The organism is Pontibacter brevis (assembly GCF_054779655.1).
The window spans coordinates 1-187302 of the sequence record NZ_BAAGXV010000021.1; the positions used below are offsets into that span (position 1 = coordinate 1).

The window sequence follows — 187302 nt, forward strand, 5'->3', positions numbered from 1 at the left end:
GCCTTGATAATCTGTGTCTCGGTAAACTTTGTCTTTTTCATTCCATTTAAAGTTAGTAGTTTTTACAACTTTTAAATGGCCGAACTTCAGGTAAGCCTACAATATGAGTCATTTGTATAGAGGTGAAAACAACTTGTAAGTACTTTGCTGAACTGGTTAAGTACCAGCCTAAACAAAGTCTGTTGGACGAACAAATATATGGGATAGAATGTATGGTCTCTTACTTTATGGCTAAGAGCTACAGATAGAGTGTGAAAGAGCCACAAGCTTAGTTTAATAACTTAACCTGTGTTACTACACTTTCTAATTGCTAAGTTATTGAAGGCTTTTCAGCGGTGGTGGTAGGGGTTGCAAAAGAGCTTAACTTATATCTTATCTTCTGCCTCCTTACGAGCTTCCTCTTTTTGCTCACTATTTCTTTCAGTATTGTCTTCATCGTCATCAACATCTTCATCATTAGTATCATTGAGAATATTGTTGACTTCATTAAGATTTTCACGTATCATTGTTAACAGTACTGTAAATTTACAGTACCGAAGTGTTCTAAAACTCTCGATTAAGATAAAGCAAAAAAAAAGGTGCAAACCCTTGGGGTCTACACCTGATTTTGTGGTTATAGTTCGATATCGGAATCGAACAGTATGTATTTGAAGGCTGCTCTCGCAGTAACTTCAAAGAGAGTCCAGAAAAGCGAGTTAGTTTTGGCGAACGCACGCTTTATGGACTTAGCTATCACCCTCTTAGGGTGATGTTGAGGTAACTCAGGCTCAAGGTCAGATGGCTTGGAACGGCTGTTCCTATTGCCGTCTGGCCTTTTGCTTTTGTTACCCCTCTTTTTCCTCTTGCACATAGGCATCAGAATTGAGAGTAAAACAACAATAAATCAAAGAACTTGGATTAGCTCTGTTACTCAAATATATAAAATTGAACTTGAAAGTCGGGGCGAAAGTTGTTCAATTTATGCACACCCTCCCAAATAGCAGGCAGGGCCGTTTTTGTGGTGTAGTCCACATAGTTATCCACACCGTGGATAACATACATAGGTTACCTATAATATTAAAGTTAATGGATATGATGCTTAAAAAGCCTCTTTTGATGCCTTGGTAGTCTCTCTGTGTTGATAAGTTGATATGTGAAAAGCTTCTTGTGTTGAAAACTACTTTTCATCTTTTTAGCATAAATAGACCAGTTCCAGTAAAAGAATTTAAGAATAGGGAGGAAGTCAAAGCTTGCGACCTTTTTCCTAAATTTGCGAGTAAAATGCGACCTATTTAGCAGAGGTAACTCCGAAAACTGGCTTCACTAAGTTTTGTAGTGTTAAATCTTAGTTGTTGTGTACAAAAGGTATATTTGCAGTTGCTTGTAAGAGCGTGAAAGGGAATTTAAAGAGGGTGCCCTCTGTTTGATGACAATGCTGAAGGAGCAAGAAAAGATAGAAAAACCGAAGAGGTCAATATTTAAAGGCGTGATCGGGTTTGCCTGGAAAGTTTTCTTTCTGGGCTTCGCCTTTGTGTTAGGCTACCTGTTGAGCGTGGACAATAACCTGCTTTACCTGTTTGGTTCCTCACCAAGCCTTGACAAGCTGGAAAACCCCCGGTCTGATCAGGCCTCTGAGCTTTATACGTCAGATGGGAAGCTGATTGGAAAGTACTTTAAGGAAAACCGCAGCCCGGTAGGCTACGACAGCCTTTCCCCGATGCTAATCAAGGCGCTGGTTGCCACAGAAGATATTCGCTTTTACGAACACACCGGTATTGACCCTGCCGCCATCATGTCGGCTGTATACGGTAGCTTGCAGGGCGATGCCCGCGGCGCCAGTACCATTACGCAGCAGCTAGCCAAAAACCTTTATAAAACCCGTACAGACACCTCCAAAGGTGTGCTGGGGCATGTTCCGGGCATCAGCCTGGTTATTGCCAAAACCAAAGAGTGGCTGACAGCCATTAAGCTGGAGCAGCGGTACACCAAGGAGGAAATCCTGGCAATGTACCTGAATACCGTAGATTTCGGTTCAAACTCGTTTGGTATCAAGGTTGCCTCCAAAACTTTTTTCAACACTTCACCTGATAGCCTAAAAACAGAGCAGGCTGCTGTGCTGGTAGGCCTGCTGAAAGCACCCACTTATTACAGCCCCAAATTTAATCCTGAGAATGCCACCCGACGCCGTAATACCGTGCTGGGGCAGTTGGCAAAGTATAACTACGTTACTCCTGCACAGGCTGACTCGCTTAGCCAGTTGCCTTTGGTGCTGGAGTATAAAGTGGAGAACCACTATGATGGCCCTGCCACTTATTTCAGAGGTGCCGTGGCCGACTACCTGAAGGAGTGGACGAAGGAGAATGGCTATGACCTTTACCGTGACGGCCTTAAAATATACACCACCATCGACTCCAGGATGCAGGCACATGCCGAGGCAGCCATGGAGGAGCACATGCGTACGCTGCAGCGCCGCTTTGATAACCATTGGGAGGGCAAAAATCCTTGGGTGGATGAGAAAGACCGTGAGATACCCGGTTTCATTGAAGAAACCATCAAACGTACAGCCTATTACCAGCGCCTGAAGAAAAAGCACGGGGATGACCTGAAGGCCATTAATAAGGAGCTGAATACTCCGCGTGAGATGATGGTGTTTACCTGGGACAACGATTCGCTGGAAAAGAAAGTGACAATGAGCCCACTGGACTCGCTGGCCTATTACAAGCATTTTCTGCACGGTGGCATGATGACGATGGACCCATACTCCGGGCATATTAAAGCCTGGGTAGGGGGTATCAATTTCAAGTACTTCAAATACGACCATGTGAAGCAGGCGCGCCGGCAGCCGGGTTCTACCTTCAAGCCCTTTGTGTATGTGGCTGCCATCGACAATGGCTATTCTCCTTGCGATAAGATTGTAGATAAGCGCATCACCATCAACTATGTGGAGAATGGCAAGAAAATGAACTGGTCGCCTACCAATGCTGACTGGGAGTATACCGGTGCCCCTATGACCTTGCGTCGCGCCATGGGTAAGTCAGTGAATTCCGTAACGGCACAGCTCACAGAGAAAGTAGGCTGGGAGACAGTAGTGAAGTACGCGCACCGCCTGGGCATCACGAGCCCGCTGCAGGAGGTGCCTTCTATTGGCCTTGGCCCCAGTGATGTTTCTATCTTTGATATGGTAGGCGCTTACAGTACGTTCCCGAACCAGGGATTCCATACGGAGCCGATGTTCATCACCCGCATCGAAGACCGCAATGGTAACCTGATTCACCAGTTTGTGCCGAAGCAGAAGAAAGTACTGAGCGAAGAAACTGCTTTCCTGATGGTGCACATGCTGAAAGGTGGTATGGAGGAGCCGGGTGGCACTTCGCAGGCCCTTTGGGAATATGACCTTTGGAAGAACGGCAATGAAATAGGCGGTAAAACAGGTACTACCTCCAACCACTCTGACGGCTGGTTTATGGGAGTTACAAAAGACCTGGTGACGGGTGTTTGGGTGGGTGGCGAAGACCGCAGTATACACTTCCGTACATCGCAGCTGGGCGAGGGCTCCAAAACGGCACTGCCGATGTTTGGCCTTTACATGGAGCGAATTTATAAAGACAAAGATTTGGGCTATACCCTGGGCCGCTTCCCGGGGCCGACCGTCGAAATCAGCAAAAAGTATAACTGTACTACTGTGCTGCCAAGGCGGGCTGAGCCGGATTCCACTGCACTGGATGAAATGCTGGAGCTCCTGAATGTGGGAGGAAACATTTTGTAATACCAGCTTGAAGATAGGCATAAAAAGAGAGGGCCAGCTACACGTAGCTGGCCCTCTCTTTTTATGCTTTTAATAAACCCAGGTCTCTTTGCTTAGTAGATTTTTATCAATTTTTCTCCTCCTCATAAAAAGACTCCAGCGCCTCTTCTAAATAGTTATACTCAAAGGTAAAGCCTGTTTGTAGTACCTTGTTAGCGCTTACACGCAGGCTGGCCAGTACCACCTCACTCATTTCGCCCATAACCAGGTTAATAGCAAAGGCAGGCACTTTGGGAAGTACCATCGGCTTCTTCATGGCCTCGGCCAGTTCTTTCATGAACTCTTTGTTTGTGACAGGGTGTGGCGCCACAGCATTGTATAAACCAGAAAACTGGGGGTCTTCTATGGCCCTGATAAAGAGGCGGCAGGCATCGTCTATGTGTATCCAGGACATATACTGCTTGCCGGAGCCCAGTGTAGCGCCTGCCATCAGTTTAACAGGTCTGGCCATCTGGGGCAGGGCTCCTCCCTTCACGCTCAGCACAATGCCTAACCTGAAAATAACAGTTCGCAGGTTCAGTTCATGCATCTGCCAGGCCGATGCCTCCCACACTTTGCACACCTCCGCCAGAAAATCGTCGCCGGTGGTGCTCTCTTCCGACACCAGCTGATCGCCGGAGTCGCCATAAGCGTTTATGCCTGAAGCTGAAATAAAACCTTTTACGTGGTGGTTTACCTCGTTCAGGCACCTGTAAAGCAGGTTTGTGCTTTGCACGCGGCTGTTGATGATTTCTTTTTTCCGGTCTTCCGTCCACTTCTCGGCTGCCACGCTGGCGCCTGTCAGGTGCACGATATAGTCGGCATACGTAATAGCATTCTCATCGATGGCCCCTTCCTTTACATCCCACTTAAAGGTTTTATAGTTGGAGACCTTGTCAGGGTTCCGGCTCAGGTGGGCTACTTCGTAGCCCTGGTCGATGAGCATCTCTGACAGACGCATCCCGACTAATCCCGAACCACCTGTTATTAATATTTTACCAGACATAATAATTCTTGAGCATGTTTAGGCATTGTTTCCCCTATACGCAATACAGGTATATTTAAGTTCTCTAATATTGAGCAGGAGTTAAATAAGCAGCTTAATTGGTGAAGCCGAGGGTGCAAGGGGAGGATTAGCTCTTACTGCGAATGTGTGACAGGAACTCTGTACGGTATTCCTGTTCATCAAAAAGGCCGGAGTACTCGGCAGTTATCGTGCTGCTGCTTACATCGCCTACGCCACGGCTCATCACACACAAATGGTCAGCCTCTATCATCACAGCCACATTTTCTGTCTGCAGGGCCTGCTTCAGTTCATTTGCTATCTGCATCGTCATGCGCTCCTGCACCTGCGGGCGGCGGGCATAGTAATGTACTATGCGGTTAAGTTTGGAGAGGCCAATTACGTGTTCATTCGGAATGTAGGCAACGTGCGCTTTCCCGATAATCGGTACAAAATGATGTTCGCAGGAAGAGTAAACTGTTATGTCACGTTCCACCAGCATCTTATTGTATTTGTACTTGTTCTCAAAACGGCGTGCAACCGGTTTATTGTCTGGGTGCAACCCGCTGAAAATTTCGTTCACGTACATTTTGGCCACGCGAAGCGGCGTTCCTTTCAGGCTGTCGTCTGTCAGGTCGAGGCCCAGGGTGTGCATAATCTCATGAAAGTGTCCTTTGATGATCTCTACTTTCTCCTCGTTAGAGAGGTCAAATGCATCTTCCCGCAGGGGAGTATCCAGTGAACTCATCACATGGTCGTCCATTGCCTCCTCATCTCTGTCAATATCTTTGTTGTGGTTATCCATTGTATTCCACAAAGTTTCGTTCTGTTTCATAAAGTGTTACGGCTAATTCATACTCGGTGCTGATTTTAGCGCGAAGCTTTTCCCATATCACCACGGCAATGTTTTCTGCGGTAGGGTTCAGGTTCCGGAATTCGGCTGTGTCGAGGTTCAGGTTCTTATGGTCGAAAGTATCCACCACTTCCTGTTTTACGAGATCGCTCAGCTTTTTAAGGTCGTACACATAGCCTGTTTCAGGATTTACGGCACCAGTCAGCTTTACAAAAAGCTCATAATTGTGGCCGTGATAGTTGGGGTTGTTGCACAGGCCGAATACTTTTTGGTTTTTTTCGTCGGACCAGGCGGGGTTGTGGAGCCTGTGGGCAGCGTTAAAATGTTCTTTTCGGCAAATGGTTACTTTCATATTGTTTGCAACAACAACAGCTGTATGTTTGTTCGGTGCCAAGGCAAAACCATTTAGGACTGCAAAAGCTATAAGTTTACAAAGTTAATGTAGCTACCTCGAAACCCAAACCAATTACAGGTGAAAATAATTTCGCCTGCACCCATTCATTCTCCGCCTGATTCCCTATTTTAGTGTGTGGTAACAATAATAAATAGTGCAATTAAACTTTAGCTGATGAGAGGAATTATACTTGCAGTGCTTTTACTCATTACAGGGGTCAGCCAGGCACAAATGGTGCAGGTTATAGAGAAAGAACAGGAGGTAAATGGCGTAATCAGGCGCGGACAACAGCTTTCTATAGAAATTGACCCAAAGACAACCGAGAAATCCTGGAAAGACTACCTGAACAAAAAAGCTGGGAAGGTAAAAAGCAGCAAGGGACTGTTAACCGTGGAAGGTGCTGTAATAGATACAATTTCAAGCACTCCGTTGCGGGTTACTTCCCTTGTTGGCAGCAACGCACAAGGCAGTACTATCTGGTGGAGCCTGGATATGGGCGTAGCCTATGTGGATAAAGATGCGACACCAAAAGAATATGCCGCAGCCGAAAGTTTTATGCGCGGCTTTGCCCGCAAACTGTACCGTGATGATGTACTGCGACAGATAAACGAGGCAGAGGAAGTGCTCCGCGCTACCAAATCGGAGCAGGACCGGGTGGTGAAGGAGGCTAACAGCATCCAAAACCAGATTGATAAGAACCGACAGAAAAGGCTGGATCTGGAAGCTGAGCTGGCGCGTAATGCCGAAGAGCTAAAGCAGTTGGAGCTGAATGTGGAGCATAACGTGAAGCAGCAGGAAATCAGCCGCCAACAGGTGCAGGATATGGAAAAATCTGTAGAACTGGTAAGAGAGAAACTGAAGGCAATCAAATAACGATACTAGGAACTCTGGCCCAAAAGCAACGCGCCCGCTTACATGCATGTATAGCGGGCGCGTTGCTTTTGTTTTTCTCCAGTAATTGACAAAGAAATCTACAGCTTCATCCAGCGCTGTATTTCCTTGTCCGCGAATTTTTCATCGCGCCAGCCTACAACGTTTGTCCGGGCGGCGGGATTGTAGTTTGCGAACCAGCTTTGCAGAATCGTTTTAACGGCCGGGTATTCTTTGCTCAGGGCAGTGTAGTTAGTTACATCTATCTGGCGCTCACTGGGCCTTGCAGGCACTGCCACTATTATATGCTGCAGATCTCCGGCTGTTTCCAGCTGTAGGAGTCCCACTGGTATTACTTCGGTCACAGTACCTGTTTCCAGCCTTTCTGAAAGAACGAGGATCTCCAGTCCTTTGCCATTGGGATCTATCTCTGTGGAGGGTATAAAACCCAAATTGCCGGGGTAGGGCAGAAAATTGACCACACGGTCCATGTCGGCGTCCTTGTCATTTACAAACTCCTTTTTCTCGCGGTCATATACCAGTTTGTGGTTGCTGCCGGCAGGTGTCTCTATTACGGCCTGCAGTTGTTTGTTACCGGTGTAGGCGGGAAGTTCGGTATAGTCTGTCTTGCAGGAGAAAAGCAGCAGCGCCAGCAGGCACAGGCACAGGTAAGGATACAGTTTCATCTTCAGCTTTTTTAATCAGGGTATCACAAAGATAGAAAGCCTCTGCCGGAGAGGAAAGAGAACAGGCTAAGAGTAGTGGGGCAATATATACAGAAATAAAAAGAGGAGCCGATATGCATCGGCTCCTCTCTCACTAAAACTATTGTAATTATGAAAACAGGTATCTTTATCTTCTTTCTTTGATACGAGCAGCTTTACCCTGAAGACCTCTCAGGTAGTACAGTCTTGCTCTTCTTACCTTACCTTTTCTCACTAAGTCGATTTGCTCGATAGATGGAGAAAGCAAAGGGAAAATACGCTCTAATCCGATTTGGTTAGATACTTTTCTTACAGTGAACGTTTCGCCGTTCGTGTTCACGTTCTTACGCTGTATTACTACACCCTGGAACTGCTGGATACGCTCTTTGTTACCCTCACGGATTCTTACGTGTACGTTTATAGTGTCGCCCGCCTGGAAAGATGGGAAAGAGGCACGCTTGTCTGTAGATTCCTGCTCTACGAATTTAATTAGTTCGCTCATGATGGCTATTACTTAAAAGTATCTTCTTCAAATTTCGGACTGCAAAGATATGTAATTATTTCTTACATAAGAATATCTGCAGAAAAAAAATATAATATTTAGCTGCCTTTTCGCTATGAGGGTGAGGCCGGTAGCTATAAAAGCCTCATCTGCATAATAGGTTCCGGATGATTATTCACCCAGCAAATCAGGCCGGCGCTGGCGGGTACGGGCTACTGCCTGCTCGAAGCGCCACTCCTCAATCTTCGGGTTGTTTCCGGATAGCAGTATCTCGGGCACCTGCATGCCTTTGTACTCCGCTGGCCGGGTATAGACAGGCGGAGCCAACAGCCCATCCTGAAAAGAATCCGTCAGTGCCGAAGACTCATCATTCAGCACGCCTGGTATGATTCGGATAATGGCATCAGCCAGCACAGCTGCTCCCAGTTCACCACCAGATAATACATAGTCGCCGATGCTGATTTCGTGCGTTACAAAATGTTGCCGCACGCGCTCATCCACACCTTTATAGTGGCCACAAAGAATGACTACATTCTGCAGCAGCGAGAACTGGTTCACAACCTGCTGGTTCAGCGTCTGTCCGTCCGGCGTCATGTAAATAATGGCATCGTACGTTCGTTCGGCCTTTAGTTCAGACAAGAGTTTGTCTATGGGTTCTATCATCATCACCATACCGGCACCACCGCCAAAGGCATAGTCATCTATCTGCCCGTGTTTGTTTACGGCATACTTGCGCAGGTCGTGGATGTGGATTTCCACAAGTCCTTTTTGCTGCGCGCGCTTTAAGATAGAATGGCTGAAGGGGCTGTCCAGCAGGTCAGGCTGGCAGCTGATGATGTCAAAACGCATTATTGTTGGTCTTCCGAATCGTCTTCGTCGGCTTCGTCAGGGCCACCCGGCTGGGTGTATACTTCAAGCAGGCCTTCCGGCATGTTTACATGCAGTTGCTTTGTCTCATGGTCTGCACGCAGAAACACCTCGTCAATCACCGGCACCAGCATCTCCTGGTTCAGGTACTCCATGGCCATCAGTTGCTGCTGCGGCATGTCGTAGAACTCTTTCACAATACCCAGCGGGCCATAGTTCTGGTCTACTACCTGGTAACCAATCACATCATGGAAGTAGAATTGGTCGTCTTCGAGCTCCGGCAACTCATCAAGCGGCAGGTAAAGGGGCGTGTTGCGCAGTGCTTCGGCCTGTTCGATGGTTTTAACGTCTTCGAACCGGATGATGAAGCGCCCTTTCTGCACTGGCTCCATGGTGTCTATAAAAAAAGGAACCAGTCTTCCTTTTTGCTCAAGGAAAACTGATTCCAAATCTTCATAATCTTCGGGATAGTCTACGTCAAAAAACGCGACCACTTGCCCCTTGGTGCCATGGGTTTTGACGATATAGCCTAACTGAAAGCAGTCATCAATATTCATGGCAATGAAATTTATGCTTGCTCTTCTGTGTTCGCTTCGCCTTCAGCCGGAGCCTCAGTAGCTTCTTCAGCAGCAGGAGCGTTAGCGGCAGCTTTCTCAGCCTCACGCTGACGGATAGCCTCGGCACGCGCCTCTTTTACTTTAGTCTCAGCATCGAAAGCAGCTTTTCTGGCAGCCTCTTTAGCAGAACCAAGGTTCTGACGCTTCTCCTCAATTTTAGACTGCTTCGCTTCTTTCCACTCTGCCAGACGAGAGTCGGCAGTTTCCTGAGAAATAGCACCTTTGATAACACCAATCTGCAGGTGTCTTCTGTAAAGTACGCCAGTGTAAGAAAGCATTGCTTTTACAGTGTCAGTAGGCTGTGCACCGTTCATTAACCACTGAAACGCCTTGTCTTCGCTGAAGTCAATAGACGCAGGGTTAGTGTTAGGGTTGTAAGTACCCAGTTTCTCAATGAACTTACCATCACGTGGTGATCTTGCATCTGCTACTACGATATCATAGATAGCTGCTTTTTTGCGGCCTCTGCGGGCCAGTCTGATTTTTACTGCCATTTTGTATATAAAATTTATGTCGGCGGATCCCGTCCGCCAGTTTTTAGAACCGCAAAGGTAAGAATTTATAGCGGAACAATTGCAAGGTTATGTTAATTTAAGTTGAGGCTATGCGCCAGAATTTCAGTTCTGTAGCCCAGGCTCACGGGGGAAGTAGTTCTGAGAAACAAAAAAGCCCTCCATTGCGGGAGGGCTTCTGTATTTACTGATTAAGCTGCGGCCTGAGATTTAGGCCTTACTGCTTTTACTTTCACTTTGGCTGGCTTCAACTTGATGATGTGGAGCTTGTTCAGCGACCAGATAACCGGCCAGGTTGGATCTACTTCCCACCACTTCACACCGAAGTTCACACGGTTAGGCAGCTTGTGGTGGTTGTTCTGGAACAGTTCACCACCTGTCAGGAAGTCGAAGAAAAGAGAGTTTCTGGATTTGTCGTTGTTGTCGAAGTTCTGGTAGCCGTACTTGTGGCCGCTCCAGTTCACAATAGCGCCATGTACCGGCCCCATCAGGAAGTGGATTGGAAGCAGCAGGAACATCCACCACTGTGTGGCGAAGGCAATGTAGAACAGCACGTAGAATACGCCCCATCCGATTCTTGAATAGTAAGAGTCTCCTATTTTCTCCAGCGCATCCCATACCGGGTAATCGCCCTCAAAGCGGCGCTCCGGTTCCACACGGTTGTTAAGTACGTTGTTGTAAATATTTTTTGTTTTCCACATCATCGTGAACGCATTGTTAGAGAAATGCGGCGAGTGCGGGTCTTTCTCTGTGTCAGAGAAAGCGTGGTGCATGCGGTGCAGGATAGCATAGGCACGCGGCGAAAGGAAAGAGGAGCCTTGTGCCATGTAGGTTAAAAGGTAAAATGCCTTCTCCCAGAAAGGGTTCATGGTGAACATTTTGTGAGCGGCATAACGGTGCAGGTAAAAGGTCTGTACGAAAAGTGACAGGTACCAGTGCACCACGAAGAAGATGAGTATAGCCATTAGCTTATAAGATGATAATGATGTAATTCTGCTGTATGCCTGGCTACGGTAAGCGGGCCATGCATTTTACAAATTTACAATACGAATTGAATGTAAAATAGAGAAGAGGTGGTAAAAGTTCAGAAAATGATGAAAATCATTTTCTGAACAATCTTTCTTATAGCTGCCGGAAAGGTGCCCAGGTGGCATTATGGGGCGGCAGGGCGCTTACTGTTACAGGTGTTTTAAGCGTTGGGTGCTCAAACTGCAACTGGCGGGCATGCAGGGCAATGCTTTTATCGGGCAGTGGCTGTGCTGCCCCGTACTTCAGATCGCCCAGTATAGGGCAGCGCATGGAGGCTAGCTGCACCCGTATCTGGTGCGACCTGCCCGTAATGGGGCTTACCTCTAGCAGGTGCCTGCTTTGCTGCGTGCTCAGGAGTTTGTAATGCAGTTCAGAGCGCTGGCCACTCTTGTTTTCTTTGGCGTAGGCTTTGGTTATGTTTTTAATGCCGTCTTTTACAAGCCAGTGCACCAGTTTTCCCTCTTCCTGCGCCGGCCTGTTCTGCACCACAGCCCAATAGGTCTTTTGGGTTTTCTTGCTCCTGAACAGCTCGTTCAGGCGTGCCAGGGCTTTGGACGTTTTAGCCAGAAGAATAACTCCGCTTACGGGCCGGTCGAGGCGGTGCACCACCCCGATAAACACATTGCCAGGTTTGTTATACTTCTCCCTGATGTAATCCTTCGCCAAATCAGCCAGCGTGGTGTCTCCTGTCTCATCGCCATGCACCAGCAGCCCGGCAGGTTTGTTTACCGCCAGCACATGGTTATCCTCATATAAAACTTCCAGCATCATGATGGGCTAAGGAGCTGAGCAATGCCAAGGCTGTTTTAAGCTATGGTATTGCTCAGCCCTGTAACTTTGCTCTCTAATTGTCTAACTTTAGTAGGCTTCTTTTTCGTTGGGGAAGTCCAGGCTCTTTACATCTTTGATGTAGTTGGTCACAGCATCCGTCATGATGGTGTGCAGGTCGGCATAGCGGCGCAGGAAGCGGGGCTTAAATTCTTTATTAATGCCCAGCATGTCGTGCACCACCAGTACCTGCCCGTCCACATGCGGACCGGCACCAATGCCAATTATTGGGATCGTCAGCGTTTCTGCCACCCGCTTTGCCAGTTCTGAAGGTATCTTCTCCAGCACAATAGCAAAGCAGCCCAGTTCCTGCAGCAGTTGGGCATCGTCTATCAGCTTCTGTGCCTCTGCCTCTTCCTTGGCGCGTACAGAGTATGTGCCGAATTTATAGATGGACTGGGGCGTAAGGCCCAAGTGGCCCATAACCGGCACACCTGCACACAGAATGCGGGTAACAGATTCCTTTATCTCTGCTCCGCCTTCCAGTTTAATGCCATGTGCCCCGGACTCTTTCATGATGCGAATGGCTGAACGCAGTGCCTCAGAAGAGTTACCCTGGTAAGAGCCAAACGGCAGATCCACTACCACAAAGGCTCTGCTGACGCCCCGAACCACAGAGGAGGCGTGGTATATCATCTGGTCCAGTGTAATAGGCAGCGTGGTTTCGTGGCCTGCCATTACGTTAGAGGCAGAGTCACCAACCAGCAGCACATCGGTTCCTGCAGCATCCAGAATCGTCGCCATCGAGAAATCATACGCGGTCAGCATGGATATTTTCTCGCCGCGTTCCTTCATATTCTGCAGCTGGTGCGTGGTTATTTTCTTTACGTCGCTTTTATGTACAGACATAGTTGATACAGGTTTAGGCTGTAAAGCTATAAAATCTAGAAACAAAAACAGCCACATAGAGCGTGGCTGTTTTTGTTTCTTATCTGTATAGGCCGGTGTTTCGGCTTCTTTTCGTAAGCTTCAGGTCGCGCAGCAGCGCAGATCTGGCGTTGATGGTAATGTTGTACCCCCGCATAATTCCGAAAGGAACCCAGCCAATGCTCATGTCCCAGCAGTGCAGGTCGCGGTGAATGTTTACGTTGGCGTGTGCAATGTTATGGTTCACGAAATCGTAGGTGGCGTTATAGGACACCTGCCATTTCTCTGTAATACCCAGGGTGCCATTCATGCCTGCTGTTTGATTGATGGTGACAACATTTGTCAGACTGCGGTTATAAGACAGGGTGTAGTCCAACGAAAGTGTCCACGGAATTTTAAAGTCAACGTACTCTGGCAGCAAAGGGTCCATGTCCTGCTGCAGGGCAGGCAGGTTCGTCGGGGAGGTGGTTTCCGTTTGTCTTGCCTTCGGGTTCAGGTTGGTGCGCAGGTTCAGGTTGGCATTGGTTACCCTTGCCAGCCTGAGCTTTGTGATGTCAAAGTAATACTCATCTACTCTTCTGGCAACACCTGCATCGTTCGTGCTGATTCTGTAGGGGTCGAAACTGGATGCCAGGGTAACATCCACCATCTTGAACAGGCGGGTGTTCATGGTAAGCCGGATAGGAGCAAGCCTGAAAGAGTCGGCCGCAAAGTCATAGCCGGAGCTTAGCCTCAGGTTGTTGATAAGCGTCACCTTCTCAAACTTCGTTTCTGCTGTGGCCGTGTCAGATTTAGCGCGCACCTTCATCTCAATGTTATTGTCTATCGAAAATCCCATCGCGCTGCTGAGAGAAGAACCTGGTACTCCGCTTCTGAAACGCGGCAGCGTCTGTACCCGCGCCAGGCTGGTGCCGGGGTCTACCCCGGTCACAAGTGTCTGATAGAAGCCAAAGCGGGCATCGCCAAAATCAGGACGGTAGTTGTAGCTTATGCTTGGCCTGACAAGGTGACGGATGGCCTCCACGCGCTTGCCTTTGACGTAGGCGGTACCGTAAATAGTTGTGCTGAGGGAGGCTCCCGCAGCATACTGGTACACCCGGCCAAAGTTTGTGGTGTCTATATCTACTTTTTGAGAATCAGGGTCGAAGCGGAACGAATATTTCTCATCCAGCCAGGACTCGCTGTAACTAACGCTCGGTGAAAAGTTGAAAAACCTGAATACTTTGTAATTACCAAGGCCGATGCTCAGGCTGTGGTCAGCCTGTTTTCTACCATTGTCCCAAATCTCTTGCAGGGTGTTGAAGCTGATAGGAAGTGTTGTGTCGGCCTGGGTTTCGCCAATCACGTTCGTTAACCCCGGAAAAGTCCGTGCAGGTACATAATTCGATACCTCATTACGGGCTCTCACGTTGTAGCCAATCGTGAAGTTTTCGTACCAGGCGCCGGTAGAGGGTGCATCCGTGAAAAGTTCATAAAGGCTTACCGTTGTCATGCTCAAGCTCAGGTCAGGAAGCACAAAGTTCATCCTGCCGGTAGTGGTGTTCTGGTCCTGGCGCGCGTTGATGGTATAGCTGAACGGTGAGTTCGGTATCGTTTTCTGATAGGATATAGAAGAGTTAAAGGACGGCGACAGGTAATTGGCCGTGTTGGTATAGTTTATACGCTGGTGCAAGGTGCTACCTGCCCGCACATTGGCCGAGAAGCGGCCACGGCCCGGCTTCTGCACCGGTGTGTGCGACCAGTTGATCCAGAAGGTCCGCTGTGTTGGCGGCAGCACGTTTTCGTTTGTAGACCTGGCGCTGTAGGCTATGTCTGCCTCATCGTTCTTTAAAAAGTTGTAATCAAAGCTGAAGGAGCCCCTGTAGCCGTAGCGCTTCACATAGTCGGTTTTAGCATCTATGTTATAGCCTCCCAGCGAGTAAATGTCTGCCTGCACCAGCGTGCCAATGTAGTCGTTCCAGGCAAAGTAGTAGCCAATGTCCTGCAGGTAAAAGCCACGGGTGTTTTCTCCAAAGCTCGGCACCTGTATACCAGACGATCTTTTCTGCGCCTTAGGGGTAGGGAAGAGGCCGAAAAGAAAGCCCAGTGGTGTTGGAATATCTCCGATTACGAGGTTGAACGGTCCGGACATCACCTTATCGTTCGGTATCACTTTAAATTTCTGGGAGCCAATGTAAAAGTGCGGGTGCTCCAGGTTACAGGTGGTGTAGCGAGAGTGCAAGCCAAAGAACTCGTTGTTTTCGTTTCTTTTTACCACCTCCGCATGTATGTAACCCTCGCCCTGTTGCGTTACTACCTCAGAAATGCGCCCCCTCCTGGTTTTATAGTTGTAGGCGATTCTTTTGGCTGCGTACGTCTCGCCTCCATCTGTAAACAAAGGCACCCCCAGTTCTTTGCCGGTCGAGTCGGTGAGCGTGGTGGCGGTGAGCATGTTGGTCTCGTAATCTATCTCGATGTAGGCGGCATTCAAAGACATGGTGCCATAGTTGATTTTGGCATCACCATAAAGGTGCACCACCTTGCTGTCTACCTCAAAGCGTATAGAATCTCTGGCAGCGTATTTGATGGTCGTCTGGATATCACCTCTCGGGGCGGAAAGGGTTACAGAGTCCTGCGCAGTAAGCGTTGTATCCTGCCCTGCGACAGGCAGTTGCTGCAGTTCCTGACCCTGCACTCTAAAAGGTGCAAGAGTGGTAAAAGGCAGCAGTAGTAAAAAAATTAAAAAGTGGCGCAAATCTTCAGAGTTCCCTAAAAGTTTACTTATTTTGTACAAAGTTATTGTTTAACTTTTAACTAACGAAAGTTGTGAAAAATATTGTTGCTGTTTCGTTTCTGGCTATCGTTTTAATGCTGTTTTCTTCTCATAAACTGGAATATAAGAGAAGCTATAAACTGCGTACGGTTGTGATAGATGCTGGACATGGGGGGAAAGATGTGGGGTGTAACGGGAAGTTTTCACATGAGGCTGATGTTGCCCTGAAGCTCGCCCTGCAGGTAGGAACGCTCATAGAGCAGAACCTGCCCGATGTAAAAGTGGTGTATACCCGCAAAGATGACAATTTTGTGGAGTTGATTGACCGGGCGGGCATCGCCAATAAAAACAATGCTGACCTTTTTATCTCCATTCACCTCAACTCAGGGCCAGCTACTGCGTTCGGAACAGAAACCTACACCATGGGTATCCAGAAGTCTGAAGGCAACCTTTTAGTAGCCAAGCGTGAGAATGCCGTGGTTTTACAGGAGGACAACTACAAGGAGAACTACAACGGCTTCGACCCGAACTCACCGCAGAGCCATATCCTGTTTACGTTGCACCAGAGTGCTTATATAGACAACAGTCTGCGCTTTGCCGACAAGGTAGAGAGCGAGTTCCGCGACAAGGTGGGGCGCAAGAGCCGGGGCGTGAAGCAGGCGCCCTTTCTGGTGCTCTGGAAGTCCTATATGCCAAGTGTGCTGATTGAGTGCGGTTTCCTGACTAACCCGACAGAAGAGAAATTTCTTAACGATAAAACGGGGCAAACGTATATGGCATCAGGTATATACCGGGCCTTCAAAGCATATAAGAAAGAGCTGGAGGTCATGAATTAATACAAAACACTCTTGCGTGAAAATATCTAAAGAAGTAAAAGTAGCCTTGTTGGCCATAGCAGCCATTGTCATCCTGTACTTTGGCTTTATGTTCCTCAAAGGTTCTGACTTGTTTTCCGACACCAGCTCTTACTATGTGGTGTATGACGATGTGGACGGACTGACTGCATCTAACCCTGTCATGCTGAACGGTATCAAAGTAGGTACGGTGCAAGGCATGGAACTGCTGGTAGACCAGGGGAACCAGATACGGGTACAAATAGATGTAATGAAAGAGCTACAGGTAGGAGACTCTACCATCGCTGCTCTCGCTAACTCAGACTTTTTGGGGGGGAAGGCCATCACGCTGTATCTCGGTAATAGTACCACCTACTATGACGGCGGCGAACAACTTATTTCTTATAAGCAAAGCAGCATCGCTGACATCATCTCGACTAAAACAGTACCGGTAATAGATAAAGTGGACACCACCCTTGCCCGTGTAAACAGAATGCTGGAAAGCGAGGCAAAGGGCAATGTGCAGGACATACTGGCTAACACAAGAGCTACCACTGCGGCCATAAACGAGATTCTTCGGTCTAACCAGGAAAACATCAACCAGATCACTTCTAATATTAACGCCCTTACGGCTTCCCTGCGCCAGACAGAGCGCAACATTAACCGGTTGGCCCTGAACATGGCCGAAATCACGGACACGCTTAAACAGGTCGAAATAACCCAGTTGGTGCGGAATGCCAACGATGCTGTGGCAGAGCTGGAGGCGGCCGTTACCAAGCTTAACACCAACCAGGGCTCTATGGGAAGACTGATGAACGACGAGGCGCTGTATGAAAACCTGAACAACTCTACAGCATCACTCAATGCGCTGCTTCGGGATATTCAGGCATATCCGAAGCGTTACGTCAACTTCTCTGTGTTTGGCCGCAAAGACAGGTACAAGGTTGATGAAACAGGCCGTGTGGTGTCGTTGGAAGAAGTAAAAGAAATGCAGGACCGAAACCCGGAAGAGTTCCGCACAGTGCCCGATACAGTTTATGTGCCTGTGCCGGTACAGCAAACAGGAACCGGGGCCTCCGCAGTGCCTGCTAAAGCCGACTCGGTTAAATCAAACTAAACCCTTAAGGCGTAAAAATTGTATATTTGTGAAATCCGCTTCCAAAGGCGGATTTTTCTTTTTGTTCTGTCAAACCTACACCTCAAAACAGTCTGCATGGATATTGAATTCAACAAAAATGAAGATGCCTTAAAGCAGCTGACGTACCAGCTGAAAACAAAGCTAAACAAAGTATACCAGGGGGGAGGAGAGAAGCGCATCCGCAAGGAGCATGAGAAAGGCAAGATGACGGCACGTGAGCGTATCAGCTACCTGCTTGATGATGACACGGAATTTTTAGAAATTGGTGCCTTTGCCGGTGAAGGCATGTATGATGAAGTGGGCGGATGCCCCAGCGGTGGTGTGGTAACAGGTATCGGTTACATCAAAGGCCGGCAATGTGTGGTAGTGGCCAATGACGCCACAGTAAAAGCAGGGGCATGGTTCCCGATCACAGCCAAAAAGAACCTGCGGGCACAGGAAATCTCTATTGAGAACAAACTGCCGATTGTGTACCTGGTGGACAGTGCCGGCGTTTTCCTGCCCATGCAGAACGAGATTTTCCCGGATAAAGAACACTTTGGGCGCATGTTCCGCAACAATGCCGTAATGAGTTCAATGGGTATCGTGCAGATAGCCGCTATTATGGGCAGTTGCGTGGCAGGTGGCGCTTACCTGCCCATTATGAGCGATGAGGCGCTGATAGTAGAGGGAACGGGCTCTGTATTTCTGGCAGGCTCTTACCTGGTGAAATCCGCCATTGGCGAGACCATTGATAATGAGACGCTGGGTGGTGCGACAACGCACTCAGAGATATCCGGTGTTACGGATTACAAATGCAAAGACGACCAGGAGGCCCTGGACCATATCCGCAACATCTTCGACAAGATGGGCGACAACCCGAAAGCAGGCTTCAACCGGATGGCGCCTGCCGATCCAAAGCTGGACGAGCAGGAGATTTACGGTCTGCTGCCAGCCGACCGTGCGAAGCCTTACGATATGATGGACATTGTGCTGCGCCTGGTGGATAACTCTGAATTTGAGCCTTACAAAGACCTTTACGGACAAACCCTAATCTGTGGCCTGGCCCGTATCGACGGCTGGTCAGTGGGCATTGTGGCGAACCAACGCAAGATCGTGAAGAGCAAGAAAGGCGAAATGCAGATGGGGGGCGTTATTTATTCTGACTCAGCCGACAAAGCTGCCCGCTTTATCATGAACTGCAACCAGAAAAAGATTCCGCTGGTGTTCCTGCAGGACGTCTCCGGGTTTATGGTGGGTAGCAAGTCAGAGCATGGCGGCATCATAAAGGACGGCGCCAAAATGGTGAGTGCCATGTCTAACTCTGTGGTGCCGAAGTTTACCATACTGATTGGCAACAGCTACGGGGCCGGCAACTACGCCATGTGCGGCAAAGCCTACGACCCGCGCCTGATCTACTCCTGGCCAACAGCCCAGCTGGCCGTGATGAGTGGGGCAGCGGCTGCTAAAACACTGCTGCAGATCCAGGTGTCCTCGCTGAAAGCAAAAGGGAAGGAAATTACGCCGGAGGCAGAGGCAGAACTACTGGAGCGTATCACAAACAAGTACAACGAAGAGCTGTCACCTTACTATGCGGCTGCGCGTCTGTGGGTGGATGGTATTATAGATCCGTTGGAAACACGGAAAGTTATCTCTATGGGAATTGAGGCTGCCAACCACGCGCCTATCGAGAAGAAGTACAATGTAGGGGTGATACAGACTTGATTAATTGGTGAAGAATCCAAAATCCCGGATAAAAAATAGGAAGTAGCGCCCTGCCTGCCGTACACTTAGATAGAAAATATGAGGTGCAAGGGCAAGAATGCCAGTGGTTTCTGATTTGGAAAGATAATCCATCAGAAATAGTACGTTTTTTGTCTGCAACTTTAAAGGGCCTCGGTTCTGTTTTGAGTATTGAATTTTTATATAGGAGAGTATAGTGACGAAGAAAGAAATTAAGGCGCTGATCTCGCTGTTAGAGGATCATGACCACGAGGTGGCGCAGCATGTTGAACAGCGGATAGTGTCGTTGGGAGAAGGAATAATACCGTTTCTGGAGGAAGAGTGGGAAGAGACGCTTGACTCAGACCTCCAGAAGAAAATAGAGGACCTGATTCATAACCTGCAGTTTGAAGGGCTGCATGTCCGGTTGAGAGCCTGGAAAGAAAATGGCGCTGAGAACCTGCTGGAGGGAATGTGGCTCGTGAATTCTTACATGTATCCTGATGTGGAGTTCGGCGATATCACGAAAACAGTAGACCAGCTTTACTTTGATGCCTGGAGGCACATGAAGGATGAGATGCATCCGTATGACCAGGTGAAGTCGCTGAACAATGTGCTGTTCCGGGAAAAGCGCTTTTCTGCAAATACCAAAAACTTTCACTCGCCGGCCAACTCAATGCTGCACCTGGTGCTGGAAACAAAGCGGGGAAACCCGCTGACGCTCTGTGTTATTTACATGACGCTGGCGCAGCGCCTCGGAATGCCGGTGTATGGTGTAAACCTGCCCAACCTGTTTATCCTGACATATAAGATGGATGGCTTGCAGTTTTACATCAACGTGTACAACAAAGGGCTCATCCTTTCGAAGGCAGACATAGACAATTATATCCTGCAGCTTAACCTGAACCCAGTCGATATATTCTATGAGCCATGCTCTAACTTAGATGTGGTGAAGCGGGCACTGCGTAACCTGTCTTTCTCATTCGAGAAGATGGATGACCTGGAAAAGGCAACAGAAGTAACCAAACTGCTTACTGCCATCACTGATGAAGAAACCGGGATTTAAGCAGGGCAAGGGTACATAAAAAAGGAGCAGGCAACTTAACTAAGTTGCCTGCTCCTTTTTTATGTGTTATAGTCTAATACTTCTTAATCAAACAGCCGGTGGCACGTTTATCAAGTGTGGCAACGGTTTTGTTCGCGAGTACCGAGTCAATAACGCTCCTGAGGTAATAGTTCTTCACCCCACTCTCCACCTGCGGGTTGTCGTCTATCGCTCCTTTGTACTTCAGCACAAACTCGTTTCCTGTGTTGTGCAGCACAAAAACTTCCGGTGTTTTGGTAGCGCCAAACTGCCTGCTGATCTTCTGGCCCTCATCGGCCAGATATGGAAAGCTGTAGTTTTTTGCGGCCATTGTCTCCAGTGTCTCACCACCGTCTCCTAAGCCAGGATTTACAAAAACAAACTGCACTCCTTTGTTGGCATAGGTGCTGGCCAAAGTAACCAGGCGGTTTTCGTACAATTTAGCGTAGGGGCACTGGCTGTTGGTAAACACCAGTACCACCGTTTTGGCATTGGTGAAATCAGCCAGGGAAACAGTCTGGTTGTTACTACCCTTCAATGAAAAGTCCGATACTTTGTCGCCCAGCTGATAGCCACCAGACTGAGCAAAAGCACCAACTGAAAGAAAAAAGGCTGTAGCAAGAGAGGCTAAGTAGTTCATAAGGGTTATCGTTTGTTGTCTTATTTAATCACTGTCAATGCAGTAAGTAAGTACGTGTTCCTGAAGCGTGGCGTGGTGAATCTGATACAATTTAGAAAAATTTTCGATTTGTACACGGCCCTGCAGCACATTTGGCTCTTTTCCCGGCCTTACCAGCAAGTTTTCCTTTAACACCAGCTTTTTACGGCTGTACAGTTTATACAATGTTTCTTTGGCGCTCCAGTAAAGACAGGTAGCCGTTTCGTCGGAAGCCGTGTATTGCTTCTCCGCTTCTGTAAGAAACTTATCTGCAACACGCAGCGCCTTTGGGGTTATCAATTCAATATCTATGCCAACCTGATGCTGCCCTGAAACTATAACAGCAGCCAGGTGGGGTGAGTGCGTTAAGGACAGGTGCAGGGGCTGGTCCGGGAAGTACGGCTTGCCGTTTTCATCCCGTGCCAGCACCAGTGGCTCAGGTGTGATGTGCCGTAGCAACTCGTAAACCAGTACCCGGCTTGCCAGCCACTCCTGTTGCCGCATGGGGTGTGTCTTGCCAGCCAGGGCGCTAACATCAGCATAAGATGGCAGCATGGCACGTAGAACCGCTGCAGGCTCCTGCAGTTGCCAGATGCCGAGCCAGGTGTGTGTGTCTACTTGTCGGGTGAGGAGAAGGGGCATAGCTAAATTGGCATGGTGGAGGAGGTTTTATTCACGCACGCACCGAAGGTTCGGCGTATTTATTGTAAATTTAGCTAAAATTAGACATTTAATAGCGTTACGGCATTATGGCCAGTAAAGTACAAGTACAAAAAATAAGCACCCTTACCGGGCACCGCGATTGTGTTTATAGCCTGGAGCGGTCGGGGGAGGAGCACATTGTTTTCTCAGCCGCCGGCGATGGAATGGTGGTGGCCTGGAACCTGGACGATCCCGAAAACGGAGAGCTGATTGCACGGGTAAATACGTCGGTATACGCCCTGCGCTACATGCCGGAGCGGAACCTGCTGCTTATTGGGCAAAACCAGGAAGGCTTACAGGTTATCGACCTGAAAGATAAAAAGATACTCAAGTCGGTACCGCTGCCTAAAGTGGCGATCTTTGATATTGCCTATATTCCTGAACTCCAGAAAATTATGGTAGCCATGGGCAACGGCGCCCTGTGTGTGTTGAACAGCGACACATTTGACTTGCAGACCATCGTGCGCAAAACAGACCAAAGCGCGCGCAGCCTTGCTTATAACCCGCAGACCCAGGAATTGGCTGTGGGCTACAGCGACAATAAGATACGCATATTTGATGCCGGAACCATGGAGCTGAAGCATGAGCTGGCTTCCCATACCAATTCTGTTTTTACGGTGGCTTATTCGCCGGATGCGAAGTTGTTGCTGTCGGGCAGCCGTGATGCGCACCTGCGGGTGTGGGAGGTAACGGAGAACTACAAGGAGCGCGGTTATACCATTGCGCACATGTACACCATCAACCATATTGCTTACAGCCCCGACGGTCAACACTTTGCCACCTGCAGCATGGACAAGTCTATCAAGGTTTGGGATGCCAGGACCTTTAAATTGCTGAAGGTGATAGACAAAGTGCGGAATGCCAGCCACGGCACATCCGTGAATAAATTATTTTGGTCGGCTCATCAGAATCAGTTAGTTTCGTGTAGTGACGATCGCACCATTTCGGTCTGGGATATTAAAGAGCTTGAGTTATGAAGATTACACCATTAGAGATCAGACAAAAAACGTTTGAGAAGGCTTTCAGAGGGTTAGATAAGGACGAGGTAAATGCCTTTTTGATGACGCTCTCGCAACAGTGGGAAAAATTGCTGGACGAGAACAAGGACTTGCGCATGAAGCTGGACGCTTCGCACCGTGAAACCCAGAAATTACGTGAGGTAGAATCTTCACTCTACAAGACACTGAAAACAGCGGAAGACACCGGTACCAGTATAGTAGAGCAGGCAACAAAATCTGCAGAGCTGAAAGCCCGCGAAGCCGAACTAAAGGCAAACGAACTGCTGAACCAGGCCCGCAACCAGGCCCGCCAGGTGCTGGAGGAAGCTACCAGGCAGTCAGAAAAACTGATTGCCGAGATGAAGCAGGAAGTAAAAGTGCTGGAGCAGGACTACCAGCGTATGGAAGGCCACCTGGACACGATGGTGCGTGAACTGAAGAACCTGGCCAACGAAGCCCTGGAGAGAGCTGAAAAGACAAAGGCAAAACCTAAAACCAGTACACAGAGTATTCTTTCAAGAGCCGCCGACGTGAAAGTAGAGAGCGCCGAGCTACTGAAAACCTTGAAAGAAATGAAAACTACTACCGAGCCTACGCCATACCAATTGGCAGAATCTACAGCAGCCAATGCACCTGTAGCCATCCATAACAGCAACGGGTACCACCCACTGGGTGATCCTGCGCCGGACGTAACACAGCCGCAACCAGAGGTGCCAAGCCCTATTGAACCAATGGTGCCCAATGTGCCGTCTCCTGAAATCGAGCCAGTGCAGCCGGATTACCCAGGACGTGTGCCAGCCCCGGATATTGAGCAGCCTGTACCAGACATAGAGCCCGTACAGCCGGATAAGCCGGAAATACAGCCTCCCCTGACGGAGCCATCGCGTAACACCTATGCTACCAGCGGTGCCGGCGCAGTAAAGCAAACTGCAACTGCCGGGTCTTTTTTTGATGAAATAGGCTAACACGGCGATGGGACAGATTGCGCTGGAAGGCATGGAGTTTTTTGCCTTCCACGGCTTTTATGATGAGGAACAGAAAATCGGCAACAAGTACGGCATTGATCTAATTATAGATGCAGATCTGCGCCGTGCCGCCGAAAGCGATGACCTGCACGAGACGGTTAATTACGAGGTGCTGTACAAACTGGTGCTGACAGAGATGAAGACACCGGCCCGTTTGCTCGAACACCTCGGGCACCGCATTATAGATAAGGTGTACGAGAAGTTCCCTTTTGTGCAGTCGGTAAAAGTAAACGTATATAAATTTAACCCACCTCTCGGAGGTATCTGCCAGTGGGCAAAGGTGAGCTTGGAGGAAGTAAGGTAGATTAAAAAACATACAAATACAGGATACAGAAATTTTGTCCTGACAACACAAAAGCGGCTGGCTCATGAAAGGGCCAGCCGCTTTTCTATTTCTGCAGGTTCAAGTACTCTTTCTCCCTTTGCTGTTCTATTACTTCCAATATGACAAGAACGGGAAACTGTTACTTTATTCACTGGTCCCGCTGGAATCAAAAGCTTAACAAAGACCTCATAAACTAAAAAAGCCTGCAGAAGCTGCAGGCACTTTAGGTATATGATTAGGTAGTATTAGTTTCGTTAAGAATTAGCTCAGGAAGGCGTTCAGCATCCAGAGCGTTTTCTCATTCTCATTAATATCTTCGCTGATGAGGCCAACTGTACCCTCATCGCCTGATTCAGCGGCTAATTTAAGAATCTCGCGCTCCAGGTCCAGCAAGGTGCTCAGGTTCTGGTGTGTCACCGACACAGTTTCTTTGTCGCCGCTCAGGTTGCCTGCTTCCTGTATGCTGGATACCCGCACATAGTCTGAGAAGGTATGTAGTGGCTGCTGCCCGATTGTAAGAATACGCTCTGCAATGGCGTCAATTTTGGTGAGTGCCACCGTATATAGTTCCTCAAACTTTGCGTGCAACTGGAAGAAGTGAATACCCTTGATGTTCCAGTGGAAGCCGCGCAGGTTCTGATAGTATAGATGATAATTGGCCAGCAACTCGTTTAGTCTTTCAGCAATCTGCTGGCTTGTTTCTTTCTGTAGTCCAATATTAGTTAGTTTTTCCATAGTCAATTTTCTTTGTTTGTGTGTAAGAATATGTACAAAGATTATGCTAGTATGTTTATCAATCAAATTGATAATAGTTATATATGTATAAGTTTTATCTATTTATTAACTTTGTCTGTGCCTGTAAATGACTAAATCAGGTATACTTATATAAAACTAATATACCCGGCTGATGACACTTGTGCAGTTAGAATATTTGGTGGCGGTGGACACTTACCGTCATTTTGCCACCGCAGCAGAACATTGTTTTGTAACGCAGCCTACGCTCAGCATGCAGTTACAGAAGTTGGAGGAGGAGTTAGGTGTGCAGCTTTTTGACAGAAGCCGGGTACCAGTGCGTCCGACGGAAGTAGGCAAAGATATTATTGCACAGGCCCGGATAGTGCTGGCAGAGGCCAAGAAGGTGCAGGAGATTGTACTAAACCAAAAGCAGGAATTAAGCGGCGAACTGCGGGTCGGGGTTATCCCCACACTGGCACCTTACCTGATTCCCCTGTTTATTACCAACTTTTTGGAGAAGTACCCGAACGTGCGGGTAGTAGTGCAGGAACTGCTCACCGAGCAGATTGTAGAGAAGCTGAACCATGAGCTGCTGGATGTAGGATTGCTGGTAACGCCGCTGGAGAACAAATCCATCAGGGAGCTACCTCTTTTTTATGAAGCCTTTGTGGCATATGTAAATCCGGACCATGGGCTGGCAAAGTCCAAAGCAATTGATCCGAGCCAGCTGGACCTGGAAGAACTGTGGGTGCTGAACGAGGGCCACTGTTTCAGAAGCCAGGTGCTGAATATCTGTAACAGGGGCGTGCATGTGGGCACCGAAGGTAAGGGACACCTTGATTACAGGAGCGGCTCACTGGAAACACTCAAACGTATAGTAGAGACACAACACGGGCTTACACTTCTACCAGAACTGTCGGTGCTGGAGATGCCGGAGGAGAAGCTGCAGTTAGTGCGCCCTTTCCAGGAGCCACAGCCGCTGCGCGAGGTAAGCCTGGTCGTACACCGCAGCTTCCTGAAGAAAAAGCTGGTAGAGGCTTTGCAAAAAGAAATTATCGCTGCTGTGCCCGAGAGCATCCGAGAAAGAAAGAAGCAGCAGGTAGTGGCGGTAAAATAGTTTCTTTCAGGCGGAAAAGTGCCAGCTCCGCACTTTTACTGTTGATAAACCGCCACACATCCTCTTGCCTGGTGCTGCCGCTCACCACCCGAAGAAATAACTTATGAGCCTGAAACAAGGTACATGGCATAGAGAGAACAAATACACAGGATATGCTTGCCGGACCTGGTAACAGGTGACGGTGACACGTACCAAATCAAACCATGCGGTTCTTTACCTCATTACTTTTCTTTCTTTTCTTAGCGGTTACAGGACTTGTGCATGCACAGGCGAACGATTCACTGGTTGCGAAGCCTTTTCAGCTAAGTGGGGCTGTGGATGTATATTATGGGTACGACTTTACAGAACCTGCCGGCAAAAACCGCCTTTATACTACGCAGGCCTACCGGAATAACGAATTTAACCTGAACTGGGGCTTTCTACAGGCTGATTATAATACAAACCGTGTGCGGGCTACCCTGGCGCTGCATACAGGCTCCTATGTGCAGGCAAACTATGCAGATGAGCCAAATGAGCTGACCCGGCTGATAGCACAGGCAAACGCAGGTGTGAAACTGGCAGAGGGCCTTTGGCTGGATGCAGGTATCCTGCCGTCGCATATCGGGTATGAGTCCACCTTCTCCGGCGATAACGAGATATATACCCGGGCACTGATGGCAGAAAACTCCCCCTACTTCGAGACAGGGGCGCAGCTAACGGCAGAGGTGTCCTCAAAAGTAAGCCTGACGTTCCTGGTGCTGAATGGCTGGCAGAACATCCAGGAAACAAATGATGCGAAATCTCTGGGCTTTGGCATCAGCTACACTCCGACAGAACAGCTGGAGTTGAGCTATAACAACTACTATGGCAATGAGGCACCTGAGGGAGTAGAAGCAAAGCGAAGGCTCTTTCATAACTTCAACGCCCGCTGTATCTTTTCCGATAGGTTCACGGTTGGGGCCAGTGCAGATTATGGTCGCCAGGAATTGTTTGACAGCAACGAGAAGGGTACTTGGAATGCAGGGTTGCTTGTTGCCCGCTACAGGTTGAGCGACCGCTTTGCTCTGGCCGGCAGAGTAGACCACTACAACGATGCAGACCAGATTATTGTTAAAACCGGAACCGCTGCTGGCTTCCAGACGTCAAGTGCCTCCCTGAATTTTGACTACATACCTGCCCCGGACTTTCTGTGGCGGTTTGAAGCACGCGGATATGGCTCCAAAGACAACATCTTTCATGGCGAAGATGGAAGCAGTAGAAATAATTTACTGCTGGTAACTTCTTTTTCGGTGAAACTGTAAAAGGGCTGAACCCTGAACAGGTTATACAGCTTTGCTTGCAAAGCAGCGAAGTCCGTGCCTTTTAGTAAAAAAGGAAAGGCTGCCTTTGCGGGGCAGCCTTTCCTTTTTTACTGTATGTAAGCGCGTGTGCTGGTATCGCTCATTAAGCGTTGATGCCAGCTTCTTTCAATGCCTTTACCATAGCATCTCCAATTTCAGCCGGAGATTCCACTACGTTTACGCCATTCTCACGCATGATTTTCATTTTAGCGGCAGCTGTATCTTCAGCACCACCCACAATGGCACCAGCATGGCCCATGCGGCGACCTGCAGGAGCGGTCTGGCCAGCGATGAAACCAACAACTGGTTTCTTATTGCCAGTCTCGCTGATGTACTTGGAAGCCATGGCCTCATAGTTACCACCAATCTCACCGATCATCACGATGGCATCTGTCTCAGGGTCTTCCATCAGCAACTGAACAGCATCTTTGGTAGGTGTACCGATGATAGGGTCACCACCGATACCGATGGCTGTGGAAATACCCAAACCAGCTTTCACAATCTGGTCAGCAGCCTCGTAAGTCAATGTACCAGACTTAGAAACGATACCAATGCGGCCTGGCTTAAACACGAAGCCTGGCATGATACCTACTTTCGCTTCGCCTGGCGTAATCACACCCGGGCAGTTAGGACCGATCAATGTAACATCCTTATTCTTCAGGTAGTTTTTAGCCTGCACCATGTCTTTTACAGGAATACCCTCCGTGATAGCCACAATAACTTTGATGCCCGCATCAGCAGCTTCCATGATGGCGTCGGCGGCAAAAGCTGGTGGTACGAAAATGATAGATACATTGGCGCCAGCCTTTTCAACAGCCTCTTGAACTGTGTTGAAAACAGGTCGGTCGAGGTGCGTAGAACCACCTTTTCCTGGGGTCACACCACCAACTACGTTAGTGCCGTACTCGATCATTTGCTGTGCATGGAACGATCCTTCCGAGCCTGTGAAGCCCTGCACGATCACTTTCGAATCTTTATTTACTAAAACACTCATGTGTATCTTGTTTAGTTTGTGTATTGACGGTCGAACTATAAGCTTGTGCAAAAATAGGCTTTTTTGTGGCCCCTGCAAAAAATAGTTGTCCCTAATATAGTGTCTGGCAATGTAGTGCGACGGAACAACTTCGTCCTGTTACGCTGTTGGTTAAGTGTCCGGAACGACTGCCACCGTAAACACGTAAACGCATTTTTTGCTTTATCCGTTGGCAACAAGCGTGTCCTGCTTCTGCGTGGTCTATAGCCGGCCACAGAGGCAGCAGAAAGGTGCACCTGCAACGTGTTGTGGTGCTGCCTGTTCAAAACTTAAAACGATTTAAATTCTTACATTGCAATAAAAACAAAACAGATGAAGTATCTGAACCATATTACCGAGGCAATCGGTAACACCCCGCTGGTTAAGCTGAACAATGTAACCAAAGGCATCAGGCCTACAGTGCTTGCCAAAGTAGAGTACCTGAATCCGGGCAACTCTATCAAAGACCGCATGGCCATCAAAATGATAGAGGACGCGGAGGAAGCAGGTATCATAAAACCAGGCGGAACCATCATTGAGGGAACTTCCGGCAACACGGGTATGGGCTTGGCGCTGGCCGCCATTGCAAAAGGGTACAAGTGTATTTTCACACTCTCTGATAAACAAAGCAAGGAGAAGATTGATGTGCTGAAGGCAGTAGGCGCCGAGGTAATTGTGTGCCCTACCAATGTGGCGCCAGACCATCCGGATTCCTACTATTCAGTTGCAAGGCGCCTGAACCAGGAAATTCCGAACTCGTTTTACCCAAACCAGTACGACAACATGTCGAACACGGCAGCGCATTACGAGTCCACAGGTCCGGAGATTTGGGATCAGACAAATGGTGATATCACCCATTTTGTAACAGGTGTGGGCACGGGCGGTACTGTTTCCGGTATATCCCAGTACCTGAAAGAGAAGAAGCCGGAGCTTATTACGGTGGGTATTGATACCTACGGCTCAGTGTTCAAGAAGTACAAGGAGACTGGTATTTTTGATGAGAAGGAAATTTACCCTTATGCTACAGAAGGTATCGGGGAAGACATTCTGCCCAAGAACGTGAACTTTGACCTTATCGATACCTTCCTGAAAGTATCGGACAAGGACGGTGCCGTGATGACCAGAAGGCTTGCCAAAGAAGAAGGATTGTTTGTAGGCTGGTCTGGTGGAACGGCTGTATATGGTGCCCTGGAGTATGCCAGAGAAAATGACCTGACAGAGGATGACATGATGGTAGTAATATTGCCCGACCACGGATCCCGCTACCTGGCCAAACTCTACAATGATGACTGGATGCGTGCTCAGGGCTATATTGACTAAGTATTCAGTATATTAGCTAAAAAGGGAAGCCCGGGTTTGATGAGCCCCGGGCTTCCCTTTTTAGCAGGAGGGAGAACATTGCCATTACAGCATGGTTTTATTTTTTTTAGTAGGAGAAGATTGTATACTTTTACAGACACAGCCATAGAGCTTTATTACGGATTCTGAAGGAGCGAAATGTTAGTTTGCAGCTTCTAACCAACAGGCACAAACAAGTAAAGAGCTGAAGTGTCAGGTAGCCTGTTGTAGAGGCAGTTACAGGCGAAACAAGGAGAGGGAGTTGCTGTTTGTGGAGTTTCTATAAACTTCTTCATCTGATTGCTCCGTATACAGAGATGCACAGGGTTTAATTATACAAATGAAAAAGAAATTATCAGGCGTCTTACTTATTGACGACGACGATACAACGAATTTCCTGAACCAGCGCCTGATCGACAGGATGAAGATAACAGATAATGTCCGTACGTTCGTGAATGGTAAGCAGGCCTTCGACTACCTGTACAATGTTAGCAATAACAATTACGAGGAAAAGAACAAAGATTACTTTAAGCCTGAGCTGATATTCCTTGATATCAATATGCCGGTGATGGATGGGTTCGAGATGCTGTCACTGTACGAGCGCCTTGATGCCAGTTTCCGGAACAACATTATTATGGCCGTGCTCACCACCTCCACACATCCACAGGATACTGCCAATTTTAAGCGATACAATGCCGAGTACCTGACAAAGCCCCTGACAGCCGAAAAAGTAAATGCGCTGCTTCAGAAACTTTATGCTCAGAAAGAAGCATAGCCAGTACAGCATTAAAACAGAAGCGGGCCCTGCATGATTTGCAGGGCCCGCTTCTGTTTTAATGTAACATCAGAAAGAGAAACCGCCGTTAGACTTCATCAACAGGTTAAGGAGCACACCAATGCCTGCCAGCAGTAGCCCTAGCGCAATAAGCCGTTCCAGTTTTTTACCCCGTGGCGTTTTTTTCTTAAACAGGTTGCCTACCACCGAGCCTACGGCAAAAGCAAGCATCAGGGGCAGGCTGCGGCTCCAGAGCACATTGCCCAGCAGAAAATGGCTGATGAAGCCAGTAAAACTGGTGACCACCAGTATGAAAAGGGAGGTGGAGGTGGCAATCTGGGCCGGCATCCGGAAAAGCTTTATCATCATGGGCGTCTGCAGAAAGCCTCCCCCGATACCGAATAATCCTGCCACCGTACCAGATGCAAAGCCAAAGATAGACACCACGCCGCCGTTAAGCCGGTAGGCAAGTTTTTTCGCCCTGTTTTTCCGGATAAAAGAAGTAGGCGCACGCCGGATGCGGTACATCATGCCGGTATGCCGCGGTGCTTCTTTCTTTTTAGGAGGCAACAACATCAGCACGCCAATGCCTAACACAAACACCGCAAAAACCATCTGTAGCTCCTGCACAGGCAGAAAAGCTACCAGGAAAGCCCCCAGCACTGTTCCTGCCATGGCCGGCAGCTGAATCAGGATGCCAACCAGATAATCTATGCTTCGGTCGCGCAGGTTAAAAAGGGAAGCAATAATGGCTCCCGGCATCATGGCCGACATGGTGGAGCCGATGGCAATCTCAATGTTATAGCCAAAAAAGATAATCAGGATAGGAACGAGAAACACACCTCCGCCAAAGCCTACGGTTGTTCCAAACGCACTTACAATGACACCCACTATAAAAAGTACGAGCTCCTGCATCTGCTTTGGCTCCCTTTTACGGGGCCTGTGATATGTTCTTAATCTTTTTCTGCCACAGATACGAATCTGAATTCATCTCCGTTGAAAAGGCCTTTGTCGCTCAGTTTCAGGGAAGGTATAACCAGCAGTGCCATAAAAGAAAGCGTCATAAACGGCGACTCCAGTTTGCTGCCCATCTCTTTGCTCATACGGTCCAGATCGGAGTAGTGCGCTGCCACCTGGTAACCATCCTCCGCCGACATGATGCCCGCTACAGACAGCGGCAGCAATTGCTGCACACCGGCACGTACGGCAGCCACACCACCTTTGGATTGTATGATAAGGTTCACAGCCCTGGCAATGCTTTCATCATCCACACCCACGGCAACAATGTTGTGCGAGTCGTGGCCTACAGAGGAGGCAATGGCTCCTTCCTTTAAGCCTATATTTTTGATGAAGGCTACGGCCGGTGGCGCATTTTCATAACGGTTCACTACGGTTAGCTTCAATATGTCCTGCGCCAGGTCAGGCACTATAAAGCCGTCCTCAACCTTTGGTGCTGCCCAGGTTTCTTTTGTGATGAGCTGCCCGTCAAACGCCTCCATCACCCGGATTTTTGTGGCGTCCCCGGACAGTACCGCAAACTCTTCCGGCGATTTGAGGTCTGTGTTAAAGTTGTTGATTTCTTCGCTTTCCGAGAAAGCAATCTTAGACTTGCCGTGCGCTGCCACCAGTTGCCCGTCCAGGTAAGTGGCCTGCACGTTAAAGTTGTCCAGGTTATCCACCGTAATAAAGTCGGCGGGATCTCCTTCCCGTAGCAGGCCTACCTCCAGCTTATAATGCTCTACCGGGTTCACGCAGGCGGCCTGCAGCACGTGAAACAGGTTGTTGCCGGCTGCCAGCGCCCGTTTTACCAGCAGGTTAATGTGTCCTTCCACCAGGTTGTCCGGGTGTTTGTCATCGGAGCAGAACATGATGTTTCGGTAATGCTCCGGCAGCAGCGGAATCAGGGCTTCAAAGTTCTTTGCCGCGCTGCCCTCCCTTATCAGGATCTTCATGCCCGCTGCCAGCTTGTCTAAGGCTTCCTCTGCGGTAAAGCATTCATGGTCGGTGCTGATGCCGGCGGAGGCATACTGCCGGGCATCTTCGCCCCGCAGGCCGGGGGCGTGGCCGTCCACTACCTTGCCATACTTCTGCGCCAGTGCTATTTTCTTCATCACGTCCGGGGCGCGCTGCAGGGTACCGGGCCAGTTCATCATCTCGGCAAGGTACTTTATCTCGTCACGCTGAAACAGCTTCTCAATGTCTGCAGCCGTAATCTCAGCGCCTGCTGTCTCAAAGGGGGTAGCCGGAACACAGGACGGAGCGCCAAAATAGAACTTAAAGGGCACCTTGTTTCCGTTCTCAATCATGTACTCCACACCCTTCAGGCCAAGCACATTCCCAATCTCATGGGGGTCTGATACGGTGGCCACGGTGCCATGCGGTACGGCCAGCCTGGCAAACTCGCTGGGCACCAGCATGGAGCTTTCGATGTGCACATGAGCATCCACAAATCCGGGTAATATATAATTAGTAGCCGCTGTGGCCTCACGAACTATTTTAGAAATGCGGCCGTTTGAAACATGAACAGTGCCTTCGTATATCTCCTGGCGCTGTATGTTAACGATGCGTCCGCTGATGGAAAAATCGGTATGCATGGTAGCAGGTGTTTGTTGAAAATTGCCCTGTTAATGGGCTGAAAACGGTAAATTACTTTATATTTGCATTAAATTCAGTTGATTTGAGAAAGATAATTTCATACCTGATTCTAGCGAGTTTTCTGGCTACGGGCCCTTTGGCCGGCTGCACAGCCAAAACACCTCAGCAAAAAAAGACGGCATCTCTCAAAAGAAAAAGCAAGCGCGGCAACTTACCCTGCCCTTGCGACTCTAATTAAATTCTCTTTTAGTTTCTTTTCTATATGAAGAAAATCGTAATCGCACTCGACGGCTATTCCTCATGCGGCAAAAGCACCACGGCAAAATTAGTAGCAGCAGAACTTGGGTACGCTTACATAGATACCGGAGCCATGTACCGGGCGGTTACATTATATTTTCTGCAGCACCACGTGTCGCTAACCAACCCAAAAGAAATTAAAGATGCGCTGGACAAGATAGAGGTAGACTTCCATTACAACCCCAAGAAAGGACGAAACGAAGTCTATCTGAATGGCCTGAATGTGGAGGATGAGATACGCAAGATGTATATATCGAACCAGGTAAGTGAAGTTAGCGTAGTTCCGGAGGTGCGCCGGGCTATGGTGGCACAGCAGCAGAAAATGGGTAAAAAGCGCGGCGTGGTGATGGATGGCCGTGACATAGGAACAGCTGTTTTCCCGGATGCGGAGGTAAAGATTTTTATGACCGCAGACGTAGACACACGCGCTAAGCGGCGCCAGGAGGAACTGCTGGAGAAAAAGCAGCTAGTGAACCTCGACGAGATAAAGGAAAACCTGCAAAAGCGCGACCACATAGACTCTACCAGAAAAGAGAGCCCCCTGCGCCGGGCTGAGGATGCACACCTGCTGGACACCTCGCACATGACGATTGACGAGCAGGTGGAGTTTGTGATGAATAAGGTAACCTCAAAAATATTAAGAAACGAAATTTCTTTGCAGCAGAACTGAAGCAGAAAAAATGAACGTAACCATAGATAAAAACTCCGGCTATTGTTTCGGGGTAGAGTTTGCGATACAAATGGCTGAGGATGAGATGGAGCATTGCGAAGAACTCTACTGCCTCGGAGATATAGTGCACAACGGAATGGAAGTGAAAAGGCTGTACGAAAAAGGCCTCCGCATCATAGACCGTGAGCAACTGCAGGAGTTACGTGATTGTAAAGTACTTATCAGGGCACACGGCGAGCCGCCGGAAACCTATAAGCTGGCACTGGAAAATAACATAGAATTGATTGATGCCTCCTGTCCGGTGGTGCTGAAACTGCAGAACCGTGTGAAACATGCCTATGACAGTGGTAAAGCCACAAATGGGCAGATTGTCATCTACGGCCAGGTTGGTCACGCAGAGGTAATTGGCCTGGCAGGCCAGACAGGCGATGAAGCCATTATCGTAACAACAGAGGACGACCTGCATAAAATCGACTTCACCCGCCCGGTTACCCTTTTCAGCCAGACAACCAAAAGCACCAAGGGCTTCTACCACATCAAAGCCCTGATAGAGGAACGCATGAAGCAGGCAAACCAGGATAGCACCCAACCCGTGTTCGATGCGAACGACAGCATCTGCCGACAGGTGTCTAACCGTGAACCGCAGCTGTCCAGGTTCTCCACAGAGCACGATGTGATTGTGTTTGTGAGTGGTAAGAAAAGCTCGAACGGAAAAGCCCTTTACAGCGTATGTAAGCAGCACAACCCGAACAGCTATTTTGTAGAAAACGAGGAGGAGTTAGAGGAAGCATGGTTTGCAAATGCTGCCAGCGTGGGAGTTTGTGGTGCAACGTCTACCCCTATGTGGTTGATGGAGCAGGTGGCAAACAGCATTGCTGCCATTGAGGCCGAGCCGGTGTAAATATTCCCGATATACTATATTGGCATTTTTGCTACATTTAGGCTTTGCTTCGGCAAAGCCTTTTTTGTTAATAACAGCACATGAACCGATTCTTCCGCTTTCTGAACGTAATTTTTATGCGAAATATCTTCCGTTACTTTCTTAACGGACTCCTGATCATAGCACCTCTTGCGCTTACTGTTTTTATTGTGGTGGGAATAATCGACTGGCTGGACAGTATATTCGATTTGGGCGTTCCCGGGCTGGGTATTCTGCTGATGGTCATGCTGCTGACGTTGGTCGGGTTTATTGGCTCTTCTTTCTTTGTGAAGCCCTTTTTTGTGGTAACCGAGCGCTTTATGCACAAAGTGCCGCTGGTGAGCATTATCTACTCCAGCATCAAAGACCTTTTCGATGCTTTTGTGGGCGATAACCAGAAGTTTAATCAGCCGGTAATGGTGAAGATGACAGAAGACTCTGAAAACTACAAGCTGGGTTTTTTAACGCAGGATACGCTGGTTTCTATTAATATCGAGGACAAAGTAGCCGTATACTTTCCGCACTCCTACAACTTTTCCGGAGAACTTTTCCTTGTGCCGAGGCGCAACGTAACATTCCTGGATGTGCCCAGCAGCGAGGTTATGAAATTTATCGTATCAGGCGGGGTATCCAAGCTTTAAATTTTAATAGTTGAAAATTGATTGTTGGGGGTAGAAGAACAGGTGTGTCAGAATTTACTACAAGTATTTTATCAGTAGGGAGCGTTTTGCGTAATTTCTATTTAGCTACTTTGCTTATTCAGTACATCATGATTCAATAGGCTAACCATCCAAACATAGCACAACCAACAAAAATAACCAGCAACCCCATACTGACTTTGCCTTACGTCATTCAAAATAGTTCTAAACTGCACTACCGGGTCATTGGGCACGGTAGCCGCACGATGCTGGCTTTTCATGGCTACGGGCAGAACAGCTCCTATTATTATCCAATGGAGCAGGCCCTCGGTAACGACTATACCATTTATGCCTTCGATCTTTTCTTTCACGGGCGCAGCTATCTTCATAAGCGGAGCATGCCCCTCTCCAAAGACTTCCTGCAGGAGCTCATCGAGCACTTCCTGGAGAAAGAGCAGATAAGCCGTTTCTCTTTAATGGGCTTCAGCATGGGCGGCAAATTTGCCCTGACGCTGGTGGAGTGCATGCCGGAAAAAATCGAAGAACTGTTTCTGATTGCACCAGACGGTATCAGAACAAGCTTCTGGTACAATATTGCCACTTACCCCGGTTGGTTGCAGCAGTTGTTTAAGCGCACCGTGGTGAAGCCGGACATTTTCTTCGGGTTGCTGCGCATGCTGGACAAGTATAACATCGTGCACAAAAGCATGCTTCGGTTTGCCCATTATCAGATGGACAGTACCGCCAAGCGCCTGCGCGTTTACCGCAGCTGGATTGGTTTTAGAGAGCTTAACTTCGATATCCGGAAGATTGTGCGCCTGCTGAACAGGCACCAGGTAGCTGTAACGATGTTTCTGGGGGAGTATGACCAGATTATTGCCCCTAAGCGGGTAGGGGTGTTCATTGATGCACTGGATAAAGGTGAATTGGTTATCCTTAAAACAGGGCATTCCTACCTTCTGCAGGATGTGGCATCGCTGCTGCACCGGAAACGAATGAAAGGCGGGCGTTAATATAACCGGCGCCAACAAACATAGCCCCGCCTTTTGTGGTTATTCCTGTACAGGCAATAAACATTGTACCCCTGTAGGAGTATACTTAGCTTGAATTAAAAAGCAATACGGACACCACTGTTGCTACTTACAGGGAGTATGCGCAATTTTGAACCTTCACACCATAAGAATCTATACATGATGAAAAAACCACTAAGCTTTGTTCTTTCTGTTTTTGCCGTTGTTGCCTTAAGTACCGGCTGTTCTAATAATGAGAACGGGGAAAACAATGAGATAACCAAAACAGGACCAACTGAAACACAGCAGGCTCTTGGTGAAACAGGGATTGGCATACCAACAGGCCCAATCGATAAAGACTTAGAAAGAATTACGCTGCCGGAAGGCTTCCGGATAGACTATTATGCCAAGGATGTGGATAATGCCCGCTCCATGGCTTTAAGTCCTTCAGGGATACTTTTTGTGGGTACCCGTGAAGAGGACAAGGTATATGCCATCGTAGATGAGAACCGCGACGGCAAGGCTGACGAGGTAGTGGTGGTTGCCTCAGGTTTAACTATGCCGAATGGTGTAGCCATCCGTAACGGGGCCCTGTATGTGGCAGAGGTCAACCGCGTTATCCGGTTTGATAACATTGAGCAGACATTCCGCAACCAGCCACAGTACCAGGTGGTAAATGACCAGTTTCCGAGCGACGCCCACCATGGCTGGAAATACATTGCTTTTGGCCCGGACGACAAACTGTATGTGCCGGTGGGGGCACCTTGTAACATCTGTAAATCTGAAAAGCCTATCTACGCTACTATCAGCCGCATGAACCCGGATGGCTCTAACCTGGAGATATATGCCGAGGGAGTGCGCAATACAGTAGGGTTCGACTGGCACCCTGAAACAAAGGACCTGTATTTTACAGACAATGGCCGCGACATGATGGACGATAACACACCAGCGGATGAACTGAACCGTGCTACGGAGAACGGGCAGCACTTCGGCTACCCGTTTTGCCACGCAGGTGATGTGCCGGACCCGGAGTTTGGCTCGCAGCGCAACTGCAGTGAGTTTGTGGCACCTGTGCAGAAGCTGCACCCGCACGGTGGCTCGCTGGGGATGAAGTTTTATACTGGTAACATGTTTCCGGAGGAGTATCGGAACCAGATATTTATAGCACAGCATGGCTCCTGGAACCGCTCTGAGAAAATAGGCTACAGCGTAGCAACCGTTACGACAGATGCCAACGGGCAGACCACGCACAAGCCATTTGCTGAAGGCTGGCTGCAAGGGCAGGAAGATTGGGGCCGCCCGGTAGATGTGCTGTTGATGCCGGATGGTTCAATGTTGGTATCGGATGATAAAAACGATGCCATTTACCGCATTACATACCGTAAGTAAAAATACATGCAGGGTTAGAGGGTAGGAGTAGTTGTGGAGCAGCCAACATGCCAGTAGCTGCAAGAGCGGGAGGCGGAAACAGGAAGCTTAACTGCTCCACTCATAACCCAGTATGCACAGTTCATTGTTAATGTTGCCTTGCTGCCTATGAAAGAGGGAAAACAAACACATCCAAAGCCTGAGAAAAAAGTAATCGGAAGGCGTGAGCTGGTCTCGTTTCCGGAGCTGGACATAGATGAGATAGAAGCCAAAGTAGATACGGGAGCTTATACGTCCGCTATTCATTGCTCTGACATACATGAAGAGACGAAGCCAGACGGAACAAAGGTCATTGCCCTGGACCTGCTGGACCCCTCACACCCACAGTACAATCACAAAAAGCTCAAGTTTTCGGAGTATGATCTGCGTGAGATAAAGAGTTCTATTGGTGAGGCACAGGAACGCTACGTTATCCGTACAAAAATAAAGCTCTTTGATGAGACAATAGAAGCTGAGTTTTCGTTGTCGGACCGTAGCGATATGAAGTACCCCGTGCTGATAGGCAGAAAGCTGCTCAAGGGAAGGTTTATAGTGGATGTGTCCCGAAAGAACCTCGCACACAAATTGAAGATCAAAAAAATCAAGAAATAAAGCATTTATGAAAATTGCCATTCTCTCCCGTAATCAGAAGCTGTATTCTACCCGCCGCTTAGTAGAGGCAGCCGAGCAGCGGGGGCACCAGGCTGTTGTATTAGACCACCTGCGTTGTGACCTTGTAATTGAGCAGGGCGACCCTCATATTCTTTACAAGGGCGAGCGTTTAACTGATATAGATGCCGTTATTCCGCGCATAGGGGCTTCCGTAACATTTTATGGTACCGCCGTGGTGCGGCAGTTTGAGATGATGAAGGTAAAGAGCGCGGTTGACTCCCAGGCCATCGTGCGCTCCAGGGACAAATTGCGCAGCCTTCAAATCCTGTCTCGTGCTGGTTTGGGTATGCCCAAAACAGCTTTCACCAATTATTCAAAGCAGACATCCGAGTTGGTGAAAGAAGTGGGAGGTGCCCCGCTCGTAATCAAGTTGCTGGAAGGCACACAGGGGCTGGGCGTGGTGCTGGCAGAGACAAGAAAAGCCGCTGAGTCGGTAATAGAGGCTTTTCATAACCTCAAAGCCCGTATCATTGTGCAGGAGTTTATTTCAGAGGCTGGTGGCGCCGATATCCGGGCGTTTGTAGTGAACGGCGAGGTAGTAGGTGCCATGAAGCGGCAGGGCAAGGAAGGGGAGTTTCGCTCTAACCTGCACCGAGGTGGCAAAGCCATGCTGATTAAGCTGACCCGCCAGGAGAAAGCAGCGGCTCTGTTGGCTGCGAAGTCGCTTGGCCTGGGCATTGCCGGGGTAGACATGCTGCAGTCCAAGCGCGGGCCGTTGATCCTGGAGGTTAACTCATCGCCAGGCCTGGAAGGAATTGAGCGCGCCACGCAAAAAGACATTGCAGGAAAGATAATCGAATACATGGAAGGGCTTACAGAGAAGAAGCTGAAGAAACAAGTAAAAGAATAGCATGCCTGAAACCATTGTGATCAACGGTAAAAGCATAGACCGTGGAGAAAAAGTGCTGACGAAATTAGCCATCAGCAAACTGCCCAGCGGTACCGTTATTGAAATACCCATCTATGTGTTCCGCTCTGTGCATGATGGCCCGGTGGTGTTGCTGATGGCCGGTATGCACGGAGATGAAGTAAATGGTACAGAGATTGTGCGGCGCATGCTCAGCAAGAAGATGCTGTACCCCCTGAAAGGCACCATCATTGCCGTGCCGGTGCTGAACATCTACGGTTTCCTGAACTTCTCGAGGGAGGTGCCTGATGGCAAAGATGTGAACCGCAGTTTCCCGGGTAACCGCGACGGCTCACTGGCCAGCCGCGTGGCCTACCGCTTCATGAAAGAAATCATTCCTTACGTTGACTATGGCCTGGACTTCCATACAGGTGGTTCCAGCCGCGCCAACTATCCCCAGATACGCTGCGTGCTGTCCGATTACCGGAACGAGGAACTGGCGCGGGCTTTCGGTGCTCCCTTTATACTGAACTCCCCTTACCGGCAGGGCTCGTTGCGCAAAGAAGCCGCCAAACTTGGCAAGTCGATCATGGTATATGAAACCGGCGAGTCGCTGCGGTTTGATGAGAAGGGTATTAGCGTGGGCATAGAAGGCACCTGCCGCGTGCTGCACCACCTGGGCATGATGGCAAACTTTACGCCGCCACATGAAGAGAGTGTGGTATGTATGAAAGACATCTGGCTCAGGGCAAAAAATGCCGGGTTGTGGCGCAGCTATGTCAGGTTAGGCGAGTATATCAAAAAGAACCAGAACATCGGTAGCATTACAGACCCCTATGGGGAAATGGAAGTGCGGCTGAATGCTCCTGCCTCAGGTTATATTGTCGGCCTCAACAACATGCCCGTCGTAAACCAGGGCGATGCGCTGATGCATATTTCTTTTTGAGAAGTGTGAGGTGCAGGCTGCCAGGTGAAGAACATTGGAAGGAGGGGAGCCGCTGTGAAAATTTGCAGCGGCTCCCTCAACTATATAGGAGTATAAGAGTATAGAAGTGAAATACACGGAAGCCATCCAGGGTGTAACCAGAAGCGTATGAAGAAAAAGAAGCCTTTTGCAAGCAAGTTCAGGTACCTGGTTCTGGCTGTTTTCTCTTTTTTAACGATGGGCTTTTCATGTGAAGAATATGTTGAACCTGAATACACCCACATCATCCAGGAGACGCTAACCTTAACTCCCTACAAAAAGACCTACAAGGTAGGCGACACTATCTGGATTGAGACCAATATTCCAACAGGTAAATACCTGTACGACACAAAGGTTTTCCAGAGAGTGCTTATCGACTCAGTGTCCCTGCCCCTGAACCTGAATTACTACAAGCTTTATAAGAACCCTTCGAGGACAATAGGCGATTTCATTAAGCCGGTACATGCTGACCTGGTAGAGAGAAAAAGTCCGTACCTGTCTTTTAGATACGCCTGCAACCAGCCTGATTATAACTTTAAAGTTGGGCTAGTACTGCTATCATCCGGTATATACTCCCTGCGTATACATGACCAGAACTACTTCTCTAATTGTATCACCGGCTCCCAGGCCTCTCGTTCAAGAATATACTATAAGTTTGATGTAGCCGATAGCAATAAAGATATTTTCCTGGCGATTCCTCCTATCTCAAGGGGCGGGTGGGGCACAGACAAAATGGATGCAAAAGAGGAATTTGTGCTGCAGGTGGAATGGTAAAAGCATTCATTAAATTGAAGGCTTCAAATAAGAAGAGCCCTCGCTAGAACTAAAGCGAGGGCTCTTCTTATTTGAGAAGGGTGTAGGTGCGGCGTTTTACTAATCAGTCATTTACTCCCTTAAAACACATATCGCACATGCAGTGCCGTGTCCCAGAAGCCGCCACCAACTGGTATGTTGAGGTAGGGCTTTACATCGGCACCAATGGTGAAGGGAATGTCGCGGATGTAGTACTCCAGGCCAAGCACACCGTCTATACCTACACCAAGAACATTGTCGTGATAGCGCCTGTGGCCACGGTCATAGTAGTCGTGCCCGTCGTAGAAGCCAATGTGGCCCCCCAGGCCATAGTACCACTGCAGGCCATTGGCATTAAATGCCGGCGCATGCTTCTCGTACAACACCGTTATAACCGTGCCTTTGTATTTAAAACTGGTGCTCACGATACCCTCCAGTGCAGCATCGCTCTTGATAAAGTGTTTCACCGTAAGGCCGGATGCGGCACCTCCACGGAAGCCGATGCCTGTTGTATACTGCTGCGCCTGCGCGCCAACTGCTATGCATAAAACGATAGCAAGTGCTAAAGAAATGCGGTAAATTATTGTCTTCATGAGAACGAAAAGGTTAATATATAAGCAATAGGTGTAGCTGTGCAGGGGGCACAGCGGCTGCAAATATAGAAATTCTAACGAAGCAGGAAGTGACTATTGTGTAAGGGGAGCTACTTTTTACTTTCTTTCTTGTAGTTCTGCAGGTAAGCAGTTTTCTGAGTACGGCGGCCAATCAGCTTAAAGAAGGATATAAACTGTTGCGCATCAAGCTGTAGAGCCTTGGCAAAAGGATCCGGTTTTCCCTTTTTCTCGAAGTCTTTGACGTAGTGTTCGCGCACGTGCTGTGCCTCATCCAGTTCCTGCGCGGCCTCTATGTGCACCAGTCCTGTCTTTTCCCACAGCTTGCGCCACCAGTCTATGGTGTGGATAAAGTACCAGTACTTCTGGTAGTCCTCGCGCAGGAAATCGGGCACCTGTTCCAGGGTTTCTATTTCCTTCGTAAAGCAGACGTCCACAATAGCAAGGTGCCCCTCCGGCTTCAGGAAGCGGGCAATATAAGGCAGGTATTTCTCATCGGTGCCGAAATAGGTGTAGGAGTCTACCACAATCACCACGTCGAAGTATTCTTCAGCAAAGGGGAGGGAGCGGGCATCGGCCTCCAGTGGTGTTACTTTGTTTTCGCAGCCGGCATCAAGTATGCGCTGGTAGTTATCGCTGGCAGAGATGGCATTATCCACCGCCCACACGTCTACACCAAATTCTTTTGCCAGAAAAATGGAGCTGATGGCTTTGCCACAGCCTAAATCCAGCACCCGCATGCCCGGCTTCAGTTCCAGGGACTTGGTGAGGCTTTCGAGGTTGAACAATACGTTTTCGCCCATAGAATGCTTGCGCACCCATTCCGGGTCATAGTGCGATACTTTCGGGAAGACGTGCTGTATAGGCTGAGAAGGCATAAGAAAGAGGCTGTATATGCCTGCAACTTACGCTGTGGCAGGCGCTAAAGTTTAGCGCCCAGTTCGGCAATGTCGTCTGAGGGGTGGATGTGTACCCCGGGCTTGTCCTGGGAAGCGGCGTAGAGCATCCCCTTGGCCACTGTTTCGCCCTCTATAGGTTTGTACTTCTCCAGTGGCCCAATCATCAGACTACTCAGGGGCTTCATGATTTTGGACGCCAGTTCTTCGCCTGTCCGGTGCTCTTCCCGCTCGCCCAGCAGCAGCGATGGCCGGAAGATGTGCACACTTGTAAAGGGCTGCTGCTGTACATGCTGCTCCATCTCGCCCTTTACCTTGTTATAAAAAACCATGGAACCGGCATCGGCACCCATGGCTGAGACCACCAGAAACTGAGAAGCTCCTTTATTAGCCGTAACCTGTGCCAAATCCACCACATAGGTATGGTCTACTTTATAGAATGCCTCTTTGGAGCCAGCCTTTTTAATGGTAGTGCCGAGGCAACAGAAAACATCGTCTGCCACCAGCTCGGAGCCATGCAGTTTCAGGTTGTTGAAGTCAACTACCCGCTGTTCCAGGTTGGGGTATATCAGGGGCAACTCGCGGCGGCCAATTGATACCACCTCACTGTAGCGTTTGCTCCTCAGGAGCAGGTTCAGAAGGTGTCCGCCAACCAACCCGCTGGCTCCTGCAATAAGGGCAGTTCTTACTTTTTGCATAAGTCATTCTCTTACGCAGACAGTACGTTCTTTATGGCTATATAGTCTAAAAAGTATAATAGTTTAACTGAAAAATTGTTGTTCTGGGGCACCTGGAGCGTTTTATACATATTGTCGATGTACCGTTCCATGATTTCGCTGGAGCTGTCCTGTATCGCGTTTTTCCATACCAGGCGCAGTTCGCTACCCGGTGCAAAACGCCAGCTGTATACCAGGTCCAGGGTAAAGGTATTGTAGTTGATGTCGTTGAATTTGGACAGGTCGCCGTTGCGTGCTAAACTGGTGGCCTGCAGCAAGCCTTCCGGGCTTAGTGCATAGAAATTCCTGTACTCCGCCCTGGACCAGTAGTGGCGCATGTTCAGCGTCAGGCCTGCCCGCTCGTTAAAGATATAGGCACTGGAAAGGGTGGTGCTCAAGGTGGTAACGGTGCGGTCGCCGAAGACAACGTGGTTGTAAGCATCCTTACCCGCATAGCCAATGTTGCGCTGCTCCAGCCTGTAGCTGTTGCCGTTCACAAACGAGAACTTGTCGTTTACACGGAAGCGCGGACTGAAGTTTGCCCACCAGCTGGTCTGGTCGTAGCGGTCGGAGCGCCAGAGGCCTGTGGAGGCATCGAGGGCCATGCGTTTGCGGTAATCGGTGCTGATGCCCAGGTTCGTGTCAAAGCCGCCTGGCCGGACAAACACCTGCGGAAAGCTCCGGGCCTCAAAGTAATCGTATCTGTCGCCGGGCCGGTAATTGAAGCTCCAGTAGGCGCTCATGAAGTTGCGGAAACGGACGTTGCTGCTGCCGTTCACGCTCAGGCTGATGAACTCGCGCGGCGCATACAGCATGCTGTGGTGGACGCTCAGGCTGTTGCCCCATGAGAGGAACTTCCAGACAGGCTGGTAAAAGCGGTAGCTGACGCCGGCGCTGGTGCTCATCTCGTTGTTGTTGCTGATGTAGCCCAGGTCGTTGATGTCGTAGGTGTCGGACTCCACGTTGTGGTTCAGGTAATACTGCAGGTTGCCGCTCACCTTCGCTAGGTTGATGTTGTACTGGTGCCCCAGCGTTATGTCCTGCAGCTGACCTTCCGCATTGGTGTACTTGCCATACAGCTGGCTCAGGTTACTGCCCGCCCTTAGTGCAAAGGTGTTGCTCTTGTCGGCAAGGCGCAGCTGCAGGCCCGACACATTGGCATCGTAAAGGCCTTTGCTGCGGGTTACGTTGGTGTTGGTGAAGGTGATAAAGGAGTTGCGCGGCAGCGTCTGGTCCAGCACAAATACATTGTAGTTGGTGAGCGGGTCTGTAAGTACTTCCCGCTTTTCGCCTGTAAGGGAGTCTTCCACCACGGCATACATGTTTTTGGTGAAGGCGTTGAAAACTCCGACACCCAGTCCTTTGCGGGTTCTGCCGGATACCTTGGCAGCATTCAGCAACTGTGTGACACCCGGGTTTTCGATGATGGCTTCGCCTGCCCGCAGGGAATCCTTTGCCGCGCGGTGCAGCAAAGGTGCTTGGCCAATGCGGCGGGAGTAAAAGAGACCTGCTTTGTTGAACAGTTCGGTTCCCTCAGTAAAGAAAGAACGGTTCTCGTTAAATTTTACTTCAAAAGGACTCAGGTTCAGTACCTGGTTATCGGACTGTGTCTGGCCAAAGTCCGGAATGAGCGTTACATCCAGGGTAAAGGCGTCGTTGATGCCGTACTTCACATCCATGCCGCCATTGATGGATTGCGTAACAGCCTTTCGATTTTCTTCTGCTTTACCCGGGTAGTGGTTTACGTAGCCTGAAATGTAAGGCATAAACTGCAACCGCACCGGCGACTGAATGCCGTCGATGCCAATGGCGCGGCCTTCCTGGTTCACCAGTCCCTCCACTGAATTGTCTACATAGCTCCAGAACGATTTCTCGCGGGTGCGCCGAATTACGCGCATGTAGTTCACACCCCAGGTCTGCACTTCTGCCTTCGGAAAGCGGATGGCAGCGTAGGGAATACGCATTTCCACGGTCCAGCCTTTGTCGTGCGTTTTCACGCTGCTGGCCCACACAGCATCCCAGTTCCAGTCTTCGCGGCCCTGTGAGTGCTTAATGTCCGTCTGCACCCCGGCAGCCGACACCAGGAAGGCAAAGGCATTTTGTTTGTCGTTGTAGGTGTCGAGGTACACCCCGAACATGTCAGCGTTGTTCTCGCCGGAGTCGCGCTGGCCAAGTTGGGTTAAAACGGAGTCGGGGGCGGTGTCGTGGAGCAGGGCGCCTATGTAGATGGCGTCGTTGTCGTAGAGCATGTATACCTCCGTCTGCTGCGACGAGGGCATGCCGTTCAAAGGATCGTAGCGTATAAAGTTTCGGGCAGGATATGCCTGCTGCCACACGTCAGGCTCCAGGTAACCGTCCAGTACAGGAGCCTGGGTTGTGCGGAGGGCTTTCGTGCTTTTGTTTTTCCTGGTGGATTCTTCTGGTTCGTTGCCGTTATCTGTTGCTGCAGCACTGCCCGCACTTAAAAGGAGTGCGAGCGCAAAGGGTATAAATTTGTTAAGCATAATCAATCGCTGGGCCTGGTGAAAGCACAGCCGGTAAAGGTGATCGAATAGGTTAGGTGCAGGCAATAAGTAGTGGTAGTAGGTGCGGCTGTTATTTCAGGCGGATGCTGTCTTCCTCCAGCTGTATCTTGCCTGCTTTGTACAGGCCTCCGATAGCGCGTTTAAAGGTTTTCTTGCTCATGCCTAAGGTCTTGTAGATGTCTTCAGGCGTGCTGTTGTCGGAAAGCGGGAGCCAGCCACTGCCCTGCAGCAGCAGGCGCATAATTTTATCGGCGGCATCCTCCGATTCACTCTTGACAGTAGCATCCGGCTTACGGAGCGTCACGTCAATCTTATTGTCCGGACGGATGGTTTTAACATAGCCGGTGACTTTATCGCCCATCTTTAGGTCCTGGAACACCTCGTTCTGGTAGAGCATGCCCATGTAGGCGTTGTTAATGATCACCTTAATGCCGATGTCGGTAAAGTTTGCTATCAACAGTTGTACCTCTTCGCCTTCGGTGAGTTGTATATTCTCGTTCTGCAGGTATTTGCCCAGCTTGGAGGTGCCCACCACACGGTCTGAGGTCTCATCCAGATACAGGTACACACAGTACTTGCGGCCTTCCTGCATCTTGTCTTTCTGGTTGTTAAGTGGTACCAGCAGGTCTTTCTCCAGTCCCCAGTCCAGGAAGGCGCCAAAAGGGGCGGTATCGGTGCAGGTGAGGCAGGCAAACTCACCTACGGTGGCATAAGGCTCCAGGTCAGTGGCAATTAAACGGTCTTCGGAGTCGCGGTACACGAACACGCGAATCGTGTCGCCCACCTGTGCTCCTTTGGGAATGTATTTAGCAGGAAGCAGGATGTCGCCGTCATCAGAGGAGAGGTACACTCCGAAATCCACTTCGCGTGCTATCTCCAGTTCGTTATAATTGCCAAGATCTACCATAATTTTATTTTCTGTGTGCTGTGTTGTCTATGTGTTTGTTCTTATACGGGATACCTTACAAATCTAACAAAATCCTGCCGCCGTTGAAAGCGGTAACAGTGGATCTATGGGAGTTGGCTATATATTTCGAGAAGAATATAGAAGAACGTGCCTGATTAGAAGAAAAGCGGGTGTGTGTCTGTTCTTGTGTGCTGTTCCAGCAACAAAAAAGGCAGCCTGTTCTCAGGCTGCCTTTCAGTTATATGTGTCGTCTAGCTTAAGCTTTTGCTTTGGAAGCAGGCTTTTTCGTTGTCGTTCTCAGTCCTCTTGAACCTGCTGAGGCTTTGTCCTCTTGTTCCAGAATATCCTCCGGTTTGTGCAGCAAACCAATAGAGAGTCCATCTTCACCTAAGAAGTGCTCAATGTGGTGGCAACGGTCTTCTGTTTTGAACAGGATGCCTTCCAGCAGGGTCTTGGTACCGAAGTCACTGTGTTCCATGGCAAGTTTGATAGACTTGCGCAACTCCACGGCTATCGTCTTCTCATCTTCCATGTCCTTCTGCAGCATCTGCCGGATGCGGAACTCGCCTTCTTCCTCATGCTCGATATAAGAAAGCTCAATCTGCTTTGCCGGGTGGCAGGTAGGCACAACGCCCATTACGGTCAGGCGCTCGGCAATGGCATCGTACTGCTCATGTATTTCATTGTAGTGCTCTTCGAAGAACAGGTGCAGGTCGCGGAACTGCGGGCCTTCTACAAGCCAATGGTGCTTGTGGTACTGGTTATATAAGATAATGAAGGAGGAAAGGTGGCGGTCCAGTTCTTTTGCCATTGTGGTGGCAGTGTCTTTTGTTAAGCCTACCGGGTTTCCTTCATATTCTGATTTCTCTCTAACTTTTTCCATAGTAATTGTATTCTTTTATTCTACACCTCTTTAACAGGTGCAGGCCTCAAAAGGATACGGGATTACCTAATAAAAGTCAGCTACGCCAGGGCGTGTAAACTGGAAATCGTGGAAATCATAATAGGGCCGCGAAGTATTAAAAATGCGGAAAGCCCTGACTTCCTCGTTAACCGGAAGCTTTGGGTAATAACTCAGGGAGAGCTGTATGGTGCTGAAGGACAGGTATTCATTCCGGAAGCGGAGCCCGATGCCATAGCCCCGGTAAGGCACATCTTTAAACGGCGAGCTTTTGTTTCCGGCAGAAAGCCAGGCTAGATCGGCAAAAACTACGGTGGCCAGTTTAAATCCGAAAAGAGAAAAGGGGGTATAGAGGTTTGCCTCATAATTGAGGGAGACACGGCGGGAGCCCCGCAAAAGAGTGGAGCGGAATCCGCGCAGCCCGTTTTCGTCATCAATGGAAAGCAGTTCTTCCGGGTTACGGTTAACGCCCCAGGTGCTGCGGCCCCAGACATAATGGCGTAGTTTCCAGTTCCCCCATTCCGATAGCTTTGTAAAGTATAAGGTTTCCAGTTGCAGTACCCCCTGTTCCCACTCGCCTTCCCGCACAAAAGAGCCATAGGAGGCTTTGCCATACAGGTAGCCGAAGTCGGTCTGGTATTTAGCCAGTGAGATGGAACCACTTAAGTACATTCGGTTTCTGAGGTCTCCATTCTCGTAGCCGGTCGTCAGGGAGAGGAGCGTACCGGCCGGAACATCCTCTGTTCTGCCAAAGCCAAACAGGTATCGGTCTTTGTAGTACTTCCGGATGCTGTAGCCCAGGCTCCCCATTACCAATATGTTGTCCTGAAAGCTGTCAGAAGGTTTAACAGAATAATCTGTTCGGGTAAAGCGCAGCCCCAGGATGAGGCGGCTGCGGGGCTCGTACCCCAGGTTATACGATTTAAAGCGGAAAGATCGGCCCAGCCAGGCATCCTGCTGGTTATAGCCCAGGGTGGCAAAGGTGGCAACGGTGTCGTCGGAGGTGGGGGGAAGCATGATACGTTGCTCTATCCAGTTCACGCCAACCGCACCGGCATACTTGGTGTTGGTAGAGAAGAAATCGCGGCGCAGGTGCACGCTTTTCTCTTTGTAAAAGTTCTTGTCAACGTAAGCCACATCAGCAGAAATGTACGTGCGGCCAATGTTCTCAATAGAATAATAGCCGGCGGCCTCCCAGGGGCGCGGCCTGTTGTTCAGGCCAAAGCGGTAGGAGGCCTCTGCCTGATGGCCCTGGCCCAGAAAGTTCAGCTCCCGCAGCGTTATGCGCCCCCGGCCGGAGGAGGGAGTGTAAGAGCCGGAGCCTCCCAAACTGAAGATGTCCTTTGTCACCACAAACACATCCACACTGTCTTCGGTGGTTGTTTCCTCATTCACAATGATGCGTGCATCCAGGATATAAGATGTCTGGCGCAACAAACGCTCCGACTCTATCAGTGCCAGTGGCTCGAGCGGTTCTTTTTTCTCAAAGAGCAGTTTATTGCGGATTTGGCCGCGGCCTGTTCTTACGTGCAGGGAGTTGCCCAGCTTTTCATAGAAGTTTCTCGGAACCCTGGAGGTATCGTGGACGGAGTAGCCAAAAGGTTTTAATGCCATGATATCGATGCGGCGCACAATTTTGTAAGTGTGCTTCTCATACTCTTTCTCAATCAGTTCGGCATCCAGCCCATACACTGCTTCATCCACCCTGTCGAATACCAGTATTGCTTTTAACAGCTTGCCCATAATTGTTTTCCGCTCTGACATCTGCCGCAGGTTCTCTATCACGCGGTCATCGAATTTCTGCCTAGTGGTATCGGTAAGGGTGGAGTCCTGCCTGAGCGGGGGAGTAGTTTGCTGTGCCTGGCACACTTCTACCAGCAGCAACAGCAAGCCTGCAAGGCATGCTATTGGTAAACGGCGGAAGTTTGGGTGCGAACTAAACATGAACAGGAGTTAACGGCGCTTTGGGTTACATTTTGCGCCTACTAATATAACGCTTTATTAAGCCAATAGTGTTTCCTGCAGATCATAAAATAGCATTTGCTACACAGTAGGTTGTTGTGGAAAGGAGGTGATTTGGTTGTGTGCTAACTTTTTTAGTTTATCAACAGGTGTTGATAACATTGTGTATAAAAAAATGCTAATAATATTGGTTTGATAAGCTGTTTGGCTGTACCTTTAAATTGTTAAAAGTACAGAACATCAGGAGTATGGACAGTAGGACGAGTGATAAGCTAAAGATATTAGCAGATGCTGCAAAATACGATGTATCCTGCTCTTCCAGCGGTGGGAAGCGCAAAAATGAGAACAAAGGATTAGGCAATGCTGAGGGCATGAGTATCTGCCACAGCTATACAGAGGATGGCCGTTGTGTCTCGTTGCTCAAAATCCTGCTCACAAATTACTGTATTTACGACTGTGCCTACTGTGTTACCCGCAAAAGCAACGACGTGGAGCGCGCCGCCTTCACGGTGCAGGAGGTAGTAGACCTGACGATAAACTTCTACCGCCGGAATTATATAGAGGGCCTGTTCCTGAGCTCAGGCATTTTCAAAAATGCGGATTACACGATGGAGCGCCTGGTGCGGGTGGCTAAAAAGCTGCGGCAGGATCATAAGTTCAATGGCTACATCCACCTGAAAACAATACCGGGTGCCAGTGAGGAACTGATAAAAGAGGCAGGGCTGTATGCCGACAGGCTGAGTGTGAACATTGAGCTGCCGTCGGAAGCAAGTCTGCAGCAACTGGCACCGGAGAAAAACTATACGGAGATTCTGCTGCCGATGGGGGCCATCAGCCAGCAGTTGGTGCAGGCAAAGGAAGAGAAGAAGCTGTTTAAGTCGGCACCTGTCTTTGCGCCTGCCGGCCAGAGCACGCAGTTGATTGTAGGAGCCTCTGCCGAGAACGACCACCAGATTCTGCAGCTCTCGGACCAGTTGTATAAGTCTTTTAGCCTAAAGCGCGTGTTTTATTCCGGTTATGTACCAGTGAGCAGCGACAACCGTTTGCCCATCATCACAGAGCCTCCCATTATCCGCGAAAACCGCATTTACCAGGCCGACTGGCTGATGCGCTTCTATGGCTTTGATGCAAAGGAGATAGTAGACGAGCAGCACCCGAACCTGGAACTGGATATTGACCCGAAGCTGGCGTGGGCGCTGCGCAACCGCTATGCTTTTCCGGTGGAGATAAACACAGCCGATTACGAGCTGATTCTGCGGGTGCCGGGCATTGGGGTGAAATCGGCTAAAAAGATTGTATCGGCGAGGAGGTTTACGCTGCTGGGCTTTGACCACCTGCGCCAGATGGGAGTGGTGCTGAAAAGGGCAAAATACTTTATCACCTGCGGTACAAAAAGCCTGCAGAAACAGGAGCTGGACTCACAGCAGATTCGCAACCGGATTCTGTTTGGCGATGGCTCTGTTCGAAGCGCGCTGCTAACGCAGCAGCTGGATTTGTTCCGTCAGGTTGGCTAAAAGAGGGGGCATGTATGGAGAAAGGAAAGAGAAAGGGGAAGCTGTATGTGCAGCGTCGTTTGTCTTTAAAAACAATGGCCGCAGCAAAAAAGAAATTAGTTAAATCAAATCATACATCTAATTCTGTTCAAACAAAAGAAATTACTGTCATGAGAAAAAACCAGAAGGTTGCCCGTGTGTCTCTTTGCTGCAAGCTGAATATGCTGGTTCCGCAAATACAGAGCCTGACGGCCAGGATGCAATCAGAGCCCGGAGACAAAAGCCGCAGCAATTATACCGGAAGCAAATAACACAGCCTGTATAGCCATGCACCTTTACACCTATGATGGTACTTTTGAAGGGCTGCTGACAGTGGTGTTCGAGGCCTACGAGCGGAAAGCGTGGCCTACGGGCATTGAGCAGGAGCAGGTGGCGCAGCCCAGTATGTTTGGGGAAACCATTGCGGTGGTGGCAGACGAGCAGAAGGCGCAGCGGGTATGGCAGGGCTTGCAGAAAAAGCTGTCGGTTGGGGCTCTGAAGGAGCTTTATTATACCTATCTGTGGGAGCAGCCAGGCTTTGAGCAAATCATTTTTGACTACGCTCGTCTGGCTTTTGGAACGGATGAAAATATAGAAGGTAATTTTGCCGCGCCCTGTGTGCTGCAGGTACAGCAGGCAGCTAAGCAGGTGCACCGTGAGAAGCACAGGATGGAAGCCTTTGTGCGTTTCCAGAAAACAGCTGATGAGTTATTTTACGCCACTATTTCCCCCGACTTTAACGTGCTGCCGCTAATTGTAAGTCACTTTAGCAAAAGGTACGCCGACCAGCGCTGGGCAATTTATGATACCCGCCGCCGCTATGGCGCCTATTATGACCTGCATACTACTGCTTTCATGAACTTAGAACTACCACCCCTGCAGCGCACAAAGGTGCCTCATGCTGCGCTGGATGTGGAAGAAGACAAATACAGGCAGCTGTGGCAGGTATATTTTGAACACGTCAACATTCCGGAGCGCAGGAACCCCAAACTACACCTGCGCCACATCCCCAGGCGCTATTGGAAATACCTGTCGGAGAAACAGCCTCAAGCGCTTCGTTAGCAGCTTCTGGTGCATCTACCCAATGTTTTGTATTAAAAAAAGAAAATTATTGCACTGAAGTTGCAACCATTTCCGCTTAAAATACGTTTAATATTATATATATTACTTTTAAGTTGTAACTGCAGGAACAAATCCGGGGCAAGCTTTGCCTCGATTTTTATGCTGCGCAAAACATATCATGCACTATGAATTCAAGGGTACGAAAGAAACTAATTCAAGTAGCCCGAGGTCGGGCGCACCTGATGTCCTTCCAAAATCTTATCTACGAGGCTGAACTAGGCCTGAACTTAGAAAACAGTTATGAGAAGTCGATGCTGACGGAAGTAATCGACGAGATTTCAGAGAAAGAACATGCGGCTGGCAGGCCCCTGCTAAGCGCATTGGTTCGCGTAAAAGGACAGAAAAACCAGGGTGACAACTTCTTCAGGCTCTGCGAGCGGCTTGGCTATGGTAGTTGGAAAGATTTGAAACGAAACCACAAATTTATTGAGGAACAGCGGGAAGCATGCCGCGAGTTTTGGCAGGACGGAAAAAACTTTAAATCTTACTTGTAATAAACAGGAGGTAAACCCTCTAAAATAATAAAAGGTAGAGCGACAGCACTAATTCACTTAGGCTGTCGCTCTACCTTTTTTGCGTATTTAGCAGCCTTGCAAAGTACCGCTGTTTCTCCTCGGAGCAGCACCGACCTACTTCTGCCGAACCTGAAAGGAATTTAGGTTTCGCTATAGTACAATTCTATTTTACAGTTATAACTCCCGAACCAAATATTGATTGCTGCATCACCCTGATAGAGTTGAATCCAGACGAAGCAGCTACTGATTACTAAAAAGGAAGGCCTTGAGTTGGTTCAGATTTTAGAACCCGTTCCTATGGCGGAGTGGCGCCTTTAGGCTATTTTTTATATTGAATTTATCCGAGCCTGGTCTGCTCTCCTTTCCAGGAGTGGGAATAAATTAAGTAACAGTATAGCGCTTAAAAGCCAGATTTACAGATGCTGAGGCATATAATTAAAATATTATATATTTATATTGGATATATAAAGTAATATTATTTTATTTAGATAAACCTTAGAAGCTTGCTGCTGGCGCTGAAGGAAGCATCAAAAGCCTGAATTCTAAGTTACAGAAGCGCTTTTCAAACATATACCTAATTCTATTCACTGTACAAAAGCTTGTCTATGAAAGCAAAACCTTCCACTAAACTCTTCCTGTTGTTTTTCCTGTTCTGCGGCTCATGGTCGGAGGGATGGGCGCAAGCTGCTAAGTTCGGCAAAATTGATGAGGCAGAACTAGCCATGCGCACCTATGATAAAGACACCAGTGCAGCCGCCGTTATCTTGTCTGACTATGGTTATACTTCCTTTAACCTCACAGGTGAGTTACAGGTGGTTACTCAGCGCCACATGCGTATCAAGATCCTGAAAAAATCCGGCTATGACTGGGCAAATATTTCGGTGCCATACTACATGAATGGCTCTACCAAAGATAGGGTAGGCAGCATCAAAGGATTTACATACAACCTCGAAAACGGCAAAATCCAGAAGGAAAAGCTGGATTCCAAAACTGTTTTTGATGAGCAGCGCAATGAGTACTGGCACCTCAAGAAGTTTACAATGCCCAATGTAAAGGAAGGTTCTGTGATCGATGTCAGCTATGTGATCATGTCTGACAGGGTGTACAACATGCGGGAGTGGGAGTTTCAGACAACCATACCTACTGTCTGGAGCGAGTACCGGGCTAGTATACCCCAGTACTTCGATTACAAGTTTCAGATGCAGGGCTATCACCCCTTGCACAAAAACGACAAGCAGAATCAGGGAGGGAACCAGATTGTTAACAATGCCTATGTGTGGGTGATGAAAGATGTACCTGCCCTGAAGGAGGAAAAGTACATCACCACCCTCGGTGACTATCAGTCTAAAATAGAGTTTGAGCTGCAGCAGGTGAATATACCCGGTAGGGGCGCCGAGGTCATGACAGGAAACTGGAGCAAGGTAACAGATGACCTGCTCTCCTCAAGCTCCTTCGGCACACAACTAAACCGCAGCGGTTTCTATAAAGATGACCTGGCTGCCATTAGCGCAAAGCATAAGGAGCCGGAAGAGCAAATGAGAGCCATCTATGAACTGGTGCAGTCGCGGATGAAATGGAACCAGCACTATGGCGTTTATACCAGCAACCCTATCCGGAAGGCATATGACCTGCGGCAGGGAAGTGCGGCAGAAATCAACCTGCTGTTGACCTCCATGCTGCTGGAGGCTGGTCTGGATGCGGGTCCGGTGCTGGTAAGTACCCGGGAGCATGGCCGTGTAGTTACATCCTACTCCCCAATGATAAACAAGTTTAATTATGTAATAGCGCATGTGAATGTGGGTGGCAAGGAGTATTTGCTGGATGCCACGGACCCGCTGCTGCCTGTGGGCATGCTGCCGTTCCGCTGCCTGAACGGCAGCGGCCGCCTCATCAAGAAAAATGATCAGCGCTGGGTAGAGCTGAGTGCCAACACTACCTACACCAGGTTATTCGATGCAACTATCACCATCAGTCCGCAGGGAGAGATAACAGGTACTGGTCACGAATCTGCCGGCGGTTATAAGGCGCTTTACATGCGTAAGGAGATTTTAGATGAAGGGGAGAGTAAGTTTGCAGAGAGCCTGGCCAAAGAAGTGGGTGATTTTAAAATCAGTAAGCCCCAAATCAAAAATCTGCGGGATGTAAACAAAGCGCTGGATATTACCTATAACATCAGCGCCGGTGGCAGTGGCCAGGCAAATCACATCATCTACCTAAACCCTATGCTGGGGCAGGCCGAGGAGGAAAATCCTTTTAAGCTGGAAAAGCGCCTTTACCCTGTTGATTTCGGTACACCGATAGATGAGACATACATCTGCCGCATCACTATACCAGAAGGCTATGAGTTGGATGAGATTCCGAAGGGTCTGATTGTAAACCTGCCTGAGAAAAGCGGCCGCTTTATGTATGTGGTGCAGCAGGAGGGTAATACGTTGCAGGTGCTGAGCAAGGTCAGCATCAGTAAACCAATGTTCTCAGCTCCTGAGTACGCCGGACTGAAAGAGTTTTATAACCAGATCATAGCCAAGCAAGCGGAGCAGGTCGTGCTAAAGCGAATTGCAGCGAACTAGCCTGAGGCTTAAGCAGCCGATTCAAACTTAAAAAAGATTTCTATGTGCAAGATTTATACTTTTCTCTGGCTACTAGCAGGCCTATTGCTCTTACAGCCACAGGCTAGTGCAGATGGCCTGCGCAGCCTTCGTGAGCCTTCAGAGGATACCAACATTATTATTCGCTCAGAGGAGACCATGTTTACGGTCACATCCATCAGCAGCGGCACAACTAAATATAAAGTGTCCATCACTATTTTGAACATTAAAGGAAACCATCGGGCTAAGCTGCGTGTAGGTTACGATAAGCTGCAAAAGGTAAGCTACATTAAAGGCACTTCCTACGACCGCTCAGGCAACAAGATCAAGAACCTGAAGAACAAAGACATCACAGATGTGAGCGCCATAAGTGATTTCTCCTTGTTTGAAGACAACCGGGTGAAGATTGCGGATCTAACCCATACTGTATACCCCTACACGGTAGAATTTGAATATGAACTGACTTCCAGCAACCTGCTGTTCTACCCCGGTTTCTATCCGCAGGACGAAGAGGGCCTGGCGGTGGAGAAGGCAAATTATGTAGTGCAGATGCCAATAGGAATGAAACTGCGCTACCTGGAGAGCAACATGCCACAGCCGGTAAAGAAATCAACTACTGCCACACACGAGGTATATAGCTGGCAGGTGCAGGACCTGAAGCCGGTAGAAACCGAGCCCTACGGTCCCGGGCTGGAGGAGCTGGTGCCGATAGTACGCACCGCGCCGACTGACTTTGAGGTAGAAGGCTACAAGGGCAATATGGAGACCTGGAAAAGCTACGGGCTGTGGGTAGAGCAACTCAACAAGGGGCGCGATGTGCTGTCGGAGGCTACAAAGCAAAAGCTGACGCAACTGACATCTAAAGCGAAGACACAGGAGGAAAAGGTGCGGATAGTATACGACTATCTGCAGGGTAAAACCCGCTATGTATCTATTCAGTTAGGTATTGGCGGCTGGCAACCCTTTGAGGCCAGCTTTGTAGATAGCAAAGGCTACGGCGACTGCAAAGCGCTTACTAACTATACACAAGCCATGCTCAAAACCGTTGGCGTACCGTCTTACCAAGCCCTGATACGTGCCGGAAACGGCGCGCCGGCTATCAGGACCGACTTCCCCAGCAGCCAGTTTAACCATGTGGTGCTGTGCGTGCCCATGGCCACTGACACGCTGTGGCTGGAATGCACCAGCCAGACAGAGGCCGTAGGCTACTCCGGCAGCTTCACCGGTGGCCGCCATGCGCTGCTGATAACCCCTGAAGGTGGCAAGCTGGTAAAAACACCCGATTACCTGGCCTCCGACAATGCTCAACTGCGCAACATTAAAGTAACGCTGGATGAGAAAGGCAGCGGTAGCGCCAGCGTAGTCAGCCGCTACACAGGCTTGCAGCAGGAGTCGCGCGACAATGCCATACAGCACCTGCAACCGGAAGAGCAGCGAAAGTGGTTGTACCAGCAGGTAAAAATACCCGCTTTTGAGATAAACAAACATGCTTTTGTGCAGCAAAAGGACAAATTGCCCGCAGTAACAGAGCAACTGGAGCTAAGCCTGCGCCAATGTGCGACCATCAGCGGCAAGCGCATGTTTGTGACACCTAATTTGATGAGCAAGTGGACGTATGTGCCGAACCAGAAGGAAAAGCGGCTGACGGAGGTGGTGCGGGGCATGGCTTTCCTGGATGTGGACACGGTGGAGTTTGAGCTGCCAATCGGCTACACAGTAGAGTTTGTACCGCAGGATGTTGTGTATCAATCTGTTTTCGGGGAGTACAAAGCCACTGTGAAAGTGGAGGGGCAGCGGGTTATCTACATGCGCCGCATGCAAATGGGAAAGGGCCGCTTCAGCCCGGACTCATACACGCAGTTAGTTACTTTCCTGAACAACATCATCAAGGCAGACAGCCAGCAGATAGTTTTTGTGAAGAACATCCCGTAAAGGGCTTCCTGTAAAAAGCCAGAGCATTTGAAACAGTATTTTAGTCTCAGGCTGCTTTAAAGCAGGCGGCATAGCAGGCCCCGGAAAAATTGAAAAATTTTTTTCCGGGGCCTGCGTCTTTTCAGGAGCGGCCTCGTCATCAGGGTGTAAAAAGAAAAACACCTAAAAGAGAGATAGCCATGAAAAGATTCCATGTAAACGTGCGCGTAAAGAACCTACAAGAGTCAACAGCATTTTACACCGCCTTATTTGCCTCGGCGCCCACTGTGCTGAAAGAAGATTATGCCAAATGGATGCTGGAGGACCCGCGCATTAATTTTGCTATCTCGCTGCACCCTGAGAATACGGGAATTGAGCACCTGGGAATACAGGTGGAAAGTGAAGAGGAACTGGCGGAAGTATACGGCAACCTGAAAAATGCAAAAGGCGCCATTCGCGAAGAAGGCAAATGCACCTGCTGCTATGCCAAATCTGAGAAGTCGTGGATAACCGACCCGCAGGGCGTGGACTGGGAAGCGTTCTATACGTTTGGAGAGGCAACTGTATACGGAGAAGGTACCAACGCCAGAATTGCAGCAGAAACAGTAAGCGCTTAGTTATAGGAACAAATAATATATCGTAAAACAGCAAGTGAGCAGCAGGTATTGTATATTTATACCTGTTGCTCATTTATTCTTTCCGGATATTTTTATGCAAACGATGTGTCTGAGTGCAGTGCTGTTAACGGAGATGCAGCCTGAACACTATCCACAGGTAAAAGAAATATATGAAAGAGGCATCGCTACCCGCCACGCTACTTTTGAGACAAAGGCGCCGGAGTGGGAGGAGTGGGATGCCAGGCACCTGCCAGGGTGCCGCCTGGTGGCTCTGGCTGACGGTGGAGTGGCGGGTTGGGCTGCGCTTACGCCTGTATCAGGCAGGTGCGTGTACAGCGGCGTGGCCGAAGACAGTGTCTACATACACCCGGGCTTCAGGGGAAGAGGCATTGGCAAACTGCTGTTGAGTAAGCTTGTAGAGCTGTCGGAGCAGCAGGGCATCTGGACGCTGCAAGCGGGCATCTTCAAAGAAAACGAAGCGAGTATAAAGCTGCACGAGCAGTGCGGTTTCAGAAAAGTGGGCTACCGCGAAAAGCTGGGCCAGATGTACGGTGAGTGGCGGGATGTTTACCTGCTGGAAAGAAGAAGCACAACAGTCGGAGTATAAATATTAGTTATGAAAAACTGCTGCATCAATCCTGAGCAAATTAAAGCGGCTGCCACAGACGCCTGTGCAGCTGTGGCTCCTGTATTTCTGGCTTACGAAGCACAGCTGAAAGGCTTTGTACAAAAGCGGGTAATGGATAAAGAGGTGGCGGATGATATTCTGCAGCAGCTCTACCTGAAGCTGTACAAAAACTGTGAGCAGCTGCAGGAAGTGCAGAACCTGAAAGCCTGGCTTTACCAGATTACCCGCAACACGGTGTATGATTTCTTCCGGGAAAACAGCCGTCGACAGCCTTTGGACGCGGAAACAGAGCTACTGGCAGAGGAGTTGCCCGGGCAGGAGCGCCACGAGGTAGAGGCCCTGGTGGAGCCGCTCATCAGCCTGCTGCCCCCGGAGTACGCCGAGCCGCTCCGCCTGAGCGAACTGGAAGGCATCAGCCAGAAGGAAATCGCGGAACGGCTGGGCATTTCCTATTCAGGTGCCAAGTCCCGTATCCAGCGCGGCCGCGAAAAGCTGAAGCAGCTGTTCCTGGAGTGCTGCCACATAGAGGTGGATAGGAGTGGTAACTTAATTAGTGCAGAAGTCCGAAAAGATTGTGCTTCTTTACAGGAAATGAAGAGCAGGTAAAGCCTCCTTACTTGCTCTTCATCAGCAAGAAGTCTATCAAAGTATTATTTTTCTTATTTTGTAGTTTCCCGTTTCTGAAACGTACAAAATACTATCTGAGACTAGAGCTAAAGCCGAGGGCCAACTAAACTTTGCCTGCACACCTGGCCCATCAAGATAACCTCTTTCGCTACCGGCCAAGGTAGTGACTTTACCCTCTGGCGATATCATCCGAATCCGGTGGTTGTTGGTGTCAGCAACATATATAGTGCCATCCGGTGCTATAGCTATTGATAAAGGGTCATTAAACTGTGCAGTTGTCACATCGGCATCAGTATACCCGATACCACCCCCGGTCATAGCACTAACAACGCCTTCAGGGGTGATCTTACGGATTTTGGAATGAAAATCTACTACATATAAATTATTGTCTTTTCCCACAACAATTCCTCTTGGCTGAAGGAACCTTGCCTGAGACCCGGCTCCATCTGCATATCCTGCTTCACTTCCTGCTAAAGTAGATACAGTTCCATTAGGCGTAATCTTACGGATTTTGTGATTATTCGCATCAGTAACAAACAAATCCCCATTAGGAGATCTGGCAATATTGAATGGGGCAGAAAATTGAGCTTCTGCTCCTGTTCCATCAGCGTAGCCACTTACACCACCTGCAAGCGTTCTGACAGTGCCATCTGCAGTAATGGTGCGAATTGTATGAAAATCCGTAACATAAAAGATTCCGTTGGAGCCCAAAACGATTCCGCTTGGAATAGTAAGTTGCGCGCTGGCACCCACTCCATCAGTGTGACCACGGGTACTACCAACGAAAGTACTGACTTCCCCACTCGGGGAAACCTTCCTTATTTTATCATTGCTCTGATCGGTAATATAAAGATAACCATCGGGAGACACGGCTATTTGGGGAATTTCTGAAAATTGCGCCTCTGCTCCTGTTCCGTCTGCAAAGCCGCGTGTACTCCCGGCGAGAGTAGAAACTGCTGCGGTAGCAATAAAGCCGAACTGTTGGCTTTCTATACTCCTTCCATTCGCTTTCACTTTGAAATTGCCATTACCCGCCCTTACCGGAACAGTGACCGTTAACCTGGTTGAGGAAGCAGTAATAACTTTGGCAGGCTTATCATTTATAGTAACCTCGTTCTCACTTAAAGTACTGCTAAAACCTGTTCCTGTAATTGTTACTATGCTTCCTGTCGGTCCTGTCTCCGGGGATATAGATGAAACAGTTAAGGAAGAAGAGGGGGCATCAGCCTTGTCACAGGACATGAATGCCACAGTAGAGAAAAGAAGCAGGTATAACTTGTTCATGTAGGTGTTCTTATGTAACAATTATATACATATATTTTTAGATATAGAGCGTTCTGTGAAACTATATTTTTACTGCCCTTTTCAAGCTTTATTGTTGATAAATCATGTAGGAAAAGCATCGGTATAAGTTTTAAGCGCAAACAGAATTACTTCTATAGCTGATTCTGTTCGCGCTTAAAATTTGTACCGCAACTGCGCCTTTACATCCGACCTTCGGGGGCCTTCAATGGTTTCAAGGAAAGAGCCGATGGTGTCCTGGTTGCGGTAGTACGTTATTCCATACTTTACCCAGATATCGAGCTCGCGCAGGAGCCGGAACTGCAGCAGTGCATAGAGGCGGGTGCCCCTGCCGCTGAATGCCGGAATAGAGAAAGCGCCTAGCACGTCGCGCTCATAGGCATACTGGCGGGTGTTGTAACTGTCGGTGTCGAAGAGGGCGTAGCGGGTACTGAGGCGAACTTTGTTAAAAGTAAAGTTCACATCCTGCGCAATCAGGTATCCCGTAGTTCGCGGCGACTCCTGGCTGTAGGTGCTGAACTGCACCCGCGATTTCAGGTTCAGCGTGCGGGTAGGGGTGGTTTCGTAGTAGACCAGGTAATTACGCCGCTCCGCCTGTGCCACATAGTCTATGTTGGTGGCGTTACCTGGTACATTGCGTCCCTTGCTCTCATAGCGCATCTGCGCATAAAGGCCGCTCTGCCGGTTAGGCCTGAAGTACAGCCGCACTAAATATTCATGACCATAAGAGGGGGCGTCCACCAGGTAGCGCAGCCACGGAAACCGGAAGCGGTCATAGTAAGCTGTGATTTCCCACTTGGGGAGAGGTCTTATTTTGATGCCCGTGTAAAAGCCTTGTTCATTGATGTTGCGGGTGCCCTCACCAAAAGCGTTGCCATAGAATGTATGGAAATTACGGGCATAATAGCGGTACAGCATCGAAAGCTCTACGTTATTGGCCAGGCTGGCGATAAGGCCGTTGATGCTGCCTACGCCACCACCCTTGCTCATAGCCGTTTCCCCGAACAGGTACACGTTCTGCCAGGTGTAGCTGTAGTTTACGCCGATGTTGTAGTTGCTGGTACCGTTAAACTCAAAACGCTGGTAAGGTGCTCCGGCCTTCTGAATAGGAGAACTGTAGTGGGTGCCCAGTGCGGTAATGCCCGCTGAAAAAGCTTTATCACGGGACTGGTAAGAGGCGTTGGCCCCATACACCTGTTCCCGTACCTGGTGTTTGTTGGCCAGTTCAGTAGGTGTCCGGTGGAAGCCGGTGGTTTGGATACCGGTGAAGTAGTTGTTGAAGGTGCTCAGCGTGTTTTGTTGTTCTTGCAGGTTGGCATCCACCCTTTTGTCGGAGTAAAAGCCGGTGATGTCTGTTTTGCCTGCTGTATAGGTAACTGCTGCTCCCCGCAGAAATGCATACTCCAGCACCGAACTGTAAGGCCGGATACCCAGGTTGGGCCTGCTCACGGTGGTAATGGTTTCGCTGCCTTTGCCCACACTATAGCCTGATGAGAGCAGCAGGCCCTGCCCGAACTGCAATTGGTAATCGCCGAGGGCTATTGTTTTGAACCTGCCCCTGTTGTATAGCTGCAGGTGCGCCGTGTAGTAATCGAATCCGTAGCGGCGGGTGCCGGGCGACCAGGTAAACTCCTCTCCGGCGTCTTTCTCTGCCGTAATGCCAAAGCTGTAGTCGCGGGCGTGGCTTACGCGGTAGCGCAGGAACAGTTTGTTCGGGGAACCCAGGTACCGGGTAGTAGAGCGGCTGGTCGTATCTACTGGTGCATAACCCCGGCGTTGCTGCAGCGTGCGCTCATACCGCAGCACCAGTGCGTTGTTGTCTTCGCCGATTACACGTTGCCACAGCGGCCGTTGGTCTGCCTGGAGGCCTGCATCCTGCACCCGTACAAAAGGGAGCAACTGGTAAATGGTGAGCAGGTCAAAGTCAGGGATGGCCTGTAGCTCATAAATGCTCAGGAGTTTCCCGTTTTGTTCTATGTACTGGAAGAAGGAAGCAATCTGCGGGCGCGAAAGCAGGTAAAGGGAGGCCAGTTCCTCGGGCGTGGTATGGTTGAGGTCGATGGGGCGCTGGTAATACTGGAAAAGCGTTTCGTAGAAGTCTTCGTAGTTCACTGTTTCATCATCCTGCTCTGCAAAGAGCTCCTGCACCAGCAGGTCAAGGTCGATGTTCTGGCGTGCGTAATCCTGCGCCTGCAGCGGCAACACAAGACAAAACGTAATCCAGCTTAGCAGTAATTTTTGAACCATAGGCTATCGGAAAATCTAATGCTTACTTATACCATAGTGCTTCTTTTTTGAGAAGCGCCTGTCTTATAGGCTACTAAACATTTACCCGCTGTCATTTCACTCGTTTCTTATTGCTGCAATTTGATAGGTGATGGAAAGATATTGGCTGAGGCCAAGCAGGGTAGTGGAGCCAAGGGCATAATCTACCTGCAGTTGCCGGGCTTTGAAGCCAGCGCCGAAGGTGGCTTTGCGGGTAAGCGTACTAAAGCCGGATCGAAGTACGAACTTCTCCTGTAGCAGCGCATACTCGGCACCTGCTTTAAAGTCGGCGTTGTGGTCAATGTTCTTCTCTGTTTCTGCGGCCAGGAGCAGCCGGGACGTTGGGCGGTACGAAAAACCGGCTTTCATGATGGTTGGCAAACGCTCATCTTCAAATGAGGCCAGCCTGGCCTGGTTCAGGTTGTAGGCGTATGCACCAAAGTACAGCCCGGGAATCACCTCGCCCTGCACACCTGCTGAAAAGGCAACGGCTTTCTGGCTGCCATTTTCTTTCACAGCCACCTGCCATACATCTGCTTTCGCTCCGAGGCTGAACTGCCCCAGTTTATGACCTATTCCCAGCCCCACATGCTGCTGGCTGAACAATGCATCGCCGAACCTGCTTATACTCAGGCCATAGGTTCCATACTCTGTAGTGGGGTAAATGGCATGCAGGGCAACAGTGGTAAAGGCGAGTTCGCTGAAACGGTTCTCTGCATGAACACCTGCCTGGGGCTTATCTATGCCGGCAATGCCTGCCACATTCTGATGCAATGCCCACACATCTGTCAGGGTAACGGAAGCGTTGCCCAAAGCGGCTGCCCGTGCGCCCAAGGGCCCGTCTGCCTGCGCATTTGCCCTGCTATAGAACAGCAGGAATCCGAATATAAGAAGCGTTCCTGATAAAGATTTCTTTATCACTTTTTCATATGATTTATATTTTGGGAGTACGGGTGTCGTTTTGTAATATTTGCATTTTAAAAACAAAATTTTTTAAAATGCCTTTATATGGCTTCTGGAGCTAATATTTATAGATGTATAAATTGGATTTAGGTACGTAAGCCGCTTGAAAGAACAGCTTATTGCTGTTCCTGTTTTTGTATTAACCTTAAGCTGAGGAAGTGTGTGCTTGAGTGGGTGAACACAACGTAGAACTAAGGCTCAAAATTCCCAAAAGAGTATTTTGAACATCATCCAACGTGTATGAAATAAGACAAAAAGAAAGGCGCTGGGGAACCCCAGCGCCTTTCTTTTTAGATAAGCCACAATGCTTAAGTTGCTTTAGTCTTTCACCTGCAGTTTTACCTTGGCTTTGCCATTCTTCTTCTCAATCTTGAAGTCTGTATTGCCGTTGCGGAGCTTCTGGTTTGCTTCTTCTATGGTTGCCTGCAGCAGCTCGCCTTGCGGAGTCTTCGCTTCAGCCGTGGCCGCGTCGCCGGCACCCGGGTTCTCATTGTCCACAATCGTCATTTCATTGATCAGGTTGGTGGCACCTGCAAACTTGTCAATCAGGAACAACAGGTAACGGGAGTCCATGTTGATGCAGCGCTTGTAGTCCGGGTCATATACCAGGTCGCCGGTCATGGCTTCCCAGTTGCCGTCGAAGGCAAGACCAATCAGTTCGCCGCGTCCGTTGATAACTGGAGAACCGGAATTACCGCCCGTAATGTCATTGTCGGTGATGAAGTCGGTTACCAGTTCACCTTTAGAGTTGGCATAGCGACCGTAGTCTTTTGCCTGGTACAACTGCTTCAGCTTAGCCGGCACCACGAACTCTTCGTTGTTCGGGTCTTCTTTGGCCATCACGCCATCCAGGGTAGTATAGTAGTTGTACAGCACACCATCCTGCGGGCTATAGTCTTTTACAGTACCGTAGCTCAGGCGGATAGTAGAGTTCGCATCCGGGTAAAACACTTTGTCCGGGTGCATCTGGCGCAGACCAGCTACATATAAACGGTTTGCTCTGTCCAGCTTCGCATTGCTTTCTGCCAGGGCAGGGGCAATGTTGTTTCTGTAGTTGTTGATGATGCTGTTTACAATCTGGAAGGCCGGATCATTCTCCAGTTTCTTCTGCGTCGGGTTGTTCTTCAGGAACTCGCGTGTTTTCTGCTCCGACACCACCATAGAGTTGTTGTACACATAGTCCGCCAGTTTCTGGAAATCGCCTTTGTGCTTCTGCACAAGCTTCTTGAACTCTTCCGGCTGCTGCTCCTTCGGGATGTCCTCGTAGTAGTTCTTCATTAAAGCCGCGAATACTTTTTTGTCAGAAGGAGCATGGTAATCTTTAAAGTGAGACTCCACGCGTGGCATGATATCTTCCACTGCTTTCTGTACAGCAGCAGGGTTGTTGGAATTCAGCGTGTTGTAGAGTGGCGTCAGGCGGTAAGCCATCAGCAGCGACTCCACACCCAGCACTGCCTCGTTCAGGTACACCGTTCCCAGGTTATACTTTTCGATGTTGGCATACGCATCGTTAATCTCGTTCAGCACATTGCCGTAAGTAGATTTGCGCGTTGCATCGCCACTGTTGGCCCAGTTCTGGAACTTGTCCTCGTCCACTATTTTTCCTTCGATGGTGCGCATGCGCTTGATGCCTTCGTTCTGGCCAATAGAGTACTTATAGTAATTGGCCGTAGAAGCGTACTTAGATGCATACTTAATGCGGGTAGCCGGATCTTTGTCCATGTCTTCTTTCCACAGCGCAAGCTTCTGCTCACGCAGCTTAATGCGCGACTTGTTCAGTTGGTTTACTTCCAGTTTCAGGCCGTGCGAGGTCATGAAGCGCTTGGTGCGGCCAGGGAAACCGAATACCATCGAGAAATCTCCCGGCTCTTTGTCTGCAATGTTAATCGGCAGGTGGTGCTTTGGCTTGTAAGGCACGTTCTTATCTGAGTAAGCAGCAGGCTTCCCGTCCGGGCTCATGTACACACGGAACATCGAGAAGTCGCCGGTGTGGCGTGGCCACATCCAGTTGTCGGTGTCGCCACCAAACTTACCGATAGAAGAGGGCGGTGCACCTACCAGGCGCACATCAGAGTAGCGGTTGTACACAAACAGGTAAAACTCATTGCCGTTAAAGAAGTCGCGCACGTAGGTTACGTACTCCCCGTTGTTGCTGGCCTCTTTTGCCAGGGCCTGCACACGCTGTGCTACCAGCTGGCTGCGCTGATCTTCCGGTGTGTTGTTGTCGATACCTTCCAGCACTTTGCCGGTTACGTCATCCATACGCACCAGAATGTCCACGAACAGGCCTTCGTTCGGTAGTTCCTGGTCTTTGGATGTGGCCCAGAAGCCGTCGGTTAGGTAATCGTGCTCCGGAGCAGAATGTGACTGGATAGCGCCGTAGCCACAGTGGTGGTTAGTTAAAAGCAAGCCTTCCGGCGAGATGAACTCCCCGGTACAGAAACCGCCAAACTGCACAATGGCGTCTTTCAGGCTGGAGTTATTAACAGAGTAGATTTCTTCGGCAGTCAGCTGCAGGCCCTGCTTCTGCATGTCTGTATGGTTCAGACGCTTGATAAGCATGGGCAGCCACATACCTTCGTCTGCTTTTGCGGCAAAAGGCGCGCTCAGCGAAACTAAAAGTAAGAGTGAGAGGATTCTTTTTAACATCGAAATTTGTTTAGATGAATTAAACTATTGCAAATTTAATAAATTATTACGGCTCCTAACAATTGTTAGGCTTGTAGGCCGCTGCAAAAACCAAACCATGTCCTGGATACTGAAGAAAATGATGCTGGCGCTTATCTGGGTATACCAGCACATGATATCGCCGCTGACGCCTTCCGCCTGCCGCTATACCCCCACCTGCTCGCAATACGCCGTGGAGGCTATAGGCAAGTATGGCCCCTTTACAGGTGGCTGGATGGCGCTGAAGCGCATTGGCCGTTGCCACCCCTGGGGAGGGAGCGGGCATGACCCGGTGAAATAGCCACCGAAGTAGGCCGGCCTGTTTATGTGCTGTTTGCGAAGCATGTAAAACACACATCACTTTAAGAAATTTATAAAGCTTTTATTAGGACTTATGCCTGTAAGTGTATTTTTTCCTTTGATTCGTCTAAAGACTGGCGTATAGCTTGGGTTTTCTGGTATTTCTGGGCATATTTAGAAATCAATAAAATTCCCGCCAAATCTATATGCTCCTAACCTTACTGTCGCACCAGTGGAAAGCAAACAGCCGCTCACCTGTCTTTCAAAAGAGCATCGTGCTCAACATTATCCTGGCACTGCTGGTTCTTTATTTCGGTGCGATTTTTCTGTTTCTTGGATATAACCTGCACACCATTCTGGCCAAGGCATACCCGGAGCAGCCACCTGTAGCCATCTTTAATGGGGCTTTGCTGTTTTACTTCCTCATTGACCTATTCTTCCGGTTTATGATGCAGGAGCTGCCGGTGTTGGCTGTGCAGCCTTACCTGCACCTGCCCATCCCGAAGCAGAAGCTCATCCACTTTGTGCTGCTGAAGTCGGTGCCGAGCATTTTCAACCTGCTCTTCCTGCTGATATTTGTGCCCTTTATGCTGTCGGCGGTGATCCCGGCATATGGAGCCGGTGCTGCGCTTGCCTGGCTCCTTGCCGCCACGGCCCTCACTTTTGTGAATAATTTCCTGCTGGTTTATTTCAAACGGCAGCTCAGCAGCAAACCCATGCTAACCTTGCTGTTTGGGATTGGGGTAGCCGGGCTCATGCTACTGGACTATGCCGGCGTCTTTTCACTTTATGCTGCTTCAAGAGTCGTTTTCGGTGCGCTGCTGCTAGAGCCCTGGCCGGTAGCGGTGCCAGTGCTTTTGCTGGCGGGTGTATACGTACTCAATTACAATTTCCTGAAGGCTCACACGTATCCCGAGGAGCTAAGGGTGCGCGAAAACAAGCGGGTAGAGGGGAAAGGTATTGCCTTCCTGAATCGATTCGGCGAACTAGGGAAACTGATAGAGTTAGAGCTAAAGCTTATCTGGCGGCACAAGCGTTCTAAGTCAGCGGTAATGATGTCAGTTATCTTCTTGTTCTATGGCTTTATTTTCTATGGTAAAGATAATTACCAGAACGACTTTGCCATGTATATTTTTGTGGGAATAGCCATGACAGGCATGCCGGTATTCAATTTTGGGCAGTTTGTGCCGGGCTGGCAGAGCGCGCATTTCGATGCCCTGCTGACGAGGCGCATTTCCCCCTACCAGTTCTACGCTGCCAAGTTCTGGATTTTTGTGCCTACTGTCGCCCTTGTTTACATCCTGACGCTGCCTTACGGGGCTATCTTTGGCTATCAAATTTTTCTTGTCAACACAGCGGCCATGCTTTTTAATATTGGCGTGAACGTATTCGTCATATTTTACTTCTCTGTCTACAACAGAAGCCGGCTGGACCTGAGCAAAAGTTCTGCTTTTAACTGGCAGGGCGTGGGTGCCTCTAAGTTCCTGATGACCCTGCCTCTGCTGGTATTGCCTTCGCTTCTTTATGCTCCTTTTGGCTTGATGGGAGTGCCTTATGTAGGCGTAGTTGCCATTGGGTTGACAGGCCTGGTAGGGATTATCTTTCATAAGCCCTTGCTGCACTGGACAGCCGGGCGGTTTGTACAGCATAAATATAAGCTGGCAGCCGGTTTCCGGCAGGCTTAAAGCTTTCTGCACAAGCAAAAACATTCATCTTAGAGTCATCACTTAAACAAATCACCCCAGTCCATGATAGAGGTAAGGAACATCGAGAAAAGCTACAACGGCACCGTTGTCGTGCATATACCAGCGTTAACCATTGCCACCGGTGAGGCAGTAGGTGTGGTGGGTAACAACGGGGCGGGTAAAACCACGCTTTTCCGGATGGTGCTGGACCTTATCCGCCCCAGCAAAGGCGAGATGTACAGCAAAGGCACCAACGTGTCGAAGTCTGAAGACTGGAAGGAGTACACCGGTTCGCACCTGGACGAAGGTTTCCTGATAGATTACCTGACCGCCGAAGAGTACTTCAAGTTTATCGGCGACCTGCACGGTTTGTCAGACGGAGACGTTACAGAGCGTTTGCTGCCCTTCATGGATTTCTTTAACGGTGAAGTCCTGAACCAGCGAAAATACATCCGCGACTTCTCAAAGGGCAACCAGAAGAAGATAGGCGTAGCCGCTGCCGCCCTCTCTGATCCGGAGCTGCTGATACTGGATGAGCCCTTTGCCAACCTGGATCCCAGTTCCCAGATACGCCTGAAGAACCTGCTCAAAAGCCTGCGCGAGCAGAAACGTATCACCCTGCTTATCTCCAGCCACGACCTGAGCCACGTCATTGAAGTATGCGGGCGCATTGTAGTGATGGAAAAAGGGCAGCTGGTGCAGGACATGCAAACGACTGAAAATACACTTACCGAGCTGGAAACTTATTTTACGGTATAGGTGGCTTGCCACCTTCAGGTAAGTCAGAAGTCCCTTCCATATTTAGGAACGAAGCAACTCTCTCCGATTTGCTATCTTGCTATTCTCTTCATCCAGTCTCCGATTACTTCCAGTGCTGCTGGAGCAAACGTCTCCTCCAGTTGCCCATACTCTGCAGGTCCGCCGGTTTTGGCTGTCTGGAAGAGGTGGTTGAGGTTTGGTAGCTCCATAATGGTATATTCCCTGTTGCCGCCGCCTCTCAGCGCCCTTTTGGCTGCTGCCATGTTCTCCTGATAGGGCACCTGCAGGTCTTTGGTACTGTAGAGCATCAGCACGGGCATCTTCAGCCTCCTTAGGGTGGGGGCTGGGTCGTAGGCGAGATAATAGCGCATCCAGGGCGAACTGAGCTGGTCCACCACTGCCTGTTCACTTTGCGTCGTCAGTCCGAGTTGCTGTTGCTCCTGCGTCGTCAGCGTCGTCTTTGCCTCCTGCTCCAGTTTCCTTATCAGCTCGGCGGCTCTTACTATATCTCTTTCTGTGGCAGCGATGTTAAACTGTGCCTCCCGAAGGCTCAGGTACTGCCGAAGTTGCCTTTCCGACACACCTGCGTTTTGCAACAAGGCTTTGTTTTGTGCCAGTAGTAACTCAGTACCTGGCACGGCACTGCCTGCCAGCAATACGACAAAAGCCGCCAGCGGATTGTCTGCAGCTACCTGTGCTGCTACCAGGGCACCCTCACTGTGCCCTAGCAAGCCTACTTTCCGGTGGTTGATACCCTTAAAGTTTTTTAAAAAGGCATAAGCAGCCGCTGCGTCAGAAGCAAAGTCCTCTGTGGTAGATGTGGCAAAGTTACCGGATGATTTACCGACGCCACGATCATCAATGCGCAGCACTGCAAAGCCCTGGCGGGTAAGGTAATCGGCGAGAACCAGGAAAGGCTTATGTCCCATCAAGGTTGCATCGCGGTCTTGTGGGCCGGAGCCGTTGAGGAGCAGCACGGCCGGGTGCGGACCACTGCCTTGTGGTATGGTAAGTGTGCCAGCCAACGAAATACCAGCGGCTTTGTTCTGCACAGTTACTTCCTTGTTCTGGTAGGGATACGGCGGGGTTGGCTCCTGCGGGCGTGTTGCGGTCTGTGTGACGGTACCTTTTTGCAGTGGCAGCGCAAAGGCCTGCCCGGACTGCTTCCATTGCCCGTCTATCGTCTCAGGGCTTGTTAGCTTCCCTGCATAGGCTCCGCCAATAGCTTTTATGTCGATGTACAAGCTGTCCTGCACCAGCCGCACCGACTGTACCGGAATACCGTTAGCGCCTTGCTTGGGGCTGTCCATGGTGGCGGAGAGGGTGCCATCCGGGGCGGCACTGATGTGGAAGATGATGGGCAGCTCTGTTCCCATAACGCTGAGAGAGCCACTCCAGTCGCCAGTAACAGGCCCGTGCTGCTGTGCCTGCCTGGCCAGTGCGGTGCCGGTAGAAAGTATAAGAAGGAATAAAGAGAGGAGGTGTCGGTTTAACATAGTTTATTTGGATGCATTTAAATTTTTACCGGTACCGCTGAAAGATGTAAAGCTTTAACTGCGATGCCTCTGCCACCAACTGCACTGTTGTTCCTTCCATATCATCAAACTCCAGCTGAAAACCATCTTCGTAGCCGCGCTGGTTGGTCATACGCCACATCCAGTTGATTTTCTTGCGTTGGTTGGAGATTTGGGTTCTGCTGAACTGCTGTTCCAGCTCCTCGAAATCAAGCTCCGGCTGCATACAAATTGTTACTTCATCAGTATCCTCATCCACCGCAACAATCAGGTAAGCGTCCTCCAACCGAAAAACCACCTGCTGCAACCAACCCAATTGCAGGTCATTTAAAGCAAAGGCATTGAGCACTTCTTTTCCTATCAGGGCATCTAAATCTACAGTACTTTCCATTTAATCCGAAGGTATGGCATTATACTTTACTCAACTATAGCAGCATCTGTTTTGGCAATCTTTTTTTACATCATCATACGGCTCATACTATGACTCAGGAAACTCTTCCCTCAGCGCCCCGTCGGTTGGATTACTGCTGCAGCACCTGCTCCAGGCTGGCGCGTATGGCTCCCTTTTTAGTAGTGGGTTGAGGAGGCGTAGCCTCGGTGATAGTGGCAATCAATCCAGAATCATATATGCTTTCCGGGAAAAAAATGGTATATTTGTTTATGGCCGCGGCCTCAATCATGTTTTGCGTTACACGCTCCATGTTGTTTTGCCACTTCCCGTAAGGGTAGTTTATCCCGTGGAAGATGTGCGTTGCTTCTGCTCCCAGTGCTTTTAGCAGTTCACCGTCCTGTGCATCTCCTTCTATCAGCTGTAACGTAGGCCAGTGGCCAAATAGCTTTGCCGCCTTCTGCCTGTTTCGTACCAGCAGGGTTACCTGCTCCTGGTGCTGCAAAAGCTCTTGTGTAAGGGCATATCCGATACTGCCTGTTCCGCCGAGCACTAAAAATCTGAAGGTATTGGTAGCCATGTTCCTGTGGTTATAAGGTAATGGTACAAAGGTATGTGTACCGATAGGTTTAGAAGTTGACAGATGCCGCAAACCACTTGACCAATCGCGCAAACAATAATAAAAACGTGGCCCTGGCTGCAAAGGCTTTGCTGCAGGAGCTAAGGCTGCAGGAACTATTCTATGCTGTTGGCTGTAATATATAGTTAGTAGAATATAATCAAAACAAGAGAAACCAATCTATTCATAATATGACTGATACACTTTTAGCGAAAACACCTATCACACACGAGCATCTTGCAAAAGCCATCTCTTACATGCAGTACCTTGAGATGATTGACCGTTTGCTTGCGGAAGGCAAAACCACCGGCGACAATCATTCAGAGGAAATGGTAGAATACACCCGTATGAACATGCACCGTATGTACCGCATGGAAAAGACGGCTGTGCTGGATGATGAGATAGTGCAGCTGCTTTTGAGTGTGGAAAATAAGATGACCTGGGTCGTGCTCACAGAAGCATGGTGCGGGGATGCAGCGCAAAACATTCCGGCGATTGCCAAGATTGCGGATGCTTCTCCACTTATAGAAGTAAAACTGCTGCTGCGCGATGAGCACCCTGCCATAATGGATGCTTACCTGACAAACGGCACCCGTTCTATTCCAAAGCTGATTGCGCTGGATACGGAGACACTGGAGGTATTAGGAACATGGGGACCACGCCCTGAACCGGCCCAGCAGTTGGTAGAGGACGCAAAGGCGAACAGCCTCCCTTTCAAAGAAATGGCAGAGAAGCTGCACGGCTGGTACGCCAAAGACCGTAGCCGTACGCTGCAGCAGGAGTTTAAGTGCCTGCTCCGCAACTGGGCGCAGCTCACTTCTCCGGAAGACCGGCTGGTAGAGCGCTGCTCGTAAGCACGTACCTACTGAAACAGGAAGGGCGATACCATGGTATCGCCCTTCCTGTTTCAGTAGGAATTGTCATCTCTCTTTGTGTCGGGACAATAGTATGGTCTTGTTCAAAGTATCCTTCGTTGTTTAGTGCTGTAGCTTCTGCAGGTTGGTCGTTGGTGAAAACACTAACAACGGCTAAAACACCAACAACGGAGAAGAATATGTTTCTTAAAATGCTTCGTAACGTAACTCTTTGCACCAGCGAATCTGGAGACTCGTAGATTCCCGCGCCAGGGCTGATGGTTATGTGTGGGCAATTTGTTATTTACGTCTTTTCTGTGCCAATACCCGCCGTAGGCATGAGTACCAGCCGCCAGCCATCGGGGTCTTCTACGGTTATGGCGCCTTTGTGCTTCCAGTAGGGATTCTCCGGCGCTACCTCCGGGTGTCCCATTTCTTCCAACCGCTGCACAATCAGCCTGATACGTGCTTCATCTGGTAGGTAGAGTACCAGCAGGTTATCGCGGGAGGGGGCAGGGCAGGGGCTGCCGGCTGCATGCTGCGTAAATTCAAGGTGGTATGATAAGCCGGGCAGGCCTATCATGATACCATTATACCCTTGGTGGTTCTCGAAAGAACCAAGTTTTCTCAGGCCAATGCCCTCGCAGTAAAACCGTTCCACTTCCTGCAGCTTGTCGGTTGGGCGTGCCACGCGTACCTGTGCCACCGGCAGGCTTTCCGGCCAATCCTCTATCATTTTTTGCTTACCTGGTTTAGTACCGGTTTCTTCAGGGCAATATCCGTAATCCTGTCACCTACTTCCAGCTGGTGCACGACCGGCATTCCGTCTACTACTTTCGCAAAAATGGTATAGCGGCCGTCGAGGTGTGGTGTAGGGGAGTGGGTGATAAACCACTGGTTACTTTCTGTGTCTTTACCTGCTGAGGCCATGCCTACGTAGCCCTCGCCGTAGCGCAGTGGTGCAAATTCGGAACGGATAGAATAGTCAGAGCTGCCCCAGCCGTCGCCGCGCTTGTCGCCGCCCTGCGCCACAAAATTAGGCACCACCCGGTGGAAGTAGAGCCCGTCGAAGAAGTCTTGATTAACTAAGTCTACAAAGTTCGCAACAGAACCAGGGGCATCCTCTACAAACAACTGCAGGGTGATGGCCCCTTTTTCTGTATGTATCACCACCTGCTGGTCTGCCGGAATGCTTTTTACCAGCGCCCAGTCAATAAGGTGGGTGAATGGGTTCTGCGGTGCAATGCTTTCTTCTCTGTTGTTCAGGAAGTCAAGGGTTTTCTGCAGCTCTATGTTTGTTTCCATGTCGCGGGGCAGCTGCAGTTTTTGCTGTGCCTGCACCAGAAAGTCGAAGCTACGGTAGTGGTTACGCAGGTTCAGTTTAGGGTCGCGGATAGCGGCGGCGGCCATTCCCACCAAGGCCACATCCCCTGTTCCGACAGCTTTTCTGAATATCTGTGCAAACTCACTTTCCAGGCTTCTGGGGAAATCAGGCTGCTGGCGCATCAGGATGAGGGCATCCATGGCCGTGGTGGCGATGACAGGTTCCTGTGCTGCAAACATTTCCTCCGCAATAAAGCTGTAGTTGTCGTAGTAGCCGGAGAGCGCCTTTAGCAGGTGCGCTTTGTCGTAGGCGCTGCGGGCATGCTGGTACTGTTGCTTATAGCGGCTGTTCAAAAGGGCTTTGCTCTGCGGCTGGCTGTTGTGCAGAATCACCCAAATAACGTTTCCGCGCACACGGGCATCCTGCAGCTGCGTAAGTATCTGCAGCAGGGACGCTACTTCTACACCGGCAGCATTTGCCACCAGAAACTCAGAGGTAGCCACCGCGGTGTTTATGTTCTCATCCTGCAGAGCAGCGAGCACGGCAGGTTCTATTTTTTTAAACTCCAGGCCACTCATGGCTCTTATTGCACTCAGGCGCACGCGATAGTCCGGATCGCTCTGTGCGATGGTGGACAGGAACTGCGCCTTGTCGGTTGCTCTCACCTTCGCCAGCGAATGGGCAACAGCCATGCGTACTTCAGGTGCTTCGTCGGAAGTGGCTGCCGTAAGCAGTTGGCGGCGGTAAGGCGTCAGGTCTATTTTGGGGGTGCGGGCCAGGTAGTGTGCTGCTGCCAGACGGGCATCATAGGGGTTGTCGGCCGCCACCAGGTGTACTGCTTCTGCTGTACCCTGCTGTGTTACCTGCTGGCGTTGCCCTGCACGGTACAGGCCCCAGGCCTGACCGGCTTTTGTAGCTGGGCTGGCAGGTGTATAACGGTTCAGAAACACGGCACCGGCAGGGGTGGCTACTTTGCCCAAAGCTTCCAGCAACTCGGCCTGCACAGCAGGATTGTGCTCTTGCTGCAGGTACTGTATAAGGTCGTTTTCAGCCTTGGCGTGGCCAATCTGACCCAGAGCATAAGCGGCTGCTTTTCGTGCGGCTACGGCTGTGTCTGCCAATAGCTGCAGGAGGGAAGGTACAGCCAGCGTATCCTGTACAGAGGCAAAAGCCAGGGCTGCTTCGGTGCGGTACTTTGGTGAATTATGGTGCAGGTATGGCAGCAGTTCGGCGGTGTTGCGCTCGTCCTGCAAGGTATAAATTTGCTGCAGCGTAGTATCTCCAAACTTATTGAAGGCCACCGGGGCTTCTGAACGTTTTAAGGGCAGGTACTGGCAAGCCGAAAGTGCACCAAGGGCAAACACCCAGGTATAGCGGTATTTCATTTTTCTGTTCATATGGAGCCCTGAAGATAAAGAAAATCCGGAAGAGGGCCTGTACAAGGAGGGGGGCTGCAGCAGGTATAATTTTGATATACGATTGAAATTATTTATTTTTAATCTAAACAACCCGCTGTTGCTCATGCAGGAAATAAGTGTCAGGCTTTTTAAAGGAGCTTACAAGCCAAAGTCTAAAGCAGAACAACGCCTGATGTTGCTGGCTCTTGCTGCCGTAGCCGTGCAACTGGGCTTTTTGGTGCACCTTGCTGTTTCCCAGATGTATACCGTCGAACTGGTGCTCGTTTTCCTGGTTAACCTGCTCATTCCTGCTTACTATTTCTTTACCATCTGGCTCGACCGCAAACCGAAATACCGCCGGCACCTCACCCTGACAGAGGAGGGAGTGTGCTACCGTGCCAAGTTTCGGCAAAAGGAGCATGAGTTTGACTGGGCAGAGGTAGATGTAGTGCACATCGAACCCTACAGGGTGAAATTCATTCTTAAGAATGAGGAAGAGCACGATATAAACCTGGCGCGAATACAAAACGAGGAAGTGCTGCAGCAGGTAAAAGCGCAAATCCGGGAGATGGTGCAGCGAAAAGAGATTATGCTGCAGTAAAATCCTATCGCATATTCTCCTGCCAGGCAGTGTGTTTTTTCTTTTGTTGGCAGCCAGCAATAATAACGTAGCTTTTTTGGCTTTATCTGTCGCCGTTTCTTTCCCTGCCCGTTCTTAAGCGCTACTTCATTATGCCGTACCTGGTAGTTCTTTGTCAGCCGCAACAGGCATTTCTTTAAATGTTTTTGCGGTATGGGTGGTGTGGCAGCAGAAGGTTTGCCACCTTTGCAGCCTGAAACAAAGAGTATGGCAGAACAGCTTTCGCGGGTGTATGGAGTGCAGTTTGGGCTACTTTGCCTGAGTTCTTTTCTGTTCTTCGCGAGTTTTAATATGATCATCCCGGAGCTGCCGGACTACCTGAGTAGTCTGGGCGGTGCAGAGTATAAAGGCCTGATCATTTCTCTCTTCACGCTTACAGCAGGCCTGTCGAGGCCATTTAGCGGTACGCTGGCAGATAAGATCGGGCGCATACCTGTGATGATTGTGGGTGGGGCAGTTTGCGTGGTGGCCGGTTTCCTGTACCCGCTTACAGGCACAGTCGCGGCCTTTCTGCTCCTGCGCTTTATGCATGGCTTTTCTACAGGTTTTACACCAACGGGCACGGCAGCCTATGTGGCCGATGTGGTGCCGGTAGGGCGGCGTGGGGAGGCGATGGGGCTTATAGGTCTCTCCGGCAGTTTGGGAATGGCCGCCGGACCGGCAGCAGGCGGCGCTATCGCAAACCAGTTTTCCGTGGATACAATGTTCTATGCTTCCTCGCTGGCTGCTTTTTTGTCGGTAGGGGTGCTGGTGCGGATGCATGAAACACTGGACAACCCGCATCGCTTCCGGATGGGGTTGCTCAGAATATCAAGAAGCGAGATCTTTGAGCCACGCGTACTGGCCCCTTCCATCGTGATGCTGTTTTCTACCTTTGCCTACGGTACTATTCTCACTATTATCCCGGACTTTAGTGAGCACCTGGGCATCCGGAACAAAGGTCTCTTTTTCACTAGCTTCACACTGGCTTCCCTGGCCATCCGGTTTCTGGCCGGCCGCGCCTCCGACAAATATGGGCGCGTAACGGTGCTGCGTGCCAGCACCAGTCTGCTTACATTGGCTATGGTCTTTATTGGTTTGGTGTCGTCGCCTACAGAATTGCTGTTAGCAGGTATTGTGTTTGGGGTGGCGCAGGGTATGAATTCTCCAACTATCTATGCCTGGACCATTGACCTGGCGCATGAGGCACACCGGGGGCGTGCTATGGCGACCATGTATATTGCCCTGGAGGCAGGCATTGGCGTCGGTGCGCTATGCTCGGGGTGGCTGTACAATAATGAGGCGAGTAACTTTACACTCGTTTTCTGGCTCTCAGCTGCTTTCTCGCTTGTGTCCTTTTTATACCTCATGCTGTTTGTAAGGAAGCAATAAGTAAGGAGACGTAGAAAGCCAGAAAGGGAAAGCAATACCATGTGTCACTAAATACATCTGCGGTATGTATTGAAAGGCCCGCCGGGACTAAAAGCCAGGGAAGCATGATATTGCACAACATAAGCTATTGCCGTTTGACTGTAATAATACTCTGCTCTCCTAAATGCTTTCTACTGCTAAACAGTTAATTATGCAGCCTTATACAGCTGCAACGCAGCGCAGGAAATTATCTCAGAGTAGGCAGAGTGGGCACAGCTTAAAAGAAGCATCCAAACAAGTACCCTCTTTTTTTGTTAATTGCAACACAATAACCTTCGGGATACGTTGATAAAATCATAATGAACAATCAATTTATACATACGCTTTTCAAGCATCACCAACAGGCGAGGCATCATGTGCCTTCTTCGGCGATCTGCCACCTGGTAGAGGGGGTGCTTCATTTGCTCTTCCCGGCCCTGGCCGATGAACGCTTTGAAACAGTACAGGAACTGGAGGAGTATGCCAGTAGCCTGCAGCAGAACCTGATGCGTGTGCTCTCCAACATGGAGCAGCAGTTGCCGATGCCGGCTGAGGAGGTGGCGCGGCAGATGATGCAGCACCTGCCCCAGATTCACCAGTTGCTACTGCTCGATGCAGAGGCCATTGCTGCCGGTGACCCTGCCGCACAAAGTGTGCAGGAGGTAATCAGAACATATCCGGGATTTAAGGCAGTGGCCATTCACCGGCTGGCCCACGAGCTGTACCGCTTGCAGGTGCCGCTGTTACCAAGGGTGCTGTCGGAATACGCGCACGCCCAGACGGGTATCGATATTCATCCCGGTGCGCGTATTGGCACCCATTTCTGCATCGACCATGGTACGGGCATCGTAGTTGGGGAAACCTGCATCATTGGCGACCATGTTAAACTGTACCAGGGCGTAACGCTGGGCGCACTGAGCGTAGACAAAGCCATGGCCAATATAAAGCGCCACCCTACCATAGAGCACCATGTGGTGATATATGCCGGGGCCACCATACTGGGCGGCAACACCGTTGTAGGGGCATATAGCACTATTGGAGGCAACGTGTGGCTGACGGAGAGCGTACCTGCCTACTCAAGGGTATACCACAGGCCGCAGATAAATGTGCGCCGCTCCGCCGACCCGGCTGACGTTGTGAATTTTTCAATCTAAACCATAACACTAATCTATATAAAACATGAAAGCTAAATCAATACTAGAAGTAATTGGTAATACGCCACACGTGCGCATCAACAAGCTCTACAACAAAAATGTAGAGGTGTGGATGAAGCAGGAGCGGAGCAACCCCGGTGGCAGCATCAAAGACCGCATTGCACTTGCCATGATTGAAGATGCCGAACGCAAAGGCTTGTTGAAAGAAGATAGTGTTATTGTGGAGCCTACCTCTGGAAACACAGGTGTAGGTTTGGCGATGGTGGCTGCCGTGAAGGGCTACCAGATTATTCTTGTTATGCCGGAGTCAATGTCTATTGAGCGCCGCCGCCTGATGGCCGCCTATGGCGCCAAACTGGAACTGACCCCGCGCGAGAAGGGCATGAAAGGAGCCATTGAGCGCGCCCGCGAGATGGTAGAGGAAAATAACAATGCCTGGATGCCGATGCAGTTCGACAACGAAGCCAATACTCAAATTCACATTGATACTACCGCCCAGGAGATACTGGAAGATTTCCCGGATGGGCTGGATTATATCATCACCGGAGTTGGTACCGGCGGACATATCACTGCCGTGGCCAAAGTGCTGAAGGGCCGCTTCCCTAACCTGAAGGTGTATGCCGTAGAGCCTTCTGCCTCTCCTGTGTTAAGCGGTGGCCAGCCCGGTCCGCACCCGATACAGGGAGTAGGTGCTGGTTTTATTCCTAGCATTATGGACACTTCGCTGCTGGATGGCGTGGTGCAGGTTGATGCTGACGAAGCATTTGATTACGCCCGTCGTGCTGCCCGCGAAGAAGGTTTGTTTATCGGCATATCCTCGGGAGCATCTCTGGCTGCCGTTGGTAAAAAAATAGAAGAAGAAATTCCGGAAGGCTCCAAAGTACTCACCTTCTGCTACGACACAGGTGAACGTTACCTGTCTGTAGAAGGTCTGTTTGTGTAGCAGCTTTAAGTTTAATCTTATTTGTGAGCGTCTCCTGTTGTATAGCGGGGGACGCTTTTTATTTGTGCTTTTTAGCGAAAGCAACCGTTTGTGCTGTCAGCTAAAAACTGGAGGTAATGAGGGGGTGAGGAATGATAAACTATTATTTAGTTCTAAGCCTGGCCAGGCACTGAATGTTCCTCTGAAGGGTCATAAAATATGAGTTACAACCAAGGGTTAGCTTGGCAATTGGACTTTATCCTGATATAAAAGCAATAGGGATTAATACTTGATGCAAGGCATATCAGCATCGGTATGGCAGCTGTCAGCAAAACCAACAAAGTAATCTCCAATAAAAATGCCGGCGCCGTTGTTGATGGCATTTGTTCCAGCGTTGAAAGTAACCATGCTACCATCTATAGTAGAGAAGCCATACTGGTCCTCGTTAGGCAAGGCTCCTGCCTTAGATGGGAGTGAAAACACAGAAACGTTGCTTCCTAAGCTTTCTGAAGAGTAAGCGTGTGTAGAATTGGCTAAAGTTTTCATAAGTCCTCGTTTTAGGTTCTAATACATTACAACAATACGAACATCATTAGTCTGCAAACAGGAATTTTAAGGCGGTAAAGTAACATCTTTTATGCGGGAGTAACAGGTGTGGGTTTTTAATCAGGTCGGTTTGAAACCGGCAATATAATAAGGGATTAAGTCTACTGTTGAGGTGTTAATTAACTATACAATATATATAGTTATATATATTTAAGGATGTAAATGCTTAAAAGTAACATCTGAGGTGCAATTCTTTTCCTGTTCTGTGATGAATATTTAGCCTGTATTTCCTCGTTTTGCTGTTTTACCACCTCGGCTAGCTGCTGTTTTCTCTCTTTTTCTGCACAATTATGCTTCCGTATCAGCTTTTTTGATTTGTCTCTGTTTGCTTCTGAAAGGGGGGCAAACATTTATAAGGAAACACATGTACTTACATCATGCCTACTCAATTTACCATATATAGGATAAACCCCGTTTTATGCCTGTTCCTGCTGCTGCTCTCTTCCGCATGTGCCAGGAAAAACTTTTATGCCCCTACTCCCATTGCGGACCCCGCCGTGCACCAACTGCTGCTGCAGTCACCTGGCGCTGTTGATAGTGTAACCGTTCAGGCTGGCAGCCACTACAAGCGTGGCTTTCTGCACAATGTCATCTGGGGCAAGCGCCATCGGCAAGCCTGGTCAACGGCGGTGACGGTACCTGTGCTGCAGGTAGACACCGTGAAAGGAGGGCTTCAGGTTGAGAAGGTAGGCGGCGGAATGCAAACGATAAATGCTACAATGGTGGCTGGGGATGGAATGACCTACTCCTTGCGCACCGTTGACAAGAGGCCTGAAATTAAGCTGCCTTTTCCCCTGTCCAGAACATTTGTTTCAAACCTTGTGCTTGACCAGACCTCGGCGCTCCACCCTTACGCTGACCTGATGGTTGCACCATTGGCCAAGGCAGCCGGAGTTCCACACGCAACACCTATGTTGGTGTATGTTCAACCGAACGAGGAGAGGCTGGGGGAGCACAAGGAGCTTTTGAGTGACAGGCTCTATATGCTGGAGGAGAAGTACAATGACAAACGCGCATTGGTCGGGGACCTGAAAGAGGCGCAGGACATTGTGGGAACAGGAAAGATGCTTAAGCACCACTATCGTAATAGTAACCATGTCATCGATCAACCCGCGTTTGCCAGAGCCAGGCTCCTGGACCTGTTGATTGGCGATCGGGACAGGCACGAGGGGCAGTGGGAGTGGGCTGTGTACCAGCAGGAGGGGGTGTACATTTACCGCCCGATCCCGAAGGACAGGGACAATGCTTTTTACCGCTTCGACGACGGCCTTTTGTCCTGGCTCCTGAGCCGCAAGTGGAGCTTCCGCAAATATGTTTCTTTCAGCAAAGACTACAGGGATGTAAAGGCACTAATGGTTAAATCGAAGAAGCTCGACAGGCAGGCCATGCCGGAACTGACGGCACAGCAGTTTGATTCCCTGGCGCACGAGCTGCAGCGTGCTGTTACAGATGAGGTAATTGAGCAGGCTGTACGGAAGCTTCCAAAGCCTGTTTATGAACTGCAGGGTGAAATCCTGGTGCGCGACCTCAAAAGCAGGAGAGACCAACTTGACAAGGCAGCCAGGAAGTTCTACAAAACACTTGCGAAGAAGGTGCAGGTAACTGGCTCAGACGACGCGGAGCAGTTTGAAGTGATACGGCTAAATGACAATGAGACAGAGGTAACAGTACGCAGGAAGTCGGATGGCAAAATCACTTATCGTAGGACTTTTCATCGAGCTGATACAAAAAAGATCGTACTGCAAGGTTTGGCCGGAATCGATGAGTTAGAAATGAGAGGCCAGAACAGGAATAGAATAAAAGTAACTGTTGTAGATGAGCAGAACAAAGAGAACGTCGGGCACAGTTCTCATGTGGGGACAACAGAAGATTTAGCTGGTGGTATATAATAGAGAACTATACCCGGAGCGAAGGAGCAATCTTTTAGGTCAAACTGCCCACGCTGTAATCTAAAACCAGCGGAGTTGTGTGCACTTGGTATGCCGAAACAAAAAAGCACTTACCAGTTTTACCTAGTAAGTGCTTGATTATCAGTGTGGAGAATATCGGAGTCGAACCGATGACCTCTTGCATGCCATGCAAGCGCTCTAGCCAGCTGAGCTAATCCCCCTTGTGTGGCACAAAAATAGGGGAAAATTTTTAGAAGCAAAACATCCCGTGAAAAAATGTGCAAAAGAAAAAGGGGCAGCTTTCGCTGCCCCTTTTAATATGAAGAAAGAAGCTTTTAGTTGAAGATGTAACGGAGGCCAATCTGTGCTCTCCATACATCATCAATACCAGCTGAAGTATTGAACGTGTTAGTAAGCAGCTGATTTCCGATTGTCTGCATTCTGTACTGAGGAACGTTGTCCGCATTTACACCAGCAGCTACCAGCGGTGAGCTCTGCAGCACTCTGTTGTTCACACCCCAGTCGCTGTTAATCAGGTTACCAACGTTGAAGATGTCACCTCTTAGTTGCAACGTATTACGCTTGCCACCTACGTTCACAAAGAACTCCTGTACAATGCTCAGGTCAGTCTGGTACACCCAAGGCATGATAGCGCCGTTACGCTCTGCGTACTGTCCGCGGCGGGAATTCAGGTACTCGTCCTGTGCAATGTAAGCTTCGAAAGCGGCAGCCTGCTGCTCTGGTGTAAATACTGTGATGGTGTTACCAGCAGCATCTTTACCTGTAATTGGTAAGAAAATCAACTCGCTGCCAGTGTTTGGTACATAAAGCAGGTCGTTTCCGAAAGTTCCGTCACCGTTCATGTCGCCGTTGTACGTGTAGCTGAAGCGGCTCTGGTTACGTGCTTCGCTGAACAGGGAGATTTGAGTGGCACCGAAACCTGCATACTCTTTACGGTAAGAGATGGAACCGATTACACGGTGGCGCTGATCGTTGTCAGAGAAAGCAAGCTCTGGATAGTTGTTGCCGTTTACGCTACGGATACCGCTGTAAGTACCACCAGCTGTGCTACCGGCAGATAAAAGGTCTTTCGCCTCACCGAAGTTATAAGCCAAACGGGCAAACAGACCGTTGTTGAACGGTTTTTCTAACTGAGCAGTGAAAGAGTAAGAGTATCCTTTATTTGTATTAGTCAGGTAAGGAGCTGAAGTAATAGTTGGGTTAATGCGGCTTGCATTGTTGAAAGCATCATTGCGCAGACCATAGCCAGGGTACATCAAACGGTTGTCCGGGCCATTGAAGGTAGCAGTGGCTGGAGCAAGGTTAATGTTGATGTAGTTGGCGCTGTTAAGGTTTTTGCTGTAGATGAATTCTACTGTACCTACTATACCAGCGAAAAGTGATTTGTCAACAGCAAGGTTGCTTCTCCAAACCTGCGGGAAAGTAAAGTCTCTGTCAGAAACGTTGATTTCGTAAGAGCTTGGCAGGGTAGGGTTAGCAGGGATATGCGCTGTTGGATCCGGGTTGAATGGATACTGTGTTGTTCTGTCGTTAGAGATAAAACCTGTCAGTACACCATTGTTACCAATCTGGTTAGAGATCCACACGAATGCAGGACGACCAGAGAAGATGCCTGAACCACCGCGGATTTGCAGTGTCTTATCATCCAGCACATCCCAGTTAAAGCCTACACGTGGTGACCACAGCACTTTAGTGTCAGGAAGTTTAGCTGTGTTTACCTGCAAAGGATTGCCATCAGCATCTCTGAAAGTCATTTCAGATACGGCAGGGTTCTCAAATCCTGTTTCGTCAAATGCAGACACATCAGCACGTAGACCAAATGTTACGGTCATGTTACGCATAGCAGCCCATGAATCCTGCAGGTACAAGCCGCTGTAGGTTACTCTTGTAGGCTGTACAGGCTCAGCGCCTCCTGGCAGTGCAGAGTAGCGTAACTGGAATCTTCTTAGCTCAACAGGTGATGTTGCAAGGTTTGGATCTGCAAGGTATCCGTCAGCGGCAGTATAGAAATCATCCAGTGAGTTGAATACATACACGCTCTGAGAGCCTGGGAAGAAAACGTTCTCGAATGAAAGACGCTCTACGTTAACACCAGCAGTTAAAGTGTGGGCTCCAGCATAATATGTGAAGTTGTTCTGGAACTGGAGTGTTGTATAGCTCAGTCTGTTGTTTGGCGTAAATGGCTCAAAACCGGCAGTGATGTAGTTTGCGCCAGCATTCTGGATCTCGATAAGCGGGAAGAAATCACCACGCGAACCTCTGTCTTCGTTCTGAGACGTATAGCCAACAATCATGTTATTGGAGAACTTGGTACCAAAGGTTGAGTTTAATTCACCGATAACGGAATGGATTTTCTCAAACTGGATGTAGTTCGAATTCTGGTAGTTCAGCGCGTTCAGGTTTGTTCTGCGGCTACCGAAACCAAGAGAAGAGCTGTTACTAGTTAAGGCATCTCTTTCAGAATCCAGCATGTTGTAACGGATGCTGGCTCTGTGGTTGTTGTTGATGTTGTAATCCAGCTTTGCAAGGAACTTGTTGCTTCTGGTCTCGTTGTCATAACCCTGGTAAGGGCCTGTTTCATAACCGAATCTGTCTCTCAGGTAGCTGCTTAACTGATTCAGGTCAGACTCCAGTACCCGTGTTACGTTACCTTCTACTGCCTCACCACCTTTGTTGGCTCTGAAAGTAGTAGCTGGCTCAGTGCGGCGCTCAATCTCACCGTTCACGAAGAAGAACAGCTTGTTTTTAATGATTGGACCACCTAAACGGAAACCTGCCTGTGTGTTGTTGAAGTTATCAGATACTACTTCTCTTCCTCTTGCTTCAGTACCAAGGAACTTCTCATTCTGGATGTTGTAGAATACAGAACCAGAGAATTCATTTGTACCTGAGCGGGTTACAGCATTGATACCGGCACCAGTAAAACCACCTTGTCTTACATCGTAAGGGGCTAAGTTTACCTGTACCTGCTCAATAGCGTCCAAGCTGATAGGGGCAGTACCTGTACGGCCACCTGGCTGTCCGCTCAAACCAAAGCTGCTGTTCAGGATAGAACCGTCCACCGTGATGTTGTTCAGACGGTTATCCTGGCCACCGAAAGAGGTGCCGCTTGCCTGAGGCGTTAAACGCGTAAAGTCGTTGATAGAACGGCTGATAGTAGGAAGAGCGGTGATGGCCTCACGGGAAATGTTGGTGGCAGCACCTGTACGCTCAGAGCTAATCACAGCGTTGCGATCAGAAATAACCTGTACTTCACTCAGGGCATTTGACTGCTCCGCTAGTTTAACGTTCAGGTTCTGGGCAACACCCAGGTTTAAGTTAATGTTGTTGTAAACTTTATCCTGGAAACCTACATAGCGAACCGTTACAGTGTAAGGACCGCCCACACGCATGTTTGGGATTGTGAATCTTCCGTCTACTTGCGTAGCGGTACCATAGTTAGTTCCGGATGGTGTGTGCACAGCGACTACAGTTGCTCCTGGAAGGCCTTCGCCGTTGCCATCCGTTACAACACCTGTCAGCGAAGAGGTGGTTACACCTTGTGCCCAGCTGTAATGGGCCGTCAGGACCATCACCAGGATGAGACAAATTGTACTATAAAAATTTTTCATAAAAGGTTGGTTGATTTTGGGTGCAAAAGTAGGTGACATAATCTTCATTTTCAACCATGTGTCAGATTATTTAATTGTTAACTAGCTGTTTATATTCGAGGAAACGAATACGCAGTTTTATGAATATGTAAAAATGGAGGCAGAGAGGCGTATAAAATGAAAAAGGCGGAGCATTTGCCCCGCCTTTTTATGTGCTGACGAAATTCCTGTTAGTTAAAAATATACCTCAGGCCAAGCTGGCCTCTCCATCTGGACTGGAAGTCATTCACAAAATAAGGGTTGCCGTTCGTTAAGCCCCTGCCGGTGTAGTTAAACATGGGGGTTGTCGTGCCGGACTCATATCCCACAAAATCTATGGCTTGGAAAGCATTGAAGTTCGCCTGGTACTGCCTTCCCCAGTCTCTGTTTAGCAGGTTTGTGAAATTAAAGACGTCGAATGTAATCTGCAGTCTGTGGGAATTGTCGGCCTGCGCCAGCTTGAACTCCTGTATCAGGCGAAGGTCTAGCTGGTTAGTCCAGGGCAGGCGGTCTGCGTTACGTTCTACATACTGGCCTCTTCTTTCGCTCAGGTAGTCGTTGCCGGATATAAAGGCATCCAATGCCTCCCACTGCTCATCCGGGGTCATGGAACCGGGTATCACCTGGCCTGAGCGGTCTGTGATAGGCACCAGGTTTATCTCCGACCTGTCTGCAGGTACATAAATCAAGTCATTGGTTCTGCCGGCATCGTTGTTTACATCACCATTATAGATATAGGATAGGGGCTGACCAGACTGTCCGTTATAAAAAAGGGAGATGGCAGTGGAGGCAAAGTTAAGGTAGTTTAACTCATACGTCAGGGCTGCCACAACCCTTGACCGGATATCGTTATCTGCAAAGGCTGCCTCCACATTATTAAGCCCGCGCACCTGGTTTACGTTTATCCAGTTGGAGCGCGCCTGGCTTGAGTTGCCGGGGTTTACATCCTTGGCACGTGAGTAAGTGTAGGCCACGGAGCCGGAGAGCCCTCTTGTGTAGCTTTTCTGCAGCTGACCTGTTATGCTGTATCCATAACCCTGGCTCGTATTGGTCAGGTAAATGATGTCCTGGAAGTTGTTGCCCTGTATTCTGCCAAACACCGGGCGGTTGTCTGCTCCGTTAAGGGTACCAGTTTCCTGCAGGTTCAGGTTCTGATAATAGATGTTGTTCAGATTCCTGGAATATATACCTTCCAGCGTACCAACAAAACCGCCTGGCAGCCTCTGATCAACAGCTGCGTTTACCCTGAACAGTTGCGGGAACTTGAAATCAGGATCTGTGATGTTTATCTCGGATGTTCTGTCGGACAAGCCTACGGAAGTGGCATTTGGTTGTGAAGCCGGGTCAGGGTTGAAACGTATTCCTTCAAGCGTAGGGTTAGGCCTGCTGCCAGTTGTTAAGGAAAGGCTACCCAGCATGAGGCCTGTGTTCGTGTACTGGTTTGCAATCCATACAAAAGGTGCCCTGCCCGTGAAAACCCCGGCGCCACCACGTACCTGCGTGTTACCGTTGTCAAACACATCCCAGTTCACACCGAACCTGGGAGACAGCATAAACTGTGCGCCTGGTGTTCTGTTGGTGGCAAGGCCCCGGTTCGCAAATGCAGTATTGAATTCTTCATTAGGAGCGGGCTCATCGTTGAAGGTAGGAATGTCCAGGCGCAGGCCCAGTGTCAGTTTCAGGTTTTTAAGAGCAGTGTATTCGTCCTGTGCATAAAACCCTAGCTGAAAAGCGGAAAACTCCGCTCCCTGCTGGCGGTTATCGGTGCGGGAGTAATTCCTGAAAAAAGCGGACGGCGCCTGCTCATCAGGGGTACCTATTGCCTCAAAAGCTTCTATGGAATTATATTCATAAGCTCCGAACTCCTGCCTGATGAACAGGTTGTATGTTTTGTAAAACTCGTTGTGGGTACCGAGGGTAATGGTGTGCTTGCCCAAAAACATGTTGAAGTTATCTGTAATCGTCAGCACATCCTGGTCCAGCTGGTTTTGCACAGAAAATGGCTCGCTTCCTATTGACATGGTTCTACCGCCTGAAAGCCTGAGTGTTACGTTGGGGAATGGTTCGCCTATAATGTCTCTGTCGTCGCGCACCCTGGTATAACCAATAATGGCCTCATTTGCGAAGCTGCCCCCAAACTGGCTTCGGAGCTGAAGCACACTGGAGTTGGTTGTGCTCGGAAAGAACTCTGCATTATTAGAAAACCGAAGCGCATTCGGGTTCCTGCTGTTGTCTATGTTTTCGCCATACACATAGCTATGGCGGAGCGTGAGCTGGTGGTTATTGGTGATGTTCCAGTCCAGGCGGGCAAATATTTTATCGCTTGATGTCTGGTCCTCAATGCCCCTGAAGCTTCCTGGGTCATAGCCAAGGCGGTTGGCGGCTGCCAGCACACGGTTTGCCTCGTCTACTGTGATGTTAGATGTAGGCGAGCCGGGTTCAAACAGGAGCGGGGCCGTTCTGTTGGTCTTCTCGCCGTTCACGAAGAAAAACAGTTTATCCTTTATGATAGGGCCTCCTATTCTGAGTCCGGTCTGGTAGTCGGTATACTCTGGCAGCCTTGTCCGGTCCTCATCCGGGCTTCTGCCAACCAGTCGCTCGTTATTGCCAAAATAATAGGCAGAACCGGTGAACCTGTTAGAGCCGCTACGGGTAATGGCGTTGATGCCTCCTCCTGTAAAGCCGCTTTGCCGCACATCAAATGGAGCAATAACCACCTGTATCGCCTCAATGGCATCCAGCGAAATAGGCTGAACACCCGTCTGACCTCCGTTGGTACCTGATGCTGAAAGGCCAAACACGTCGTTGTTTACTGTACCGTCTATCGAGAAGTTGTTGAAACGGTTGTTTTGTCCTGCAAAGGAAATACCTGCACCCGAAGTAGAGGCCTGCGGGGTAATCCTGGTAAAGTCATTCAGGCTCCTGCTGATAGTAGGGAGCGCCTGAATCTGCTCTGTTGATATGTTTGTAGCAGCACCCGTTCTGTCGGAGTTGATGATTTTGTCCTGGTTGGCAGTTACCTCCACTTCACCCAGCGCCGTGGTACTTTCGTTAACAGTAAGGTCCAGCCGGTAGTTCTGACCCAGAGCAAGGTTAATATTCTGAACAACCTGCTCCTGATAGCCGATATAAGATGTCCTGACGGTGTAGGGGCCACCCACCCGCATGTTCTGAAAATTATAGCGGCCTTCGGTGTTTGTGTTGGCTACATACTGTGTATTGGTTGGGTTATGAACAGCAATAACTGTAGCTCCTGGCAGTGCTACTCCATTCTGGTCCTGGACTACCCCGTTCATGGCAGCAGTGGTGGTACCCTGGGCCCACGCCGTTTGCAGTAGTAGCAGAAATGAGAAGCAAAGAAGTAATCGTTTGTAAATAAATTTCATAGCTCTTAGTAACTATTTGAACAACAATATTTTCGCTTAGTTACTAAGTACGTGAGTTAGGCCCTTTTTATATTAGCATAATGTAAATTTTATTTATAAGTACAATTTTTCGTGTTCTGTGTCAGAACACCGGCGGCCTGACGGCTTTGATGAAGATTTTCTGGAAGTGGTCTGCGTAAAGGTTGGTTTCTATAACGCCAAGGGAGCTGGAGGCATGTATAAATCGAACCTCATCTTTGCTCACAACTTCCGTTACCATGCCCACATGGGTCACATCCCGGCTAAATTTATTTGCTCCGAAAAATACCAAATCGCCTTCTTTTATATCTTTTGGTTTTACCTTTTTACCAAAGCGGCTCTGCTCATCCGAAGTGCGAGGAAGAATCACATCAATTGTCTGGAAAGAGGTGCAGAGCAAACCGGAGCAATCCATGCCTACCCGGGTAGTGCCACCCCACTTATAAGGAGTGCCGGTGTAGGAGCGTGCGGCCTGTATAACCGTGGCCACATCTTCATCTAAGTTACGGGCATGGGTTCGGGTTCGGCTGGTGCGGTCCTTAGAGGCGATGGTGCCCCGCGATCTGCCGCCTTTACGGGCTTGCCGCTTTTCTGCCGCTATTTCGCGGGCAGATTTGTACGTTTCACCGCGTTTGCTGAAAGTAGGCCGCGTGGATTGGCAGGAAGCCACCAGCAGCAGAAAAATGATGAACAGGGCAGAGGTAGTGTAATGTGTTTTCAAAGCTGATTTAAGCGATCTAAGTGAAACAAGGTCGTTTTATCTATGGCTAAAGTACTTATTAACCATGCTTTTTAAAAGAGAAATCTAACACTGTTACTCCGGAATTTATCTAGGTATTTTATGATATAACTAGTAATGAGTGTGTTATATTGCCTGCTGCTGATGCCTGGGGCAATAAGCTTCCGGGATGTCAAATGAAGTGCTAATGCCGTGCAGCCCTGGGGGAGGCTAAACGAAGGGGCGAGGCATTAAACTGGTGCCGGTTATGGGCAAAACAAGATGCAACTGCGGCTGAGGTGGGATGTGAGAAAGTGCCTGCTTTAAATGACCCTGAAGTGCTTTGGTAGAATGGTTAAAACAAAACAGGCGCAGTACGTAAGTTCTGCGCCTGTTTTGTTTTAAGGTCAGCTGTTATGGCAATGTTATGCCACTGACGGTGAAGGTTCCTCAGTTTTTTCATGACTCCTCTTTTTCATTTAAGTCACTGTACCTGGTTTCAGCCAGTTGGTTGTCCATGCCGCGCAGGTTCATCCAGGAGTGCATCAGGTTAATATGGGACTCATTAAGCGGGGCCTGGTGCGCGTTGTTCATATAAGACGACTGGTCCGTGTTTTCCATAGAAAACAGCCTGGCTTGTGGCTGGCTTATTTTTCCTGTTGCTTGTTGTGCTCTTAATATAGCTTCACTCCTTTGTTTTTTCGTTTCCATAAACTTGATTCGTTTGATTGGTTATTGATGTATTAACTCTCGCTTCTTATTCTCTTCTTTTACAAAGTTGCTTACATAACGGGCAATCTCCTCAGCGTTCTCTTCCTGCAGAAAATGGCCACTGTCTTCAAAAGGAATGACATAACTCTCGTGGAAGAACCTCTTCCAGCACTGCAGCGCCTCAATTTTGATGAGCTTGTCCCGCTCTCCCCACAGTATAAGTGTCGGGATGTTCTGTATTCTGGCCCGCTTTTGCCAAAGTTCATCGTACCACCGGGTAATGCCTATCAGCTCCCGTGCACAGGCAAGTTTGCCAACACTATCGTCGGGGTTGCCAAGTGCTTTTACATAATGTTGCCGGATGGGCTCCGGCATCTTCTCCTCGCCTTCAAACAACTCATTTATGAGTGTATGAGCCGATACATTGAGCTTTGAATGCAGGAACTTGCCCAAGGGCCCCACCAGGTATTTGCTGGTGTTTGTAAAGGACTGGTGCTTGGACAGAGACCAGGTCCAGGAGTTAAGCATCACGATGTTCTTTACTTTCTCCGGGTGGTTTATGGCATAAGCAAAACCAATGGGCGCCCCAAAATCATGTACCAGTAATGTTATGTCCTTTAACTGAAGATGGTCCATCAGTTGCTCAAAGTTGGAGGCATGGGCTCTTGGCTTGTAGCTCCAGTTCTGCGGCTTATCTGACAGGCCAAAGCCAATCATGTCCATGGCGATGCACCGGTACTTCTTGCGCAGTATCTTTATCAGGTTGCGGTACAGAAAAGACCAGACAGGAGTGCCATGGATCATTACAATCGGCGGCCCTTCTCCCTCGTCTACATAATGCATCTTACCCGCCTCTAATTGTAGGTATTTGGATTCGAAAGGATATTCCTTCTTGTCCAGCCAGTCTGGTGTCATAAACTTCAGGGTGCTCTGTCTTTTTAGTATACTTTCAAAGCGGAAGCAAGTTGCTCTATCTACTAAAAAAGCTTTCCCTTCGGGACAAAATATCAGTAAGCCCTGGAGCAGGCAGGCAGGGGTAAAATATTAAGCTTACCTTTACAGCCAGGTATGTGTGGTATAACAGGAGTATTTGCATTTACAGAAACAGGCCGAAAGGCCCTGGAGCAGCTGCCAGGCGCTGTGGCAGCGCTGCAGCACCGAGGCCCTGATGCCGATGGGCTGTACTTCAATAACCGCGTAGGGCTCGGCCACCGCAGGCTTGCTCTGATTGCCCCCACTGCTGTGGCCAATCAGCCTTTCAGAAGTGAAGACGGCCGTTACGCTCTTGTCTTTAACGGTGAAATATTTAATTATAAAAAACTAAGGAAGGAGCTGGAGGCAGAAGGGATCATCTTTCGCAGCGATTCCGACACAGAGGTACTGCTGCACCTGTATGTGCGCGAGCGGCAGGAGTGTCTAAAAAAGCTTACAGGTTTTTTCTCCCTGGCTGTTTACGATGCCAGAGAAGACAGCCTTTTCCTGGCCCGGGACCGTTTTGGGGAAAAACCGTTGCTTTACTATAAAGATGCAGACAAGTTCCTGTTTGGGTCGGAGTTGGCTGCCTTGTTAGCCTTAGGTGTTCCACGTGAATTAGACTACACCTCGCTTTACCAGTACCTGCAGCTGACTTATGTGCCTGCGCCGGCCACTATGCTGAAAGAAACGAAAAAGCTTTTGCCGGGGCAGTCGTTGTATGTGCGCGGCAACAGAGTGGAGGAGCGCATGTGGTACAGGCTGCCATTTGACAGTGACAAGGTGCTGCACAGCCCGTTGCCCTACGTGCAGCAGCAGGCCAAGCTAAAAATGCTCCTGCAGCAAGCTGTTAAAGACAGGTTGGTGGCGGATGTACCCGTGGGCGCCTTCCTGAGTGGTGGCATCGATTCCTCTGTGGTGGTGGCGCTGGCTGCCCAACAGGTTGATAAGCTTAAAACATATGCTGTCGGTTTTCCTGACCAGCCCTTCTTTGACGAAACCCGTTATGCCCGCCTGGTGGCAGACAAGTGCGGCACAGAGCATATGGAACTTCGCCTCTCGAATCACGACCTGTACAAGAATCTTTTAGGAGCACTCGACAGCCTGAGCGAGCCTTTTGCCGATTCCTCAGCACTGGCAGTATTCACCTTAAGCAAGCATGTAGGGCAGGAGATGAAGGCAGTGCTGAGTGGCGACGGTGCAGATGAACTTTTCGGAGGCTACAACAAACACTTGGCAGAGTATAGGGTCCTGTCTGGCGGAACCAAAGCGGAGGCAGTAAAAAAACTGAAGTTTCTGTGGGATATGCTGCCTAAGTCCAGAAACTCTTTTGCCGGAAACAAAGTAAGGCAACTGCAACGTTTTGCAACAGGGGCCCGGCTGCTTCCTCAGGACCGCTACTGGCTTTGGGCAACGTGGCAGCAGGAAGAGGAGGCGCTGGCGTTATTGACACCGGAAACTAAGGCGGCGGTGCAGCAGAATTTGTACCGCGCACGCAAAGGCAGGGTATTGGAGTGCGTCAGCAGAAAACATTATGATCTTAACCACGTACTGTGTGCCGATTGGCGTTTGGTGCTGCCAAACGATATGCTGACGAAGATTGATTTGATGGGAATGGCTAACGGCCTTGAAATTCGCAGTCCCTTTCTGGATCACAGGCTGGTTAAGTTTGCTTTTTCATTGCCAGCTTCTGCTAAGGTAGATAAAAATCTGCAGAAAAAGATTCTGAAAGACACTTTCAGGGAGTTGTTGCCCGCCGAACTTTATAAGCGGCCGAAGCAAGGGTTTGAAGTACCGCTAAAAGCATTTCTGCAGTCTGAGGGGACGGAGCTGGTAAACGAATACCTTTCTGATGCTTTTGTGGCAGCTCAGGGTGTTTTCGATGTACAGCAGGTACAGCGCATCCGGCAGCTTCTGAACACTGAAAAAGCAGGCCTCGTGCAAACAAGAGCCTGGATGCTACTGGTATTTCAGTATTGGTGGATGAAATATATATTGTGAGAAAAGTATAATTATTTGTTTTTAAAGTTAAATATTTTACCTTAATTTAACTTTCTTTGAAATTGGACAATAAAAGAATATATCTATATTTGTGATATCGTTAAATATGATTAATCTATGAGAATAGCTGTTGTTGGTACTGGATACGTTGGCCTGGTTACGGGGACATGTTTCGCAGAAGTTGGTATTGATGTAACCTGCATTGATATTGACCAAAAGAAAATAGACAACCTTAAAAAGAACATCCTGCCAATCTATGAGCCGGGACTTGAGGAGATGGTGGCACGTAATGCGCAGAAAGAGCGTCTTTCCTTCTCTACAGACCTTGCATCGAGCATCCAGGGTTGTGATGTAGCTTTTATTGCTGTGGGAACACCTCCGGGCGAGGATGGCAGTGCTGACCTGAAATATGTGCTGGCGGTTGCCCGCAGCATTGGCCAGAACATGAACTCCTACATCGTAGTGGTTACCAAGAGCACTGTGCCGGTAGGTACTGCAAATAAAGTTCGGCAGGTTATAGAAGAGGAGCTGGCCGCACGCGGCGTGGACATACCGTTCGACGTGGCTTCTAACCCGGAGTTCCTCAAAGAAGGAGCTGCCATCGAAGACTTCCTGAAGCCGGACCGCATTGTGGTGGGCGTATGCTCTGAAAGAGCACAGGAGGTGATGAAGAAACTCTACAAGCCGTTCCTGATGAACGGACACCCGCTTATTTTCATGGATGTACCGTCTGCCGAAATGACCAAGTATGCCGCCAACGCCATGCTGGCCACAAAAATCAGCTTCATGAATGACATCGCTAACCTTTGCGAAATCATGGGTGCCGACGTGAACATGGTGCGTAAAGGTATTGGCTCTGATGTGCGCATCGGCAATAAGTTCATCTATCCTGGTATCGGCTACGGTGGTTCCTGTTTCCCGAAAGACGTGAAGGCGCTTATTCGTACCGCTGCAGAGAACGGTTATGAGATGCGGGTGCTCAAGAGCGTAGAGGAAGTGAACGAGAACCAGAAGTCCGTACTTTACAACAAGATACACAATCACTTTAGCGGTGACCTGGCAGGCAAAACGTTTGCTATCTGGGGCTTGTCTTTCAAGCCGAAGACAGATGATATGCGGGAAGCTCCTTCTCTGGTTATCATTCAGAAATTACTGGAGCAAGGTGCCAAAGTGCGTGCCTACGACCCGGTGGCCATGAAAGAGGCACAGCATTCACTGGGAGACACGATAGAGTACGGCAAGGATGAGTATGAAACACTAATTGATGCAGACGCGCTGCTGCTGGTGACAGAGTGGCCTGAGTTCCGCTCCCCGAACTTTAACGTAGTAAGCAAGCTAATGAAGGACAAGGTGGTGTTTGACGGAAGAAACATCTATGATGCCGCTGAGATGAATGAGAAAGGCTTTACTTATTATGGAATAGGGGTTAAGCAGCAAGTGCCACAGCAGTTAGATGCTTCTATATAATAGTAAGAGTTATGGCAGGTAAAAGAGTACTTATAACAGGTGCGGCCGGCTTTCTGGGCTCACATCTTTGCGATAGGTTTATCAATGAGGGTTATCGTGTGGTAGCCATGGATAACCTGATTACAGGTAACATGGACAACATAGAGCACCTGTTTAAGCTGCCGAACTTTGAATTCTATCATCATGATGTATCAAAGTTTGTGCATGTGTCAGGTGAGTTGGACTATATCCTGCACTTTGCATCGCCAGCCAGCCCGATTGATTACCTGAAAATTCCAATCCAGACGCTGAAGGTAGGCTCATTGGGTACACACAACCTGCTTGGCCTGGCCAAGGCAAAAGGTGCCCGTATGCTCATTGCCTCTACCTCGGAAGTATACGGAGACCCACTGGTGCATCCACAGCAGGAAGATTATTGGGGTAATGTGAATCCTGTTGGTCCACGGGGTTGCTACGATGAGGCAAAACGTTTTCAGGAGGCCATGACAATGGCCTACCACATGCACCATGGATTAGAAACACGTATTGTGCGCATCTTCAACACCTATGGTCCGCGCATGCGTTTGGATGACGGACGTGTATTGCCTGCTTTCCTGAGCCAGGCGCTAAGAGGGGAGCCATTGAGCATTTTTGGAGACGGCAGCCAGACACGCTCATTCTGCTATGTAGATGACCTGGTAGAAGGAATTTACCGTTTGTTGTTAAGCGACTACCACTTACCGGTAAACATTGGCAATCCGTCTGAGATCACTATCAAGGAGTTTGCAGAGGAAATCTGCAAGCTGACGGGTGTAGAGCTGAAAGTTGACTACCAGCCCCTGCCAAAAGATGATCCGCAGAAGCGCCAGCCGGATATCACCAAGGCCAAAGAGATTTTAGGCTGGGAACCACAGGTAGATCGTGCTGAAGGCTTAAAAAGAACATTGGAATACTTTAAAGAAAAAATACAGTTTCCTGTTGAGCAGGAGGCTTAGCTAGTACAAAGCAGAAGGGGTTGTCTGGTCAGGCAGCCCCTTCTGCTTTTACAGCTTGTCACTCAGAAGTATGTTCCGAAGGCGTTCGCCGGCCCTGCCGTCAAACTTGTACATCCACTCCTCCGTGAACTTCGCCTTGTTGGGGAGTTGTTTCTGGTGAAGCGCTCCTATATTCGGTAAAATACTGTGCAGTTCCTCCAGGTCATAAACAGGGTGTGCCACACCGGCATCTACAAAGGATTTGGATACATCAATTCTGCCCATTGGATGGTTCTCCAGGGTTACAACAGTTGTAAACGGTAAAACCATTAACGGCAGCAAATAAGTAGAGTAGAAGCCCATTATAAGACGCGAGTGGGGAAGCTGCAACAATAGCTCATTGTTGTCTATCAGCTTTACGTTAGTGAAAGAGGCCCAAAATTTTGCATCTGCTTCGGGTTGTGCAGGATGAAGCTTTGTCAGAAGTTGATACCCGTGCGTAGCGCAAATACCTGCGAATGCCGTAACAAACTGTCTGTAATTTGTCGCATTCCAGTTAAAGAAGCGCCAGTTGCCCAGTCCCTGATCGATGAAAATGATTTGTGATTTTATTGTATTAGCAGGCTCTAAGCCAGCTAAATGATCATAATTAGGCAAGCCTATAAAATGAACAGGCTTGTCTTTTGGCAGGTGGTCGAAGTGTTGATGTGCCTCGAAGGTTTTGGGGCCAAAAGAAATATAGGCATCTGCCACCCTGAGGGGAGAACTAATCTTGTTGAAGGTAGTCATGAAGCTGCTGCTCCTTCTGGTATTATAAAAGTCCCTGAAAAACGCTGCATGAGTTGGTGAAAGCTCCTTAACAGAGTTGCGCAGAAAAAGTCTTGCCTTGAGGCGTGCCTTAAACTGGGTTATTTTTTTAAAGTGGTGGAGAGGAGAAACGTTGTAAGTTTGCTTTATGAGGTGTTGCTCAAACCTAAGGTGGATATAAAGGTCTCTGATGCCATGATCCATCAGGTAAGTAAAGATGCCCCGTTCTTTGCAGGCTAAGTTCAGAATAACATGGAAATATGATTCTATAAAGAAAAAAACTACTTTTTGAGGTTGAATATGTAAGAGCAATTCATTCACATTTTTGAAGTCTCCCCAAAAGATAGCTTTTCCGTAAACCTTGTATGCTTCATCAGCAACCTCTTTTTTAGAGGCATACTCGAGAAAGTAGAAATTAAAATCCTGCCGGCAAGACCGGAACAATTCAAGGAAGTCTTTCCTGTTATAATCTCCAACTACCAGTAAATTTGCTTTATCAGACATTTTTCTGAAAATTAGTACAATATATCTCTACCTCCTTAAATTGAAGAAGCGAATCCTACATTTAACTGAATCTCTTAACAGAGGAGGGGCAGAAGTATTGTTAGTTGGTTATATCAATGCTCTGCCTGAAGAGTTTGATAACGTTGTTGTCTATTTAGGAGAACCTTCTACGTTAAAGCCGGAGCTTAAAAATGTATCTGCTATTTACTGTCTGGATTACAAGGGGAAGAAAGACCTACTCTCTGCTTCCATGCGCTTGTCGAAGATCATCCAAAAACATAATATAGAACTAGTACATTCTCACTTGTACTGGCCCACCATTATTGCCAGACTAGCGGTTAAACAAAACGTGCCTTTGATTTTCAGTGTGCACAGTACGATGTCTGACGATGCCTTCGGTCCGAACATTCTGAGTAAATATCTGGAAAAATTGACATACTCAAAGAAGCAGACAGCTGTTTTTGTTTCAAAGACTGCTTTGGACGACTATAAGCAGCATATAAATGTTAATGGCCAAGCTGTAGTGCTTTATAATCTTGTCAAAGATGAATTTTATGATAGAGCTGCCGAAAAGGAACATACAAATCATTCACGTCAGCTAAAATTAGTAACAGTTGGTAATCTAAAGCCTCAAAAGAATCATCTTTTTCTAATTGAATGTGTACACAAGCTAGCGAAGTATGGGGTAAGCCTTGATATTTATGGAGTGGGTTATTTTAAAGGCATATTAGAAGATTATTTATTTGATAATAATATAACCAATGTGCGCCTCAAAGGAAGTCATCCTCATCTTGAGCAAGTACTAAAGAATTATGATGTTTTTGTCTATGCGTCGCGTTATGAGGGTTTTTGCATAGCAATGGCTGAGGCAATGGCGGTCGGATTACCCTGTATTGTGCCAGCCTTGAAAGCTTTGAAAGAGGTTTCGGGCGAAAAACAACTATATTATACACCGGAAGATAAGACCGCCTTTTCAGATAAAGTACTTAACTTGATTTCTAATCCGGATAGTTTAAAAGCTTATTCTATTGCAGCAAAAGAAAAGGCACTTGCATATACAACTGTGGCACACGTGCAGGAACTCGTGGCTCTTTATCATTACAAATTGAGGCAGTAAAAATGCCCGGGAAAACTATCTTGTTCTTGAGTTATTGGGGGATAGATGATGTTTTAACCGCATCAACTGCCGTACCGCATGCAGGCATTGTTTCCAGGCTTAATGGGATTAGCAGGGTTATACTCGTTACAGTTGAACGTAACAACCCTGATAGGCTTGCATTAAGTGACTATTTTAAAAACCTGCATTTGTTACACAGGCCCCTTTACAGTAAAGGTTATTCCTTGAACCTGCTAAATAAGATCAGCGACTTTACAGCTTTCCCTAAGCAGATTGAGAAAATTGTTATAGAGGAAAAAGCTGATGCTATAGTTGCTGCTGGTACTATGGCGGGTGCTTTGGCTTTGCTGGTTCACAAAAAGTTAAACATCCTTTACTACGTTAGTTTCTATGAGCCTCATGCCTTATACATGCTGGACACCGGGGTGTGGAGGTGGTATGATCCGCGCTTTATCCTTCAGCTTAAGTGGGAAAAGGAACAGGCCAGAAAAGCACAGGGGCTGATTACTGTTTCAGAAAAGTTTAGGCAGAATGTTATCGACAAAAACTTAGCTTCTGAAGCAAATGTGCTAACTGCTCGTAATGCACCTGATATGGCAAGCTTCTATTTCTTAAAGCAAAACAGAGCACAACTGCGTAAACAGCTAAGCATAAAGCCTGACACTGTAGTGGGGGTTTATGTTGGCAAATATGGCGACCTCTACTATAAAGAAGAGGCTTTTGCCATTTACAAACAATGCTTTGCAATTATCCCCCATTTCAGGCTTATTATCCTTTCACCTCAGCCGCAGGAAGAGATACGGGGCTACCTCGGGCAATTCCAGATAGATGCATCCAAAGTACATGTTGCATCGGTGCCCCATTCAGAAGTACCCCAGTACCTTTCCGCAGCAGACTTTGCTTTTGCTACTATCAAATCATATCCTTCCGCCAGGTACTGCTCTCCTGTTAAAATCGGGGAGTATTGGGCAAACGGCCTGCCGGTGCTCCTGACAGAAGGGGTAGGCGACGACAGTGATATTATCAGAAACGAAGGCGGTGGTGCTACTTACAACCTAAAGGAAGAAGGCAGTGTGGAGAGGGCTTTGCAGAAGATACTGCAGATGCTGAAAGACCCAAACCATCGGCAGGAAATACCGAAACTGGCCCAAAAGTATAGGTCGCCGGATCGGTTGCGGGAAGCCTATGAGTACTTCTTTAGTCAAAAACAGGAGGAACAGCCGTGAGGGTGCTTTTTGTAGTCCCTTACCCAGTCGGTCAGGCTGCCTCGCAACGTTACCGGGTAGAGCAATGGCTGCCGGTCCTGCAGAAGCAGGGTATACAGTATAAGCTGGCGCCGTTCTGGAGCCAAAGCACCTGGAAAATACTTTATAAACCAAATCATGCCTGGCGAAAAGTAGTAGGGTTGCTATCGGGCTTTATGAACAGGGTCTTGTTACTGTTGCAGCTATCCCAACACGATTTCGTCTTCATTCATAGAGAAGCCACTCCAATCGGGCCGCCCTGGTTTGAATGGATGGCTGCAAAAGTGTTCCGTAAGAAGCTTGTCTATGATTTTGACGATGCCATCTGGCTGCCAAACACTACTGCAGAGAATAATTGGGCTGCCAAACTTAAATGGCACCACAAGACGGCTCAAATCTGCCGGTGGAGCTACAGGATAAGTGCCGGAAATGATTACCTGCAAAACTATGCCCTACATTATAACCCAGCGGCTGTGCTGCTACCTAGTGTACTTGATACAGAGCGGCATTATGACAAACAAAAGGAGCAGCACACACAGGAGGTGGTCATGGGCTGGATTGGCTCTCACTCCACATTGCCTTACCTGCAACTGATTGAACCGGTACTGCAGCGGCTGGAGCAGAAGTATACCTTCCGGTTGCTTGTCATAGCCGATAAGGCACCTCAACTGCAGCTACAGTCACTGGAATTTAAAATATGGCGAAAGGAGACGGAGGTAGAGGACCTGCTACAGATGAATATAGGTTTAATGCCCTTGCCTGAAACGGATTGGGCAAAAGGAAAATGTGCGTTCAAAGCACTGCAGTATATGGCACTGGGTGTTCCAGCAGTGGTTTCAGGTGTAGGCGCCAACCTACAGGCTATTGTGAGCGGCGCAACGGGATACACCTGTACTACAGAGCAGGAATGGTATGCGTGCCTGGAAGCTTTGTTGCTAAAGCCAGAGCTGCGTTCCAGGCTGGGTGCAGCAGGACAAGCCTGGGTGAGGCAAAATTATTCATTGCAGGCACACAGGCAGACGTTTTTTAACCTCTTTTCTTTGTAGTGCTTTCCTTTCTGATGTCTTTCAGGTACTTCTTAGCTTCTTTATAAGTATCTGACTTCTTCTCGCTGATTTGCAGTACTACCCCATAATAATGCTTGGCAGCAGGTAAGTCGTTTTTTTGTTTCGCAATGCGGGCTAAGTTGAGGTAAGAGTTGATAAAGTACCCGGACTCACGCTCATCCGACATCTCGGCAAACATGATGGAGTTTTTATAATATTGCTCTGCTTTGTCGAAATCACGGTACTTGTGCTGGTTGATATAGGCCAGAATGTAAGAAGCATAACGACCACTGACAGCTTCATAGCCAGGCATCTGCTGATCCAGCTTCATCAGGATGTCCTCCGACACCCGCTCTGCTTTAGAGAAGTGACCCTGTACGAACAACAGACGGGCATAGAAGCGCTGGAAATAGGCATTGTCAGGGTACTTCATTGCCAGGTCTTCCGACAGCCGCAGGGCTTCTTCCATCTTCTTCTCCTCATTCGCATAAATCTTCATCAGGAAGAACTTAGACTCCGTTCCTGTGTAAAATCCTGTGTTAGAGACATAAGCCAGTTGCTTCAGCCCAAGCCGTTTGTCGCCGTCAGGGAAGAAAACCAGAACGGGGCGCAGCATAGGGTAATGCTCATGAATCCAGATGGAGTAGTAGTTGAACAGCGCCTCACCAAACAAAAACTCCGGGCTCAGGCCGTTGCCTGCCTTTGCTTTTTCCATAAAATCAAGGGCACGCTTGCTGGCAACAGTAGCTTTGCGCCAGTTACTGCGCTCGGAGTGCAGCCGGGCTGAAAAACCATAGGCCGCTGCCAGGAAGAAGGAAGCCTCAAAGTTTTTCTCATTCTTGTCATACATCACCTCCGCTTTCTGGATGGTGGTGTCCATGTAGGCGAAGAAGAGGTCATCATACTGCAGTGTCTGAATATTGGTAGGTACAATTTTCCACCACTGGCTCAGGCCCATCAGGAAATACGGTAGCGGGTGCTCCGGGTAACGGCGGCGTATGGATTTAAACTGCTTCTCGGCAACCGCGTACTTGAAGTTGTACATATTGTCCACGGCGCCCTCTAACTCATACTGAATATCTTTGTTGAGCAGCAACATGCCCTTTACGCTACCTGCCGCCGGAATCACCTCAATCTGATCAAAGGTGACGTGCCGCATGGCGGTCGTGTCGGAGGGGGCTTGTTGCTGTGCTACAGCTAAAGCAGGTAAAACAAAAGTGAAGATGATAACAAATAACTTCTTCATGAATAAATCAGAAAATTCAGTGTGTAAGAGAGCAGTTCCAAATTGCAGCCTCCGTAGGTTCTAAAAGTACAACATATCTCCTAAATTTGAATTCCATAAATCGAAAATAATTATGAAACTACTGGAGCAGCTTTGCAAAATTCATGCCCCGTCCGGGAATGAGCAAAACCTCTCAAAATTTCTACTGAACTATATTCAGGAACATAAAGTTCACTGGAAAAGTCAGCCGCAGGTACTGTATGGCGAAGCTTTTCAGGATTGTATTTTACTTGTGTTTGGAAAACCAAGGAGTGCAATTTTTGCACACATGGATTCTATAGGTTTTACAGTGCGTTATGGCAGGCAATTGGTGAAAATAGGAGGCCCTGACACCGAAAGTGGCTACAAACTGGTGGGAGAAGACGCACAGGGAAAAATAGAATGTACCTTACATTATGATGAAGAAGGTGAACTGACTTACAATTATGAACGGGAAATAGAGCGGGGCACAGAGCTGGTTTTCAAATGCGACTTCAGAGAGACGGACGAAACAGTACAAAGCTGCTATATGGACAACCGGCTGGGAGTGTGGAGTGCACTAAAAGTAGCAGAGACGCTGGAGAACGGTATCATCGCCTTCAGTTGCTGGGAAGAGCACGGGGGCGGTTCTGTATCTTACCTTTCCCGGTACATCTATGAGGAGTATGGTGTAAGGCAGGGGCTGATCTCAGATATAACCTGGGTAACAGAGGGAGTACATGCCGGCAAAGGTGTAGCCATCTCTATGCGCGACAGCCTGATACCCCGCCGGGCCTATGTGCAAAGAATCATTCAGATAGCGGGAGAGTCAGGCATTCCTTTCCAGCTGGAGGTGGAAGGCGCCGGCGGGAGCGACGCGAAAGAGCTGCAGCGCAGCGATTACCCTTGGGATTGGTGTTTTGTAGGCGCTCCGGAAGACAATGTGCACACGCCAGATGAAATCGTACACAAGAAAGACATTGACAGCATGGTAGCACTTTATAAGGTACTTATGGAGAAGCTGTAGTAAAATTTTCAGGATTTTTTATCAATGTTAAACAAGAAGTGCCTTAAGGCGGGCATGTTTTAATAGCAAATTATATAGTACCTGTTTCTTAACACGAATCATAGCAGGTGAAAGAGGAATGAGTGCTAACTTACTCATAGTCAAAGGGGTTTGTCTTCAAGTAAGATCAACCCCTTTTGTTTTGTGGAACATGATGTAACCAGTAGCAGTCAGGTGACAGGCATATTTGTGTAAACGATGTTGCAACTTATTAAATAATAGCCGTATAGGGCTCAGATGCGGACATAGAGATGGGTGTGGAACATTTGGAAAAGTCTATAAATTATTATTTCTTTAATAGGCACCGATACATATAATTTAACCCTTAATCCTACTGAATGGAAACTATTCTCTACGCAATTCCTGCTTTTGGTCTGGCGGCGCTGCTGTATACCTGGATAAGGTCGGCCTGGGTAACAAAGCAGCCTACCGGCAACGAGCGCATGAGCACTATCGCCCGCTTTATTGCTGAGGGGGCCATGGCCTTTTTGAAAGCCGAGTACAAAGTGCTGGCGTATTTTGTAATCATCGCCAGCGTGTTCCTGTTTTATTTAGGTTATACAGGCGAAAGGTCGCACCCGCTCATTGTAGTAGCCTTTATTATAGGGGCTTTCCTGTCTGCTTTGGCAGGCTTTATCGGGATGCGAATAGCTACCAAATCAAACGTACGTACCGCTGAAGCAGCGCGCAGTAGCCTTAGCAGGGCGTTGAATGTTTCGTTTGCGGGTGGTACAGTCATGGGAATGGGGGTTGCTGGCCTGGCCGTGTTGGGCCTAGGCTCTCTCTTTATTGTTTTCTATAACATGTTTGTATACAGCACAGGTGCCGATGTAAACGGCATTGAAATGGAACGGGCCCTCGAGGTGTTGACGGGGTTCTCCTTAGGTGCTGAAAGTATTGCTTTGTTTGCCCGTGTGGGCGGCGGTATCTACACGAAAGCGGCCGACGTAGGGGCCGACCTGGTTGGTAAAGTAGAGGCTGGTATTCCGGAAGATGACCCCCGTAACCCCGCCACCATTGCCGATAACGTAGGCGATAACGTGGGGGATGTGGCCGGTATGGGCGCCGACCTGTTCGGCTCTTATGTGGCCACTATTCTGGCCACTATGGTGCTGGGCCGGGAAGTAGAGGTAACAGACAATTTCGGAGGGCTTTCCCCCGTAATACTACCCATGTTTATTGCGGGGCTCGGTATTGTGTTTTCTCTTATTGGGATGCTGTTTGTGCGCGTAAGTGAGGGCGGAAATGTGCAGGCTGCCCTTAACCGCGGCAACTGGATAGCCGTGGTGCTCACAGCCATAGGAGCCTATTTCTCTATTAAATGGTTGCTGCCCGAAAACCTGAACCTTCGTAACTTCGATTTTACAGCAGACGGTGTGTTTATGGCGGTGATGGTGGGCCTGGTGGTAGGAGCACTGATGAGTATCATCACAGAGTATTATACAGCCATGGGCAAAAAACCGGTTGATTCTATTGTGCAGCAATCCTCTACGGGCCATGCCACCAACATTATTGCCGGTCTGGCTGTGGGCATGCACTCTACGGTGCTGCCCATTATTGTATTGGCAGCAGGTATTGTGCTTTCCTATGCAGCGGCCGGCCTTTATGGCGTGGCGATAGCCGCGGCGGGCATGATGGCCACAACGGCCATGCAATTGGCCATAGATGCCTTCGGTCCGATTGCAGATAACGCGGGTGGTATTGCCGAGATGAGCGAACTGCCGAAGGAAGTGCGCGAGCGCACCGATATTCTGGATGCAGTGGGTAACACGACTGCTGCCACCGGTAAAGGATTTGCTATTGCTTCTGCTGCACTAACTTCACTGGCCCTTTTTGCTGCCTTTGTGGGTATAGCCGGTATACAGAGCATAGACTTGTACAAAGCACCTGTGTTGGCAGGCTTGTTCGTTGGCGCCATGATTCCGTTTGTATTCTCAGCGCTGGCTATTGCGGCAGTGGGCAGAGCGGCCATGTCGATGGTGCAGGAGGTACGCCGGCAGTTTCGCGAAATTCCAGGCATTATGGAAGGCACCGGAAAACCGGAGTATGAAAAATGTGTGGCCATCTCGACGCAGGCTGCTATCCGGGAGATGATGCTGCCCGGTGCTATTGCCCTGATAGTGCCCATTATTGTAGGCTTTGGCTTCAGAGGGGTATTTGCGGATACTTCCTCGCCGGAAATCCTTGGCGGCTTGCTCGCCGGTGTCACGGTATCGGGCGTACTGATGGCCATGTTTCAGTCGAATGCAGGTGGTGCCTGGGATAATGCTAAAAAGTCTTTTGAGAAAGGGGTGAAAATCAATGGTGTGATGGAGTTCAAGGGTTCTGAGCCTCATAAAGCTTCTGTTACCGGCGATACCGTAGGAGACCCCTTTAAGGATACCTCCGGACCATCCATGAACATCCTCATCAAGCTAATGTCTATCGTGTCGCTGGTAATAGCGCCACATATTGCCTTGGAGCAGGAACCTGCCATTCCGGAGGCACCCATCGACCTGGAGCCTATCAACCTTAATGTAAAAGAACTGTATCCCCAAACAGCAAAAGTCAGCGTCAACCTCGAGCATACTGCTGTTTTCAATCAGATCCTGCTCCGGTTTTAAGCACTGCCAGCTATAGTTTTCATAAGCCCGACCTTAGTGTTGGGCTTATTTTTTAATTATACGTACCTTTGTACAGGCACCAAAGATATTCTGATGAACCCGCGTACCATTCAAATACAAGATTTAAAGTTTGATACCTATATTGTTGAGGAAGAAATTATAGCCCGCATCGTAATGCTGGCAGAGCAGATTGACCGCGATTATGCAGACAAACAGCCGCTGTTCCTGGGAGTGCTCAACGGTTCCTTTATGTTTGTGTCCGATTTGCTGAAGCGAGTTACCATTCCGTGTGAGATTTCTTTTATCCGCCTCTCCAGTTACCAGGACACCAAAAGTACCGGCAAAGTGAAAGAGATACTGGGGCTGACGGAAAATGTGCATAACCGCCATGTAGTAGTGCTGGAGGATATCGTGGACACAGGCCATACTGTGCAGGGCTTACTGAAGCAGCTGAAAGAGCACAATCCTGCCTCTGTCGAGGTAGCCAGTCTGCTATTGAAACCGGAGTGCCTGCAGCACCAACTGGATATTAAATATGTGGCCAAATCAATCCCAAATGATTTTGTGGTAGGGTACGGATTAGATTACAACGGGCTGGGCCGCAACCTGCGCGACATCTATAAAATTGTTTCGTAACCCAATTAACTGTTTGCCGCGTTAGCAAACCTACCAGGGCTACCTGCTGGTGCTTGTCTCCCTGAAGATTAGATAGTACATCAATTAATACATACATTTGTCTTTTATTACTAAGCCAAGATATGCTCAACCTCGTTTTGTTTGGACCTCCAGGTGCTGGTAAAGGTACCCAAAGTCAAAAGCTGATAGAAAAGTATAACCTCATTCACCTGTCTACCGGTGATTTGCTCCGCTCAGAGATTGCCGCCGGCACCAAGCTGGGTATGGAAGCAAAAAAACTGATGGACAACGGCCTGCTGGTACCGGACGACGTGGTGAGTGGTATGATTGACAATAAAGTGAAAGAGCACCGCCATGCGGCCGGATTTATTTTCGACGGATTCCCGCGCACAGTCCCACAGGCACAGAGCCTGGATAAGCTGTTACGGGAAAACGGAACAGAAATTACCTGTATGATTGCCCTGCGTGTAGACGATGAGGAGCTGACAAAGCGACTGCTGCTGCGCGGCCAGACATCAGGCCGCCCGGACGACCAGAACGAGGAATTGATTCGCAAGCGCGTTCAGGAATATAATAATAAAACAGCTCCGGTGGCAGACTATTATGCCGGACAGGGGAAATATCGTGCGGTAGACGGCATTGGTGAGATAGAGGATATCTTCAATGAGCTGTGCCAGCAGATAGATGCACTGAAAGAACAACAAGAGAAAAAATAAGCACACTTACGCTTACCCGATTTGGCTTCAAGCAATTTTATAGATTACGTTAAGATTTGTGCACGATCCGGCCACGGAGGCGGTGGATCGGCGCACTTTCACCGCGACAAAAAGACGGCCAAAGGCGGTCCGGACGGTGGCGACGGAGGCCGTGGTGGGCACATTATTTTACGAGGTAACGCACAGCTCTGGACGCTGCTGCACCTGCAGTACCGCAAGCACGTGATTGCGGAAAACGGCCAGAACGGAGGCCCGAACCACTCCTTTGGAGCACAGGGAAAGGACGATGTGCTGGAGGTACCGTTGGGCACCATCGCGCGGGATGCTGAAACCGGTGAAATCAAATGCGAGATCACCGAAGACGGGCAGGAGATAGTGCTAACCCCTGGCGGCCGTGGCGGCTTAGGAAATGCTCATTTTAAATCAGCTACCAACCAAACCCCACGCTACGCCCAGCCCGGCGAGCCTGGAATAGAAGAGTGGGTGGTGCTGGAGCTGAAACTGCTGGCTGATGTGGGCCTGGTAGGTTTCCCGAACGCTGGTAAATCCACACTGCTATCCGTTGTTTCTGCAGCCAAGCCTAAAATAGCAAACTATCCTTTTACCACACTGGAGCCTAATCTTGGTGTAGTGGCGTACCGCGATTATAAATCCTTTGTAATTGCCGACATACCCGGTATCATTGAAGGAGCCTCAGAGGGCAAGGGCTTAGGCCTGCGCTTCCTGCGTCATATTGAGCGAAATTCCATGCTGTTATTCATGGTTTCCTGCGAGAGTGCCGATATTGCAGAGGAGTACCGAGTGTTGCTGAACGAGCTAGAAACTTTTAATCCGGAACTGCTAGATAAAAAAAGAATTCTGGCTGTAACCAAATCTGATATGCTGGATGAGGAGCTGGAAGCTGAGATGCGGGCAACTTTGCCTGCGGATCTGCCTGCTGTATTCATCTCCAGCATCACGGGGAAAAACATTCCCAAACTGAAAGACATGATTTGGGAGGCCCTCAACAGCTAAATAGGAATTTTGATTTTACATAAGAAAATCGGTAGCGAGCTGTAAAGCTGTCTACCGATTTTTTTGTAGTGAATGGTTAAATGACAGTTAAACCTTGCGTTGTTGTGTGTTCTCACCAACAACTTAACCGGCATAAGGTGTGGTAACCTTTTTAAGGTAAAATAGCAGAGGAGAAGGCTAATGCAGCTAAAGCCGAAGCGGCTGGAGTTAGAGCAAAGACAGCTATAGTTGTTGGTGCGAACACACAACAACGGCGGGGCCATAGTTCTGCTAACGCAAGTATGCAGCCTTGAAAGCACAGTCAGTCATTCAAAGTTATTCAGGTGCCAGAATGGCACAAAAGCGGGTTTGGCAAGTAAATTGACAAAACAAAAGAGACCTATTAACCTAATTTTTTAAGGCATTATGTCAGATAAAGATATCAAGAAAGAGCAGGAGAACGAAGAATTAAAAGATACTACTGCCAATACTGAAGCAGAAGCTCAGGAAGAAAATGAAAGCAACACAGAAGATGCTGAAACTGCAGAAGACACACAAGATGGTGGCCCGGCTGCAGAATTGGCAGAAATGAAAGATAAATATATCCGTTTGATGGCTGAGTTTGAGAACTTCAGACGCAGAACGGCCAAAGAGCGCATCGATCTTGCTAAAACAGCCACCCAGGATTTGATGGGCGACCTGCTGCCAGTGATTGATGACATGGAACGCGCGCGCCAGTCGATAGAAGCAACTAAAGACGTGGATGCGATGTTGCAGGGGCTTGAGTTGGTGTTTCATAAACTGAAGCACGTAACCCAGCAGAAAGGCCTGAAGCCGATGGAAATCAAGGCTGGCGACAGCTTCGACAGCGACATGCACGAAGCCGTAACACAGATTCCTGCCCCATCAGAAGAGCTGAAAGGCAAGATTGTAGATGTAATAGAGAAAGGATATACCCTGAACGACAAGGTTATCCGTTTCGCGAAAGTAATAATAGGAGCGTAAGCTATGGCTAAGAGAGATTATTATGAGGTTTTGGGTGTAAGCAAAGGCGCAAGCCAGGAAGAAATCAAAAAAGCTTACCGCAAAATCGCCATCAAATTCCACCCCGATAAGAACCCGGACGACCCTACTGCCGAAGACAAGTTTAAAGAGGCTGCAGAAGCGTACGAGGTGCTGAGCGACCAGCAGAAGCGCCAGCGGTACGACCAATTCGGCCACCAGGGCATGAACGGCGGCTTCGGTGGAGGCGGCGGCATGAACATGGAGGATATCTTCTCTCAGTTCGGCGATATATTTGGAGGTGGCGGTGGAAGCCCGTTTGAGAGCTTCTTTGGAGGCGGCCGTTCCGGCGGTGGCCGGCGCACCCGTAAAGGCAGCAACTTACGCATCAAGCTGAAGCTGAACCTGGAAGAGATTGCCAATGGTGTAGAGAAGAAAATCAAGGTGAAGCGTTATGTGGCCTGCGGCACTTGTGGCGGTAATGGGGCGAAGAACGGCACTGACATGCAAACCTGTAACTCCTGCCAGGGCTCTGGCCAGGTGCGCAAGGTGGTAAATACAATGCTGGGCCAGATGGTCTCTACTGCTACCTGCCCTACCTGTAACGGAGAAGGACGCATTGTCACAAATAACTGCGAAACCTGCCACGGTAGCGGCAGAGAGCTTCAGGAAGAGGTTATCTCTATCAACGTTCCTGCCGGTGTAATGGATGGTATGCAGCTATCTATGAGCGGCAAAGGAAACGTGCCGGAGCGTGGTGGCGTGCCAGGCGACCTGCTTATCCAGATAGAGGAAGAAGCGCATCCAACACTGAAGCGTGAGGGCAATAATGTTATCTACGACCAGTACATCAGCTTTATAGATGCTGCCCTGGGTGCTGAAATAGAGGTGCCTACTATCACGGGCAAAGTGAAAATCACCATCAAACCAGGTACGCAAAGCGGCGAAATCTTTAGGCTGCGTGGCAAGGGGGTGCAGGACATCAACGGCTACGGAAAAGGTGACCAGCTGATTCACGTAAACGTCTGGACACCGAAGTCCCTGAGCAGTGAAGAAAGAGCCGCGCTGGAAGGCCTGCGTGATTCTAACAACTTCGCACCTCACCCAGGTAAGAACGAAAAAGGCTTCTTTGAGAAAGTAAAAGACTACTTCCAATAGAAGGAGCAATGAAATAGTAACAAGCCCTGCTTTTGACGTAAAAGCAGGGCTTGTTCGTTTCTAACAATCTTTAAACGACTTTATCGTGCTTTTTGTCAGTGTTAGCTGTTTGCTAAGGGACAAGAAATGTTAACTGTTGGTAAAGAAACGCGGCAGTAGCAATCAGGTAACAGTACTATTTTCGCTAAGTAAGCGCATCAGTGGCCTTGTGCCGTATCTATTCTCTGTTTGAACAGGTTAATATCCGGTTCTGTCGATTTGTATAGGCGGTAGAGCATATATTGTTGCTGCTTACAACTTAGAAAGGTATTTTTAATAAATCTAAAAGAATATCAGCTTTGAGCATTCTGAAAATTGAAGGCGTTACCAAAACGTACGCCAATCACGTGGCACTCGATAATGTGAGCTTCGAGATTCCGACTGGCTGTATCTTCGGCTTGCTTGGGCCCAACGGTGCCGGCAAAACCTCCCTTATCCGTATTATCACCCAAATTACTGGTGCTGACAGTGGCCGGATCTTCTTCAAGGGAGAAAGACTGAAGCCTGACCATATCAAAGACATCGGCTACCTGCCGGAAGAACGGGGGCTTTACAAAAAAATGAAGGTAGGGGAGCAGTTGCTCTACCTGGCGCAGCTCAAAGGCCTTAGCAAATCTGATGCGACGGCGCGTATCAAAGCCTGGGTGGACCGCTTTGAGATACGCGACTGGCTGGGTAAGAACATAGAGGATCTGTCAAAAGGAATGCAGCAGAAGGTGCAGTTTATCGCTACGGTGTTGCACGAGCCTTCGCTGATTATCCTGGATGAACCCTTCTCCGGCTTCGACCCCATCAACGCTAATCTGATAAAAGACGAAATTCTGCGTCTGCGCGAAAATGGGGCCTCTATTATTTTCTCGACGCACCGCATGGAGTCCGTGGAGGAGCTATGCGATAATATTGCCCTCATCAACCGGTCACGGAAAGTGTTGGATGGGCCTGTAAAGGAAGTGAAAGATACCTACAAAACCGACACCTACCAGGTAATCGGGAACGGGCAGCTCATGGTCATGTCACCGGACTTCCAGGTGATGGAGCAGCATAACAACCACGGCGTTTTCAGGGCAAACTTCCGGCTGCTGAACAACACCTCCCCGAACGACCTGCTGCGCTACCTGATTCAGCGCGTGGAGATTCATTCGTTTATTGAGCTGGTGCCAAGTATAAATGATATATTCATTCAAAAAGTAAAGGAGACACACCATGTCTAAAATCTGGTTGATTATACAGCGGGAGTACCTGACGCGTGTCCGCAAAAAAAGCTTCATCATCATGACGCTACTGACACCGATCCTGCTGGCCGCTTTTATGATTCTGCCAGGCTTGCTTATTACCATGTCCGGTGACACCGAGACAGTGATGGTGCTGGATGAAAGTGGTTTGTTTGAGGGAAAATTACAGGACAAAAAGGACTTGAGGTTCATTCCCTTATCAGGGTCGTTGGAACAGGCAAAAATGCTGTATCAGGAAACAGACAACACGGCGCTGCTTTACATCCCCGAAATGTCTATTGATGATCCGAAAGGGATAACTGTGTACGGGAAGAAGAACACCAGCCTGCAGACACAGATTCGCCTGGAAAATGCGCTGGAGAAGGAAATAGAAAACCAGCGCTTCCTGGCATCTGGCCTGGATCGGGAAACGCTGGATAGAATTGAGGCAGATGTAAAGGTCAACACCATTAACCTGAGCGATGACGGTGAGCGGGGAAACAATGCCATTATCACATCCATTGCCGGAGTGGCCGGAGCTGTTATCATCTACTTCTTCATTTTTATGTATGGCGTGCAGATTATGCGGGGGGTAATAGAGGAGAAAACAAACCGTATTGTGGAGGTGATGATATCTTCAGTGAAGCCTTTCCAGCTGATGATGGGTAAGATTGTAGGTATTGCCTTGGTAGGCCTTACGCAGTTTCTACTCTGGATTGTGCTTTCTTTTGTAGCTGTTACTGCCGTTTCTGCCGCTTTTGGCATAGATGCCGCACCCTCGCCGGCTGCTCAGTTTGCGGCCGGGCAGGCCGCGGCACAAGGAGAGGAGGTTGAGGAGGAGGCTACTGCCAGCGGAACTGTGGATAACCCGGCTGGAGAAAACGAAGTAGCCAACACCATTGATGATGTGAAGCGTGGGGTTGCCAGCCTGAACATCGCCCTGATCTTTGTTTGTTTCCTGTTTTACTTCCTCGGGGGCTATTTACTGTACGGTTCGCTGTTTGGGGCCATTGGGGCAGCCGTAGACAACGAAACAGATACACAGCAGTTCATGATGCCCATCACCATTCCGCTGATTATCGCGTTCATCATGTCTTATTCTGTGGTACTTAAAAACCCGGATGGGCCGGTGGCCTTCTGGATGTCCATCATCCCGCTTACTTCTCCCATTGTGATGATGGTGCGGGTGCCCTTTGGTGTGCCTGCCTGGGAACTGCTGCTCTCGATGGCACTGCTGATAGCTGGCTTCGTGTTTACCACCTGGATTGCAAGCCGCATATACCGTGTCGGGATATTAATGTATGGCAAGAAAATCAATTACAGAGAACTCTCAAAGTGGTTGTTTTATAGAGTATAAACAATCACTTTGATCGAAAATAAAGTATAAGAGTAGCCGGCTCCTGAGGTGCCGGCTATTTTTTTGTAAATTGTGTAGATAATTTCTGAATTAAATGAAAAAACCGTTGCTCCTAATTCTATTACTTTTCATGGTTATAGCCGTTACCTCTGCACAGGATAAAGATAAGCCTGCTTACCGGCTCTTCACCAAGAGCGGTAAAAGCATTGGCTATGGTAAGATGCTGAAAGAGCTGAAGGAGGCGGATGTGGTGCTGTTCGGAGAGCAGCACAACGACCCGATTGCCCATTGGCTGCAATTAGAACTGACAAAAGATTTACACCAGGCACACCAGCATAACTTTACCATAGGGGCAGAGATGTTTGAGGCGGATGTGCAGTTAGTGCTGAATGAGTACCTGGCAAATCAGGCGCCAGAAAGCAATTTCGAACAGGAGTCGCGGGCATGGCCAAATTATAAAACGGACTATAAACCGGTACTGCGCTATGCCAGGGAGAAAGGTGTTCCTGTAATTGCCACCAATGTGCCGCGTCGGTATGCTGCCATGGTATCAGCAGGTAGTTTAAGTGCCCTGGGAGGTATTTCGGAGGAGGCGAGAAAGTACCATGCTCCACTGCCGATACAGGTAGACTTGAACCTGCCCGGCTACAAGCGCATGATGGGCATGTTCGGGAGCAGCACCCACGGCAATACTAAAAGCGAGAATATTGTGCAGGCACAGGCGCTGAAAGATGCCACCATGGCACATTTTATACTTCAGCAGGTACAGCAGGGTAGGAAAGTGTTGCACCTCAACGGTGCCTACCACTCTGATCACTTCGAAGGCATTGGCTGGTATCTGAGGCAGGCACAACTACAGCCTAAAACCCAAACGTTAACAACTGTGCTGCAGGAGAACCTGGACAAGCTTTCGGAAGAGCATAAGGAGAAAGCTGACTTTATCATTGTAGTGCCCGCCAGCATGACCCGAACGTTTTAAAGCTCTGCTCTCACATTGCTAGCTTAAGTAATCCCATTACGTTCAAAGACCTCGCAGCGTGCGCAGCTCCTGCGAGCGTCTGAACTACACCTGTAAAACAGCAAAGCCCGGTCACATTTGGCCGGGCTTTGCTTATCAAAGAGAAAGAAGGTTTCTGATTATGCGGAGAAAGAGCTACCGCAACCACAAGTGCTTTTTGCCTGTGGATTGCTGAAGGTAAAGCCGCGTGCGTTCAGGCCATCCTGGAAGTCAACCTCCATGCCCATCACATACATGCCATGCTTCTTGTCCATGATAAGCGTCAGGCCATCTATATCAAAGGTTTCATCTGAATCCTTTGGCTTGTCAAAACCAAGCAGGTAAGACATACCGGAACAGCCGCCGCCTTGCACGCCAACGCGCAAACCGTATTCTGCTGGTACATTTTTCTCCTGCATAATATTTTTAGCCTCAGCTAAGGCTCTTTCAGTCAATGTTATAGGTGCAGTTTTAGTTTCTGTTGCCATAGTGTATGCTCTTTATTTGTAGCCACAAACTTACAAAATTCTCCTGAATTTTGTTGTATGGTTACCTGTTGTACTTATTTAACAGCCAGGCCGGCTGAATGATTCATGTATCTTCCGTTAATTTTTTACGATATTTAAGCTTTCATCAGACAACGAATATGAACGAATTTCTAATTTTTATCATAGACCTATTGAAAATTACACTGCCAGCCATTATTGTGGCGGTAGCCATGTATTACCTCGTGAAAAAGCATTACGAACGTGATCACAAGATAAGATTACTGGAGTTGCGGAAGAAGAATTCAGAGGTCGTGCTGCCGATTCGCTTGCAGGCCTATGAGCGCGTTGTGCTATTGCTGGAGCGTATCACACCCAGCAACCTCTTAATGCGTGTGGGCGCTGCCGGGCAAACGGCTGCAGAATACCACCGGGTGCTGCTCAACGAGATTCGCAATGAGTTTAACCACAACATGTCGCAGCAGGTGTACATGACGGAGCAAGCTTGGCAACAGGTAAAACATGCCCGTGAAGATGTAGTGAACCTGATTAATAAAACTTATAAGGAGCTGCCGGAAAACTCACGTGGCACTGATCTGGCCAAACGCATTCTGGAAACTGTGCTTTCAACAGAGCAGGATCCAACCTCCCGTGCGCTCATTTATGTGAAGCAGGAGATAGGGCAGGTTTTCTAAGTTAGAAAGTTAATCTAAGTTAGAAAGTTAGAGAGTTAAAAAAGGGAAGAGGTAGAACATAAGCTGTTCTACCTCTTCCCTTTTTGTGCTTTAAGACGCTTATTACTCAAATAGCTCTTTTAGTTTCTCTACCAGGGCTTTTACTTGTTCCGGGCTATGCGCCGGGAAGTTGGCGATGCGGATTTGGCTTTCTTTGTACTTGCCGTAGCCGCTGCCTACTGCCATATCAAATTCAGCCAGGCGCTTGTTTACTTCTGATGCCGGCACCGAAGTATTGGCTACTATGGTAGTGAGGGAACGGTGCTGCGGGTTTGCTACCGCTGGATCAAAAGTTTTGCTTTGCTCCAGGTAGTTGTAAATCAAATCAGCTTTGGTTTCTGTTTCCTTTCTGATTTCCGCTGCACCTTTGCTGTTCATATCTTCTACCACCTTGCCCAGCAGGTAAATGTCCAGCACGTTCGGGGTTTCCACTGTTTGGTTCGCTTTCGCCTTGCTCAGCATAGCTGGTATGCTGTGGTAAGAACCAACAGTCTGACCTTTGGCGGCCAGGGCTTCCGCTTTTGCAATGCAGCGGTCGTTCAGGAGCCACACGCCCAAACCGGCTGGCAAACCAAAGCACTTCTGCACCGAGAAATAAACGGCATCCACTTTCGAGAAGTCAAAGGCAGGATAGGGCAGAGAGGAAACCGCGTCTACATATATCAGGGCGTCCGAGGAGGCTTTATCCCGGAACTGGTTGATTTCAGCGACAGGCATAGCGGCTCCGGAGCTGGTCTCATTTTGGATAAGCGCCACCAGTTCTGCTGAGGCAGGCACTGTAATGCTGGCCACGTCAAATCCTTCGCTGAATGGTACCTCATGCTTTTGCGCCTTCAGCCCGAGTTCCTGTGTTGTTTCAAAGAAACGGGCTGAGAAAGAGCCATTCACTAAATGGAAGCTCTCCTGCTGCACGGTGTTCTGAATAGCCCGCTCCCACACTTCTGTGGCCGATGCAAGAAACAGCACCTCATAGTTATCTGGCAGCTGCAACAGCTGCCGAAGTCCTGCTACTGCATGCGCAAAAATTTCCTGGAACTGTTTGCTGCGGTGCGAAATGCTGCCAATCTTCTCCTGCAGTGCCGTATTCATGTGCTGTGGCACAGTAGGGTACAGCTCTGATGGGCCCGGGGTGAAGTATATTTTATTGTTCATGTAATCTTCTGTTCTTAACTGGCACCTCAACGATTAATACAGCATGCGGAACTTGATGGTATGTGGTATGCCGCGCATATCGTTCACCAGTTGCTTGTCATACTTCTTGTTTACATCCGTAATCACGTAGCCAACATGTTCATTCGTTTTAAGGTACTGGCCCAGGATGTTTACCTGGTTCTTAGCCAGCACATTGTTGATGTTGGCCAGCACGCCTGGTACGTTTTCGTGGATGTGGATAAGGCGGTGCGCATTCTTAAGCTCCGGCAGCTGGATATTCGGGAAGTTGACACTCTGGTACGTGTTGCCTGAGTTAATGTAGTCCATGATGCGGTTCGGCACAAAGTTGGCAATGTTCACCTGCGCCTCCGACGTGCTACCCCCGATGTGCGGAGTAAGGATTACGTTAGGCAACCCACGCAGTTCGCTTACAAAGGGCTCATCGTTTGTAGCAGGCTCGTGCGGGAACACGTCTACGGCTGCGCCACGCAGTTTACCGGATTTCAAGCTGTTTACCAGTGCTTCAATGTCCACTACGTGGCCGCGGCTCAGGTTCAGGAAGATGGCACCGTCTTTCATGGCGGCAAATTCCTGGGCACCAAATATGTTCTTGTTCTCCGGGCGGCCGTCTACGTGCAGCGTCACAAAGTCTACCTTTTCTAACAGCTCACGGAGGGTGTCGCATTTGCGGGCATTACCCAGTTGCAGCTTCTCCACTACATCATAGTAATACACAACCATACCCATTGCTTCGGCCAGCACCGACAGCTGCGCCCCAATATTGCCGTAACCTATAATACCCAGCTTCTTATCACGCACTTCAAAGCTGCCTGCGGCGGATTTGTCCCAGACACCTTCATGCATTTTGATGCTTTTATCCACTATGCCACGGCTCATCATAATAATCTCGCCGATGGCCATTTCTACCACGCTGCGGGTGTTGCTGTAAGGTGCATTGAACACGGTTACACCAGCCTCCAGGCAGGCATCCAGGTCTATCTGGTTGGTGCCGATGCAAAAAGCACCCACGCTCATGAGGCGGTTGGCATGCTCCAGCACCTTTCGGGTTACATGCGTCTTGCTTCGGATGCCCAGTATCGATACGTTCTGTATTTTCTCGCAAAGCTCCTCCTCGCTCAGGGCACCTGCTATGGTTTCCACCTGGTATCCTTCGTGGCGGAACATCTCTACTGCTTTCGGGTGTATGTTCTCCAGCAGCAGCACACTTATCCTGTTTTTAGGGTAGGAGATAGCCATGGGTAATTTATTCTGGTACAGGAATTCGTCCAGGCTTGGAGCAATAAACTCTGCCTTCGCTATCACGCTGTCGCGGGACACGTTTTCGGTGAAAGCGTAAAACTTGTTAGCAAGACCAGCTTCCTTTATCTCATAATCCGTATAACCGTCGCCGATAACGTACACATCACCTGACAGTGCCAGTTTTTCCAGCAGCTTTATTTTGCCTTTGTCAAGGCTCAGCACGTTCTCCTCATCAAACCCAACAATGTTTCCGTTGCTGTCCAGGCGGAAGGTATTCGCGTAGATGTTCTCTTCTTTGATACCGTATTGCGTTACAATAGGCGTAATAAACTCTTTGAATCCGCTGGAAACAATCAGAATCTGGTCTGAGTACTCTTTCAGGAATTCCTTATTTCTGCGCACAGACTCAGAGACCTTATTCTGTAGTACATTGATAAGCTGGGGCAGGTGCTTCTGATGCGCCTTTAGCAGATCCAGGCGTTTGCGAAGGCCTTCGGTAAAAGAACTTTTACCGGCCATGGCACTATCTGTCAGCTCTTTTACCTGCTGTAAGATGCTTTCCTTGTCCGGATCTCCTTCCAGTGATAATTCGCCCAGCTCGTCAAGGGCTTCTACTTTAGTAAAAGTACTGTCAAAATCAATGATGAAGTATTTGTCTTTGCTCATGTCAGTTTTAAGGTATGAGGGCTGTACTTAAAGCGAAGGTACAACCATAAGGATAAGAGGCCATAAAGATAAAAAAAAGAACTGGCAACTTATAAGATGCCAGTTCTTTTTGATACTAAGTTTTATTAAATGGTTGAATTTATAGCAAAGCTAGCTGTGTATTGATGGCTTTTTGATAAAAATCTTCGTACAACGGCACTATTTTATTAACATCAAACTCTTTGGCGCGTCGCAAGGCGTTCGCCTTGAAGCGGGGGAGGTTCTCATCATCTAATATATAGAGAGCCTTCTCCACCATTTCGTCAATCGCACCAACCGGGCTGGTGAACCCTGTGTCCCCGTCAACATTCAGCTCGGGTATGCCGCCGGCGTTCGTGGACACTACGGGCACCTCACAGGCCATTGCCTCCAGCGCTGCCAGGCCGAAGCTTTCTTTCTCGGAAGGCATCAGGAAGAGGTCTGCTATGGAAAGTACTTCTTCTACGGCATCCAGCTTTCCTAAAAAGCGGACATCCTGGCAAATCCCCAGTTCGCGGCAAAGCTTCTCCATCTTAGGCCGGTCTGGTCCGTCTCCGACCAGCAGCAACTTGCTTGCTATGTGCTTGCGTACCTTCGCAAAAATCTGAATCACATCCTGCACGCGCTTCACTGCCCGGAAGTTGGATGTGTGTACCAGCAGCTTCTCATGGCTTGGGGCTATGGCCATACGGAAGTGCTCTTTCTTCTGACGCTTAAACTTCTCCAGATTGATAAAGTTAGGGATTACCTTGATATCTTGGTTGATATCAAAGTACTCGTATGTTTCGGTGCGCAGGCTATCGGAAACCGCTGTTACACCGTCTGACTGGTTAATGCTGAAGGTAACCACCGGCTCAAATGAAGCGTCTTTCCCCACCAGCGTGATATCCGTACCGTGCAGGGTCGTGATAACGGGTATGTTGATGCCCTTGGTTTTCAGGATTTGCTTGGCCATGAACGCTGCTGAGGCATGCGGAATAGCATAATGCACATGCAGCACATCCAGCTTCTCAAAGCGTGCGATATCCACCATCTTACTGGCCAGTGCCAGTTCATAAGGTGGGTACTGGAAGAGGGGGTAAGCAGGTATGAATACTTCGTGATAAAAAAGGTTTTCGCTGAACAGGTCGAGGCGGGCGGGTTGGCTATAGGTAATAAAATGCACTTTGTGCCCCTTCAGGGCAAGTGCTTTGCCTAGTTCTGTGGCCACCACGCCGCTACCGCCAAAGGTCGGGTAACAAACTATGCCGATTCTCATTTTCTGTGTGTATAAAAAACAAAAGTGCAGCCAACAATTGTGACTGCACCTGCTAAACTACTAATTATGTTTTATGTTTTAGGAATTATGGCTTTATAAACCACATCGTGTATTCTGGTCCGTATGTTATACTTCAGCAGCTTATTGTTACCACCATCCGGGAACACCCTATTGGAGAGGAAGATGTAGATAAGCTTGTTTTCCGGGTCTACCCAGGCACCTGTACCGGTAAAGCCTGTATGTCCAAAGGTACTCATTGGGGCAAGGTCTGAGGTAGGTCCATGGCCTTCCGGTTCCGGTTTATCCCAGCCAAGTCCGCGGCGGCTGTCTGTAGAGTTCCGCTTCGAGAATTCTGTGACCACATTTGTGTTAAAGTATTTGTGTCCGCCATAGTATCCGTTTTGCAGGTTCATCTGCAGCAGAACGGCCAGGTCGTTGGCATTGGAGAACAAGCCGGCGTGTCCTGCCACGCCACCCAGCATGGCGGCACTCTGGTCGTGCACGCTACCCCACACCAGGTTGTGGCGGAAGTATTTGTCATCCTCAGTAGGTGCAATTACATCACGCGAATGCTTCAGCAGTGGCTTGTATGTCATGGTGCTCAGGCCAAGAGGGGCGTAAAAGTTCTGGTCCAGAAATTCATCCAGCGGCTGGTTCAGCATTTTCTCCGCCACACGCTTCAGCACGTAGAAGTCAAGGTCGCTGTACTTATAGTCATAGCCTTTTCCGCCCTTCTTAGGTGGCAGCATTCTCGATTTTACTGTCCAGGTCCACAGGGAGTCCTCCATTGTTTTAATAGAGTAAAAACCAGGTACCACTTCGTTCGGGTAAGAGTCTGAACGGTTGCTGGCATAGAACATTTGCTTTGTCTCTACAGAGGCCAAGGTCTTTTGCCAGTTCGGCAAGCCCGCCAGCAGTCCAGCCTGGTGTGTCAGTACGTCGCGCAAAACAATACTTTCCTTGTTTGTGCCCTTCAACTCCGGCAGGTAAGTAGATACCTTTGCATCCAGATTAATCTTGCCCTGGTCTTTCAGGAACATGATGGCCTGTAGGGTAGCGGCCACTTTTGTAATAGAGGCAACATCATATACAGTGTTGCGGGTTACAGGCTTTTGCTTGTCGTAGGTATAGTGGCCGTAAGACTTGTCGAAAATCACGGTTCCGTCTTTCACTACCATTACCTGAGCGCCGGGTGTAGCGGCATAGGCAATCGCTTCGGTGGCAACGTTGTCAATCTGCTGCAGCACTTTGGAACTCATACCCACGCTTTCAGGAGTGCCATACTTCAGGCGCCCTATAGCTTGTGTTGAGATGCCGGTACCTGATTTATAAGTGGCAGAGGCCGTTACAGGCAGCTTTCCCTTTGCCGGGCGGGCGCCAAACAGCACCTGCGGCACCAGAGACTGGGCTACCGGATTGTCTTCGTAACCACATACCAGCCAGTTGCTGCCTTCAAAGAACTTCAGGCTGTAGGCATTGCCCATTACAACCACTACTACTTTCTTGTTAGTGCGCTCCTGCAGGTATTTAATAAAGGCCCTGGTGCCAACGCCTATCCCGAAATTCTTGGCAGGCGTGATGTTCATGTTGTGGATGCTCACCACCACCAGGTCGTTGTCTTTCAGCTGCGGAATAATTTTCGTGAAAGCAGAGTCAGGGGCAAAGCGGTCTGTGATATTAAACTTGTTGAGGGGCGCGTAGTTTCCCAGCGTTTCCTGGAACACGTTCTTAGCAGGAGCTCCAATAGCTACGGAAGCAATACTTAAGGTGTCGAGGTTGCGGAAAGGGATTAAATTGCTTTTGTTCTGAACCACTGTGACAGAATGCTCATAGAGCTGCTCCTGGACAACTGTGCTAAGCGGCCGGTCTACTTCTTCCTTCAGGTTTTCCAGTACAACAGGCTTATAGTTGTTAAGGCCCGCCCAGTATTTGGCGTGGAGAATTTTTCTCACATGCTGGTCCACCTCATCCTGCGTCAGCTGTTTTGTGGCAATGGCTTCTCTTATCTTAACAATGGCAGCTGGCACATCCTCCGGGAAAAGCAGGACATCGTTTCCTGCCAGTAAGGCTTTCAGATCTACCACGCCAGGCTTATAGTAGCTGCTAACGCCTTTCATGTTCAGGGCATCCGTAAACACGAGGCCCTTGTACTTCATCTTTTCCTTCAGAAGGCCCGTCACCAGGGGGCGGGAAAGGGTAGTAGCCAGGTTGCGGGTACTGTCAATGCTTGGGGTATAGAGGTGCGCAACCATCACGCCCATCACGCCGGCTTCAAAAGATTTCTTAAAAGGATAAAGCTCTACCTCTGTCAGGCGCTTTATATCATGTGGCACTATAGGAAGTGACAGGTGAGAATCAGTATCGGTGTCGCCGTGGCCAGGAAAATGCTTGGCTACCGCCATCACACCATGGTCCTGCAGGCCTTTGATGTAGGCAATGCCGCGGCGCGTAACCTCCTCGGTAGATTCTCCGAAAGAGCGGCTTCCGATAACCGGGTTAGCTGCATTCACATTCACGTCCAGCACCGGGGAAAAGCTTACGTTCACGCCCATGCGCTTCATTTTCAGGGCAATTTCGCGGCCCATCAGGTAAATGTACTTTTCATCGCTTATAGCGCCCAGGGTCATCTGGCGGGCAAAGTGCATGCTGCTGTCTAAGCGCATATCCAGACCCCACTCGGCATCCATGGCAATAAGCATGGGCACCTTTGCCTGTCGCTGAAAGCGGTTTGTGAGCATCGCCTGGCGCATGGGGCCACCCTGCATAAACATAATGCCCCCCACGCCATAGCGGCTGACAAGGGTATCTATCTCGCGGAAATGCTTCTCGTTTTTGTTAGAGTAGGCCGCCACCATAAACAGCTGGCCAATGCGCTGGTCAGGGGAGAGCGTTGTCATTACGCTGTCAACCCAGTTTTTCTCTTTTTCATTAACGACCACTTCCTCTGATGGCTTCAACGACATCAGTGGCCCCACTGCGAGAAAAACAAGTATCAACAACCCTAAACTAAAACTCTTCAACATCCTGCGCTACTATTTTTATAATTGGAACAAGTCAAAATTAAGCCTAATTTTGCAAAAGGCGGCTCGGTAAAACAGACTAAATTTCAGATGTAAAGCACATTGCTTTAAGTTAATCTGATAAAGGGCAGAGAACCTAACGCCTGACTGTAAGCGAACGTGGCTTCAAAAGGGTAGCTTTTATGCTAACGCCACCAGCCCCAGCATTAATACATGCACCTTTGCTATATATTTAGACGAAAATAAAAGCAAATCGTTAGCTGTTGTTCCTGCCTCTTTTTTTAATCGGTCTCTAAATTAACAATAAATTTGATTCCGATTAAGTTCTGTTTTTACATATTTAATAAGAGCAAAAAGTCTGCCGTAAATGCCTTAACAGGCTGTTTTTTAGAGGAATTAATATATATAAATAAGGAGTTAAAGAACCGGATGCCCGACATCATACATTTACTGCCTGATTTCCTTGCCAACCAGATTGCTGCCGGCGAGGTGGTGCAACGCCCCGCCTCGGTAGTGAAGGAACTGCTGGAGAACGCTGTGGATGCCAGAGCGACCAGCATTCAGGTGATAGTGAAGGAAGCAGGCAAGCTTTGGATACAGGTGGTGGATAATGGCATAGGCATGTCAGAGACAGACGCCCGCATGTGCTTTGAGCGCCACGCTACCTCCAAAATAGCTACGACAGAAGACCTTTTCCGTATCCGGACGATGGGTTTCCGGGGGGAGGCCATGGCCTCCATTGGTGCAGTGGCGCAGGTGGAGCTCAAAACAAAGCCAAAAAGTGCCGAGGCCGGAACTAAATTGCTGGTGGAAGGCTCGGCGGTGGTGTTGCAGGAGCCGACTGTAACACCGGAGGGAACCTCCATTACTGTAAAGAACCTGTTTTACAATGTGCCTGCCCGCCGTAATTTCCTGAAAACAAACGCGGTGGAAATGCGCCATATACTCGATGAGTTTCAGCGGGTAGCGCTGGCTTACCCTGAAGTTGCCTTCAGCCTGCACCATAACGATACGGAGGTGTTTAACCTGCCTGTTGGCAAGCTGAGCCAGCGTATAGTAAGCATTTTTGGCAGTAACTATAAAGAACAGATGGCTTACTGCGAGGAAGATACCACCTTCCTGACAGTAAAAGGATACATCGGGAAGCCGGAGCATGCCAAGAAAGCGCGCGGGGAGCAGTTCTTCTTTGTGAACAACCGCTATGTGAAGAGTGGTTACCTGAACCATGCGGTGATGACGGCCTTCGAAGGCCTGGTGCCAAAAGAAAACCACCCCTTTTATGTGCTGTTTATCGAACTGGACCCGGAAAAGATTGATATCAATGTTCACCCGACAAAAACCGAGATTAAGTTTGAGGATGAGAAAACAGTATATGCTATCGTGCATGCCGCTGTAAAGAAAGCCTTGGGTGCTTATAATATTGCCCCGTCGCTGGATTTTGAGGGAGATGTGAACTTTGCCCCGCTGCAGCCCATACGGGTGCAGGGCGGCTTCAATGAATTTGAGCCGGGAAGTAAACACAGAAGCGGCGGGAGCTCAGATTTTCCGGGCTTTACGCCTCCAGCCACCTCCAGAAGGGCAACCTCTAAAGGGTGGGAGCAACTATACGAGCCTATGCGGGAGCAGCCGCTGCAGGAGGAAAGTACCACCTCCGCCTCCTCAGGAATGGGTTTGCTTGATGAAGCCTTCGCAGCATCTGATATACCGGCAGCATCCTCCAACAAAGCCATCCAGATACACCAGAAGTACCTGCTGGTGCAGGTAAAGTCCGGGGTGATGATCATAGACCAGCAGGCAGCGCAGGAACGTATCCTGTATGAAAAGTACATGGCATCGCTGCAAAAGAAGACAGGTGCCTCGCAGGCGCTGCTTTTCCCCCAGACCGTGCAACTTTCTCCGGCTGATGCCGCTTTGCTGCATGAGTTGGCAGCTGAGTTTAAAGACATGGGCTTTCTGTTCGAAGATTTTGGCGGAAACACCATTATCCTGAACGGCATACCTGCCGACGTGCATGCTGTAAACGAAAAAGAGCTCCTGGAAGAATTAATAGAGCAGTATAAAAACAATTCGTCCGCCTCAAAGCTTGATAAGCGGGAGAACCTGGCCCGGGCCATGGCCAAACGCCTTGCCTCAAGGTCTCTGTCGCGCATGTCGGACCTAGAAATGAATTCTCTCGTAGATAAGCTTTTTGCGTGCCAGGTGCCAAATTATACCCCGGGCGGACAAAAGACACTCGTTATCATGCAGCTTGGCCAGTTAAATGATCTCTTCATGAAAGGCTGAAATCTAGCTGCGCTGTGACTTATCGTTAAATTTCTGTTTTGGATAACCTGATAAAACAAGGCTCTCCGGATTTAAATTTAAACAAGTACCTGCCCCGGGTAATGACCGGGGCAGGGTTTATACTTCTAAAATAAAACTCGCATGTTTAATATTACCCCTATGGTCAGGAATCTCCTGATCATTAATGTGGTTGTATACTTGTTGCAACTTAGTGGCGTAATCAGTGTCGAAACATTCGCACTACATTACTTTGGCTCTGATTATTTCCGGCCTGTACAGCTGTTCACGCACATGTTTATGCACGGCAGTTGGGGGCATATTTTCAGTAACATGTTCAGCTTGTTTATCTTCGGACCCATGCTGGAGCGTTTCTGGGGGCCACAGCGGTTTCTGGCCTTTTACCTGATTACGGGTTTAGGAGCCAGCCTGCTGTATTCGGGTGTGCGTGCGTATGAGCTGAACCAGCTGGAGGCGGAAACAATGCACTACATCGAAAACCCGGACCCGGCCCGCTTCTATAATTACATGGAGGAGCATTTTTCGGGTGGTTATGAGCGCGGGTTCGCGGTAGAGTACCAGCGAAACCCTGATAACGAATCGTATATAGAAGAAAGCAAGCAAGCCGTACGTTATGTGTTTAGCCGTATGTATAACAGCCCGATGCTGGGAGCCTCGGGTGCTGTTTTCGGGATTCTGATGGCTTTTGGCCTGCTGTTCCCGAACCTGGAGCTGATGCTGCTGTTTTTGCCTATACCCATAAAAGCGAAATATTTTGTGCTGTTTTACGGCGCATATGAATTATACACTGGCTTTAACCGGACACCCGGCGATAACGTAGCACACTTTGCGCACCTAGGAGGTATGCTGTTCGCGTATATACTTGTAAAGATGTGGCAGCGAAACGATTATCAGGATAATTTCTAAAACTATAATGAGCATTATTGAAGATATAAAGTACTCTTTCCGGCAGTCCAGCAATACATTGAAGCAGCTTATCCTGATCAACGTTATTGTTTTTGTGGTGCTGATCGTAATGCGTACGATCTTGGTTTTAACAGGCGGAGGAGAGATATATGGCCTCATAATGCGCTACCTGGCGCTTAACTCCTACCCCCTCACCTTCATTACCCGTCCATGGACGCTGATTACGTATTTCTTCACCCATGAAGGCTTTCTGCACATCATCTTTAATATGCTGAACCTGTATTGGTTCGGGCAGATAGTGCGCGAGTACCTGGGCGAGAAAAAGCTGCTCAGCCTGTATGTGCTGGGTGGTTTAGCGGGCGGTGTGCTGTACCTGCTCTGCTACAATTTTATTCCTTATTTTGCTGACCGTGCTGCTTATTCTATGATGATTGGTGCCTCGGCAAGTGTGCTGGCTGTGGTGGTGGGGGCTGCTACTTTGCTGCCAAACTACTCCTTCAACCTGATTCTGATAGGCCCTATCAAGATAAAGTACATCGCGGCCTTTCTGGTGCTGCTATCTATATCGGGTGCTGTTGGCGATAACGCCGGGGGTAATATCGCGCACATTGGCGGCGCTATCCTGGGTTGGGCCTTTATCAAGCAACTGCAGCGAGGCAACGACATGGGGCGGCCCATACATGCCATTCTTGGCTTTTTCTCCGGTTTGTTCAACCGCCGGCCAAAGCTGAAAGTAACGCACCGCCGTACAAATGCTGCCTCAGGTCCGGCAAACGGAAACAGGTCTGCTTTTGGCCAGGTGGGCAAGCCAAGCCAGAACGAGATAGACCGTATCCTGGATAAGATTTCGAGCTCCGGTTATGAAAGCCTGTCAAAAGACGAGAAGCAGAAGCTGTTTCAGGCAAGCCAGAAGGATTAAACCTAAAACCCGACACCACTTTTATGGCTGTTTTTCAGAATACACCCGAAGAGTGGCAGCGGCTGGATTGGTCTATCCTGCAGAACGGCTACACCTGCCTCTACTCCCGTAAAGAATTCCTGCTCATTGATATCAGCTGGTTCCGGAAAGAACGCTACAGGGTGCTTGAGTTTGATTGCTCCCGGTGGGAGGAGGACGAACAGAAAATGCATGACGAACTGAAGCAGAAGCTGAGACTGACGGATGCCTACGGTAGTAATTTTGATGCTTTAGAAGATAGCCTGAAGGAGGTTACCATAACGGGCAAAGGCATGGTGCTGGTGCTGCACCATTTTGATAAGGTGGAGAGGAAAACAGCCCAGGACCTGCTCAACATTTTAGCCGGGGCCTCACAATGGCACCTGCTGCTCGGCGAACGGTTGCTGACCCTGCTGCAGGTAGACAGTCCCCGGGTGACGTACGAGCCAGTAGGGGCAAAGCCTGTTGCCTGGAACCCGCATGAGTGGCTGGGTTTACCATGAGAAAAAATTGATTCCAGAGTATAAAACAGCAGCGGCGCCCCCGATAGAGAGCGCCGCTGCTGTTTTACTTTAAAAGAAGGCTATGCCTAAGCGTTGGCAGACATCTTGTCCAGTGCTTCCATCACTTCCTTCACATGGCCACGTGAAGTTTCCAGAAGCTGCTTCTCTTCGTCGTTCAGCTGCAGTTCGATTACTTTCTCGATACCGTTTTTACCAAGAATAACCGGCACACCCAGGTATACACCATCAATACCGTACTCGCCTTCCAGTTTCACGCAAACAGGGAACACACGGCGCTGGTCGCGCACAATGGCCTCCACCATCTGGGCAGCCGCTGAGCCTGGTGCATACCATGCAGAAGTACCCATTAGTTTCACCAGTTCACCGCCACCTGTTTTGGTGCGCTCTATGATGGCATTCAGCTTGTCTTCTTCAATCAGTTCCGTTACCGGAATACCGCCTACCGTCGTGTAGCGCGGAAGTGGCACCATCGTGTCGCCGTGGCCACCCATCAGTACAGCCTGGATGTCTTTCGGAGAAACGTTCAAGGCCTCAGCCAGGAAAGCTCTGTAGCGGGCAGTGTCCAGGATGCCGGCCATACCCATTACTTTTGTGCGTGGTAGTTTAGAGGTAAGGTGCGCCTGGTACGTCATCACATCCAGCGGGTTAGACACGACAATGATGATGGCGTTTGGCGAGTGCTTTACGATGTTTTCCGTTACTGACTTCACGATACCTGCGTTGGTAGAAATAAGGTCATCGCGGCTCATGCCTGGTTTTCTTGGGAGGCCGGAGGTGATCACCACAACATCTGAGTCAGCAGTGCGGCTGTAGTCATTTGTTACCCCAACAGTGCGGGTGTCATATAAGTTGATAGGGGCTTTCTGCCAGATATCAAGCGCTTTGCCCTCAGCAAAACCTTCTTTAATATCCACTAAAACTACTTCGTTCGCGATTTCGCGGTAAGCCAGCACATCGGCGCATGTTGCCCCAACGTTACCTGCTCCTACTACAGTTACTTTCATTCTGGATATGCTTTTTTGGGTTTAAAATTAGGTTGTCTTCTGTAAATCTAAGAAAATCTATGTATTAATAGGTGGTAATCTGCATTTTACTAACAGGTTTTGTGAAGCGCGTATCACGATCTGTCCCCATACTGTATAAGCGCTTGTATACGTAATCACCGAAGATGGCCTGAATACGGATACAGCTGCTTTTTAAAGGTAGTATTTGCTGATTTCTTTGCGGGTCGTGCTACATGATATGAATCAGGAAATACGCTGAGCACTTATCTCCACCACCTTCTGTGTCTTGTCTGTTACCTTAAAGCGGTTGTCTGGCCGTAAGCCTACCACCCAGGCTATGGATTGTTCAGATACTAATACCAGTGTTTGAGGTTTAAGGTTGGCCGGTACTTTCTTATCTATCAGGAAATCGCTGATTTTTTTCTTCCCGTTCATGCCAAGGGGCACAAACCAGTCGCCTTCCTGCCAGGCCCGCAGCTTTAGCGGAAACTTTAGCTGGTCTGCATCAAGTGCTGCTACGTGTGGTTTGGTGTTCAATTTGTATGAATCGGCATCCACATACCGGATGCTGAAGCGCATGTTGCCTGCTTCCACAGTGGTGTCGCCTTCTGCGATGGCAATGCTCCCAAAGCTGCTGATGTTCCTGGGCGTGATTACCAGCTGGTCCCGGTCTTTTACGAGGGTGTGGGTAGGGGAGTCGAACTGCTTTCCGGAAATACCATCCAGTGCCGCTACGAGTTCCAGCACTACACTATAGCTGAAGTTGTAGGGCCGGAGCAGTTCGTGCAGCACCACTGGCAGGCCAGTCGCTTGTTGCAAGGGCTGCAGTGCCACGTATACGGCCTCTTCTGCCTCCTTCACACTTTGCCCGCGCAACTGGTCAATATAGGCAGCCACAATAGCTTCAGCATGGCTCACCCGCTCGGCCGTGTGCTGCATGGTTTCTTCCAGGCTCGGGTTTATTTCCTTCAGTACCGGAATTACCTCATGCCTGATCTTGTTACGCTGGTACTTGGTGGTTTCGTTGGAACTGTCTTCGCGCCAGATGAGCTTGTTCATCGTCACAAATTCATAGATGTCGTCCTTAGTGACTGGCAGCAGCGGGCGGATGATATGGCCGTTTCGGGCAGGGATACCGTGCAGCCCTGCAATACCGGTGCCCTTGGTCAGGTGCAGCAATATGGTTTCGGTTGTGTCGTTGCTATGGTGAGCGGTGGCTATGTGATCATAGTTCTCCTGCTGCCTGACAGATTCGAACCACTGGTAGCGGAGGGTGCGGGCTGCCATTTGTATGGAAAGCTTCTCCTGTTCGGCAAAGGCGCGGGTATTAAAGTTCTCTGTAAAAAAGGGCACGTCGTACTTTTTGGCCAGCTTTTTGACAAACAGCTGATCAGCCTCGGCATCCTCGGCACGCAAGCCAAAGTTGCAGTGGGCGATGGCAAAGGTATACTTCAGCTGGTGCAATACTTCGCAGAGCACTACGGAGTCAATACCACCGCTAACGGCAGCTAGTATTCTGCTCTCTGGCTGGCAGAGGTGATGGGATTGTATGAAATCTGAAACTTTCTGTAGCATAAAGCAGCGGCTGATAAATTTTTTCTAATTTTGAAATAAAATAAGACACAGGATGTAAGACACAGGACACAAGAAGGTTTCTACCAAGAATGCTTTCAAATAAAGTCTCGTGTCCTGTGTCTTACGTCTTGCATCCAAAACTTAAATGAATAGCACAAAATTACTGTTTTCCCTTGTCTTTACCCTGATGACCTTAACGGTTTTCGGGCAGCAGCGGCCACAGCCACAGCAAGGGCAGGCAGAGAGAGTACAGCTGCAGGGGGCTGAGGATTTGATTGGCGGTACGTTTAACGGCCGCGAAATCGTGAAGCTCATAGGCAAAGTAGTGTTCAAGCAGAACGACACCTTTCTGTATGCCGACTCCGTGTACCAGTACCGTGACAGCAACATGAACATGCTGGAGGCTTTCGGCAACGTTCGCATCAACCAGGCCGACTCCGTGACCATCACTGGAAATCATGCAATATATGATGGTACGCTGCGCACCGCTAAAATGACGGGCAACGTAATGATGCGCGACCCGCGCATGACCCTGAACACACCCAGCCTGGACTATGACCTGAACACTAAAACGGCAGTGTATACCGAGGGCGGTGTGATTGTGGACCCGGAGAACCGACTGGAAAGCCGCAGAGGCTCCTACGACCTGAACAACAAGCTGTACACCTTTCAGCAAAACGTAAAGGTGACCACCAAAGACTACAAGATCACCTCTGAAAACATGAAGTATAACACCCTCTCCAAGGTGGTGTATTTTCAGGGGCCAACTGTTATCAAAGGGCAGCAGGGCGATCTGTATGCCGAGGAAGGTACCTACAACACCCTCACTAAGATATCTAATTTCGGGCGTAACGCCTATATCCTGACGCCTGAGTACCGCCTGGGCGGAGACAAGATGTTTTATGACCAGAACACCGGATATGGCTTTGCAGAGCGGAATGTCACCCTAAAGTCGTTGAAGGATGATGTGACCATATATGGCCAGACAGGCCGCTACTGGCGCAACAAGGGGGAAGCGAAGGTATACGGAAACCCCGTAATGGAGACCATTCTGGACCAGGATACGCTGTACATGTCGGCCGATACGCTTTACTCCCGGGAGGCCAAGGATGCAAAGGCTGCCAGTATGATTTTCGCTTACCCGAACGTGAAAATTTTTAAGTCTGACCTGCAGGGCAAGGCCGACTCGCTGAGCTATAACCGTACCGATTCCCTGATGCACCTGAATATCAATCCGGTACTCTGGAGCGACAACAGCCAGCTGGTGTCGGATACCATCCATATTGAGTTGCGCAACAAGACCATCGACAGAATGTATATGTACAGCAGCGCCTTTATATCCTCTGAAGACTCGCTCAGGAACTATAACCAGGTTAAAGGCCGGGACATGACAGCTTTTTTCCAGGAGGGTAGAATCAGGCGGGTAAACGTGAACGGGAATGGCGAAAGCTTGTATTATGCCCTGCAGGGCGATACGCTGATGACGGGAATGAACAAAGCCATTTGCAGCGACATGGTGCTGAAGTTTGCAGAAAATAAATTGAAGACCATTTCGTTTCTCGTGCAGCCTGATGCCAGCTTTGTGCCGCCGCATGAGCTGAAGGAAGAAGATAAAAAGTTAGATGGTTTTACCTGGATGGCAGAGCTGCGGCCTACGAAGCAGGAGGTACTGGCAAAACGCACTGTTGTGGTAAAACCCCCGGAAAAGCCAAAGCAGCAAGCTCCTACAGCACAGGCAGTCGAAAAAAAGAAGAATCCTAAGAAGAAAAAGTAAGAGGTTTACTCCTTCATCCGGCCATTCTTAAATCATTTTTGTAAATCATTCTGATATTCTATAATTTTGCCTGTTCATGAATAAAGGCTTTTTAAATACCGTCGTACTTTTTTGCCTGTTACTGCTGGCCAGTAGCTGTAGCAACTTTCAGAAACTTCTGAAGAGTAACGATGTCAACAAGAAATACCAGGCAGCCCTCGAGTATTACGAGAAGGAGGAATTTTACCGCGCCTCACAATTGTTAGACCAGGTAACTCCACTGCTTGCTGGTACGGAGAATGCAGAGAAAGCCTTGTTTTACCAGGCGCAGTCGCATTACATGCAGGGCAACTACATCCTGAGCGATGCGTACTTCCGCAATTTCTATACAACGTATCCGCGTAGCCCATTGGCCGAAGAGGCAATGTATATGCAGGCGAGATCACTGTATCAGCAGTCTCCCAGTTATCAGGAAGATCAGACGCCAACTATAACCGCTATCGGAGCTTTTGAGGAGTTTATAACGCGCTACCCCGCCAGCGAGCATGTGCCGGAGGCGAACAGGACCATCGAAGAACTGTACCTGAAGCTAGATAAGAAAGAGTTTAACCAGGCGCGCCTGTACTACCAGTTGCGTTACTGGCGTTCTGCTGTGGTGGCCTTTAATAATTTCCAGCGGGAGCATGCTTCTTCTCCATACAGCGAGGAGGCGGCTTTTTTAAAGCTGGAGTCACAGTACCGCTTTGCGATGGAAAGTATCCCAAGTAAGCAGGAAGAGCGCTTCGACGAGGCCATCGACTATTTCCAGAGCTTCGTAGACCAGTATCCTGACAGCAAGTTTAAACGTAATGCGGAGCAGATCTACGATCAGGCAAGAGGCGAGCTTGAAAGAATAAGAAAAAACAAACAACAAGAGAATTCATAAATATTATAATATGGCATCAGTTCCAGCATCAATCGTTACCCGCAACATGGCCGACTTTGCAGCGCAAACCGGCAATGTGTACATGTCTGTGGCAGTAATTTCTAAAAGAGCAAACCAGATTTCTGTAAAGCTAAAAGAGGAGTTAAACTCTAAATTGGCTGAGTTTGCAACGACTGTAGACAACCTGGAGGAAGTTTTCGAGAACCGTGAGCAAATAGAAATTTCTAAATACTATGAGCGCCTGCCAAAGCCTACCAACCTGGCTGTAGAGGAGTTCCTGGAAGGCAAGGTTTACGTTAGAAACCCTGAAGACGAGCCTCAGGAGGACGTTAACCTGTAATACAGGCGAATGCTGCAGGGCAAAAAGATTATATTGGGAGTTTGCGGAAGCATTGCTGCGTACAAGGCAGCACTACTGGTCCGCCAGCTCATAAAAGCAGAAGCAGAAGTACAAGTCATTTTGACTGCTTCTGCTTCTGAGTTTATAACCCCTCTCACACTGGCCACACTTTCCAAAAAGCCTGTGCTCAGCCAGTTTGTGAAAGACGAAACCGGCACATGGAACAACCATGTGGACCTTGGGCTTTGGGCAGATGCCCTGGTGGTAGCCCCGGCAAGTGCCAACACCGTGGCAAAGTTCGCGAACGGTTTCTGTGATAACCTTCTTTCCGCCACCTACCTGTCGGCACGCTGCCCTGTGTTTGTGGCTCCTGCCATGGACCTGGATATGTACCGGCACCCGGCGGTGCAGGCTAATTTCACAAAGCTGCAGGGCTATGGTAACCGCATTATAGAGGCGGGATACGGCGAGCTGGCAAGCGGCCTGGTAGGGCAGGGGCGGATGGCGGAGCCGGAAGAAATTGTTCAAGTACTTCAGAACTTCTTTGGAGGTGACTCAAAAATCATTTAAAGGCAAAACAGTATTATTAACCGCTGGGCCAACACAGGAGCCGATAGACCCGGTTCGTTTTATAGGGAACCACTCTACAGGTAAAATGGGCTACGCCATAGCAGAATGCTTTGCAGCGCACGGGGCAACCGTGCAATTGGTGGCAGGGCCTACCAACCTGCACGCCCATCATTCCAACATTACCGTTACCAACGTTACAACCGCCGATGAAATGTATGCCGCTGTACTGCAGCATGCTGATGCAGCTGATATTCTGGTATTTGCCGCTGCCGTGGCTGATTATAAGCCAAAAGTAATTGCCGATAAAAAAATCAAAAAATCAGGGAACGAGCTGACGATTGAACTGGTTAAGAACGTTGATATAGCAGCGGCGCTGGGCGAGCGTAAAAAGCCGGGGCAGTTTTCAGTGGGCTTTGCCCTTGAGACCCACGATGAGAATACGAATGCCCGCGGCAAGCTGAATAAAAAGAACCTGAATATGATTGTGCTGAACTCCCTGAATGATAACGGGGCAGGTTTCAGGCACGATACAAATAAAATTACTGTTATCGAACAGGAAGCCACCACCGCCTTTGAGCTGAAGCCAAAGAGTGAAGTGGCACAGGATATCGTCAACCTAATCTGGGACAGGCTACATGGTTAAGAAAGTATTTGTACTGCTGATGCTGTTGGGCACGGCCTGGGCTGCCAAAGCGCAGGAACTTCAGTGTGAAGTAGTGGTGAACAGCGAGCAGGTACAGTACACTGACCGGCAGCTGTTTTCGGACATGCAAACCCGTATTTCTGAGTTCATGAACAACCGCCGCTGGAGCGATCAGCCTTACCGGCCGGATGAGCGCATCAAGTGCCGGATGCTGATTAACCTGACGGCCATGCCTGAAATTGGTACCTTCCAGGCAAACGTGCAGGTGGTATCGCTGCGGCCGACTTACGGCACCGGTTATGAGACGATTCTTTTCTCGTTCATAGATAAAGACTGGACCTTTCAGTATAATACAGCGCAACCACTTGATTTCGCTGAGAACAATTATACCTCCAACCTTTCCTCCATGCTGGCTTTTTATGCCTATATGATTGTGGGGGTGGATAACGACAGCTTCGGGCGCTTGGGTGGTGCTCCTGCTTTTGACAAGGCAAGAAACGTACTGAACATTGCTGCCTCACAGGGATCCGGTTATGCGGGGTGGAAAGCTTTTGACGGCAACCGAAACCGTTATTGGCTGATAGATAACCTGCAGGACCCGCAGTTCTTGCCTTACCGCGAGGGAATGTACAACATGCACCGCCACGGTTTGGACATCATGGCGGAGAACCCGGAAAAAGCACGGACAACTATGCTGGGTATTTTAGCGGACCTGCAGCGCCTGCAGCAGCAGAAACCCAATTCCGCTGTGCTGCGTGCCTTCTTCGATGCAAAGTCTGATGAGCTGGTGAATATGTTCAAAACGGCTGCTCCTGCCCAGAAACAACAGGCTTTTACTGTCTTATCGCAGGTAGACCCCACCAACAACACGAAATACGAGATTTTGCTAAAACGCTAAAAATTTTAGGATTTCGCTAAAACAGCGTATCTTCACGCAGCCGGCGTCAAAGCCGGGATTTTACCTATATCCCTATGGGCAAGCGGCAGAAACGCATTTTCAGAAACAATTTACTTAACCACGTCCAGGAACTGTTGCAGCGAAGAACAGTGCAGGTAGTGCTGCGCAATAAAGTGGTGCTGAATGGTGACATTACCAAGCTGACGGACGAGGAGCTACTCCTGACTGACCACCGCTTTGGGAAACATACGATGCCTGTAGATGAGATTGAAGAAATTATCTACGATATAGAAGCTCCGTACTAGTGGCAGGAAGTACAAACTTTTGGCTTCATGCTAAAAGAGCCTGCACCCCATAATTTTATCTTACATTTCAATAGAATTTTCGAACTTTAGCATAGGCAAAAGCTCTTATATTTTGAGTCTTATAGTCTTGTGTCTTGATGTATGCTGACAGATCTTAAAATAAAAAACTACGCCCTGATTGAGAAGCTGGAGATGCGTCCGTCGCCGGTGCTCAACATTATTACGGGTGAAACCGGTGCGGGTAAATCCATTATGCTGGGGGCTATTGGCCTGCTGCTGGGAAACCGTGCCGATACAAAGCTCCTCTTCAACCAGAATGAAAAGTGCGTGATAGAGGGCGTGTTCGATATATCGAGTTACAACCTGCAGGAATTGTTCACAAAAGAGGACCTGGATTTCGATGACCAGTGCATCCTGCGCCGCGAGATCAGCCCGAGCGGGAAGAGCCGTGCCTTTGTAAACGACACGCCTGTGACGCTGGACGTGATCCGGAAGATAGGGGAAAACCTGATGGATATCCACTCGCAGCACGACACGCTGCAGCTCGGAGATACCAGCTACCAGCTGAACATCCTAGATATCTATGCCGGTAATACGGCGGCCATGGGCAATACCACCTTCGATATATATGCAGGCAACCTGTCGTACCTGCGCAAATACAACGAGAGCTACCGCCAGTTTAAAAAGCTGGAGAGCGACTACAAAAAACTGACGGACCAACTGGCGCAGGCACAGAAAGAGCACGACTACCATGCTTTCCTGCTGAACGAGCTGGCAGAGGCCAGCCTGCAGGAAAACGAGCAGGAGGAGCTGGAAGAAGAGTTGAAGCAGCTGGAGAACGCCGAGGACATCAAACTGAAGCTGACACAGGCGGTGCAGAGCCTCACAGAGTCAGAGTTCAATATCACCTCGTCTTTAAAAGACACAGCTTACCTGATTGGGCAGCTGGCGCAGTTCTCTTCTAAATACGAGGAGCTGCGCACCCGTACCGAGAGCTGCATGATAGAACTGAACGACATTGCCGGCGAGCTGGAAGATGCGGAGCGCAATACCGAGGCCGACCCGCAGCGGACGGAAGAGGTGCAGGAGCGCCTGAACCTGATATACACGCTGCAGCGTAAGCACCAGGTGCTCACCAATGCCGAGTTGCTTACCATTCAGCGGGAATTGGAAGATAAAGTAGGCAGCGTACTGAACCTGGACAATGCCATCGCCAGCACTGAAAAAGCCATGAAGCAGGCAGAGAAGGATGTGCACGAGAAAGCGGCCATTCTGTCGGAGCGCCGAAAGGCTTCCTTCGATACCTTTGAGCAGGAGCTCTATACGCTGGTGGCAGACTTGGGCATGCCAAATGCCCGTATTGTGATTCAGCACAATGAGGTAGCGCCAACAGCTACGGGTACTGATGATATCAACATCCTGTTCAGTGCCAACAAAGGAGCCCAGCCACAAACGCTGATTAAGGCTGCCTCAGGTGGTGAATTCTCGCGCCTGATGCTCAGCATTAAGTACATGCTAGCTGATAAAACCGCTTTGCCAACCATTGTGTTTGATGAGATTGACACCGGTATATCTGGTGAGGTAGCAGTAAAAGTGGGAAAGATGATGCAGCAGATGGCGCAGAAGCACCAGATTATCGCTATTTCGCACCTGCCTCAGATTGCAGCGCAGGGTAACTCACATTACTTCGTATATAAAGAAGACACCGCAGAACGCACCATCAGCCGCGTGCGGAAACTGGACGAGCAGGAGCGCGTGAATGAAATTGCGCACATGATTGCAGGTGCCAACCCAAGCGCCAACGCCTATCAAAGTGCGAAAGAGTTGCTTTCACTGTAAAGAGATATGCTTATATTGCTGCCTTAAACGCAGTCATAAACAAACAACAACATATACGACATGTCCTATAATCTACTAAAAGGAAAGAAAGGCATTATTTTCGGAGCCCTGGATGAGAAGTCTATAGCCTGGAAGGTAGCCAAGCGTGCCCATGAAGAAGGTGCTGAATTCGTGCTGACGAATGCGCCGCTTGCCATGCGCATGGGAGAGATAAAAAAACTGGCTGAGGAGTGCAATGCAGAAATTGTACCTGCAGATGCTACTTCTGTAGAAGACCTGGAGAACCTGTTCACCAAGTCGCAGGAAATACTGGGCGGCAAAATTGATTTTGTGCTGCACTCGATTGGTATGAGCCCGAACATCCGCAAAGGCAAAACATACGGCGATCTGAACTACGACTGGTTCCTTAAAACGCTGGATATTTCTGCGCTTTCATTCCATAAGGTGATGCACGTAGCAGAGAAGCAGGATGCACTGAACGAGTGGGGTTCCATCGTGGCCTTGTCTTACATTGCGGCACAGCGCGTGTTCCCGGATTATACTGACATGTCGCAGGCGAAGGCGGTGCTGGAGTCTATCGCCCGTAACTACGGATATCGTTTAGGTAAACAGAAGAAGGTGCGTGTAAACACAATTTCGCAGTCTCCAACCAAAACGACTGCCGGTACAGGTGTAGGCGGCTTTGATGCGTTCTATGACTATGCCGATAAAATGTCGCCGCTGGGCAATGCTTCTGCCGAAGCCTGCGCCGATTATACTATCACCCTGTTCTCTGACCTGACGAAGATGGTCACCATGCAGAACCTGATGCACGATGGCGGCTTCAGCAGCATGGGTATCTCGGAGGACATCGTGAACATGATCCAGAAGTAAGATTTTGTAGATCAGGAAATTTAAAATAATTTCCTGTCTCAGATATAAAACAGAAAGGCCTCTGCTGTTGTAGCAGAGGCCTTTCTGTTTTATATCCTGTTCCTGTCGCTTCGCTAAACTTGCGACACAAATCCATTTTTGTGCTACTGTACCTACCGCTCCAGCTTCGCTTCCGGGTCAGTGGTAAGCCGTTGCGGAGCCTCTGAAACAGCCCAGCCGGTGGCATACATCCAGCGCGTCATCTTCGTCAGTTTTTCCAGGTCAATGCGTTCTGCTTCGTCCCGTGGGGTATGATAGTCCGGGTGGAGCAAAGTGGTGAAGAAGATGGCAGGAATGCCGGCACGGGCGTAAGGCAAATGATCGCTGCGGAAATACCAGCCCTCCGGGTGGCTTGCCTCATCCCAGGATGTATCAATAGTAAACTTCGTATGCTGTTCGTTTGCCTGCATCGCCATATCTACTAAAGCGGTGGAATTACGATGCGGCGGTACAGAACCCAATAGGGCGGCAGAGTCAGGAGCGTTTCGCCCAATCATGTCTGCGTTCAGCACTGCCACGATTGACTCCTTCTCTACTGTAGGATGCTCTACATACCAGCGGGAGCCGAGCAGGCCGCGCTCTTCGGCACCATGCCACACGAACAAAGCAGAACGCTTCCCCGGTTGTTGCGCCCAGGCCCTGCCGATGGCTAAAAGTGCCACTGTAACGGAGGCATTGTCGTCGGCACCGTTATAAATAGAGTCACCGTCAACCGCGGCTCCTATGCCATCGTGATCATGATGGCCGCTAAAAAGCACATACTCATCCCGCAGCGCAGGATCCGAGCCGGGAGCTTTGGCTACCACGTTCATCGACGGGTAAGTATAGTTATCTACATTGATGTTAGCTGTGAGTTTTGCACCAGGCTGCTTAAGCGTGGGAGCTAAAGAAGTGTGAGCCAGCATGACAGGCGCATTACTGCTCTGCCGGTTGGCATCACCTTCTAATTGGTAGGTACCTTCCTCAAAAACATGGGCTATAAAACCAAAGTCTGCTTCGGCAGTGGAGTCTGTTACAATTAAAATGGCGGCTGCCTTCTGGTTCCGGAGGGCGTTGGTCTGCTGGCGCAGGGCAGCTGCCACATAGCGGTAATTCCACAGGCTCATTCCCTGCGCTGGCATACGTGAGGGGGGCTGGAGCGTCATGGCCACTACTTTCCCTTGCAGGTTCTGCTTCGCTGTATCGGCTAAATAATTCAGCCATACAACAGGAGCCTCTATGCGTGCTTCTGTTGGAGATGTAACCCACACATTCTGCCAGAGGTTAGCTGGTTTACCGCTGATGGCGATGGTGCTGTTGTCTGATACTCGTGATCGGCTGACGGGGAAAAACTGGTAAAAAGTGCCTTCTTCTCCGGCTGGTTCTAAACCAGCTTTGCGGGCCTGCTCTGCTACCCAGGCTGCTGCTCTGAGCTCATCTACTGTTCCTGCCCTTTTCCCGCGCATTTCATCGCTGGCCAACGTGAAAAGATCTTCACGTAGCTCTGCCTTTTTTATATAGGAGAAACCGGGCTCTGTGTAAGCAGCAGGAGAGGAGGTGGTGGAAGGTGTTTTAGCGCAAGCTGTGGCTATAACCGCAGCAAGTACGATATACAGATTTATGTTTTTCATGCGGTGGGTTTAAGTGAAATATCAAAGCATCAGCGAGGCTATTCGTCTTCCCGGTGAACAGTGCTGATATCGAAGGCTGGAATGCAGATTGACCAGTATTCGGTTTCTTCGTCATAGGGGTTGGAGTAGCGGATACGTGCACCCGCCTTGATCAGGATTGTCTCACCGGCTTTTACTTCTACTTCCTCCCCGTCTATCTCTATCATTTTACGGCCGCGGGTCACAATGGTGATCTCATCAAACTCCGGCTTCTGATGGGGTTCGCCCCAGTGAGGTGGAGCTACCATGTGGGCCACGCTGAAGGCACCGGTCTGGGTGGAGGCATGGCCAAAATGTTCCTCTATCAGTTTGCCGTCGTGAGCCGGTACCCGGAACGGTTTTGTTTGTTTGAAGTATTTTTTCTCGCTCATTTCAGTTTGTCTTTATGATATAGTTAGCGGAAGGTTCCTCTTAGTCAGCATCACCACTGCAGGCACCTTTGGTGTAGGAGGTTACACCAGCATTGTCGGCTGCACAAGCATTGCTGTAGGTTTTACCGTCGCAGCCGCACACCGGATCATACTGCATGGTGCAAATACCGTCCGGGTTTATTTTCTCCTTATCTATGCAGGCCGTTTGGGTTGTTTCAGTGCCTACACAGGAGATAATACTGCTCAGCGTAAAGGCAAAGAAGACAGGCATAAATTTTTTCATAGTTTTGTGATAAGGGCAGTTAAAGAATGTTATACGCTTTCATCCCGCTTATTGTGCGTGTCTTAACTAAATATGGCTGAAACCGTATATATTTTGGATGCGCAAAATTATGGAAATAAAAATAGATTACGGCTTTTTACTGCTGCTATCTGCTCTTATACCTGAAAGGCGTGAAAAGTACAGAACGATACGAAACAAAACCAATGAACATGAACAACAAGAACAAAGACAACGGGAAAATACTTTTGGCTTCTCTCGCAGGATTAGGTGCTGGTGTAGTGGCAGGTTTGTTGCTGGCGCCTGAGAATGGCCGCGCCGCGCGCCAGAACGTGATGCAGAGCCTGACAGAGGCAGGTGATGAGGTGAACCTGACTTTGAAACGTTGGACTGCAAGATTAAAAGCCAGTTCGGGCCAGGCTCAGGGCAGTGAGGACGATGAACTGGTACTACAAGGATCTTGGGATGACGTAAAAAGGCAGATGAAAAACAATTATGATGAACTGACGGAGGATAATCCAGACGTGGATGTAAAATAAACCCTGGCATCTTTCAGTACAGGTCTGAAAGCAAAGGGTGAAAAAAAGCTAAGGCTATTTAGACTGAAGAGCTATGATTCATATACATGATATTACATGTAGAACAGGAGGATGCTCTCTAAAGTTTTATCGTCCTTTCAAAACAACTATAATTGAATTCCTTTGTATAGATATAACTTAATGCTATACTTGCCGTTATAGAAAGAAATATTGATAAGAGAGAATAATTAAAATCAATAACAACCAATCAAAACTATGAAAGATAATAGCGGAAAGATATTATTGGCTATGTTGGCTGGCGCGAGTGCAGGTATCATTGCAGGCTTACTAATGGCTCCTGATACCGGTGAGGTTACCCGCACCAGCGTGAAAAAATGGGCTGGTAAGGTGAGCAAAGACCTTGAGAAAAACCTGCAAGTTGGTTTAGATGAAATCAAGAACATGAGCGGTAACACTTTCGGTAAGTCCGGAGGCTCTAACGGTTCTAACGCAGGACAGGGCAATAACAATACCGGCACTACTGGTGGAGCTGCAACGGGCACAACAGGTGCTACCGGTGGCGGTGCAACAGGTTCTACTGGTGGTGGTGCAACAGGTTCTACTGGCGGCAACGCATAAGCATCTGTATTATCAGATAAAATAGGAATGAACAGAATGCTTGATATTCTGTAGCATGAGCCGTAAGAGCCTTGTTCACCGGCGACGCTAAACAACCTTCAGATGCGCCTGTTCTACCATGTAGAGCAGGCGCATCCTGTTTTTTAGACGCTTTGCTAACCTATTATTGACTATCTCGTTATTAGATAAAATAAAGTCCTAGATAGGACTTTACTTAAATGATATACCCCAAATTTTAAATAAACACGAACTATGAGAACTGACATGGAATGCAGATCACTAGGAGAAAGCAGATCAAACTATACAACTGAGTCGTCTTCTTCTCTCCACCAGATGAAACAAAAGGATACTTCTTCTAAAAAGAAAAATAAAGGAGGCGCCGCCGCTGCCGGAGCAGGTGGTTTTACCGCGGGTTTGTTAGCAGGCGCTGGCGTAGGTGTGCTTGCAGGCTTGCTGCTGGCTCCTGAGAAAGGTAAAGCTACGCGTAGAAAAGTAACTGAATCGGCTAGAAAATATACTGACCAGGTAACTGACTGGACAGACCAGGCCAGTGAGTGGGCTAAAAAACAAATGAACAAAGGCGGGCAGACAGATGCACATGTGAATGAAGCGCCTGATCTACCACCAACAACAGCTACTGGCAGAGCATTCACCAGCACTGGCGGCCCTGCTACAACCGGAGGAACTGGTACAACTACCGGTACTGCTACAACTGGCGGTGCTGGTACAACTACAACTGGTGGCACAACGCAAAACAGTCCTTATACAGACTCTAACAAGCGTAGCGACAGTGAAGTAAAGAGCATGATTAATGACCCTAAAACACCAGGAGCCACAGGTGGTCCAAGTATTCCACCTAAAGTTTAAGGTGAAAGGACGATAAAGAAAACGCCTGCTACTAAGTATGAGTAGCAGGCGTTTTCTTTATGCAGTAGCCTAAGAGTTTACGACTTCTCTTCTTCTTTCCTGTCCTGTTTTTCCGGTTTCATTTGCGGGAAGAACAGCACATCCTGTATAGAGTGTGAATTCGTCATGATCATGCTCAGGCGGTCGATGCCGATACCCAGGCCTGCTGTTGGTGGCATGCCATACTCCAGGGCACGCAGGAAGTCCTCGTCCAGTACCATGGCTTCTGTGTCGCCACGCTTACCTAGCTCTAACTGCTCTTCGAAGCGGGCGCGCTGGTCAATCGGGTCGTTCAACTCCGAGAAGGCGTTACAGATTTCCTTTCCGTTACAGATGGCCTCAAAGCGTTCTACCAAACCTGGCTTGCTGCGGTGCTTCTTCGCCAGCGGGCTCATCTCTACTGGATAATCTGTGATGAAGGTTGGCTGAATCAGGTAAGGCTCGCACGTTTCGCCGAAAATCTCATCAATGATTTTGCCTTTGCCGAGGCTAGGGTCAATCTTAATGCCTAAGCCTTCTGCCGTCTGTCGCAGGGCTGGCTCATCCATTTCAGAGATATCAATCTTTGTAAAGTGCTCAATGGCCTCAAACATGGTGAAGCGCTTCCAGGGGCGCTGGAAGTTGATGATGTTCTCGCCCACTTTTACTTCTGTGGTGCCGTGCAGGTCTAGGGCTACTTTCTCTACCATCGCCTCCACCAGGTCCATCATCCAGTTATAGTCTTTGTAGGCTACGTAAAGCTCTACCTGCGTAAACTCGGGATTATGGAAACGGCTCATACCCTCGTTGCGGAAGTCCTTCGCAAACTCGAACACACCGTCAAAACCACCTACAATCAGGCGCTTCAGGTAGAGTTCGTTTGCAATGCGCAGGTACAGCGTCATGTCCAGGGTGTTGTGGTGCGTCTTGAACGGACGGGCCGCCGCACCACCGTATAAGGGCTGCAGTATAGGGGTTTCCACCTCCAGATAGCCTTTGTCAGTCAGGAAGCTGCGCATGGAGTTTACAAGCTGCGTACGCTTCTTGAAGGTTTCGCGCACCTCCGGGTTTACCACCAGGTCCACGTAGCGCTGGCGGTAGCGCAGTTCAGGGTCGCTGAACGCATCGTACACGTGCTCCACGCCATTCTCATCTACCTCGCGCTTTACAATCGGGAGCGGCTTCAGGGACTTTGTAAGTACTTTCAGCTCGGTTACGTGTACCGAAATCTCACCTACCTGCGTCACGAAAGCATAGCCTTTGATACCGATGAAGTCGCCGATATCCAGCATCTTCTTGAACACGGTGTTGTACATGTCCTTGTTCTCGCCCGGTGCAATGTCATCGCGCGACACGTAAATCTGGATGCGGCCGGTGCTGTCCATAAGTTCCGCAAAAGAGGCTTTCCCCATAATGCGGCGGCTCATTAAACGGCCCGCCAGGCTTACTTCCTGATAGTTGTTCTTTTCCTTATCGAAATTTTGCTTTATTTCTTTGGCAGTGGCAGTAACTTCAAAGGTCTCGGACGGATAGGGGTTAATACCCATTTTCTCCAGCTCTTCGCGCTCATGGCGCCTGCGTAGTTCCTGTTCGCTCAGTTGCATGCGTTCTATTCTAATGTGGTCGTTTTGAATAATCTGCAAAATTCGTAAATAATCGGCAGCTTTTAAATATTTAATTGTTGATTGTTGCATTGCTGGAAGCTTGATGCCTACAAAGCACAGGCTCCATGGCGCTGCCTCACTCATTTTAGCTGGTATGGAAGACCCGCTGAGACTTAGACGCTGTTGAATTTGGTTTATATAAAAACTTATCAGAAGTCCCAGCGGGACGACCTGTTGATAGCCTGATGGTCTACGAGCACCATTAGCTCCAGGGGATCGGCCTGTTGATGAATATTAAACAGGCCGATCCCCTGGAGCTAAAGATGTGCCAGAATAGATTTGCTATCAACAGACCGTCCCGCTGGGACTTGCGCACTTACCTTAGTGTTATTCAACCATTCAAAATTCAGTTATTCAGAATGAAAAGAGCTCCCGCAGGTATAAACCCACGGGAGCCTGATGTATGGTAGATGGTGCAGCAGCTTATGCGGCCTGCCCCAGTTGGTAATCGTCTTCTGTGAAGAGCGGCTTAATATACTTCTGCATTCTGGCTGCCGCAAACGAGTCTTTCAAATGCTTTGGCAATTCCTGTACAAATGCCTCGTACTGCTGCATGCCCATTGCCTGTGCCACGTAACTTTCATGAATACCATTAAGGTAACTTACAATCTCCAGCAGCGACTCATGGAACAACTTGAAGTCTATGTCTGCCTCCACAAAGCGCTCAATTTCGCGGTGCGAAGATGAAATACGCAGGCGTGCCATCAGGTCGAAAAGAGTGGTATAGCCCACGCGCCAGGTCAGCTGCTGCCAGTGCTGCGGACCAAACTTCTGCAGCACATCTCCTGTGCGGCTGCTGCGGATGGCGGTAGCAGGGTTGGCCTGTACCTGTTGCCTTACTGCTTTCGCTTTCTGGCGGCGGGTGGTGCGTAGAAACTGCCCAATCTGTGCCTGTGCCTCCAGTTCCTTGCCTGCTATCTGCAAGCCGGGTTTATAATGTGCCAACGGCAGCCTGTTTATGTTGAAGTCTTCATAGTGGCCGGAAGCATAGAAGCTAATGGCCCTTGGGTAGGCGTTCTTCACCACCAATCGCCCGGCCTCCCGAAGCACCAGCGCCTCGTTATTGGTGTTCACACCCCGCGCGCGCAGGAAGGCCTGTAGCCCGGCAAATACAGTGTAATAAGCCTGCGGGAAAGTCCAGTGGAGCGCATTGCGCATATAGGCCTCGTCGCCCAGTTCTGCAGTGGCACGAAGTGCGTACTCGGTGCTCCAGCAGTTCAGCAGCAGGCGCTTAACAGCCTCCAGGTCTTGCTCAGTCAACGCTGTTGTAGCTTCTTTGAAAAAAGTAAGATGCGCTAAGCCATTATCGTTGAAGTGCTGGATATGATAATTTATCGCAAAAAAGTAGTTTAGAAACACCTGGGCCGGAATGGATTTCTGCCACTCTTTTTCAGTTATTTTCTGCTCCTCCGGATACAGCGAAACAACATTTTCTTCTCTCTCTTTCATGTACTTACAACAATAAATTGCCAGTAACAGTTGCAGGAATGCTAATATTTGTAGTAATTCGAAGTAATTATATTATTGTTTATCAAGTGTTAATAAAAGAAATCGAATAATATTGAAAAATAATTTTAGAAAGGCAACGATGTGGAACAAGATAATGCTAAAATAAATAGCATTATCTTGTTCCACTTGCTTAAATGGTTGCCAAACGCAAAGGGGGGTGAAAGAGTAAAAGGAGAAAAACAGTCAAACAATATGGACCTGTCATACATCATCAACGAGTTGGGGGAGGAGCGGGAAAAGTATTTTGAGGCGGTGGCGCCACCCATTATCCAAAGCAGCAATTTTGCCAGCAAGACCGTCGCCGACATGCGGCACAAAATGAAGCATGAGGTAGACGAGTACATGTACAGCCGGGGCAACAATCCCACCGTCACCATATTTGAGAAAAAAATGGCAGCGCTGGAAGGCGCCGAGCATGCGGTAGCATTTGGAAGTGGCATGGGGGCTGTGTCGGCAGCGGTTATTTCGCAGGTGAAGGCAGGCGACCATGTGATTTGTGTGAAGCGACCTTATACCTGGGCCAAAACCCTGATGCGGAAGTTTCTGCCCCGTTTTGGCATAGAGGTAACCTTTGTAGACGGAAAAGACATTGAAAACTTCAGGGAAGCCATGCGACCCAATACGAGGTTGCTGTACCTCGAAAGCCCGACCTCCATCACATTCGAGTTGCAGGACCTGGCTGCTGTGGCGGCGCTTGCCAGAGAAAATAGCTGCACTACCATTATCGACAACAGCTTTGCCAGTCCCTTGCACCAGAACCCGATTGCGCTGGGGATAGACCTGGTGGTGCATTCCTGTACCAAGTATATCGGCGGGCATTCCGACGTGATGGGCGGTGTGGTGTGTGGCTCCCGTGAGCGCATCAACCAGATTTTCAGGGGAGAATTTCAAACCTTAGGTGCCGTGATGTCGCCACATGATGCCTGGCTCTTTATCAGGGGACTGCGTACATTGCCTGTGCGGATGGAACGGGTAGCTGCCTCCACACGAAAAGTGGTAGATTATCTGGTGCAGCACCCCAAGGTAGGACAGGTGCTGTTTCCTTTCCTGCCCACGCACCCGCAATACGAACTAGCCCAGCACCAGATGCGAAATAACTCCGGGCAGTTCTCTTTGCTGCTGAAGGCGACACGTATGGCGCAGGTAGACCTGTTCTGCGACAGTTTAAAGCACTTCCTGATGGCTGCCTCCTGGGGAGGGCACGAGTCGCTTATTTTTCCGTTGTCGGCCACCTATGCTTCCGAAGACATGAAGTCTGAACTACCCTTTAATATGGTGCGGTTTTATGTGGGACTGGAGGATCCGGATTACCTTATCAGGGACCTGGAGCAGGCTTTGGACAAAGTTTGATGACAGTTGCTGACACGTTGCCTGGATGAAGCCTGTTGCTGATGGCAGGCAACGCTGCTTGTCTGGGAATCGAATACTTTAAATAAGTATAACCCCGGGAGGGCGCAGTTGGTAAAAAGATAAAAAATGAAAGAAATGAATATAGTTGAAAGACCAGACATCGCAAACAATGCGCATGCCGCTACCTTGATAGGAGCAGGTTTAACCAGTTACTTCCTGAACGAGAACCGCCCTAAAACAGCCCTTATACCACCGGCAGTAGGAGGGGCACTGCTACTTTTAAGCTCGGGCGTAAAGGCTGGTAACAGGACCGTGGCACACGCTGCGGTAGGCCTTACCACCATCCTCACCCTTATGACGGGCAGAATGTTTGCCAAGGCAGTGGCACCCTCTCCGGAAATTAAAAAGACACTTACCCCAGATGTGCTCAGCCGCAGGGCTACCGTCTTCGGACTGATGACAGCGACTGGTATTGCTGCGGCAGGCGTTTATGTTGCTGGCTTTATCCAGAAAAGAAAGCAAGGGCAGGTTTAAGCGAATCAAAAGCCAGCGGCTGCATCATCGCCTCTCGGATCGGCGCCTGCTTCCAGCCTGCCATCAGGTAACACCAGAATAGCGTCTATACGGCCATACGGGCCTCTCTGCTGCAGTTTATAACCTTTGTTGATAAGTTGGGTCCTTACCTCCGGAGAAATGGCCTCAACCTCGTGCTGTATCTCATCCGGCAACCATTGGTGATGGAAGCGTGGAGCGGCTACCGCCTGCTGCATCGTCATGCCGTGGGCTGCCACATTCAGGATGGCCTGAAAAACAGAGGTGATGATGGTGGAGCCACCCGGGGTCCCTACTACCATGTATAGCTTCCCGTCTTTTTCCAAAATGGTGGGTGTCATGGAACTGAGCATGCGCTTGCCGGGTGCAACGGCGTTGGCTTTGCCCCCTACCAGGCCAAACATGTTCGGCACACCCGGTTTTATACTAAAATCGTCCATCTCGTTGTTCAGTAGAAAGCCTGCGCCTTCTACCACTACTTTAGAGCCGTAGCTGCCGTTGAGTGTGGTTGTAACGGACGCGGCGTTGCCGAACTGATCCACAATACTGAAGTGCGTGGTTTGCTCCGACTCATACACCGGCATATCGCCGGCCTTTATAGCTGCAGAAGGAGTGGCCTTTTCGAAACTTACGTTCGCCATGCGCGCTCTCAGGTAAGCAGCATTCAGTAACTCCTGAACAGGCACCGCCACAAAGTCGGGGTCACCGAGGTAGGTGGCACGGTCCGCGTATACCCTGCGCTCAGCCTCCGTCATCAGCTGGACGGCTTCTGTGCTTTGCCACCCATACTTATCTAATTTGTAGGGTTCCACCATCTGCAGCAACTGGAGCAGCGCTATGCCTCCGCTGGAAGGAGGTGCCATTGAAATTACATTGTAGTTCCTGTATTTGCCTGTTACCGGCTCCCGCCATTGGGCTGAGTAGTTTTCTAAATCCTGATGCGTAATTATGCCGTTGCCACGCTGCATTTCCCGCACCATCAGGTCAGCGGTTTCGCCAGCATAGAAGCCATTGCGGCCCTTATCACGGATGCGCGTCAGGGTGCGGGCTAGGTCCGGGTGGTGCAGGGTGTCGCCTGTCTGCCACACGTTTTCCTGCACCAGGTAAGGCACATGCTTATTATGTTTCAGGAAGCTTTCTTTTGAGTTGTTCAAGCCCCTGGCTTCTTTCTCTGTCAGGGCCACGCCGTTGGCTGCCAGGTCGATGGCCGGTTGTATGAGCTCAGCCCATGGTAGCGTGCCAAACCTGCCATGCAGCTGCACCATGCCGTCTACCGTGCCAGGTACTCCAGCTGCCAGGTGCCCGCCTGTGCTCAGTCCCTCTATCACATTACCAGCCGAATCCTGGTACATGGTTTCTGATGCTGCCCCGGGCGCCATCTCCCGATAGTCCAGGGAGCCGGTTTCACCATTGCTTTGCCGGTACACAATAAAGCCTCCTCCGCCTATGTTACCTGCCGCAGGGTGCACCACTGCCAGCGCAAATTGTGTGGCGATGGCGGCATCATACGCGTTGCCTCCCTTCTTCAGTATCTCCATGCCTATGCGGGAAGCTTCAGGATGTGCCGAAACCACCATGGCCTTACCTGTAACCAGGCCGCGTTCCTGTGCTTTGTTATCCGGTTTAGAACCCGTGGCACAGCTGCCCAGCAAGGAAGTGAGAAGCAGGAGCAAAAGGAGCCTCGGGATTATGCTGGCTCTGGCTCCGGCGAATGCCTTGTTTGGATACTTATTGAAGTGCAGGTACAGGTTTGACATATGAGGTTCTGGCTACTTGGAGGGGTAATATGAAAAACGCCGACTATGATTCATAGCCGGCGTTCCTAAGTAACTTAATAAGGTTTATTTCTTGTCTTTACCAGTGATGGCCATTGGCTTCAAATCATTCTGGATGATAGCTACAGCCTCTTCCACATACACATCCTGCTTCAGGCTTTTTATAAACTCTCTGCTTCGGGCTACCTTGGCAGTGTCGCCTCCTAAAGCCTGTAGGTCTTGCTGCAGGCGGGTAACATCCAGTACCGGTATTGTTTTCTTGGCAGCTTCAAAGCGCTTGGATGCTGCTTCTGCTTTTGCCTCTTCAGCCTGGTACTGCTCTAACTGAAGCGAACGCTCTGTATTGTCAGACTGCTTCTTCAAGCGGGTCGCACTTTCTTCAATCAGGTTAAAGTTCTTGTTTGTAGCTACCCTGTTTTTGCTGTTAGTCTGCACCTTGGCAAGGTTCAGATTGCCTTTTGACCATGTCTTATACTTGGCAGGGGCAATTTCATCAAATGGCAGCGGGTACTCCTGCTCTTTCTCACCGAACTCCAGGTAACGGTAAGCATCCGGCAAAACAACATCTGGCGTTACACCGCGCAGTTGCGTTGTACCGCCGTTGATGCGGTAAAACTTCTGCGTTGTCAGCTTCAGGGCACCAAACGGCTTGTAGTTGTTGAACTGTGCAGGCAGCGCCTCATCCAGCTCGAAGAACTGCTGTACAGTACCTTTACCGTAAGTTGGGCTACCTACAATCACAGCACGTTTGTAGTCCTGCATTGCTGCTGCTAAAATCTCAGAGGCTGATGCACTGTTGGAGTTCACCAGGATTACAAGTGGCCCATCATACTGCACCTGCGGGTCGCGGTCGTTCAATACTACGGCTTTGCCTGCAGCTGTCTTCACCTGTACAATTGGTCCCTGGTCTATAAACAGGCCAGCCATTTCGATGGCATCAGAAAGAGAGCCACCTCCGTTGTTGCGCAAGTCAAGGATAAGGCCTTCCATGCCTGCTGCTTTCAGCTTCTCTACTTCTTTCTTCACATCGGCACCACTAAAGCGACCGTCTTTGTTCTGGAAGTCAGCGTAGAAGCCAGGAAGTTTAATATAGCCGATTTTTTCCTGGTCGTTAATGATGGCAGACTGGGCGTATCCTTCTTCCAATACAATAATATCACGCACAATCGGAATAACCTGGGTAGAGCCATCCGGCTTCTTCACTGTCAGGCGTACTTCTGTTCCTTTTTTGCCGCGGATAAGCTGTATGGCATCGTCAAGGCGCATGCCTTCCACTAGTACAGGATCATTGTCACCTTGTGCCACCTTCTGGATAACATCGCCGGGCTTTAAATCGCCCTGCAGGTAAGAAGGGCTTCCTGGTACGATTTCCATAACCCTGATTTGGTTGTCTTTCTCCTGCAAAGAGGCGCCGATACCCTCTAAACGGCCTGTAAATTCAATGTCGAAGTTACTCTTGTCCTTAGGGGGGAAGTAACCGGTGTGCGGATCATACACGTTGGTGATGGCGTTAATGTAGGTGGTCCGGCGATCATCTTTGTTGATTCTGGCCATGCGGTCATACAGGTCGTCATAAGATTTTCTTACCTTCTCACGCGCCTCTTTTTCCATCTGCTCGAAAGTTTTCGTATCTACTTTCTCGCCTTTCTCCTGTGCCTTTTCCTGCTCTTTCTTAATTTCAGACAGGCGCACCAATGTCTGATACTTCAGCTGCTTGCGCCATGCTTCCTTCAGAGCGGCTTTGTCTTTGGCATAAGATAGTTTCTCTCCGTCTGTCTCGATTGTCTCATTTTTAGTGAAATCGAAAGGCTGGGACAGGATCTCCTTATAATATGCCTGCGATTCTTTTGTGCGCTGATCGATCAGATCGGCAGACACATCAAAGAACTCCAGCGAGCCTTGGTTAAGCTGGTCGTCTATGGCAGTTCTGTACTTGCGCAGATTCTGCACATCAGAGGCCAGTAAGAACTTCTTATTGAAATCGAGACGCTGCAAATAGAGGTCAAATACCTTCTGGGAGAAAGCGTCATCTACTTTTTCAGGTTGATAGTGCCCGGTATTCAAGCCTTGCATCAAGGCTTTGATCAGGATCTGGTTCTTCCCTTCAGGCGTTTCGTCGCTCTTGTAAAGGATGAATGACCCTGTCAGCAGGATTACTGCAAATACAGACAATAATATTTTGAAACGAGTTGTCAATGATAGCATCTATTTAAATTGAATGGACTTATTAAGTAGTACGCAAAAGTGATGCCGAAGATTATGAACGGCCCTGAAGCGAAGCTTTGAAATGTAATGTAGCGAAAACTTTTTATATCGTAAACCCCGGTAAGGACATTACATGTTAGGAACACGCCGCTTATCTAAATACATACGCCTGCTGTCCCTGCTTATTATAACTCAGATATGCTTTTTTTCGTTTCGGATAGTAGCACCAAAACACATAAAGCTATGCAAAACAACAATGAAAAGACAATAGATGTTCTTCAGGAACTGAACCAGTTTGTCAACGATAGGATAGAAGGTTACAAGCATGCTGCCGAAGCAACTAAGAACCCGGCGCACCAGGCCTACTACAAAGACCTGGTAAATGAGAGTAACCAGTTCTCAAACGAGATAAACAGAAACATCAGCAAGTTTGGTGGTGACAGGCAGGAAAGTACTACTGCAAAAGGTAAAATCTTCAGGGGGTGGATGGATGTAAAAGCCACAGTAACTGGTTCGGATGAAGAGGCTATCATAGAGTCCAATCTATATGGGGAAGAGTGGGCACAGAAAGCCTATAATGATGCACTTGAGCACAGGGCAGAACTGCCTGCAAGTATCGTGCAGATGGTAGAAAAGCAAAAGCAGGCTTCTTTAATTACCTGTGAACGGCTCCGCCAGATGAAAGACACTGTAGACTAAGTTCCAGATGATACAGTATAAAAGGGTTACCAACTGTGGTAACCCTTTTTATTTAGTTCATATTATGTAATACAGCTCTACCAAAACATGACAAGCCACAGAGAAAGAGATGAAGAATATATTGTTTTTTGGGAATAGCCTGACAGCTGGCTATGGTTTGCCTGCCGCGCAAGCCTACCCAAGCCTGATACAGGAGAAGCTGAAAGAAAAGGGGTATGATTATAAAGTAATCAATGCAGGGCTGAGTGGTGACACAACTGCCGGAGGTGTGTACCGGATAGACCGCTGGCTAAACGAACCGGTGGATATTCTGGTACTGGCTCTTGGTGCCAATGATGGTTTGCGTGGAATTCCTGCCCGCGAAACGACCAAGAACCTGCACGAGATTATACGGAAAGTCCGGCTGAAGTACCCTGAGGTAAAGATTATCCTTTCCGGTATGGAAATACCTGATATCGTGCCGGGAAGGTATGCAGCCGAGTTTCGGAAACTGTTCCGGGAGCTGGCACTGAAGGAAAATGTTTCCTTTATTCCTTTTCTGCTGGAGGGGGTGGTAGGCAACCGTTACCTGAGCCTGCCTGATGGGGTACACCCTAACGCGGAGGGACAGAAGGTGCTGGCGCAGCATACCTGGAGGGTGCTGGAAGACCTGTTATAATTGTTTATAACAACACAATGGCGAGAGCCGGAGCCCTCGCCATTGTGTTGTTATTTATCTGGATTAATTTCCGATTCGAGCCCCTGAGCCTTCTTCCTCTCTGTTTCGGACACCCGTAGGTGTATCATATCCCTGCATAAAATCCTGGGAGCGGGCCTGCTCCATCTGTGCCTGTAGTTCTTTGCGGGTATTGCGTGCCCATAGGCTAAAAGCAGTTGCATCAGACTCTTCTACATCTTTTAGCGTACTATCAAATTCATCTATTGCTTTCTGCTGCGCATCCGACAATTCCTCCCAATACTTTTGATCAAACTCATTGATTTTTGTATTGCGTAGTTCCTCTACGTGCTCCATCTGCTCATCTTCCATTTCCAGTGGAAGCGAGACATTATACTGCTGTGCTAACTGCTCTAGCTCTTCCTGTTTTGTGCTGTACCAGTCCACTAACTGTTCCCCGTATTGCTTTGCGCCTTCGGTGTTGGCCTTCTGTGCAGCCAGGCGTCCAAGTTCTACCTGCAGCATGTTGTTTCGGGCGGCATACTTCATAAGTTCCTGCTTACTTTCTGTTATAGCAGTGTCTGGGGCTACTACAGGTGTCCCGGAAACTTCAGTGTTTTGCTGCTCGTTTGTTCCTGAGTCGCAGGAAGCAAAGGCGAACATCCCTGCCACGAAAGCGGCAGCCATTGTAATCTTTTTCATAGTGTATCGTTTCATTTAGTAGAAATACTTATATATATACCTTGTGCATACGAAACTACCGTGATTTGTTTTCCTGCACAGCCAGTTGGCATGAAGGAAGCGTCATCAGGGAGTGTGCTTTGAGCTACTGCCAGTAGGAGCCTGAGTGCCAAAGGAATACTTTACCGGGCATGAACGCGAGCAGAGACAAGGTTGAGTTACAGCAGATGAAGGAGCGTAAACTACAGGCAGGATGTGTTTGGAAACAGAAAAGCCCGCCCTTTGCAAGGCAGGCTTTTCTGTTTAATTTATTTTACACATTCTAGTAGTAGATGTGCTCACCTCTGTTTTTCTGGAAGTGGGTTTCGAAATAACGTGCATCCTCAGCGTTGTGAGGTCTGAAACCAAGGACGATGTTACCTTCCTTAACACCCGATTCATATACTTTAGCACGCTCCTCAGGAATACCTGCACCTACTAAAGCACCGATCAGACCACCTGTAAGACCACCAGCACCAGCACCGGCAAGACCTGCTGCCAGCGGACCGGCAACTACAAGGCCTAAGCCCGGGATTGCTACGGATGTACCAATGGCGGCTACTGCACCTACAATGGCACCTAAAGTACCACCAATTGCTGAACCAGCACCTGTACCTTCAAGAGACTTGTTGCCAAGCTCTGTTGTATCATCTCTGTCGTCATCTCCGAAGTGGCGCTTACGAGCGTCATCGGACATCACTACATTTATATCATCTTTATCATAACCACGTGCTCTTAACTCTTCATAAGCGCGTTCTGCACTTTCTCTGTCAGGAAACATTGCGGTCATCATTCCTGCATCATCTGTTCTGTTCATAGCTTTTTTATTTATAGTTCATTTAATAGTTCGTGAGGTGGATTAAGCCTGTTTTGTAAGCTTTTTCCTACCCCTAGTCTTAACGGTGCCAGACAAGTATGGGTTACATTCAGGGGTTTGCCTGGGCTACTCGTTGCTGTTCTGGGGTGGTACAAGTACTTTGTCCACCACATGCACAATCCCATTGGAAGCCTGTACGTCGGGGGTAATGACCCTTGCCCCTCCCACCTCTAATACGGAGCCGTTCCTGGTTGCAATTACTTCCTCACCTTGCGCTGTCTTCATCGGCATGTTATGTTGCATCTCAGCTGAGCTGATCCTGTTAGGAAGCACATGTGCCTGTATAATGCGGGTCAACTCCATCTTGGCGGCCGGAGCTTTCAAGCCTTCAACAGTGCCTGCCGGAAGTGCTGCAAAAGCCTCGTTTGTTGGTGCAAAAACAGTGTATGGAGCTGGGCTTTCTAGAATTGTAACCAGGTCGGCAGCCCGTATCAGTTCCAGAAAGGTGGAGAGGTTAGGGTTTTGCTGTACCAGCGCCACAATATTCATGTTACGGCCAATGGTATTATCAGCCGACACGTTATTGTCTCCTGTTTGCTCTGCCGACATGTCTGTATCCGGGTCCATGGGGTGCTGAGAACCAGATTCGTTTTCAGTAACCTGTGCTTCTGTTGCCGTGCCAGTAATGTCGGTGTTGGTATCAGAGCTGGCACAGCCGTAGCAGGCAGCAGTTACTACAGCTAGCATTAGTGTCTTTTTCATAGTTATTTCCATCGTTTATTTTGTTGTTGATTTCTTAAAACGGGAGAACGACTGCAGCGGTTTATACAGCTGGCATCAGCTAAAACTTAATAATAAAGAGTAGCTAAGTTTCTGATTATGTAGCTGATGGGCTCAGCAGGATTCTTGACCAGTGGAGAGCTTTAAAGAAAAGCAGGCAGGTTAAAAAAGAAAAGCTCTTCCTGAAGAGGAAGAGCTTTTCTTTTTTAACTTATCTATTCAGGATTAGTATCCACCAATTCGGGTACCTTCAACAGCAACCTGGTCTGGTAAGATAACTCTATCCACCACATGGATATAACCATTAGAGGCCTCCACGTTATTTTTAACAATATTAGCACCACCTACAGCTACGTTAGTACCGTTCATAGTTACGTCTATAGGTATATAACGGTCTTCAGTAAACTGGATTCGCTGCGTGGTGTTAAACTGAGCTGAACTCACTTTGCTTGGCAGCACATGTGCCTGTAGCACCTGCATCAGTTTTGCTCTGTTATCAGGCATCAGCATTGTTTCAAGCTGTTGTCTGTCCATATTAGCAAAAGCTTCGTTGGTTGGTGCAAAAAGTGTTACCTGGTCTAAACGGTTAATATCCTGTACCAGGCCTGCCTGCTCAATCAGCGATACAAAAGTGGAAAGGTTAGGGCTTCTTCTGGCCAAATCCATCACGTTGTATTGCTCCGTATCCTCAATGTCATCGAACATGTCGCCAATTGACTGAGGGTTTTCCATCGGAAGGGCTGTCATAGAGATACTTGCAATTGGAGCTACAATCTCTCTTTCTATTACCAGGGCACGTACAGAGTTTGTTTCTGCGTCGGCAGCGTTACCTGCCATAGCCTGGGTTTCGCTCATGGTTGCGGATGTGTCCATGGCGGTTGTGTCATTCATTGTATTGTCAGATCCAGCACAGCCAAACATCATTGTTGCGGCAAATGCTAAAGGTATTATAGTTTGCTTTTTCATAGTTATCAGTTTTTTTAGTTCAGTAAGATTGTGTAATCTTTAATCGATTATTTAATCTGTATTCACTATATTTAAACTGATTTTACACAAAAATGTTAAGCTTCTGTGGGAGTTTTTAAGTGCTGTGGAGGCTGTTTTTTTTAGTTATACTAAAGTGTTTCAGGGCTTTACGAATTAATTATAGACCTTCACTACAAAAACGTAGTCTTTAAGTTTTTTAAGTTGCTGTGGCCTGTTTTGCCCTGAAAGTGCATTTTTTTGTGGTAGAGTTAAAGCTATCGCCTCTGACTCCTCTGTCTGCGGTAACTCACTGATCATCTGTAGCAGATAAGCCGATTTGATGGCAAAGGCTGCACCTTCCTGCCCGGCCTGCTTACCACTGATAACACCAATCAGGTTGCCTTTGTCGTCGAGCAGCGGACCACCGCTATTGCCCGGGTTAAGCGGAATAGAGATTTGATAAGCTGTGGTGTCACCTTCAAAACCTGTCGCTGAGCTGAGGGAGCCTTCTCCAAACACAATGTCTTCACGTGGGTAACCCAACGTATACACTTTTTCGCCTAAATCAGACTCTGCTGTTTTAAAGGTATAAGGCAACTTGCCAAAGGTTGTAAAAGATGGATCAGACACCTTCAGGATGGAAAGGTCGTGAATCTGGTCGCGGTAAACCTCTATTACTTTATACTTCTGCCCCGCCTCGTTCTCGATAAGCACAGAATCAGCACCTTCTACTACGTGTGAACTGGTAACAAGATACCCCCCTGCGTTAATGGCAAAGCCTGTACCACTGAAGGCAGCCGGCCGTGGAGCAGGTTTAGTTGCATCGTTAATGCCGTTGATAATAGCTGTCTGGGTTTTCTTCAGGCGCTCTACCTCACGGCGAAGTTCCACGTAACGGGCAGTCTGCTGACGCACCGGGGCTTTAAGCTGCTGTACACTCCAGAGCGTACCGAACACAGAAAGCAGGGAAACGCTGGCAGCAACAGCAACTGTCTGCGCATGGCGGTTCCAGAACACCTTCCATCCGGCTGGTGTGGTTACTGCCTTTTCGCTCTCCATTTCTGTATGGATGCGGTTCAGTTGCTGCTTTAGTGACTGGCGCTGGCCAAAGCTGCGCATAGTCTGCAGCAGTTGCCTGTGCTCACGCACCTGCTCAGCCAGGCGCACATCCGTACGCAGCAGGATCTCAAAAGCTGCTTTTTCGTTGGCAGCCATTTCACCCTTCAGGTAGCTCTCAATTTGCTCGTATGCGCGGTACTCTAACATTTCTCTTTTTCAGCTATGGCCCAGTGCAGGCCAGGTAAAATTCAACCCTGTTAAACTTCAGGTTTATAAGTGGCAAAAAATAGTTTCTTCAGGCGTTGCAGGCATTTGTACTTCTGGTTTTTGGCTGTATCAGAGTTAGTATAGCCAAACTTCTCCGTAATAACCTGCATGTTCTGCATATGAATGTAATAGTCTTCCAGTAGGGAGCGGCAGGGTTCTCCCAACTGCGCAAGCGAATCACCCATAATGCCGAACTGCTTTTCCTGCTCTTCGTGGTGCTGGGTATCCTCCTCTACAGGCAGGTAAGATTCAGAGTCCTCCATCTTCACTGCGTAACGCCCCTTCTCAGCCAATCGCTTTAGCCAAAGCCTGCGGCACACGGAGTAGAGATAAGTTTTTATCTGGCAGTTAAGCTCCAGGGTATTCCCTTTTATCTTCTCATAGAACACAATGACGCCTTCCTGGTAAATGTCTTTTGCCTCGTCATCGGTTCCGCTGTTAGTCAGAATAAGATGAGAAATCATCGGGAAATAAAGTTTGTACAGATAGGCCAACGCTCTCTCATCATCACGCCGGATACCATCCATAATCGCCTCATCCGTCTCATACAAACTCTTCTTCATTCCAGTCAATTTTAATACGTTCAGGCCCCAAATGTAACCCTCAGAAAAAATATTTTTTATTTTTTTTAAAAAGCCGGGTTACCTCCCGCCGGTTTCGGTATGAAGTTCAAAATCGAAACCAAAAACACTTAATAACAATCCAAAATGAAAAATCTATTCAAATTCGCTTTCGTAGCTCTTGCGCTTACTGCTTTCACTGCTTGCAACGAAGAAGCCGCTACAACTGAGACTGAAGCTGTAGAAACTGAAGTTGTTACTGAAGAAGAAGTAGCTCCAGTTACAGAAGAGACTGTAGTTGAAGACACTACTGCTGCTGCAGTTGAGGAAGCTCCAGCTACTGAGGCTCCAGCTACTGAAGCTGCTGCTCAGTAATTGTAGCAAGAACTCCAGCGATTAGCATATAGTTCTAAAAACATTGAGGGCCTCGTGCATGTGCATGAGGCCCCTCTTTTTTATCCAGATACTCATCCAGTTGCTCAGTTTTTTAATTCTGTTGCTCTCAGGCCTTTGCTTGCTTTAAGGCTACAGGACCTTGCTTAAATTTTCCCACGCTACTCTCATGCATGCTGCATAAAATAAGGCAAGGATAATTTTAAAAGCAAAAAGGAGCGGCATTGAAAGCACCCTCCTTCATCTCAATATGACTTCGTTGGCCGCCAGGTGGTGAATAATTGGTGTTCGGAGGCATTTTGCCACTCCCCAGAAAAATATTTTTATTTTTTTCTGAAAAGCCGGGTTACCTCTTGCCGGTTTTGGTATGAAGTTCAAAATCGAAACCAAAAACACTTAATAACAATCCAAAATGAAAAATCTATTCAAATTCGCTTTCGTAGCTCTTGCGCTTACTGCTTTCACTGCTTGCAACGAAGAAGCTGCTACAACTGAGTCTGAGGCTGTAGAAACTGAAGTAGCTACTGAAGAAGTTGTTACTGAAGAGGTTGCTCCTGCTACTGAAGAGACTGTAGTTGAAGATACTACTGCTACTGTAGTTGAAGAGGCTCCTGCTACTGAAGAAGCTACTCACTAATAATAGCAAGAACTACAGCGATTAGCATATAGTTCTAAAACACACAGAAGGGCCCCATGCATCCGCGTGGGGCCCTTCTGTTTTTATGTAAGTCTCCAGCCACCTTATGCGCTACAGCTGCATTGAGCAGAATCACCGGAAATTTTACCTGCTTTTCCTGAAGTGTAAGAAAAAAATCAGTGGCGCTTTGCCATTTTTCGGCGCTCCATTTCTTTTTTGATAAGGTTAAACTCACGGCTGCTTTGCCCGGCAATGGCCGTGTTTTCGTTTGCCCGGCGCAGCAGGTAAGGCATTACAGCCTCCACTGGCCCATAAGGCACATACTTCGCAACATTATAGCCGGCCTTGGCCAGGTTGTAAGAGAGGTTATCGCTCATGCCATATAACTGCGAAAAGTATACACGCTCGTCATCCGGGGCAATGTCGTGTGCTGCCATCAAATCCATTAAGAGGTAAGAACTTTGCTCGTTGTGTGTGCCGGCACAAAAGTAAATTCGGTCTATACGCTCTATACAGAAGCGCAAAGCATCATCAAACAGTTTGTCGGAAGCTTCTTTGCTTGGGTTAATCGGGTCGGGGTAACCTTCCGCATTGGCACGCCTGCGCTCCTTCTCCATATAAGCACCGCGCACCAGTTTTGCACCCAGGTAGTAACCCTCCTTTACGGCAGTGGCATAATCCCGCTTTATAACATCCAGGCGATCGTGGCGGTACATCTGGTAAGTATTGTACACAATAGCCCTGTCCTTATTGTAAAGGGCCATCATCTCGTAAGTCAGGTTATCGATGGTTTCCTGTATCCAGCTTTCTTCGGCATCCACAAATACAGGTACATTAGCCTCGAAGCAGCGCTGGCAAATGGCGTTCATGCGGTCGCGGCCACGTTCGAAGGCTGCGCGCTCTTCCGCCGACAGTTCCTGCTTGGCTTGCACTTTCTCCAGCAGGTTTATATCTACCAGGCCTGTTACTTTGAAAACAGAAAAAGGAATGTGCTTGTTGCCCCGGGCTTTCTCCACCGTGCGCAGCAGTTCATCACGGGTGGCGTTAAAGCTTTTCTCATTACCTTCTCCCTCCACCGAGTAATCGAGTATAGTGCCGATGTTGTACTGGCTGAGCTCTTTTATAGCACGCTCCGACTCCTCAATGGTTTCACCACCGCAGAAGTGGTTAAAGACGGTTTGTTTTACAATAAACTTAACAGGAAGGCGAAGGTTCAAAGCCGTATTCAGCAGGTTGCCCCCTACCTGTACTAGAAAGTTGCTGTTCATCATCTTAAACAGCAGGTAAAGCCTGTATAATTCTGCGTCTGATTTAGAGGAGAACGCAACGGCTGTATCGTCAAACGACACGTAGGTACTAGGATTCATGTACATCATATTAGTGCTGCAAAGATAGCGGTTCGACAATACTAACAATCATTCCAGGCAATGGTTGAAAGGCAAAAAAGGTGCCCTGAACCAGCCTTGCGCCTACAAACGGCGGGTTAAGATATTGCGTTATGGTTATAGTGTATCAAACCATTCTGCCATTTGATTTTGAGAAGGCAGTGCGACAGGCGCAGCGCCGTATAACGCTTGTTTCTCATACATATTCTGTTCTTTCGGGCTGAAAGTTCAGCAGTAGCTACTATATTGCGGTTGCAGCTTGTGTGGCCAGGGGGAAATCAGATAAGAAGGGGAGCTGTAGTTTGAATGTTGATGACAGATAAAGCATAAAGTATACGTGACAGAGACGATACACATCGGGAATAATGTGCTGGAGGAGCTGACGACGCTACTGCAGAACAAAGCCTTTAACAATGTGGCGGTGTTGGTGGACGAGCAGACCCTTGTGCATTGCTATCCGCAGCTGAAGCCCCACCTTCCTGCGCATGAGCTTATCCAAATCCAGAGCGGGGAGGAGCACAAGACCCTGCAAACCTGCGAGACCATTTGGCAGCGCATGACTGAAATGCACTTGGACCGCTGGTCGGTGCTGGTGAATTTAGGCGGTGGCGTGATAGGGGACATGGGCGGTTTCTGTGCAGCCCTGTTCAAGCGCGGAATATACTTTGTGCAGGTGCCCACTACCTTACTGGCACAGGTCGACGCCAGTGTAGGCGGCAAAACAGGCGTCGATTTTCATGGCCTGAAGAACCACATCGGTGTGTACCGGGAGCCGCAGGCCGTTTTTATTAACCCCAACTTTCTGCAGACATTGCCGCAGCGCCAGCTGAAGTCCGGTTACGCCGAAATTATCAAGCATTGGCTGATTGCGGATGCAGCTAAGTTTGAGGAACAGCGGCAGGTAGGCCTGATGACGGATGACTGGGAGGAGCTGATCAGGCATTCGGTCGCTGTGAAATCGAAGGTAGTGGAGGCTGACCCGTTGGAAGGCGGCCTGCGAAAAATTCTGAACTTTGGCCATACGGTGGGCCATGCCGTGGAAACTTACCTGATGGGGCAGCCGGGCCGGGAAATACTGCATGGAGAAGCCATTGCCGTTGGTATGGTCTGCGAGTCCTTCCTATCGGTGAAGAAGGAATTGCTTTCAGAAGAAGACCTGGGCAAGATAGAATTGTTCATGGAGATGGTGTATGAGAAGGTTGCCCTGAAAGAAGAAGATATAGAGAAGATAGCCGTGCTGGCGCTACAGGACAAAAAAAATTCCGGCTTTGCCATTAACTGTACCTTGCTGAGGGGGATTGGCCATGCTGTATACAATAAACCCATCACGCTACACGACATCGAGGAGTCATTACGCTATTATCAATCATTATGATATCATCTAAAAACCTGACTTCTGTAAAGCTGACCCACCCAACGGGCACGCTGAACGGAAGCATAAAACTGCCTGCCTCCAAGAGCGAGGCAAACCGTGCCCTTATTATCGCAGCACTGTCAGGGCAGGAGTCTGAGTTGCACAACCTTTCAGAAGCCAATGACACCCAGCTGCTGCAGCGCCTCCTGAAAAGCGACGCTGAAACCATAGATGCAGAGGATGCAGGTACTGTGATGCGCTTCCTGACGGCTTACTACGCAGTTACAGGCCAGCAGAAGACGCTGACAGGGACAGAAAGGATGTGCCAGCGCCCCATTAAAGTGCTGGTTGAGGCGCTGAAAGAACTGGGTGCCAGTATTGAGTATCTTGGTGAGGAGGGATACCCTCCTTTGAAAATGAGCGGCTTTAACGGGAATGGCAAGCGAAACCTGAAAGTACGCAGCGATATCAGCAGCCAGTACATATCTGCCCTTTTGATGGTGGGGCCGCTGCTGCCGGAAGGGCTGGAGCTCGAGCTGGAGGGCAAAATCGGTTCGCGTCCTTACATTGAGATGACGCTATCGCTGATGGAGCATTTTGGTGTGTCTGCCACATTTGAGGGCAACACCATCACAGTGCCGCATCAGCAGTATAAAGCGGCCACATTTCATGTAGAGTCAGACTGGTCGGCGGCTAGTTACTGGTATAGCCTGGTGGCTCTGGCCAAAGAGGCCGACATAACATTGCTTGGCCTGAAAGAGAAGTCTTTCCAGGGCGACCGTGCCATTGTGGACATCATGGACCGGCTGGGCGTGTATACTTCTTTTGTGGAGGGTGGCGTACAACTGATTAAGAAAGAGCACGAACGGCAGGTATCATACGATTTCTCCGATTGCCCTGATTTAGCTCAGACTATTGTGGCACTTTGTGCGGGTTTGGGAGTAACGGTGGAAATGACAGGCCTGGAGAGCCTGCGCATTAAAGAAACAGACCGTATCCAAGCGCTGCAGATAGAGGTACTAAGCATGAACTCTTCGCTACAGGAAATAACGCCGGGTGTTTTCAGGTTAGAGCCAGGCATCATCACGAAGGAAGCGCTTAGTTTCCGTACCTACCAGGATCACCGCATGGCCATGGCCTTCGCACCGCTGGCACTTCTGGAGCCCGTGCAGATACAGGAACCAAGCGTGGTGCGCAAGTCATATCCCCGTTTCTGGGAAGACCTGGAGAAAGTGGGCTTTACAATAACGCATGAGGAATAGCAGGCGCTTATATGGCAATGCGAAGCTGATTGAGCAGCAGCTCAGCCAAATGCAGCTGATGGAAGAAGCTGAAGGAGGCTGGGCTGCTGTTTACAAGCATCAGGACTCCGGCACCTTCTGGATGAAGTGCTATGCTACTGCCGCCGCGGAGGGAGGCGGCTACCTAATCCTGGTAAAGTTGCCTTTGCCCACTACGGCTGAGTTGATCAAAATTGCGGTGCATTCGCCTTATGAAGATGAGGCTGTTGCTGCCGTTTTCCGCTTGCTGGACGAGGAGAAAATCGAGGAGAAAGACTTCAGGCTGCAGCTACTAGGAGCCATAGATCGGCTGCCCCTGCCGGACCTGGTCATTGAACAGAAGAAACGCATCGAAAGAATTATCACACTTGCTGCTTTGAATTCACCAGACAATCGGAGGGAAGTGCTGCATAAAAGTAATGCAGCGGTACAGCAGGACGCTGCCTATTTTAAGGATGTTGCTGAGAGAGCAAAGCGGGTGTTAGAGCAGTTGAAAGGATAGGCACATTTACGCTGCGCTAAACTTGCGACATTGAAATGAAAATACGTTTGTACAGCGAGTCTGGAGAATCTTGCCCACTGTGCGTCACGGGGTTGATTCCCGCGCCAGTCTAAAGCTCCAGCTTTACCTCCTCAATTAGCTGCTGCAGATAGGCGGGGGCTTGTAAGAGCCTGCTGCCGTACCAACTGAACATTTCTCCGTCTACAATCTTTATCACGGCATCCGGGCAAAGTTTCTGAAATTCTGCCACATGCTTTTCCTTGAACGGGTATGGTTCTGAAGACAGCAGGATGAGTTGGGGATTGGCTTGTTGCAGTTGTGCCGGGGTAACTTCCGGGTAGCGCGTCAGGTCAGCAAAAGCGTTTTGAAAACCACAGCGCTGCAGCATGTGGTCAATAATGTTGTTAGTACCCACTGCCATATAAGGCTTGCGCCAGATGAAATAGGCCGTACTGACAGGCGATTCTGCCGGCTGAAGGCTTTCAAAGCCTGTGCTTATCCCTTGTGTCAGTTCCTGTGCTTTTGTTTCTGCTCCTGTTAGCTGACCTACCTGCTGTATCATCCGGAGAGCGTCCTCCAGGGTATATATGTCGCTCATCCAGACCGGGTACTTCTGCTGCAATTGTTCTATGCCCTCCCTGTAATTTTCCTCTTTGTTGCCAATCACCAGGTCCGGCTGTAACTTATCAATGGTTTCAAACCGGAAGTCCTTAGTGCCGCCAATAACTGTTTTTTGCTTTACCTGTGGCTTTGGATGAACACAGAACTTGGTAACACCCACAATGCGGTTATGCAGGCCTAAATCAAATAAGAGCTCGGTCTGGGAAGGAACCAGTGAAACAATACGCTTCGGAAAGTCCGGCAGCGTAACTTCGTGGTTCATCTGGTCTTTAAAAATCACTTATCTAATATAGAATTGCGAATTAATAATGACAATGGCATTTTTAATAATGCTTAGATTTCCTGGAAGTACAGGCGCTTGTATTCTTTGGTACCCCAGAAAGGCACAAAGGCTTTCAAAGTTTCCTTTACCGTCATGCCCACAGAGTTTCGACGTATGTTGATAACGATGCCCAGGTGTATGACCAGCGATACCAGTATAAAGGCTGTGACACGCGGATCGTCTTTCGGCCTGCTCAGGTATATGGCGAGCACGATCCACGGCAGAATCATCAAGGTCCAGAACATGTATCGGTGCATATAGTTTATCTCTATTTTTTAATACAGGCCATTTGTCTAAACATAAAAACCTCCGGGCTTTTGAAGCGCCGGAGGTTCCCGTTGTAATTCTCTGTCTTAACTGAGGTAGCGGAAATCCTGCTTGTCCTGGATTTTAAGCACCGTCTCGTATATCATTTTAATCACGTTGTCCACATCATCTTTGTGCACCGTTTCTACTGTAGTGTGCATGTACTTCAGCGGAAGCGAGATAAGTGCCGAGGCCACACCTGCATTAGAGTAGGCAAAGGCGTCGGTGTCTGTACCAGTGGCACGTGAAACAGCCGAACGCTGGAATGGAATGCCTTTTTCTTTGGCTGTGTCGATGATCAGGTCACGTACGTTGTTTTGTACAGCTGGTCCGTAGGCAATCACAGGGCCTTTGCCACAGTGAATGTCGCCGCTGGTTTTCTTCTCGTACATCGGCGACTGCGTGTCGTGGGTTACGTCGGTAATGATGGCTACATCCGGTTTAATGCGGTGCGCAATCATTTCGGCACCCCGTAATCCGATCTCCTCCTGCACCGCATTCACGATGTAGAGCCCGAACGGTAACTGGTTGTTGTTCTCCTTCAGCAGACGGGCTACCTCAGCAATCATAAAGCCACCGATGCGGTTATCCAGGGCACGGCCCACGTAGTAACGGTCGTTCATTACCATGAACTCATCCTCGAAAGTGGCTACGCAGCCTACATGGATGCCCATTTCTTCTACTTCCTCCCGGTTTTTGGCGCCGCAATCCAGGAACACATTTTCAATAGTGGGCGCTTTGTCGTTCTCTACCTTGCGCACATGGATGGCAGGCCAACCGAAAACTGCCTTTACAACCCCTTTGGAGGTATAGATATTCACGCGCTTTGAGGGCGCAATCAGGGCATCAGAGCCCCCGTTACGCTTCAGGTAGATATAGCCTTCCGGCGTGATGTAGTTTACAAACCAGGAAATTTCATCGGCATGCGCCTCAATAACCACTTTGTATTCCGCCTCTGGGTTGATAACGCCCACTACAGTGCCGTAGGTGTCAGTAAAGTAACTGTCGATGTAGGGTTTTACATACTCCAGCCACAGTTTCTGCCCCTCCACTTCAAAGCCGGTAGGAGAGGAGTTGTTCAGGTATTTTTCTAAAAAGTCGAATGATTCTTGTCGCATAGGTGTCGGTTAGCAGTTTAGGTTGTCAGTAAACAGAAAATGAACATATATGTACGTACATTTTCTGGATTTTTATTCAAAATCCGGAATTTTAAAGCGGAATGTTGCCGTGCTTCTTCCTTGGCAGCGTTACCGCTTTATTTTCCAGCATTTTGAACGCTTTGATTAATTTGGTGCGTGTATCGGCAGGCATTATCACCTCGTCTATAAACCCACGGTGAGCGGCACGGTAAGGCGTGGCAAACTTGTTTTTATATTCCTCTACTTTTTCAGCCAGCTTTGCCTCCGGGTCCTCAGCTGCGGCAATCTCACGCTTAAATATGATTTCGGCGGCTCCCTGCGCACCCATTACGGCAATTTCGGCAGTAGGCCATGCAAAGTTCATGTCGGCACCAATGTGCTTGGAATTCATGACGTCATAAGCTCCGCCGTAGGCTTTACGCGTGATAACGGTAATACGCGGTACAGTCGCCTCGCAGAAGGCATACAGCAGCTTGGCTCCGTTGGTGATAATGCCGCGCCACTCCTGGTCGGTGCCCGGCAGAAAGCCTGGTACGTCTTCCAGCACCAGCAGGGGCACATTAAAGCTGTCGCAGAAACGCACGAAACGGGCAGCCTTGGTGCTGGCGTTTATGTCCAGTACACCAGCCAGCACGGCAGGCTGGTTGCCTACAATACCGATGCTGCGGCCGGCTAAGCGTGCAAAACCAACAACTATATTCTCTCCGAAGTTTTTGTGCACCTCAAAGAAAGAGTCGGTGTCAATGATGCCTTCAATAGCCTCGCGGATATCGTAGGGCTGGTTCGGGTTCTCCGGGACAATGGTATTGAGTACTTCACGTGTCTCGTCTCCCGGAGACTCGTAAGGCAGCGACGGAGGCAGGTCTTCGCAATTTTGCGGAATATAACTCAGTAGTTTCTTTATATACAAAATACATTCTGCCTCGTTGGCACAGGCAAAATGGGTAACACCACTTTTTGTACTGTGGGTGCTGGCACCACCAAGTTCCTCAGAGGTTACTTCTTCATGCGTTACCGTTTTTACCACATTTGGGCCGGTCACGAACATATAAGAAGTGTCCTGCACCATCATAATAAAATCGGTGATGGCCGGAGAATAAACCGCACCACCCGCACAAGGCCCCATAATAGCGGATATCTGCGGAATAACGCCGGAAGCCAGTGTATTGCGGTAGAAGATGTCGGCATAACCACCGAGCGACACCACGCCTTCCTGTATACGGGCTCCGCCGGAGTCGTTCAGGCCTATGACAGGGGCGCCGTTCTTCATGGCAAGCTCCATGATTTTGACAATTTTCTCGGCGTGCGTCTCAGACAGGGAACCCCCTAATACTGTGAAATCCTGGGAGAAAACATACACCTGGCGTCCGTTAATGGTGCCATAACCTGTTACCACACCATCGCCCAGGTAGTATTGCTTGTCCAGGCCGAAATCTTTGGAGCGGTGCATCACAAACTTACCAATCTCCTCAAAAGAGTTCTCGTCCAGGAGTAGGTGGATGCGTTCGCGTGCTGTCAGTTTTCCTTTTTTGTGCTGTGCCTCTATTCGTTCTTGTCCGCCGCCAAGTAGTGCCTCCGCATTTTTGCGTTCCAGCGTTTCTATCTGGCTTTGTCTGATTTCTCCTGCCATGTATAAGTGTTATAACTCGGATATATTACTAAATCTTTATCATTCAAATTTAAAAACTCTGCCGCTAAATCCTGTACAGTTGTATCATTTTTTCAATATAGATTTTTTTGAATATACTGCAATGTGTAAAGCGTAAAAAAATAAGGGCTGCCTATGCAGGCAGCCCTTATTGCTTATTTAAAGATGTTTTACTCTTTATCTTTTGACTTGTCTGAGTCAGAAGACTTGGTTGGCTCTGTTTCTTCTTCGTCCGAAGTGTCTTTGGCTTTTTTGCCACTGCTCTTTTTCGAAACAAATGTAAGCTTCTCTTCGCCTTCCTTGTAGTCTACCAGGATAACGTCACCCTGGTTTACTTCAGCCTTCAGAATCTCCTCTGCAATCGGATCTTCGATGTACTTCTGGATAGCACGGTTCAATGGGCGGGCTCCATACTTTGGATCATATCCTTTATCAGCCACAAAGTCTTTTGCCTCTTTGGTAAGCTCGATGGTATAACCCAGGGTCTCCACACGCTTGAACAGCTTGCTAAGCGACAGCTCGATGATTTTGTGCATGTCCTCACGGTTAAGTGAGTTGAACACGATCACATCATCCAAACGGTTCAGGAACTCCGGAGAGAACGTCTTCTTCAGCGCACTGGCAATGGTGCCTTTCATGATATCGTCCACGTTCTCCTGCTTGCTCTTAGACATGAAACCGATACCGGCTCCAAAGTCCTGAAGGTCACGGGCACCAATATTCGACGTCATGATGATAATCGTGTTACGGAAGTCAACCTTACGGCCCAATCCGTCTGTCAGAATACCATCATCCAGCACCTGCAGCAACAGGTTGTACACATCCGGGTGCGCTTTCTCGATCTCATCCAGCAATACCACAGAATATGGCTTGCGGCGGATTTTCTCGGTCAGCTGGCCACCTTCTTCGTAACCCACATATCCCGGAGGCGCTCCTACCAGGCGAGATACACTGAATTTCTCCATGTACTCACTCATGTCGATGCGCACCAGTGAATCTTCCTTGTCGAACAGGTAAGTAGCCAGTACTTTGGCAAGCTCTGTTTTACCAACACCTGTCGGACCTAAGAACACAAAGGAACCGATTGGCTTCTTCGGGTCTTTCAGACCCACACGCGTACGCTGTATGGCTTTCACTAACTGACCGATTGCTTTGTCCTGGCCAATCACTTTGCCTTTCAGCTCTTCGCCCATGTTCAGAAGCTTGATACCTTCTTTCTGTGCGATACGCTTCACAGGAATACCTGTCATCATGGCAATAACTTCTGCCACATTTTCCTCTTTTACTGTGTAGCGCTTCTTCTTGGTCTCTTCTTCCCAGCTTTTCTTTGCAGATTCTAACTGGTCGATGAGTTTCTTTTCCTTGTCACGCAGCTGGGCAGCCTCTTCGTACTTCTGGCTCTTTACCACGCGGTTTTTCTCTACCTTGATGTTCTCGATCTGCTCTTCAAGCTTCAGGATATCATCCGGCACGATGATGTTGTTGATGTGCACGCGCGCACCAGCCTCATCCATGATGTCGATAGCCTTGTCCGGAAGGAAGCGGTCGCTCATATAGCGGTCGCTCAGCTTCACGCAGGCCTCGATAGCCTTGTCAGTGTAGTTTACATGGTGGTGATCCTGGTATTTGTCTTTAATGTTGTTCAGGATCTCTACAGTTTCCTCTGGCGTGGTAGGGTCTACCATTACAATCTGGAAACGACGGGCCAATGCGCCATCTTTCTCGATGTACTGGCGGTACTCATCCAAAGTAGTTGCGCCGATGCACTGAATCTCGCCACGTGCAAGCGCAGGCTTGAACATGTTAGAAGCATCCAGCGAACCAGAGGCGCCACCGGCACCCACAATCGTATGCAGCTCATCGATGAACAGGATCACGTCCGGAGACTTCTCCAGTTCGTTCATCACCGCCTTCATACGCTCTTCAAACTGGCCACGGTATTTAGTACCGGCTACCAGCGAGGCAAGGTCCAAAGTAACCACGCGCTTGTTGAACAGCACGCGGCTTACCTTTTTCTGGATAATGCGCAGGGCAAGGCCTTCCGCAATAGCGGTTTTACCTACACCAGGCTCACCAATCAGGATCGGGTTGTTTTTCTTGCGGCGGCTCAATACCTGTGCCACGCGCTCAATTTCTTTTTCACGACCAACTATCGGGTCCAGTTTGTCTTCTTCTGCCAGCTTGGTAAGGTCGCGGCCAAAGTTGTCGAGCACCGGGGTGCGCGACTTTTCGCCTGCTTTCTTGCTTGTGCTGCCTGAGCGTGAAGACGAGCTGCCAAATAACTTGTCTGAATCATCAGAATCGTCAGTGTCTGACGACGCAAGTGGATTATTGCTATGATAATCCAGGGAATCTCTTATTGCTTCGTAGTTCACGTTGAATTTCGCTAAAATTTGAGAAGATATATTGTCTTCATCCCGCAGGATGGATAATAAGAGGTGCTCTGTGCCAATAATATCACTCTTGAAGATCTTTGCCTCCAGGTATGTTATTTTAAGCACCTTCTCTGTCTGCTTTGTGAGCGGGATACTGCCGGTAATATTGCTGCTTTGGGTTGCTGTATTTCGTGTAGCCTGTTCTAAAGCGTACTTTAATTCATCTATCGAAACGCCAAGCTTCTTAAGCAGGGCAATGGCAGTGCCTTCTCCTTCCCGAATCATGCCCAATACCAGGTGTTCAGTCCCGATATAGTCATGACCGAGCCGAATCGCTTCCTCACGGCTGAGCGAGATAACCTCTTTTACTCGGTTTGAGAATTTTGCTTCCATGTATACTATACTCCGTGTATTCTGTAAAAATCTAAATAATTTTAATTGATCGAGGCTTACAGGGAAGCCTACTTTTAAACAAGCCGTGCCATGCAAATGTTCAGTTTGTTGGCCCCTTTACTGTAGGTAAGCAAGAGACGCGGGCCCCTGTGTAAACAACAAGTCAATTATACTAAGGTCTGATGCAAATTGTTTGCCAAATACTTGTGTATAGGGTTTTACGTGCAAATTGTCAGGATAGATTTTAGGATGCACCCTATTTCTTAAATCCAATACGTTATTGGCATACGTTGCATGGTAAGCCTCTGTAAAAATGAGTGGCTTGTTCAGTTTTAGTAATTTAAGATAAAGCCGCAACAATTCCTCGTTGAGCTGAAATAAATATTTTGGCTGCCGGTCATATACGTCCTTCAGGTAATCACTGTAGAATTCAAAGTAGGGTGCACGGCCATACGCCGCCTGTATGGTGCGCCAATGCACGTTGTGCCATTTCTGGCTGTAGTCTATCTCAATTTCCGTGATCAGGGTTTTCTCCCTGCTGTTGCCCCGGATAACCGGAACGCTCAGCGGCTGTACACCCTGCGCCGTCAGCACATGGCAGCGGTTACGGTAACTTTGTTTAATATAATTCTCGTGCCGCTCCAGCATCAGGCTTTCAGCGCGAATTGCATGCCAAAAATAGGATACCGGCGGGTTGTACTGGAGTTCAGTAAGGAGGACCAAGGTAAGTTAGAAAGTTTAGGAGTTAGAAAGTTAGAAAGTTTTGAGATAAGCTTGTGCCGCTGTGGCATCTCCATCAGCTTCTCATGTCTTGAAATGTGTGTCGGGATATCCGATACGTATTTGCTTTGCTGCTAAATAAGCATGAAATATGTAATTTCATAATGCGGGTGCAGGTTGTACCTTTGCGGCAGCTTCTGCTTATGAATAAAGATATTAAAATACCGCCGCTGTATTACCCGCTCTGGTTTTTTCTGAAGGGCCTTTCTTTGCTGCCTTTGTCTGTGCTGTATGTGCTGGCAGACTTTCTTTATTTTTTGGTGTACTACCTTATCGGCTACCGTAAAAAAGTGGTGTATCAAAACCTGCGCAGCGCATTTCCAGAGAAAAGTGAGCAGGAGATACAGCAAATAGCGAAGGATTTCTACAAACAGTTGGCCGACGTTGTGGTGGAGACGCTAAAGCTTTCATCGATGCAGGTGGAGGAGATGAGGCGGCGGATTACGTTCACGAACCAACATTTGCTGGACGACCTTGTAAAGCAGGGGACACCAGTCATCACGATGGGGTCTCATGCGGCCAACTGGGAGTGGGTGCTTCCCGCTGGCGCCATGAGATTCGATTTTCCAACCAATGGAATTTACAAGTCGCTGAATAATCCCTTTTTTGAAGCGTACATGCTGCATACGCGCAGCCAAATGGGTGCCCGCCTCATTGAGATGAAAGAAACCAGCCGCGATTTTGTCAGGAACAGGAAGGTGCCGCGTGTTGTGGCCATGCTGTCGGACCAGACGCCGCTGAGGAGCGAGATCCAGTACTGGACTACCTTTCTGAACCAAGACACACCTTTTTATGTGGGAGCCGAAAAACTCTCTAACATGTTCGGCTATCCTGTGCTTTACCTGGATGTAAAGCGTACCCGCCGCGGCCATTACACACTTACCTTTGAAGTGATAACGGATGGCAGGCAGGCAAACCCGGCTACGGAAGACCAATACCCGATCACCAGCCTGTTCGCAAAAAAGCTGGAAGCCACTATCCGGCGCAGCCCCGCCGACTACCTCTGGACCCACAAGCGCTGGAAACACAAGCGCCCGGAGAGCGCGAGTTAGAAAGTTAGAAAGTCAGGGTATAAAGGCAAAGGGTTGAAGTGCTGAGACTAATACTTATATTGACTGAGGTTTTATAAAACAAAACCTCAGTCTTCAAAGCCGAACTTCACAACTTAAGGCACCTTTCTAACTTCTAAACTTGCTGATTTTCTAACTACAAGTACTGCTCTATATCTCCTGCTCCCTCTCTAAGCACTTCAAAATTATTGGTGACGTCCACTACGGTAGAAGCCACATTTTTACCAGGTCCACCGTCTATAACGGCATCAACGAGGTTCTTGTACTTCTCATAAATCAGTTCCGGATCTGTGCTGTATTCGATGACTTCGTCATCATCATGGATGGAGGTGGAAAGAATAGGGTTGCCAAGTTCCTTCACCAGTTGCAGGGCAATGTTGCTGTCGGGTACCCGGATACCAACGGTTTTCTTGGTTCCTGCATATTTGGGCACACGGCTGTTGGCATTCAGCACAAACGTAAAAGGGCCGGGTAAGGCTTTCTTCATTACTTTATAGGTGGGTGTGTCGATTTTAGCATAGTCAGAAATATGCGTGAGGTCGGAGCAGATAAAGGAAAGGTTCGCCTTGTCCGGCTTAATGCCCTTTATCAGGCAGACCCGCTCCACAGCGCGGGCATTGTGGATGTCACAGCCCAGGCCATAGATGGTGTCTGTAGGATAAATGATGACACCGCCGTTGCGAAGTATTTCAACAGCTTCTAAAATCTTGCGCTGTTGTGGCGTTTCGGGATGTATCTGTAGGAAAGTTGCGTTGCTCATAGTTTGGTTGGTCGTTGGTGAATGGAATTTTGTTCCTGCCGGTATGTCTAACAGATTTACTAACATACTTATTTATTCCGGTCAGCGTTTCATGGTTTGCTGCTGAGGCACCTTTGTTAATTCTCCCGCATCCGCTTACCTGCTCCAGGATTGCTGTTTGAAGCGGGAAGAGAGACAGGTAAAAGAGCAGGCGGGGAAGGGGGTTGAATGGTTATAGCCTGTTCGGCACATCACATGCTAAATCAGTAGTTCAAAATTGACGGGATAAGCAAGATTAGTATTAATTTTGCCCCTGAGCATGAACGGGTAAGGAACCTAAACCCAGTTCGAAGCCTTTTATCATCATAATGGCCCAAGAAGTGAATAAACCAATAGTAAAAAGAAAGAGAAAGCAGAAGAGCATGCTGGTGCCAGGCCTGATTGTGCTGTTCCTGTTCCTGTTTGTGAGCTTTTCTTATTATGCGTACCAGATTGTGTACACGCAGAACGTGGACACGAAGAACCGTGACACCTATGTGCTCATCCCGACCGGGGCAACCTACGCGGAGGCAATGGACTCCATAGAAGCCACAGGCGTGATCATCGACAAGCTGTCGCTGCGTTTCATGTCGAAGCTCATGGATTATGATGAGCTGGTGAAGCCAGGGCGTTATAAGCTGGAGCATGGCTGGAGCAACCGCCAGTTAATTGGAGTTTTGCGACTCGGGCAACAAACGCCGCTCAACCTGACCTTTGCCAATATCCGGCTGCGCAGCCAGCTCGCTGAAAAGCTTGCCGCCAATGTGGAGGCAAGTGAGGAAGAGATAGACAGCCTGCTGAACGACCAGGCCTACCTGGCCTCGTTCGGGTTTGACACCACCAACATCGTCAGCATGTTTATCCCGAACACCTATGAGGTGTACTGGACTACTACCGCGCCCGCACTGATGGAGCGCATGAAAACAGAGTACGACAAATTCTGGACACCGGAGCGTAAGGCAAAGGCCGAAAAGCTGGGGCTGTCGCAGCAGGAGGTGTCTACACTTGCGTCTATTGTACAGGCCGAAACACTGAAGAGCGATGAAAAGCCACGGGTGGCGGGTGTATACCTGAACCGCCTGGACAAAGGCATGCTGCTGCAAGCCGACCCAACCGTGGTGTTTGCTGTGCGCGATTTCACCATCCGCCGTGTGTTGAACGTGCACCTGGCCCACGACTCCCCATACAATACCTATAAGTACAAAGGTTTGCCTCCCGGGCCAATCAACGTGCCCAATATCTCCAGCATCGATGCAGTCCTGAACCCGGAGCAGCACAGCTACCTTTATTTCTGTGCAAAAGAAGATTTCTCCGGGTACCATGCTTTTGCCACCACTGTTGCTGAGCACGAGGCCAACGCACGTCGTTTCCACCGCGCCCTGAACCAGCGCAACATCATGCGTTAATTTGGATTGTTGGTTACTGATTGCTTATTGTTGTACAATTAAGTTGTTAAAGATTCTGAGCTGAACAAAAATATAGCAGATTAGTTAAACAGCAGTTCAGCTATCTGAAAGCAAAGAACAACAACCAACAATAAGCCATCAACAATCAAAAATGTTTGAATCAGAAGTACAAATACGTGTGCGCTATGCCGAGACCGACCAGATGGGCTATGTGTATTATGGCAATTACGCCGCTTACTATGAAGTAGCGCGTACAGAGGTTTTCAGAAGGCTGGGCATAGAATATAAAGAAATGGAGGCCACCGGTACCATGATGCCGGTGCTGGAGCTGAAGTGCAAGTACATCCGCCCGGCCAAGTACGATGATATGCTCACCATCAGGCTTCTGCTGAAGAAAAAACCCTCCGGCTCGCGTATACTCTTTGAGTACGAAGTATATAACGAGGAGGGAACAAAGCTGAATGTAGGTGAAACCACGATGGTTTTCGTAGACATGAAAACAGGCCGCCCCACAGCGGTGCCCGATCTGATTCACCAGAAAATGGAACCTTACTTTAGTGAATGAGGCTAAACCAGCAATATCTGAAGCGCCGCAGGGCGTACCGCAAGTTCATCGTTTTCCTGAAGCGCTGGCGTTTTAACAACGGCCAGTCTTCGGTATACGATGTAGCGGACGTGCTATTGGGGGAGCTTCGCCTGGACTCCATTACCAAGCGGGCGTCGTATATGGCCTTCAACTTTACGCTGGCTATCTTCCCAAGCATCATTTTCCTCTTCACGCTCATCCCCTACATTCCGAGTGTGCTGTCGCTTGACCTGAGTGAGAGCATCCTCAACTTTATAGCGGACTTTATGCCGGAGGAGATGTATGCCGTTGCCTACACGACTATTGAAGATATTGTAAACAAACCACGTGGTGGCCTGCTCTCATTCGGTTTCCTGTTTGCGCTGGTGCTCTCTACCAACGGCATCATGTCTTTGATGGATGCTTTCGACAAGAAGTACCACACCTTTTATAAGCGCAGGTATATGAAAAAGCGACTCATTGCCACTGCGCTTACTGTGGTGCTGGCTTTTATCCTTTTCACGGCAGTGGCCACTATCTTCTTTGGACAGTGGATGCTGGATGTGCTGGTATTTTATGAGGTGGTGACAGAAAGCTATACTTACACGCTGCTGGTGATACTGAAGTACATCGCTATTGTGTTGCTTTTCCTGCTGGCCACCTCACTCATCTACTATTATGTGCCCGCCATAGAAGACAAATGGCCTTTCTTCTCGGCGGGTGCGGTGGTGGCAACAGGCCTCATCTTCTTGGTGTCGATGATTTTCTCTTTCTACATCAGCGCCTTCGACAGTTATAATAAGTTTTATGGCTCTATCGGCGCACTTATTGGTTTGATGATCTGGCTCGACTTTGTGTCGATGATTCTGATTCTGGGCTTCGAGATAAACGTGAGTATCGACACTGTGACCAAGCGCCTGGTGCGCAAGCGAACGGGTGCGGTGGTACGTACGGCAAAAGCCTGATGTGCTGGTGGGTAAGGGTTTTATTAGGCTTCTCTAACATAGCTGAAAGGAGCTTGACTTCTTTCTGGATATGAGAAAATTCCAGCTTCACAATCAGAAGGTTAGGTTATAAGTGTTAGAACCGCTTAAAAATTTTGTCGTATAGTTTTGAAAATTCAGTGCAAGCCCCTACTTTTGTACACGAATTAAGAAAGAGAGTTGGCGGAGTGGTCGAACGCGGCGGTCTTGAAAACCGTTGACTGTAACAGGTCCGGGGGTTCGAATCCCTCACTCTCTGCCGGTAGCGATACCAAAAAGAGCAAAAAGCCTGCAAATCAAGTATTTGCAGGCTTTTTGCTTTTAAAACTGTACCAGATTATTCAGTTTTTCGCATAAAAAGGTGAGTAATCCGGTGAGTTCAGTTGAGTGTTTGATTTACTCACCAAATTTAACGTAACTGTCTGATACACAAGATGTACAAAAGGTGTACATCTTGATTACGGGTGACTGCAAAACTACATTTGTTTAACTTTTAAAGTCACGTAATTATGAGTGTTAACTTCAGTCTTCTCTTTTACCTTAAAAAGCAAAAGAACTACCGCACGGGGCCTGCCCCTGTTTACCTGCGCATCACCGTTGCTGGGCAGCGCGCAGAACTGGCCACAGGAAGAGAGTGCGAGCCAGAGCGTTGGAATGCCTCCGCCGGTCGTGCCGCCGGCACAAAGGCAGCCTCCAAGTCCCTGAACGCTTACCTGGACAGCCTGCAGGTAAAGGTGTATGAGGCTCACCGCCAACTGGTGGAAGCTTCAGGTCTGGTCACGGCAACGGCTATCAAGAACAGGATAATCGGGAAGGAGGAGAAAGGAATCATGCTGCTGGAGGTCTTCCAGGACCACAACCGCAGGATGGAAGCCCTTGTGGGGGATGAGTTTGCGCCAGGCGCGCTGGAGCGTTACTCCACCTCTTTGAAACATACCGCTGACTTCCTGCAGTGGAAGTTTCAGGTCCCAGACATCGACATCAGGAAAATAGACCACGCCTTCATCACCGAGTACGAGTTCTTCCTCAGAAGCATCCGCAAGTGTGCCAACAACACAGCTGTCAAGTACACCAAGAACTTTGGCAAGATCATCCGCATCTGCCTGGCCAACGGCTGGCTTTCTGCTAACCCGTTTGTCAACTATAAGGCAAAGGTGAAAAAGGTGGACCGGGTTTTCCTATCAGAGGAAGAGTTAGCAATAATGGCAGCGAAAGAATTTGCGATGGAGCGCCTCTCGCAGGTGCGGGATATTTTCCTCTTCAGCTGTTTTACAGGGCTGGCTTATGTGGATGTGCTGCAACTCACGCGCGCTGCCATCAGCAGAGGTATAGACGGGGAGAAGTGGATAATCAAAAAGAGGCAGAAGACAGACACCGCTTCCCGCATTCCTCTACTGCCCACGGCATTGAAGATACTAGAAAAATATAAGGACCACCCGCAGTGCCTGAACTAGGGCAAGCTGCTGCCGGTGCTGAGCAACCAGAAGATGAACGCCTACCTCAAGGAGATAGCGGACCTGTGCGGCATCAATAAACCACTTACTTTTCATATCGCCCGCCACACCTTTGCCACCACCGTCACGCTGCTGAACGGCGTGCCTATGGAAAGTGTGTCAAAGATGCTGGGGCATACCAATCTCAGAACAACCCAGCACTATGCCAAGATTCTGGACATAAAAGTAAGCGAGGACATGCGCTTGCTTAAAAACAAGTTCAAGATATAGCCAAAGGTAAACAACAAGCGTTTTAAACTTTCTGCATTGGAAGCTTCTGTTTTACGCTTCATTAAAAGATAGGTAAAGGCAAAAGGAGCTCATTAAATCAGAATGAGGTAAATTTCGCCGATGATGATTTTGGCTACCATCTCCTGGCCAGCTGGGAGATGAGCGATAGCAGCAGGTTCACCTTCTGCTCCACCTTCCGGTACTGCTCGAGTGCCTGGTGCACCAGCAGCACCCGCTTGTGCCCTCCGGTGCTGGCGTTGAAGTGGCGCGTAATCTGGTTGATGTTCACGCCGATGGCCCGCAGCTCCTCCCGCACGCTGGCCAGCTCCTCGACCACCCCGTCCAGGGAAGCATCCTTGTGAAAGAGCTTGATTGGCTTGCCCGTGAGCATGCGCCGTATCACCTCCCCGACGGAGTGGCAGTCGCTTTTCTTTTGGATGTCCTCCAGGCGCCTGTACTCTGCCTCCGTCACCCTGAAGATGATGGGCTGGGAGAGGAGCACTTCTTCCGTTTTCTCTTTCTTCCTTGCCATGGCGTATCATCTGGTATGGGAAAAAGGGTGCCGAGTTCCGAGGCGGCCGAAAGCTGCAACTGACCCAGAGGGGAGGAGGCGCGAGAGTTTTTTGTATACAAAAATACATCTTGCTATTCCCTTCACAGAAAGTGTAAAGCTCCTTTGTCTCATCTTCTTTTTCATCGCTGTACCTGTTAAAAAGCTTTAAGTGCGGTAAAGGGAAGGCGGCCGGTTCGTGCCCTGACCTGAGGGCCTTGCAGCGGTTTCAGCTGGGGTGATGGGTGCAGCACTACTAACTTGGCAGTGCTGGTAGTGCGTCTTGGCAGTGGCTGGCTTTGCTTTGCCCCACCTGTAGCCAAAGGTAAATACAGAAAGCATCTTGATGAGTCATGTGCTCCTTTCGCATGGCTGGTTTCTCTCTGCGGTGTAAGTCGCTTCTTTGCCATTGATACCGGGGCTTGTTGGCCGAAGATTGTGGGAAGGCAGCTGACTTTTTCACAACCCCTTCCGTAGTGGGGAAACATTTTCTGTGGCCTTCTAAAGCTAAATTGGGCATGCCCCTGGCGGGTGCTTTGGCTCCTGAAGCGGGTTTGGGGTGCGCCTGCGCATGACGGTAGGGGTTTTGGAGCTGCTTTCCAGGTAGGAGTTTTAGCTAAAAAGTTCTACCCCCTTCGGTCCTTCTTGTGAAGTTCTGTGGCAAGGAGTGTGAACCTTTGGGTCCTAACCAAAAGCTTTAAATCTATGTCAGTGGAAATCATCACCAAGGAAGACCTGCAGTGTTTTCGCAGGCAGCTGCTCGAGGACCTGCGGCAGCTTCTCAGCAAGCGGCAGCCGCAGGCACCCAAGCTGGTACTCAAGTCAGCGCAGGTACGGAAGCTGCTCCAGATTTCGCCGGCCACACTGCAGACCCTGCGCATCAACGGCACGCTGCCCTTCACCAAGATTGGCGGCACGATTTACTACCGCTCCGAGGACATTGAGCAGCTCCTGGAGGGAAAGGAGGCACGGCCATGAACTACATCGCCCACCTGACCGGCTTCTTCCAAAGGGTCTCCCGCGACTACCGCCTCAACCCCACGCACGTGAGCCTGTACATGGCCCTGTTCCAGCAGTGGAACCTCACCAGGTTCCGTAACCCCATCTCCGTTTCCCGATCCGAGGTAATGGAAATCTCCCGCATCAGCTCCCGGATCACCTACCACCGCTGCATCAAGGAGCTGCACGCCTGGGGCTACCTCCACTATGACCCCTCCTACAACCACTTCCGGGGAAGCCTGGTCTACATGCTGGGCTTTGGCGAGAGGCAGGACAGGGAATGTACACCTGACCCGGCCATTCTTTGTGCCGGAGGTGAACCAGAGCTGTGTGGGAGTTGAACGGGAAGTGGGCCCTTCTATAAACAATACAAACTTTAAAAACATCTTAAACAAAAGAGAGGCACCCATTCCTGCAGCTGGTTCAGAAAATGAACAGGTGGGAGTCAGAAAGGAGCAAAGAAAAGAAAAAGGTTGCGCCCAAAAAGAAAAGAAAGCAGCATTGGATGGGCCGCCGGAGCTGGAGGCGGTGATGGCTTTCTTTTGCTCGGAGGACTGGCAGGAGGTGGAGGCGTTCCGCTTCTTCCACCACTACAGTGCCAACGGCTGGCAACTGGGCAGGACGCCCATGCAGGACTGGCAGGCAGCCGCCCGCAAATGGAACATCAACGGAATAAATCAGAACAACGATGCAGGTTATCAGGGAAATCATCCAGCAGCGTCTGCAGCAGGTCGTGCCGGGGCAAAATACTACACCGAGCCCCTCTGAGGCAATGGCGCAGCCGGAGAAGGAGAATCAGGTACTTGATTTCGCGCGGTGCCTTGCCTTCCAGGAGCGCAAAGGAAAGGAGCTGTACGGGGAGCACTTCCGGCTTTACGAGGAGGACTACCCGCTCCTGGAAAAGCTGCTGGCCTACGCGGTGGGGGACAGGGAAAGTGCAGCGCGTCAGGGCCTGAGCCTCAGAAAGGGCATCCTGCTCACGGGGCCCATAGGCTGCGGCAAGACGAGCCTGATGATGCTGCTACGCCTGCTTTTGCCCCCGCAGGAGCGCTACCGGGTTAAGTCCTGCCGGGAGGTAAGCTTTGAGTTCCACGTTGATGGCTGCGAGGTTATCCAGCGCTACAGCCACCCTCCTCCGGGCTCGCTCCTGAGGGCGAGCGCCTACCTCTTCGATGACCTAGGGACGCAGAGCAGCGGGAAGCACTATGGCAACACCTGCAACGTGATGGGGGAGGTGCTGCTGAGCCGCTACGACCAGTTTGTGCTGTGGGGCGTGAAGACGCACCTGACCACCAACCTGAACAGTCTGGAGATAGAGCAAGCCTATGGGAAACGAGTGCGGTCCAGGATGCGGGAGATGTTTAACCTGGTGAATTTTGAGAAGGAGGCGAAGGATAAAAGAGGACAAATTAAATAGGAGGCAAAATTAGGCTCCAATGCTGATTTGCACCAAAGCTCAACAACTTTGGGAGGAAGCGTAATCCAAAATATATTTTCTTTTCCCTTTTGTCAAGTTTCACATCCATTCCAGCTGCACCTATTCGTATAATTTTAAAGTTTTCTACAGGGTAAATAATTCCCCTAGCACCAGTTTGGTAAGCCAGTTTTCCTTCTCATCCACCTTTTTTAGTTAGTGGAAACTGCCCCCTCTGTAATTAAGCCATTGTGTAACATAATCATAAAGATTTGTAACATGAATTTCTTCTTTTGTAACATGGCTTAACACCTGTGTTACATCAATACAATCACTTTCTCCTTTAGAAAAATATATTTGCAAGTGTGAATGGTGGCTTGCATGTAGGGTTTTTCTGGCCGAGATGAATTGATGAAAGGAATCAATAGAAGTTGTTGTCTCCCTTGAGAAAGTCAATCAGTCAAAAAGAAAAGGAATGAAGATTGATTTTTGAATGACGTCTTTCTATTCCTTCAACGCTCTTGTGGGTGGTAGTGCTGGAGAGACTATTTAGCTGGCACAACAGATCGGCATAAAGTACAAACGCTGGCACCGGATACAAATTCTATTGCTGGCCTCCCACCTATTCCTCAGCCGAGCTTCGGCCAAAGTGCTATGAATAAGAGGCAACCGGAGACTTTACTTTATGTCTCTCCAGTGTTCGTTACAGCTATAAAAATATAAGTAAACGCAGCAGCCACTACCCTGAAGGTAAAACCAGTGCACACCTGAACTTGGGTACTGGTATGTATTCGGAGAATTAACAAAGTGAAATCAGCAATAATATAGCTTAAAAGTTGGTCATGAAATATCAAGGGGAGAGCTTATTCAACAGGGAGTACTTTGACAACTGGCACTTTAACTATGGAAAGTTGAAGTTTTATTTTAGCAAGAATAATCTTCCTACTGTTCATGTTGATAAAGAGCTGGCGCAGTGGGTAAACATCCAGAGGCGCATCAGACATTTGCTTCCTGATGAACTAAAGGAGAAACTGGAGGAGTTGAACTTTGTGATATAGGAAACAACAAATTCCTGGAATGCTATGTACGGGCAGCTGGTCCTTTTCGTGCAGGAGACTGGTCATACCTTCATTCCAGATGATGAGAAGCATGAGCAGCTTAAAGACTGGCTGATGCGGCAAATCATCAACAAAGGACTCCTGTCAGAAAGCCAGCTACAAGAATTAGACAGGCTAGAGGTGGACTGGGACATTCCCATCAGCAGGAATCACCGTTGGAATCAGATGTACTGGAGGTTAAAAGATTTTTACACAGCCTTTGGCCATTGCCGGGTGCCCAGGCGGTGGCCAGAAGACAAGCAGCTTGCCCTTTGGGTGATTATGCAGCGGAAAATGCACATGAAGGGTAAGTTGAGTGAGGACCGGGAGCGAAGGCTAAACGAACTGAAATTCACCTGGAGCATTCGGGATGTTTATGACGCCCAGTGGGAAAATTTTTTCCAACAACTGGTCGCATATAGTAGGAGGCACGGACACTGCCGTGTGCCGTGCAAGCACACAAAGCTTGCCAGCTGGATTGAACGACAAAGGCTTTCCAAGCAAAAGGATCAGCTGCCAGCCGACAGGTACAAGCGGCTGGAAGAGATCGGGTTTACCTGGAGCTGTGACGACATGAAAAGTAGAAGCTGGGAGGAAAGGTATGAACAACTGGAGGAATATAAGAAAAACAACGGCCACTGCTTTGTACCCACTAATTACAGAGAGAACAGAAGCCTTGGCATTTGGGTAGCTACCCAAAGGAGACTCGAGGCGAAAGGCACGTTACAGGCAACAAAGAAGAGGCGGCTGGACCAGTTGGGCTTTGTGTGGGGGAAGGATGTGAAGTACAAGCTACAGTTGGGCTACGACAAGCAGTGGAACGACAACTTTAAAAAGCTAAAAGCTTACAGGCAGGAGTATGGCAGTTTCCAGGTATCACTGAAGATTGACCCGGTGCTTCAGCAATGGGTCAGCTGGCAGCGCAAGCTCTTTTACAAAGGCAGGCTCCCGCAGGCGCGCATCAATCTTCTTAATGAGATTCAGTTTCCGTGGAGTGTGCAGGAGGGGTACTGGATGAAGATGTACGAGGCATTGGCTGATTTTAAGGTTCAGTTTGGCCATACCTGTGTACCTTTTCGGTGGGAGCCAAATCCACAGCTGTCAGCATGGGTGTACAAGATGAGGCTGAACAAGCTGAACTTGAGTACACAGAAGGTAGAGTTGTTAGAGCAGATTGGTTTCAAATGGACTCTTCGCCGCCGAAGCATCCTTCCATGGGAATCAATGTATAAGCGCTTAATTGAGTTCAAAGAAAATTATGGACATACGTATGTGCCAGTTAAATGGCATGAAGACCAAAAGCTGGGTAAGTGGGTGAGCAGGATGCGGCATGCGAGGGAAAAGCTGGATCCGGAGCGGGTGCTTCTCCTGGAGGCAATAGGCTTTAAATGGGGGCACCGACTTGCCTGTAAAAAAAGCAGCCGTACTAAAGGTTGATTTGTCATTGAAGTATAGTCACGCAGATGTCTCCTTTGTTATTAAATAGGACTAGTGCTTCGCCAAACTAGAAATTATGAATTAGGAATGATACTGAAACAAGTACTTTCTCTTACTGATTTCAGGAAATATGTTCTAAAATTTAGATTGGAGAAGCACTAGTACAATCAGCTAAGGATTAGTGGACTTTGACACATGAAACAAAGGTTCATTTCATTGTGCGCTTAGTGTAGTTCCTCTCCTAACACAGGTTAGTTACATTAAAAGCTGTTAGCTGTTTCGCTCTGGTTCAGGTGCGCTTCCATATAAGTTGTTGGAGGTACTCCATGAAGTTCCTTGAAGGCAGTTGAAAAAGATGCAAGGCTTGTAAACCCTACTGCAAAGGCTACTTCAGAAATATTAATATGCTTGCTGGAGAGCAAGCCTGCGGCTTGCTGCAGGCGGATATTTCGAATAAAATCCCGTGTCGTCTGGTTTGTTAACGCCTTCATTTTCCTGTGTAAGTGTACACGGCTGATACCAGCCTCACTGGCAAGCATTTCAACACTTAAGGCAGGATTGTCTAAGTTCTGGTTGATAACGTCCAGGACTTTGGCCAACAATTTTTCATCTGCAGACTTTAGTGCAACCTTCTGTACTTTATCACTGTGGTGTTGATTGCCGCTAAAGTTGTTTTTAAGCATTTCCCGGTTCCTGATGATGTTCTGAACCGTTTTTTTTAAGATTTCAAGGCTAAAGGGTTTCAATAGGTAAGCATCAGCTCCAATACCCAGACCTTTTAGATTATCTTCTTCATCAGATTTGGCTGTCAACAGTATGATTGGAATGTGGTTTATATTGACGTTTTGTTTGATTTTCCGACAGAGGGTAATCCCGTCCATTTCAGGCATCATCACATCACTGATAATCAAGTCAGGTGTTTTGCTTAACAAAACAGAAAGCGCTTCTTTTCCATTGGCGCTCTCCATCACATGATAATCTGCAGCAAGCTCCTGGCAGATGTACTGCCTGATATCTTCATTATCATCTACAATCAGCACACATCCTCTGGTTTTAGATTTTACCTTCACATCCTCAGCATCATCTGCTGGTGTTGGGAAGGCATGATTGGAAAGCTCTGATTCGAGCACAAGGGGTGTTTTTTCCAGTAGGTCTTCCGTCTTTAAGTGGTCCTTTCCTAAGGGCAGGCGCATGACAAAGCGGCACCCCCGGCCTTCCTTGTTTTTTTCTGCCCTGATGGTGCCATGGTGAAGTTCTACAATGGATCGGGTTAGGTTCAGGCCAATGCCTGTGCCACCCACGAAATGATTGTGAGGGGTTTGGACCTGGTAAAAGCACTCAAAGACTTTTTCCTGCTCACTCTCCTCTATGCCGATGCCATTATCTGCAATGATTATTTCTATAAACCGGCGCAGTTCATTTCCCTCGTTTCCGTCTTCCCCGAAATGGAGGTAAATATCGATTTTGCCGTTCCTGGGGGTGAACTTAAAGGCATTGGCTAGCACATTCAGGATGGCCTTGTCGAAATGGGTAGGATCCACCCATACCGGTAACTGCTCTGTCCTATGGTGGAAGCGGAACATGATGTTTTTGGCTTGGGCCTGTTCATCGAATATGCTGCAAAGCTCTTTTATAAATCCTACCATTTCTGTTTCCTGAAATTTCAACTGCATTTGCCCCTTATCGATCTTTTGGATATCCATGAGCTGGTTGATGAGAAGCAAAATGCGTTCAGAATTACTCTGCATGGTGGCATAGGTTTTCTGGCGCTCTCGGTCTTTGTCTGTTGCGATCAGTTTTTTCAGGGGGCTGATGATCAGGGTCATGGGTGTGCGAATCTCGTGCGAGATGTTAATGAAGAACTGCAGTTTGGCGTCGATAATCTGTCTTGCATGCAAGTGCTCCTGCATTTTCTGACGGGTGCGCTGCCGATGGCGGATTTGCAGCGCCACCAATATGAAAACGGCTGCCAGCACCAGTCCGTAGGCGGCTTTAGCCAAGGGAGAAAAGTACCAGGCAGGGGAAATAATAATCGAAATCTCCCTGGTAGCTGAATAATGACTATAATCTTTTGCCCTAAACCTGAAGCGATGCGTTCCAGGTGACAGATCGGTGAAATTTACAGTGTTTGTTCCAGGGCGGAGGCTAATCCAATCCTCACCCTGCAGGGAGTACTGGTAAGTTATCCGATCCGGATTAGCGAAGTCCATGGCAGATAACTCTATGCTGAAGGAGTTATCTTGGTGTGAGAGGTGGAATCTGTCAGCATCCATGACAGCGGCATCGACAATAACATACTTGCCGGATTTCATTCCTTTCTTCACCGCCTGATTGTTCAGGTAAAAGCCTGTGATGCGAGCTTCCAACTTTTTTCCGGGAGCGGAAATCAACTCTGGGATTTCTGAAGGATTGAAGTAGGTGATGCCATTAACTCCCCCAAAGATGATTTGCTCTTTTCCATTTACGAATGCGGCTCCCTTGCTAAACTCATTTCCCTGTAAGCCGTCGTTTGCAAAATAATTGACAAAGCTACTTCGCTGGGAATTCAGCTTAGAGATACCATAATTCGTACTGACCCAAATGTTTCCTGCACCGTCTCCTTTGATAGCACATATCACATTGCTGGGCAATCCATCCTCCGTGGTATAGGCCTTTATTCTATTTGTTTTGCTGTCCAGGTGCATCAGGCCCTGTGAGGTACCAATCCAGATGTTCCCTTTAGGGTCTTCGTGTAGGGAGTAAACAATAGAACCATGCAGCAGGCGATTGGTGCCATGCGTAGAAACGAAACTTCTGGTTTTTAAGTCGAGGCAACCGATACCATCATAGGTGCCGATATAAAGCTTGTCCTGGCTTGTCAGCAGCAGGCAATTAATCCAGCGGTTATGAAGGGTGTTTTCAGTGCCTGTGTTTTGGAAACCCGAAACTGCATCGTAGTGGGTAATCTCTTGCGAGTGTAAGTTCATGGAGAACAAGCCGGCTCCCATGCTGGCAATCCAGAGCGTCTTTTGCCGGTCTTCCACCATGCTGTACACCCGCTCCACCTGGTTGGCGTTTTCATCCCTTATTTCAGATACATATTCACACTTCCCTGTTTCGCGGTTCACTTTCGCCAAGCCGTGCAGGTACGAACCCAACCAAAGGGTATGGTTCGAATCCTCGTAAATGCTCATGATAGAGGAAGACACGGAGGCGGGGGCGGAGGTGCGGCTGAAATGAGCTTTTTGCTTTCCATCCGGGCTAATTCCGTAGAGACCATCGCTATCTGTGCCGATCCAGAGCGTGCCCTCATTGTCTTCAAAAACAGAAAGAATGGCATTGGAGCCGATGGTGTTGTTATGGACTGACTTATAACCGGTGTACTCAAAGTTACTGGCACGGGCAGGTAGCAGCATCACCCCTTTCTGATAGATGCCTAACCAAAGATTGCCCACTTTATCCTCCAGAATGGAATGCACCTTTGACTTTTTGAAATCGAAGGTCGCTACATTGAAATTTCCATCCGTAATAAGCCTTTTTTTCAGGTCATAGATTTTTACTCCTTCGCCATCGGTTCCCAGGTACAGCCTGTTTTCCTTTTTGCCCGGATGCATGGAACTGATGGATAAATTCGGAGAAGGCGAAAATGGAATCTGGTTGAAGCCGTCCTTGGCTTTATCATAGACAAAGAGCCCATTGTGTATAGTGCTTATATAGATATTGTCCTCCTTATCCTGGCATATGCCCGTTATGGAACTCCTGGGCATTTCAGGTTCGTGAAAGTGGTTGGTATGGCCGTTCTTTCCGATACGGAACAGCCCCTTGTCCTGGGTGGCTACCCACAGATTCTGATTGGCGTCTTCAAAAAGGTAATCGATGATGCCGGCTGGGAGTTGGAATTTTACTGGCTGTACTTTGGGCTCCGTTCCTTCTAAATCCAGCGAAAATACTCCGTATCCCGAAGTTCCGATTAATATCTCCCCATTTTGCCGTTCAGTTATGCTGAGCACATGCGCATCAAATTTGCCGTTCCCTTCCCTTAACAAGGGAATTTGCTTAAAAGAGTCTGTTGCATGATCGTATAGCTGCAGGCCATTATAATATCCTACCAGCAGATGCCCCTCCCTGTCCTCAAACAGGAGGCTGACGTAGTTATTCAAAATCGATTGAGGATCCTGTTGATCATGCCTATAGATGGTGAATTTAGACCCATCGTATTGGTTTAGCCCATCTTCAGTGGCAATCCATATAATACCCTTGCTATCCTGGTAAACCTGATGTATCAGACTGTTGGAGAGCTCCTGATCCACGGAAAACATTTTGCCAGACTGTGCATACGCACCACTCAGCATCCAAAAGAATAGAAAAAGAAGCTTGTATATTTTTTTCAAAGCAAAATCATTAACTGTATAGCAGGAATGATAAACAATATCCTTCCGTATAACATCTGGTAAAAATAACAACAATCAGTTAACAAGGGCCGTCAGCTTCTACATGTTCTGGAGCCTTTCCCTCTTTTGGATGATGAGTTTACTCAATTTTAAAGAAAAGATGTAATTTTTTTGAAAACTTCTGATGTGAAAGATGCATTTTTCCAGCGTAGCTGTGCAGCCAGTAGCAACATATTGTGACGTGCTGGTCTAGTCAATAGTCATTAGCATCAATTCAATAACAGCTAGGTCGTGTTGACAATTAATGAATGATTTTGTTTTACTGTTGTTTAAGTTTCAAAAAGCTTATGCGACGTTACGAAATCAGCGACTATGACTGGCAACGCC

164 protein-coding genes, 2 tRNA genes and 3 pseudogenes are annotated in these 187302 nt (G+C 48.9%); 95 read left to right on the forward strand and 74 right to left on the reverse strand.

Annotation, left to right across the window (positions count from 1 at the left end):
* Positions 1–365: 365 nt before the first annotated feature.
* Entirely contained in the window at positions 366–506 is a 141-nt protein-coding gene (locus tag ACYVB1_RS05375) for a hypothetical protein (protein WP_460921386.1), read from the reverse strand.
* Positions 507–1465: 959 nt separating this feature from the next.
* Here ACYVB1_RS05375 and ACYVB1_RS05380 point away from each other — a divergent pair.
* Positions 1466–3745 carry a penicillin-binding protein 1A gene (locus ACYVB1_RS05380; protein WP_460921389.1) on the forward strand — a complete coding sequence of 760 codons (2280 nt, stop codon included), beginning with the start codon at positions 1466–1468 and terminating at the stop codon, positions 3743–3745.
* A 106-nt stretch (positions 3746–3851) separates the two neighbouring features.
* Here the strand turns inward: ACYVB1_RS05380 and ACYVB1_RS05385 are convergent, their stop codons facing one another.
* The 3 genes from ACYVB1_RS05385 to ACYVB1_RS05395 all read right to left on the reverse strand — a co-directional run bounded on the left by ACYVB1_RS05385 (position 3852) and on the right by ACYVB1_RS05395 (position 5971).
* The gene (locus ACYVB1_RS05385) at positions 3852–4769 is read right to left on the reverse strand and encodes a TIGR01777 family oxidoreductase (protein WP_460921391.1); all 918 of its coding nucleotides are present in this window, start codon (positions 4767–4769) and stop codon (positions 3852–3854) included.
* Positions 4770–4896: 127 nt separating this feature from the next.
* Positions 4897–5601, reverse strand: a complete 705-nt coding sequence (gene folE, locus ACYVB1_RS05390; protein ID WP_460921394.1) for a GTP cyclohydrolase I FolE — start codon at positions 5599–5601, stop codon at positions 4897–4899.
* Positions 5564–5971: a 6-pyruvoyl trahydropterin synthase family protein gene (locus ACYVB1_RS05395; protein WP_460921396.1), complete on the reverse strand. Its 408-nt coding sequence runs from the start codon at positions 5969–5971 to the stop codon at positions 5564–5566. The genes folE and ACYVB1_RS05395 overlap by 38 nt, the downstream gene beginning before the upstream one ends.
* A gap of 216 nt (positions 5972–6187) precedes the next feature.
* Between ACYVB1_RS05395 and ACYVB1_RS05400 the strand changes: the two genes are divergently transcribed.
* Positions 6188–6886, forward strand: coding sequence for a DNA repair ATPase (locus tag ACYVB1_RS05400; RefSeq protein ID WP_460921399.1), 699 nt, complete (start codon positions 6188–6190; stop codon positions 6884–6886).
* Positions 6887–6984: 98 nt separating this feature from the next.
* On the opposite strand, the gene ACYVB1_RS05405 is transcribed toward ACYVB1_RS05400, so the two are convergent.
* From ACYVB1_RS05405 to ACYVB1_RS05445, 9 genes are all read right to left on the reverse strand, one after another.
* Positions 6985–7569: an inorganic diphosphatase gene (locus tag ACYVB1_RS05405; RefSeq protein ID WP_460921402.1), complete on the reverse strand. Its 585-nt coding sequence runs from the start codon at positions 7567–7569 to the stop codon at positions 6985–6987.
* A 166-nt stretch (positions 7570–7735) separates the two neighbouring features.
* Positions 7736–8089 (reverse strand): 50S ribosomal protein L19, encoded by a 354-nt coding sequence (gene rplS / locus ACYVB1_RS05410; RefSeq protein ID WP_460921405.1) that lies wholly within the window; start codon positions 8087–8089, stop codon positions 7736–7738.
* Positions 8090–8260: 171 nt separating this feature from the next.
* Positions 8261–8938: a tRNA (guanosine(37)-N1)-methyltransferase TrmD gene (gene trmD, locus ACYVB1_RS05415; RefSeq protein WP_460921407.1), complete on the reverse strand. Its 678-nt coding sequence runs from the start codon at positions 8936–8938 to the stop codon at positions 8261–8263.
* Positions 8938–9513, reverse strand: a complete 576-nt coding sequence (rimM, locus tag ACYVB1_RS05420; RefSeq protein WP_460921410.1) for a ribosome maturation factor RimM — start codon at positions 9511–9513, stop codon at positions 8938–8940. Before rimM ends, trmD begins: the two co-directional genes overlap by 1 nt.
* 11 nt (positions 9514–9524) lie before the next feature.
* Positions 9525–10067: a 30S ribosomal protein S16 gene (locus tag ACYVB1_RS05425; RefSeq protein ID WP_460921413.1), complete on the reverse strand. Its 543-nt coding sequence runs from the start codon at positions 10065–10067 to the stop codon at positions 9525–9527.
* A 209-nt stretch (positions 10068–10276) separates the two neighbouring features.
* Positions 10277–11050, reverse strand: a complete 774-nt coding sequence (locus ACYVB1_RS05430; protein ID WP_460921415.1) for an acyl-CoA desaturase — start codon at positions 11048–11050, stop codon at positions 10277–10279.
* A gap of 157 nt (positions 11051–11207) precedes the next feature.
* Positions 11208–11885, reverse strand: coding sequence for an RluA family pseudouridine synthase (locus ACYVB1_RS05435; protein WP_460921417.1), 678 nt, complete (start codon positions 11883–11885; stop codon positions 11208–11210).
* A gap of 87 nt (positions 11886–11972) precedes the next feature.
* Positions 11973–12791 (reverse strand): 3-methyl-2-oxobutanoate hydroxymethyltransferase, encoded by an 819-nt coding sequence (panB, locus tag ACYVB1_RS05440; protein ID WP_460921420.1) that lies wholly within the window; start codon positions 12789–12791, stop codon positions 11973–11975.
* Positions 12792–12870: 79 nt separating this feature from the next.
* Positions 12871–15483, reverse strand: a complete 2613-nt coding sequence (locus ACYVB1_RS05445) for a putative LPS assembly protein LptD (protein WP_460921423.1) — start codon at positions 15481–15483, stop codon at positions 12871–12873.
* Between the two features lie 131 nt (positions 15484–15614).
* Here ACYVB1_RS05445 and ACYVB1_RS05450 point away from each other — a divergent pair, with 131 nt between their 5' ends.
* The 4 genes from ACYVB1_RS05450 (at position 15615) to ACYVB1_RS05465 (ending at position 20299) form a co-directional block, all read left to right on the forward strand.
* On the forward strand, positions 15615–16397 hold the full coding sequence (locus ACYVB1_RS05450; RefSeq protein WP_460921426.1) for an N-acetylmuramoyl-L-alanine amidase family protein: 783 nt from the start codon (positions 15615–15617) through the stop codon (positions 16395–16397).
* 16 nt (positions 16398–16413) lie between these two features.
* Complete coding sequence (locus tag ACYVB1_RS05455; protein WP_460921429.1) at positions 16414–17511, forward strand: MlaD family protein; 1098 nt, start codon at positions 16414–16416, stop codon at positions 17509–17511.
* A 96-nt stretch (positions 17512–17607) separates the two neighbouring features.
* Positions 17608–19236, forward strand: coding sequence for an acyl-CoA carboxylase subunit beta (locus ACYVB1_RS05460; RefSeq protein WP_460921432.1), 1629 nt, complete (start codon positions 17608–17610; stop codon positions 19234–19236).
* A gap of 214 nt (positions 19237–19450) precedes the next feature.
* Positions 19451–20299, forward strand: coding sequence for a transglutaminase-like domain-containing protein (locus tag ACYVB1_RS05465; RefSeq protein WP_460921435.1), 849 nt, complete (start codon positions 19451–19453; stop codon positions 20297–20299).
* A gap of 73 nt (positions 20300–20372) precedes the next feature.
* On the opposite strand, the gene ACYVB1_RS05470 is transcribed toward ACYVB1_RS05465, so the two are convergent.
* Positions 20373–20957 (reverse strand): thioredoxin family protein, encoded by a 585-nt coding sequence (locus ACYVB1_RS05470; RefSeq protein ID WP_460921438.1) that lies wholly within the window; start codon positions 20955–20957, stop codon positions 20373–20375.
* 24 nt (positions 20958–20981) lie between these two features.
* A complete protein-coding gene (locus tag ACYVB1_RS05475; RefSeq protein ID WP_460921440.1) occupies positions 20982–21617 on the reverse strand; it encodes a 4'-phosphopantetheinyl transferase family protein in 636 nt (211 codons plus the stop codon).
* A 107-nt stretch (positions 21618–21724) separates the two neighbouring features.
* Between ACYVB1_RS05475 and ACYVB1_RS05480 the strand changes: the two genes are divergently transcribed.
* Genes ACYVB1_RS05480 through folB form a run of 3 tightly spaced genes read left to right on the forward strand, consistent with a single transcriptional unit; the run spans position 21725 to position 24004 of the window.
* Entirely contained in the window at positions 21725–22654 is a 930-nt protein-coding gene (locus tag ACYVB1_RS05480; protein WP_460921444.1) for a WD40 repeat domain-containing protein, read from the forward strand.
* Complete coding sequence (locus tag ACYVB1_RS05485) at positions 22651–23640, forward strand: DivIVA domain-containing protein (RefSeq protein ID WP_460921446.1); 990 nt, start codon at positions 22651–22653, stop codon at positions 23638–23640. The genes ACYVB1_RS05480 and ACYVB1_RS05485 overlap by 4 nt, the downstream gene beginning before the upstream one ends.
* A 7-nt stretch (positions 23641–23647) precedes the next feature.
* Entirely contained in the window at positions 23648–24004 is a 357-nt protein-coding gene (gene folB / locus ACYVB1_RS05490; RefSeq protein ID WP_460921449.1) for a dihydroneopterin aldolase, read from the forward strand.
* A gap of 282 nt (positions 24005–24286) precedes the next feature.
* Here folB and ACYVB1_RS05495 read toward each other — a convergent pair whose 3' ends face one another.
* Positions 24287–24760 (reverse strand): Dps family protein, encoded by a 474-nt coding sequence (locus ACYVB1_RS05495; protein WP_460921452.1) that lies wholly within the window; start codon positions 24758–24760, stop codon positions 24287–24289.
* A 172-nt stretch (positions 24761–24932) separates the two neighbouring features.
* Between ACYVB1_RS05495 and ACYVB1_RS05500 the strand changes: the two genes are divergently transcribed.
* Both ACYVB1_RS05500 and ACYVB1_RS05505 read left to right on the forward strand, forming a co-directional pair.
* On the forward strand, positions 24933–25877 hold the full coding sequence (locus ACYVB1_RS05500) for a LysR substrate-binding domain-containing protein (protein ID WP_460921455.1): 945 nt from the start codon (positions 24933–24935) through the stop codon (positions 25875–25877).
* A gap of 203 nt (positions 25878–26080) precedes the next feature.
* The gene (locus ACYVB1_RS05505; RefSeq protein ID WP_460921458.1) at positions 26081–27157 is read left to right on the forward strand and encodes a porin; all 1077 of its coding nucleotides are present in this window, start codon (positions 26081–26083) and stop codon (positions 27155–27157) included.
* A 142-nt stretch (positions 27158–27299) separates the two neighbouring features.
* Here the strand turns inward: ACYVB1_RS05505 and sucD are convergent, their stop codons facing one another.
* Positions 27300–28190 (reverse strand): succinate--CoA ligase subunit alpha, encoded by an 891-nt coding sequence (gene sucD / locus ACYVB1_RS05510; protein ID WP_460921461.1) that lies wholly within the window; start codon positions 28188–28190, stop codon positions 27300–27302.
* A gap of 351 nt (positions 28191–28541) precedes the next feature.
* Here sucD and ACYVB1_RS05515 point away from each other — a divergent pair.
* Positions 28542–29525, forward strand: a pseudogene (locus tag ACYVB1_RS05515) (PLP-dependent cysteine synthase family protein); the annotation flags it as partial.
* A gap of 361 nt (positions 29526–29886) precedes the next feature.
* Entirely contained in the window at positions 29887–30321 is a 435-nt protein-coding gene (locus tag ACYVB1_RS05520) for a response regulator (protein WP_460921464.1), read from the forward strand.
* Positions 30322–30390: 69 nt separating this feature from the next.
* Here ACYVB1_RS05520 and ACYVB1_RS05525 read toward each other — a convergent pair whose 3' ends face one another.
* Both ACYVB1_RS05525 and ade read right to left on the reverse strand, forming a co-directional pair.
* Positions 30391–31236, reverse strand: a complete 846-nt coding sequence (locus ACYVB1_RS05525) for a sulfite exporter TauE/SafE family protein (protein ID WP_460921467.1) — start codon at positions 31234–31236, stop codon at positions 30391–30393.
* Between the two features lie 38 nt (positions 31237–31274).
* Positions 31275–32915: an adenine deaminase gene (gene ade / locus ACYVB1_RS05530; protein ID WP_460921470.1), complete on the reverse strand. Its 1641-nt coding sequence runs from the start codon at positions 32913–32915 to the stop codon at positions 31275–31277.
* A 263-nt stretch (positions 32916–33178) separates the two neighbouring features.
* On the opposite strand from ade, the gene cmk reads away from it, so the two are divergent.
* The 9 genes from cmk to ACYVB1_RS05575 all read left to right on the forward strand — a co-directional run bounded on the left by cmk (position 33179) and on the right by ACYVB1_RS05575 (position 41114).
* A complete protein-coding gene (gene cmk / locus ACYVB1_RS05535) occupies positions 33179–33883 on the forward strand; it encodes a (d)CMP kinase (RefSeq protein WP_460921473.1) in 705 nt (234 codons plus the stop codon).
* A gap of 10 nt (positions 33884–33893) precedes the next feature.
* Entirely contained in the window at positions 33894–34784 is an 891-nt protein-coding gene (locus ACYVB1_RS05540) for a 4-hydroxy-3-methylbut-2-enyl diphosphate reductase (protein ID WP_460921476.1), read from the forward strand.
* A gap of 80 nt (positions 34785–34864) precedes the next feature.
* The gene (locus tag ACYVB1_RS05545; RefSeq protein WP_460921479.1) at positions 34865–35443 is read left to right on the forward strand and encodes a DUF502 domain-containing protein; all 579 of its coding nucleotides are present in this window, start codon (positions 34865–34867) and stop codon (positions 35441–35443) included.
* Positions 35444–35640: 197 nt separating this feature from the next.
* Positions 35641–36453: an alpha/beta fold hydrolase gene (locus ACYVB1_RS05550; RefSeq protein WP_460921482.1), complete on the forward strand. Its 813-nt coding sequence runs from the start codon at positions 35641–35643 to the stop codon at positions 36451–36453.
* Between the two features lie 177 nt (positions 36454–36630).
* Positions 36631–37839, forward strand: coding sequence for a PQQ-dependent sugar dehydrogenase (locus ACYVB1_RS05555; RefSeq protein WP_460921485.1), 1209 nt, complete (start codon positions 36631–36633; stop codon positions 37837–37839).
* Positions 37840–37986: 147 nt separating this feature from the next.
* Positions 37987–38469, forward strand: coding sequence for an ATP-dependent zinc protease family protein (locus tag ACYVB1_RS05560; RefSeq protein ID WP_460921488.1), 483 nt, complete (start codon positions 37987–37989; stop codon positions 38467–38469).
* A 7-nt stretch (positions 38470–38476) separates the two neighbouring features.
* The gene (gene rimK / locus ACYVB1_RS05565; RefSeq protein ID WP_460921491.1) at positions 38477–39379 is read left to right on the forward strand and encodes a 30S ribosomal protein S6--L-glutamate ligase; all 903 of its coding nucleotides are present in this window, start codon (positions 38477–38479) and stop codon (positions 39377–39379) included.
* Between the two features lies 1 nt (position 39380).
* Positions 39381–40322 carry a succinylglutamate desuccinylase/aspartoacylase family protein gene (locus tag ACYVB1_RS05570; protein WP_460921494.1) on the forward strand — a complete coding sequence of 314 codons (942 nt, stop codon included), beginning with the start codon at positions 39381–39383 and terminating at the stop codon, positions 40320–40322.
* Between the two features lie 147 nt (positions 40323–40469).
* Entirely contained in the window at positions 40470–41114 is a 645-nt protein-coding gene (locus tag ACYVB1_RS05575) for a hypothetical protein (protein WP_460921497.1), read from the forward strand.
* Positions 41115–41233: 119 nt separating this feature from the next.
* Here the strand turns inward: ACYVB1_RS05575 and ACYVB1_RS05580 are convergent, their stop codons facing one another.
* The 7 genes from ACYVB1_RS05580 to ACYVB1_RS05610 all read right to left on the reverse strand — a co-directional run bounded on the left by ACYVB1_RS05580 (position 41234) and on the right by ACYVB1_RS05610 (position 49632).
* A complete protein-coding gene (locus ACYVB1_RS05580; RefSeq protein ID WP_460921500.1) occupies positions 41234–41725 on the reverse strand; it encodes a hypothetical protein in 492 nt (163 codons plus the stop codon).
* A 110-nt stretch (positions 41726–41835) separates the two neighbouring features.
* Positions 41836–42621 (reverse strand): methyltransferase domain-containing protein, encoded by a 786-nt coding sequence (locus ACYVB1_RS05585; protein WP_460921503.1) that lies wholly within the window; start codon positions 42619–42621, stop codon positions 41836–41838.
* 44 nt (positions 42622–42665) lie between these two features.
* A complete protein-coding gene (locus ACYVB1_RS05590; protein ID WP_460921506.1) occupies positions 42666–43337 on the reverse strand; it encodes an oxidoreductase in 672 nt (223 codons plus the stop codon).
* Positions 43338–43348: 11 nt separating this feature from the next.
* On the reverse strand, positions 43349–45859 hold the full coding sequence (locus ACYVB1_RS05595) for a DUF5916 domain-containing protein (RefSeq protein WP_460921509.1): 2511 nt from the start codon (positions 45857–45859) through the stop codon (positions 43349–43351).
* 91 nt (positions 45860–45950) lie between these two features.
* Entirely contained in the window at positions 45951–46787 is an 837-nt protein-coding gene (locus ACYVB1_RS05600; protein WP_460921512.1) for a CvfB family protein, read from the reverse strand.
* A 256-nt stretch (positions 46788–47043) separates the two neighbouring features.
* A complete protein-coding gene (locus ACYVB1_RS05605; protein ID WP_460921515.1) occupies positions 47044–47670 on the reverse strand; it encodes a Dps family protein in 627 nt (208 codons plus the stop codon).
* A gap of 66 nt (positions 47671–47736) precedes the next feature.
* On the reverse strand, positions 47737–49632 hold the full coding sequence (locus tag ACYVB1_RS05610; protein WP_460921518.1) for a BamA/TamA family outer membrane protein: 1896 nt from the start codon (positions 49630–49632) through the stop codon (positions 47737–47739).
* 266 nt (positions 49633–49898) lie between these two features.
* Between ACYVB1_RS05610 and ACYVB1_RS05615 the strand changes: the two genes are divergently transcribed.
* From ACYVB1_RS05615 to sigZ, 9 genes are all read left to right on the forward strand, one after another.
* Positions 49899–51164, forward strand: a complete 1266-nt coding sequence (locus ACYVB1_RS05615) for a putative DNA modification/repair radical SAM protein (protein ID WP_460921521.1) — start codon at positions 49899–49901, stop codon at positions 51162–51164.
* 149 nt (positions 51165–51313) lie between these two features.
* A complete protein-coding gene (locus tag ACYVB1_RS05620; RefSeq protein WP_460921524.1) occupies positions 51314–51454 on the forward strand; it encodes a hypothetical protein in 141 nt (46 codons plus the stop codon).
* Positions 51455–51470: 16 nt separating this feature from the next.
* A complete protein-coding gene (locus ACYVB1_RS05625; RefSeq protein ID WP_460921527.1) occupies positions 51471–52244 on the forward strand; it encodes a TIGR03915 family putative DNA repair protein in 774 nt (257 codons plus the stop codon).
* Positions 52245–52429: 185 nt separating this feature from the next.
* On the forward strand, positions 52430–52798 hold the full coding sequence (locus tag ACYVB1_RS05630) for a hypothetical protein (RefSeq protein WP_460921530.1): 369 nt from the start codon (positions 52430–52432) through the stop codon (positions 52796–52798).
* Positions 52799–53424: 626 nt separating this feature from the next.
* Complete coding sequence (locus ACYVB1_RS05635) at positions 53425–55389, forward strand: DUF3857 domain-containing protein (protein WP_460921533.1); 1965 nt, start codon at positions 53425–53427, stop codon at positions 55387–55389.
* A 42-nt stretch (positions 55390–55431) separates the two neighbouring features.
* Positions 55432–57339, forward strand: a complete 1908-nt coding sequence (locus ACYVB1_RS05640) for a DUF3857 domain-containing protein (protein ID WP_460921536.1) — start codon at positions 55432–55434, stop codon at positions 57337–57339.
* Positions 57340–57518: 179 nt separating this feature from the next.
* A complete protein-coding gene (locus ACYVB1_RS05645; RefSeq protein ID WP_460921539.1) occupies positions 57519–57935 on the forward strand; it encodes an ArsI/CadI family heavy metal resistance metalloenzyme in 417 nt (138 codons plus the stop codon).
* A gap of 94 nt (positions 57936–58029) precedes the next feature.
* The gene (locus tag ACYVB1_RS05650) at positions 58030–58542 is read left to right on the forward strand and encodes a GNAT family N-acetyltransferase (RefSeq protein ID WP_460921542.1); all 513 of its coding nucleotides are present in this window, start codon (positions 58030–58032) and stop codon (positions 58540–58542) included.
* A gap of 9 nt (positions 58543–58551) precedes the next feature.
* A complete protein-coding gene (sigZ, locus tag ACYVB1_RS05655) occupies positions 58552–59169 on the forward strand; it encodes an RNA polymerase sigma factor SigZ (protein WP_460921545.1) in 618 nt (205 codons plus the stop codon).
* 36 nt (positions 59170–59205) lie between these two features.
* Here sigZ and ACYVB1_RS05660 read toward each other — a convergent pair whose 3' ends face one another.
* The 4 genes from ACYVB1_RS05660 to ACYVB1_RS05675 form a co-directional block, all read right to left on the reverse strand.
* Entirely contained in the window at positions 59206–60474 is a 1269-nt protein-coding gene (locus tag ACYVB1_RS05660) for an IPT/TIG domain-containing protein (RefSeq protein ID WP_460921548.1), read from the reverse strand.
* Between the two features lie 174 nt (positions 60475–60648).
* Complete coding sequence (locus ACYVB1_RS05665) at positions 60649–62739, reverse strand: ComEA family DNA-binding protein (protein ID WP_460921551.1); 2091 nt, start codon at positions 62737–62739, stop codon at positions 60649–60651.
* A gap of 96 nt (positions 62740–62835) precedes the next feature.
* Positions 62836–63678 (reverse strand): PorV/PorQ family protein, encoded by an 843-nt coding sequence (locus tag ACYVB1_RS05670; protein WP_460921554.1) that lies wholly within the window; start codon positions 63676–63678, stop codon positions 62836–62838.
* A gap of 360 nt (positions 63679–64038) precedes the next feature.
* Positions 64039–66369, reverse strand: coding sequence for a S46 family peptidase (locus ACYVB1_RS05675; protein ID WP_460921557.1), 2331 nt, complete (start codon positions 66367–66369; stop codon positions 64039–64041).
* A gap of 97 nt (positions 66370–66466) precedes the next feature.
* Between ACYVB1_RS05675 and yidD the strand changes: the two genes are divergently transcribed.
* The 3 genes from yidD to ACYVB1_RS05690 all read left to right on the forward strand — a co-directional run bounded on the left by yidD (position 66467) and on the right by ACYVB1_RS05690 (position 69131).
* The gene (gene yidD / locus ACYVB1_RS05680; protein WP_460921560.1) at positions 66467–66688 is read left to right on the forward strand and encodes a membrane protein insertion efficiency factor YidD; all 222 of its coding nucleotides are present in this window, start codon (positions 66467–66469) and stop codon (positions 66686–66688) included.
* A 205-nt stretch (positions 66689–66893) separates the two neighbouring features.
* Complete coding sequence (locus ACYVB1_RS05685) at positions 66894–68372, forward strand: DUF5687 family protein (RefSeq protein WP_460921563.1); 1479 nt, start codon at positions 66894–66896, stop codon at positions 68370–68372.
* Between the two features lie 63 nt (positions 68373–68435).
* Positions 68436–69131 carry an ABC transporter ATP-binding protein gene (locus tag ACYVB1_RS05690; RefSeq protein ID WP_460921566.1) on the forward strand — a complete coding sequence of 232 codons (696 nt, stop codon included), beginning with the start codon at positions 68436–68438 and terminating at the stop codon, positions 69129–69131.
* 71 nt (positions 69132–69202) lie between these two features.
* Here ACYVB1_RS05690 and ACYVB1_RS05695 read toward each other — a convergent pair whose 3' ends face one another.
* The 3 genes from ACYVB1_RS05695 to ACYVB1_RS05705 form a co-directional block, all read right to left on the reverse strand.
* On the reverse strand, positions 69203–70627 hold the full coding sequence (locus tag ACYVB1_RS05695) for an alpha/beta hydrolase family protein (RefSeq protein ID WP_460921569.1): 1425 nt from the start codon (positions 70625–70627) through the stop codon (positions 69203–69205).
* Between the two features lie 25 nt (positions 70628–70652).
* Positions 70653–71036: a DUF6334 family protein gene (locus ACYVB1_RS05700; protein ID WP_460921572.1), complete on the reverse strand. Its 384-nt coding sequence runs from the start codon at positions 71034–71036 to the stop codon at positions 70653–70655.
* Between the two features lie 130 nt (positions 71037–71166).
* Positions 71167–71613 carry an NAD(P)H-binding protein gene (locus ACYVB1_RS05705; protein ID WP_460921575.1) on the reverse strand — a complete coding sequence of 149 codons (447 nt, stop codon included), beginning with the start codon at positions 71611–71613 and terminating at the stop codon, positions 71167–71169.
* 230 nt (positions 71614–71843) lie between these two features.
* On the opposite strand from ACYVB1_RS05705, the gene ACYVB1_RS05710 reads away from it, so the two are divergent.
* Positions 71844–72506: a thioredoxin family protein gene (locus ACYVB1_RS05710; RefSeq protein ID WP_460921578.1), complete on the forward strand. Its 663-nt coding sequence runs from the start codon at positions 71844–71846 to the stop codon at positions 72504–72506.
* A 304-nt stretch (positions 72507–72810) separates the two neighbouring features.
* On the opposite strand, the gene ACYVB1_RS05715 is transcribed toward ACYVB1_RS05710, so the two are convergent.
* On the reverse strand, positions 72811–73242 hold the full coding sequence (locus ACYVB1_RS05715; RefSeq protein ID WP_460921581.1) for a VOC family protein: 432 nt from the start codon (positions 73240–73242) through the stop codon (positions 72811–72813).
* Positions 73239–75227 carry a peptidylprolyl isomerase gene (locus tag ACYVB1_RS05720; RefSeq protein WP_460921584.1) on the reverse strand — a complete coding sequence of 663 codons (1989 nt, stop codon included), beginning with the start codon at positions 75225–75227 and terminating at the stop codon, positions 73239–73241. The genes ACYVB1_RS05715 and ACYVB1_RS05720 overlap by 4 nt, the downstream gene beginning before the upstream one ends.
* An 82-nt stretch (positions 75228–75309) precedes the next feature.
* On the opposite strand from ACYVB1_RS05720, the gene ACYVB1_RS05725 reads away from it, so the two are divergent.
* The 4 genes from ACYVB1_RS05725 (at position 75310) to cysK (ending at position 79353) form a co-directional block, all read left to right on the forward strand.
* On the forward strand, positions 75310–75828 hold the full coding sequence (locus ACYVB1_RS05725; protein WP_460921587.1) for a hypothetical protein: 519 nt from the start codon (positions 75310–75312) through the stop codon (positions 75826–75828).
* 246 nt (positions 75829–76074) lie between these two features.
* Complete coding sequence (locus ACYVB1_RS05730; RefSeq protein WP_460921590.1) at positions 76075–77238, forward strand: MFS transporter; 1164 nt, start codon at positions 76075–76077, stop codon at positions 77236–77238.
* A 338-nt stretch (positions 77239–77576) separates the two neighbouring features.
* On the forward strand, positions 77577–78410 hold the full coding sequence (epsC, locus tag ACYVB1_RS05735) for a serine O-acetyltransferase EpsC (protein WP_460921593.1): 834 nt from the start codon (positions 77577–77579) through the stop codon (positions 78408–78410).
* 25 nt (positions 78411–78435) lie between these two features.
* Positions 78436–79353: a cysteine synthase A gene (gene cysK, locus ACYVB1_RS05740; protein WP_460921596.1), complete on the forward strand. Its 918-nt coding sequence runs from the start codon at positions 78436–78438 to the stop codon at positions 79351–79353.
* A 261-nt stretch (positions 79354–79614) separates the two neighbouring features.
* Here the strand turns inward: cysK and ACYVB1_RS05745 are convergent, their stop codons facing one another.
* Positions 79615–79878 (reverse strand): hypothetical protein, encoded by a 264-nt coding sequence (locus tag ACYVB1_RS05745; RefSeq protein ID WP_460921599.1) that lies wholly within the window; start codon positions 79876–79878, stop codon positions 79615–79617.
* Between the two features lie 437 nt (positions 79879–80315).
* Here ACYVB1_RS05745 and ACYVB1_RS05750 point away from each other — a divergent pair, with 437 nt between their 5' ends.
* A complete protein-coding gene (locus ACYVB1_RS05750; RefSeq protein ID WP_460921603.1) occupies positions 80316–81827 on the forward strand; it encodes a hypothetical protein in 1512 nt (503 codons plus the stop codon).
* Positions 81828–81974: 147 nt separating this feature from the next.
* Here the strand turns inward: ACYVB1_RS05750 and ACYVB1_RS05755 are convergent.
* From ACYVB1_RS05755 to ACYVB1_RS05780, 6 genes are all read right to left on the reverse strand, one after another.
* Positions 81975–82048, reverse strand: a tRNA-Ala gene (locus ACYVB1_RS05755).
* Between the two features lie 114 nt (positions 82049–82162).
* The gene (locus tag ACYVB1_RS05760; RefSeq protein WP_460921606.1) at positions 82163–85459 is read right to left on the reverse strand and encodes a TonB-dependent receptor; all 3297 of its coding nucleotides are present in this window, start codon (positions 85457–85459) and stop codon (positions 82163–82165) included.
* A 209-nt stretch (positions 85460–85668) separates the two neighbouring features.
* Positions 85669–88863: a TonB-dependent receptor gene (locus ACYVB1_RS05765; protein ID WP_460921609.1), complete on the reverse strand. Its 3195-nt coding sequence runs from the start codon at positions 88861–88863 to the stop codon at positions 85669–85671.
* 121 nt (positions 88864–88984) lie between these two features.
* Positions 88985–89602 carry a C40 family peptidase gene (locus tag ACYVB1_RS05770; protein WP_460921612.1) on the reverse strand — a complete coding sequence of 206 codons (618 nt, stop codon included), beginning with the start codon at positions 89600–89602 and terminating at the stop codon, positions 88985–88987.
* Between the two features lie 456 nt (positions 89603–90058).
* A complete protein-coding gene (locus tag ACYVB1_RS05775; RefSeq protein WP_460921615.1) occupies positions 90059–90220 on the reverse strand; it encodes a hypothetical protein in 162 nt (53 codons plus the stop codon).
* 111 nt (positions 90221–90331) lie between these two features.
* Positions 90332–91225, reverse strand: coding sequence for an alpha/beta fold hydrolase (locus tag ACYVB1_RS05780; RefSeq protein ID WP_460921618.1), 894 nt, complete (start codon positions 91223–91225; stop codon positions 90332–90334).
* A gap of 153 nt (positions 91226–91378) precedes the next feature.
* On the opposite strand from ACYVB1_RS05780, the gene asnB reads away from it, so the two are divergent.
* The 3 genes from asnB to ACYVB1_RS05795 all read left to right on the forward strand — a co-directional run bounded on the left by asnB (position 91379) and on the right by ACYVB1_RS05795 (position 95724).
* Complete coding sequence (gene asnB / locus ACYVB1_RS05785) at positions 91379–93283, forward strand: asparagine synthase (glutamine-hydrolyzing) (RefSeq protein ID WP_460921621.1); 1905 nt, start codon at positions 91379–91381, stop codon at positions 93281–93283.
* A 117-nt stretch (positions 93284–93400) separates the two neighbouring features.
* Entirely contained in the window at positions 93401–94750 is a 1350-nt protein-coding gene (locus ACYVB1_RS05790; protein ID WP_460921623.1) for a UDP-glucose dehydrogenase family protein, read from the forward strand.
* An 11-nt stretch (positions 94751–94761) separates the two neighbouring features.
* On the forward strand, positions 94762–95724 hold the full coding sequence (locus tag ACYVB1_RS05795; protein ID WP_460921625.1) for a UDP-glucuronic acid decarboxylase family protein: 963 nt from the start codon (positions 94762–94764) through the stop codon (positions 95722–95724).
* Between the two features lie 48 nt (positions 95725–95772).
* Here the strand turns inward: ACYVB1_RS05795 and ACYVB1_RS05800 are convergent, their stop codons facing one another.
* On the reverse strand, positions 95773–97014 hold the full coding sequence (locus ACYVB1_RS05800; RefSeq protein WP_460921627.1) for a polysialyltransferase family glycosyltransferase: 1242 nt from the start codon (positions 97012–97014) through the stop codon (positions 95773–95775).
* A 40-nt stretch (positions 97015–97054) separates the two neighbouring features.
* Between ACYVB1_RS05800 and ACYVB1_RS05805 the strand changes: the two genes are divergently transcribed.
* The 3 genes from ACYVB1_RS05805 (at position 97055) to ACYVB1_RS05815 (ending at position 100421) form a co-directional block, all read left to right on the forward strand.
* Positions 97055–98131, forward strand: a complete 1077-nt coding sequence (locus tag ACYVB1_RS05805) for a glycosyltransferase (protein ID WP_460921629.1) — start codon at positions 97055–97057, stop codon at positions 98129–98131.
* A 224-nt stretch (positions 98132–98355) separates the two neighbouring features.
* The gene (locus ACYVB1_RS05810) at positions 98356–99357 is read left to right on the forward strand and encodes a glycosyltransferase family protein (RefSeq protein WP_460921631.1); all 1002 of its coding nucleotides are present in this window, start codon (positions 98356–98358) and stop codon (positions 99355–99357) included.
* Positions 99354–100421, forward strand: a complete 1068-nt coding sequence (locus tag ACYVB1_RS05815) for a glycosyltransferase family 4 protein (RefSeq protein ID WP_460921633.1) — start codon at positions 99354–99356, stop codon at positions 100419–100421. The genes ACYVB1_RS05810 and ACYVB1_RS05815 overlap by 4 nt, the downstream gene beginning before the upstream one ends.
* Here ACYVB1_RS05815 and ACYVB1_RS05820 read toward each other — a convergent pair.
* Positions 100402–101667, reverse strand: a complete 1266-nt coding sequence (locus ACYVB1_RS05820; protein WP_460921635.1) for a tetratricopeptide repeat protein — start codon at positions 101665–101667, stop codon at positions 100402–100404. The genes ACYVB1_RS05815 and ACYVB1_RS05820 overlap by 20 nt on opposite strands.
* A 112-nt stretch (positions 101668–101779) precedes the next feature.
* On the opposite strand from ACYVB1_RS05820, the gene ACYVB1_RS05825 reads away from it, so the two are divergent.
* From ACYVB1_RS05825 to ACYVB1_RS05870, 10 genes are all read left to right on the forward strand, one after another.
* Positions 101780–102691, forward strand: a complete 912-nt coding sequence (locus ACYVB1_RS05825; RefSeq protein WP_460921637.1) for an aminopeptidase — start codon at positions 101780–101782, stop codon at positions 102689–102691.
* Between the two features lie 377 nt (positions 102692–103068).
* On the forward strand, positions 103069–105333 hold the full coding sequence (locus ACYVB1_RS05830) for a sodium-translocating pyrophosphatase (protein ID WP_460921639.1): 2265 nt from the start codon (positions 103069–103071) through the stop codon (positions 105331–105333).
* Between the two features lie 36 nt (positions 105334–105369).
* Entirely contained in the window at positions 105370–105969 is a 600-nt protein-coding gene (gene hpt / locus ACYVB1_RS05835) for a hypoxanthine phosphoribosyltransferase (RefSeq protein WP_460921641.1), read from the forward strand.
* Positions 105970–106091: 122 nt separating this feature from the next.
* Complete coding sequence (locus ACYVB1_RS05840) at positions 106092–106685, forward strand: adenylate kinase (protein WP_460921643.1); 594 nt, start codon at positions 106092–106094, stop codon at positions 106683–106685.
* Between the two features lie 21 nt (positions 106686–106706).
* Entirely contained in the window at positions 106707–107699 is a 993-nt protein-coding gene (gene obgE, locus ACYVB1_RS05845) for a GTPase ObgE (protein WP_460921645.1), read from the forward strand.
* 405 nt (positions 107700–108104) lie between these two features.
* The gene (locus ACYVB1_RS05850; RefSeq protein WP_460921647.1) at positions 108105–108683 is read left to right on the forward strand and encodes a nucleotide exchange factor GrpE; all 579 of its coding nucleotides are present in this window, start codon (positions 108105–108107) and stop codon (positions 108681–108683) included.
* Positions 108684–108686: 3 nt separating this feature from the next.
* Positions 108687–109838, forward strand: coding sequence for a molecular chaperone DnaJ (gene dnaJ, locus ACYVB1_RS05855; RefSeq protein ID WP_460921649.1), 1152 nt, complete (start codon positions 108687–108689; stop codon positions 109836–109838).
* A gap of 338 nt (positions 109839–110176) precedes the next feature.
* Positions 110177–111088 carry an ABC transporter ATP-binding protein gene (locus ACYVB1_RS05860; RefSeq protein ID WP_460921651.1) on the forward strand — a complete coding sequence of 304 codons (912 nt, stop codon included), beginning with the start codon at positions 110177–110179 and terminating at the stop codon, positions 111086–111088.
* A complete protein-coding gene (locus ACYVB1_RS05865) occupies positions 111081–112445 on the forward strand; it encodes an ABC transporter permease (protein WP_460921653.1) in 1365 nt (454 codons plus the stop codon). Before ACYVB1_RS05860 ends, ACYVB1_RS05865 begins: the two co-directional genes overlap by 8 nt.
* Before the next feature lie 106 nt (positions 112446–112551).
* On the forward strand, positions 112552–113424 hold the full coding sequence (locus ACYVB1_RS05870; protein WP_460921656.1) for a ChaN family lipoprotein: 873 nt from the start codon (positions 112552–112554) through the stop codon (positions 113422–113424).
* A 158-nt stretch (positions 113425–113582) separates the two neighbouring features.
* On the opposite strand, the gene ACYVB1_RS05875 is transcribed toward ACYVB1_RS05870, so the two are convergent.
* Positions 113583–113930, reverse strand: a complete 348-nt coding sequence (locus ACYVB1_RS05875) for a HesB/IscA family protein (RefSeq protein ID WP_460921658.1) — start codon at positions 113928–113930, stop codon at positions 113583–113585.
* 158 nt (positions 113931–114088) lie between these two features.
* Here ACYVB1_RS05875 and ACYVB1_RS05880 point away from each other — a divergent pair, with 158 nt between their 5' ends.
* The gene (locus ACYVB1_RS05880; protein ID WP_460921660.1) at positions 114089–114622 is read left to right on the forward strand and encodes a DUF7935 family protein; all 534 of its coding nucleotides are present in this window, start codon (positions 114089–114091) and stop codon (positions 114620–114622) included.
* Between the two features lie 102 nt (positions 114623–114724).
* On the opposite strand, the gene ACYVB1_RS05885 is transcribed toward ACYVB1_RS05880, so the two are convergent.
* The 4 genes from ACYVB1_RS05885 to ACYVB1_RS05900 all read right to left on the reverse strand — a co-directional run bounded on the left by ACYVB1_RS05885 (position 114725) and on the right by ACYVB1_RS05900 (position 122038).
* The gene (locus ACYVB1_RS05885) at positions 114725–115813 is read right to left on the reverse strand and encodes an aminotransferase class V-fold PLP-dependent enzyme (RefSeq protein WP_460921662.1); all 1089 of its coding nucleotides are present in this window, start codon (positions 115811–115813) and stop codon (positions 114725–114727) included.
* A 33-nt stretch (positions 115814–115846) separates the two neighbouring features.
* Positions 115847–117739 carry a phosphoglycerate dehydrogenase gene (serA, locus tag ACYVB1_RS05890; protein WP_460921664.1) on the reverse strand — a complete coding sequence of 631 codons (1893 nt, stop codon included), beginning with the start codon at positions 117737–117739 and terminating at the stop codon, positions 115847–115849.
* Positions 117740–117878: 139 nt separating this feature from the next.
* Entirely contained in the window at positions 117879–119015 is a 1137-nt protein-coding gene (bshA, locus tag ACYVB1_RS05895; RefSeq protein WP_460921666.1) for an N-acetyl-alpha-D-glucosaminyl L-malate synthase BshA, read from the reverse strand.
* 71 nt (positions 119016–119086) lie between these two features.
* A complete protein-coding gene (locus tag ACYVB1_RS05900) occupies positions 119087–122038 on the reverse strand; it encodes a glycoside hydrolase family 3 N-terminal domain-containing protein (RefSeq protein WP_460921668.1) in 2952 nt (983 codons plus the stop codon).
* Between the two features lie 426 nt (positions 122039–122464).
* On the opposite strand from ACYVB1_RS05900, the gene mutL reads away from it, so the two are divergent.
* The 4 genes from mutL (at position 122465) to ACYVB1_RS05920 (ending at position 126682) form a co-directional block, all read left to right on the forward strand.
* Entirely contained in the window at positions 122465–124318 is a 1854-nt protein-coding gene (gene mutL / locus ACYVB1_RS05905) for a DNA mismatch repair endonuclease MutL (protein WP_460921670.1), read from the forward strand.
* Positions 124319–124459: 141 nt separating this feature from the next.
* Complete coding sequence (locus ACYVB1_RS05910; protein ID WP_460921672.1) at positions 124460–125242, forward strand: rhomboid family intramembrane serine protease; 783 nt, start codon at positions 124460–124462, stop codon at positions 125240–125242.
* Between the two features lie 7 nt (positions 125243–125249).
* Positions 125250–126161: a rhomboid family intramembrane serine protease gene (locus tag ACYVB1_RS05915; protein ID WP_460921674.1), complete on the forward strand. Its 912-nt coding sequence runs from the start codon at positions 125250–125252 to the stop codon at positions 126159–126161.
* A 23-nt stretch (positions 126162–126184) separates the two neighbouring features.
* A complete protein-coding gene (locus tag ACYVB1_RS05920) occupies positions 126185–126682 on the forward strand; it encodes a barstar family protein (protein ID WP_460921676.1) in 498 nt (165 codons plus the stop codon).
* Between the two features lie 86 nt (positions 126683–126768).
* Here ACYVB1_RS05920 and mdh read toward each other — a convergent pair whose 3' ends face one another.
* Positions 126769–127707: a malate dehydrogenase gene (mdh, locus tag ACYVB1_RS05925; protein WP_460921678.1), complete on the reverse strand. Its 939-nt coding sequence runs from the start codon at positions 127705–127707 to the stop codon at positions 126769–126771.
* A 243-nt stretch (positions 127708–127950) separates the two neighbouring features.
* Positions 127951–129282: a tRNA lysidine(34) synthetase TilS gene (tilS, locus tag ACYVB1_RS05930; RefSeq protein WP_460921680.1), complete on the reverse strand. Its 1332-nt coding sequence runs from the start codon at positions 129280–129282 to the stop codon at positions 127951–127953.
* A 145-nt stretch (positions 129283–129427) separates the two neighbouring features.
* Between tilS and ACYVB1_RS05935 the strand changes: the two genes are divergently transcribed.
* The 8 genes and pseudogenes from ACYVB1_RS05935 to ACYVB1_RS05970 all read left to right on the forward strand — a co-directional run bounded on the left by ACYVB1_RS05935 (position 129428) and on the right by ACYVB1_RS05970 (position 137428).
* The gene (locus tag ACYVB1_RS05935; RefSeq protein ID WP_460921682.1) at positions 129428–131056 is read left to right on the forward strand and encodes an OstA-like protein; all 1629 of its coding nucleotides are present in this window, start codon (positions 129428–129430) and stop codon (positions 131054–131056) included.
* A gap of 76 nt (positions 131057–131132) precedes the next feature.
* Positions 131133–131960 carry an outer membrane protein assembly factor BamD gene (locus ACYVB1_RS05940; RefSeq protein WP_460921684.1) on the forward strand — a complete coding sequence of 276 codons (828 nt, stop codon included), beginning with the start codon at positions 131133–131135 and terminating at the stop codon, positions 131958–131960.
* Positions 131961–131970: 10 nt separating this feature from the next.
* On the forward strand, positions 131971–132300 hold the full coding sequence (locus ACYVB1_RS05945; RefSeq protein WP_460921686.1) for a DNA-directed RNA polymerase subunit omega: 330 nt from the start codon (positions 131971–131973) through the stop codon (positions 132298–132300).
* A gap of 9 nt (positions 132301–132309) precedes the next feature.
* A pseudogene (coaBC, locus tag ACYVB1_RS05950) lies at positions 132310–133513 on the forward strand (bifunctional phosphopantothenoylcysteine decarboxylase/phosphopantothenate--cysteine ligase CoaBC).
* The gene (porD, locus tag ACYVB1_RS05955; protein WP_460921688.1) at positions 133506–134411 is read left to right on the forward strand and encodes a type IX secretion system protein PorD; all 906 of its coding nucleotides are present in this window, start codon (positions 133506–133508) and stop codon (positions 134409–134411) included. The pseudogene coaBC and the gene porD overlap by 8 nt, the downstream one beginning before the upstream one ends.
* Before the next feature lie 74 nt (positions 134412–134485).
* Positions 134486–134716: a hypothetical protein gene (locus ACYVB1_RS05960; protein ID WP_460921690.1), complete on the forward strand. Its 231-nt coding sequence runs from the start codon at positions 134486–134488 to the stop codon at positions 134714–134716.
* A 141-nt stretch (positions 134717–134857) separates the two neighbouring features.
* Positions 134858–136555 (forward strand): DNA repair protein RecN, encoded by a 1698-nt coding sequence (gene recN / locus ACYVB1_RS05965; RefSeq protein WP_460921692.1) that lies wholly within the window; start codon positions 134858–134860, stop codon positions 136553–136555.
* Between the two features lie 60 nt (positions 136556–136615).
* Positions 136616–137428 carry an enoyl-ACP reductase FabI gene (locus ACYVB1_RS05970; RefSeq protein WP_460921694.1) on the forward strand — a complete coding sequence of 271 codons (813 nt, stop codon included), beginning with the start codon at positions 136616–136618 and terminating at the stop codon, positions 137426–137428.
* Between the two features lie 152 nt (positions 137429–137580).
* Here ACYVB1_RS05970 and ACYVB1_RS05975 read toward each other — a convergent pair whose 3' ends face one another.
* From ACYVB1_RS05975 to ACYVB1_RS05985, 3 genes are read right to left on the reverse strand one after another with little or no spacing between them, the layout of a single operon-like run.
* A complete protein-coding gene (locus tag ACYVB1_RS05975) occupies positions 137581–139077 on the reverse strand; it encodes a M28 family metallopeptidase (RefSeq protein ID WP_460921696.1) in 1497 nt (498 codons plus the stop codon).
* Positions 139078–139115: 38 nt separating this feature from the next.
* A complete protein-coding gene (locus ACYVB1_RS05980; RefSeq protein WP_460921698.1) occupies positions 139116–139487 on the reverse strand; it encodes a cupin domain-containing protein in 372 nt (123 codons plus the stop codon).
* Positions 139488–139527: 40 nt separating this feature from the next.
* A complete protein-coding gene (locus tag ACYVB1_RS05985; protein ID WP_460921700.1) occupies positions 139528–139770 on the reverse strand; it encodes a Kazal-type serine protease inhibitor domain-containing protein in 243 nt (80 codons plus the stop codon).
* A gap of 170 nt (positions 139771–139940) precedes the next feature.
* Here ACYVB1_RS05985 and ACYVB1_RS05990 point away from each other — a divergent pair, with 170 nt between their 5' ends.
* From ACYVB1_RS05990 to ACYVB1_RS06000, 3 genes are all read left to right on the forward strand, one after another.
* A complete protein-coding gene (locus tag ACYVB1_RS05990) occupies positions 139941–140306 on the forward strand; it encodes a YtxH domain-containing protein (protein ID WP_460921702.1) in 366 nt (121 codons plus the stop codon).
* A 255-nt stretch (positions 140307–140561) separates the two neighbouring features.
* Positions 140562–140924 carry a YtxH domain-containing protein gene (locus ACYVB1_RS05995; RefSeq protein ID WP_460921704.1) on the forward strand — a complete coding sequence of 121 codons (363 nt, stop codon included), beginning with the start codon at positions 140562–140564 and terminating at the stop codon, positions 140922–140924.
* A 252-nt stretch (positions 140925–141176) separates the two neighbouring features.
* On the forward strand, positions 141177–141791 hold the full coding sequence (locus tag ACYVB1_RS06000; RefSeq protein ID WP_460921706.1) for a YtxH domain-containing protein: 615 nt from the start codon (positions 141177–141179) through the stop codon (positions 141789–141791).
* A 77-nt stretch (positions 141792–141868) separates the two neighbouring features.
* Here ACYVB1_RS06000 and lysS read toward each other — a convergent pair whose 3' ends face one another.
* Both lysS and ACYVB1_RS06010 read right to left on the reverse strand, forming a co-directional pair.
* Positions 141869–143413 (reverse strand): lysine--tRNA ligase, encoded by a 1545-nt coding sequence (gene lysS / locus ACYVB1_RS06005; RefSeq protein WP_460921708.1) that lies wholly within the window; start codon positions 143411–143413, stop codon positions 141869–141871.
* A gap of 483 nt (positions 143414–143896) precedes the next feature.
* Positions 143897–144922 carry a hypothetical protein gene (locus tag ACYVB1_RS06010; protein ID WP_460921710.1) on the reverse strand — a complete coding sequence of 342 codons (1026 nt, stop codon included), beginning with the start codon at positions 144920–144922 and terminating at the stop codon, positions 143897–143899.
* Positions 144923–145174: 252 nt separating this feature from the next.
* Here ACYVB1_RS06010 and ACYVB1_RS06015 point away from each other — a divergent pair, with 252 nt between their 5' ends.
* Together ACYVB1_RS06015 and ACYVB1_RS06020 are read left to right on the forward strand one after the other, a co-directional pair.
* Complete coding sequence (locus tag ACYVB1_RS06015; RefSeq protein WP_460921712.1) at positions 145175–146332, forward strand: trans-sulfuration enzyme family protein; 1158 nt, start codon at positions 145175–145177, stop codon at positions 146330–146332.
* Between the two features lie 126 nt (positions 146333–146458).
* Complete coding sequence (locus tag ACYVB1_RS06020; RefSeq protein ID WP_460921714.1) at positions 146459–146866, forward strand: hypothetical protein; 408 nt, start codon at positions 146459–146461, stop codon at positions 146864–146866.
* A 5-nt stretch (positions 146867–146871) separates the two neighbouring features.
* Here ACYVB1_RS06020 and ggt read toward each other — a convergent pair whose 3' ends face one another.
* Positions 146872–148641 carry a gamma-glutamyltransferase gene (gene ggt, locus ACYVB1_RS06025; protein ID WP_460921716.1) on the reverse strand — a complete coding sequence of 590 codons (1770 nt, stop codon included), beginning with the start codon at positions 148639–148641 and terminating at the stop codon, positions 146872–146874.
* 84 nt (positions 148642–148725) lie between these two features.
* Positions 148726–150831 (reverse strand): carboxy terminal-processing peptidase, encoded by a 2106-nt coding sequence (locus tag ACYVB1_RS06030; protein WP_460921718.1) that lies wholly within the window; start codon positions 150829–150831, stop codon positions 148726–148728.
* Positions 150832–151107: 276 nt separating this feature from the next.
* Here ACYVB1_RS06030 and ACYVB1_RS06035 point away from each other — a divergent pair, with 276 nt between their 5' ends.
* Positions 151108–151563 (forward strand): PA2169 family four-helix-bundle protein, encoded by a 456-nt coding sequence (locus tag ACYVB1_RS06035; RefSeq protein ID WP_460921721.1) that lies wholly within the window; start codon positions 151108–151110, stop codon positions 151561–151563.
* A gap of 109 nt (positions 151564–151672) precedes the next feature.
* Positions 151673–152221, forward strand: a complete 549-nt coding sequence (locus ACYVB1_RS06040; protein WP_460921723.1) for an arylesterase — start codon at positions 151673–151675, stop codon at positions 152219–152221.
* 63 nt (positions 152222–152284) lie between these two features.
* Here ACYVB1_RS06040 and ACYVB1_RS06045 read toward each other — a convergent pair whose 3' ends face one another.
* From ACYVB1_RS06045 to ACYVB1_RS06070, 6 genes are all read right to left on the reverse strand, one after another.
* The gene (locus ACYVB1_RS06045) at positions 152285–152920 is read right to left on the reverse strand and encodes a DUF4142 domain-containing protein (RefSeq protein WP_460921725.1); all 636 of its coding nucleotides are present in this window, start codon (positions 152918–152920) and stop codon (positions 152285–152287) included.
* A gap of 301 nt (positions 152921–153221) precedes the next feature.
* Positions 153222–153755, reverse strand: a complete 534-nt coding sequence (locus tag ACYVB1_RS06050) for a hypothetical protein (RefSeq protein ID WP_460921727.1) — start codon at positions 153753–153755, stop codon at positions 153222–153224.
* Between the two features lie 126 nt (positions 153756–153881).
* Positions 153882–154517, reverse strand: coding sequence for a fasciclin domain-containing protein (locus tag ACYVB1_RS06055; RefSeq protein ID WP_460921729.1), 636 nt, complete (start codon positions 154515–154517; stop codon positions 153882–153884).
* Between the two features lie 243 nt (positions 154518–154760).
* On the reverse strand, positions 154761–155501 hold the full coding sequence (locus ACYVB1_RS06060) for a fasciclin domain-containing protein (protein ID WP_460921731.1): 741 nt from the start codon (positions 155499–155501) through the stop codon (positions 154761–154763).
* Positions 155502–155675: 174 nt separating this feature from the next.
* Positions 155676–156767 (reverse strand): trypsin-like peptidase domain-containing protein, encoded by a 1092-nt coding sequence (locus tag ACYVB1_RS06065; RefSeq protein WP_460921734.1) that lies wholly within the window; start codon positions 156765–156767, stop codon positions 155676–155678.
* A gap of 50 nt (positions 156768–156817) precedes the next feature.
* Positions 156818–157390 carry an RNA polymerase sigma factor gene (locus ACYVB1_RS06070; RefSeq protein WP_460921736.1) on the reverse strand — a complete coding sequence of 191 codons (573 nt, stop codon included), beginning with the start codon at positions 157388–157390 and terminating at the stop codon, positions 156818–156820.
* 144 nt (positions 157391–157534) lie between these two features.
* Here ACYVB1_RS06070 and ACYVB1_RS06075 point away from each other — a divergent pair, with 144 nt between their 5' ends.
* Together ACYVB1_RS06075 and ACYVB1_RS06080 are read left to right on the forward strand one after the other, a co-directional pair.
* Positions 157535–157762, forward strand: coding sequence for a hypothetical protein (locus tag ACYVB1_RS06075; protein WP_460921738.1), 228 nt, complete (start codon positions 157535–157537; stop codon positions 157760–157762).
* A 430-nt stretch (positions 157763–158192) separates the two neighbouring features.
* Positions 158193–158417, forward strand: coding sequence for a hypothetical protein (locus ACYVB1_RS06080; RefSeq protein ID WP_460921740.1), 225 nt, complete (start codon positions 158193–158195; stop codon positions 158415–158417).
* A 176-nt stretch (positions 158418–158593) separates the two neighbouring features.
* Here ACYVB1_RS06080 and ACYVB1_RS06085 read toward each other — a convergent pair whose 3' ends face one another.
* The gene (locus tag ACYVB1_RS06085; RefSeq protein ID WP_460921789.1) at positions 158594–159784 is read right to left on the reverse strand and encodes a proline dehydrogenase family protein; all 1191 of its coding nucleotides are present in this window, start codon (positions 159782–159784) and stop codon (positions 158594–158596) included.
* Positions 159785–160139: 355 nt separating this feature from the next.
* Between ACYVB1_RS06085 and aroB the strand changes: the two genes are divergently transcribed.
* From aroB to ACYVB1_RS06100, 3 genes are read left to right on the forward strand one after another with little or no spacing between them, the layout of a single operon-like run.
* Complete coding sequence (gene aroB / locus ACYVB1_RS06090) at positions 160140–161177, forward strand: 3-dehydroquinate synthase (RefSeq protein WP_460921742.1); 1038 nt, start codon at positions 160140–160142, stop codon at positions 161175–161177.
* A complete protein-coding gene (locus ACYVB1_RS06095) occupies positions 161174–162418 on the forward strand; it encodes a 3-phosphoshikimate 1-carboxyvinyltransferase (protein WP_460921744.1) in 1245 nt (414 codons plus the stop codon). Before aroB ends, ACYVB1_RS06095 begins: the two co-directional genes overlap by 4 nt.
* Positions 162408–162938 carry a hypothetical protein gene (locus ACYVB1_RS06100; protein ID WP_460921746.1) on the forward strand — a complete coding sequence of 177 codons (531 nt, stop codon included), beginning with the start codon at positions 162408–162410 and terminating at the stop codon, positions 162936–162938. The genes ACYVB1_RS06095 and ACYVB1_RS06100 overlap by 11 nt, the downstream gene beginning before the upstream one ends.
* A gap of 109 nt (positions 162939–163047) precedes the next feature.
* Here the strand turns inward: ACYVB1_RS06100 and ACYVB1_RS06105 are convergent, their stop codons facing one another.
* The 6 genes from ACYVB1_RS06105 to ACYVB1_RS06130 all read right to left on the reverse strand — a co-directional run bounded on the left by ACYVB1_RS06105 (position 163048) and on the right by ACYVB1_RS06130 (position 170465).
* On the reverse strand, positions 163048–163821 hold the full coding sequence (locus ACYVB1_RS06105; RefSeq protein ID WP_460921748.1) for an ABC transporter substrate-binding protein: 774 nt from the start codon (positions 163819–163821) through the stop codon (positions 163048–163050).
* A 71-nt stretch (positions 163822–163892) separates the two neighbouring features.
* Complete coding sequence (locus tag ACYVB1_RS06110; protein ID WP_460921750.1) at positions 163893–164138, reverse strand: hypothetical protein; 246 nt, start codon at positions 164136–164138, stop codon at positions 163893–163895.
* Positions 164139–164234: 96 nt separating this feature from the next.
* The gene (locus ACYVB1_RS06115; protein WP_460921752.1) at positions 164235–165305 is read right to left on the reverse strand and encodes a M42 family metallopeptidase; all 1071 of its coding nucleotides are present in this window, start codon (positions 165303–165305) and stop codon (positions 164235–164237) included.
* Positions 165306–165396: 91 nt separating this feature from the next.
* On the reverse strand, positions 165397–166956 hold the full coding sequence (locus tag ACYVB1_RS06120) for an acyl-CoA carboxylase subunit beta (RefSeq protein ID WP_460921754.1): 1560 nt from the start codon (positions 166954–166956) through the stop codon (positions 165397–165399).
* Between the two features lie 188 nt (positions 166957–167144).
* A complete protein-coding gene (locus ACYVB1_RS06125) occupies positions 167145–169742 on the reverse strand; it encodes an ATP-dependent Clp protease ATP-binding subunit (protein ID WP_460921756.1) in 2598 nt (865 codons plus the stop codon).
* Between the two features lie 117 nt (positions 169743–169859).
* A complete protein-coding gene (locus ACYVB1_RS06130) occupies positions 169860–170465 on the reverse strand; it encodes a WbqC family protein (protein WP_460921758.1) in 606 nt (201 codons plus the stop codon).
* Positions 170466–170665: 200 nt separating this feature from the next.
* Between ACYVB1_RS06130 and ACYVB1_RS06135 the strand changes: the two genes are divergently transcribed.
* Positions 170666–171574, forward strand: coding sequence for a lysophospholipid acyltransferase family protein (locus tag ACYVB1_RS06135; RefSeq protein WP_460921760.1), 909 nt, complete (start codon positions 170666–170668; stop codon positions 171572–171574).
* A 154-nt stretch (positions 171575–171728) separates the two neighbouring features.
* On the opposite strand, the gene ACYVB1_RS06140 is transcribed toward ACYVB1_RS06135, so the two are convergent.
* Positions 171729–172352 carry an L-threonylcarbamoyladenylate synthase gene (locus ACYVB1_RS06140; RefSeq protein ID WP_460921762.1) on the reverse strand — a complete coding sequence of 208 codons (624 nt, stop codon included), beginning with the start codon at positions 172350–172352 and terminating at the stop codon, positions 171729–171731.
* A 347-nt stretch (positions 172353–172699) separates the two neighbouring features.
* Here ACYVB1_RS06140 and mltG point away from each other — a divergent pair, with 347 nt between their 5' ends.
* The 6 genes from mltG to ACYVB1_RS06170 all read left to right on the forward strand — a co-directional run bounded on the left by mltG (position 172700) and on the right by ACYVB1_RS06170 (position 177048).
* Positions 172700–173776, forward strand: a complete 1077-nt coding sequence (mltG, locus tag ACYVB1_RS06145; RefSeq protein WP_460921764.1) for an endolytic transglycosylase MltG — start codon at positions 172700–172702, stop codon at positions 173774–173776.
* A 151-nt stretch (positions 173777–173927) separates the two neighbouring features.
* Positions 173928–174341 (forward strand): acyl-CoA thioesterase, encoded by a 414-nt coding sequence (locus ACYVB1_RS06150; protein ID WP_460921766.1) that lies wholly within the window; start codon positions 173928–173930, stop codon positions 174339–174341.
* Complete coding sequence (locus ACYVB1_RS06155) at positions 174338–175306, forward strand: YihY/virulence factor BrkB family protein (protein WP_460921768.1); 969 nt, start codon at positions 174338–174340, stop codon at positions 175304–175306. Before ACYVB1_RS06150 ends, ACYVB1_RS06155 begins: the two co-directional genes overlap by 4 nt.
* A 192-nt stretch (positions 175307–175498) precedes the next feature.
* Positions 175499–175583, forward strand: a tRNA-Ser gene (locus ACYVB1_RS06160).
* 250 nt (positions 175584–175833) lie between these two features.
* A complete protein-coding gene (locus ACYVB1_RS06165) occupies positions 175834–176778 on the forward strand; it encodes a phage integrase SAM-like domain-containing protein (protein ID WP_460921770.1) in 945 nt (314 codons plus the stop codon).
* Positions 176779–176793: 15 nt separating this feature from the next.
* Positions 176794–177048: a tyrosine-type recombinase/integrase gene (locus tag ACYVB1_RS06170; protein WP_460921772.1), complete on the forward strand. Its 255-nt coding sequence runs from the start codon at positions 176794–176796 to the stop codon at positions 177046–177048.
* Positions 177049–177181: 133 nt separating this feature from the next.
* Here the strand turns inward: ACYVB1_RS06170 and ACYVB1_RS06175 are convergent, their stop codons facing one another.
* Positions 177182–177580, reverse strand: coding sequence for a plasmid mobilization protein (locus tag ACYVB1_RS06175; protein WP_460921774.1), 399 nt, complete (start codon positions 177578–177580; stop codon positions 177182–177184).
* A 723-nt stretch (positions 177581–178303) separates the two neighbouring features.
* Between ACYVB1_RS06175 and ACYVB1_RS06180 the strand changes: the two genes are divergently transcribed.
* The 7 genes and pseudogenes from ACYVB1_RS06180 to ACYVB1_RS06210 all read left to right on the forward strand — a co-directional run bounded on the left by ACYVB1_RS06180 (position 178304) and on the right by ACYVB1_RS06210 (position 182545).
* Positions 178304–178576, forward strand: a complete 273-nt coding sequence (locus tag ACYVB1_RS06180; protein ID WP_460921776.1) for a helix-turn-helix domain-containing protein — start codon at positions 178304–178306, stop codon at positions 178574–178576.
* Positions 178573–178938 (forward strand): hypothetical protein, encoded by a 366-nt coding sequence (locus ACYVB1_RS06185; protein ID WP_460921778.1) that lies wholly within the window; start codon positions 178573–178575, stop codon positions 178936–178938. The genes ACYVB1_RS06180 and ACYVB1_RS06185 overlap by 4 nt, the downstream gene beginning before the upstream one ends.
* Positions 178928–179365, forward strand: a complete 438-nt coding sequence (locus tag ACYVB1_RS06190; RefSeq protein WP_460921780.1) for a hypothetical protein — start codon at positions 178928–178930, stop codon at positions 179363–179365. Before ACYVB1_RS06185 ends, ACYVB1_RS06190 begins: the two co-directional genes overlap by 11 nt.
* Entirely contained in the window at positions 179286–180014 is a 729-nt protein-coding gene (locus tag ACYVB1_RS06195) for an ATPase (RefSeq protein WP_460921782.1), read from the forward strand. The genes ACYVB1_RS06190 and ACYVB1_RS06195 overlap by 80 nt, the downstream gene beginning before the upstream one ends.
* An 839-nt stretch (positions 180015–180853) precedes the next feature.
* Positions 180854–181069 carry a helicase associated domain-containing protein gene (locus ACYVB1_RS06200; RefSeq protein ID WP_460921784.1) on the forward strand — a complete coding sequence of 72 codons (216 nt, stop codon included), beginning with the start codon at positions 180854–180856 and terminating at the stop codon, positions 181067–181069.
* Between the two features lie 21 nt (positions 181070–181090).
* Positions 181091–181234: pseudogene (locus tag ACYVB1_RS06205) on the forward strand (hypothetical protein); the annotation flags it as partial.
* 15 nt (positions 181235–181249) lie between these two features.
* On the forward strand, positions 181250–182545 hold the full coding sequence (locus ACYVB1_RS06210; protein WP_460921791.1) for a helicase associated domain-containing protein: 1296 nt from the start codon (positions 181250–181252) through the stop codon (positions 182543–182545).
* Between the two features lie 260 nt (positions 182546–182805).
* On the opposite strand, the gene ACYVB1_RS06215 is transcribed toward ACYVB1_RS06210, so the two are convergent.
* A complete protein-coding gene (locus ACYVB1_RS06215) occupies positions 182806–186915 on the reverse strand; it encodes a hybrid sensor histidine kinase/response regulator transcription factor (RefSeq protein WP_460921787.1) in 4110 nt (1369 codons plus the stop codon).
* Between the last annotated feature and the right edge of the window lie 387 nt (positions 186916–187302).

Excerpts from the sequence above, each read along its gene's own strand:
- ACYVB1_RS05545 (WP_460921479.1), top strand. The coding sequence starts at position 34,865 with ATGAACCGATTCTTCCGCTTTCTGAACGTAATTTTTATGCGAAATATC.
- ACYVB1_RS05620 (WP_460921524.1), top strand. The coding sequence starts at position 51,314 with ATGAGAAAAAACCAGAAGGTTGCCCGTGTGTCTCTTTGCTGCAAGCTG.
- ACYVB1_RS06080 (WP_460921740.1), top strand. The coding sequence starts at position 158,193 with ATGAAAAATCTATTCAAATTCGCTTTCGTAGCTCTTGCGCTTACTGCT.
- bshA (WP_460921666.1), bottom strand. The coding sequence starts at position 119,015 with ATGAGAATCGGCATAGTTTGTTACCCGACCTTTGGCGGTAGCGGCGTG.
- ACYVB1_RS05745 (WP_460921599.1), bottom strand. The coding sequence starts at position 79,878 with ATGAAAACTTTAGCCAATTCTACACACGCTTACTCTTCAGAAAGCTTA.
- ACYVB1_RS05635 (WP_460921533.1), top strand. The coding sequence starts at position 53,425 with ATGAAAGCAAAACCTTCCACTAAACTCTTCCTGTTGTTTTTCCTGTTC.
- ACYVB1_RS06155 (WP_460921768.1), top strand. The coding sequence starts at position 174,338 with ATGAGGCTAAACCAGCAATATCTGAAGCGCCGCAGGGCGTACCGCAAG.
- serA (WP_460921664.1), bottom strand. The coding sequence starts at position 117,739 with ATGAGCAAAGACAAATACTTCATCATTGATTTTGACAGTACTTTTACT.
- ACYVB1_RS05850 (WP_460921647.1), top strand. The coding sequence starts at position 108,105 with ATGTCAGATAAAGATATCAAGAAAGAGCAGGAGAACGAAGAATTAAAA.
- lysS (WP_460921708.1), bottom strand. The coding sequence starts at position 143,413 with ATGCAACTGAGCGAACAGGAACTACGCAGGCGCCATGAGCGCGAAGAG.
- ACYVB1_RS05765 (WP_460921609.1), bottom strand. The coding sequence starts at position 88,863 with ATGAAATTTATTTACAAACGATTACTTCTTTGCTTCTCATTTCTGCTA.
- ACYVB1_RS05685 (WP_460921563.1), top strand. The coding sequence starts at position 66,894 with ATGCTCCTAACCTTACTGTCGCACCAGTGGAAAGCAAACAGCCGCTCA.
- ACYVB1_RS06040 (WP_460921723.1), top strand. The coding sequence starts at position 151,673 with ATGAAGAATATATTGTTTTTTGGGAATAGCCTGACAGCTGGCTATGGT.
- ade (WP_460921470.1), bottom strand. The coding sequence starts at position 32,915 with ATGCATACCGATTTTTCCATCAGCGGACGCATCGTTAACATACAGCGC.
- ACYVB1_RS05570 (WP_460921494.1), top strand. The coding sequence starts at position 39,381 with ATGCCTGAAACCATTGTGATCAACGGTAAAAGCATAGACCGTGGAGAA.
- ACYVB1_RS05720 (WP_460921584.1), bottom strand. The coding sequence starts at position 75,227 with ATGAACAGAAAAATGAAATACCGCTATACCTGGGTGTTTGCCCTTGGT.
- ACYVB1_RS06010 (WP_460921710.1), bottom strand. The coding sequence starts at position 144,922 with ATGAAAGAGAGAGAAGAAAATGTTGTTTCGCTGTATCCGGAGGAGCAG.
- ACYVB1_RS05995 (WP_460921704.1), top strand. The coding sequence starts at position 140,562 with ATGAAAGATAATAGCGGAAAGATATTATTGGCTATGTTGGCTGGCGCG.
- ACYVB1_RS05505 (WP_460921458.1), top strand. The coding sequence starts at position 26,081 with ATGCGGTTCTTTACCTCATTACTTTTCTTTCTTTTCTTAGCGGTTACA.
- mltG (WP_460921764.1), top strand. The coding sequence starts at position 172,700 with ATGGCCCAAGAAGTGAATAAACCAATAGTAAAAAGAAAGAGAAAGCAG.
- rimK (WP_460921491.1), top strand. The coding sequence starts at position 38,477 with ATGAAAATTGCCATTCTCTCCCGTAATCAGAAGCTGTATTCTACCCGC.
- ACYVB1_RS06125 (WP_460921756.1), bottom strand. The coding sequence starts at position 169,742 with ATGGAAGCAAAATTCTCAAACCGAGTAAAAGAGGTTATCTCGCTCAGC.
- ACYVB1_RS05645 (WP_460921539.1), top strand. The coding sequence starts at position 57,519 with ATGAAAAGATTCCATGTAAACGTGCGCGTAAAGAACCTACAAGAGTCA.
- ACYVB1_RS05675 (WP_460921557.1), bottom strand. The coding sequence starts at position 66,369 with ATGTTAAAAAGAATCCTCTCACTCTTACTTTTAGTTTCGCTGAGCGCG.
- cmk (WP_460921473.1), top strand. The coding sequence starts at position 33,179 with ATGAAGAAAATCGTAATCGCACTCGACGGCTATTCCTCATGCGGCAAA.
- ACYVB1_RS05715 (WP_460921581.1), bottom strand. The coding sequence starts at position 73,242 with ATGATAGAGGATTGGCCGGAAAGCCTGCCGGTGGCACAGGTACGCGTG.
- trmD (WP_460921407.1), bottom strand. The coding sequence starts at position 8,938 with ATGCGTTTTGACATCATCAGCTGCCAGCCTGACCTGCTGGACAGCCCC.
- ACYVB1_RS06020 (WP_460921714.1), top strand. The coding sequence starts at position 146,459 with ATGAAAGAAATGAATATAGTTGAAAGACCAGACATCGCAAACAATGCG.
- ACYVB1_RS05425 (WP_460921413.1), bottom strand. The coding sequence starts at position 10,067 with ATGGCAGTAAAAATCAGACTGGCCCGCAGAGGCCGCAAAAAAGCAGCT.
- ACYVB1_RS06180 (WP_460921776.1), top strand. The coding sequence starts at position 178,304 with ATGTCAGTGGAAATCATCACCAAGGAAGACCTGCAGTGTTTTCGCAGG.
- ACYVB1_RS06110 (WP_460921750.1), bottom strand. The coding sequence starts at position 164,138 with ATGCACCGATACATGTTCTGGACCTTGATGATTCTGCCGTGGATCGTG.
- ACYVB1_RS05525 (WP_460921467.1), bottom strand. The coding sequence starts at position 31,236 with ATGCAGGAGCTCGTACTTTTTATAGTGGGTGTCATTGTAAGTGCGTTT.
- ACYVB1_RS05560 (WP_460921488.1), top strand. The coding sequence starts at position 37,987 with ATGAAAGAGGGAAAACAAACACATCCAAAGCCTGAGAAAAAAGTAATC.
- ACYVB1_RS05705 (WP_460921575.1), bottom strand. The coding sequence starts at position 71,613 with ATGGCTACCAATACCTTCAGATTTTTAGTGCTCGGCGGAACAGGCAGT.
- ACYVB1_RS05540 (WP_460921476.1), top strand. The coding sequence starts at position 33,894 with ATGAACGTAACCATAGATAAAAACTCCGGCTATTGTTTCGGGGTAGAG.
- ACYVB1_RS06035 (WP_460921721.1), top strand. The coding sequence starts at position 151,108 with ATGCAAAACAACAATGAAAAGACAATAGATGTTCTTCAGGAACTGAAC.
- ACYVB1_RS05945 (WP_460921686.1), top strand. The coding sequence starts at position 131,971 with ATGGCATCAGTTCCAGCATCAATCGTTACCCGCAACATGGCCGACTTT.
- ACYVB1_RS05710 (WP_460921578.1), top strand. The coding sequence starts at position 71,844 with ATGACTGATACACTTTTAGCGAAAACACCTATCACACACGAGCATCTT.
- ACYVB1_RS06120 (WP_460921754.1), bottom strand. The coding sequence starts at position 166,956 with ATGGCAGGAGAAATCAGACAAAGCCAGATAGAAACGCTGGAACGCAAA.
- epsC (WP_460921593.1), top strand. The coding sequence starts at position 77,577 with ATGAACAATCAATTTATACATACGCTTTTCAAGCATCACCAACAGGCG.
- ACYVB1_RS06075 (WP_460921738.1), top strand. The coding sequence starts at position 157,535 with ATGAAAAATCTATTCAAATTCGCTTTCGTAGCTCTTGCGCTTACTGCT.
- ACYVB1_RS05760 (WP_460921606.1), bottom strand. The coding sequence starts at position 85,459 with ATGAAAAATTTTTATAGTACAATTTGTCTCATCCTGGTGATGGTCCTG.
- ACYVB1_RS05610 (WP_460921518.1), bottom strand. The coding sequence starts at position 49,632 with ATGTTTAGTTCGCACCCAAACTTCCGCCGTTTACCAATAGCATGCCTT.
- ACYVB1_RS05480 (WP_460921444.1), top strand. The coding sequence starts at position 21,725 with ATGGCCAGTAAAGTACAAGTACAAAAAATAAGCACCCTTACCGGGCAC.
- folE (WP_460921394.1), bottom strand. The coding sequence starts at position 5,601 with ATGAAACAGAACGAAACTTTGTGGAATACAATGGATAACCACAACAAA.
- ACYVB1_RS06195 (WP_460921782.1), top strand. The coding sequence starts at position 179,286 with ATGCAGGTTATCAGGGAAATCATCCAGCAGCGTCTGCAGCAGGTCGTG.
- ACYVB1_RS06085 (WP_460921789.1), bottom strand. The coding sequence starts at position 159,784 with ATGAATCCTAGTACCTACGTGTCGTTTGACGATACAGCCGTTGCGTTC.
- folB (WP_460921449.1), top strand. The coding sequence starts at position 23,648 with ATGGGACAGATTGCGCTGGAAGGCATGGAGTTTTTTGCCTTCCACGGC.
- ACYVB1_RS05940 (WP_460921684.1), top strand. The coding sequence starts at position 131,133 with ATGAATAAAGGCTTTTTAAATACCGTCGTACTTTTTTGCCTGTTACTG.
- ACYVB1_RS05580 (WP_460921500.1), bottom strand. The coding sequence starts at position 41,725 with ATGAAGACAATAATTTACCGCATTTCTTTAGCACTTGCTATCGTTTTA.
- ACYVB1_RS06115 (WP_460921752.1), bottom strand. The coding sequence starts at position 165,305 with ATGCGACAAGAATCATTCGACTTTTTAGAAAAATACCTGAACAACTCC.
- ACYVB1_RS06135 (WP_460921760.1), top strand. The coding sequence starts at position 170,666 with ATGAATAAAGATATTAAAATACCGCCGCTGTATTACCCGCTCTGGTTT.
- sucD (WP_460921461.1), bottom strand. The coding sequence starts at position 28,190 with ATGAGTGTTTTAGTAAATAAAGATTCGAAAGTGATCGTGCAGGGCTTC.
- ACYVB1_RS05400 (WP_460921399.1), top strand. The coding sequence starts at position 6,188 with ATGAGAGGAATTATACTTGCAGTGCTTTTACTCATTACAGGGGTCAGC.
- ggt (WP_460921716.1), bottom strand. The coding sequence starts at position 148,641 with ATGTCAAACCTGTACCTGCACTTCAATAAGTATCCAAACAAGGCATTC.
- ACYVB1_RS06045 (WP_460921725.1), bottom strand. The coding sequence starts at position 152,920 with ATGAAAAAGATTACAATGGCTGCCGCTTTCGTGGCAGGGATGTTCGCC.
- ACYVB1_RS05780 (WP_460921618.1), bottom strand. The coding sequence starts at position 91,225 with ATGACACCAGACTGGCTGGACAAGAAGGAATATCCTTTCGAATCCAAA.
- asnB (WP_460921621.1), top strand. The coding sequence starts at position 91,379 with ATGTGTGGTATAACAGGAGTATTTGCATTTACAGAAACAGGCCGAAAG.
- ACYVB1_RS05885 (WP_460921662.1), bottom strand. The coding sequence starts at position 115,813 with ATGAACAATAAAATATACTTCACCCCGGGCCCATCAGAGCTGTACCCT.
- ACYVB1_RS05430 (WP_460921415.1), bottom strand. The coding sequence starts at position 11,050 with ATGGCTATACTCATCTTCTTCGTGGTGCACTGGTACCTGTCACTTTTC.
- ACYVB1_RS05650 (WP_460921542.1), top strand. The coding sequence starts at position 58,030 with ATGCAAACGATGTGTCTGAGTGCAGTGCTGTTAACGGAGATGCAGCCT.
- ACYVB1_RS05840 (WP_460921643.1), top strand. The coding sequence starts at position 106,092 with ATGCTCAACCTCGTTTTGTTTGGACCTCCAGGTGCTGGTAAAGGTACC.
- ACYVB1_RS05700 (WP_460921572.1), bottom strand. The coding sequence starts at position 71,036 with ATGGAAAGTACTGTAGATTTAGATGCCCTGATAGGAAAAGAAGTGCTC.
- porD (WP_460921688.1), top strand. The coding sequence starts at position 133,506 with ATGGTTAAGAAAGTATTTGTACTGCTGATGCTGTTGGGCACGGCCTGG.
- ACYVB1_RS06140 (WP_460921762.1), bottom strand. The coding sequence starts at position 172,352 with ATGAGCAACGCAACTTTCCTACAGATACATCCCGAAACGCCACAACAG.
- ACYVB1_RS05630 (WP_460921530.1), top strand. The coding sequence starts at position 52,430 with ATGAATTCAAGGGTACGAAAGAAACTAATTCAAGTAGCCCGAGGTCGG.
- ACYVB1_RS05575 (WP_460921497.1), top strand. The coding sequence starts at position 40,470 with ATGAAGAAAAAGAAGCCTTTTGCAAGCAAGTTCAGGTACCTGGTTCTG.
- rplS (WP_460921405.1), bottom strand. The coding sequence starts at position 8,089 with ATGAGCGAACTAATTAAATTCGTAGAGCAGGAATCTACAGACAAGCGT.
- ACYVB1_RS06015 (WP_460921712.1), top strand. The coding sequence starts at position 145,175 with ATGGACCTGTCATACATCATCAACGAGTTGGGGGAGGAGCGGGAAAAG.
- ACYVB1_RS05875 (WP_460921658.1), bottom strand. The coding sequence starts at position 113,930 with ATGGCAACAGAAACTAAAACTGCACCTATAACATTGACTGAAAGAGCC.
- ACYVB1_RS05910 (WP_460921672.1), top strand. The coding sequence starts at position 124,460 with ATGTTTAATATTACCCCTATGGTCAGGAATCTCCTGATCATTAATGTG.
- ACYVB1_RS05920 (WP_460921676.1), top strand. The coding sequence starts at position 126,185 with ATGGCTGTTTTTCAGAATACACCCGAAGAGTGGCAGCGGCTGGATTGG.
- ACYVB1_RS05730 (WP_460921590.1), top strand. The coding sequence starts at position 76,075 with ATGGCAGAACAGCTTTCGCGGGTGTATGGAGTGCAGTTTGGGCTACTT.
- ACYVB1_RS05470 (WP_460921438.1), bottom strand. The coding sequence starts at position 20,957 with ATGAACTACTTAGCCTCTCTTGCTACAGCCTTTTTTCTTTCAGTTGGT.
- ACYVB1_RS06050 (WP_460921727.1), bottom strand. The coding sequence starts at position 153,755 with ATGAACAGAACAGATGATGCAGGAATGATGACCGCAATGTTTCCTGAC.
- tilS (WP_460921680.1), bottom strand. The coding sequence starts at position 129,282 with ATGCTACAGAAAGTTTCAGATTTCATACAATCCCATCACCTCTGCCAG.
- ACYVB1_RS05590 (WP_460921506.1), bottom strand. The coding sequence starts at position 43,337 with ATGCAAAAAGTAAGAACTGCCCTTATTGCAGGAGCCAGCGGGTTGGTT.
- ACYVB1_RS06165 (WP_460921770.1), top strand. The coding sequence starts at position 175,834 with ATGAGTGTTAACTTCAGTCTTCTCTTTTACCTTAAAAAGCAAAAGAAC.
- ACYVB1_RS05495 (WP_460921452.1), bottom strand. The coding sequence starts at position 24,760 with ATGGAAAAACTAACTAATATTGGACTACAGAAAGAAACAAGCCAGCAG.
- cysK (WP_460921596.1), top strand. The coding sequence starts at position 78,436 with ATGAAAGCTAAATCAATACTAGAAGTAATTGGTAATACGCCACACGTG.
- ACYVB1_RS05695 (WP_460921569.1), bottom strand. The coding sequence starts at position 70,627 with ATGTTAAACCGACACCTCCTCTCTTTATTCCTTCTTATACTTTCTACC.
- ACYVB1_RS05985 (WP_460921700.1), bottom strand. The coding sequence starts at position 139,770 with ATGAAAAAATTTATGCCTGTCTTCTTTGCCTTTACGCTGAGCAGTATT.
- ACYVB1_RS05825 (WP_460921637.1), top strand. The coding sequence starts at position 101,780 with ATGAAACTACTGGAGCAGCTTTGCAAAATTCATGCCCCGTCCGGGAAT.
- ACYVB1_RS05405 (WP_460921402.1), bottom strand. The coding sequence starts at position 7,569 with ATGAAACTGTATCCTTACCTGTGCCTGTGCCTGCTGGCGCTGCTGCTT.
- ACYVB1_RS05615 (WP_460921521.1), top strand. The coding sequence starts at position 49,899 with ATGGACAGTAGGACGAGTGATAAGCTAAAGATATTAGCAGATGCTGCA.
- sigZ (WP_460921545.1), top strand. The coding sequence starts at position 58,552 with ATGAAAAACTGCTGCATCAATCCTGAGCAAATTAAAGCGGCTGCCACA.
- ACYVB1_RS05900 (WP_460921668.1), bottom strand. The coding sequence starts at position 122,038 with ATGTTGAAGAGTTTTAGTTTAGGGTTGTTGATACTTGTTTTTCTCGCA.
- mdh (WP_460921678.1), bottom strand. The coding sequence starts at position 127,707 with ATGAAAGTAACTGTAGTAGGAGCAGGTAACGTTGGGGCAACATGCGCC.
- ACYVB1_RS05775 (WP_460921615.1), bottom strand. The coding sequence starts at position 90,220 with ATGGAAAACACGGACCAGTCGTCTTATATGAACAACGCGCACCAGGCC.
- ACYVB1_RS06175 (WP_460921774.1), bottom strand. The coding sequence starts at position 177,580 with ATGGCAAGGAAGAAAGAGAAAACGGAAGAAGTGCTCCTCTCCCAGCCC.
- ACYVB1_RS06095 (WP_460921744.1), top strand. The coding sequence starts at position 161,174 with ATGATATCATCTAAAAACCTGACTTCTGTAAAGCTGACCCACCCAACG.
- ACYVB1_RS05665 (WP_460921551.1), bottom strand. The coding sequence starts at position 62,739 with ATGGTTCAAAAATTACTGCTAAGCTGGATTACGTTTTGTCTTGTGTTG.
- ACYVB1_RS06100 (WP_460921746.1), top strand. The coding sequence starts at position 162,408 with ATGAGGAATAGCAGGCGCTTATATGGCAATGCGAAGCTGATTGAGCAG.
- ACYVB1_RS05595 (WP_460921509.1), bottom strand. The coding sequence starts at position 45,859 with ATGCTTAACAAATTTATACCCTTTGCGCTCGCACTCCTTTTAAGTGCG.
- ACYVB1_RS05880 (WP_460921660.1), top strand. The coding sequence starts at position 114,089 with ATGAACGAATTTCTAATTTTTATCATAGACCTATTGAAAATTACACTG.
- ACYVB1_RS05375 (WP_460921386.1), bottom strand. The coding sequence starts at position 506 with ATGATACGTGAAAATCTTAATGAAGTCAACAATATTCTCAATGATACT.
- ACYVB1_RS05625 (WP_460921527.1), top strand. The coding sequence starts at position 51,471 with ATGCACCTTTACACCTATGATGGTACTTTTGAAGGGCTGCTGACAGTG.
- ACYVB1_RS05980 (WP_460921698.1), bottom strand. The coding sequence starts at position 139,487 with ATGAGCGAGAAAAAATACTTCAAACAAACAAAACCGTTCCGGGTACCG.
- ACYVB1_RS05485 (WP_460921446.1), top strand. The coding sequence starts at position 22,651 with ATGAAGATTACACCATTAGAGATCAGACAAAAAACGTTTGAGAAGGCT.
- ACYVB1_RS05800 (WP_460921627.1), bottom strand. The coding sequence starts at position 97,014 with ATGTCTGATAAAGCAAATTTACTGGTAGTTGGAGATTATAACAGGAAA.
- ACYVB1_RS05460 (WP_460921432.1), top strand. The coding sequence starts at position 17,608 with ATGGATATTGAATTCAACAAAAATGAAGATGCCTTAAAGCAGCTGACG.
- ACYVB1_RS05520 (WP_460921464.1), top strand. The coding sequence starts at position 29,887 with ATGAAAAAGAAATTATCAGGCGTCTTACTTATTGACGACGACGATACA.
- ACYVB1_RS05605 (WP_460921515.1), bottom strand. The coding sequence starts at position 47,670 with ATGGAAAAAGTTAGAGAGAAATCAGAATATGAAGGAAACCCGGTAGGC.
- ACYVB1_RS06065 (WP_460921734.1), bottom strand. The coding sequence starts at position 156,767 with ATGTTAGAGTACCGCGCATACGAGCAAATTGAGAGCTACCTGAAGGGT.
- ACYVB1_RS05790 (WP_460921623.1), top strand. The coding sequence starts at position 93,401 with ATGAGAATAGCTGTTGTTGGTACTGGATACGTTGGCCTGGTTACGGGG.
- mutL (WP_460921670.1), top strand. The coding sequence starts at position 122,465 with ATGCCCGACATCATACATTTACTGCCTGATTTCCTTGCCAACCAGATT.
- ACYVB1_RS05600 (WP_460921512.1), bottom strand. The coding sequence starts at position 46,787 with ATGGTAGATCTTGGCAATTATAACGAACTGGAGATAGCACGCGAAGTG.
- ACYVB1_RS05555 (WP_460921485.1), top strand. The coding sequence starts at position 36,631 with ATGATGAAAAAACCACTAAGCTTTGTTCTTTCTGTTTTTGCCGTTGTT.
- ACYVB1_RS05830 (WP_460921639.1), top strand. The coding sequence starts at position 103,069 with ATGGAAACTATTCTCTACGCAATTCCTGCTTTTGGTCTGGCGGCGCTG.
- ACYVB1_RS06105 (WP_460921748.1), bottom strand. The coding sequence starts at position 163,821 with ATGAACCACGAAGTTACGCTGCCGGACTTTCCGAAGCGTATTGTTTCA.
- ACYVB1_RS05640 (WP_460921536.1), top strand. The coding sequence starts at position 55,432 with ATGTGCAAGATTTATACTTTTCTCTGGCTACTAGCAGGCCTATTGCTC.
- yidD (WP_460921560.1), top strand. The coding sequence starts at position 66,467 with ATGTCCTGGATACTGAAGAAAATGATGCTGGCGCTTATCTGGGTATAC.
- ACYVB1_RS05960 (WP_460921690.1), top strand. The coding sequence starts at position 134,486 with ATGGGCAAGCGGCAGAAACGCATTTTCAGAAACAATTTACTTAACCAC.
- ACYVB1_RS06060 (WP_460921731.1), bottom strand. The coding sequence starts at position 155,501 with ATGAAAAAGCAAACTATAATACCTTTAGCATTTGCCGCAACAATGATG.
- ACYVB1_RS05795 (WP_460921625.1), top strand. The coding sequence starts at position 94,762 with ATGGCAGGTAAAAGAGTACTTATAACAGGTGCGGCCGGCTTTCTGGGC.
- ACYVB1_RS05585 (WP_460921503.1), bottom strand. The coding sequence starts at position 42,621 with ATGCCTTCTCAGCCTATACAGCACGTCTTCCCGAAAGTATCGCACTAT.
- rimM (WP_460921410.1), bottom strand. The coding sequence starts at position 9,513 with ATGAATATTGATGACTGCTTTCAGTTAGGCTATATCGTCAAAACCCAT.
- ACYVB1_RS05385 (WP_460921391.1), bottom strand. The coding sequence starts at position 4,769 with ATGTCTGGTAAAATATTAATAACAGGTGGTTCGGGATTAGTCGGGATG.
- ACYVB1_RS05475 (WP_460921440.1), bottom strand. The coding sequence starts at position 21,617 with ATGCCCCTTCTCCTCACCCGACAAGTAGACACACACACCTGGCTCGGC.
- ACYVB1_RS05915 (WP_460921674.1), top strand. The coding sequence starts at position 125,250 with ATGAGCATTATTGAAGATATAAAGTACTCTTTCCGGCAGTCCAGCAAT.
- recN (WP_460921692.1), top strand. The coding sequence starts at position 134,858 with ATGCTGACAGATCTTAAAATAAAAAACTACGCCCTGATTGAGAAGCTG.
- ACYVB1_RS05690 (WP_460921566.1), top strand. The coding sequence starts at position 68,436 with ATGATAGAGGTAAGGAACATCGAGAAAAGCTACAACGGCACCGTTGTC.
- ACYVB1_RS05435 (WP_460921417.1), bottom strand. The coding sequence starts at position 11,885 with ATGATGCTGGAAGTTTTATATGAGGATAACCATGTGCTGGCGGTAAAC.
- ACYVB1_RS05820 (WP_460921635.1), bottom strand. The coding sequence starts at position 101,667 with ATGAAGAAGTTATTTGTTATCATCTTCACTTTTGTTTTACCTGCTTTA.
- ACYVB1_RS06000 (WP_460921706.1), top strand. The coding sequence starts at position 141,177 with ATGAGAACTGACATGGAATGCAGATCACTAGGAGAAAGCAGATCAAAC.
- ACYVB1_RS06070 (WP_460921736.1), bottom strand. The coding sequence starts at position 157,390 with ATGAAGAAGAGTTTGTATGAGACGGATGAGGCGATTATGGATGGTATC.
- ACYVB1_RS06200 (WP_460921784.1), top strand. The coding sequence starts at position 180,854 with ATGAAATATCAAGGGGAGAGCTTATTCAACAGGGAGTACTTTGACAAC.
- ACYVB1_RS06055 (WP_460921729.1), bottom strand. The coding sequence starts at position 154,517 with ATGAAAAAGACACTAATGCTAGCTGTAGTAACTGCTGCCTGCTACGGC.
- ACYVB1_RS06185 (WP_460921778.1), top strand. The coding sequence starts at position 178,573 with ATGAACTACATCGCCCACCTGACCGGCTTCTTCCAAAGGGTCTCCCGC.
- ACYVB1_RS05500 (WP_460921455.1), top strand. The coding sequence starts at position 24,933 with ATGACACTTGTGCAGTTAGAATATTTGGTGGCGGTGGACACTTACCGT.
- ACYVB1_RS05660 (WP_460921548.1), bottom strand. The coding sequence starts at position 60,474 with ATGAACAAGTTATACCTGCTTCTTTTCTCTACTGTGGCATTCATGTCC.
- ACYVB1_RS05750 (WP_460921603.1), top strand. The coding sequence starts at position 80,316 with ATGCCTACTCAATTTACCATATATAGGATAAACCCCGTTTTATGCCTG.
- ACYVB1_RS05975 (WP_460921696.1), bottom strand. The coding sequence starts at position 139,077 with ATGAAAAACATAAATCTGTATATCGTACTTGCTGCGGTTATAGCCACA.
- dnaJ (WP_460921649.1), top strand. The coding sequence starts at position 108,687 with ATGGCTAAGAGAGATTATTATGAGGTTTTGGGTGTAAGCAAAGGCGCA.
- ACYVB1_RS05970 (WP_460921694.1), top strand. The coding sequence starts at position 136,616 with ATGTCCTATAATCTACTAAAAGGAAAGAAAGGCATTATTTTCGGAGCC.
- ACYVB1_RS05865 (WP_460921653.1), top strand. The coding sequence starts at position 111,081 with ATGTCTAAAATCTGGTTGATTATACAGCGGGAGTACCTGACGCGTGTC.
- ACYVB1_RS05935 (WP_460921682.1), top strand. The coding sequence starts at position 129,428 with ATGAATAGCACAAAATTACTGTTTTCCCTTGTCTTTACCCTGATGACC.
- ACYVB1_RS05395 (WP_460921396.1), bottom strand. The coding sequence starts at position 5,971 with ATGAAAGTAACCATTTGCCGAAAAGAACATTTTAACGCTGCCCACAGG.
- panB (WP_460921420.1), bottom strand. The coding sequence starts at position 12,791 with ATGTCTGTACATAAAAGCGACGTAAAGAAAATAACCACGCACCAGCTG.
- ACYVB1_RS06150 (WP_460921766.1), top strand. The coding sequence starts at position 173,928 with ATGTTTGAATCAGAAGTACAAATACGTGTGCGCTATGCCGAGACCGAC.